The organism is Enterobacter sp. Acro-832 (genome assembly GCF_011752745.1).
Lineage (GTDB): Bacteria > Pseudomonadota > Gammaproteobacteria > Enterobacterales > Enterobacteriaceae > Enterobacter > Enterobacter quasiroggenkampii.
On sequence record NZ_VWWX01000001.1, the window covers coordinates 230687 to 459955 of the forward strand.

Here is a 229269-nt window from a genome sequence, read left to right on the forward strand (position 1 = left end):
GCCATTGTGGTCTGGGTGGAGAAACAGATGCCCACGCGCGTGGAAAGCAGCGGCGGCATCGCGCTCAGTAAAGACTTCCCGCCGCTGCCTGCGAAACGCGCGCTGACCTATGACGAAGCCATCTGGGCGCGCGTCGCCTGGCAATACTACGTGAATAATACCCAGCCAAACGGTCTGGCGAACGCCAGCGACGGCGAACCGTGGCTGAGTCTCTGGAGCGTAGGGAGCTACCTGTTTGCGACCGCTGCCGCAGAACAGCTCAACATTATTTCCGCCGATGAATTCGACGAGAGGGTCGGCACGGCCCTGTTCACGCTGGGGCAGTTACCGCTCAACAAGCAAGGCCTCCCTGCCGCGTATTACCATGCGGACACTCTGAAGATCCTCGGCAAACCCGACGCCTCGGCAATTGGGCTGAGCCGCCTGCTGACGGCGCTTCAGACCCTCCTGTGGCGCTATCCTCAGCACGCGGCGGCTATCCACGATCTGTTTAGCCTCTGGAACACCGGCGCACTGATTGAAAATAACGTTCAAAGTCAGGCGGCCGTTCCGCTCCATCACTGGACGCTGACTGATGACGAACAGCGGGACAGCTTTGGCTATCGTCTCTATGCCAGCCATACGCTGCGCCTGATTGACAGCGCGGCAGGCCTCGCGGTGACCAACCCGCCTGAAGGGCAAAAGATGATCGATCTGGATGGCGTGATGGTGCCCGATGAGGGACTACGCACGCCATGGGGCAAGCAAACCTCCCTGATCAGTCTCCCCTATCTGTTAACCGGTCTTGAGCTGGGCTTTGATGCGCAGAGCGCTGAAATTGCGTGGCGGATTATGCAGATCCAGCAGCGGCGCCATAGCCTGCGCACCCCAAAACCGCCGGTCAGCACGGATTATGCCGAACCGGCGCCGGATTACGTCAACGATCTGCCGGACAGGCAGCCGGTTCAGGCGCGCAACCTGCGCGACGAGGTTCCAGAGAAAGTGGCGATTACCTCCACCCGCACCGCGTTTGCCTGGTATGCCCTGTTCCGCAACAGCTGGAGCGAAGCGCTGCGCCAGCAGGTTCTGGCCCTTCAGGTGCCGGGTAAAGGCTGGCAGCGCGGGTTAAATCTCAACAACAGCGTCAATGCCGTCGTGGACGCCGATACCAATGCCATTGTGCTGGAAAGTCTGTCTTACATCGCGCATGGTCAGATGCTCTGTCTGGCCTGCCTCTACACTTCCCCCTCAGCAGGAGCAACGCCATGAAGCCACGATCCCCGATCCTTTTCCACCTGCTCACGGGAATAACGATCTGCTGGCTGGCCTTATCGACCGTGCGTGCGGATACCGAGCTGCCTGCATCAGGTTACTCTCCGCGCAGCGGCGAGCTGACCGCCCGGGAGATGACCATCGCGAAAAACGCCTGGCAGTATTTCGTCTCCAACTATCAGCCCACGACGGGCCTGGTGAATGCGGTCAACAAATATCCCTCCACCACCATGTGGGACAGCGCCTCCTATCTGGCCGCCCTGACGGCGGCACGCGAGCTGGGGATCATTGATAAAGCGGAATTTGACCGCCGGATGCTGAAATTCCTCGCCACGTTAAACACCCTGGTACTGTTCCGCAACGAGCTGCCCAACAAAGCCTATAACACCATCAGCGGCCAGAAAGTGGACTACACCAACAAGCCCGGCGAAATTGGCTTCTCGGCGCTGGATATCGGGCGAATGCTGGTCTGGCTGAAAATCATCAAAGAACGTTACCCGGAATACGGCAACAGCATTGATAACGTGGTGCTCGGCTGGGATTTCAGCCACGCGATCGACCCCTGCGGCACGCTGTACGGGGCCTATCTGGAGAACGGCCAGCCGAAATATGTTCAGGAAGGTCGGCTGGGCTATGAAGAGTACGGCGCGGCCGGGTTCCAGCTGTGGGGGTTTAATACCTGTAAAGCCAGCCGTCCGCAGCCTTACGAGCTGGCCGAAATCTACTGCGTGCTGGTCCCGTACGATACACGCGACCCGCGCAACACGTCACAGCATAACTACGTGGTGACGGAATCCTACCTGCTCTACGGGCTGGAGTTCGGCTTTGATAAACCGACCGACCGGGATAACGCCCCGCGCGACTACTCCCTGACGTGGATGAAAAACTTTGCTGACCGCGTTTATCAGGCTCAGGAGAACCGCTATACCATTACCGGCGTCCTGACCGCGCGCTCCGAGCACCAGCTCGATAAGGCGCCTTACTTCGTCTATGACACCGTCTTCAGCGACGGATACAACTGGAACACCATTACCGATAAGGGCCAGTTTGTCCCTAACGCTGCCGCGATTTCGCTGAAGGCGGCGCTGGGCATGTGGGTGCTGTGGAATTCTCCTTATACCGACCGCCTGCTGAACACCATTGAGAATGCCAACGAAGAGGGAAAAGGCTACTACGAAGGGCTGTATGAAAACGGTGACGGCCCGATCAAAGAGTTCACCGCGAACAATAACGGCATCATGCTGGAGGCCCTGTTGTTCAAAAAAGAGGGAAAACTGCTGGCCTTCAACACCGACAACCCGAAGAGCAAGGATTTTGCGCCGTCGCTGTGGGATCAAAAGCTGCTCGATCAGTTTGAAGAGAACAACGCGCTGCGCAGTCGCCCGTTCCTGACCAGCACACCGGCCGTAAAAAGCTGGTGCGACCGGACCGGCGTCACGCAGCGTACCAAACCCGCCTGTCAGGCCTGTCAGTGCGCGTCATGCAGCGCGGACGAGCCCGTTAAACTGCCTCCGGTGACTGCGCAATGCTTAAAACCTTAGCCAGAGGGCTCGCGGGATTACTCCTCGCAGGCGCGATCGTCTTTGCCCTGTTTGGCCATCAGGGCGCAGGCTGGCGCTGGCTCATCCATGGCGGATGGCACTCCAGCGCGCGTATTGCCGCCCTGACGCCGGAGGAGCAGACGTGGGCGGCGATCGCCTGGCGCTATTTCGTCAATAATACCCAGCCGCAAACGGGCCTGGTCAACGGGAGCGACAAACAGCCTCGCGTCACGCTCTGGCAAATGGGCGATACGCTTATTGCCCTGCTGGCGGCAAAAGAGCTGGGGCTAATTGATGATGCCGAGTATGACGCTCGCTTAACCCGTATCATGGGCACCCTTAACCGTCTGATGCTGACCGATGCCCGGACGCCGGGCCGACTCTATTCCAGCCAGACGGCGACGCCCGTCGATTTTAGCGGCAAGCCCAGCAAAAACGGCTGGTCCGCGCGCGATATGGCGCGTCTGATGCTCGCCCTGCGCCTTACCGCAGAGCGGGAACCGCAGTACAGCGAATACCTCGATAAAATCATCCTGCGCTGGAATTTCTGTCCGGTCATCGACGACGAAGGTGAACTGTGGTCATCTTCCCTGCAAAACGGCCAGCCGGTGGTGCGCGAGGAGCTGCGCCTGGGCGAGAGCGAATATGCCGCGACGGCGTTTCAGCTGTGGGGGTTTTCCCCGGAGAAAGCGTTTACGCCCCCGGCGCACCACGTCATCATCGCCCAGCGGCGTCTGGCCGTTGATGCCCGGGATCCGCGCACCACGTGGCAGCCCTCCCTGATCACCACCCTTCCCTATATGCTGCCGGGTCTGGAGTTTGGCTGGGAGCCCGAAGGCGTTGCGGCCGATCGGCAAAAGCACCTGCGCAAGCAGGCCGAAAACGTCTGGCTGAGCCAGAAGAGCCGCTGGGAGACCGATAAGATCCTGACGGCCAGAGCAGATTTCTCGCTCTCTCAGGCGCCCTGGCATATCCAGGATACGGTCTGGGGAAATGGCTATGCCTGGAACTCGGTCGGAGACGATGGCCGGGACTACACCCGTTTCGCGCAGGTATCGACCAAGGCGGTTTTTGCCCTGTGGGCCCTGTGGGACACCCCGTACACCGACGTGCTGATGACGGTCACAAAACACCTTAACGATCCGCAGAAAGGCTGGTACGAAGGCCGTCAGGAAGCCACGGGCGATACCAACGCTGCCTTAACCCTCTCAACCAATGCCACGGTTCTGGAAGCCCTTTTCTTTAAACACAACGCCGGGCCGCTGTTTGACGTTCGTCGGTCGAAGAAAGAGAGCTATTTTTCACGCCGTCTGGCAGAGGAATACACGCCTGTCGGGCACTGTCTGCCGGGCGAAAGCACCATAAGGAGGACGCCGTGAAGTTTTATCGCGATCTGTTTGAATCCAGCCTGAACCGCGTCTTTCCGAATAATGAAAAAACCGCGTTTTTTCAGACGTTCTATGACGCCTTCGTCCACATGTCACCCGAAACGGAAGCGCATTTTTCTCGTCTGCCGGATCGGGAGGGTCAGCAGACCCTGTTTAAAAGTTTCTTCGCCATGCTTGCGGTAGACGGCGCCCTGATTGTCCCTGATTTCCTCGAGCGCCTGGCGCGGGAGCAAAGCGACGACGGCCTCCACCTCCCCCCGCGATTCTTTGCCCTGTGGCGCGAAGCGATGTTGAACGCGGTGAGCGAGCGCGATCCGCAGTGCGACGATGAGATCCTGACGGCCTGGGCCATGGCGATCGCGCCCGGGCTGGAATACCTGCGCCGACAGGCAGAACTGCACTACCGCGCGTAGGGAGGATCACGATGAGTTCGTTCACGTACGATCTTAACGCACTGCCGGCCGCCGTCATGATTTATGACCGCGAGGAACGCCTTCAGGCCTGGAATCACAACGTGGCCCTGTTTTATCCGGTCATAACCCCGTGGCTGAAGGTGGGAACGACACTTGAGGCGCTGGCGGAACGCTTTATCGATGCCGTTTACAACGTCGACCCCGGCCTGCGCCAGACGCTGCGTGAGTCGATCGTGCGCAACTGTCGACAGGATAAACACTGCGAAGTGCGGCAGGCCGGCCAGCGGCGGATCTTCGTGCAGCATCAGCGGCTTGCGGACGGCGGCATTGTCAGCCTGCACAGCGATATCACGGAGCTGGATGAAGCGCAGCGGGCGCGCCACCAGCTGCATGACGACTTTCTGCTGACGGCGGAATCCATTCATATCGGGATCTGGGACTGGCAGGTTTCCGGCGACACGCTCCAGGTGAACGACACCCTGCTTGCCATGCTGGGCCAGTCGCGCACCCAGTGGCGATATCCGGTGCGTTTTCTCCTCAATCAGGTCCACGAGGACGATCGCGCAGCGCTACGCAAGGCGCTGCACGCTTCGAAGCAGGATCACCGTCCGGTCTTTGAATGTGAAATTCGCGTGCATCACCCTACCGAAGGTCTGCGATGGATGTTGCTGTCCGGCCAGGTGGTCACCCTCTCCATTGAGGGAAACGCCGAGCGCGTGATTGGCACGCTGCAGGATATTACGCGGCGCAAAGAGGCTGAAATTCAGGCGTTCGCCTCGGCCATTGAGGCACAAAAAGCCAATGAGGCGAAAAGCGCGTTCCTGGCGAATATGAGCCATGAAATTCGCACCCCGATGAACGGCATTATTGGCATGACTCAGCTGTGCCTGGATACGTCTCTCAGTGCCGATCAGCGCGATTATCTGACCCTGGTGATGAGCTCTGCCCAGTCTCTGCTGCATATCATCAACGACATTCTCGATTTTTCCCGAATTGAAGCCGGCAAAGTGGAGCTGGAGGCGGACCCCGTGCCTGTGCGCACCTTTATTCAGTCGCTTATTCGCCCACACATGCCGGGGGCGAGCGAAAAAGGCATTGAGCTTCTGGTTGATATTGCGCCCGGCGTCCCCGACGTGCTGCTGGTCGACGGCGCGCGTCTGCGCCAGATCCTGACCAATCTGCTGGGTAACGCGCTGAAGTTTACCCATCAGGGAGAAGTGATCCTGATTGTTGAGCCCGACGATAGCGCGGACAGATGGCGTTTTCGCGTGCGCGATAGCGGCATTGGCATACCGGCAGATAAGCAGAAGGCTATTTTTGAAGCCTTCAGCCAGGCGGACAACTCAACCACCCGCCGCTACGGCGGTACGGGGCTCGGGCTAACCATCTCGGCAAGACTGGTTGCGGCCATGGGGGGCGAATTAACGGTCTCCAGCGAGCCGGGAAAAGGCAGCGAATTTTCGTTCTCGCTGCCGCTGGCGGCGCAGACCCTTGCGTCCGGAGAGCGCCCACATAGCCAGCGCTTTAACGGGGAACCCGTGCTGGTAGTTGATGATAACGCGACCAACCTGCGGCTGCTGGCAGCGATGCTCAGCCAGATGGGGCTGAAACCCACCTGCGTTAACAACGCCAGCGAGGCCATCAACCGGGTTAAAACGGGAACGGCTTGGCCGCTGATCCTGCTGGACGCGCAGATGCCGGATATGGACGGCGTGTCGCTGGCCCTTGAGCTTTCAGTTCTGCCGCAGGTTGCTGAGAGCCATATCATTATGCTGAGCTCCATGAGCCGACATTTTGATATCAATATGCTGAAGCGGATCGGGATCAAGACCTATCTGCATAAGCCTATCGCCCAGGATGAATTACATCAGGCGATTGCCGCCGCGTTTGAACGTTCGCCGGCGCTCGTGGGTGAAAGCCCCCCCGCGCCTGTCGCCTCGCCAGGGGCTACGGGACTGCGGATCCTGCTGGCTGAAGATAATCTGGTCAACCAGAAGGTCGCCGCGCGCCTGCTCGAGCGGCTCGGACACACCTGTCAGATCGTCGATAACGGCGTCACGCTGCTGGAACGCTGGCGCGAGGATACGTGGGACGTTTTGCTGATCGACCTTCAGATGCCAGAGATGGACGGAGAAACCGCCATTCGCCTGCTGCGTGAAGAAGAACGGTCCCGCCCCGGCCCGGCTCAGCCCACCGTCGCCATGACCGCACACGCCATGCAGGGGGACAAAGAGCGCTGTCTTAACATGGGTTTCGACGGCTACATTGCCAAACCCATCAGCCAGGAGCGTCTCGCTGAAGAGATTGCCCGCGTACTCCAGCACCACGAAGACACCTCCGCTTTTCCGGATGAAGCACGCCTGCTGAAGCAGTGCGCTGACGATCCCGCCCTGGTGCAGGAGCTGCTGGCCCTGTTTGGCGAAGGGCTAAATGAAGCAATCAAAACCATTACCCAGGCGATTGACAGCAACGACCGCGAGGCGCTGCGCCGCGCGGCCCACAAGCTGCGCGGAGAGGCCGTCACCCTGGACTTCAGCATGCTCGCACAGCAGCTTCAGGTGCTGGAAAGCGACGCGCATGCGCTGGAGGGGCAACAGCTTGCGGCCCTGAATGACAACCTTCGCCAGGAATCGCTGCGCCTGATGGCGTGGCTCACCGCACGCGGGGTAAACGCATGATGACTCGCAACTGCGCGCTGCTCTTTGCCCTGTTGACCACCCACACGGTGGCGAACTCCGTGCCGGTCAGCTGGTCTCTGGCAGGTGAATGGCAGGTTCAGGATGCCAATGACAGCGCACAACCTGCCGCATCTGGCTGGCGCCCGCTTCAGGTTCCTGCCAACTGGTACAGCGCCGGGTACGATCATCAGGGCGCGCTGTGGTATAAGCACGCGTTTTCCCTGCCCGTGCAGCCCCCCGACGTAATGAGTACCCTGGTGTTTGATGGCGTCGATTATCTTGCAGAGGTGACGCTGAACGGCCAGCCGCTGGGCAAGCATGAGGGCTATTTTCAGCGCTTTTCGCTGGATGCCCGTTCGGCGTTACAACGTCACAACCAGCTCGTGGTCAGGGTCGACAGCCCTTACGAAGATCCCACTAAAGTCTGGCCGCTGCATAAAACGCTCATGAAGGGGATCCTTAACCAGCATGACACGCGTCCCGGTGGGGCCTGGTCGCCGCAAGGACAGGACGCTAACTCAGGCGGCATCTGGGCACCGGTCAGGCTGCATCTTAGCCGGGGCGCTACCCTTGATGAGACCATCCTGCGGCCCGACTGGAGGCAGGGGCTGACTCGCCCGGCGTTAAAGGCGGAGATTCGCTATCGCGCGCTCGATCCGGGCCCGGCGACCGTACGGCTCACCGCTACGCCCGCCAATTTCAGCGGCAAGCGCTATCAGGCTGATTTTCCGGTTACCCTCGAAAGCGGCGCCCATTCCGTGCAGGTGACGCTGCCCATGCCGAAGGCAAAACTGTGGTGGCCCGTCGGCACGGGGAAACCGCACCTGTATACCATTCGCGTGGCATTGCGGGATGAAAACGGCCTGATGGATACGGCGGTCACCCGCACCGGGCTGCGTAAGATCGTCGAACAGCCCGACAATAAGGGCTGGCTCATTAACGACAAACGCCTTTTCATTAAGGGCAGTAATTACATCGGTTCCCCCTGGCTCAGCACCATGACGCGAGAAAAATACCGTCGCGATCTTCGTCTGGTGGAAGCCATGAACGCCAACGCCATACGCGTGCACGGACACGTTGCCGGACGTGCATTGTATGACGTGGCCGATGAGATGGGGATGATGATCTGGCAGGACGTCCCGCTGCAGTGGGGTTACGACAGCCGAGACGCCTTTACGAAAAACGCGGTTCGCCAGACGCGGGAGATGATCGAACAGTTTGGCAATTCGCCCGCCATCATCGTCTGGGGCGGGCATAACGAACCGCCGTGGAATTCGCCGTGGATGGAAAAACGCTTCCCGGACTGGAATAAAGATCTGAATCGCGCGCTCACGCAGCAGGTAGCGGATACGCTTGCCGAAGATACTTCGCGCATCGTGCATCGCTTTTCCGCCGTCGAGGAGCATTACTGGGCGGGCTGGTACTTCGGTACCGTGCGCGACCTGCTTGCACCGGCTAAAACGGGGATCATTACCGAGTTCGGCGCGCAGGCGCTTCCCCGCTTATCAACGCTAAAAACCATCATCCCGGCGGCGTCGCTCTGGCCAAAAACGACCGCCGCTGACGATCCCGGCTGGACCGTCTGGAAATACCATAATTTTCAGCCCTTCCAGACCTTTAAGTTTGCTGGTATTCCGCGCGGGAAGAACATTCAGGCGATGATTCGCAATACTCAGGCGTACCAGTCTCAGCTGGTGGCCACGGCGGCAGAAAGCTATCGCCGACAGCGCTACCAGCCGGTGACGGCCCTGTTCCACTTCATGTTCGTGGAAACCTGGCCCTCCATCAACTGGGGCGTGGTGGACTACCTGCGTAAACCTAAGGCCGGGTTTTACGCGCTACAACGTGCGTACCAGCCTGTTCTGCCGTCCATTGAGCCGGTCACGGCGCAGTGGCAATCCGGGGCGGCGGCGACCGTGCGTCTGTGGGCCATCAACGACACCTGGAAACCGTGCCGCGAATGCCGTCTGAACTGGCACATCACCCAGCGCGATAAGGTGCTGGCAAAAGGCACGACGACGATGACGATCGCAGCAGACTCGGGAACGATGATTAAAACGCTGACGGCCACGCCCGCGGGCCAGGATGACGTGTCGATTCGGTTTACGATAAAAAACAGTGCGGGAAAAATTGTCGGCGAAAATCAGCGCACGGAGTCCGTCATAAAGTGAGCGAGGGGAAAAGGAAAATTGCCGCTTCCCCTGCTTTCTTGTACCCTTTCAGCGTTTACCCCAATCCCCTAAAAATCGAGACATCCGGACGCCTATGACTGCACATATTTCCAAAGATCCTTTGCATGGCGTAACGCTGGAGATGATGGTCAACGCCCTGGTGGCGAAATATGGCTGGAGCGAGTTGGGCGACCGCATCAAAATTAACTGTTTCAGAAAAGACCCCAGCGTTAAATCGAGCCTGAAATTTCTGCGCCGTACCCCATGGGCGCGCGCGGAAGTGGAAGCCCTGTATCTGGACTCTCTCAACGATGAGGGAAATACAGCGCAGGCGGCGCCCGCCTTTAATCCCTGGGCCAACAGTCGGATTATCAAGAGCTAATACGCAAATGACGCGACACGTAAAACGGATCGGTGCGCTGGCTGCCTGCGCGCTTTTACTTGTGAGCTGCTCCTCAAAACCACCGAAATCGCTGGTTACCCCTCTCCCCACCGTCAGCAAACCGACGCCGCAGGCAAACCAGCCGATGCGCGGCATCTGGCTGGCGACCGTCTCGCGTCTCGACTGGCCCCCGGTGGCCTCGGTGAATGGCCGCAGCGCGGACCAGCGCATCGCGATGCAAAAGCAGGCGCTGATCGCAAAGCTCGACAACCTTAAGCAACTCGGCATCAACACGGTCTTTTTCCAGGTGAAGCCGGACAGCACGGCGCTCTGGTCATCAAAGATTCTCCCTTGGTCGGATATGCTGACGGGCAACATCGGGGAATATCCGGGATACGACCCGCTGCAGTTTATGCTCGATGAAGCGCACAAGCGCGGCATGAAGGTCCATGCCTGGTTTAACCCCTATCGCGTGTCGACCAAAACCAAACCGTCCACCATCGCCGCCCTGAACCGGACGTCATACCAGACGCCGTCCAGCGTTTATGTCCAGCACCCGGAATGGGTCCGCATTTCGGGTGACCGCTTTGTGCTCGACCCGGGCATTCCCGAGGTGCGGGACTGGATAACCAAAGTGGTGACCGAAGTGGTGGCGAACTACCCGGTAGACGGCGTGCAGTTTGATGATTACTTCTATGCCGAATCGCCGGGCTCCGCGCTGAATGATTCACAGACCTGGCGGCAGTACGGCCAGGGATTTGCCTCAAAAGCCGACTGGCGAAGGTACAACACGCAGCAGCTGATCGTCCAGGTCTCCCGCGCGATCAAGCAGACAAAGCCCGACGTTGAGTTTGGCGTCAGCCCGGCGGGGGTATGGCGTAACCGCTCCTTTGACCCGGCAGGCTCCGACACACGGGGCGCCGCGGCCTATGATGAATCCTTCGCCGATACGCGCCAGTGGGTGCAGCAGGGCCTGCTGGACTACATCGCGCCGCAGATTTACTGGCCCTTCTCCCGGGATGCCGCGCGCTACGACGTGCTGACCAGATGGTGGGCCGACGTCGTGAAGCCGACCCACACACGCCTGTATATCGGCATTGCGTTCTACAAGGTGGGCGAACCGTCGAGAAACGAGCCGGACTGGACGGTTCAGGGCGGCGTGCCGGAGTTGAAAAAGCAGCTCGATCTCAACGATTCGCTGCCCAACGTCAACGGCACCATCCTGTTCCGGGAAGATTACCTGAACCAGCCGCAGACCCAGCAGGCGGTAAACTACCTCCGTGGACGCTGGGGTAGCTAAGTAACGATCAGGCAGAAACGCCCGTTTCTGCCTGTTTTTTTACGGCTTCGGCCCGAACATCGCCTCGAGCTGCTGCGCATCCGGCATCCCCACCACCTGCTGCAGCTCGTTTTCCGCATTCAGATAATAAATAGCCGGCGTGGCGTTAGCGCCCAGGCTGTCCATCAGCGCCTGATGTTTCTGTAGGATCTCAACCGTTTCGCGGGAAGCCTCGCCTTCAGGCTTGGGCAGTTTTTTGCCGCCGGAGAGCTCGTATTCGCGCCAGGCCGCAACCGGATCTTTCGCATTCAGAATGGCGGCGGCGTTGCGTCCGCTGTTGGGGTTGAGGAACGCCACCAGCAGCGTATTGAGCTGCACCTTACCGGCCTTCACCCACGGCTGCGCCTCGGACCAGAACTGCTTGCAGTACGGACAGAACGGATCGGCAAAGACAAAGACCTTACGCGGGGCGTTATCCGCCCCTTCTTTCAGGGGATGCGCCGCATTCAGGTTTTTCCACATCTCGCGTCCCATTGGGGCGTAGATCTCTTTCTGGAAATAGCCCTCGCTGAGGTTCTTCCCTTTGTCATCATAAAGATAACCTGAGATCACGTGCTTGCCGTCCGGCGTAAGAAAGAGCGTCACGCCCATATCCTGATACTGCCCCAGCCAGGCTGGCGCCCCGCCCGGCGCATCCAGCTTCTTGATGATTTTGATGTTCTGCTGCTCGCTGAAGTGCTTCACCACATCCGGTATGGCTTCAGCCGCCTGTACCAGCCCTGACGTCGCCAGCGCCGAAAGTAACAGTAATTTTTTCATTTCCCTCTCCGGTTTGTCGGGGGCATTTCGCCCCCTTCAGGTTAGCGGTTTTTCAGTGCTTCACTGACCATTTCGTCGAATTGTTCGAACGGCACCCAGCCGGGAAGCAGCCCCTCGCCGATAAGCGTGGCGGGCGTGCCCTGGATCCCCATTTTTTCCGCCACAATGAGGCTGCGCCTGATCGTCAGAAAACTCTCCTCGTCCGGCGTCGTCACGCTCACGCCCGCCCGCTTTTGCGCCTCCTGAATGCTGGCGTCATCGTGGTACCCCTTTTTCGCCATCAGGGTGTGGTTCAGCTTCATAAACTGCTCAGGATGCGCACGCCAGACAGTTAACGCGTCTCGTGCGGCGGTCAGCGAACTTTCCGAGCGGAAAGGTAAAAACTTAAAGACCACCGCCACGTCCGGATGTTTTTCGACAATCTTCTCCAGGTACGGATCGAATTTTTTACAGTACGGGCAGTTGTAGTCGGTAAACACCACCAGGGTGAGCTTTGGGTTTTTCGCGCCGATGCGCGGGGAGTTTGGATCGTTAAACAGGAAATCAGCGATCATCTTCTGCGCGCGCTGCTCCTGGTCAGGCGTCAGCGGCTGGGCAGCAAATACCTGAAGCGGGGCCAGCAGGAGTAGAAGCGTAATAAAGAGTTTTTTCATCATACCTTTAGCCTTTTGCATTGTTCAGGGTGGTAACCAGGGTGCGTTTGTCCAGCAGCGGCGAGAGAATTTCCCCTTCAGGCAGACCGGGGCCATACACCGCGTTAAACGGAATGGCGTAGCGGTTTCGCTTCGCCAGAAAATCCGCGATAAACGCGGACGGCTGGCTCCAGTCTCCGCGCAGGGCCACCACGTCCGGCTGGCGCAGCGCGGCAATCACGTCCGGCTGACTGAGTACGCGGTGCTCGTTAACTTTGCAGGTCACGCACCAGTCCGCCGAGATATCCACAAACACTCGCTTCCCCTGCGCCAGCGCATTCTCGATAGCCTCTTCACTGAGCGGCTGCCACGGGATAGTCTGCGCAACGTTTTGTGCCGGAGCGTCAGGCGGCGCGTTAAGCAGACCGCGCAGCTGATACCCGCCGAACGCCGACAGCGCGATGACCACCACCCAGAACAGCGGCGAAGATTTTTGCCCCTTCAGCGCGAACAACACCAGCGCGACGGCAGTCAGCCCCAGCATCACGATCTGGCTGACCGCCTCGCCCAGATGCACGCTCAACAGCGTCGCCAGCCAGAGGCTGGAGGCCAGCATCATCATGCCGAGGATGACCTTGAGCGTGTTCATCCAGCGGCCGGGTTTCGGCAGCAGCATGGCCGTTTTCGGTACCAGGGCAACGAACAGCCACGGCAGACTCATGCCCACGCCGAGCATCAGGAAGATCAGCCACAGGGCGTGCAGCGGAGCGCCAAGGGCAAAGGCGACCGCGGTACCGAGGAACGGTGCGGAGCACGGCGTCGCCAGCAACGTGGCGAACATTCCTTCGCAGAAGCTGCCGCCGATCCCCGATCCCCCTGCCGTCGCCAGCCGTCCTGCGGCAGAAGAAGGGAGAAGCATTTCAAACGTCCCAAACAGGTTCAGCGCAAACAGGAAGGTCACGGCGACCATCAGGCCAATAAACCACGGGTTCTGGAACTGAATGCCCCACCCCAGCGACGCTCCGGCCAGCTTCAGCGCGGTGACCATCCCGGCCAACAGCATAAAGGAGGTGAGGATCCCGGCGCTGGTGGCCAGAAAGCGCAGCCTGATGGCGCGGCTGTTCGATCCCGCCAGCAAGATGCTGTTAAGCTTCATGCCCATCACCGGCAGCACGCAGGGCATCAGGTTCAGGATCAGCCCGCCCAGCAGGGCAAAGAGCACCATTTTTCCCGTCCCGTCCGGCACGGAGGTCTCTTCGGGCGTTGTCCCAACGGTCATGGTGGTTTGCTGCGCCCGATCGCCGTTGGTCAGCACAAACGACAGCCTTTTGCCTGCCAACGAAGCGGGTTTATCACCCCATTCGTCGGTCACGGGTACCGTCACCCGAAGCGCAGTGCCGTCATGTTTAATGACCGGCTCGCCGGGCAGAATGTCACCCTCCAGCGGGTCAAAGTAGATCCCCGGATTGTCCCACTTCCCGTCCGTCGTGCCGGTAATCACCAGCTTGTCGCCAGAGAGCCAGGCAGAGAGATCCTTGGATACGCCAGACGTGCCCGGCAAGGCGCGCATCGCTTGCCCGAAGGCGCTGCGGAAGCCCTCATCCACGGATTGGGTAAAATCGAGGTGCAGCGGGTAGTCCGTCAGCAGGCAGACGTTGCTGCACGTAGAGAGCGTCAGCGTCCCGTCGAGCGTGTCGCCCTTCGCTCCGTCGAGCGTAATCGGGATCGTCACCTTATCGTGATAGCCCTGCGTGGTCATGCCGGAGATATCGAAGCGCGACGGCACCGGCCAGGACCAGCTGTCCGTTACGCCTTCCGGCCAGCTGATTTTCGGCGCCACGCCGCCCTCGCCCGGCGATCGCCAGTAGGTTTTCCAGCCGGGCTTTAGCTCAACGGTGAGCAGGCCTTTAACATGCGTTTGTTCCCTCTCCGCCTGAAAGCGGATGCGGGCGTGATCGTTTTGTGGGGAGACCAGCCAGCCGGTGTCCGCCGCATGGACAATGCCGATGCAGGACAGCCACAGGAAGACGAATCCCCTGAAGAGGTTAACCATGTTGTACTCCGTGAACAGTGAAAAATTATCGTGTGGTGACGATGTTTTTCATTCACGGAAAACGCAGTTTTTAAGGTGTATTCGGGGAGGCGGTGCCTGAACGGGCTGTTCCGCAGGAGCCAGTGCCCGCCCTTGCGTCAACAGCTGCAGCAGCGCGAAGAAGATAATAATGGCCGGTAATGCACCGTCGAAGAACAGCGGCTGGGCGCAAAGCAGCGAGTGCGCGCCGAGCTGACACGGCGACGGGCCGGGTTGTTCAGTGTTGCTGGTTTGAGTCGGGGCATCTGCACTCAGCGAAATCTGCGGATCCAGTCCCTGTAAAAAATGGTTGAGCATCACCGCACGCTGCACGAGGCAAAGCGCCATCGCGAGACAGGTGATAATCAAAAGCCATTTTCCGAGGAGCTGACGGTTGCGCATAACATTCCAGAGTGACAAGACGCCCCGATCATAAACGATAGTGATGAATCTACAAGTGCCGGAAGTGTAAGGTTTTGTCTGCCGCCGCTATTCGCCTGTCAGCGCGTCATAGACGTCCCGCAGCCGCGTGCGCAGAAACAGCACCGCCTTGTGCTTGCGGGATAACAGCGCCTGTTCGCTGGCGCCGGTCTCCTCTGCCAGCATTTTAATGCTGTAGCCGTGGAGCTCGGTCTTTTCAAACGCCTCCCGCTGCGGCGGTGGAAGTTCAGACAGCGCCTGGCCCAGCTCTTCCCACAGCAGCGTTTTGAGGTACTCCTCCTCCGGCGTGTGCGGTACGCCGAACAGGGTTTCGGCCAGCTCGTCTTCCGGATAACCGTCGTCATCTTCGCCCGTAAAATAGCCGGAGAGCGACACCTCGCGCTTTTTACGCGCCCGGTCGGTCATTTCGTTACGCGCCGCGCGGAACAGCCAGGCGGCGACGTTTTCGACCGGCTGCTCCACTTTCATCAGCTGATACGTCACCTCCTGCAAAATGTCGTCGGCATCATCGCGCACGGACGTCCGTCCGCGAATGAAGGCTTTCAGCCGGGCGCGGCAGACATTGAGCGCCGACATCAGCATGGATCCGCCCGCCTCCCCGGCTTTCATCTCGCTCACTCCGCGTCCGGCGCTTTTGGCGTAGCGTCATCGCGCTTATCGTCACGATGACCGTGCCAGCCGCAGTGACCGCGACCGTGGCGACCGAAGCCTTCACGGCGCTGCTGAATAAACGCCTCACGCTGTTCGGGCGTCATGTTCATCCAGCGCTCGTGCATGCGGCGGTGCGCGCCAAACATTCCGGGGCGGAAACCTAAGCCGCCAAACAGAATGCGGCTCAGCACCAGAATGCCCAGCGCCTGCCAGAATCCGATGGCCTTCACGCCCAGGATCGCCGGGAGCAAGGCGTTCCACAGGGACATGACCAGCAAGCCGAGCACGATGAAAATCACCGCGCCGATGACTAAGCCCTTGCCCATACGGTGGCGACCGAATCCGCGCCCGTGACCTCTGCCGTGCAGTTCAAAATCTCTCATGGTGTTTACCTCGTTTACAGTAACTGATTATGGCGTGTGATGAGGTGGACGGATGAGGATGGGAAATATTGCTGGAAAAATGAAAAATGATCAGGGGTTATAAAAAGTGATTTTTCTTTGATTGTAATATCCGGAATTACTTATATATGAGATTTTGCAGGATCGAAGCCTTTTTTAATTATGGTGGACTTGCCTTAATGTCCTTTCGAATATTGAGTCAATCCCCGAAATCTCTTTATAACATTTTATTGCAATCCAGCAATGCATACAAGATATAACTATAGATAAGCCCAAGAAAACTGCTATCACTACATCGGACCCAAAATAATAATCATAACCAATTCTGTTACCGTCATTCCCAAAACGAGTGTGTAATATTGGCCAATACCCAACAATTGTTGCTGATACAATAGAGATAAATGGAAGCCACATAGAAAGTGCACGGACCTGTCTTGCAAATCTATTACCACCCACTTCAGAATAAGTCAAGAATACGGTATTTAATTGAGCAACCTTAAGCACATCAATATCACCATGACTACATAGTGACGAAAGAGCTGCATGAATACCACGCAGATTCATCCAAATACCTATTACTATAAACATAGACAAGATAGCCATTATAATAACAAAATCATTTGCAGGAATATTCATATTAAGCAAGGGAATCGTTCGGGTAGGAAGGCTTTCACTAGCCAATGTGTGTTCGTTTGATTGAACTTCATACTCCAGTCTGGAGTACTGTTTTATGATATCCATTAGTGGTGTTAAGAATAAATAGTCACGTAACTTCGAGGACAAGACCCTACAATCAGAAGAATTTTTTATAATTATATTTTTGAGTTGCTCCCTTTTTTCCACGCTACTGTCTGGATGTTTGACAAGCTCAACAAATATCTCTCCTTGGCACTGCCTGTAATTAACCAATTGATTTATGAAGCGATTATAAACAACACCCTCAAGTTGTTGGTCCTGTAAGCTAAAGTTTGCAAGATAAATATGCACCATGATTAAAGCAGAAATAAGCACGGTACTATTTACCAGCCAGCGCATTCGTGTAGTAGCAGATTTAAAAAAACTCAACTCCTCCGAAACAATATCTATAGCCATCTCACAACCCCCAACTTGAGAGCAAGAATATATTCGAAACAAGCCTTTGCCATTGTTTTGCATCAACTCTAATTATTAATAGCAGATAAAGCCAGAACAAGGCAACTATTCTCAACAAATTCTTAATGAATCAGATATGCCCTTGATTTTTCATTACAATTGGCAGTGTCTATAAGTATTTATTACCAATCTTCTATTGTCTTTAAAAATGATAAGCAACCCCATAAAAAATAGTTATTTATGCGGCATTGATACCAACTATATATCCGAAATAAGCTTCTGTATGACTTAGTGTGACTCGTTATACTCACAAAAAAGGCCCCCGCAGGAGCCTCCTACCTTCAATCAAGCCTGCACCGGCAACCTAAAACTCGAAATACTCCGTGAAAGCTGTTGCGCCTGCTCTTCCAGCGAAGCCGCTGCCGCGGCGGACTGCTGCACCAGCGCGGCGTTCTGCTGGGTCACGCCGTCCATCTCGGTCACCGCCTGCCCGACCTGACTGATCCCGCGGCTCTGCTCTTCAGAGGCGACGGAGATCTGCTCCATCAGCGTATTCACTTTATTCACCGACGAAATGATCGAATCAATCACCTCGCCCGAGCGGCTCACCAGCTCCGCACCGTTTTTCACGCTGGAGACCGACTGCGCGATCAGGCTTTCGATGTCTTTAGCCGCCACCGCGCTTTTCTGCGCCAGGGTGCGTACTTCGCTGGCTACGACCGCAAAGCCGCGTCCCTGCGTACCGGCGCGCGCCGCTTCAACCGCCGCGTTCAGCGCCAGGATGTTGGTCTGGAAGGCGATGCTGTTAATCACGCTGGTGATGTCTTCAATGCGCTTCGAGTTCGCCGCGATGGTATTCATCGTGTCGATGACTTCACGGGTTACCGCTTCACCGGTGTGGGCATTTTTCACCGCGTCCTGCACCAGTTTCCCGGCCTGATACACATTATCGGTATTGTTCGCCACCGTCGCGCTCAGCTCTTCCATGCTGGCCGCCGTCTGGGTTAACGCCGAAGCCTGCTGCTCGGTGCGTGACGCCAGGTCGATATTACCGGAGGCAATCTCCTGGGCTGCGTGCGTTACGGTATGGCTCGCATCGCGCACCTGGGCGATGGTCGCCAGCAGCGCCTGACGCATCTGCTCCATCGAGCCCATCAGATGGTCGATTTCGTTGCCTGTACTCCCCTTCACCGGCACCGGAATGTCCAGCTTGCCTGCCGCAATCTGGCTGCAGTGCTCGCGCGCCAGGTTAACTGGCGCAAAGACAAAGCGCTTCATCAGCAGGCTGACGGCGACAATCACCACCACAAACAGGCTGGCGATAGCGGCAATGATCGCCAGGCCAGAGACGAAGTTACTGCTCGCATCCTCGTTCAGGCTTTTGGCGTATTTCTGGTGGACGGAAAGCACCTGGTCGAGAACGATCTCGTACTGGCGGTCGAGGCGGGAGACTTCCGGGATCAGCGCGTTGAATTTGGCAACATCGTGCGCCTCGGCGGCGTCGATCAGCGGCGCCAGCCCCTGGTTGCGGTAGTTTTGCCAGGCATCCTGATAGGCAGTGACCAGCGGCGCTTCATCGCTCAGGCGCGGCGACGCCATAAAGGCCGCAAAGGCGTGATCTGCTTTGGTCAGCGCCTCTTTCACGGCGGTAAGCTTTGCAGCGCCGTCCGCCGCGTTGCCCGCTTCCACCATCTTCACATACTCCATCACCCGCACGCGCAGCGTACGGCTGTGGTTAATAGGATCAATAATGGACAGCACAACCTGGATCTCTTTGTTGACGTTATCCAGCGAATTATTACTTTTAATGATGAGGCCAACGCTGGTGACGGTGCTGACAACAAAGAAGAAAAGCAGCGAGAACAGGACAATCAGGGACGACTTTTTCAACGACATAAACCAATACCTCAAGGAGAATTATTCCTTATGGTTATCGGCCATTCCAAAACTTAAATTAATTAAAGTTATTGAAGTATCGAACCGGGCTATTTCGCTGACTTATAGCGTCGCTGCAGGGTGGCATTGAGCTTGCGCTGCAACGGCTGCGGCGTCTCCCCCTCGATTAATTTGCTAATCAAATCAAAGCAGTGCCACGCCAGCTGGCGGTTATCCTGACGAATGGTATCCACCGGGATCGTCAGCGAATCGTAGAGATAGTGATCGTCAAAACTGGCTAACCTGATATCGCTTTGCAGCAGGTTATGTTGGCCCATATAGCGCAGCACCCCTTCCAGCAGCCCGCAGGCGGCGGCGAAGAGCGCTTTCGGCGGACGCCCCAGGCGGGCGCAGAGTTCAGCAAACATCTCGTATCCGGAGCTCGGATGATAGTTGCCGTGAATGATCCACTCGGGGCGCAGCGCCACACCGGCCTCACGCAGCCCTTGCTTAAAGCCTTCCAGGCGGTCGCGCGTGGGCGACAGGCGGGGCTGGCCGCCGAGAAAGTAGAACTCATCAGGATGCTGGCGCGCAATGTCCGCCACCAGTTCGGTCGTCGGGGTAATGGAATCGGTGATCACCAGCGGCAGCGCGCTGTCATTGATGTGGCGGTCAAACAGAACCACCGGCAGCTGCTCGCTCAGCTTATGGTAGTCCGCGTCGTTGAGCATGCTGGAGGCCACAATCAGCCCGTCCACCTGACGCGCCACCATGTTGTTCACCACCACCGTCTCCTGCCCCGGGTTTTCATCGCTGCAGGAGATCAACAACTGAACGCCCGCCTCGCGGCACAGCGTTTCCAGCTCGTGAGAAAAGACGGCAAAACCGTAGTTGGTGATCTCAGGAACCACCAGACCAATGGTGTGGCTGCGGTTATCGCGCAGCGAGCGGGCGTGAATGCTGGGCTGATAGTGGTGCTCTTTTGCAATTGCCAGCACGCGCTCGCGCGTCTCTTCCGCCACGCGTAGCTCTTTGCTGCGACCGTTCAGGACCAGGCTGGCGGTGGCTTTTGACACACCCGCCAGCTCCGCAATGTCTTTAATGGTGACGCGTTTTGTTTTTCTCACAACGACTTAGATCCGGCTGCCAAAACCCTCATTCTATCATGCAAGCGCGCAGCGACCAGTAGCGTAATGTGATATCGGACGCACCTTCGAATCGCACCCGGGTCGGATGGTCAGGAAAATAGCGGCTGCTCATCACCCCTTCGCCCTGGTTAATGAAGATTTCGACGCTGGAGCGGTCGCACAGAACGCGTAAGTGACGGACGTCGCCCTGCCAGTAGCGGGTTAGCGTTTCACCGGTTTTCAGGCTCGCGCGTTCCAGGCGTATACCCTGCTCATCGAGCGTGAGGCGCAGCGCGCCGGCAAAATCGACGTTCACCTGCGATGCGCCCAGCTCAAACTCCAGGCGCGTCGTGTCCAGTTCGGGCGCGTCGCTGGCGTGCCCCTGCCAGTGCTGCTCATCTTCACGCAGCGCCGCCAGTTCGCGCGCCGGGGTCTGCCAGAGCCTGCCGTCGCGATAGCGTAGTTCGCGCGGGCAGGTCATCTGGTGCATCCAGCCGTGCGCCCGGGTTGGCTGAAGCATCTCTTCCCCGTCCGGTACGCCCATCCAGCCAATCAGGATGCGGCGTCCATCTTCCGCCAGCGTGGTTTGCGGGGCGTAAAACTCAAACCCCGCATCCAGCTCGTGAAGCTCGCCGTGATCGAATGCGGCGCTGGCGTAATCAAACGCCCCGCTCATCCAGGTGGCCGGATAGGTATTGAGGTAGCGATGCGGCTCGCGCGCCAGCCCCTGCGGGCAGCAGATCAGGACATGTGTCCCGTCGAGGGCAAACAGGTCCGGACATTCCCACATATAACCCGCGTCCGTCAGGCCGTTAACCCCGTGACCGGCGATCTCCCCGCAGGATGTCCAGGCGTGCAAATCGGCTGATTTAAACAGCAGCACCTTGCCGCGCTTCTGCACATCCTGCGCGCCGAGCACCATGTACCACATCCCCTCGTGCTGCCACACCTTCGGGTCGCGCACGTGGCCGGTGTAGCCTTCCGGCAGCGCCAGCACCGGCCCCAGCTTCCTGAAGGTCCCGTCCGGCTGCTCCACGGCCAGACACTGCCAGGCGGTGCGGCTGCCGTCATCGAACTTGACGTTGCCGGTGTAGCACAGGGTCAAAACGCCCTCGTTATCGACGGCGCTACCGGAGTAGCAGCCGTTGCGGTCATACGCTTCGTCGGGTATCAGCGCCAGGGGCTCATGCCGCCAGTGTACCAGGTCCGCAGAGCTCCAGTGCCCCCAGCACTTAAATCGGTGCTCGCAGTCCAGGGGGTTCCACTGATAGAACAGGTGATAGCGGCCAGCGAACCAGATAAACCCGTTCGGGTCGTTCATCAGCCCCGTCACCGGCGCGGCGTGCCATTGCGGATAATGGCTGTCCGCCAGCGCCCGCGGCTGACCTGTCATAACGGCCTGCAGGATCGCAGGCCAGCGGGAAGGTAACGTCATTATTCAGAATCCGTTTTATATTTCAGCAGCAGTGAGACGGTAAACGCCACGCCGAAAGCAATCACCATGCCGATAATATAGTTCAGCAGCGAGCTGGCCTGCACGATGGCCATCCCCGGAATCGCGGTCAGCCCGACGGCGGTCATGTACACATGCACGGAGACCACCCATGCCCCGCCCACCGCGCCGCCAATCAGCGCAGCGATAAACGGCTTAACGAAGCGCAGGTTGATACCAAAAATGGCCGCTTCGGTGATGCCCAGCATTGCAGAGAACGCCGACGGCAGAGTAATGGCTTTGATTTTGGCATCTTTGGTTTTGAACCATACCGCCAGGCAGGCACCGCCCTGCGCCACGTTCGCCATGGCCCAGATCGGCAGCAGGAAGTTAACGCCAATCGACGGGTTGCCCAGCAGCCCGGCTTCAATCGCGTGGAAGCTGTGGTGAATACCGGTGATCACAATCACCGAATACAGTCCGCCGAACAGCAGCCCGGCGAGCCAGCCTGCGTGGGCGATCAGCGTGCTCAGAATAAAGGAGATACCGTCCCCCAGAGCGCGCCCCGCCGGGCCGATAATCAGCAAGGCGATAAAGCCGGAGATGACGACGGTGAGGAACGGCGTCAGGATCAGGTCTAACGCATCCGGGATCGCGCGGCGCAGGTTTTTCTCCACGATGCTCATAAACCAGACGGCCAGCAGCACCGGGAATACCGTGCCCTGATAGCCAATCATCGCGATCTCAAGGCCGAAGAAGTTCATGGTGTGGAAGCCCGATGCCACGCCCCAGGCGTTGGTCAGCGCCGGGTGGGTCAGAATGCCGCCCAGCGTCGCGCCGAGATACGGGTTACCGCCAAATTCGCGCGCGGCGGTAAAGCCAATCAGAATAGGCAGAATGATAAACGCCGCCGAGCTGCACATGTCCAGCATGATGTAGATGGCGTTATCCGCATTGACCCAGCCGTAGGTTTTCACCATGCCGAGCAGGCCCATCAGCAGACCGGACGCCACAATCGCGGGGATGATCGGCACAAAGATATTGGAGAGCAGACGAGCAATGCGCTGGAACGGGTTCAGCTTGCGCGCCGCCAGATCCGCAGCCTCAGATTTACTGGATTCGCTAATCCCCGCCGCCTGAATAAAGGCGGCGTACACCTTGTTGACCACGCCCGTGCCAAAAATTACCTGCATCTGCCCGGCGTTACGGAAGCAGCCTTTCACACCGTCAACTTTGCCGATAGCCTGCTGATCCGCCAGCGCGTCATCGACCAGCACCAGACGAAGACGCGTTGCGCAGTGCGCCGCGCTGGCGATATTTTCCTTGCCACCGAGCAGCGGAATAAGCTCGCGGGCGATTTGATTAAAATCCATAGATACCTCTGCCTGACTTCTTTTTATGATGTGCGAAACGCTCCCGCCAGGCGGGAGCGTGATGGGTTAAAACCAGGTTTCCATCTGGACCCCAAAGTTCCATTCCCCGCCAGCGTTGAAGCCGCTGCTGCCAAAGGCATCATCGCTGGCGTAATGATCCAGTTTACTGCTCCAGTCCATCCAGGTGGCAAACAGGCGCAGTTCGGGACGGCTAAAGAAATCGCCGATTTTGCTTGCTTTTAAGGTTGGCGCAAAGGTCAGCTTGTAGAAACTGCCGTTCACGGCGTTGCGATCCTTATAGCCTTCCGGGTTTAAATCCATGTACTGATAGCTGCCCTCAAACGCCAGCGCGAAATTCTGGGTGACCTCTTTGATCAGGCGGGTGTTGAGCGTCACCCACTCATAGCTATCGCCCTTGACGTAGCGATCTTTACTGCTTTGTGCCAGAACGGCGGGCGCAACGCTCCAGCCACCGCCGATCGGCGTGACACCGTAACTTGCAAAGCGCCAGGTGTCCGCCTCAGACAGCAAGGCGCCATCGGAGCCGATGCTTTTCACCTCTGCACCCAGCCCGTGACCATACAGCAGCGCCGTTTTGGCGGTCCCTTCGCGCAGGCCGTAGAAGCTGTCATTATGCAAGCCCACCAGAGCATGAACGCCGTGATTGGCGGCATCCGTTTTGATGAGATCGCCGTTAGTGTCTTTACGGTCGTCGTTATCCTTCGCCCGCAGGCCGCTCACCATCAGCTGGAACGGGCCGGCGAAGTGGTTCATGCTGAGGATATAGTTCTGAACGTTGTTGTCGGTCTGCTCCACGCTGCCGAAGTTGCGGCCATAAATGGAGAAGTTGCTGCGCAGCGAATCGTTCCATTTCACGTCATAAACGCCGCCGCCGGTACCGGCCAGGAACACCACGTCGGAATCCAGCCAGTGGATGTCAAAGTTGTCGCGGTCGAAGCGTTTACCCGCCCAGAAGGTACTGCCCTTCAGCGCGCCGGTAAAATCAGGCAGGTTGCCCAGCTCTGCGAAGGCCTGGCGAATATTGAGGTCGCTGGTATCGGCTGACCAGTCGTTATAGGTTCTCTGACCGTCGGCCAGCATCGCTTTAAAGCGCGTGGTCGCCCCGTTATCCAGGGTTTGCTTGTGCTCCAGGTTCAGCTCGACGTAGGTGTCGGCTTCGTTACCCAGACGCCCCACCGCACCACCGGTTTCACCTGCTGGCGTCAGGTAAGGGCCACTTTTGCTGCTGGAGGCCGCATCGTTCATCAGCAGGCCAGAGCGGGCATAGCCGTGGAACTCAAACCCGCCGGTCTGATCCGCCTTTTTCTCCAGCGCGGTGGTGCGCTGCGCCACCTCCTGGGTCGTCGTTTGCGCCTGCTGCTGAGCGGCAACCAGCTGCTGCGTTTTTTGTTCTGCTGCCGCGGCGCGTTTCTCAGCCACCTGCGCGCGCGTCTCTGCGTCCTGAAGGCGCTGCTCCATCGCGGCAAGGCGCGCTTCAATACTGGACATATCCGTCTGGGCAAAAACAGAGGTACTTCCGGCCAGCATGCCTATCATCACGGCAAGTCTGCGTTTTTTATACATTTTGTCGCATCCCTAAAAGAAGTCATTAAACGTGCTAAATTGCTAAACCGGTTTAGGTTGCTGATACTAAACCTGTGAATTTTGGCTCGGCAATCTTTTTTGCTAAACCGATTTAGTAAGTGTGATCGAGGCGACAATTCAGGCCGCCGGATGGCGGCCAGGAGAGGAGAAATTACAGGTCGTGCTGCCAGGGCAACGCGGTCATCGCCCCTTTGGCGGTGGTGGCCAGCGCGCCGCAGCGCTGGGCGAGCGCGATAACCGGAGGCAGCGCCTGACCGTCGGCCAGACCGTAGAGCAGCCCCGCCACAAAGGCGTCGCCCGCGCCGGTCGTATCGACGCACTGCACAGGCGTTGCCGGGTAGTGTTTTACGGTACCTTCATGCCACGCGGTTACGCCCGCTTTTCCCTGGGTAACCAGCACCAGACGCGCCGGGCAGCGCTGCATCAGCACCTCCAGACCAACGTTTACCTCCGCGCTGCCGGTGAAAAAGGCCAGTTCTTCTACCGAAAGTTTCACCACGTCAGCGCTTTGCAGCGCCTGTTCAAGACAGCGGTGAAGTGCGTTCTCATCCGGCCAGAGATCCGGGCGAATATTGGGGTCGAAACTGACGTAACCGCCCGCCTCCCGGATGGCGGCCATCGCCTGAAATGTCGCAGTACGGCTCGGCTCGGCGCTTAAGGCGATGGAGCAGACGTGCAGCCACTCCCCGGCGCTGAACGACGGCAGGTCGGCGGGTTCGAGAAACAGATCGGCGCTCGGGCGCACCATGAAGGTAAACGATCGCTCGCCGTGGTCGTCCAAATCAACCACCACCGTTGAGGTGCGGTGCGCCGGGTCAAGGCGCATCCACGTCACGTCAACCCGCTCGGCAGCGAGCGTTTTCGCCATAAACCGCCCAAAAGGATCGTCGCCAACCCTGCCGATAAAGGCGCTCTGGCCGCCCAGCCGGGCAATACCGACCGCGACGTTCGCCGGCGCGCCGCCGGGACACTGCAGTAATCGACCTTCTCCATCGGGCAGCAAATCCACTACCGCATCGCCAAGTACCCAGATTTTCTTCATGTGATCCTCGTAGCTAAACTATGTTAAACCGTTTTAGCTATTTAAGCACAGGCCGGGCAAAGGGGAAATAACGGGAGGGAAATTTGACTTAACGCACCAGATGCGGCCAGTGGATATCGCCGACGCCATTCAGCTGCGGCCGGGCAAACAGGAATCCCTGAAAGCGTCGGATCCCGGCAGATTCGAGCCAGCACCACTCCTCAATTTTCTCGATACCTTCCGCCACCAGGGTGATTTCAAGATCGGAGCAGCAGCTGATGATGGAGCGCACAATTGCCTGTTTCGGGCCGCTCAGGTGAATATTGCTGACAATTTCCCGGTCGATTTTAATTTTATCCGGCTGGAACCGGGTCAGCAGCGAAAGTCCGGCATAGCCCGAGCCAAAATCATCGATCGCCAGGCCAATCCCCTCACCGCGAAGCTGCTTGATGGCACTGTTAAACTGGTTGAACCCGGAGATCATCTCGTTTTCAGTGACTTCAATGACCACCTGCTCCGGCTGAAGGCCATGTTTTTTAATCTGATCGACCAGAAATTCCACTGCGCCAGGGACATTCACCAGCGACATGGGCAGCAGGTTTACCGCGATTTTATGGCTGCCAATGCCCAGCTTTTCCGCCAGCGCAAAGGCATAGGCTTTTGTCTGGAGATCGACTTCGTAGATGTTGTCCGGGTCGACGGTGCTGAAGAAATGCTCCGGGCTGCCGCCGTCGTTGCCGCGGATAAGCGCCTCAAGGGAGCTGATCTTCCCTTCCGAGGGCTCGACAATAGGCTGCAGCGCAAACTGGCAGGTTTGCCCGTCAATCAGGCCCAGGTGTTCGCCAAAGGGTAGCGTTTCGGTCGAGAGCGTCCATTTGTCCGCGGTGTAGCGTGCCCCCGACGGGACCGGACGTTTACCGGTTATAAAGGTCTGAATAAATTTGAACACCCGATCGTCGGAGGTCAGATAGCTGTCCAGCTTGCTGTAGCGCAGCACCGACTGCAGCACCTCTTTCGGCGACTGCGTTTGCAGATCGAACAGCAGCATGCCGACGTTTTCGAAGCGTCTGCGCGGACCATAGTCCCGCAGCAGTTCTACCACCCCACTGTGCCGCTTGTCCTCACGGATGGTATGGAAAAGGTTGACCACACTCTCTTCCGACCCTTCGAGGACCTGCAGAACCTCATTCCCATTAGCCAGGAGGACGCCGGTAATAGCCAGTTTTGTGTTGCGGCCCCTGGCGCGCGCCACCAGCTCCCGCAGTTCGGTGGACGGGCGGGATAAATTCAACTGGCTTCGGTAGATCAGAGTCGTCAGCACAAAAAGGGGTTCCAATGAGAAAGAGAGGTGCCTTGAAGCTACTATGTAACATACTTAATCAATGCGACCTAACATATTCACGCTACAGGGGAACGTTACTTTTTCTCGTCCCCGATCCGGCTGTTAATCCTCTCCTGCATAAAGTCGTAAAACGGGTTCGAGGTGACCCGCATCAGCGCCTCTTTCCCGACGCTCAATACGGACGTTTCTCCCCAGAGCGCAATCGTCCCCAGGCTGATACCGTAGCGGTTTTTCACCCCAGGTTCGCGACCATAGAGATCGTCATCCGGCGGGAACGGCACCGCAACGTGCGACAGGGAATAGACATCCTGCGGCCAGGACTGGGCAAGCGGCACCACCGTCTCCTGCGTTCTGCCTGCCGGGGTTATTTTCGCCACCGTCGAGAAACTGTGCTCGCTGGCATTGGTGATAATCGTGACACCGTAACGTCTCTGTGCGACCGGCAGCAGCGCCGTGGTGGCCGTCCAGGACGACGGTTTGAAGAGCGGACGGAAGCTCGCCGCCTGGTTGATATCGAACATCACCAGTTCGCTGCCGTTTGCCGGAAGCTGGTCAAACAGGCCACTGACCACCGCGCGGGTACTGACCGTGGAGTCCATCACCGACTGGAACGCCAGCACCGGCGGCAAATTCGCCAGCCTGTTTTCCCGCGCCGCGCGGCCAATCTGCTCCTGCAGGGCCTTCGTCAGCAGCCACGACTGGCGGGCGGCGTTCACCGGGAACGAATTGTATTTATACGGATTATATTCCGGGGAGATATTCAGCCATGCCGCTTTGGCAAACGGCGGCAGCAGCGCCGGTAGCCCGGCGAAACCGGCGAACCGCGCAAAGGCCGTCACGCCAATCATCGGTGAGAGCAGGATCACCTGCTGCGGTTTACGCAGTGCAGGCGCGTCCAGCGCATCGAGGGCATATTTCATCGCCAGCGCCCCGCCGTTGGAGTAGCCCACCAGATGCAGAGGCACAGCCTCACCCGCCAGACGCGTGGCTTCCCGTACGGCAAGGCGCGTGGCCGCCAGCCACATTTCCCAGTCCACGTCCGTCAGCGCACCGGGCGCGGTGCCGTGTCCAGGAAGACGCGGGACCACGGCCACAAAGCCGTGCTGCTGATAGTTCACGGCAAGGCGCCTGACGCTGTAGGGCGAATCCGTCAGCCCGTGCAGCAGCACCACCGCGCCGCGGGGCTTTCCGTCCGGCATCAGCACAAAGGAGCGGTTGGCATCGGGGGCAAACTGACCCGGCCACACCAGGCTCTGGCGATAATAGCGGTTTAACGGGGTTTGTTCCTCGCCCGCTGTTTTCGCCGTCACCGCGTTATCCAGATCGGCGAAAATCGCCTTTTCCCGGGCGAGGTACCCGGCAAAATCGGCGTTATCCAACTCGCGAACGGACATCTCATCTGCCCGCCAGGTGTGCCACAGGTGCAGTTCCGGCCCCTGCTGCGAGAGATACACCCGCACCGCCAGCAGGACGACCAGGACGATCCCCACGACCATTCCTGTTTTCTTTGCAAGCGCGATCAGGCGCACGCTGACTCGCCAGGGCAAATTCGCCATGAGGGATCCCTTTTATGTTCTCAGTGCTTCTATCTTATCAAAAATGTGAACAGGCTGACGTATTCACCAAATTCATACCTGTCCGGTCAGCCAGTGCACCAAAAGTGAACTACGCTGCACAAATGTTGATCATTGGTTAACCAAATATTGCATGAAGTTTACTGCGCAGCGGGTTTTCGCCCTCCTGTGAACATGGCACGCGTCATGCATTGTTAACCAGGTAACACAATTTCGGCCATTGACAGCCTGTTAACAGCGAGGCGGTATGACGACGAAACCTGAGATGTTGAGCCGTATCGAAGCGACGTTCAGCCAGCTTACCCCCAGCGAGAAGCGGGTCGGGAGCTGGCTGCTGGCGCACGCCGCGCAAATCCCGTTTGAAACGGCGGAGAGCGTCGGGCTGGCGAGCGGGACCAGCGGGATCACCGTCGGACGCTTTCTGCGCAAGCTGGGGTATCGCAACCTGGAGGATGCCAAAAAAAGCCTGCGCGATCCGTATCAGCCCTGGGGCATGAACGAGCGCCTCGACTCCTGGCAGCAGCAGCGCCCCCTGCCCAACCGCCTTCAGCACGCCCTGTCACTGGAAGTGGATGCCATTACGCAGGTGTATCAGCTGGCGCAAACGGACGCTTTTCGTCAGGTGGTGCACCATCTGGCCCACGCGGACGCGGTTTTTGTGCTGGGGATCCAGTCCACGCGCGGGATCGCCAACGCCTTCTTCAGCCACCTTGAATACCTCCGCCCGCGGGTGAGCTACTCCGAAGGGGTATCCGGCAGTTGGGTGGAATCCCTGAATTCCGGGTTTGCGCACCCTTATGTCGTGCTGACCGATACGCGTACCTACTCCACGATGGCCCGACAGTACTGCCGCGTCGCGAGCGAGAAAGGCATTCCGCTGGCCTTAATCACCGATATCTGGTGCCCGTGGGCGCGGGATTATCCGATTGATTTACTACAGGTGAAAACCGATACCGGTCATTTCTGGGATTCACTTGCCCCTGTGAGCTGTCTGTTCAACCTGCTGCTGTCGGGTGTGGTGGAAGCGCTGGGTGATGCGCTCCCGGCGCGCCTGGCAGTAAACCGACAATTACAACAAGAGTTTGGTCAATTCGAACGCTAAAGGAGCGGAGCTATGCCCGTAGAGAGTGAACTGATTGATGTGGCGAAGACGTTCCCCACGCTGCATATCGATCTGAAGTACGCCACCGCCGACAATATTACCGGCCGCCCGATTTACCAGGAGGCGCTGTGCCTGCTGCATACCGACGCGGCCACCGCGCTGGCAAAAGCCATCAGCATTGCCACGCTGGCCGGACTGAAGCTGGTGGTCTACGACGCCTATCGGCCACAGCAGGCGCAGGCCCAGCTGTGGGAGGCCTGCCCGAACCCGGAATATGTTGTCGACGTGGCGATTGGCTCCAACCACAGTCGCGGCACGGCCATCGACGTGACCCTGATGGACGAGCATAACGCCGTGCTGGATATGGGCGCCGGTTTTGACGAAATGCATGACCGCTCGCATCCGTATCACCCTTCCGTGCCGCCCCACGCCCAGCGCAACCGTCTGCTGTTGAACGCCATCATGTTCGGCGGCGGTTTTGTCGGGATCGGCAGCGAATGGTGGCACTTCGAACTGCCGAACGCCGCCAGCTACCCGCTGCTTGATGACCGTTTTGCCTGTTTTCCCCTGACGCACACCCCTCTTTAAACCTGGAGCACTGCCATGAAAACATCGCTTCTCTCGACCGTCATTGCCGCCACGCTGGCCCTGAGTGCACCGCTGGCGCTGGCTGCCGTCCCGAAAGACATGCTGGTCATTGGTAAAGCCGCCGACCCACAAACGCTCGATCCGGCCATCACCATTGATAACAACGACTGGACCGTCACCTATCCGTCCTACCAGCGTCTGGTCAAGTACAAGCCAGGCTCAACCGAGGTGGAAGGCGATCTGTCGACGGGCTGGAAAGCCTCCGACGACCAGAAAGAGTGGACCTTCACCCTGGCGGATAACGCCAAATTCTCCGACGGTACGCCGGTCACCGCCGAGGCGGTCAAACTCTCCTTTGAACGCCTGCTGAAGCTCAGCCAGGGGCCGTCTGAAGCCTTTCCAAAAGATCTGAAAATTGATGCCGTTGATGACCATACGGTGAAATTCACCCTCAGCCAGCCGTTCGCGCCTTTCCTCTACACCCTGGCGAACGACGGCGCCTCCATCATTAACCCGACGGTGCTGAAGGCCAATGCTGCGGACGACGCGCGCGGCTATCTGGCGCAAAACACCGCTGGCTCCGGGCCGTTTATGCTGAAGAGCTGGCAGAAAGGCCAGCAGCTGGTGCTGGTGCCAAACCCGCACTGGTCGGGCGACAAGCCGCACTTCAAGCGCGTCTCGGTGAAAATTATCGGTGAGAGCGCGTCGCGCCGCCTGCAGCTTTCCCGCGGCGATCTGGACATTGCCGACTCCCTGCCGGTCGATCAGCTGTCGGCCCTGAAGCAGGAAGGGAAAGTCGCCGTCGCCGAATACCCGTCCCTGCGCGTGACCTATCTCTACCTCAACAACAGCAAAGCGCCGCTCAATCAGGTCGATTTACGCCGCGCGGTCTCCTGGGCGACGGACTATCAGGGGATGGTGAAAGGCATTCTGAGCGGCAACGGCAAGCAGATGCGCGGCCCGATCCCGGAAGGCATGTGGGGCTTTGACGCCACGGCCATGCAGTACAGCCTCGACGAGGCCAAAGCCAAAGCGGCCCTGGAGAAGGTTAAAGACAAGCCCGCCAGCCTGACCTTCCTCTACTCTGACAACGATCCGAACTGGGAGCCTATCGCGCTCTCAACGCAGGCCAGCCTTGGCAAGATCGGCATTAACGTCAAGCTGGAAAAACTGGCCAACGCCACCATGCGCGACCGCGTCGGCAAAGGCGATTACGACATCGCCATCGGCAACTGGAGCCCGGACTTTGCCGACCCGTACATGTTCATGAACTACTGGTTCGAATCGGACAAGAAAGGGCTGCCGGGCAACCGCTCGTTCTATGAGAACAAAGAGGTCGATTCCCTGCTGCAGGCCGCGCTGAAAACCACGGACCAGGCGGAACGCACCAAAGATTACCAGCAGGCGCAAAAGGTAGTCATCGACGAGGCGGCCTACGTTTATCTGTTCCAGAAGAATTACCAGCTGGCGATGAACAATGAGGTCAAAGGCTTCACCTTTAATCCGATGCTCGAGCAGGTGTTTAACATCGCCACCATGAGCAAGTAACCGTTTCGCCGGGGGAAAGTGTATGACGTTCTGGAGCATCGTGCGCCAGCGCTGCTGGGGGTTAGTCCTGGTGGTGGCCGGTGTCTGTATTATCACTTTTATTATTTCGCATCTGATCCCCGGCGATCCGGCCCGTCTGCTGGCCGGCGACCGCGCCAGCGACGACATCGTGCAGAACATCCGCCAGCAGCTGGGGCTGGATCAGCCACTGTACGTTCAGTTTGGCCGTTACGTGGACGCCCTGGCCCACGGTGATTTAGGCACCTCCATCCGGACCGGCCGTCCGGTTGCGGAAGACCTGAAGGCTTTTTTCCCCGCCACGCTGGAGCTGGCCTTTTGTTCCTTGCTGCTGGCGCTGGTCATCGGCGTGCCGCTGGGGATTTTGTCGGCGGTATACCGCAACCGCTGGCTGGATCACCTGGTACGTTTAATGGCGATGACCGGGATCTCCACCCCGGCCTTCTGGCTTGGGCTGGGCGTCATTGTCCTGTTCTACGGGCACCTGCAGATCCTGCCGGGCGGCGGCAGGCTGGACGACTGGCTCGACCCACCTGCCCACGTCACCGGCTTTTATCTGCTGGATGCCCTGCTGGAAGGTAACGGAGAGGTCTTTTTCAATGCGCTGCAGCACCTGATTTTGCCCTCGCTGACGCTGGCGTTTGTTCACCTGGGCATCGTGGCGCGTCAGGTCCGTTCCGCGATGCTGGAGCAGCTTAGCGAAGACTACATTCGCACCGCCCGCGCCAGCGGCCTGCCCGGCTGGTATATCGTCCTGCGCTACGCCCTGCCGAATGCGATGATCCCGTCGATTACCGTGCTCGGGCTGGCGCTGGGCGACCTGCTGTACGGCGCCGTGCTGACCGAAACCGTCTTTGCCTGGCCGGGCATGGGGGCCTGGGTGGTGACATCCATTCAGGCGCTCGATTTCCCTGCCGTGATGGGCTTTGCCGTCGTTGTTTCGCTGGCCTACGTGCTGGTTAATCTGGTGGTCGATCTGCTTTACCTGTGGATTGACCCGCGAATTGGGCGCGGAGGTGCCGAATGATGTTAACGCAGGAAACGCCCGTCCCGGTTAAACCCGTCAGACAACGCATCAACTGGGCAAAGCTGTTCTGGATGCTGCGTCAAAGCCCGCTCACGATCGTTGGCGGCGTCATTATGCTTGTGATGCTTTTCATTATGGTGGCCGCACCGTGGATCGTGCCGCACGACCCGAACGCGCTGGATCTGACCGCGCGCCTGCAGGCGCCGTCTGCGCAGCACTGGTTTGGTACCGACGAGGTGGGCCGCGATCTGTTCAGCCGCGTGCTGGCGGGCAGCCAGCAGTCCATTACCGCCGGACTGGCGGTGGTGGTGATTGCGGGCGGCATCGGTTCGCTGCTGGGCTGTCTGTCCGGCGTGCTGGGCGGGCGCGGCGACGCCGTCATCATGCGGGTGATGGACATTATGCTCTCGATACCTTCTCTGGTGCTGACCATGGCGCTGGCCGCCGCGCTCGGGCCGAGCCTGTTTAACGCCATGCTGGCGATTGCGATTGTCCGCATTCCGTTTTACGTCCGCCTGGCACGCGGCCAAACTCTGGTGGTGCGCCAGTTTACCTACGTGCAGGCCGCCCGCACCTTTGGCGGCTCCCGCTGGCATTTGATCCGCTGGCACATCCTGCGCAACGCCCTGCCGCCGCTGATTGTGCAGGCGTCGCTGGACATCGGCAGCGCCATCCTGATGGCCGCCACGCTGGGGTTTATTGGCCTGGGGGCGCAGCAGCCGACCGCCGAATGGGGAGCGATGGTGGCCGTCGGCCGTAACTACGTTCTGGACCAGTGGTGGTACTGCGCGTTTCCCGGTGCGGCGATTTTGATAACCGCCGTGGGCTTTAACCTGTTTGGCGACGGTATCCGCGATCTGCTGGACCCGAAATCGGGAGGTAAACAGTGATGACCGATCCGGTACTCAAGATTGAAGACCTGCATCTGAGCTTCCCGATTTTCCGCGGCGAGGTCCACGCGCTGAACCACGTCTCGCTGGAGATCGGCAGGGGTGAAATTGTCGGCGTGGTGGGCGAATCCGGTTCGGGTAAATCGGTGACAGCCATGCTCGCCATGCGGCTGCTGCCGGAAGGCAGCTACCGTATTCATCATGGTCAGGTGAAATTACTCGGCGAAAATGTCCTGACGGCGTCCGAGAAACAGCTTCGCCAGTGGCGCGGTGCAAAGGTCGCGATGATTTTTCAGGAGCCCATGACCGCCCTCAACCCGACGCGGCGAATTGGCAAACAGATGGTCGAGGTGATCCGCCAGCATCAGCCGCTTTCCCGGCATGAGGCGCAGCAGAAGGCGATTACCCTGCTGGAAGAGATGCAAATCCCGGATGCGAAAGCGGTCATGGCGCGCTATCCGTTTGAGCTGTCCGGCGGGATGCGCCAGCGGGTGATGATCGCCCTTGCCTTCTCCTGCGAGCCGGAGCTGATTATCGCCGACGAACCGACCACCGCGCTGGACGTCACCGTCCAGCTGCAGGTGCTGCGCCTGCTGAAGCACAAGGCACGGGCCAGCGGCACCTCGGTGCTGTTTATCAGCCACGATATGGCCGTGGTGTCCCAGCTCTGCGACAGAATGTACGTGATGTATGCGGGCAGCGTGATCGAGAGCGGTGCCACGCAAACGCTGATCCACCAGCCTGTACATCCCTATTCCATTGGCCTGCTACAGTGCGCGCCCGAAAACGGCCAGCCGCGCGCCCCGCTTCCCGCCATCCCCGGCACGGTCCCCAACCTCAGCCAGCTTCCGCAGGGATGCGCGTTCCGCGAGCGCTGCTTTGCCGCCGGGGCGAAATGCAGTGAAACGCCGCGCTTACAGCCCCATGGCGCAGAGGGCCAACAGGCTGCCTGCTGGTATCCACAACGGGAGAAAGCCCATGTCTGATGTACTGCTGGAACTGGATAGCGTGCACGTCAATTTTGCGGCACGTAAAAACTGGCTGGGCCGCGTGACGGAACAGGTGCATGCCCTCAACGGGCTCGACCTTGAGATCCGTCGGGGAGAGACGCTTGGCATTGTCGGGGAGTCCGGCTGCGGGAAAAGCACGCTTGCCCAGCTGCTGATGGGCATGCTTAAGCCCAGCACTGGCGCCTGCCAGCGGGCGCACCACGCGGGCGGCATGCAGATGGTGTTTCAGGATCCGCTCTCTTCGCTCGACCCGCGCCTGCCGGTCTGGCGCATTATCACCGAGCCGGTGTGGGTACAAAAGCGCAGCAGCGAGCGCGAACGCCGTCAGCTGGCTGAAAACCTGGCGCTGCAGGTGGGCATTCGCCCGGAGTATCTCGACCGGCTTCCGCACGCCTTCTCCGGCGGACAGCGCCAGCGCATTGCCATCGCCCGGGCGCTCTCGTCCGATCCGGATATCATCGTGCTCGATGAACCCACCAGCGCGCTGGATATCTCCGTGCAGGCGCAGATCCTCAACCTGCTGGTGACCCTGCAACAGCAGCGTAATCTGACCTACGTGTTGATCTCACATAACGTCTCGGTGGTCAGACACATGAGCGACCGCGTGGCGGTGATGTACCTTGGGCAGATTGTGGAGCTGGGCAGCGCCGCTCAGGTACTTGGGGAGCCGCGCCATCCTTACACCCGTCTGCTGCTCGATTCGGTTCCCCGCACCGGTGAACCGCTGGATGAGACGCTGGCCTTACGCAAAACGGAGCTTCCCGGCAACCGTCATCTGCCCGAAGGCTGTTTTTTCCGTGACCGATGCCCGATGGCCGCGCAGGGGTGCGAACGTCCTCAGCCGTTACAGCCCTCTCGCGAGGGCCGTGACGTCCGCTGCTGGCGCAGTCTGGGTTAAATTTGCGCCATCCCACCGTCCACGAACAGCTCGGTGGCGTTAATAAAGCTGGCCGCGTCGGAGGCCAGAAACGCCACCGCTTTACCCACCTCACCCGGCGCGCCTAAACGGCCGAGCGGCACCTGTGCGACCAGCGCGTCGTACAGCCCCTGACGATGTTCTTCCGGCACCAGATCGCCGAGGCCAGGGGTTTTGATCGGGCCTGGGCTGACCACGTTGACACGGATCCCACGGCCCTGCAAATCCAGCGCCCAGGAGCGGGCAAAGTTGCGCACGGCGGCTTTGCTGGCGCTGTAGACGCTAAAGTTTGCCGTCCCCTTAATGGACACCGTCGAGCCGGTCAGAATAATCGAGGATCCGGCGGACAGTAGCGGCAGCGCCTTCTGTACCGTAAACAGCACCCCGCGGACGTTGGTGCCGAAAATCCGGTCAAACTGCTCTTCGGTTATCGCGCCCAGCGGCAGCATATCGCCGCCACCCGCATTGGCGAACAGAATATCGAGGCGGCCTTCTTCTTTGGCTATCCGGGCATAGACCTCGTCCAGGTCCGCCAGTTTTGACACGTCAGCGCGAATGCCCACTGCCGTTGAAGCGATTTCAGCCACCGCCGCGTCCAGCTCGGCCTGACGTCGTCCGGTGATGTACACCTTCGCGCCTTGTGCAGCAAGCTCCTGCGCCGTGGCAAGACCGATGCCGGTGCTGCCGCCGGTGACCAGTGCGATTTTTCCTGAGAGAGTCGTGTTCATGTCATTTACCTTTTGTTGGGTTTGCGTTGGACAAACTTTAGCCCTTGCGGTATTAGTGAAAAACCGGCAAAAATGAAAATGACTATTCACACACAGAAATAATCAGGGGGGCCTAATGGACCAGCTAATGGCGATGCGCGCGTTTACCCGGGTGGTGGAAACCGGCAGCTTTACCCGCGCGGCGGACTCGCTGAACATGCCCATTGCCACCCTGAGCAAGCTGGTGAAAGCGCTTGAGGCGCATCTTGAGATACGTCTCCTGCACCGGACGACTCGCCGGGTGGTCGCGACGCCGGAAGGGGCGGATTACTATGAAAAAGCGCTCAGGGTCTTGATAGATATCGAAGATATCGACACCGCGTTTCGCGTTTCCCGCGCGACGCCCAAAGGGCATTTGCGGGTTGACGTGGGCGGCTCCACCGCTCGGGACGTGCTTATTCCCCTGCTGCCGGATTTTATGCAGCGTTATCCGGAAATCCGCATCGATCTTGGGGTAGCCGATCGTCCGGTGGATCTTATCAGCGGTAACGTAGACTGCGTCATCCGCGGCGGCCCGCTGAACGACTCGACCCTCATCGCCCGCCATATTGGCAACGCCGAAATGGTTACCTGCGCGACGCCGGGTTACCTGAAAAACCATGGCGTTCCGGCCTATCCGCAGGAGCTGTGCAACGGCCACAAGCTCATTAGCTACCTCTCGCCCGTCACCGGGCGGGCATTTCCGTTTCGCTTCAGAGAGAACGGCGAGACGCTGGAAATCAATATTCCGCATTATCTCGCCGTAAACGAAAGTAATGCCCATCTGGCGGCTGCCGCAGCGGGATTGGGGATCGTTCAGACGTTTGAGTATTCGGCAAATGCGTATTTACAGGCGGGTACGCTGACGGCGATCCTGAGCGACTGGCGCCCTGCCGCCTATCCGTTTCATGTGGTTTACCCTCAGAACCGGCATCTAACGCACCGTCTTAAGGTGTTTATTGCGTGGCTGGCGGAAGTGTTTCCCGCCGCACTAAAGGGATAGCCGGGCGCAAACCCGGCAGGGAGTTAATTTAGCGTGTAGTCCAGGGTAATCTCGGCTTTCAGAAGCTGCGAAACCGGGCAGCCCGCTTTCGCTTTCTGAATGATACCGTCGAACTGCTGTGGGGCGATGCCCGGGACGGTCACCTTGCTTTTCAGGGCAACCTTCGTAATCGCAAAGCCGCCGTCGGTTTTATCCAGAGAGACGTCCGCGGTGGTATCAATAGCGTCAGCGGTATAGCCCGCTTCTCCGAGCATCAGCGACAGCGCCATCGAAAAACAGGCCGCATGTGCCGCGCCGATCAGCTCTTCCGGGTTGGTCCCCTTTTCACCCTCAAAGCGGGTATTGAAACCATAAGGCTGCTGATTGAGAACGCCGCTCTCGGTGGAAACCGTCCCTTTACCGCGCTTAATGTCGCCAGACCAGTGTGCCGAACCGTGCTTATGAATAGTCATTCTTGCTCTCCTTTTGGCTTACAAAGGGTTAAGTATAGAAGGCTGTCCGGATTTTGCGGGCAAGACAGACGAGTCTTAGTCACTGAGTAAATGGTGCGCCAGCGCGTCGAGGAACACCCGCAGCGCGGCAGGCTGGTATTCCCGGGACTGATAAATGCCATGGATGGCCAGCGGTTTCGGCTCCAGCGTCTCCAGTACCGGCACCAGTATTCCCTGCGCCAGCGCGGCACGCGCTTCGCGCTCCGGCAGCATGGCAATACCACAGTGCTTAATCGCCGCATCCATCAGCAGCGAAGAGATGCTGGCGCTCAGGTTGCCGCTGACGGCCACGCTCAGGCTCTCGCCTTCCGGCGTCAGGAAGTGCCAGGACTGCCCGGCAAAAAAGCTGTAGTGCAGGCAGTTATGCCGGGCTAATTCTTCGGGGCTGAAGGGCGTGCCGTGCTGCGCCAGATAGTCCGGCGAGGCGCAGAGCACCGAGCGACACTCCCCCAGCCTGCGGGCAATCATGCCGGGTTCGGGGTTGTCGGTAATGCGCACGGCGACGTCAATGCGTTCTCCCACCAGGCTGACCGGATGGTTGTTCACATCCAGTTCGATGCGCAGCTGCGGGTAGCGCGAGAGCAGACCGGGCAGTACCGGCGCAATCAGGTGCATCGCGGTAAAGTGCGCGCAGGCCACCCGCAGGGTACCTGACGGGAGATCTTTCTCTGACTGGCCTTCAATTTCCTGCGAAATCTGCGAGAGCGTCCGCGTTTTTTGCAGCACCTTTTCCCCTGCCGCAGTCAGCGTCAGCTTGCGCGTGGAGCGGTTTACCAGACGCGTCCCCGCCCACTTTTCCATCTGTTCAAGGTAGCGGCTCACCATCGGTCGGGAAATACCCAGCGCGCGGGCCGCCGCGCTCAAACTTCCCAGCTCGCATATCCGGTTGTAAACCTGAGCGGCAATAACGCGATCCATATCAACTCCATCTGCTCGATTTATGAAACTAAGCATGTCCTGTTTCAGGAATTCTGGCAAATGCGAATATCCGTACAATAGAGACATTCCTGAACAACAGAGACAACAGCATGAAATTCACCCACATAGCCCTGCTTTCCACGCTTTTCACGCCGGCTGTTTTTGCCGCACCGTTGAGCATTGATACCTATAACCCGCAGGAGAAAGGCATTTTCGCGGTCTCCTCCACGCTGGTTTCCGGCCCGAAAGAAGCGGTGCTGTTTGACGCGCAGTTTAGCGTGAAGGATGGCGAAGCGCTGGTAGAGAAAATTCGTCAAAGCGGTAAGACCCTGAACAAGATTGTGATCACCTCCGGCGATCCGGATTTCTATTTTGGCCTGCAGCCGCTGGTCAAAGCCTTCCCGAACGCCAAAGTGGTGGCCACGCAGCATGTGGTTGACCACATCAAGGCTACCAAAGACGCCAAGCTCGCCTTCTGGGGTCCGCAGATGAAAGACGGTGCGCCAACCGAGCTGGTCGTCCCGCAGGTGCTCGCCTCCACCACGTTTATGGTGGACGGGGAAAAGATCGATATCGAACAGCCTGACAGCTACGCGGCCTATGTGTGGATCCCGTCAGCGAAAACCATCCTCGGCGGTACCGGGGTAGCCTGGGGGATTCACGTCTGGACGGCAGACACCCAGACAGCGGAAAGCCGTAAGCAGTGGCAGGAAACGCTGGTGAATATGGCGGCGCACAAACCTGAGCGCGTGATCCCGGGTCACTATCTGGGCACCCCGCCAGCCGGGACGGGGGCGATTGATTTTACCCGTGACTATCTCCAGCGCTTTGAAAAAGCCTTATCCGTTCATAAAGATTCTGCAGGCGTCATCAGCACCCTGAAAAAACAGTATCCGAACCTGGCTGAAGAGAGCTCGCTGGAATTAAGCGCAAAGGTGAATACCGGCGAAATGAAGTGGTAATGTAAACTCTGCTCCTGCTATATTTTCGTGATAGCAGGAGCACCGTCATAATATCCTCTCAACGCCACGTCAATTTACCCCCACATTTCAAAAGCACACAAAAGCATACACTTATGTCATTTTTATTTCTAAGATGAATCTGAGCCACAACCGGGAAAATATTTGCCATTCTGTTTATGAATTAAATTTTTTGCGAGCCGTACCATTAAACAGACAACGACACGGAGGCAGCATGTTTACTTATTACCCGGCAAATACCGCAGCAGCACAACCTGAACTCGTTAACGCGATTGCACAGGGTCTTCACGCCGAGCACGGTGCTGTGACTGAAGATGACATTTTGATGGAACTGACCAAGTGGGTGGAATCCACAGATAATGACATCCTCAGTGACATCTACCAGCAGACCATTAACTACGTCGTCAGCGGGCAAAACGCACCCTTGTAAAAACCTGCTAAGCTGGATCTGCAACCTAAGGGGTTACATTTCGTTTGCGTAAGCAAACTGGTCCTTAAAACTATCAACAGGATTGAGGAGTTAATATGAAATCGAACCGTCAGGCACGCCATATTCTGGGACTGAACTACAAGCTTTCTAATCAGCGTAAAGTGGTGATTGAAGGCGACCATGAAACCCAAGTCACTCACGCTACCGGCAGAAAACGCCACGCCGGCAAGTAAGTTCCAGACTGAGATCCAGAACACCATCGGTAATCCCGATGGTGTTTTTGTTTATGTGTTGCGGTAATTAATATTTAGCTCCTTTATAATACCGCCGGACCGCACCCCATCGCACAGGCCAGAAAGATGACAAACAGCAGTGTCAGGGACGGATCTTCATAAAAAGAGTGAGTGACATGGACAACAAACTGAAAAAACATCGTTCCTTATACATCCCATACGCCGGACCGGTTTTACTCGAATTCCCCCTGCTCAACAAAGGCAGCGCCTTCAGCATGGAAGAGCGCAGCAGCTTTAACCTGCTGGGTTTACTGCCCGAAGTGGTTGAAACCATTGAAGAACAGGCAGAGCGCGCATGGATCCAGTACCAGGGTTTCAAAACTGAAATCGACAAACACATCTACCTGCGCAACATTCAGGACACCAACGAAACCCTCTTCTATCGCCTGGTACAAAACCATCTTGAAGAGATGATGCCGGTGATCTACACCCCGACGGTGGGTGCCGCCTGCGAGCGTTTCTCCGAGATCTACCGTCGCTCCCGCGGGGTATTCATCTCTTATCAGAACCGTCATAACATGGACGATATTCTGCAGAACGTGCCTAACCACAATATCAAAGTGATTGTGGTGACCGACGGCGAACGTATTCTCGGCCTCGGCGACCAGGGGATTGGCGGGATGGGGATCCCAATCGGTAAGCTCTCTCTCTACACCGCCTGCGGCGGCATCAGCCCGGCGTATACCCTGCCGGTAGTACTGGACGTCGGCACCAACAACCAGCAGCTGCTCAACGATCCGCTCTATATGGGCTGGCGTCATCCGCGTATTACCGACGACGAGTACTATCAGTTTGTCGACGACTTCATCCAGGCCGTGAAGCACCGCTGGCCGGACGTGCTGCTGCAGTTTGAAGACTTTGCGCAGAAAAACGCGATGCCGCTTCTGAACCGCTATCGCGATGAGATCTGCTCCTTTAACGACGATATCCAGGGCACCGCAGCCGTCACGGTGGGTACGCTTATCGCCGCCAGCCGTGCAGCGGGAAGCCAGCTGAGCTACCAGAAAATCGTCTTCCTTGGCGCAGGCTCCGCAGGCTGCGGTATTGCCGAGCAGATTATCGCCCAGACGCAGCGCGAAGGCTTAAGCGAAGAGCTGGCCCGCTCCCGCGTCTTTATGGTGGACCGTTTCGGCCTGCTGACCGACGGCATGCCGAACCTTCTGCCATTCCAGACGAAGCTGGTGCAGAAACGCGAAAACCTGAAAAACTGGGATACCGACAACGAAGTCCTTTCCCTGCTGGACGTGGTGCGCAACGTGAAGCCGGATATTCTGATCGGCGTTTCCGGGCAAACCGGTCTCTTCACTGAAGAGATTATTCGCGAGATGCACAAGCACTGCGAGCGCCCTATCGTGATGCCGCTGTCTAACCCGACTTCCCGCGTGGAGGCGACGCCGCAGGACATCATCGCCTGGACCGAAGGTAACGCGCTGGTTGCGACCGGCAGCCCGTTCGATCCGGTGGTGTGGAAGGATAAAACCTATCCGATTGCCCAGTGCAACAACTCTTACATCTTCCCGGGCATTGGTTTGGGGGTGATTGCCTCCGGCGCGTCCCGCATCACCGACGAAATGCTGATGTCGGCGAGCGAGACCCTGGCGGGCCACTCGCCGCTGGTCAACGACGGCGAAGGTCTGGTTCTGCCTGAGCTGAAGGACATTCACAAGGTGTCGCGCGCTATCGCATTTGCGGTGGGTAAAATGGCGCAGCAGCAGGGCGTGGCGGTGAAAACCTCTGCCGACGCGCTGCAGCAGGCCATCGACGACAACTTCTGGAAGCCTGAATACCGCAGCTATCGCCGTACGTCGATTTAATCCGCTCCGCCCGGTGGCGCTTCGCTTACCGGGCCTACGGGCTGGCTGTTTTCCCTCTCCCTGTGGGAGAGGGTCAGGGTGAGGGCAACAAACCGCACCATCGAATACCCACTAGCCAAACCCCTTTTCCCCCGCTACACTCCTTTCATCCATTAACCCACTGAATATATAAGGAGGCCAATTATGCTGTATCGTGAAATTTTCAATGTTTCACATACATTTGGTGATCGCACCAGCTCAAGCGTTATCGGTATCGTGCTGCGATAACTTCTGCTTGAGCGAAGACACCAACCCCTGAAATCCCTTCTCTCGGGCTTACTGAGTTATCGTCAGCGATGTTTGACGAGGCATAAACATGCCTGTAACTCTTGGGTAAGCAACAATGAGCACTTTACTCACTGCACAATCTTTACGCGTTGATACGGCGTTTGGCACGCTCTTCGACTCACTCTCCTTTACGCTGAAAAAAGGCGACCGCATTGGCCTGCTTGGCGACAACGGCTGCGGTAAAAGTACGCTGCTGAAGGTGCTGGACGGCACTGACTCCCCCGCCGCCGGAACGGTCTCGCTGGCCGGGCACTGCCTGATGGCGCGCGTGGAGCAACATCTCCCGGACGCTATTTTTCCGCTGACCATGCTGGATGCCGTCCTGGCCCAGTTGCCCTCAACTGAACGGGAAAGCCTGCGCTGGAAAGCCGAAACGCTGCTGGCAGGCATGGGCTTCACGCCGCAGGATACGATGCTGCAATCCGCCACGCTGAGCGGCGGACAGCACACCCGCCTGCTGCTGGCCCGGGCACTGATTCACGAGCCGGACCTGCTCCTGCTGGATGAACCCAGCAACCACCTGGACCTCCCGACCATGCTCTGGCTGGAACACTTCCTACAGAACTGGTCGGGCAGCTTTGTGCTGGTCTCGCATGACAGACAACTGCTGGATGCCGTCACCAACGGCAGCTGGATCCTGCGCGATAAAACGCTGCACTACTTTGCCCTTCCCTGTACGGCAGCACGCAAAGCGCTTGAAGCAAAAGATGAGAGCGATGCGCAGCGCCACAAGGCGGAGCAAAAGGAGATCGACCGCGTGACCGCCAGCGCGAAGCGGCTGGCGACCTGGGGCAAGGTTTACGACAACGAAGACCTGGCCCGAAAAGCCAAACAGATGGAAAAGCAGGTCGAACGGCTCAGGGAGAGCCAGACGGAACTCACGGCAGGTAGCCCGTGGACGCTAACTCTTCGCGGCGACGCGCTGCGGGCCGACCGTTTACTGGAGATGGAAAACCTTGACGTGCCCCCTGCTCCGGGCCTGCCTGCGTTGTTCAGCGTCGACGTTGCGCGGTTAAAAAGCGGCGATCGCGTGGCGATTGTCGGCCGTAACGGCTGCGGTAAATCGTCGCTGATGAAGCTTATCTGGCGACAGTTTACCGATGAACTGCCCCACGACGGGCTGAAGCTGCACCCGCGCGTGTCGCCGGGCTATTACGACCAGACGCTGAATCAGCTGCCCGACAACGCCACGCTGCTCGACGCGCTGGAGCCTTTCGCTCCGGATCCGCAGAACCGCAAAATGGCCCTGATAAGCGCCGGTTTCCCGTGGGCGCGTCACGGACAAACGGTCAGCACGCTCAGCGGAGGCGAACGCTCGCGCCTGCTGTTCGTTGGCCTGACGCTTGCCCGCTATAGCCTGCTGATGCTGGATGAGCCTACCAACCACCTGGACATGGAAGGCAAAGAGGCGCTGGCGCATACCCTTCAGCAGTTCGAAGGCGGCGTCCTGCTGGTCAGCCATGACCGTCAGTTAATTAGCCAAAGCTGCAACCGTTTCTGGCTGATTGAAGAGGGAAAACTGAGCGAGTGGCACGATGCAGAAGCGGTGTTTGAGCGGCTGCGTGAACGCGCGGGGCTGGTCACATCCACTGCGCCTGACATCGCGGCGCCGACGGATCGCCCCTCGCCTTATGACGATCTGCTTGAACGCCTGGTCGCGCTGGAAACTCTGCTGGAAAACGATCTGGCGCGTAAGCCGAAGCATCAAAAGCCGCAGCTGCAGGCGCAATGGCGTAAAGAGATAGAGGAGATAGAAGCCCTGCTGTAAGTCTGCGCCCGGCGAGCGCCTCGCCGGGCCAGAATTTTCCCCCTTAATTATTAGAGGAACGCCGTATTCTTAATCTGAAATCGAATCAAATGATGACATTATGTTGCTGCAGCCTTGCATTACCAGGCTAATGTATTAATCCTTAAGAGGTACTACACCTGCTATGCAGATTCTTATCATGAACAAGGAGATACACATGAAGGCTGCTGTTGTCACTCAGGATCACCAGGTCAACGTTACCGAAAAAACCTTACGTCCGCTAAAGCATGGGGAAGCCCTGCTGAAGATGGAGTGCTGTGGCGTATGCCATACCGACCTCCACGTGAAGAACGGTGATTTCGGCGATAAAACCGGGGTCATCCTGGGCCATGAAGGGATTGGTATCGTGAAAGAAGTCGGCCCTGGCGTGAAGTCGCTGAAAGTCGGCGACCGTGCAAGCGTGGCCTGGTTCTTTGAAGGCTGCGGGCACTGCGAATACTGTAATTCCGGCAACGAAACCCTGTGCCGTGACGTGAAAAACGCCGGTTACTCCGTTGACGGCGGCATGGCGGAAGAGTGCATCGTCACCGCGGATTACGCGGTAAAAGTGCCGGACGGTCTGGATTCGGCGGCGGCCAGCAGCATTACCTGCGCGGGTGTCACCACCTACAAAGCAGTGAAGGTATCGGGTATTAAACCGGGCCAGTGGATTGCGATTTACGGTCTCGGCGGGTTGGGTAACCTCGCGCTGCAGTACGCCAAAAACGTCTTTAACGCCAAAGTCATCGCCCTTGACGTCAACGACGAACAGCTGAAGCTGACGGCCAGCATGGGTGCGGATCTCACCATCAACTCCCGCAGCGAAGATGCCGCTAAGATTGTGCAGGAAAAAACCGGCGGCGCGCATGCCGCCGTCGTCACTGCCGTCGCAAAAGCCGCCTTCAACTCGGCGGTGGATGCCGTGCGTGCCGGTGGCCGCGTGGTCGCCGTTGGCCTGCCGCCGGAAGCGATGAGCCTCGACATTCCTCGCCTGGTGCTGGACGGCATTCAGGTAGTGGGTTCGCTGGTTGGCACCCGTCAGGATCTGCAGGAAGCGTTCCAGTTTGCCGCTGAAGGTAAAGTCGTGCCGAAAGTCACGATGCGCCCGATCGAGGACATCAACGCCATCTTCAAAGAGATGGAACAGGGCCAGATCCGTGGCCGTATGGTGATCGACTTACGCTCGTAAACACCTTTTGCCGGGTAGTGGCTACGCCTTACCCGGCTTATTGCTACGACGAACGACGAACTGAAATCCACTCCTGAACCTCAATCTGGAAGGTGTCCGGCGCTTTTCGGTACATTTTACGCGCCAGGTCGAGAATAGTATGACGCGCGAGCTCCTCTTCCATCCGCTGCTGCGCGCTGTCCATGACTGAACGTACTCCGCACGGGCCGTCGCAGACCCAGGCAGGCGGTGCTTCATCAAACACGGCCAGCCGCTGGCGCACTTCACGACATTCGAACATGTTTTTCTCGCCGTCAATGGCATGCGCCACATCCAGCACGCTGATCAACTCCGCCGGACGCGCCAGCTTAAAGCCCCCGCCCTTGCCTTCCGTACTGATGACCAGCCCGGCACGTGACAGGCGTGTGAAGATTTTGCCGAGGTAGTCATACGGCACGCCCTGCAAGGCAGCCATCTCCCGGACGCTCATCTCACGCTCGTTGCCCTTCGCATCCACCATACACATCAGGCTGTGAATGCCGTATTCCACACCGGAACTGTAAAACGCCATGGTTAACTCCGAATTAGTGTTCGGAGCATTATAACGATTTTTAACTCAGAAAGAAGTTGTCGGAGTTAACTCCGACAAGTATAGTGGCAGTTATGTCAGGCATGAAGCCTGGCGGGAGAAAGGATCGAATATGAAAAAGCAGATTTTAATCGTAGGCAGTGGTTTTGCGGGTATGTGGGCAGCCGTGAGCGCGGCACGTCTCTCTGAGCAGCAGGGTAATAACAGTCTGGAGATTGCGGTACTGGCCCCCTTACCCGAACTGCGCGTTCGGCCACGCTTCTATGAGGAGAAGGTGTCAACGCTGGTCGCCCCGTTGACTGACCTGTTTGCCGAGCTTGATATCACATTCATTGCCGGACACGCGGAACAAATTGATACAACAGCGAAAACCGTTTTATACCGGATGTCCAATGGCGCTCATGCTACGGCTTCCTACGATAGGCTGATCCTCGCTACGGGCAGCCAGACCAAACGCCCACCGATTGCCGGCCTGGCTGACTACGCCTTTGACATCGACCAGCTGGAATCCGCACAGGTATTTGAGCGTCACCTTGATTCACTGGCGTTACGTCCCTCCACGCCCGAGCGCAACACCGTGGTAGTCTGCGGAGGCGGCTTTACCGGCATCGAGCTGGCAACGGAGCTACCTGCCCGACTGCGTGCCCGTTTTGGTGACAATACAGAGATTAAAATAGTCGTAGTTGAGAGGGGGCCAGTCATTGGCGGCCGTTATAGCGACGCATTGCGTAAAACAATTGCAGAGGCGAGTGAGGCGCTGGGCGTTGAATGGCGGCTGAAGAGTGAAGTTGAAGCCATTGATGCTCACGGCGTAACGCTGAAAAACGGTGTACGTATTGCTGCTGCGACCGTCGTCTGGACCGCAGGCGTCGAGGCAAATCCCCTCAGCCTGCAGATAATAGGTGAACGCGATAGCCAGGGCCGCCTGGTTGTGACAGAGACGTTGCAGGTCCCCGAACATCCTGACGTCTATGCCACCGGCGATATGGCTCATGCTAAAACAGACGATGCGGGCAACACGGCGCTGATGACCTGCCAACACGCGATCCAGCTAGGGAAATTTGCCGGACATAATGCGGCCGCCAGCCTGCTTAACGTTGATCCTTACCCTTATCGTCAGGTGAACTATGTCACCTGTCTGGATTTAGGCGGATGGGGTGCGGTTTATACCGAGGGCTGGGATCAGGTCGTTAAGTCAGTTAAGGATGACGCCAAAAAGATCAAGATCGCCATCACTCACGAGCTGATCTATCCCCCAGCAGCGGATAAAGCGGTCGCGTTTGCCACCGCGGACCCGCTGGCGAAATTCGTTTAGCTCTCGCTTTCGCCCCGTTTACGGGGCGTTTATATTTTCAGTTTCCGGCAATCCTTATCTTAATTCCTTTGTTCCCTTGTTTTCCCCTGCGCCCGATGATGAATCCGACGCTAACAAGAAGATAACAAAGGAATTCACCATGCAAACCCCATTTCGTCTGCCGCTGCTGACGGCGCTGATTCTGACGACCTCCGCCGCCTGGTCCGCGGATGCGCCTGTTAAAGGCGGCACGCTGATTTATCTGGAGCAACAGGCGCACACCAACCTCTATCCGCCTGCCGGCGGCTTCTACCCGAACGGCGGCATTCTGAACCAGATCACCGACAAACTGACGTGGCAGAACCCAAAGACGCTGCAGGTCGAACCGTGGGTGGCCGAAAGCTGGACCACCAACGCCGATAAAACCGAATACACCTTTAAACTGCGTCCCGGTATTACCTTCTCCGACGGCACGCCGCTGGATGCTAACGCCGTGGCGAAAAACTTTGATACCTACGGCTTAGGTAACAAGGCGCAGCGCCTGCCGGTGTCAGAAGTGATCAATAACTACGATCGCAGCGAAGTGGTCGACCCGCTGACCGTGAAGTTCTACTTCAAAAAACCGTCACCGGGATTCCTGCAGGGCACCGCCACCATCGGGTCGGGCCTGGTCTCGCTCAGCACGCTCAAGCGCAATTTTGAAGAGCTGGGTGACGCCCGGCATATCATTGGCTCTGGCCCGTTTGTGGTGAAGGACGAGAAGCTGGGTCGCGAAGTGACGCTGGAAGCGCGTAAGGACTACCAGTGGGGACCCAAAAATCTGGCGCAACAGGGGCCAGCCAATCTTGATGGCATCAAGTTTATCGTGACTCAGGAAGACAGCGTGCGCGTCGGCGCTCTGCTGGCCGGTCAGGCCGACTTTATTCGCCAGGTGCAGGCGTATGACGAAAAGCAGGCGACCGATCAGGGCTATAAAATCTACGCCGCCCCGACGCGCGGGGTGAACGACAGCATTAGCTTCCGTCCGGATAACCCGCTGGTCTCCGATATTCGCGTGCGCCAGGCGCTGCTGCATGCCACGAATGCAAAACAGGTGGTTGAGACCCTCTTCTCGGCTAACTATCCGCAGGCGAAGTCGGTGATTGCCGATTCCGCCGCTGGCTTTGTCGATCTCAGCGACAAATTGTCCTTTGACCCGGCAAAAGCCAACCAGCTGCTGGACGAGGCAGGCTGGAAAGTAGGCAGCGACGGGATCCGCACCAAGGATGGACAGCGGCTGGCGCTGACGGTGTATGAATCCCTGCCGCAGCCACAAAATAAAGAGGTGCTGCAGCTGGTTGCCCAGCAGTGGCGTCAGGTGGGCGTGGCGCTGAGCGTGAAAGCCGGCGACGCAGGCAGCCGCACGCTGGATAACCTTGATCCGCTGAAAACCCCGTTAACCGTCTCCGAAGTGGGCCGCGCCGATCCGGACGTGGTGAAGAGCATGTTCTACCCCGCTAACCGCGACGCCCTGCTGCAAAAAGGCGGCTCCAGCGACAAGGTCAAAAGCTTCCGTGACGACAAGCTGAATGCGCTGCTGGTGAATATATCCTCAGAGGTTGATCCGCAAAAACGCCTGCAGCTGACCGGCGATGCCCAGCGTTACCTGCTGGATAACGCCTACGTCATTCCGATTTTCGAAGAGCCGCAGGTCTTTGCCGGTGCGCCGTGGCTGAATGGCGTCAGTTTTGAAGCGGTCGGCCGCCCGTCGTTCTACGGTGCGTGGATAGAGAAACACTGAGGAGCTGACGATGCGCCACGCACTTCTTCAACGTTTAGGGCACGGGCTGCTGGTCTTGTGGGCCGCCTTTACCCTCTCGTTCGTGTTGCTCCAGGTGCTGCCGGGCGACGCGGTGCTGATTAAATTTCAGAACCCGGACCTGGGCTTAAGCCCGGCGCAAATCGAGGAGATGCGCGTGGCCTACGGCGCGGACAGCCCGCTTTGGCAGCAATACGGCCACACGCTGCTGGCGATGCTGCGCGGGGATTTCGGCTACTCGTTACAGGCCGGGGTGCCGGTCAGCGAGCTGATTGCCAGCAATCTGCCGGATACCCTGAGCCTCGCCCTGCCCGCCTTTTTACTCGCGGTCCTGCTGGCGTTTGCGCTGGCCTTTGCGTCGCGCCTGCCGGGTCTGCGCTGGCTAAGTAATACCCTCCAGTCTCTGCCGGTCCTGTTTATCTCCTTACCGACGTTCTGGCTGGGGATTGCCCTCATCCAGCTCTTTTCTTTCCAGTTGCGGCTGATCCCGGTGATTAACCCGACCCCGCTGCAGGGGCTGATCCTGCCGATCGTGACCGTCGCGATCCCGATCTCCGCCCCGCTGGCACAAATCCTGATGCGCAGCCTCGACCAGGTGGCGACGCAGCCGTTTGTCGCCGTGGCAAGGGCTAAAGGGCTGAGTGAAACCGCCGTGCTGTGGCGTCACGTCACCGGCAACGCGCTGCTGCCGGTACTCAATATTGCCGGGCTGCTGCTGGGCGAGCTGATTGCCGGGGCGCTGATCACGGAAACCGTTTTTGGCCGCAGCGGGCTCGGGCAGCTGACCCAGCAGGCGGTGAATAACCAGGACATCGCCGTGCTTCAGGCGGTGGTCATGATTTCCGCCCTCGGTTTTGTCTTGATCAATCTGCTGGTGGATCTGCTGATGCCGCTGCTGGATCCCCGTCTGCAAACCGTTACCGGAGGTGCATCATGAGCCTGGTCGATTACGCTGCCGCCGCGCGAAAACGCGTTCCAGGCTGGCAGGGCGTCGCGTGGCAGCCGGGACTGTGGCTGGCATGGGCGGTCATTATTATTGCGCTTTTTGCCGCCGTGGCGCCCGGCCTGTTAACCCACTACAGCCCGATTGAGGGCATCGCCGGAGCGCAACGTCTGGCGCCGCAGGCGGGCCACTGGCTCGGCACCGATCAGCTTGGCCGCGATGTTTATACCCGTATTGTGTATGGTGCGTCCCACTCCCTGAGCGCGGCGCTCGCTGCCGTCACGATGGGGCTGGTGGCAGGCACCGGCCTGGGGGTCATCGCCGGGGCGTTCGCCGGACGCGTCGAGTCTTTCCTGATGCGTTTTGTCGACGTGCTGTTGTCCATTCCGTCTCTGCTGCTCTCGCTGACGGTCATTATTCTGCTCGGGTTTGGCACCGTTAATGCCGCGATTGCCGTCGGCGTGGCCTCCATTGCCAGCTTCGCCCGCCTCGCGCGCGGTGAAGTGGTGCGCATCCGCCATACGGATTATGTCGAGGCAGCGTTCGGCAGCGGCGGGACGTTCCTGGCGGTACTGTGGCGACACATCCTGCCCAATGCCTTAACCGCCGTACTCGCCTTTGCCACGCTGCAGTTTGGTCAGGCCATTCTGGCCCTCTCCACGCTGAGCTTTCTCGGCTACGGTACCCCGCCGCCCGTACCGGAATGGGGTTTATTGATCGCCGAAGGCCGTAACTATCTCTCTACCGCATGGTGGCTAACCACCTTCCCCGGCGTGGTCGTCATCGCCGTCGTGCTTGCCACCAACCGTATCAGCCAGCAGTTCAGCGGAGGCCTGAAATGACCGTACTCTCGGTAGAAAACCTGACCATCAGCTACCGTACCGCGCGCCAGTGGCGGGAGGTGGTACATAACGTCAGCTTTACCCTCAGGCGAGGGGAAATGCTGGCCTTTGTCGGCGAATCCGGATCCGGCAAAACGACCACGGCACAGGCAATCATTGGCCTGCTGGCGGATAACGCCCGGCGCGATGCGGGAAAAATCGTGCTCAACGGCGAGGAGATTAGCCGGTGGTCAGCGAAGCGTCTCGATACCCTTCGCGGGGCGCGAATCAGCCTGGTTCCGCAGGATCCGGGTAATTCACTCAACCCGGTGAAGACGATCGGCGTGCAGGTCGGGGAAATTATTCAGCTGCACCAAAAGGTAACGGCTCTCCAGCGTGACGAGCAGGTGCTCGCCCTGCTGAGAAAGGTCGGCCTGAGCCACCCCGAACAGCGCATGACGCAGTATCCGCATCAGCTCTCCGGCGGGATGAAACAGCGCGTGCTGATTGCCATCGCCATTGCCCTGCGCCCGGACGTGATCGTTGCCGATGAGCCCACCAGCGCGCTGGACGTGACGGTGCAAAAACGCATTCTCGATCTGTTGGATATCCTGCGCCGGGAATCGGGTACTGCCGTTCTGTTTGTCACCCACGATCTGGCGCTGGCTGCCCAGCGCGCAGACAGGCTGCTGGTTTTTCGCAACGGTGAGGTTCAGGAGCACGGCGACACCGCCGACATCGTTCGCACGCCGCAGCACGCCTACACCCGTCAGCTACTGAGCGATCTTCAGGGCCAGCGCCTGACCATCGCCCCGGTATCAGGTCTTCCGCTCTCGTCACCGGCCATTCGCGCCCGCGCCATCAGCAAACGGTTCTCGCTGGGTAAAGGTCATCAGCTTCAGGCGCTGGATCGGGTGACGTTTGACGTCAGACGCGGCAGCACCCATGCGCTGGTCGGTGAATCCGGCTCCGGGAAGACCACCCTCGCCCGTATTTTGCTGGGTTTTGAACAGTCGGATAACGGACAGGTCATTATTGATGACATTGATGCCACCGCGCTCAGCCGCGAGGCCCGTCGTCAGCTGCGCCAGAAGATCCAGTTTGTCTACCAGAACCCGTTCGCCTCTCTCGACCCGCGTCAGACGCTGTTTGACATCATCGAAGAGCCCCTGAAGAATTTTTCTCGCTTCGCTAAGGCGGAGCGAAAGGCCCGGGTGGAGACCGTGGCGCAGCGGGTTGCCCTGCCCGTCGAACTCCTGACCCGTACGGCCAGAGAGCTTTCAGGCGGGCAGCGCCAGCGCGTGGCCATCGCCCGTGCGCTGATCCTGGAGCCGACTATTCTGGTGCTGGACGAAGCCACCTCCGCACTGGACGTCACCGTACAGGCGCAAATTCTGGCTCTGCTTCAGCAGCTGCAGCAACAGCTGGGATTAACCTATCTGTTCATCACGCACGATCTCTCCACCGTTCGCCGGATCGCCCACAGCGTCACGGTGCTGCGCAGCGGTCAGGTGGTCGAACACGGTGACGTCGAAACCTTATTCACCTCGCCACAGAACGACTATACCCGCGAGCTGATTGCCGCCATTCCCCATTTTTCACCCGCTACGGAGGAGTTCGCATGACGCGAAAACGCCTGGGATTTTTCACCCGCCTGCTTGACGATGTCACGCCAAAAGAGCGCTATCGACTGGCTACAGAACAGATCCGCCACGCTGAACGCCACGGTTTTGACAGCGCCTGGATTGCGCAGCACCACTTCCATGAGAATGAAGGCGGCCTGCCATCGCCGCTGTTGTTTCTGGCCCACGTTGCGGCGCATACCGAAACCATTCGGCTGGGCACGGCCATCATTACCCTGCCGATGGAAAACCCGCTGCGTGTGGCGGAAGATGCCGCCGTGCTGGATTTACTCGCTGATGGACGTCTCGAAGTCGGCTTTGGTTCGGGCGGCACACCGACCTCTTTCCTGCCGTTCGGACTGACGTTTGAACAGCGCGGCGCGGCTTTTGCCGACCATCTACATGTGATCCAGAGCGCCTGGCGCGGGGATTCGCTCACCCATCCGGATAACCACCTTTACCCGCCAGCGCCACAGCTCGCTGACCGGATCTGGATTGCCACCTTTTCCGTCGACGGTGCCGTTCGCGCCGCGCAAGCCGGACACGGTTTAATGCTCTCCCGCACGCAGCCGCGCCCGGCAGAGCAGTTGGATTTAACGCTCGACGCGATCCAGAACCCAATTGTGGATGCCTACCTTGAGGCACTGCCCGCCGGTACCGCACCGCGCATTCTGGCTTCTCGTACGGCATTCGTCGCCGACAGCGATGACTATGCGCTGAAGGTTGCAACGCCGGGTCTCACGAAACAGGCTCAGCAGCATCGCGCTGCCGGACACGTGGTTAAAGGTGACGCTGTCACAGATTTTCGTCGCCAGTTCGACGCCCATATTGGTTCGCCTGAGACGGTGCTGCGTTCGCTGCAGGCCGATTCCGTTCTCCGGCGCGCCACGGACATCTCATTCCAGGTCCATTCGGTCGAGCCCACCCATCGCGACACGCTGCGCTCCATCGAACTGATCGCCGAACATATTGCCCCCCATATCCATTGAGGAGATACCTATGTCATTAAGTCACGACATTCTCGCCGAGCTGGCGGAAATTAAACCCGGTTCCCCTCTGGCAGAGGCGCGCGCCACGCGGGACGCCGCCACGCGCCACGCACAGGGCAGCTACGAAATCTTATTCACTCAGCAGGATAGCGATTTTGCGCTGGACGAACGCTTCGCCGTCGCGGCAAAAGTCGCGAGGTGGCACAACGCGGAGGCGCTGGCCGCGCACTATGCGGGGTTTGGCCTGGCAGACCCGACCTCAGACCGTCTGACCCCGGCGCTCAATTTCGCGCGCCTGCTGACCTTCTCCCCCGTCGAAGCCACGCCGACATCGTTAAGGGCGCTGACCCTGGCGGGATGGAGCAAGGAAGGCATCGTGACTCTGGCGCAGCTTATCGCCTTTGTCAGCTTCCAGAGCCGACTGATTGCCGGGCTGCGGCTGCTGAACGACAGGCCTGTCGCCACAAGCGATGCGCCGGTGGCGGCAGGCGTCTGGCACACGACCGCCACCACGGCCACCGGAAAGGCGGCTCCTGTCGCCTTCACCCAGCAGGAACTGGGCTGGGAGCCGTGGATCGCCGCCAAACCGCTGGCAGATTTTCGTGATGACGAGGTTGCTATACTGGCGAAGTTTGGCCACACCGATTCCGACTATTTCCGTCTGCTGGGACGCAATCTGCCGGTGCTTGAACAGCGCACGCTAACGGATAAAGGGATTTTTTATACGCCGGGGGGATTGCCGCGCGCCGAGCGCGAGCTGGCCGCAACGGTCGCCAGTAAAATTAACGGCTGCATCTACTGCGCATCTGTCCATGCGCGGAAAGCCAGCCAGCTGTCAAAGGATGACGCGGCGGTAGAGGCCCTGCTGGCCGTGCGTCCAGGACAATCCCTGAGCGAGGGGCAATCTGCGCGCTGGCAGGCGGAGATTAATTTTGCGGCAGCGCTGTCGGTAACCCCGCCTGCCGCCACGCCGCTGCACCTTGCCGCGCTGGAAAAAGAGGGGCTGGACACCTTAGCCCATCTTGACCTGGTGCAGTCCGCCGCGTTCTTCGCCTGGGCCAACCGCCTGATGCTGACCCTGGGCGAGCCCTGGCTTGCCTGACTTCAATCAGGCTAGCGCGCGAGCGTTAGCCTGAGCCTGTCTGGCCCGCAGATAACCGTAGATCAGTAATGCACTCATGGCCGAGAACGAGAGTATCGCCGCAGGCAGCGTGACGTAGCGCCAGCTAAAGCCGAGGGTAATCATCATCCCGCCAAAGTACGCCCCGATCGCACTGCCGAGATTAAACGCCATCTGCCCGCCCGCAGCCCCCAGCATCTCGCCGCCCTTCGCATTTTGCAGAAGGAGGATCTGCAGCGGCGCAGAGAGCGCGAACAGCCCGGCACAGCAGATAAAGCCCGTAATTAGCGAGGCCGTTTTCAGTTCACCGCAGGCGAAAAGCAGCAGCAGCGAGGCGACAATCACCATGTCGGTGGTCGCCGCAATGCGCAGCGGACTAAAACGCCCCGAAAGCTTACCGCTCAACAGATTGCCCAACACCATGCCAAGGCCCATCAACATCATGATGATGGTCATCATGCCTTCGGAAAAGCCAGAAACGTTGACCATAAACGGTTTAACGAAGCTGAACCACGCGAACACGCCAGCATTACCAAACATCGTGGCGGCAAAAATCAGCCAGGGCTCCGGTTTCTTCAGGAACTGGAACTGCTCGGTCAGTTTAATTTCTGATTTGTCATGAATGTCCGGCACCCAGATCAGCACCGAGAGGATCACCAGCGCATCGAACAGGGCGATCAGGAAAAAGGTATAACGCCAGCTGAACTGGTGTCCCAGCCAGGTGCCGAGCGGGACGCCCACCAGGTTAGCCACGGTCATCCCGGCGATCATCCCGGCCACCGCGACCGTCACCTTCCCCGGCGGCGCAATTTTAGACAGAATAATCGCCCCGACGCCGAAAATCGCGCCGTGCGGAAAACCGGAAATCAGGCGCCCAGCCGCCAGCCAGAAATATGACGTAGAAAACGTAAACAGAGCGTTCCCGACCGCGCACAGGGCAACCAGAAACAGCAGCGTGGTTTTTAACGAGAACTTGCCTGAGAACAGCGCCACAATCGGGGCGCCAATCACCACGCCGAAGGCATAAAACGAGATCATATTCCCGGCGGAGGGAATCGAAATACCGGTGTCATGCGCCAGCTCGGTTAACACGCCCATAATGCCAAATTCGGCCATGCCCAGGCCAAATGTGCCAAGCGCCAACGAAAATATTGTCTTTTTCATACCTCAACCACGGGTTAATCACTCGCAATGGGCATTATTGAATAATCTTGTATGGTGAGCCAGTTCAAATCAGCTGGCTGACAGGTTAATCCATTGATTCAGGTGGATTACACTTCATAGTGCGGCCTCGCTTTTTCCGCACCGGACAACCTGAGGATGACAATCATGGGAAGCAAAAAGAAAACCCCTGTCGCTGTTGATGTCGTAACGAATGCACCGCTTAAGACCAAAGAGTATGAGAAAGAGCTCCGCCGCCTGCACGTCGAACTGGTTAAGCTCCAGCAATGGGTCGTCGCCAAAGGGTTAAAAGTGTGTATTGTTTTTGAAGGACGCGACGGTGCCGGCAAAGGCGGCACCATTAAAGCGATCACCGAGCGCGTCAGCCCGCGCGTGTTTCGCGTTGTTGCGCTCCCTGCTCCGACTGAAAAGGAAAAAAGCCAGCTCTACTTCCAGCGCTATGTGCCGCATCTGCCTTCGGCGGGTGAAATCGTGATCTTCGATCGCAGCTGGTATAACCGCGCGGGCGTTGAGCGGGTGATGGGGTTCTGCACGGAGGAACAGGCGGAGAAATTTTTAGACGGCGCGCCGGTTATGGAAAAAGCGATGGTCGATGCCGGGATTATCCTCCTGAAGTACTGGCTGGAGGTGACGCCGAAAGAGCAGGAGCGACGCCTGCGCGACCGTATTAACGATGGGCGAAAGATCTGGAAGCTGTCGCCGATGGATATTAAATCCTTTAACCTGTGGGACGAGTACACCCGCGCCCGCGACGCCATGTTTGAAGCCACCGACACCGCCTGGGCGCCGTGGTTTGTGGCGCGTTCAGAGGATAAAAAACGCGTGCGACTGAACATTATTTCGCATCTGCTTTCGCAGATCCCGTATAAAGAAATACACGTTGAGAAAGTGGATTTACCGAAACGCAAAATCGGTAAAATCAAACCCACAAAATATCCGTTCCGGTATGTGGAGGAGCGGTTCTGATTTGAAGAGTAGGCCCGCGCAAGCGCAGCGCCGCCGGGCAAAGCCGACGGCGCAGGTCTTACTTAATCCCTTCCGTACTTTCCTGTTTTGCTTCCAGTCGCTCCACATCACGGTACCAGCGCGGATGGTGTTTCTGCGCCCAGCGGCGGCTCACCTTCCCTTCAATCATCCCTTTGATTGACCCTTTCACCCAGAACGCCATATACATATGGATCAGGATGGCATGAATCAGGATGATGGCCGACGTCGCGTGGATAAGCAGCGCGTAACGCACCACCTGAATCGGGAAATAATGCGCAAAATACGGACGCCAGATCATCACGCCGGTCACCAGCAGCACAAAAATCATGCTCATGATGGTCCAGAACATCATCTTTTGCCCGGCGTTGTATTTCCCGACCTTCGCGACTTTGTGCTCGTTACCCTTCAGGACTTCGACAATCCCTTTCACCCACGGGATATCCTGCTTGTCAGGAATATTGTGATGGACGAAGCGCACGAACATAAACATCAGCACCACGAAAATCAGCACGCCGAAGAACGGGTGCAGAATGCGCCCCATCTGCGGCGTACCGAAGGTTTCGGTCAGCCACTGCAGCGTCGGGAAGAAGAACGAAATTCCCGATACCGCCACCAGGAAGAAGCAGATCACTACCGTCCAGTGACAGGCGCGATCGACAAATTTGGTGCGCACTATCATTTTCGACTTACTCATGATGCTCCTCCTCGTCGTCATCCACCTCTTTGTTTGGCCCGATACCAATGTAGTGATAGATCAGCCCGGCAAAGGTGGCGATAAAGCCCGCCGCGGAGAGCGGTTTAAGCGCCCCTTTCCACAGGTTGATGGAGGTATCGATCGCCGGATCCTTCGGCAGGTTGTGGTACAGCTCCGGCTGGTCGCTATGGTGCAGCACATACATCACGTGCGTACCGCCCACGCCCTGCGGGTTGTAAATGCCCGCTTTGTTGTAGCCCCGCGCTTTGAGCTTATCGACGCGCTGCTGCGCCACCTCCAGCATCTCTTTTTTGGTGCCGAAGTGGATCGCCCCGGTGGGACATGTCTTCACGCAGGCTGGTTCCTGACCGACGCTGACGCGGTCCACGCACAGGGTACATTTGTATACCCGGTTATCCTCTTTATTGAGGCGCGGAATATTAAACGGACAGCCCGCGATGCAGTAGCCGCAGCCGATGCAGTTGTCCTGCTGGAAATCAACGATCCCGTTGGCATACTGGATAATTGCCCCAGCAGACGGGCACGCCTTCAGACAGCCCGGATCTTCACAGTGCATGCAGCCGTCTTTGCGGATCAGCCACTCCAGCTTGCCGTTCTGGTCGGTTTCGCTAAAACGCATCACCGTCCAGGATTTGGCGCTCAGATCCGCCGGATTATCGTAAACCCCTACGCAGTGCCCCACCTCGTCGCGGATGTCGTTCCACTCCGAGCAGGCCACCTGGCAGGCCTTACAGCCCACGCAGGAGGAGACGTCGATAAGCTTGGCGACTTCTGCCTTGTAGTCCCGCGCGCGAGGCGCGGGGGTAATCGGGTTCGTCGCGGAGCGTTTAATAATGTCTTGTGTTTCCATCGCCATTTAATCGCTCCTTACGCTTTCTCGATGTTGACCAGAAACGCTTTGTACTCCGGCGTTTGCGAGTTGGAATCGCCGACGTTCGGCGTCAGGGTATTGGCGATGTAGCCTTTCTGCGCCACCCCTTCAAAGCCCCAGTGCAGCGGGATGCCGACGGTTTCCACCTGCTGGCCGTGCACGTTCAGCGACTGCAGGCGGCGGGTGACCACCGCCACCGCGCGGATAAAGCCGCGCTTGCTGCTCACCTTCACGCGATCGCCGTTGGCAATGCCTTTCGCCTTCGCCAGCGTTTCGCTTATCTCCACAAACTGTTCCGGCTGCGCGATGGCGTTAAGCCGCGCGTGCTTGGTCCAGGTATGGAAATGCTCGGTCAGGCGGTAGGTCGTCCCTACGTACGGGAATTTGTCCTTTTTGCCCAGACGCAGCGCGTCGTCTTCGTAGATGCGCACCACCGGACTGGAGACCACGTTCGGGTGCAGCGGGTTTGTCCCCAGCGGCGTTTCCATCGGCTCGTAGTGCTCCGGGAACGGCCCTTCCGCCAGCTTGTTGAGCGCAAACAGGCGCCCCAACCCTTCCGGCTGCATGATAAACGGCCCGGTGTTGCTGCCCGGTGCGGCAGTGTTGTAGTCCGGGATATCGTTCCCCGTCCATTTCGCCCCGTTCCACTGGATCAGCATGCGCTTCGGATCCCACGGCTTGCCGTTGATGTCCGCCGACGCGCGGTTGTACAGCACGCGACGGTTCAGCGGCCACGCCCATGCCCAGCCCAGGGTGTTGCCCAGACCTGACGGATCAGCGTTATCGCGGTTGGCCATCTGGTTACCCTGCTCGGTCCAGCTACCGGTGTAGATCCAGCAGGACGAGGCCGTGGTGCCGTCGTCGCGCAGCAGCGCGAAGCTGTTCAGCAGCTGACCTTTCTTCGCCACCAGATTGCCGTTCGCGTCATACAGATCCGCCAGCGCCACGCCGTTGTTCTCTTTCGCGACTTCTTCAGACTCGGGACGATCCGGCTGCTTGTAGCGCCAGCTCATCTTCAGCAGCGGCTCCGCGCCTTTGCCGCCTTCGGTGCGATACATTTCGCGCAGGCGGTGATAAATCCCGGCCAGGATCTCGCCATCGTTGCGCGCTTCACCCGGTGCGTCCTGGCCTTTCCAGTGCCACTGCAGCCAGCGGCCGGAGTTGGCAATGGAGCCATCCTCTTCCGCAAAGCAGGTGGATGGCAGGCGGAACACTTCGGTCTGAATCGACGCCGGATCGACATCGTTAGATTCCCCGTGGTTCTGCCAGAAGGTGGAGGTCTCGGTCACCAGCGGATCGATAACGACCATGTACTTCAGCTTGCTCAGGCTGCGAACGACTTTGTTCTTGTCCGGGAAGGAGGCCACCGGGTTGAAGCCCTGGCAGATATATCCCGTGACGTCGCCCTTATCCATCATGTTGAAATATTTGATGACGTCATAAGCCTGATCCCACTTCGGCAGCCACTCAAAGCCCCAGTCGTTCTCTTTCTGCGCCGCATCGCCGTAGAAGGATTTCATCAGGCTGACGTAGAACTTCGGATAGTTGCTCCAGTAGTTCACCTGGTCCGGCAACGTCGCTTTTGGCGTGTTCTCCGCCAGATAGCTTTGCAGATCCGTCTGCTTTTCAGATGGCAGCGTCAGGTAGCCCGGCAGGCTGGTCGAGAGCAGTCCGAGGTCGGTCAGCCCCTGAATGTTGGAGTGACCCCGCAGCGCGTTCACGCCTCCCCCGGCCATGCCCATGTTGCCGAGCAGCAGCTGGATCATCGCCATGGTGCGGATGTTCTGCGCGCCAACGGTGTGCTGCGTCCAGCCCAGCGCGTACAGGAACGTGGTGGTTCTGTCGGCGGCGCTGGTGGAGGCCAGCACCTCACACACCTTCAGGAAGTCCGCTTTCGGCGTGCCGCAGATGTTTTCCACGACGTCCGGCGTGTAGCGGGAAACGTGCTGTTTCAGCAGGTTCCACACGCAGCGCGGATTCGTCAGGGTTTCATCCCGCATCGCATAGCCGTTTTCATCGAACTGATAGTTCCAGGACGTTTTATCGTACTGGCGTTTTTCGGCGTCATAGCCGCTAAACAGTCCGTCATCGAAGGCAAAGTCATCCCGCACCAGCAGGTTCGCGTTGGTGTAGTGCTTAACGTATTCCGCGTTAATTTTGTTGTTTTCGATCAGGTACAGCAGCACACCGGACAGGAACGTAATGTCCGTACCGGAGCGGATTGGCGCATAGATATCGGCCACCGATGCCGTACGCGTAAAGCGCGGATCGACGACGATAAGCGTCGCATCGTTGTTGTTTTTCGCTTCCATCGCCCAGCGGAACCCCACCGGATGGGCTTCAGCGGCGTTACCGCCCATCACCACCACGACGTTCGCGTTTTTGATATCAACCCAGTGGTTGGTCATCGCACCGCGACCAAATGTTGGAGCAAGACTTGCTACCGTTGGTCCGTGTCAGACGCGCGCCTGGTTGTCTACCGCCAGCATGCCGAGAGAGCGCACAAATTTTTGCGTCAGCATGCCGGTTTCATTACTGGCCGCCGAGGCGCATAACATGCCGGTGGTCAGCCAGCGGTTGACCGTCACGCCCTGCGCGTTCTTTTCAATAAAGTTGGCGTCGCGGTCGGCTTTCATTAATTTTGCAATACGGGAGAAGGCCTCATCCCAGGAGATACGCTGCCATTTATCAGAACCCGGCGCGCGGTATTCCGGGTAGCGCAGGCGGTTTTCGCTGTGAACGTAGTCCAGCAGCCCCGCCCCTTTCGGGCAAAGCGCCCCGCGGCTCACCGGATGATCCGGATCCCCTTCAATGTGGTAAATCGCTTCTCTGGCGTTCTTCGCGCCATCGCCCAGGCTATACATTAAAAGCCCACAACCCACGGAGCAGTATGTGCAGGTGTTACGGATCTCTTTCGCGCGCAGCAGCTTATAGTTGCGTGCCTGAGCCAGCGCCATTTTGGGAGCAAATCCCAGCATTGCGGCTGTTGTTCCGGCCATACCGCCCGCGCAGATTTTAAAAAATTGTCTGCGGCTGACGTCCATTGTTGTCCTCGTTATCTGAAAAGACTTCGCGCCGCAAACTAACAGCAAAGCCCCTGATTTTTTTGCGTCAAATCAAGGTCATCTGTCTTCCCCCCCTTAATAGTCACCCCCGCAATATTTCATTACCCCTTTTTGATTAACGGCTTAAGAGAAAAATTCACTACAGCGACAGGCGCAATGCGATACAGTTTTCCTTTGATTTTAATTGCGATGGCGAAGTAATGGACAGAAAGAGAGCAACGCTTATTGGGCTGGCGGCGATATTGTTATGGAGCACCATGGTCGGCCTTATTCGCAGCGTGAGTGAGGGACTGGGGCCGGTAGGCGGTGCGGCGATGATCTATACCCTCAGCGGATTGCTGTGCCTGGTGACGGTAGGATTTCCTGATATCAAACGGTTCTCGCCGCGGTATCTTATTGCTGGCAGCCTTTTATTTGTCAGCTACGAAATATGCCTGGCGCTGTCGCTGGGCTATGCCGCCACGCGCGCGCAGGCGATTGAAGTCGGTATGGTGAATTACCTCTGGCCGAGCCTGACGATCGTATTTGCGATTTTGTTCAACGGGCAAAAATCTACCCTGTGGGTGATCCCAGGCCTGGTCATTTCGCTGCTGGGCGTCTGCTGGGTATTGGGCGGCGAAGAAGGATTACACCTTGAAGAAATAACCCGCAATGTCGTTTCCAGCCCTCTCAGCTATGCGCTGGCGTTTGCCGGGGCCTTTATCTGGGCCGCCTATTGCACGGTCACCAGCAAATTTGCGAAAGGACAAAACGGCATCACCCTGTTTGTCTTGCTGACCGCGCTAAGTCTGTGGGTGAAATATGCCCTGAGCGATCAGCCCGACATGGTGTTTACCCTCCCGGTGGTGGTGAAGCTCGTTATGTGCGGCATTGCGCTTGGGTTTGGTTATGCCGCATGGAATATTGGTATCCTGCACGGTAACGTCACGGTGCTGGCTGCCGTGTCCTATTTTACCCCCGTCCTCTCTGCTGCGCTTGCTGCCGCAGTGTTAAGCTCCCCCCTTTCATTCTCGTTCTGGCAAGGCGCGCTGATGGTCTGCGCCGGGTCGTTGCTCTGCTGGTACGCAACGCGAAAATAAGGTTTTCTGCCGCGGCCGGGGGAATTTCAACCCGGCAACATAATTAACATAAATTTAAAATGTGATCGCACTTCAGAATATTTATCCTGATAACAGACAGTCTGTTTAAATTCGGTTTATATTTGCTGTTATCTGTAAAGCACCCTGAAAGGAATTGACATAAACTGACAACGGTATGAAATTAGTCAACCATCAATATTAACGCCATGGATAGCCATGACTGCAATAATTCAGATCTGATACATTTGTGGAAATATGAGGAATAGCCGTTCAATTCTCAGACCAACCCTCTGCTTTTAAAGAAAAACAGCAATAGAACCCGCCTCAAACCCTCGAATTTACCGAAATCTAACGCGCGATACTAAAACTTTCAGAAATTATAGCGATAACAATAATCCCACGCATTAAATACATATTAATCGTATAAATTCCGGTCATATTGTTTGAATATCGTCCTTCCCACACGATCGAGATCACACTAATTGAAATTATCTCTAATATTTTGAAACTTATTATTGAAATAAGACTACGAGATTTTTAAGAATAGCATGCCATTGACGAACAGCCTCGTTTAGAAATCGTTCAAAGTGGTTCAGGAAATACCCAAAAAAATTATAAGGAACATTTAAGATGAAACTTAAATTAGTTGCAGTGGCAGTCACTTCCATGCTGGCAGCAGGCGTTGTTAACGCTGCCGAAATTTACAACAAAGACGGTAACAAGCTGGATCTGTACGGTAAAGTGACAGGTCTGCACTATTTCTCTGATGACGCTGGCGCAGATGGCGATAAAACCTACATGCGTATCGGCTTCAAGGGTGAAACCCAGGTTAACGATCAGCTGTCCGGTTACGGCCAGTGGGAATACCAGATTCAGGGCAACAAAGACGAAGGCGACAACCAGTCCTGGACGCGTGTGGCGTTTGCAGGTCTGAAATTCGCGGAAGCGGGTTCATTCGATTACGGTCGTAACTACGGCGTGATTTACGACGTGACCTCCTGGACCGACGTGCTGCCAGAATTCGGCGGTGACACCTATGGTGCCGACAACTTCCTGCAGTCTCGTGCTAACGGCGTGGCAACCTACCGTAACCAGGACTTCTTCGGTCTGGTTGATGGCCTGAACTTTGCTCTGCAGTATCAGGGTAAAAACGGCAGCGTAAGCGGTGAAAACACCAGCGGCCGCAGCCTGCTGAACCAGAACGGTGACGGCTATGGCGCATCCCTGACTTACGATCTGGGCGAAGGCTTCAGCGTAGGTGGTGCAATGTCTTCTTCCCGTCGTACCGCTGACCAGAATGCGGCTGGCGTATACGGTGAAGGCGACCGCGCAGAAGTGTACAGCGGTGGTGTGAAATACGACGCGAACAACGTTTACCTCGCGGCGCAGTACTCTCAGACCTATAACGCAACCCGCTTCGGTACCTCTAACAACAAGCGTACCGACATCTACGGCTTTGCAAACAAGGCGCAAAACTTCGAAGTTGTGGCTCAGTATCAGTTCGACTTTGGCCTGCGTCCGTCCATCGCTTACCTGCAGTCTAAAGGCAAAGACATCGAAAACTTCGGCGACCAGGATCTGGTTAAATACATCGATGTTGGCACGACCTATTATTTTAACAAAAACATGTCCACCTACGTGGATTACAAAATCAACCTGCTCGACGACAACAAGTTCACTCGCCAGGCAGGCATCGGTACCGACAACATCGTGGCGCTGGGTCTGACCTACCAGTTCTAAAACCTTGTCTGTCCAAAAGCCAGCTGAACAAGCTGGCTTTTTTTTCGCCGTCCTTTACCCGACGGACGACTCCCCGCCCGCCGCCCGACGCAGCCAGGTTTGCAGCAGCTTGCCGTCCTCGGTCATCTCTGAATCCGAACGCACGCAGAGGTAATAATCGCGCCCGTCATCAATCGGTAGGTCAAATATCTTCACCAGCTCACCGCTCTCAAGATACGGCGCAATCAGCGGCTCACGCATTAGCGCACAGCCCAGACCAGCCTGTACGCCCGCCAGCGTCAACAGTCCGTCTTCAAACAGCGGGCCGCTGCGCCGGAGAGGACGTTTTACCCCCTGCAACAAAAACCACTGCGTCCAGCTTGTACGCTCTTCATCGTGCAGGAGCGGCATTTGCAGCAACTGCTCAGGCGTATCGATATGGCCATGAATGCGTAAAAACGCACGGCTGCACACCGGCACCATCTGACCGGAAATCAGCTTTTCACTCTGATAGCCCGCCCACTGCCCGTTGCCAAAACGAATCGACATATCCGACGCGTCGCTCAGATAGTTACGGTGGTTGGCATACACCACGTTGATCTCGGTTTGGGGATTGGCGCGCATAAACGCAGGCAAACGTGGAATAAACCACCCCATACCAAACAGCGGGATCAGGCTGATGGTGACCTGACGCGTTTGCGCCTGCTCCGCCAGGTGCTCCGTCGCCTGGCGCAGCACGTTAAACGCTGCACGGATCGAGCGGTAATATTCCCGCCCGTGCTGGCTCAGCACCAGCCTGCGCCCCTGACGTTCCGTGAGCGGCATTTGCAGGTATCCTTCGAGCACCTTGAGCTGATGGCTGACGGCCGACGGAGAGATATTCAGCTCCTGTGCGGCCAGCGTGACGCTGCCCAGCCGGGCGATGGCCTCAAAGGCACGTACGGCCCGAAGCGGCGGATCGTTTGCCAGGCGGCTTTCTGCATACGCCGCCAGATTCGCCAATTGTTCTGTTTTATTCATATGTTGATTTCTTTAGGCTTTTCACCCAAAAGCAGGCATAAACTATTTTCATATAAATCATAAAGATAAAACAATATTTATTTATCATAAGAAATAATAGATGCGTATTTTACAATTTAATTCATTTATTGGATGGTAGCCGCAGAACGAGCACTTTGCGGGTACAGACGTTGGATACACTCATACAACAACTGATCAACGGTGTGATGCTGGGAAGCATCTACGCGCTGATCGCGCTGGGCTATACCATGGTGTATGGCATTTTGCGCATTATTAACTTTGCCCACGGCGATATTCTGATGGTCGGCGCGCTCACCACGCTCTCCGCCATGAACGCCCTGAACACCACCTTGCCGCATATGCCGCTGCTGTTGCAGCTTGGCATTGCCCTGATGATTGCCATGGCCGTTTGTGCCGTGCTGGCGATGGCCGTGGAACGCTTTGCCTACCGTCGACTGCGCAACGCCCCGCGGCTCGCGCCGCTGATCTCGGGTATCGGCGTCTCCGTCCTGCTGCAAACCGTGGCGATGATTCTCTGGACGCGCAACCCGCTGATGTTCGCGCAGATCCTGCCCATGGATCCGATTGCCGTGACGTCTGGAAGTGAAACGCACCCGCCCGCCATCGTGACCGTTACTGGCATTGTCACCGTGGCGCTGGCGCTGGCTGTGATGACCGGGCTCTGGCTGCTGGTGGAATACACCCGTCTGGGGCGCGGCATGCGCGCCGTGGCGGAAAACCCACGCGTGGCCACGCTGATGGGGGTTAACCCAAACGCCATCATCACCCTGACGTTTGCCATTGGCGGCGTGTTTGCCGCGCTGGCAGGCGTGATGATGGCCAGCAATTACGGTAACGCCAGCTTCTCGATGGGCTTTTTGCCCGGGATCAAGGCCTTTACCGCCGCCGTGCTGGGGGGCATTGGTAACATTCGTGGCGCCATGATTGGCGGCATCCTGCTCGGCATTATCGAAGCGCTGGGCGCAGGTTACCTGGGTGAACTGACCCATGGCGTATTTGGCAGCAACTATCAGGATGTCTTTGCCTTTATGGTGCTGATCCTGGTGCTGGTCTTCCGTCCGGCTGGCCTGCTGGGCGAGCGCGTGGCGCACAGGGCGTAAGGAATACCATGACAACACTTCAACTCCAGACCCCGGCGACGACACGCAAATTCTGGTCAGGCATGAGCCTGTTCTGCCTTGCGCTGCTGATTGCTCCCGTGGTGGCCACGCAGCTTGGCGGCAACTACTGGGTGCGCGTCATCGACTTCGCTCTGCTCTACATCATGCTGGCGCTCGGGCTTAATATTGTGGTCGGCTATACCGGCCTGCTGGACATGGGCTTTATCGCCTTTTACGCGGTCGGCGCCTACCTCGCGGCACTGATGGCCTCCCCACACCTGCTGGAGGTGTTTCCGATCCTCGGCGTCTGGTTCCCGGGCGGGCTGCACACCTCGTATTTGCTCATTATTCCGCTGGCCGCCCTCGTCGCGGCAGTCTGCGGGATTTTACTAGGTGCTCCTACGCTCAAGCTGCGCGGGGACTACCTGGCGATAGTGACCCTCGGCTTTGGCGAAATCATCCGCATCCTGATGCGTAACCTCGACCGTCCGGTAAACATTACCAATGGCGCAAAGGGCATTACCGGGGTGGATACGCTGAACCTGTTCGGCCTGAAGTTCAGCGGCGTATACCACTGGTTTGGTTTCAAAGTGCCTGCCCTGTGGCTGTGGTACTACCTGCTGATGCTGGTCATTGTGGCGATTATTTTTGTCTGCCTGCGCCTGCAGCATTCCCGCATTGGTCGCGCCTGGCACGCCATCCGCGAGGATGAAGATGTGGCGCGCGCGATGGGCATCAACGTGCGTAACTATAAATTGCTCGCCTTTGCGATGGGCGCCTCCTTTGGCGGCGTGGCGGGTGCGCTTTTCGGCGCGTTTCAGGGCTTTGTCTCCCCGGAATCCTTCACGTTACAGGAATCGATTGCCGTACTGGCGATGGTGGTGCTGGGCGGCATGGGGCACATTCCGGGCGTGATCCTGGGCGCGGTACTGCTTACCGCCCTGCCGGAACTGCTGCGCAGCCAGGCAGCGCCGGTTCAGCAGGCGCTGTTCGGTACGGTGCTGATTGACCCGGAAGTGCTGCGCCAGCTGTTTTACGGTCTGGCACTGGTACTGGTCATGCTGGTGCGCCCCTCCGGGATCTGGCCGGTACGCCACAAGGAGGCGAAGGCATGAGCCTGTTAACCGTACGCAACATGACAAAACGCTTCGGCGGGCTGACTGCTGTAGATGACGTTTCGATAACCGTGAACAGAGGCGAGATCTACGGGCTGATCGGTCCCAACGGCGCGGGAAAAACCACCTGCTTTAACCTCATCACCGGCCTTTATGCGGCGGACAGCGGCGAGTTTTCGATAGCGGATAAGCCCTATTTCCCAAAACACATAGAGAAAGTGACCGCCGCCGGGATTGCGCGCACCTTCCAGAACGTGCGCCTCTTCAACGACATGTCGGTACTGGAAAACGTGATGGTGGGCCGCCACGTGCGCACCCGTAACGGCCTGTGGGCCGCGCTGAGCCGCCACAAACGCGCCCGTGAGGAAGAGAAACAGACCCGCGAACTGGCCTGGCACTGGCTGGACTATACCGGCATTGCGCAGTTCGCCCACTATCGCGCCTGCGATCTGGCCTATGGCCATCAGCGTCGCCTTGAAATCGCCCGCGCGCTGGCAACAGATCCGCTGCTGCTGGCGCTGGACGAACCCGCCGCCGGGATGAACGCGGCGGAAAAAGTGGCGCTCGGCGAGCTGCTCATCCGCATCCGCGATGACGGCAAAACCCTGCTGATGATTGAACATGACGTCAAGCTGGTGATGGGCATCTGCGACCGTCTGACGGTCCTTGATTACGGCAAAACGCTTGCCAGCGGCACGCCGGAAAACGTGCGGCGCGACCCGGCAGTGATCGCCGCCTGGCTTGGAGGCAACGCCCATGTCTGAATTACTGAAGGTAGAACGTCTGGACGTGCATTACGGCGGCATTCAGGCCGTACGCGATGTCTCCTTTACCCTGCGCGAGGGCGAACAGGCTACGCTGATCGGTGCGAACGGCGCGGGGAAAAGCTCCACCGTACGCGCCATTACCGGGCTGGAAAGTTTTAGCGGCAGTATTGAATTCAGCGGTAAAGCGGTGCGTAAACAGAGCCCGGAGACCCTGCTTCGCGACGGACTGGTGATGGTCCCGGAGGGTCGCGGGATCTTCTCCCGCATGACGGTACTGGAAAACCTGCAGATGGGCGCCTGGCTAAGGCGTGACACTGTCACCGTTAAGCGCGAGATGAACGAGATATTCGAGCGCTTCCCGCGTCTGGGCGAACGCCAGCATCAGCTTGCCGGGCTGTTGTCCGGCGGTGAGCAACAGCTGCTGGCCCTTAACCGCGCCCTGCTCAGCCGCCCGCGTCTGCTGATCCTCGACGAGCCTTCGATGGGCCTTGCCCCGAAAATGGTCGAGAACATTTTTGCCGTGATCGCCGGGCTGCGTGAGCGCGGTGTCGCCCTGCTGCTTATTGAACAAAATGCCCGGCTCGCGCTGGAAGTGACCGACAGCGCGTGGGTGATGGACAGCGGCAGCATTGTTCATCATGGCGAATCGACAGCGCTGCTTAACGACGACCAGATTGCACAGATTTATTTGGGCGAAATGCCCGTTTAACCACACCAGCCAACATCAGGGAAATACAATGAAAACAGTAAAAATCAGTGCGCTCAGCGCCGCTATTCTGCTCAGTAGTGTTGCCTCTACCGGAGTCTGGGCTGCCGACGGTGAAACCGTGGTCATCGGTCTGGCAGGCCCGCTGACCGGCCCATCTGCCCGTATAGGGAAAGATCTGGAGAACGGCGCGCAGCTGGCCATTGACGACATTAACAAGCAGCACCCGACCATCGGCGGCAAAGCGGTCACCTTCAAACTGCAGTCCGAAGACGATCAGTCCGACCCGCGTACCGCCGTGGCCGTCGCGCAGCGTCTGGTGGACAGCGATGTGGCGGGCGTGGTCGGCCACTGGAACACCGGCACCAGCATTCCTGCGGCCCGCATTTATCACGATGCAGGCATCGCCCAGGTGGCACCAGTCGCGACCGGTCACGCCTTTACGCAACAAGGTTTTGATACCAGCTTCCGCGTGATGGGACACGACGATGACGGCGGCCAGCTCGCCGGTCAGTATGCGGTCAATACCCTGAAAGCCAAACGCATTGCGGTGATCGACGACCGCACCGCATTTGGTCAGGGGCTTGCAGACCAGTTTATCAAATCGCTGGAAGCCCAGGGCGTGAAAATTGTCGATCGTCAGTACGTGGATGACAAAACGGTCGATTTCAGCGCCATACTGACCGCTATCCGCAGTAAAAACGCCGATCTGATCTTCTTCGGCGGCGTCGACAGCCAGGCCGCACCGCTGGCTCGCCGCATCAAACAGCTGGGCATGAATGCCACGCTGATGGGCGCAGGCGGATTCGTCAGCCAGACGTTCCTGAAGCTGGCGCAGAAAGAAGGCGAAGGCGTTGTGGCGCTGGAGCCGGGTCTGCCCGTTGACCAGATGCCGGGTGGAAAGGCATTCGAGCAGGCCTATCAGTCCCGCTACCACACCCATATCGAACTGCACGCCCCGTTCGCCTATGACGCCACCCGCGTGCTGGTTGCGGCAATGGAAAAAGCAGACTCCGTTGAGCCTTCCGCGTATCTGCCTGCCCTGCGCGCCATCAGCTATTCCGGCGTCACCGGGCAGATCGCGTTTGATAAAGAGGGCAACCTGAAATCGCCGTCGTTCACGGTCTACAAAGTTGTCGACGGCAAATGGCAGCCGCAGACCGTGCTGGGCGGCGCAAAAGCGAAGTAACGCAGCGAGGCAATGTGATGAGTGATAATAACGAGCTGGGCATTCTCGCCCGCCGCAAAATTGAAGCCGAAATTATTAAGCCAATTTATGAAATCCTGGTGCGCGAGATAGGGAAAGCCCGCGCCCAGGCGGTGATTGGCGAGGCCATTGAGCAGGCCGCGATTGACGCTGGCAAAGCGTTTGCCAGCAAAGAACCCAACGGCGCGAACATCAAGAGCTTTATCGCCCTGCAGTATCTGTGGGAGAAAGATAACGCCCTGGAGGTGAAGGTGATCGACGCCGACGACCAGCAGTACAACTATAACGTGACCCGCTGTCGCTACGCGGAGATGTACCACGAGATGGGGCTGGGCGAGATTGGCCACCTGCTCTCCTGCGCGCGCGATGAAAAATTCATCGTTGGCTATGCGCCGGACGTTGAGCTAACTCGCACCACTACCATTATGCAGGGCGGTGCGTGCTGTGATTTCCGCTACCGCAGCAGCAAGGACAAGCCATGATTCGCGTCAACGCCGAACGGCTGTGGTCAACGCTTGAGATGATGGCGCAGATCGGCGGCACGCCTGCCGGTGGCGTCACCCGTCTGGCATTAAGCGAGGAAGATCGTGTTGCGCGTAACCTGCTGCGCGACTGGGCGCTGGACGCCGGTTTTACCTGTGACGTCGACAGCATGGGCAATATGTTTATCCGCCGCGCGGGAAAAAACCCGCAGCTTGCCCCGGTCATGACCGGTTCGCACGTGGATACCCAGCCACTGGGCGGGAACTATGACGGGGTTTACGGCGTGCTGGCCGGGCTGGAGCTGCTGCGTACCCTCAATGACCATCACGTTGAGACGGAGCGTGACATCGTGCTGGTGAACTGGACCAACGAAGAAGGCGCGCGCTTCCCGCCAGCCATGCTTGCTTCAGGGGTCTGGACGGGGCAGTTTAGCGAAGCGTACGCTCATGCCCGCGCCGATCACGATGGCATCACCGTGGGTGAAGCGCTGGATAGCATTGGCTACCGGGGTGAAACCCCTGCCCGCGCGTTTCCGGTTCACGCCTGCTACGAGCTGCACATCGAACAGGGACCGATTCTGGAAGACGAAGCCCTGGATATCGGGCTCGTCCGCGCGGCAATGGGCCAGCGCTGGTTTACCCTGACGCTGGACGGATTTGCCACCCACGCGGGCACCACGCCAATGCACAGCCGCCGCGACGCGCTGACCGCCTTCGCGGAGCTGGCGCTGAAGGTGGAAGAAATTGGCTATCGGCATGCGCCGGACGGACGTGCGACGATCGGCATGGCGCAGGTTACGCCAAACTCGCGCAACGTCGTGCCGTCTCGCGTGATATGCAGCGTGGAGTTTCGCCATCCGGCGCAGGCGGCACTGGAAGCCATGGAGGCAGCGCTGCATAAGGTAGCTGAAAGCCTGAGCCTGCGCGGCGTGTCGGCACTCGTTGAGCGCATTTTTGACTACGCGCCCATCGCGTTTGATGCCAAATGTCTGGCTCGAACGGAGAAAGCGGTGGCAGAACTGGGCTATTCGTCGAAACCAATGGTCTCGGGTGCGGGACATGACACCTGCTATGTCAGCAACATTGCCCCTGCCAGCATGATTTTTATCCCCTGCGTGAAGGGCATCAGCCATAACGAAGCGGAAAGGATCCTCCCTGAGTGGTCCGAGAAAGGGGCGAACGTGCTGTTGCACAGCGTCCTGTCCGCGGCCCAGGAGAGCTAGAACGGCGCGAAAGCAGCCCCTGCTTTCGCGCGACGCTAGACGGCAACGCGGCGGCTGATTTCAACCACCCGATCGCTGGGAAGGTGGTAGTGGTTGATGACGTGCGTGCAGTTGCGCTTCATGAAGGCAAAAATGTGTCGTTGCCAGGCCGCCATACCGGCCCCGCCTTCGCCTGCCACAATGGTTTCATGCCCGACATACCAGGTGGCGTCGTCCGTGGCAAAAATTGCGTTAATCTCGCTGACGCCCTGCAACAAACGCGGGATGTCCGGGTGTTCCATAAAGCCATATTGCGCTACGCCGTGCCAGTAGCCCGGCGCGCGCTGCTCCACCCTGATACGCTGCTCTTCTCCGACGTAGGGCTCGTTGAGAATATCAATGGTCAGCGACAACACGTCCTGCTGTAGCGCCCGGTTTCGCGCGACATGCCAGCGCATTACCGGTGGGATATTGTTCTGCGTGCGGGTCAAAAAGACAGCAGAGCCCGTCACTCTGGGCACCGTCTTTTGCTGAAGCTGGGCAAAGAACGCATCCACGCTGACGCCCTTCTCGCCCACCGACGCGGATACCGCCTGCACGCCGCGATGCCAGATCAGCATCACCGTACAAATGGCGGCAGCCATCAGCAGCGGGATGTAGCCGCCCTCAAGGACCTTAATCAGATTGGCAAATAAGAAGGTGGCATCGATCGTCAGGAAACAGAGGGCGATGATCCCGCTGCTGAACAGGCTCCAGCGCCATACTTCCCGCATAGCGACAAACAGCAGTCCTGTCGTCATCAGCATGGTTAACGACACGGCAATGCCGTACGCCGCGGCAAGCTTGTCGGAGGATTTAAAGAACACCACCAGCCCTATTGTCACCACCATCAGCAGCCAGTTTATTATCCCGATATAGATTTGACCGTAGCTTTCTGCCGCCGTCTGTTTGATACGTAGCCGGGGTAACCAGCCGAGCTGAATCGCCTGACGCGTCATGGAAAAAGCGCCGGTGATAATCGCCTGACTGGCAATGATCGTCGCCAGCGCGGCAAGAATGATGAGCGGCACCTGCAGCGCTGGCGGACAGAGCGTATAGAATAGATTTTGTTTGCTGTCGGCACCGGCCAGAATCAGCGCTGACTGACCAGCATAGTTGAGCAGCAGCGAAGGAAAGACGACGCCGTACCAGGCAAACCAGATGGGCTTTTTACCGAAATGCCCCATGTCGGCGTACAGCGCCTCGGCCCCCGTCACGCAGAGAAATACGCCCCCCAGGACCAGAAAACTGGTGTACCCGTTCGAAAACAAAAACGCGATGCCGTAAGCAGGATTAAGGGCCAACAATACCGAGGGGTGCTGAACGATCCCCCGCACGCCCAAGGCCGCAATCGCCAGGAACCACAGCGCCATCACCGGGCCAAATATCTTCCCTATGCGGGCGGTGCCAAAAGGCTGGATCAGGAACAGCGCCAGCAACACCGCAACCGTGAGGGGTAAGATGTACGGCTGGGACTCCGGGATGACCATCTCCAGCCCTTCCAGGGCGGAAAGCACGGAGATGGCCGGGGTTATCGCGCCGTCACCGTATATCAACGCGGCGCCGATGAGGGCGGCAAAAATGACCCAGCGACCGCCTTTGCCTTTTTCCACCAGAAGCGACATCAGGGCCATAATGCCCCCCTCGCCATGATTATCAATTCGCATGGCGAAGGCGGCATACTTGATGGAGGTCACCAGGATGAGCGTCCAGGTAATCAGGGAGAGCAGGCCCAGGATGACGTCGGGCGTCGGGTCATGCTCAGAGAGCGAAAGCACCGTCCGGAAGGTATAAAGCGGGCTGGTGCCGATATCACCAAAAACAACACCCAGCGCGCCCCCTGCAAGCAGGGTTAACCGGGAGAGAGGTTGGGACGGTTCACTGCTGTGGCGCGGGCTCATATTTTTCAGCAAGAGTCAGATAATCCTTTAAAAAACATAGCTCATCTGCCCCGCCCGCGCCAACCGCTGCCCCTGTTTTACCGCGCGGTTTACTGCGGATTGACCTTCGCCAGGCTGAACCAGATCCCCACTGCCAGCAACAGCAGCATGCCGCCCGCACTGCCCAGCGCCACGCTGTGGGAGGTAATAAACGCACTTTTCGCCGCCTCAATCACCGGCTCCGCCAAGGACGGCGTCAGATCCTGCGCCACCTTCATCGCTTCCCCAATCGATGACGAGGCTTTATCGATGAGCGAGGCATTCAGCCCCTGCGGCAGGTCAATCGACGCCGAGAAGCTGCGGGTCAACAGCAGACCAAAAATGGCGATCCCCAGCCCGGCCCCCAGCTCATAGGACATGGTTTCAATCGCCCCTGCAGCGGCGGCTTTCTCCTTCGGCGCGGCAGCCATAATGGCGGAAGTCGAGGCCAGCAGCGCGCTGGCGGCACTGAAGCCGAGCAGCACCATCAGCCCCCACGCCTGCCACTGCTGCGTGCTGAAGTCGAGCGTCGACAGGCCGATAAAGCTGACGGCGCTGAGCCCCATGCCGCTGGCCGCGACGATGCGTAGCCCTAATCGCCCAACCAGCACGCCCGCGATCGGCCCGCTGAACCCGCTGGCGACCATCACCGGCAGCATAAACATGCCCGCTTCAAACGGCGTAAAGCCGTGAACAAACTGCAGCTCCTGGGCCATCAGCAGCTCAAACCCGACCAGGGCAATCATGGCGGTCATCGCCATCACCACGCCGCTCAGAATAATGCGATGGCAGAAGAGACGCATATCGATCATCGGTACGCGGGCACGAAGCTGAATACGCACAAAGATAAACAACAGCACCGAGCCGGTAACCAGCGCGGCGGCCACCAGCCACGGCGACAGTACGCCCTTAAGCGCGGTTTTGGCGCTGTAGACCAGCAGCAAAATCGCCACAATCAGCATGATGGCATGGCTGATATTCAGCGGCTGCTCCGGGCGGCCCTGCTGACGGGGTACAAAACGCGCGGCCAGGGACACGACCACCAGCACGATCGGCACGTTGATTAAAAACACCGATCCCCAGTAAAAATGCTCCAGCAGCATACCGCCAATCAGCGGGCCAAACGCCGCCCCGCCGGAACCGACCGCCGCCCAGACGCCGAGCGCGATGTTGCGATCTTTCGCGTCGGTAAAAAGCGTGCGGATCCCTGCCAGGGTGGCCGGAATAATCATCGCCGCACCGATCGCCAGCGAGGCGCGCGCCGCGATCAGCCATCCTGCTGAGGGGGCAAACGCAGCCGCCAGCGATGACAGACCAAACAGCGTACTGCCGATCATCAACAGCCGTTTAAAACCGATGCGGTCACCCAGGGCGCCCATCGGCAGCACCATACCCGCCATCACCAGCGAGTAGATATCGATGATCCACAATAATTCGTTACCGCTGGCGCCCAGCGTCATGCTCAATGTTGGCGCCGCCACGTGCAGCACCGTCGCGTCAATCGCGACCGGGATATACACCAGCACGATAATCACTAACGCTAACCACTGACGAAACATAAATTTCCTTTTCATTTTAAACCTGGACACATGTCCAGATTGCGATCCTACGTAAAGTTGAACGCGTGTCCAGCTTTTTGTTACACTCGTTTCGTTCCCATTGAGAGTGAGTAACGATGCGATATCTGAGCAAGGATGAACGGCGCGAAGCCATCTTACAGGCCGCCATGCGCGTGGCGCTGGCCGAAGGACTGGCGGCAATGACGGTACGCCGCGTTGCGGCTGAAGCCGGCGTCGCGACCGGACAGGTTCACCATCATTTTACCTCCGGCGGGGAGTTAAAATCGCTGGCCTTCGTACGGTTAATCCGCGAACTGCTGGATGCGGATGTTGCGGGTGAACAGGCCGGATGGCGGGAACAGCTTCATGCCATGCTCGGCAGCGATGACGGCAGGTTCGAGCCTTATATTCGTCTCTGGCGTGAAGCGCAGATCCTGGCCAGCCGCGATGCCGACATTAAGGGTGCCTATGTGATGACCATGGAGATGTGGCATCAGGAAACGGTGGCGCTGATCAATGCGGGAACGGAGGCCGGGGTATTTCGTCCCGGCGATCGGGCGGAAAATATCGCCTGGCGCTTGATTGGGTTGGTGTGTGGTCTTGACGGGATGTATATCTTAAACATGCCCGAAATGGATGAGGTCGCGTTTAACAGGCATATCGATAAATTGATCGACCTTGAATTGAATTAATCATCCTGAGTCGTTATTTAACCAATATATTAAGCGCCTGTTGCGTAGCACAGGTTCTTAATTTTCGCGTCCCCTTTTACACCCATTCATGCCATGAATATTTAACGCATTATCAGAAATAATGAGAGCCACCTCAAATTCCTTAACAAAAGAAACATATTGTACTAAATCACTCGCGTTCTCCTATACACTTCATACTGCCCTTCCTATAAAAAGGACAATTTAGCCAAAAGTAAATAAGACAATATTTGAGTAGATTTTCTCCATTACAAGCAAAGATAACTTTTTACTCAACGTGGGATTAAATCATGCCTTCATATGTTATGTCTGTTCGTAAAGCAACAAGAGGTAAATTTACCGCCGACATTGGTGGTACAAGCTATTTGGTTGTTCCTGATGGTGAGGACCCCAGCCCCGACCATGCCATTCCTGAGCAAAAATGGTTTGATCAGGTTATACAAGGTGCGCAGTGGAGAAACGAGAAAGGTGAAAAGCGCGGGGACTTACTGTTTTCTGTTCATGGTTACAACATGAGCGAGAGCGAAGTGATCGAGCGACACAGGCTTTTGGCAAACGGATTGTCTGATATTGGTTTTAAAGGAATAGTGGTTTCATTTGACTGGCCAAGTGATGATAAGGCACTGGCCTACTTACCTGACCGTCACAAAGCAAAACTTACTGCAATGCGCCTTATGACAGAAGGAATTTCCTACGTATCAGAAAAACAAAAACCCGACTGTCCCATCAATATTCATGTTCTGGGCCATTCAACTGGGGCTTATGTGCTCACTGAAGCATTTGATGATGCGGATGATACTAACCTGCCAAATAGTGCCTGGAAAGTGAGTCAGATCATTTTCGTCGCAGGCGATGTATCGAGCAGCGTAATGTCAAACCCTGACCCGCGAAGTGATTCGATTTACCGTCATGGCATTCGTCTCACTAATTATTCCAGCCGTCGCGACCAGGCTCTGGATATATCAAATGTCAAACGTGTCGGCGTAGCTCCTCGGGTTGGGCGTGTTGGTCTTCCTGAGAATGCACCTTCAAACGCAATAAATATAGACTGCACGCAGTATTACGAAAAACTAGAAAGTGATTCTGCTATTCTCGAGCAGGATGAACCCGCAGGGATTAAAGGAATGCCATCCCATTCGTGGTATTTCGGAAATAAAATATTTACCCGAGATTTGTTTTGCACACTAATTGGCATTGATCGCTATGTTATTCCAACCCGATCGGTTGATGGCGAAGGAAAAACGATCCTTATTGGCTAAGCGGAATTTGTGACAGGTGCCGGGTGGCGGCTACGCCTTACCCGGCCTACAGTTTTAACTTTTCCTAGCCTGGTAAAGTGTAGCCGCCATCGGGCAATTAAGACTGCAACATGCCGTGTTGCAGCAGGAAAACCTACCACGGAATGCCAACGGGATAGAGAATCTTCAGTTCGCACTCACGCTGGACTGCGTGGCGGAAAAAGCCTGTATGAGCCGACGCAGTTTTACCCGGCGGTTTCAGCAGACGAACGGGGAGAGTTTTTCGAGCCGGCTGCTCAAGCAACGCATCACCGTCGCGCAACGTTACCTCGAAAAAACAGATCGGCCGGTTGACGATATTGCCGAGCGTGTCGGTTTCCCCTCGACAACGTCCTTGCGCCGTCACTTTAATAATCTGCTTAATACTTCGCCTTCCCGCTATCGACGCGAATTTCGTGGCTGATAGCAAGCGACGTTATTTCCCGTGACTTTCAAACCCGGCCATCACCGCCGTCAATTCTGCAAGTGAAAAACCGTGCTTAGGATCGTCAACGCCCAGCCCAAAGCGTTCCTGCATCAGCTGGTAAAGCGCTGCCGCATCGGAAAGATGGATCTGCTCCTCCACATGACCGTTCTGCCAGTGGGTAAAGTTGAAGTTGGTCAGCGTCAGCTTGCCGCCGTCCGGCAGATGGCGGCACATCAGCAGATGATGGCGGAAGTGCGACTGCGGCCAGTGCGCCGACCAGAAATTCCCCATCACGTAATCACTGAAATACTGTGTTGTCAGGTCAAAATGGTACATCGACTGCCAGTGCTCGTGGTGACGGAACTGCAGCACCCAGTCGTTACCCTCGCTCAGCAGACGATACAGGCCGTGCGGCGTTTCCTGTTCCTCACTGGCGAGCAGACGAATTGGCGCCGTCAGCGTCTGGCCGCCAAATCCCACGTCCGCAATCCAGCGCTCGCCGTTAAGCTCAACCAGCAGCAGGCGGTGCGTGCGCGGCGGCATTTGCGGCGGGCTCGCTAATACCACGCGTCCCAGCACGCTGCGTACCGTGAAGCCGACTTCACGCAATACCCGCTCAAACAGGCCGTTTTGCTCAAAGCAATATCCTCCGCGACGGGCGGCGATCAGCTTGTCGACCAGGCACCGATCGTCAAGCTGGATTTCGCGCGGCAGCACGACGTCAATATTCTCAAAGGGGATCGCACAGTTATGGTGTAAATGCAGCGCGCGCAGGGTATCGATATCCACCCGTGTCGGTTGCGTCCAGTCGATGCGAGCGAAGTAGGCGGTCAGGAATGGGGACATACATCAGTTTCCTTTGATTGTGATGTTCTGTTTATAAACTAATTTTACGCACTCACTTTGATTTACGTGCTTTTTCGTCATACTCATCGTTACAGATGAGGAGATCCTATGAGCCACTTTCGCCCTGTTGAATTACGTCATGCCAGCCGTCTGCTGAATCACGGCCCTACCGTGCTGATCACCAGCCGCGATGAAAGCCTGGACAGACGTAACGTTATGGCCGCCGCATGGTCAATGCCCGTTGAGTTTGAACCGCCGCGCATCGCAATCGTGGTGGACAAAAGTACCTGGTCACGCGAGCTGATTGAACACAGCGGGAAATTTGGCATCGTTATCCCCGGCGTGGCGGCGGCCAACTGGACTTACGCGGTCGGCAGCGTCAGCGGGCGCGATGAGGACAAATTCAACTGCTATGGGATCCCGGTGGTGAATGGCCCGGCGCTCGGCCTGCCGGTCATTGAAGAGAAATGCCTGGCGTGGATGGAATGCCGGTTATTACCCGTGACCTCCGCTGCAGAGAAATACGACACGCTGTTTGGCGAAGTGGTTTCAGCGGCAGCGGATGAACGGGCGTTTATCGCCGGACGCTGGCAGTTTGACGGGGATAAACTCAATACTCTGCATCATCTTGGAGCCGGGACGTTTGTGGCGAGCGGGAAGATGGTGAAGGCGCTGGACTGAGAAAACCCGTCCCCTGGAGGTCGAGGAATCCCCAGTATTTTTATCCAAAACAATGAATGTTGCTTCATAGAAATGAATAACTTACAGCGATGCCCAGGTCCGGCTGTAAATCGCTGAGGTGTTTCCTGCAGGCCGGGGCGAGGCGCAGGGATGCGCCGAGAGGGCGGGCTTTACAGGGACGTTACCTCCGCCCGTCCCCGATAAGCCGGAAGGAATAAGCCGAGGGCACCGCGAAGCGGCGATTTACCGCCGGGAGCCCGGGTTGCCAGGGCGGCGGCGATTGAGCCGCCCTGGCACGTTCACAGGTATTGTCGTTTCAGAGTAGCAAGGAACATGAAGTGAACGGAATGACCACCATAGCGGTATGTTCCCCCTCACCCCAGCCCTCTCCCTTGTACACCCTCAAGGGAGAGGGTGAACGTATTACTTCGCACGCCGTGAAATAATCTCATCCGCAACATTCCGCGGGGCTTCCGCAAAATGATGGAACTCCATCGTATACGTCGCGCGTCCTTGGGACATCGAACGCAATGTCGTGGCATAACCAAACATCTCTGCCAGCGGTACGTCGGCGCGGATAATCTGGCTGCCGTACTGCTCTGCCATCCCCTGCACCATGCCGCGTCGGGAAGAGAGATCGCCCATGATGTTACCGGCGTACTCTTCCGGTGTTTCCACCTCCACATGCATGATCGGCTCAAGAATCACCGGATCCGCCCTGCGGGCCCCCTCTTTAAAGCCGAGGATCGCCGCCATGCGGAAGGCCATCTCCGAGGAGTCGACGTCGTGATACGAGCCAAACGTCAGCGTCGCTTTTACATCGACGACCGGATAGCCCGCCAGCACGCCGCTGTTCATCGCTTCCCGCAGCCCTTTCTCAACGGACGGAATATACTCACGCGGCACCACGCCGCCCTTCGTGGCATCTTCAAATTTAAAACCACTTCCGGGCTCCAGCGGCTCCAGGCTCAGCACCACATGGCCGTACTGGCCTTTACCGCCGGACTGTCGGACAAATTTGCCTTCGATGTCCTTCACCGTTTTACGCAGGGTTTCACGGTAGGTCACCTGCGGACGACCGATATTTGCTTCGACGCCAAACTCACGCTTCATGCGGTCGACGATAATCTCTAGGTGCAACTCACCCATACCGGAGATAATGGTCTGGCCGGACTCCTCGTCAGTGTGCAGGCGGAAAGACGGGTCTTCCGCCGCCAGGCGCTGCAGCGCAATGCCCATTTTCTCCTGATCGCCTTTGGTTTTCGGCTCAATCGCCAGCGAAATCACCGGATCCGGGAACTCCATGCGCTCAAGCGTAATGACGGCGTTCGGATCGGTGAGCGTGTCACCGGTGGTCACGTCTTTCAGCCCGACGCAGGCCGCGATATCCCCGGCGCGCAGTTCGTCCACCTCGTGGCGATCGTTGGCATGCATCAGCACGATACGCCCGATGCGCTCTTTCTTGCCTTTCACCGGGTTATACACCGCGTCGCCTTTGCGCAGCACGCCAGAGTACACGCGGATAAAGGTCAGTTGTCCGACGTACGGGTCGCTCATCAACTTGAACGCCAAAGCCGAGAACGGCTCATCATCACTCGGGTGACGCTCCGCGTGCTGCCCTTTTTCATCCACGCCATCAATGGCCGGCACGTCCAGCGGCGACGGCATAAGCTCAATCACCGCATCGAGCATGCGCTGTACGCCTTTGTTTTTGAACGCGCTGCCGCACAGCATCGGCTGGATTTCGCCCGAAATGGTGCGAATACGTAGCCCTTTGATAATTTCCGCTTCCGTCAGGTCGCCGGTTTCCAGGTATTTGTCCATCAGTTCATCGCTGGCTTCCGCCGCCGCAGAGACCATTTTTTCCCGCCATTCCTGGGCGGTACTGACCAAATCGTCCGGCACGGGGGCATAGGTAAACACCATGCCCTGCGTCGCGTCGTCCCACAGAATGGTGCGCATCTTGATCAGATCCACCACGCCGGTGAAGTGATCTTCGGCCCCCACCGGGATGACAATCGGCACCGGATTGGCCTTCAGGCGTTCCTGCATCATTCGCACGACGCGGAAGAAATCGGCACCCGGACGGTCCATCTTGTTGACGAAGGCCAGACGCGGAACGTGATATTTATTGGCCTGACGCCAGACGGTTTCCGACTGCGGCTGCACGCCGCCCACGGAGTCATACACCATCACGGCACCGTCGAGTACGCGCATGGAACGCTCCACCTCAATGGTGAAGTCCACGTGCCCCGGGGTGTCGATGATGTTGATCCGGTGCGGTTCATAGCCTCTGTCCATGCCTGGCCAGAAGCAGCTAACCGCCGCGGACGTAATGGTGATCCCGCGCTCTTGCTCCTGCGCCATCCAGTCAGTGGTTGCCGCGCCATCGTGTACTTCACCCAGCTTGTGGCTCATCCCGGTATAAAACAGGATGCGCTCAGTGGTGGTGGTTTTACCGGCATCGATATGCGCGGAGATACCGATGTTGCGATAACGTTCGAGAGGGATGGGTCGGGGCATGATATTTCCTTAGTCACTGTGACATGTTTGTGACGACCAGGATGGTCGTGTATTCGTTCGTTTGCTATAATAGTCCTATTGTACGAGTATTATCGAACTATTTTTTAAGGGTTGACCTATTGTTGATATAGCTCAATCTGACGCCATACGCAGGAAAACGATGATCCCTAACCACCCTGAAACTGAACAAATACTGCTGGAAAATGTGCTCTTTGCCCTCGGCAACCCGCTCCGGCTATCGATTATTCGCCGGCTGGCCGATGGCAGCGAACTCAGCTGCAACGCGCTGCGCCCGGAGGATGTGGTGAAGTCCACGATGACCCATCACTGGCGCGTATTGCGCGACAGCGGGGTCATCTGGCAGCGTCCGCAGGGACGCGAAAACATGATTTCATTGCGACGAGACGATCTGGATACCCGCTTTCCGGGGCTGATGGCGATACTGCTGCAGGTTAAGTAACTTCTGTCCCTTCCAGGCGATAGACCGGGACCTGCCGGGTTGTTTTGGTGAGCGTATCGAACACCTCGGCGTTGGACGTCACGATCCGCATCCCTGTTTTGCGTAACCGTTGTACATCAGCCGCGATGCGCTGAATGCCAAACCAGAAAAGCCCGTCGAGCGCGGTCACAGACAGCCCGTTTTCCAGCGCCAGTTTGAGGCGCTCTTTTGGCGCTTTCACCTGCTGGGCAATTTGCCGGTAAGACGCTTCCGTCGCACCCGTGGCGTCACTGCGCTGGATACGCGTCTTCAGGTGATAGGTAAACTCGTCAGGTATGCCGTCCAGATCCCGTTTAAGGCTGTAGACGCAGCCAAAGCGCTTGCCGTTAAACAGAACATTTTTCTGACTGAGCTGAAGCTCTTTTCTGACAGCGTCAATCAGCTGGGGCGCGCGGGTGAGAAGCAGCCTGAAGGGCAGCTCGAAGCTGGTGACGTAATCCACATTAAGCAACGCGAGACGCAGACGATCCTCCGCACCGGACTGTTGCTCACGGCACTCCTCCAGCACCTCCGCCCACTGGCGCGTCAGGCGCTCCGGTTCGGCGGCTTCGGTCAGGAGATATTTTTCAATCTGATAATCAACTCTTCCGGTCATCGTGTGGTATCCCGTCGCTGTGGCTGCGGTAATTCTATACAGCGCGGTGAGTTTTATAAAGGACTGAACCGCAGCGACACGCTGTAAATGTCGTTGCGATTCAGTATCCTGAGGTTTCGAATCAGTGCGCCATAACCCAGCCCATCAGCAGCGTGGCGAAAATGACCGTCGAAGCACCGCCGATACGCGTCGCAATCTGCGCGAACGGCATGAGCGACATGCGGTTGGAGGCGGACAGAATGGCCACATCTCCCGTACCGCCCAGCCCACTGTGGCAGCAGGTTACAATCGCCGCTTCCACCGGATACATATTCAGACGCGACGCAATCACGTAGCCGCTCAGCGCCATCGCAATCACCACCGATCCGCATACCACTACATAGCCCACCGAGAAGACCGACACCACGCTCTCAAGCGGCACGTATAGCATCCCGAGGCCGATCATCAGCGGCCAGACCAGCGCAGCCGAAACGAATTTATAGCAGCTGTGCGCCCCCTGCTCCATTGAGGCCGGGATCACCCTGAAGTATTTACACAGGACGGCAATCAGGATCATCAGCACCGGGCCGGGAATGTGGACCAGTTTTTCAAACAAGCCTCCGACGATGAAAAACGCGCACACCATCAGCAATCCGCCGCCCATCAGATGAAAATCCGTCTGCTGTGCGCTTTGCGCCCCGGCAAACAGGCTGGCGTCGTCTTTACTCCGCGTGAGCATGCCATTTCCCGAAAGCGCAGGACGTTTCGTCCCGAGACGCGCCAGCGAGCCCGCACAAATAATGGCGAAGATATTTCCGACGACCGCAGCGGGAGCCAGCTGCGCCACGTAGACGTCCGGCGTCTGCCCCAGGATTGCCGAATAGGCCAGAGACAGGGGCAAAATCCCCTCGCCAATTCCGCCGCCAATGATAGGGACAATGATAAAGAAGAAGGTGTGGTAAGGCGTATACCCAAACAGCGTTCCCACAATAAGCCCGCTCAGCACGGCCATCAATGTCCCCGCCACCAGCGGAACAAACATGCGCATCATTCCCTGGATCAGCAGCACCCGGTTCATCCCCAGAATACTGCCGACCACCAGGCAGGCGATGACGAAATAGAGCAGATTCGCCTCCTTCATCAGCAGATGCACCGTATCAAGGGTTTGTTTTCCGAATGCGCCAAAATAGACCAGCACGGAAGGCACCATCAGACACAGGATCGCCGGGCCGCCGATGTCCTTCAGCACGGGGATTTGACGCCCCACTTTGGCAAACGCAAAGCCAAGGGTCATGATGACCGCCAGTCCGCCTATCATATTTTTCGGTAACAGCCCTGCCCAGGCGGACGTCGCCACAATCGCGGCAATCCCCACGAACAGCATCAACGGGACTGCGCCAACCTCGGTATTGTTGAGCCCAAAGGCGAAACGCGAGGTCGACAGCTCAGAAGTCGGTACAGGATTATCTTTCATATAATCACCTGAAATTTGTGTTCGGATATGCAGAGAACGGAATAAACGAAAAACTATTCCTGATTCGAATAAATGTTCTTAAAGAGAAAATAAAGACTTTGGTGGCCTTTTCTAAAAACAGGCTCAGCGTGAAATTAACATGGGCCGCCAAAGAGAAATGTGAACACAATAGCCCTTTCCTTTTAAATAATTTAATTCATTATTATGTAACTAAAGTTATTCATAACATTCAATGCAATTCTTTTGAAATTAATAAAACCAGAAAGAATGTGAACCTTGTCACTCCTGCTCCGTTAGCTAAGCGCTAAATTAGCCCCCCAACAAAACACAGAAAACTGCGTGCCTTTATCATCCTTAAAGTCACTGTTTCTGCTCGTCTTATTTCTGTTTCGTTTAAATATTCAGGAGTTGACCATGTCTCGTAAAGACGTTCTATACACGCCCTATAATGGCGCCGTACTGCTGGAGAATCCGTTATTAAATAAAGGCCTCGCCTTTATTAAAGAAGAACGGGATAATTTTAATCTACATGGATTATTGCCACATAACGTTGAAACCATTGAAGAGCAAACCGAGCGCGCCTGGGTGCAGTTCTGCCATTTTAAAAGCGATATTTCCCGTCATGTTTATTTGCGCAATATTCAGGACACCAATGAAACTCTCTTTTACAACCTCTTGCGTTCGCATCTGAAAGAGACGTTACCGATTATCTATACCCCGACGGTGGGTGAAGCCTGCGAGCATTTCTCCACGATTTATCGCCGCGCGCGCGGCTTGTTTATTTCATGGCCTAACCGCCATCGTATTGATGAGATGCTGCAAAGTTTCTCGCGCAACGACGTTCGGGTGATTGTGGTAACGGACGGAGAGCGCATTTTAGGGCTCGGCGACCAGGGTATCGGCGGTATGGGCATTCCAATTGGTAAGCTGTCACTCTATACCGCCTGCGGAGGGATCCATCCGGCCTCCACCCTCCCGATTATGCTGGATGTCGGCACCAATAATCAGCAACACCTCGACGACCCGATGTACATGGGCTGGCGTCATCCGCGCATCAGCGACGATCAATACGCTGAATTTATGGATATGTTTATCAGCACGGTTAAAGCGCGCTGGCCCAACGTTCTCCTGCAGTTTGAAGACTTTGCACAGAAAAATGCCACCCGACTACTCCAGCGCTACCGCGATCAGCTGTGCTGCTTCAATGATGATATCCAGGGCACGGCAGCCGTCACCGCGGGGACGCTGATCGCAGCGGCCCACGCAGCGGGCACGCGCATTCGCGATCAGCGCGTGGTCTTCCTCGGCAGCGGCTCTGCGGGATGCGGGATCGCTGAAAAAATTGTGGCGCTGATGGTCGATGACGGCCTGACCGAGTCCGAAGCCCGCAGCCGGATCTTTATGGTCGATCGCTTCGGCCTGCTGACCGACGACATGACCAACCTGCTCGATTTCCAGAAAAACCTGCTTACCGCGCGCGACGCCGTAAGCCGCTGGCAGGTAGACGCGAAGAATATTTCCCTGCTGGATGTGGTGAAGAACGCACATCCAACGGTGATGATCGGCGTTTCAGGTCAGCCGGGGCTGTTCAGCGAAGAGATCGTCAAAGAGATGCATCGACACTGCCCGCGCCCGATTATCATGCCGCTCTCGAACCCAACGTCGCGGGCGGAGGCCCAGCCGCAGGATCTTATCGCCTGGACCCAGGGGGCCGCGCTGGTGGCCACCGGCAGCCCGTTCGCGCCGGTATTCTGGGAGAACGCGCAATACGAGATTGCCCAGTGTAACAACGCCTATATCTTCCCGGGCCTGGGACTGGGCGTGCTGGCCTGTAACGCGCGCCGGGTGACGGAAGAGATGCTGATGGCAGCAAGCCGCAGCCTGGCCGCCCAGTCTCCACTGGTGACCACAGAAAGAGGAGGATTGCTGCCGCCGGTAGATCAGATTGAAAAGGTCTCACGCCAGATTGCCGTTGCCGTCGCCCGGGTCGCCATTGAACAAGGCATAGCGCCATCGTTAGATGATGAAACCCTGCTGGCGCGTATCGAGAAGACCTGGTGGCAGGCGGACTATGCGCCGTACCGCCGATCCGCGCTGTAGCGCCGGTCATGCCCTCACCCTGCGGTGAGGGCATCGCTGTGGTGTTAGTGATGTATGCCTGAGCGGTCAGAAAAATCGCTGGCGGAGAGATTATCACCCCGAGTTGCCGCCTGTTTCAGACGGGCATACCGATCAGGTACCCCTTCAGGACGCGTTTTGAAGCGACGGTGCAGCCACATATACTGCTCTGGGGCCATGCGTACGGCCTGCTCAATTGCCCTGTTCATCTGCGTCGCCACGGCTTCTTTATCGCCGCCCTGCAACGCCTCACTGATATCCTCCAGAATAATCAGCTCGTAACCGGTGCCATCCGCCCTGCGACGCGGCACAAAGGGGATGACGGCTGGCTTAGCGCTTTTGACCAGCATATAGCTGCCCGCCGTCGTTGCGGCATCCGGCACCGCAAAGAACGGCACAAACACGCTGTTGGTTTTGCCATAGTCGTGGTCCGGGGCGTACCACAAAATTTCATTCTGCTTCAGCGCGCGGATCATGCCCTTTAAATCATGGCGATCGAGCATGGTTTTGTTGGAACGCAGACGTCCGCGCGTTTGAAGCCAGTCCAGCAGAGCATTGTTATTAGGGCGATACACCCCGATACCGGGGTTGAGCATGCCAAATATCCGCGCGCCCAGCTCAAGCGTCAGAAAATGCATCCCCACCAGCACCACGCCTTTTCCCTGCGCCCTCGCCTTTTCCATGTGCTCATACCCCTGCACGGTAAAGCATTTCTTCACCCGCCACGCAGGCCAGAACCATGCCATTCCGGTTTCAATCACCCCCATTCCTACCGATTCAAAATTACGCTGCAGCAATGACTCGCGTTCATCCTTTTTCATCTCCGGGAAACAAAGTTCCAGGTTGCGGCGGGCAATCTCGACGCGGCGAGGAAGTAAGCGCATCGCCAGTCGCCCCAGGCCATGACCGATTCTGAACAAAAGCGGATAAGGGAGCAGCATGATGAGCCACAGAGCCGCAATGCCGGCCCAGCTTAGCCAGTAACGGGGATGAAGAAAGGCGAATGAAAAACGGGGTAATTTTGTCATCAGAAAATTATCCTTTAACGTGTCTGTCCTTAATTGATTCTGTTGAAGATCTTTCCTAAGGATGAATAAAAAGTCAGCCAGAAACGTTAAGTGTAGCGGATAAGACAAAACGCATTTTTATCGATTTTTGCGAAAACGGGAAAACAAACCGGGGAGGATTTATTCGCTCCCCGGCAGAAGATATTACATCGAATACCCGGGCTTCTTAATAAGCTCCTCCAGCTTCGGTCCAATTTCGGTATCCCAGACCTGCGCCTTCCAGTCTTCAGGCGCGATCTGCTTCAACGCCACCGACACGGAACTGTCTTTGCTGTTGAAATGGCGAATAATCACGTCGGCAATATCTGCCGCCAGGGCAGCTTTTTGTTCGTCGTTCAAATCACGGGGAAAACATTTGATATCTACGTGTGGCATGTACAGGCTTCCGGTTGTGAATGAGTGTTCCACGTTATCAGATAATATTGTTTGCCTTTAACACCTTGTGCAGTTCCGGTCGCTGGCATACGGCGTCCGCAATCGCCGTGAATTTAGGGGTGTTCTCGGCAAACCAGGCGTGACGGGGCCCCCAGGTGCGCGCTACCGCAATATACACATCCAGCAGCGTCAGCCGTTCCCCCAGCGCAAACGGGGCAGCCTTAAGCTGGCTTTCGAACCACAAATAGAGGGATTTTCGGTATTCGATGCAGTTTTTCTGCAGCTGTTCCGGCGCATCCGGCACCCAGCGTTCGGGATAGTCTGCATAGGTAAACGTAGGATAGACGTTGGCTACGAACCAGATGAGTAAACGCTGAAACTGCTGACGTTCAGCCTGCCCCACGGGCGGGGCGAGATCGGGACACCGGTCGAGCACCATCAGGGCAATCGCCGCCGTTTCGGTCATGATGGCGCCATTTTCCAGCTCCAGCGTCGGCACCTGGCACAGCGGATTGAGCTTGTGCAGCAACTCACGCTGCGGACCGGGCTGGTCAAACCCGTCCACGTTGATGAATTGATAAGGGAGATCAGCCAGGGTCAGCATCACCTCACTGATTGCCGAGCCCCAGCCGGGTACGCCATAAAGTTTAATCATGTTGCCCCCTCAGGAGTGAAATCCTAAGTGTAGAGCACCATTAGTATGTTATCCCAGGCGGGTTGACCTCCGATTGCGCCACCGCTTCGCCCTGCTCGCCCCAGCGCGCCAGCACCTTCTGGTACTCTCCGCGCTCAATCGCACCGTTCAGCGCGGCCTGCAAGGCATAAACCAGTTGATTGCCTTTTTTGGTCGTGGTGGCAACATAAGCTTTCTTCGGCCCTAAACCGACCACGCGGGTTTTGCCGGTGAGCGCCACTTTGTAAGCTGAAACCGACTGGGGGCCAAAGAACACATCCGCCCTGCCGGACTGGATATAGAGATTGCCCGAGGCATCGTCGTGAAGATAGACCGGCAGCGCAGGCGCCCGCCCCGCCTTTTTATTCTCTTCGTTCCAGCCCAGCAGGATGCGCTCCTGATTGGTACCCGAGCCGACAATCACCCTTTTCCCGGCCAGATCTTCCGCGCTTTTGATTGACTGAATCTCGCTGGTGGATTTCACCGAAAATGCCAGCGAATCGACGCGGTAGGTCGCAAAATCAAACTTCTCTTTACGCTGTTCGGTCACCGCAATGTTCACCAGCGCCACGTCGTAGCGCCCGGAAGCGATCCCCAGCGGCCAGTCTTCCCACGCCGTCGGCACCAGCTTTAGCTTCAGCCCCAGGCTGCCCGCCAGCAGACGGGCAATATCCGGGTCGCTGCCGATCCGCGTGCGGTTATCGCTGGCCAGCAGCGCCAGCGGCGGGGAGTTCAGCATCGAGACGGCAACCGTCAGCGTACCTGGCTCAACGAATTTATAACCGGCGGGGATCTTCGCCACGGCCTGCCGATCCACCGTCACCGGCAGCGGCTGCTCGTTGGCTTTCAGATCGATGCTGGCGTGGCTTGCCGTCGTAAAAAGCAGTCCTGCCAGAAGTCCATATTTCATCTGCGCTCCTTACAGCACTTTTGACAGGAACTGGCGCGTTCGCGCGTGCGACGGGCGGTTCAACACCGCGTCGCTGCTGCCCTGTTCCACGATTTTTCCGTCGACCATAAACACCACCTGATCCGCCACTTCCCGGGCAAAGCCGATCTCGTGAGTGACCACCACCAGCGTAGTGCCGGACCGGGCCAGTTTTTTGATTACGTCCAGCACTTCCCCTACCAGCTCCGGATCCAGCGCCGAGGTGGGTTCATCAAACAGCATCACGCGGGGACGTAACGCCAGCGCGCGGGCAATCGCAATGCGTTGCTGCTGGCCGCCGGAGAGATGGCGAGACCAGGCATCGGCTTTGTCCCGCAGCCCGACCACGTCCAGCAGGCTGTACGCTCTTTCCACCGCCTCTTTTTTGCTGAGCTTTTTATGCGCGATGGGCGCCTCAATCAGGTTTTCCAGCACCGTGAGATGGGGAAAGAGATTGAAGTTCTGAAACACATAGCCCACGTTGACGCGCTGTTTGAGGATCTCTTTCTCCTTCAGCTCGTAGAGCTTGTCGCCCTGACGACGGTAGCCAATGTAGTCCCCGTCGATCTGAATAAAGCCTTCGTCGACGCGTTCCAGGTGGTTTATGGTGCGCAGCAGCGTCGATTTTCCCGACCCGGACGGCCCGAGGATGACCGTCACGGATCCCGGTGGGATCTCAAGCGACACGTTGTCGAGCGCCTTATGGCGTCCAAAATATTTGCTGACGCCGGTAATCGAGATATGTCCTTCAGGAGAGGCTTGCATGGATAGGCTCCTGTGCTGGCGTGGTGGTGACAGAACGGGTACGACGGGCGGCACGGTTCTGATTAACCGCAGAGCGGCGTTCGCTGCGGGCAAGTGCGCGTTCAACACCGTACTGGATAGCGGACAGGACGGTGGTGATCGCCAGGTACCAGGCGGCACCGACCATCAGCAGCGGGATCACCTCCTGCGTGCGGTTGTAGATCATCTGGATGGTATAGAACAGCTCCGGCATTGCCAGGACGTACACCATCGCTGTGCCTTTGGCGAGGCTGATGATTTCATTGAACCCCGACGGCAGAATGGTACGCAGCGCCTGAGGCAAAATGATGCGCACCGTGCGGCGCCAGGCCGGCAGACCGAGCGCGGCGGCGGCCTCATACTGCCCGTGATCGACCCCGAGGAAACCACCGCGAATGATCTCGGCGGTATAGGCGCTCTGCACCAGCGTTAGCCCCACCACGGCGGTAGAGAACTGCCCCAGCACGTTGATGGTTTCAAAACTGCCCCAGGTAATACCGGTAAACGGCACGCCGAGCGAGAGCGTGTCGTAGAGATAGGAAAAGTTGTACAGAATAATCAGCACGACGATCAGCGGCAGCGACCGAAACAGCCAGATGTACGCCCACGCCAGGCTGCTCAGCAGCCAGGATGACGAGAGTCTCGCCAGCGCCAGCATGCCGCCAAACACCACGCTCAGCGCGGTACCGATCAGCGTCAGCAGCAGGGTCTGCCCGACACCTTCGAGGATCACCGGGTCGAAGAACCAGCGGGCGAACACCGCCCACTCCCAGCGCGGGTTAAAGGCTACGGACTGAATCACGACCGCCAGGACAAACAGCGCCACCGCGGCGCCGACGGCCCGCAGCGGATAACGCGCCGGGACCACCTTAATGGTTTCAACGTTGCTCATCGTCGTTCCTCATGCGGTTTTACTGAACGCTTCACGTACCAGCGTTTTGGTGAAACGCAGCCGACCGTCAAACGGCGGCTGGCTATACTCTTCCGGATCGCGGTTCAGATCGAACTGCGGCTGATAGCCCTGGCTAAGATAGAGCCTGACCGCTTCCGGCTGGCGAAAACCGGTTGTCAGGTAGATTTGACTGTACCCTGCCAGCACCGCCCTGCGCTCCAGCTCCTGTACCACGCGCCCGGCAAGCCCCTGCTGACGCAGGGTTTTGCCCGTCCAGATACGTTTGATTTCCGCGGTGCGTTCGTCGAACGGTTTGTACGCGCCGGTGGCGATAATCTTCCCGTCGCGCTCCAGGACGATAAACAGCCCCTGCGGCGCCAGATACCACTCGGTGAGCTCCACTTCAGCGTCTTTAGAGAAGTAGTCCCCGTAGCGGGCCGCATATTCCCCGAACAGCCCCTCGATAATGGGCTGAAGTTCGGCATCTTCCGGTGATACATCACGAAATCGTTCGCTCATTACGCCTCCTTAATCGCCCAGGCCAGCCGGGTTCACTTCGGACTGAGGAATGCGCTCAACCCCTTCTCCCCAGCGGTTCAGCACTTTGTCGTAATCGCCGTTTTTGATGACGCCGTTCAGCGCGGTTTGCACCGGCTCAACCAGTCCGCTGCCTTTTTTCAGCGTCACCGCGATGTGTGCCGCCTTCGGCCAGCCGCCGTCGACGCTGCCCACCAGTTTGGTTTTCCCGTTCAGCGCCGCTTTCCAGGCGCCAATCACGTTCGGGCCAAAGTAGGCATCCGCGCGTCCGGACTGCAGCGCCAGGGTTTGGGCCGCATCGTCTTTGGTGTAGATCGGGGTAAAGGGCTTCAGCCCCTTCTTCAGGTTTTCGGCATTCCATGCCAGCAGGATGGCCTCCTGGTTGGTGCCGGAGCCGACGATAATCTTCAGCCCGGCGATGTCTTCCGCCTTCTGCAGCGACGTAATCGGGCTGGTGGATTTCACGTAAAAGCCGAGGGAATCCTTACGATAGGTAGCAAAATCAAACTTCTGTTTGCGCTCTTTAGTGACGGTGATGTTGCTGATGGCGGCATCGTATTTCCCGGACGCCACGCCCAGCGGCCAGTCCTCCCAGGAGGTGGGCACCACGTTGAGCTCCAGCCCGAGGCTGTCGGCGACCAGACGCGCGACGTCAACTTCGCTTCCCAGCAGGGTTTTGTTGTCGTCGGAGAAGACCGTCAGCGGCGGCTGATTGAGTCCCGCCACCGCAACGGTAAATTTCCCCGGCACGGCAAAGCGATAGTCTTTCGGCAGCTGCGCTACCGCATCGCTATTTTTCGCGGTGTTAATCGGGGTTTTATTGGCCTCGATGCTCACACCGGTGCCGTTAATATTCACATTCTCTGCCCAGACGGCAGGGGTAAAGGCCAGCGCGAGCGCCAGAATAAGCGATGATTTCTGCATAGCGGGGTTCTCTTTTATTGTTGTGTGTACTGGTTTTTCGGTTGGTCTAAGCCAAGGCTTTCACGCAGCGTGGTGCCCGGGTAGTCGGTACGGAACAGGCCGCGGGCCTGAAGAATGGGCACCACCTGGTCAACAAAGCGCGGGAAGGTGTCCGGCGTGCCGCCCTGAATAATGAAGCCGTCTGCGGCATAGCCTTCAAACCAGGCCTGAAGACCGTCTGCCACCTCCTCCGGCGTGCCGGAAAAGCGCGGGCGCGGCGAAGCGGCCTCCAGCGCCACCTGACGCAGGGTTAAGTTGCGTTCGCGAGCGTTACGCTTGATTTCATCGGTGGTGCTGCGGAAGCTGTTTTTGCCTAAGTCGCCGATATCCGGGAACGGCTCGTCGAGCGGATACTGGCTGAAATCGTGATGTTCAAAATAACGCCCGAGGTAATTGAGGGCGTCATTAATCGACACCAGCGCCGCCGTGGTCTGGTACTGATTTTCCACATCATCGGCATCTTTCCCCACAATCACGCTGACGCCCTGGAAAATATGGAGATCCGACGCGCGGCGGCCGTTTGTTTCCTGCTGCTGTTTTACGTCGCGGTAAAAGGCTTTTGCCTCATCGAGCGTCTCGTGGTGGGTGAAAATGGCGTCGGCATGTTTCGCCGCCAGCTTTTTCCCGTCGTCCGACGCCCCGGCCTGAAAGACAATCGGGCGACCTTGCGGCGTGCGGCCAATATTCAGCGGACCGGCGACCTGGAAGAAGTCACCGTGGTGATCGAGCGTATGCAGTTTCGCCGGGTCAAAAAACTGGCCGCTCTCTTTGTTACGAATAAACGCGTCCCCTTCCCAGGAATCCCACAGCCCTTTCACCACGTCGAGATACTCATCCGCAATCCGGTAGCGCAGCGCATGCTCGGGGTGTTTTTCGCGGGAAAAGTTCTTGGCCGACCCTTCCAGCGGCGAGGTCACCACGTTCCAGCCCGCGCGGCCGTTGCTCAGGTGATCGAGGCTCGCGAACTGGCGCGCCGTGGTGAAGGGCTCGCTGTAGGAGGTGGATAAGGTTCCCACCAGCCCCAGGCGCGAGGTGATGCTGGCCAGTGCGGAAAGCACGGTTAACGGTTCAAAACGATTCAGAAAATGGGGGATCGATTTCTCGTTAATATAGAGGCCATCGGCCACAAAGAGAAAATCGAGCTTCCCTTCCTCGGCCTTTAACGCCGTCGCTTTCACAAAGTCGAAATTAATACTGGCGTCGGCGATCGCTGTAGGATGGCGCCAGGCGGACATATTCCCGGATGCACCATGCAGAATGGTGCCCAGCCGCAGTTGTCGGGTTGCAGACATATTTACCTCTCCTGAATTAAACGTGTTGCAGGGCTTTTTCCGCAAGCTGTGCAAAATAGCGGGCGGCGGGCTCAATCAGTGCTTCATCCGGGTTAAAGGCCGGGTGATGTAAACCAAACGGACTGTTGCTGCCAATGCTGACAAACGCGCCGGGAACAGACTGCAAATAGACCGCAAAATCTTCCCCGCCCATATGCAGTTCCGCGTGCCGGGTTTCATATCCGGCCTCACGCGCGACCGAGGTGGCAAAATCAGCCCAGCGCTCGTCATTCACCAGCGCGGTAGGCCCGGCATACCAGGTGATATCAATCTGCGCGCTGAAGGCGCTGGCAAAACCGGCGGCGATTTCGCCCACGCGGGCTTTCACATTCTGCTGTACTTCCGTGCGATGGGTTCGCAACGTGCCTTCCAGCTCGACGCTTTCCGGCAGCACGTTCCAGGTGTTGCCGCCCGCAATACGTGTCACGCTCAGCACCACCGAATCCAGCGTGTTGACGTTGCGACTGGCGACGCTTTGCAGCGCCGTTACCAGCTGGCTCGCCAGCACAATGGCGTCGTTACCTTCATGAGGACGTGCGGCGTGCGCGCCTTTGCCGGTAATGCGGATCACAAAGCGGTCGACGTTGGCGTAGAACGGCCCGCCGCGGGTGGCGAACTCACCGACCGGCAGGCCGGGCTCGTTGTGCATACCGAAAATCGCGCTGACATCGCGTAAGGCCCCTGCGCGCACCATGCTCTTCGCACCGCCAAAGTTCTCTTCAGCAGGCTGAAACAGGATGCGCACCCGGCCGTTAAGCGAGGCCTCCCGCTCTTTCAGCTTTAACGCGGCGCCGAGGATGACGCTGGTGTGAATATCGTGTCCGCAGGCGTGCATCACCCCTGCATGCTGTGAGCTAAACGGCACGCCGCTGCGCTCCTCGATCGGCAGCGCGTCAATGTCGGCACGCAGCGCAACCAGCCTGCTGCCCGTTCCGATTTCCGCCACCAGCCCGGTCGACAGGTCGTAAGGCTGTGGGGTGATCCCGGCGTTGGTCAGCCACTGGCGCAGGCGCGCGGTGGTTTCGACCTCCTGGCCGGACAGCTCCGGGTTCTGGTGCAGTTCGCGGCGCCAGGCAATCAGTTGTTCGCCAAAGCTCATACGGTGACCTCCTTGTTAAGACGCGCCTCGGCCAGCAGGCGCAGCGACGCGACGCGCGTAGCCCCCTCCGCTACCGGCGTGTCGATGATAAATTCGTCAATGCCCCACTGCTGGTGCAGCGCGTTGAGCTGTTCCACTACCGACTCAGCGGTACCCGCCAGCAGCGACTGCGCGCGACGTGCAATGCGCACCGGCTCACTGCCCGCCTGGCGTGCAAACGCGTAGGCCTGTTCTTCGCTGGCCACGGTGACACGCTGCCCGTTTGCCAGCTCAACGCCCCACACTTCGACCTTCTGCGCCAGCGCGTCTGCCTCAGCCTGCGTCGGCGCGACAATCGCCTGCACCGCCACTATCACGTCCCGCGCGCTGTTCTCGCGCCAGGTCGATACCACCTCGCGCAGCAGTTCCGGGTCACCGTTCAGGTGTGCGGCAAACACAAAGTGCCAGTCGAGCCTGGCGGCGAGCAGCGCGCTTTCGGTACTCGCGCCCAGCAGGAAACCCTCAGCAGGCAACGGCGGCAGCGGCGTGGCGCGGACGGCCTCTTCAATAGCGTGATGCTCAGGACGGATCCAGCGGTCGAGCTGGGCCAGTTGTTCGGCAAAACTGCCCTTTTCCTGTTGATTCAGGCCCTGCTGCAGCGCGCGGGTTGAGAGCGGTAATCCGCCGGGGGCTTTCCCGACGCCGAGATCGACGCGGCCAGGCGCCAGCGCGGCCAGCACGTTGAAGTTCTCGGCGACTTTATAGGGGCTGTAGTGCTGAAGCATTACGCCGCCTGACCCGACGCGAATGCGCGTGGTTTGCCCGAGGATCCAGGCAATCAGCAGCTCCGGCGAAGGACTGGCAAGCTGTGGGGTGTTGTGGTGTTCGGCAATCCAGAAGCGGTGATAGCCCAGATTTTCTGCCTGCTGCGCCAGCGCCAGGGTACGCGCCAGTGCATCGGCAGCCGTTTCGTTTTCAGCGATGGGGCTTTTATCCAGAATGCTGATTCGCCATGACATGTTGCGTTCTCGTTTGACTTAACATGTCGACATTATTAAAGGCGCATTTCACCACTGAGAAACAATTAATTTACATTTAGTTTGCCGGAAAACAGATATATAAAACCCTGCTAAGAATAAGACTTTAAGGAGGCAATCAGCGATTCCACCTGCTCCCGACGGGTAATGCGGACGAAGCGAATATGGCTATATTGCGGGTTTTGCAGATCGGCTTCATAGCGCGTACGGTTGTTACGCCAGGTTTTTATCGTCCAGATGATAATGGATTCTCTGCTGAAGAACGCGCGCCGGAAACTCTCTTTATTCCCCGTTCCCGGCCAGAGTTCGTGCTTATGCCAGGCCCGCTTTATTGCTCGCGTGACGGCCTGCCAGAGGGTGCGGGTAAACCCGTAATCCACCCACACCACCACATCGACATCGCGCCATTTCACAGGCCGCGTGCGGTTGTAGTTACCGTCCAGTACCCAGTCAGGCGAAGCCTGTAGCGCCTGCGCCAGCTTTGCCTGAAACTCGTCGTCCGGCGTGCCCTGCCAGTCAGCCTGCCAGTAGAGTCTGTCCATCTCGATACAGGGAATAGCCAGTTCGGTCGCAATCTGCTTCGCCAGCGTGCTTTTTCCACTCCCGCTGGTTCCTATGACGTTAATTTTCACCTCAGCCTCCCTGTATTCACGAAAATGAGACCAAATCATAGCGTTTTCATTCTGTTAACGAAACGCTATTTCAGCATGACAATTTTTCCAGGGAGGCGATCTCCCTCTTGCAGTTTGGCTTAGGTCATTTATTTAAATCGATTCAAAATAACACCCACTAAAATATTTTCAATTTTATTACATCCGATAACATTAACATATTAAAAATAATGAACGCCGGGTATTTCGGAGGATCTCAATTTCAGCGAGAATATGTGCAGATCGTTATTAAAATAATCACTTTTATCTTGCCGGAGCGCTTTCCGGGTTTTTATTCTTGCACAACATCATGGAGTTACTCATGAGGCGTAACACCCCCGTTACACAAAACGAGTATTTACTTAACGCTGGTTCGACGTTAATGTCCACCACCGATACAAAAAGTCATATTACCTATGCAAACTCGGCTTTTATAGAAGCCAGCGGATATAAAGAAGAGCATCTTCTGGGTGAGCCGCATAACCTCATCCGCCATCCCGACATGCCTGCCGAAGCGTTTGGCGACATGTGGTTTACCCTCCAGCAGGGTGAGACCTGGACAGGGCTGGTGAAGAATCGTCGTCATAATGGCGATCACTACTGGGTGCGTGCCAACGTGACGCCGGTCTGGCAGGGGGAATCCCTGACCGGCTATATTTCGGTGCGCAATATCCCCTCACGGGAGGAGATCGCGGCCAGTGAAAATCTGTATGCAAAAGTACGTAATAATGAATTAAAACAGTACCGTTTTTATAAAGGACTGTTCGTTCGGCGCGGTTTATTTTCCTTTTTGTCGCTCTTTAAATGTCTCAGTACCGGAAAACGAATTCAGCTTGGTATTACTGCGACAGCGTTACTTTCCTGCCTGGCGGTATATTTATTCCGCGATCGTCTCGTTCAGGCCACCACTCTGGTGCTGCTTTTTTCTGCGCTGTCCTGTTATCTTCATGCGCAGATCGCCCGGCCGGTAAAATCCATTGTTCAACAGATGCAGCGCGTGGTTTCAGGACGTAAAACGGACTATTACCATTTTGACAGGATCGATGATATCGGGCTGATGATGCGCCTGGTGAATCAGTCTGGTTTAAACCTGAACTCGCTGGTTGACGATGTCGGGGCGCAAATCAGCGGTATTGGCACCATCAGCCAGCAGGTCGCGAAAGAAGGTGCAGCGCTGCAGACGCGCTCTGAGGAAACTGCAGATTTCTTGCAGCAAACCGCATCTGCGGTGGAAGAGATCGCCAGCGCCGTGAAGCAGACGGCCGAAACCGCGAACGAGGCGATTCAGATGGCGGATCGCACCCGCGAGAGCGCCCACTGCGGCGAAGCGATGATGAAAGAGACCATCGGTATGATGCAGTCCGTGTCGCAGGATAACGGCCAGATCGTCGATATTATCAGCGTTATCGATCGTATTGCCTTCCAGACCAATATTCTTGCGCTGAATGCAGCCGTGGAAGCGGCGCGCGCGGGTGAAGCCGGCCGCGGCTTTGCTGTGGTCGCGGCTGAGGTGCGCAATCTTGCACAGCACTCCGCGACGGCGGCGAAAGAGATCAAAGCGCTGATCGAGAAAAACGTTGCCAGCGTCAACGCTGGCGTGGAAAAGGTGGTACAAACCGAATCACAGTTGACGGTCATGATCGACCATGTTCTGCAGGTTTCCACCTTGATTAAGGAGATTGGCCACGCCACGCAGGAGCAAACCCAGGCGCTGACGCTGATTAACGCCTCCCTCTCCCGTATCGGCGCAATGACCCAGAGCAATACGGGGATGGTGGATAACGTCACTCACGCCGCGAATCACCTGACGCAGCGGACGACGCGCCTGCAGCAGGCGATTGCCGTTTTTGGCGGTTAGCCGTTCGGGTACTGCTCGTCGGTCACTTTTTCCAGCCATGTTACCGGGCTGCCGTTTACCGCTTCGGCGATGGCAAGATGCGTCATCGCCGTTTGCGCACTTGCGCCGTGCCAGTGCTTCACGCCGGGTGGGATCCAGGCGATATCACCCTGATTCAGGATTTCCGCCTCTTTGCCCCACTCCTGTAACCAGCCGCGACCCTGCGTCACAATCAGCGTTTGTCCCAGGGGATGCGTATGCCAGGCCGTGCGCGCGCCCGGCTCAAAGGTTACGGTTGCCCCGCCGACGCTGGCAGGTTCGGTCGCCTGAAAGGGCGCGTCAATGCGAACAGCGCCGGTAAACCAGGCTTCCGGTCCTCGTACTGAAGGTAATGAACCGCTGCGGATAATTTTCATCTTTTGCTCCTCGTTGACTGTTGCGTTAACAGTAGCGCAAAGCACTCGGGAGCATTAGGGTGCATAATCAGATAGGACACATGACTGAAACTCATAAATAGAACCGCGATGCTAAAAGATAATTTCAACGATCTGCTCTCCTTTATGGTGGTGGCCCGCGAGCGCAGCTTTACGCGCGCAGCGGCGCAGCTGGGCGTATCGCAATCGGCACTGAGCCATGCGATGCGCAAGCTTGAAGCGCGATTAGACGTTCGCCTGTTAACCCGCACAACACGCAGCGTGGTTCCGACACCCGCGGGTGAGCAGCTTTTTTCGCGCCTCAGCCCGCATCTGCTGGAGATCGAACAGGAACTCACGGCGCTTCGCAGCACCCGCGACAAACCCGCAGGCGCTATCCGCATCGTCGCCGGCGAGCACGCGATGGACGCCGTGCTCTGGCCGGTACTGAAGCCTTTTATGCTGCAGTATCCTGACATTAACGTCGAAGTGTCGGTCGACAATGGCCTGACAGATATCGTAGATGGCCGCTTCGACGCAGGGGTTCGCCTGGGTGAACAGGTGGCAAAAGACATGATTGCGGTGCGGATTGCGACGGACATGCGCATGGCGGTCGTCGGCTCCCCGGATTACCTGGCTCGTTTTGGCGTGCCGCTCGTGCCGGAGCAGCTAGGCGAACACCGCTGTATCAATCTCCGCCTGCCCACCCGAGGGGGATTGTATGACTGGGAATTTGAGCGCGACGGGCGCGAGCTTCGCGTGCGGGTTGACGGACAGCTTACGCTGAATAACCTGTCGCAGCGCATCGACGCCGCGGAGAATGGTCTCGGATTAGCCTACGTGCCCGAGTCCTCGGTTCTGGACGCTCTGAATCAGGGACGGCTGGTCAGGGTCCTTGAATCGTGGTGCCCCACGTTTGAAGGATATCACCTCTATTATCCGAGCCGTCGGCAGCACACAACCGCGTTCAGGTTACTTCTCGATGCCCTGCAGCAGCAAAAATTTATACCATCTGGTAATAATTAAGATAATCTGATGATTAAATAATCAACCCCGCCATTGTTTTGACTAAAAACTCATCACGTTTCAGCGTGTTGTGATCCCCGTCTGCTCTGACCACACGATTTCCTTCGACGTGCATCACTTTCGGCACGGTTATATTTTGCGTCGCTTATGAATTGCAGGTAGGATGCCTCGCCATGTTTCGCCTTATCCATACGCAGAATGACTGGGGAGGCGACATGTGTTTGCGCAGAAGCAATCGTTTGTATTGCGCTCTGCCAGGCAGGACTATCACGATAATGGTTCAGACAGGCAAACAGGTAACTCAATGAAAACAAGCAATAAAAGCGCAGCCGATCATCATGCTGCTAAACGTCGCTGGTTGAACTCCCATGAAGAGGGCTACCACAAAGCGATGGGCAACCGTCAGGTTCAAATGATCGCCATCGGCGGCGCTATCGGAACGGGTCTGTTTTTAGGTGCTGGTGCACGCCTGCAGATGGCTGGCCCGGCTCTCGCCCTGGTCTATCTGGTGTGCGGGATTTTCTCTTTCTTCATTCTTCGTGCACTGGGCGAACTGGTACTGCATCGCCCTTCCAGCGGCAGCTTCGTCTCTTACGCCCGTGAATTCCTCGGTGAAAAAGCCGCTTACGTCGCGGGCTGGATGTACTTCGTCAACTGGGCGATGACCGGTATCGTCGATATCACCGCCGTGGCGCTGTATATGCACTACTGGGGCGCGTTTGGCGATGTGCCGCAGTGGGTCTTTGCGCTTGGCGCGCTGGCGATTGTTGGCACCATGAACATGATCGGCGTGAAATGGTTCGCGGAGATGGAGTTCTGGTTTGCGCTGGTTAAAGTGCTGGCCATCGTGGTGTTCCTGGTCGTGGGTACCGTCTTCCTCGGCAGCGGTAAGCCGCTGGATGGCAATGCCACCGGCTTCCACCTGATAACCGATAACGGCGGATTCTTCCCGCACGGTCTGCTGCCTGCGCTGGTTCTGGTTCAGGGCGTCGTGTTCGCCTTCGCCTCCATCGAGCTGGTGGGTACCGCTGCAGGTGAATGTAAAGATCCGCAGACGATGGTGCCAAAAGCCATCAACAGCGTGATCTGGCGTATCGGTCTCTTCTACGTCGGTTCCGTGGTGCTGCTGGTGCTGCTGCTGCCGTGGAACGCCTACCAGGCGGGTCAGAGTCCGTTCGTGACCTTCTTCTCTAAGCTGGGCGTGCCTTACGTGGGCAGCATCATGAACATCGTGGTGCTGACGGCGGCGCTCTCAAGCCTGAACTCCGGCCTCTACTCGACCGGTCGTATCCTGCGCTCCATGTCGATGGGCGGTTCTGCACCGAAGTTCATGTCCAGGATGAGCAAGCAGCACGTGCCGTACGCCGGTATTCTGGCGACGCTGGTGGTCTATGTCTTCGGCGTGTTCCTGAACTACCTCGTTCCGTCTCAGGTGTTCGAAATCGTTCTGAACGTGGCTGCACTCGGGATTATCGCATCCTGGGGCTTTATCGTGGTCTGCCAGATGCGTCTGCGCAAGGCGATTAAAGAAGGCAAAGCCGCTGACGTCAGCTTCAAGCTGCCTGGTGCGCCGGTAACGTCCTGGCTCACCCTGCTCTTCCTGTTCAGCGTGCTGGTGCTGATGGCGTTCGACTACCCGAACGGCACCTACACCATCGCGACCATTCCACTGCTGGCCGTGCTGCTGATTGCGGGCTGGTTCGGCGTGCGTAAACGCGTTCATGAAATTCACAGCACCGCGCCGGTTCATCCTGACGATGAAAAACACGACGCGCCGTTGGTGGAAGAAACCTCGCGTTAATAAAAAAGCCGGGTGGCGGCTTCGCCTTACCCGGCCTACATTTCATTATTTTGTAGGCCCGGTAAGCGCAGCGCCACCGGGCAATTCCCATCTTACAGCGCGATACGAATCACGTCGTCAGGCTGGGTAGCTTCCTGCTGGCGGGTAGATTTTTGTTTCACCGTCACGTACAGGGTTTTGCCATCCGCAGAGAGCGCCAGGCTGTTCGGGTAGACCGGCGTGTCGAACGTTTTAGTCACCTTATACGTTTTCCCATCAATCACGCTCACCTTGCCGGCTTCACGGTGCGTCACGTAGGCTTCATTGCGGGCCGGGTTAAACAGGACCGCCAGGGATTCCGGCGCGGCGATTTTCGCGATCACGCTGCCGTCTTTCAGGCTCACCACCAGCACTTCCGGCTGTTTTGAATCGGTCAGGAACGCTCGCTGACCGGCTGTGTCGAGGCTCAGGTTCAGGTAGAAGTGCTCTTTCCCGTCATCCAGCACTTTTTTACGGCTCAGGATTTTGTTGGTGGCCGTATCAATGGTTAACAGCTCGCCATCCGCATTCGTGGTGTACAGACGTTTCGCCTGCGCATCCAGCGCCAGGCCGGTGCTGTAAGTACCGGTATTGGCAATGGTCTCTTTTAGCTTCAGTGTGGCGCCATCCACCACCCAAATTACGCTCTCTTTACCGACACCGGTGATGTAAATCGTATTGCTTGCGTCATCCGCCACCAGCTGGCGCGGCTGCAGCGGTTTGACGGTTTCGCTGCGTTGACGCCCGTCCAGCACCAGTCGCCCTTTTACGTCCCCCGTTTTTGCATCAATCGCGGTTACCGCGCCGTTGATCGTATTACCGAACCACAGCGTTTGGGTCGCGTTGTCAAAGGTGGCACCAAAGGGTTTGAGATCGCTATGGATCGCCTGCGTCACGTCCAGCGTGACCGGATCAAGACGGTAAACAACCCCGCCCTTGTCGGTTTTACGGCTTTGCGAGGTCGCCACCCACAGCGCATTCTCCTGCTGGCTCACGGCCATTTCATACGCCCCTTTGCCCACCGCTTTACGCAGCACCTCTTCGGCGGCATGCACCTGGAATGTCCCGGCAAGCAGTAAAGTGGCAGACAGCAGTGACAGGCTCAGACGCGGCGAGCACAGATGACGTAAAGACATAACAATTCCTTTTCTGAAAAGTGGGGTTTGGGCTGACATCACTTCCGGCAGACAACGTCATGGCATTGCCTTTTGATAATGAGAATAGTAATCATTAATCAGATGAATGTGGAGTTTTTCTTTCCCCTCTCGCCTTTCATTAACGCAATGTGCGGTTATAGTTTTCAAAACATTTACAAAACCTTTAACATGTATGGACATGTTCCATTTGGTTCGTTTACATACCACAATCGGTTTTATTCATGAAAATCATTTCTGCCCGTAAGGCTTCTCTCCCGCTGCTGCTGGTTCCTGTTATCTTTGCGCCGCTCACCGCCATGAGCGCAGAGGAACAGACCATGATCGTCAGCGCCACGCCGCAAACCGTATCGGAACTCGATACCCCGGCAGCGGTCAGCGTCGTCAATGGCGATGATATGCGCCAGGCTGCACCCCGCATCAACCTGTCTGAATCCCTTGGCAGCGTCCCGGGACTGCAAATCCAGAACCGTCAGAACTACGCCCAGGATCTCCAGCTGTCGATGCGCGGATTTGGCGCTCGCTCAACCTTTGGGGTGCGCGGTATCCGTATGTACGTCGACGGTATTCCAGCCACCATGCCGGACGGACAGGGCCAGACCTCCAACATCGATCTTTCCAGCGTGGAGAGCGTTGAAGTGCTGCGCGGCCCCTTCTCTGCCCTGTACGGCAACGCCTCTGGCGGCGTGATTAACATCAACACCCAGACCGGTCAGCAGCCGCCGACTATTGAAGCGAGCAGCTATTACGGCAGCTACGGTACCTGGCGCTATGGCATGAAAGCCACCGGCGCGATGGGTGATGGCACCCACGCGGGCGATGTGGATTACACCGTTTCCACCACCCGTTTCACTACCCAGGGCTATCGCGACCACAGCGGCGCGCGGAAGAATCTTGCCAACGCGAAGCTGGGCGTGCGTATCGATGATGTCAGCAAGCTGACGCTGATCTTCAACAGCGTGGACATGAAGGCCAACGATCCGGGTGGACTGAATTATCAGGAGTGGCGGGACAACCCGCGCCAGTCGCCGCGCGGCGATCAGTACAACACCCGCAAGACCATCAAGCAGACCCAGGCCGGTCTGCGCTACGATCGCCAGCTCAGCACCCAGGACGACCTGAGCGTGATGATGTACGCCGGCGAGCGTGAAATGACGCAGTACCAGTCGATTCCGTATCAGCCGCAGCTAAAAGCCACTCACTCCGGCGGGGTGATTGATATGCAACGCCACTATCAGGGCGTGGATACCCGCTGGACGCACCGCGGCGAGCTGCTGGTGCCGGTGACCTTTACCACCGGTCTGAACTACGAAAACCTGAGTGAAGATCGTCGCGGCTACGAGAACTTCGTGATGAGCAACGGGGTGCCGGACTACGGCGTCAAAGGCGATAAACGTCGCGACGAACGCAACCTGATGTGGAACGTCGATCCTTATCTGCAGAGCAGCTGGCAGCTGACACAGAAACTCTCTGTCGATGCGGGTGTTCGCTACAGTTCGGTCTGGTTTGATTCCAATGACCATTACGTTACGCCGGGCAACGGCGATGACAGCGGTGAGGCGAGCTATCACAAATGGCTCCCGGCGGGCGCCGTGAAGTATGCGGTGACTGACGGGTGGAACCTCTACGCAGCCGCAGGGCGTGGGTTTGAAACGCCAACCATCAACGAACTCTCCTATCGTGCCGATAATCAGGGCGGTCTGAATATTGGCCTGAAGCCATCCACGAATAACACGTATGAAGTGGGCAGCAAAACCCGAATCGGTAACGGTCTGCTGACGGCGGCGTTGTTCCGCACCGATACGGATGACGAGATCGTGGTGGACTCCAGTTCCGGGGGCCGCACAACCTATAAAAATGCCGGGAAAACCCGCCGTCAGGGTGTGGAAGTTTCCCTGGATCAGCAGTTCGCGGAGAACTGGAAGCTGAAGATGGCGTGGACGTATCTGGATGCCACCTACCGGACTAACGTCTGCAGCGACGCAGACTGTAACGGTAACCGTATGCCGGGGATTGCGCGCAACATGGGCTTCGCTTCGTTTGGCTGGCAGCCGGAGGAAGGCTGGTACGCGGGCACGGACGTGCGTTACATGAGCGATATCATGGCCGACGACGAAAACACCGCGAAAGCGCCGTCATATACGGTAGTCGGGCTGAATACCGGGTATAAGTTTAACTACGGCAACTGGGGAATGGACGTCTTTGGCCGCGTCGATAACCTGTTCGATAAAGAGTACGCGGGATCGGTTATTGTCAACGAGTCCAACGGTCGTTATTACGAGCCTGCACCAGGCCGTAACTATGGCGTCGGGCTGTCGGTCTCTTATCGCTTCGAGTAAGCAAAAAAGAAAAGTTTATTTTATAAATGAAATAACCCTCCTGATGGCAATAAGCCATCAGGAGTTATTCACCAGATAAATAATTAGCGGCGGTATATAGTCGCTCTGATAAATAATCTCTCAGTTAAAATATTGTCGCTGTAAAAGAGAATCCGCTTCATCAATCAACTTATCAATCGCCTTTTGGCTGGCCTCCACATCTCTCCGCTCAAGGGCTGAAAGAAGCTCGTCATAGTGATATGTTGCCGTTTTGATGTCGCTAAGCTCCTGGTGCAGATAGTTCATACAGGGGCCGATGCGGACCCATAGCTGTTCAATTAAAGCATTAAGCGTCGGCATTTCCGCATACTGATAAAGCGTAAACCTGAAGACACGATTCGCATGCAAGGCCTGCTGAACGTTTCCATTGCGCATGGCCTCATGGAAGGCCTCTGACATTTTGCGCAACGCCTCCAGCTTGCCGTCTGACATATTCTGGCATGCTGCGGCAACCGCCATTGGCTCAAGCTGTTTTCGGATGGCGTTAATCTCGTTATAACGCTCCAGCGTCACCTCAGGGACCAGAAAAGCCTGCGCTGGCGTGGCGTGAAGTGCGCCTGAGGAGACCAGGCGCAGCAGCGCTTCGCGAACCGGCGTAATACTGGTGCCTAATTTATCAGCAATCTCTTTCGTAATCAGTCGTGCTCCTGGTTTGAGGGAGCCTGTAATTAACGCCCCTTTCAAACTGTGTTCAACCTGCATGGTAAGGCTAACCCTTTGGGCTTTTTCTAAGTGATCCAAATCAAGCATGTGGAATTCCTGTAGCTAAAACTTAATGCTATTTTTAAACGCCAGTTTTAATAAAACGGCGCCGGTACGATATATCCTGTATCGTCATGCCTGGTGGTGGGAAGTACGTAAAACAGCAAAAAAAAAGCAAACATCATTTTTTTTATCGTTTTCGGGCTCATCCGGGATGATGGCGCGAAAAACCGTGTCCAGTAATTAAAGACAATATATCGTATCTTCACAAATAAATATGGCGGGAAACCCCGCCATTGTGCGCTTTATTTATTGTCACTCGCGACGCGAATCACGACTTTGCCGAAGTTTCGTCCTTCCAGCAGGCCAATCAGCGCCTCGGGGGCGTTTTCCAGCCCGTCCGTCACCTGTTCGCGATAGTGGATTTTTCCCTCCTGTACCCAGCGCCCCATCTCTTCCTGGAACTCATGAATGCGGTGTCCATAATCCTGGCCGATAATAAAACCCTGCATACGAATGCGTTTCTTGAGAAGGGTCGCCATCAGGAGCGGCAGGCGGTCCGGCCCCTCCGGCAGGCCCGTCGCGTTATAGCCGCTCACCAGGCCACACACCGGCACGCGCGCGGAGGTGTTCAGCAGGGGCAGCACGGCATCAAACACTTTCCCGCCGACGTTTTCATAATAGACATCAATACCGTTCGGACAGGCGTGTTTCAGCTGGTCGGCAAAATCCGCCGCATGGTGATCCAGACACAGGTCAAAGCCGAGAACCTCAACGGCATGGCGGCATTTCTCTGGGCCACCAGCCACGCCGACCACCCGGCAACCTTTGATTTTGCCGATCTGCCCTACTGTCGCGCCAACCGGGCCGGTCGCCGCAGCCACCACCAGCGTTTCACCCGCTTTCGGTTGCCCGATATCCAGCAGCCCCATATAGGCGGTAAAGCCCGGCATGCCCAGTACGCCCAGCGACCAGGAAGGATGAGACGGATTGTCGCCCAGCTTCACCAGGCCGCTGCCGTCCGAAAGTTCATACTCCTGCCAGCCGCTGTAGCCCAGCACCCATTCACCGGCTTTGAAGTCGGGATGGTTTGACTGTTCAACGCGGCTGACCGTTCCCCCCACCATCACCGCACCGAGCTCAACCGGCGGTGAATAGGATGGCGCGTCGCTCATGCGACCGCGCATATAAGGATCCAGCGACAGCCAGACGGTACGAAGCAGAAGCTGCCCCGCACCCGGTTCCGGAACAGGCTGCGTTTCCAGACGAAAATTTTCCGCGACCGGTGCGCCCTGTGGACGAGAGGCCAGCACCCAGCGGCGGTTATGCGAAACAGAGTGATTCATCAGGATCTCCTTCTGGGACAAATGTCATTACAGCCTGGCTCACGTTCGGCGTTATCGCATTAGCATTACGAGCCAGACTGATTGAGGCGTACAACCAGATAGATGCAGGTTTCATTCGTCTCGTTGATGAACCGGCAGTCATTAGGCGGCCCCAGCTCAAGACAGTCTCCGGCGTGCATCTCGTGGCGGGTGTCGCCCTCCTGAAACACCAGCTCACCGGACTGCAGCCAGATAAGCTGACGCGCCAGCGCGTAAGAAGAGGCTGGCATTGGAACATCGCTTCCCGCAGGCAGTTCCACCTGAACAAGGTCGATGGGCAGATCGGTACGGGGAGAAACATGTCGGCGGAGGTAGTGCGTCTGCGGATCGCGCCAGACGGGCTGGTTTGCCAGGCGCAGCAGCTTGCCCTCCTGCATTTCGGCCCGGGCAATCAGCGTTGACATGCTGATGCCAAACGCGCCCGACAGGCGGGCAAGCAAGGTGGCTGTCGGGCTACTGTCCCCGCGCTCTATCTTATGGATCATGGCGCGGGAGACCCCTGCCCGGTCCGCCAGCTCGCTCAGGGACCATCCGCGAGACTCGCGTTCAAGGCGAATTCTTGCGCTAATCCGTTGATTCATCGTGTCTGTTATGGTGTTCATGACGTCATACTATAGTGTATGAACGGCAATTCAATGGGCTTTTGATAACAAAAAAATATGGCTTATGCCATAGCGATCGGGCGATACAGTTGTGTAATATCGTAGCGATAACGTAATACTATAGTGAACAACACACAGAGGCTTCATCATGATCGTTCGTCATGCCTGCAAAGAAGACTGCGCTGCGATAGGCGAGATTTACAACCACGCGGTGCTGCACACTGCCGCGATCTGGAACGATAAAACCGTCGATACCGATAACCGAATCGCCTGGTTTGAGGCGCGCTCGCTTGCGGGCTACCCGGTTCTGGTAAGTGAAGAGGACGGCGTAATCACCGGCTACGCCTCTTTCGGCGACTGGCGCGCCTTTGACGGCTTCCGTCATACGGTTGAGCACTCGGTCTATGTCCACCCGGCCCATCAGGGCAAAGGGATTGGCCGCACGCTGATGAAGGCGCTGATTAACGAGGCCCGCGCCATTGGGAAACACGTGATGGTGGCCGGCATTGAAGCGCAAAACCATGCCTCGATTCATCTCCATGAAACGCTCGGCTTTGTGACGACCGGACAAATGCCGCAGGTGGGAACCAAGTTTGGCCGCTGGCTGGACTTAACCTTTATGCAGCTGCAGCTGGACGAGCGCAGCGATCCGGACGCGATCCCATGAATCAGTCACTGACGCTGGCGTTTCTGGTCGCGGCGGGCATCGGTCTGGTGGTGCAAAACACCCTGATGGTGCGTATCACCCAGTCTTCCTCCACCATTCTCATCGCGATGCTGCTGAATTCGCTGGTCGGCATCGTGCTGTTTGTCACTATTCTGCTGCTGAAACAGGGCGTGGCCGGATTCAGCGAGCTGGCCGCGACGGTGCGCTGGTGGACGCTTATCCCGGGGCTGCTGGGGTCGTTTTTCGTGTTTGCCAGCATCAGCGGCTATCAGAACGTTGGCGCGGCGACGACCATCGCCGTGCTGGTCGCAAGCCAGCTGATTGGCGGGCTGGTGCTGGACGTGCTGAGGAGCCATGGCATCCCGCTGCGCGCCCTGATCGGCCCGGTGTGCGGCGCGGTGATGCTGGTGGTCGGAGCCTGGCTGGTGGCGCGACGCCAGTTTTGATGGTTACAGTATGGTGCCGCCTTTCGTCAGCTGTTCCTCACGCGCGTCCATCTCCTCTTTATGCTGCTTACCGTGGTGCGAAATCGCGGTGCGCAGACGCTGCTGCTGGGTGTAGCGATCTTCACGACTAAGCTCTGCATCATCGCTTAATTCAATCAGCAGCTCGTTCATATGGGTAATCACGCTCTCTTCGATAGCGGCATCGACGCGGGCGCTAACTTCGTTTAAATGTGACATTGTCACTCCTTGTTATGTGCCCGGTGGCGCTACGCTTACCGGGCCTACGGGTGCCAAATGTAAGCCGGGTAAGGCGTAGCCGCCACCCGGCTAAAAAGGCTTAGTTCAGCTTCGCTTTCGAGAAATCGCTGCCCATCAGGCTTACGCTGTACCCGGTCACATTGCTGCGGGTCGCGTAGAACGTTTTCCCGTTGGCCAGCGCGATCCACGGCGCCTGCTGGTAGAAAATCTCCTGCGCCTGGCCATAGAGCTTGGCGCGCTCAGCCGGGCTGCTGGTCAGCTTCGCTTTTTGTACCAGGGCATCATACCCCTTATCGCACCAGCGCGCGGCGTTTGAGCCGGTTTTAATGCTGTTGCAGCCGAGCAGCACATCGGCAAAGTTGTCCGGGTCGCCGTTGTCGGACATCCAGCCAAACAGCGCGGAGTCATGTTCGCCTTTACGCATTCCGGAGAGATATTCGCCCCACTCGTAGGAGACAATTTTGGCCTTCACGCCGACTTTTGCCCAGTCGCTTTGGATCATCTCCGCGATACGACGCGAGTTCGGGTTATACGGACGCTGAACTGGCATTGACCACAGCGTGACTTCCGCGCCCTTCTCCAGACCCGCCTGCTTCAGCAGGGCTTTCGCTTTTTCAGGATCGTAGCTGTAGTCCTTGAGGTCTTTATTGAAGCCCAGCATATTTGGCGGGATCGGCGATTTTGCCACCGTGCCCGATCCCATAAACACCGCATTAACGATGGCCTTCTTGTCGGTCGCGTAGTTGAGCGCCTGACGCACCAGCACGTTATCAAACGGTTTTTTCTCGGTGTTAAACGCCAGATAACCGACGTTCAGCGCATCGACCGAGTACAGCGTCAGGTCTTTGTTGTTTTTGATGGCGTCAAACTGAACCGGGGATGGCGCAGGAATGATCTGGCACTCGTTGGTCTGCAGCTTCGCCAGGCGAGTTTCCACGTTTGGCGTAATGGAGAAAATGAGATGCTTCGTCGGCACCTCGCCCTCCCAGTAGTTCGGGTTCGCGACGTAGCGGATCAGCGAATCCACTTTGTACTGCTGCAGCACGTAAGGCCCGGTGCCAATCGGCCAGGTGTCCACGTTCTCAGGCGTGCCTTTTTTCAGCATTGCGTCGGCGTATTCAGCGGAGAGAATCGAGGCGAAATCCATCCCCCAGTCGGCCAGAAACGCGGCGTTGGGTTCGCTGAGGGTGAACTGGATGTGATAATCATCGACCTTTTTAACGTCCTGGATCAGCTTATCGAGACCGACATCATTAAAGTACTCGTAGTTGCCCTGCGACACGTTGTGGTACGGGTGTTTAGGGTCTTTCTGACGCATGACCGAGAAAATAACGTCATCGGCATTAAAGTCGCGCGTCGGTTTGAAGTATTTGTTGCTGTTGAACTTCACCCCTTTACGCAGGGCAAAGGTATAGGTCTTGCCGTCCGGCGAAATCGTCCAGGACTCCGCCAGCGACGGCACCGGGGTGTTTTTCACCGGGTCGAAATTGATCAGACGGTTATACAGCACCTGAGAGCTGGCCACAAAAGACGGGCCAGAGCTGGCGATTTGCGGGTTGAAGGACTCGGGGGAGGCTTCTGAACAGTAAATAAGGGTGTCGTTATTTGCCGCCCATGCGGCACCGGCTGGTAACAGCGCGCTCAGCGCAAGGGCGAGCAGTGTTTTCCCTGTAGACATGGTTATAACCCTGACAGTTTTATTATATAGGACAGTAATAACAGCACAGGCGTTTTGACCTGGCAAATAACGAAACACTATCAGGTTATTCTAAAGCCGCGTTTTTTGCTGTTTTAACCGCCAGCGCTCAAAAAGATGATTTGCCTTAAGTGCCATTATTCGTCAAGCACAACCGTCACTTTCTATGCCGCAAGAAATCGGCGCTTTTAGCGTCTCTTCCTCCGTTTGGTTGCTTCCTCGTTTCGTTAAAGTAATGGTGTGAAGAAGTATATGGGATCAAATCGTGGCAAAAACTCTTTTACGCAGCGGTAATCTGGATGATTTTCAGGCCGTTGGCGGCGGCGGACAAGCCGTTTTCGAATCAGCGTTGCAAATCCGGGAAGCGCTCCGTTTGCGCAAACAACAGGCCATCGTCGACTGTCTGGCGATTCCTCAGGTCAACGACAGCGGCGACCGCGTGGACTGGTATTCCCCGGTTGAAGGGAGCGTAATCAGCTGGAAAGCGGCCGATGAAGATGATCGCTATCGCGCCCTGCGCTATCTGGAAAACACGCTCGCCAGTGTCGAGTCATTAAGCAAGAAATGCCTGCAGTCGCCTAAAACCGCGCAACAGCTTTTTGGCTCTCTGCTGTCAAAGGCGTTTCAGTTTCCGGGCGAAAACTTCCTCTTCCTGGTAGACGGAAAGCCGGTCATCAGCTTCTGGGGGTTTGTAAACCTGAACGAGAACGCGCGCGACGATGTCCTCGACTGCCTGCGTGAATCATTGATCCCTGAGCCAGCCCCCGTTGTGATTGACGATCCTGAACCCGAGCCTGAGCCAGAGCCAGTGATGACCTTTGAGCACGCTGACGAGCCGCTGATCGCCCCATCCACGGTGGTGCGTATTACGCCGGAGGAGCTGTATGAGCCCGAACCGGCCCCCGTCGTTGCACAACCTGTTCAGGCGCCAGCTCCGGCGAACGTCGTGAAAAAGCGCCGCGTTCCCCTCTGGACCCTGCCGGTTGCCGCCGTGATCGTCGCCGCCATTGCCGCCCCGCTGCTGTGGCCAAAACAGGCACCTTCCGCTGAGCCCGCCCCGGCTCCCACACCTGAACCTGTGGAGATTGCGCCAAAACCGATCAAAGCGGTTGAGCCGCTGGCGATGAAGCTACCGCTGCATCAGGCGGAGGTCGTGGCCAGCAAAGAAAAAGAAGCCGCTCCGGCCGCTCCTGCGCCACAGCCCGCTCCGGTGGTGATTGTCGCCATCCCGAAAGACGCCATGGTGATGGAAGCGAATCAGGTAAAAGCGGGATCGACGCGCTTCCTGAACGGCACCTGGCGCGCCATCCTCGATGTGAAAGATCCGGTCACCGGCAAACCGCCGTCGCTGCGCTATCAGATCCAGAACAATAAAGGTTTCGCCCGCGTTGTCCATGGCGACAACATTGTCTGCCGCGCGGAGGTCTTTTCCGGGCTGCACAGCAATGGCGAGCTGATGATTAAGAGTCGCGGCACTGCCCGCTGCACCGACGGTTCCCGCTACCCGATGCCGGAAATTGCCTGTAAAGCAGGCACCAGCGATATCGCAGAATGTCGCGCCCGTTATGATGCCAACACCGTCGTCCCACTGACGTTCAAGAAAGCAGGTGCCTGATCTTATGCTGGTAAATCTTTGCGACTATAAACAAAGCGTCACGCTTATTGCCAACAGCGGCGTGCAGTTCCTCGATTTCGGTCTGACGCCGCAGGACTCCGCCAGCAACGGGCGCTTCGTACGTAAAACCGCGAACGGCCCGCTATTGCGCCTCGATTTCGACCTGGTCAACGGTCGCTATACCCTGCCCGGCATGAACGGCGGGCAGCCAGAAGTGGTCAAACCGGAAACCACTATCCCGCTGCATCAGTCGCTGGCGGTACTGGATGGCGTCTGGCTTCCGGTTCCGTTCCTGCGCTTCAACCCGCCACGGACCTTTGTTGAAGGGCCGGATAACTGGGCGCGCGTTCAGGTTCGCAAGCTTGCCACCCCGGACACGGCAGGCAATACACACCGCGTCACCCTCGCGCTTGACAGCCAGATTGCCGATCATGCCACGTCCGCGCTCTCTCCGGTGGAAAACGATATTCTGAACGGGACCCGCTTCGCGCTGGCGTGGCGCGATAACGAGGTAGACAGTTTCCTCGATCAGACCTGGATTGACGGCTGGCTGCGCGAGGCGTTTACCCAGTATGCCGACGGCGTTGAGAACCGCTCTGAACGCGACCTGCAGCAGGCGATGCGCAGTTTTGAGTATCAGGCCCACTGGCTCAACCTGATGACCATGCTCGGTGAACAGCTCACCGTACCGGAAGTGAAATTTGTCACCCATACGCTCAGCACGCCAGCCATTCCGGTCGACCTGATCCTCGACGTGGGTAACACCCACACCTGCGGCGTCATTATTGAAGACCACGGCGATGCGAACGATGGGCTGCGTCAGACCGCCGAGCTGCAGGTTCGCTCGCTCAGCGAGCCGCAGTTCCTGAACGAGCCGCTGTTCACCAGCCGTCTCGAGTTTTCGGAAGCGCGGTTTGGCAAGCAGCACTTCTCGGTGGAAAGCGGTCGCGAAGACGCCTTTGTCTGGCCGTCGATTGTCCGCGTCGGCGATGAGGCCCGCAAGCTGGCGATGCAGCGTCTGGGAACCGAAGGCAACAGCGGTATCTCCAGCCCGCGTCGCTACCTGTGGGATGAAACCCCGGTCGTGCAGGACTGGCGCTTTAGCCAGATGAACAGCAAGACCCAGCGTGAACCGCTTGCCACCGCGTTCCCGCTGATGAACCTGATGAACGATGACGGCGAGCCGCTCTTCACGCTGCCGCAGGACGAGCGCCTGCCGGTCTTCTCGCCGCAATACAGCCGCAGCACCCTGATGACCCATATGCTGTGCGAGCTGCTGGCACAGGCGCTGGGGCAGATCAACAGCGTCGCCACGCGCCTGCGCCTGGGCTTCCCTGCCTCGCCGCGCCAGCTGCGCACGCTGATCCTGACGCTGCCCTCCGCCATGCCAAAGCAGGAGCGCGAGATCTTCCGTCGCCGCATGTTTGAAGCCATCGCGATTGTCTGGAAAGCGATGGGATGGCACCCGCAGGATGAGGATTTTGTCACTCGCAAACAGCAGGAAAAAAGCGTGGTGCCGGTACCTGAAATCCAGATGGAGTGGGATGAAGCCAGCTGCGGTCAACTGGTCTGGCTGTATAACGAAGCCATCTCCCGCTTTGGCGGCCAGACCGAAGCCTTCTTCGCCTCCCTTGCCCGTCCGGACCGTGAGCCTGAGCCGGGTAGCCAGCCGGGACGCGCGTTGCGCGTCGCGTCCATCGACATCGGCGGCGGCACAACGGATATGGCGATCACCCATTACCAGCTGGACGACGGTTCCGGCAATAACGTCAAAATCACCCCGCAGCTGCTGTTCCGCGAAGGGTTTAAGGTCGCGGGCGACGATACGCTTCTGGACGTGATTCAGCGCTACGTGTTGCCCGCTCTGCAAACGCAGCTGCAGAAATCCGGTATCGCGGATGCCTCGCTGCTGATGGCCTCGCTGTTCGGTGACTCCGGACGCATTGATACCCAGGCCGTGCTGCGCCAGCAAACGGCGCTGCAGCTCTTTATGCCGATTGGCCATGCCATTCTTGCCGGGTGGGAATCCAGCGACGTTGACGATCCGCTGGCCGGTCTGCACGCCACCTTTGGCGATCTGCTGCCGCAGAAGCCGACCCGCAACGTGATGAACTATCTGCAGCAGGCGATCGATCATGCCCTGCCTGCGGGTTCAGACGCTTTCGATCTTTTCGCCGTGCCGCTGCATGTGAACTTCCGCGAAATGCAGGATGCGATGCTGGCCGGGCAGTTTACGCTGGCCTCCCCGCTCCACGCGGTATGTGAGGCGATCTCCCATTACAGCTGCGACATTCTGCTGATCACCGGACGCCCGGGCTGCCTGCCTGGGGTTCAGGCGCTCATTCGTCACCTGCAGCCGGTACCGGTCAATCGCATCGTCTGGCTGGATAAATACCAGGTACATGAGTGGTATCCGTTCAGTCAGCAAGGGCGCATTGGCAACCCGAAATCGACCGCTGCCGTGGGGGCCATGCTCTGCAGCCTGGCGCTTGACCTGCGTCTGCCGCGCTTCAACTTTAAAGCCGCGGACATTGGCGCGTATTCCACCGTGCGCTATCTGGGCGTGCTGGATAACACCGTCAATACCCTGCGCGAGGAAAACGTCTGGTATCAGGATATCGATCTTGATAAACCCGGCGCGAAGCTTGATGCGCGTCTGCACTTCCCGCTGCGCGGTAACGTGACTCTCGGCTTCCGTCAGCTGGCAAATGCGCGCTGGCCGGCCACGCCGCTCTACACGCTCAGCATTAACTCGGCCGAACTGGCAAAAGCGATTGCCGGCGACGGCGTGCTGAACGTGCGGCTCAAGCTCTGCGGCGGCAGCAAGCAGGAAGGTCCGGAGGCCTTCGAGCTGAGCGATGCCTGGCTGCAGGACGGCACGCCGGTGGCGCCTGACGCATTAACTTTCAAACTGAATACCCTGGCCGATCGCCGACACAGCGGTAGCCACTACTGGATCGACAGCGGGAGCGTATACCTGAAATGACAGCGACCACGAACACCACTCAGGCCTTAATCGGGTGGATTAACGAGACGCGCCTGACCGCCCCTGTGCTGGATAACGATGCCGACGCCCTGCTTGCTCGCATCAACGCGGTGCAGGCGCGGGAGCAGGCCATTGAACGCGCCATGACCCGCCTGAGCAGCATTGGGCTTTACGGCCATTCGCAGAGCGCGAAAGCGCACCTGCTGTTGTCGCTGTGCGGCAGCGGCAATGGACGCCTGAACGTGACGCCAGGCCAGCGCACCTTTGACTATTTTTCGCATATCAATCCAGGACATGCCCTGACCAATATGGCCGTCCGCTTCACCCGGGAAACCCCGGAAGCGCTTGACGAGGCGTTTCCACTGCGCCTGAGCCTGGTCACCGAGGCCGAGCTGGTACAGCTGTTTATTGCCCGCACGACGCTGCATCCGCAGATGCGCGCGGTGGATAAGGCGGTCATCGAGACACGTCTGGAGAAATGGCGCGGACTGCGCCAGCCGCAGGGCGTGCCCGGCATCACCGCTCAGGAAGTGGGGGCAATTGCCCGTTTCTGGCAGAGCACGGTACCCGCCGCGAAACAGCAGATTGATGATGCCCTGTGGCATGAGTTTGCCCAACTGGTGCCTTCACTCGATCTCAGCACGCGAGCCAGCGTCTGGGCGCTGCTCTGGGGCGAACAGCAGGAACTGACCCAGCAGTGGTTAAACCTGGCCCATGTGCTGCATCAGACCAGCCATGCCAGCGAGCTTGCGGCCCCCCTTAGCCTGCTGGTGGACAGCTTTGGGCTGCCGGGTGAAGGGTTCCTGACGCTCGACGGCTCGATAGCGCTTCAGCATGCACAGGAGACGCTTCTCCATCCACTGAACAACGGTGAAATGCTTAACGCCATCAGCCTCCCGGTCGATGTGCTGGCCTTCCTGACCCGCGAACTGGTGCTGCCGGTTGAGAGCGGCGCGCTGGATAATGTTGATATCATTGATATCCCGGTGTTTGAAGAGCACCATGCCGATCCGCTACGCCAGGCGAAATCCCAGTGGCTGCTTGAGCACTATCGTCAACAGCTCCAGCCGGATGTGCTGGTCATTTGCAACGCGACGGCGCAGCACGAACAGACGGCCAAAAAAGCAAAAGTGTTAATGAACTGGGTCAGGGAGACGCAGCCTGCGGAAGAATCTGCCCTGCCGGGTCTGGTATGGGCGATCACCCCGCACGACGCTCGCTTTACCACCCGGCAGAATCTCGATGAAGCCGTACAGCATCTGCTCGGAAAGCCGGGCCTGCGCTGGGGCACGCTACAGGCTCTGGACAGCCACAGCATGCAGCGCGTCATTGAGTGGCTGTCCCAGGCCACGTTGCCCGCTCAGCGACAGAAACGTCTCGGCACGCTCAAAAACGCGCTGCGTCTGGAGCTCTCGGCGATGATGCAAAGCTACCTGGCACCGCTGGTTGAGAAGCCAGGTATCCGACGCGCTCAGGCAGAAAACATGGTGCGCATGCTGCAAAGCAGTGCCGCCCGCCACGGCGAGCTGCTTGAAGGCCTGCTGCCACCGCTGAAGGCCTTTGAAACGCTGCTGGCCGTTCAGCAGCCGCGCGAGGAGCAGGTTAACGGGCTGTTTACGGATACCATTGACCTGTTTGCCGAGAACGCCCAGGAAAGCGCCGGTCTGTACCAGACCAAAGACAAAGCGCGCCTGGCGCACAAAGTCTGGATAAATCATCTGCGCCAGTGGAGCCGCAACGAGGCGACAGCCGCCCGTCTTGGGCTGGATCCTGCGGTGTTACAGCAAATTGCGGATGTGCTGGTCGTCACCAGCTACCGGCTGAATCTGCCTCAACAGCTGCAGCGAATTGTCGAAGCAGATAAAAGTAGCGCTGCGCAACTGCATGCCGTGATGGGCAATTTCGTTGGCTGGCTGGGTTACGACCAGACGCCCGTGGCGACGCGCCCGGCAAGCCGCATCCGCAAGGGACAGGCTATCTTCGTCACCCCGGTGGTGAGTAGCGCCGAGCCCCGCCTGACGCGTCTGGGTGAACAGCCGGTCCATGCGGCTACCGCGTACGTTTACGACTGGCTGGTCGCGCTCTATAGCCGCGCGATCGAGAACATTGATTACCAGCACCCGCATGATGTTCAGCCTGACGCTCGTCAGGCACTACGTACTATAATAATGTAGCCGCCTTCTTGCCGGGTGGCGCTGCGCTTACCCGGCCTACATTTCGCAACGATGATACATTGCACAATAATCACATCGTCATACATTCGGCTAAGGCCCGCGCCAGTGCAGAGGGGTTTTCCCAGGACATTGAGTGCCCCGCCGCAGGAATAATTTTCACCTCAACGCCCTTCTGCTGGAGATTTTCCACATCGTCATCCGGCAGAGAGAGCTCGCCAAAAATCAACGTTACCGGGCAAGGGAGTGACAGTAACTGCGCTTCCCATTCCGGTTCAACGCCCGCCACCAGGCTGGATGCACCGCGCCAGACGGCATAAGCCGCATTGCTCTGCAGGCACCCTGCCCACGCCGTTTTTTCTGCGCTGAGCATGGCGTCGTAACCCTGCTCCAGAAACTGTTGCTCGGATTGCGCCGCTATAGACCGGCTGAACATGCCCCCACCCGCATGAAAATTGGGCTCTGACACCATCAGTCCCTTCACGCGCGTTGCCAGCAGCCCCGCCGTTTCGATAGCAATACTGCCGCCCATGCTGTGGCCATATAACCAGAAGGAATCCAGCTCAAGATGGTCAATCAGTTCCGCGACAACGTGCGCCTGGTCAGTGGTTTTATAGCTGTAGTGCTCAGGCTTATCGCTGTAGCCGCTGCCGGGCAAGTCGATGAGAATCGCTCTGCGCGCGCCAAACAGCGGGTCACAAACGACGCGGGGATATTCATAGGAAGAGGCGCAGCCCAGCCCGTGAATGAACACCACGGGATCGCCGGTACCAGGCAAGTCGTGCCAGCGCACGGTGCAACCGGCCTGCTGCGAGTAAAAACTGTTCATAAGCACTCCTTTTATGATGCACTGTGTATTTATACAGTCATCACATCAGGAATGCTATGTTCATCTTTTAAAACTGGAAGCGTGCTTCAGAAAAGCGAGACCAGCAGCGCAACGGGAAAGCTCATTGGCCAGGTTGACCCCACCAGGAAAGCGCTCAGCAGGCGGATACGTTTGCGGTCTTTAGAGAGGAACCAGGTGATTAATGCGCAGATGGAAGCCATGATTGCGTAAAAAACCAACATCTTTTGATACAACGTCATTCTGTATACCAGAGCCGAAAAAATAACCGCACGCAATATGCGTCATATGTTGACACAGATCAAGTTTTTTCGTTACAGAATAACCACTTAAAAATTACGGCTAATAACAATTGAGTATCTTACGTAACACGTGTGGCGGGCAAGGAGAACGCCTGGCCGCGCAAGCGGCCAGGCTGAGCGGATCAGTGTTTGATCATCACATGCCTGACGACCGTATAATCCTCAAGCCCGTAGACCGACATATCTTTCCCGTAGCCCGATAATTTCATGCCGCCGTGCGGCATTTCGCTCACCAGCATAAAATGGGTATTCACCCAGGTGCAGCCGTACTGCAGACGCGCGCTCAGGCGATGGGCGCGCCCCACGTCTTTCGTCCAGACCGATGATGCCAGGCCGTATTGCGAATCGTTCGCCCAGGCCAGCACCTGCGCCTCGTCATCAAATTCGGTGACGCTCACCACCGGGCCAAACACCTCGCGTTGAACGATGGCATCGTCCTGTTTTGCCCCCGCCAGCAGGGTTGGCTGGAAGTAGTAGCCCGCCCCCTCTTTTTTGCTCCCGCCGGTGACAACCCGGATATGGCCGAGCGTTTTCGCCTCATCGACGGCCTGGCAGACGCGTGAAAGATGGGCGGCCGAGCTGAGCGGACCGAGTTCGGTAGACTCGTCCTCCGGGGCACCCATTTTAAGACTGGCAACCGCGGCGCCCAGCTTTTCCACCAGTTGGGCATAAATTCCCTTCTGGGCATAAATGCGGCAGGCCGCCGTACAGTCCTGCCCGGCATTGTAGAAGCCAAACGTCCGCACCCCTTCAACCACCGCATCGAGGTCGGCATCATCAAACACGATCACCGGCGCTTTGCCACCCAGCTCCATATGGGTGCGTTTAATCGAGGACGCCGTATGGCCGATGATATGTTCCCCGGTCGCAATCGAACCGGTCAGCGAGACCATACGGACCTTCTCGTGCCCGGTGAGCGGGTCGCCGACCGTTTTGCCCCGACCAAACAGCACGTTCAGAACGCCCGCCGGGAAGATATCTTTTGCCAGCTCTGCCAGCTTAAGCGCGGTCAGGGGCGTGATCTCTGAGGGCTTAATCACCACGCAGTTCCCTGCTGCCAGCGCGGGGGCCAGCTTCCAGGCTGCCATCATCAGCGGGTAGTTCCACGGCGCGATAGAGGCCACCACGCCCACCGGGTCACGGCGAATCATTGACGTGTGCCCGTCAAGGTACTCGCCAGCGGCGAGGCCGTTCAGGCAGCGGGCGGCCCCGGCAAAGAAACGGAAAACATCGACCACCGCCGGAATTTCATCCCCCAGCGCGCAGTGTAGCGGCTTACCGCAGTTAAGGGACTCGAGCCGGGCAAACGCCTCGCCGTGCGCTTCAATCGCATCCGCCAGCCTCAGCAGGCACTCGGCGCGGGTTTTCGGTGTCGTTTGTCCCCACGCCGCAAAAGCACGATCAGCAGCCAGCACCGCCGCGTCGACCTGGGCCGCTGACGCCTCAGCAATCTCCAGCAGTACCTCTCCGGTGGCCGGGTTATAAACCGGCTGTTTTTCACCTTCTCCGGCAACCAGCTCACCGTTTATCAGCAGATGTTTTTGCATAGCATTTTCCTGTTGAATTCACTGTTATTTCCCGCTGCCGGCAATGTTTTCGCCGTCGCGGGTTAGCCACCAGGCTCCCAGAATGGGGATAGTTGTCACCAGCATCACCAGCAGAGCAACAACGTTGGTGACGGGCACGTCGCGCGGACGCCCGAGCTGGTTGAGCAACCACAGCGGTAACGTGCGCTCGTGTCCCGCCGTAAATGTTGTGACGATTATCTCGTCAAACGACAGGGCAAACGCCAGCATTCCCCCGGCCAGCAGCGCGGAACCCAGATTGGGCAGCACCACGTAGCGAAAGGTTTGCCACCCGTCAGCCCCGAGATCCATCGACGCTTCCACCAGGCTCCAGGAGGTGCGTCTGAACCGGGCAATCACGTTGTTAAACACCACCACCACGCAGAAGGTGGCGTGTCCGACGACGATGGTGAAAAACCCCGGCTCAAGATTGATCGTTTTGAAAGCCGTCAGCAGCGCCAGGCCGGTGATGATCCCCGGTAACGCAATCGGTAACAGCAGCAGCAGAGAGATCGCATTCTTGCCAAAAAACGCGCTTCGCCACAGCGCTGCTGCAGCAAGCGTGCCAAGCACAAGGGCAATGGCGGTGGAAAGCGCGGCAATTTGAAGTGACAACGTCACGGATTCTATAATATCGCCGCGCCCCACCGCCACGCTAAACCACTTCAGCGTCAGCCCCTGTGGCGGAAAGCTGAAGGCGGCGTCTTCGGTGTTGAAGGCATAGGTCGCGATAATCAGCAGCGGGAAGTGCAGGAAGATGACGCCTCCCCACGCTGCCACTTTCAGGAACAGCGGTGCGCGTTCAGAGTGCATCGAATGCTCCCAGACGTTTCACGAACGCCAGATAAAGAGAAATCAGCACGATGGGAACCAGCGTGAACGCGGCGGCCATTGGCATATTACCGATAGCGCCCTGCTGCGAGTAGACCATGTTACCGATGAAATAGCCCGGCGGGCCGACCAGCTGAGGAACGATGAAGTCCCCCAACGTCAGGGAAAACGTGAAAATGGACCCCGCCGCAATGCCCGGTATGGCCAGCGGCAGAACGACATAACGGAACGTCTGACGGGGGCGCGCACCGAGGTCGGCTGAGGCCTGCAGTAGCGAGGCCGGCAGGCGCTCCAGCGCCGCCTGGACGGGCAGGATCATAAACGGCAGCCAGATGTACACGAACACCAGAAACCGCCCCAGCCCGGAGGTGGATAAGGTGTTACCGCCCACTGCCGGGAGCGTCAGGATTGAGGTCAGAATCGGCTCCAGTCCGAGATGGCTGAGAAACCACTGGGCCACGCCGTCCTTCGCCAGCAGCAACGTCCAGGCGTAGGCTTTGACGATATAGCTCGCCCACATTGGCAGCATCACGGCGATATAGAAGAAAGCCTTCCACTTGCCGCTGGTGTATCGCGCCATGTACCAGGCCATCGGGAATGCGAGGATGGCGCTGGCAATGGTCACAGCAATTGCCATCGTTAACGTGCGCAGGATGATGTCGTAGTTTGCCGGGTTGAAGAGCGCCTGAATATTCGCCAGCGTCAGATCCGGCGTGACCGCCATGGTGAAATCGTCAAAGGTGTAAAACCCCTGCCACAGCAGCGTCAGCAGCGATCCTAAATAGACGATGCCAAACCACATCAGCGGCGCAAGCAGAAGCAGGAACAGGCCGAGCGACGGTTTACGCCAGAACAGTGCGGTCATGCGGCTTAAGCGGCCGCGCGGGGCGGGAGGATGCGCGACACTCATATCCATTTCACCTCTCCTCGTGAAGGCGGATCATCGCGTCGCGTGACCATGACGCCATGACCGCCTGCCCTGGCGCAATGCCGCTCAGCGGCGAGACGTCACTGAAGTTAGCCTGACTCACCAGCAGTTTGGCGCCATCGGCGAGTTTCAGCTCCAGACGCGTGGCAGCCCCCTGATACTGAACGGCCTGCACGACGCCCTGAACCTGAACGTCACCCTGTTCATTAAGGCGAATATGTTCCGGGCGCAGGGAAAAGGTGCCCTCCATCCCGCAAAGTGTCTTCGCAAGGCCCGCATCAAAAACGTTAGAGGTGCCAACAAAGCTGGCGACAAACGGTGTGCGCGGACGCATGTAAAGATCGCGCGGGGTATCCACCTGCTCGATGCGCCCGTTATTGAACACTGCCACCCGGTCCGACATGGAAAGAGCCTCGCCCTGATCGTGGGTGACAAAAATAAAGGTGATGCCGAGTTCCTGCTGAAGCTTCTTCAGCTCGAACTGCATCTGTTCCCGCAGCTTGAGATCGAGCGCCCCTAAAGGCTCGTCCAGCAGCAGGACGCGCGGTTCATTCACCAGCGCGCGGGCAATGGCGACACGCTGACGCTGGCCGCCGGAAAGTTGCGAAGGTTTGCGGGCGATGGCAAAGCTCAGGCCCACTTTTTCCAGGGCATCACGGGCCTGGGCATGGCGTTTTTTCTTGTCGACGCCTTTGACCATCAGCCCGTAGGCAACGTTGTCGAGGATCGACATATGCGGGAACAGCGCGTAGTCCTGAAACACGGTGTTCACATCCCGCTCCCAGGGGGGCAGTTCGCTCGCCTCTTTACCGAAGATAGAAATCGTCCCGCCTGACAGCTGTTCAAAACCGGCGATCAGACGCAGGCAGGTGGTTTTGCCGGAGCCCGAAGGCCCCAGCATGGAGAAAAACTCTCCGTCACGAATCGCAATGGTGACTCCATCCACCGCCCGGACGTCGCCGTACAGGCGGGAAACATTGTTAAACTCGACTGCGTACGTCATGTTCTGCTCCCGGGCAATTAGCGACCGCCCATGATGGCGATGTAATCCTGCGTCCAGCGGCTGTAAGGGACAAATTTGCCGCCTTCTGCGATGGGGGTTTTCCAGAACATGATTTTGTCGAACTCGTTATAACCGTTTGTTTCGCAGCCTTTATCGCCCAGCAGCGTGCTGGCTTTACACCCTTCCGGAACCACAGGCAGGGAACCAAACCATGCAGCCAGATCGCCCTGCACTTTCGGCGTCAGCGACCAGTTCATCCATTTGTAGGCGCACATCGGGTGTTTAGCCTGCGCGTGGAGCATGGTGGTGTCCGCCCAGCCTGTCACCCCCTCTTTCGGGAAGACGGTGGCAATGGGCTGGTTCTCGGCCTTCAGCGCATTCGCCTGATACGGCCAGGCGCTGGAGGCCACGACGCCTTCGTTTTTGAAGTCGCTCATCTGGACGGTAGTGTCGTGCCAGTAGCGGTGGATCAGGGCATGCTGGTCGCGAAGCACCTTAAGCACGGCGGCATACTGTGCTTCGGTGAGCTGGTACGGGTCTTTAATACCCAGCTGCGGCTGCGTGGCTTTGACGAACAGCGCGGCATCGGCGATGTAAATCGGGCCGTCATACGCCTGCACGCGTCCCTGATTGGTTTTACCGTCCGGCAGATCCTGTTTAGTAAAGACCACGCTCCAGCTGTCCGGCGGCGTCGGGAAGGTTTTGGTGTTGTACATCAGCAGGTTTGGCCCCCACTGGTACGGCGTGCCGTAGACCTTGCCCCCGACGTTAAACCATTCCCCTTTCACAATCCGTTCGTCGAGGGTTTTCCAGTTGGGGATAAGATCGGGGTTAATCGGCTGGACGCGTTTGCCCATGATCAGCCGCAGGGAGGCATCACCTGAGGCGGTCACCAGATCGTATCCCCCTTTCGCCATCAGGCTGACCATTTCATCCGACGTGGCCGCCGTTTTGACGTTGACCGCACACCCGGTCTCTTTTTCAAACTGGGTGACCCAGTCGTAGTTTTTATCCGTCTGCCCCCGCTCGATGTATCCCGGCCAGGCGATAATATCCAGTCGACCTTCCCCGTCACCAATGGCCTTGGGGGGTTCTGCGGCTTGCGCTGTCATGATGGTCATGCCGAGCGCACACAGGCTGCTGCGGGCAAAATTTTTGCTCATAAGAGTTACTCCTGTCGCAATGAAATTTAGCGGCAGCCGTGCCGTAAAAATATCTCCCTTATTAAACGTAGACCGCGCAAATGCGCCGCACCGTACGGCTTCAGGAAATTTCATCAAGGTGTGACCGAGGGCGCATTCCCCGTTAACTGGATTATAGACAAGGAGTTAGGCGCGAGAGACGGTATGCAGATTTCCTATGACAGGTCACCACGAAATATTCGCAGTGCCGTCATCAGGATAAGAATTGATTATTTAAATAACGGAGAAAGGATTATTCCAGCATCGTGCTAATTAATTTTCCTAACTGAATGACCGCCTGCTCTTCCCGCTCTCCCCAGGCCCAGGAAGTATTAAATCGAAAGAACGGCGTCCACGCGTCAGAGGTGGAAAACATCTTTCCCGGGGCAATGCTGATGTGGTGCGTTAAGGCCTTTTCGCTCAGCAGCCCCGCATCCAGCGGTGCCGGCAGTTCCAGCCATAAAAAGTAGCCGCTGTCGTTATGGTGAATTTTGACACCGGCAGGCATATGGCGCAGAAGTGACTGCCAGGCCTGCTGCTTCCGCTCGGCTAGCGTACGCCGCAGGCGGCGCAGGTGGGCGTCGTAGCGTTTGGTCGCCAGGTAATCCACCAGCGCCAGCTGCATGGGAGAACTGGTTGAGAGCGTGCTCATCAGCTGCAGCTGCTGAATGCGACGCGCGTGTTTTCCTGCCGCCACCCAGCCGATGCGAAAACCGGCCACCAGACATTTTGAAAAGGACGAGCAGTGAAGCGTCATGTCCTGACGATCCCACGCTTTCGCCGGGAGCGGCTTTTCGCGGCCAAAATAGAGCTCGCTGTAGACGTCATCTTCAATCAGCGGGACGTTGTGCTGCGTTAACAGCGCGACAAGCTGCGCTTTTTTCTCCGCGCTCAGCGTGAAGCCGAGCGGGTTTTGGCTGTTGGTCATGATCCAGCAGGCTTTAACCGGGTACTCATTCAGCGCCTGTTCAAGGGCGTTGAGATCGATCCCCTCGCGGACGTCTGTCGCAATCGACAACGCTTTAAGCTTCAGGCGTTCCAGCGCCTGCAGCGCACCGTAGAAACAGGGGTTTTCGACAATCACCCAGTCACCCGGCTCGGTCACCGCCTGCAGGCTAAGATTCAGCGCCTCGAGCGCGCCTGCGGTGATCACGATCTCTTCCGGGGAGATGTTCATCCCCTGCTGCGCGTAACGACGGGCAATGGCGTGGCGGAGATCGACGTTACCCGGCGGCAGGTTCTCAATCACGCTCATCGCCGTCGCGGTTTTACTGACGTTAGCCAGCGAGCGGTTGAGCTGCTGAAGCGGGAAAAGCCGGGGATCGGGAAACGCGGAAGCAAAGGGAACTACGGAGGGGTCGCGGCTGGCCTGTAAGACATCGAAGATATAGGTATTGATATCCACCGCTTCGTCACGCATCACCTGAGCGGGTGGCGCAGGCTGTTGTGCGGTCGGGCGCGAGGCAACGTAATAGCCCGACTGCGGTCTGGCGACGATGCGCCCCTGACTTTCCAGCATCTGATACGCGTGGCCAACGGTCATAAAACTCATGCCGCTGCTCGCCACCTGCTCTCGCAGGGAAGGCAGCTTATCGCCCGGCAGCCATACGCCAAGCTCAATCTGCGAGATAATTTGTTGCGCCAGACGCTGGTATTTTTTCATCAGATTCTCCTTATGACCGATAGTGTATATCAGCAGGAGAAAAAGAGAAGATTTAGCTAACTGTTATAGTCTGGAAGATGAATTACTTACGGTATTCGGTCACGTGGCTCTGAGCGGAATGCGCGGCGGCCAAGTGGTCGAGCGTGATCATCGGCGATTTGCAAAAAATGCATTTCGCGCCAAACGGGTTTTTCTCAGACACGTCAAAGGCTGAGGTACGGTACTGCGAACCATGGCAGCATGGGCAGCGAAAATGGATATAAGAAGTCATAGGATTCTCCTGAAACGTTAAAACGTAAATTACTAATGGGCCGATTGGGCATAATGGTTTTAAACAAAACGAATCGGAATGTAGATAAAGACCCAAGAGAGGCTGCGGAGAGGCACAACGTGATGAGAACTGCTTTAAAAACTACGTCAGATATTTATTTGGACTCAAAACCAGAAGACCATTAACGCACGGCGCTGACGACAAAGCAAGCGGTTTAATGCGGAAAATTCATAAAAAGAATGTTTTTATTCCACAGCCTCAAGGTATATCAGATGGCTAAAGCGTGAAATTTACGCCAACTGTTATGGTTAAAATTCGCTTTTCTGCGTCTGCTCGTCCGATCTCCGCCCCTATACCATAACAGCACACCGTTTGACATTGAGGCTGTGCATGTTTGGTTTAGATGCTTTTCACCTTGCGCGGATACAGTTTGCCTTTACCGTATCCTTTCACATTATTTTCCCGGCCATCACCATTGGTCTCGCAAGCTACCTTGCCGTGCTCGAAGGGCTGTGGCTGAAAACAAAAAATCCGGTCTGGCGCTCACTGTACCATTTCTGGTCGAAGATTTTTGCCGTCAACTTTGGCATGGGCGTGGTCTCCGGGCTGGTGATGGCCTACCAGTTTGGCACCAACTGGAGCGGCTTTTCACAGTTTGCGGGCAGTATTACCGGCCCGCTTCTGACCTACGAAGTGCTTACCGCCTTCTTCCTCGAAGCCGGATTCCTCGGCGTAATGCTGTTCGGCTGGAACAAAGTGGGGCCTGGGCTGCACTTCTTCGCTACCTGCATGGTCGCGCTGGGGACCATCATCTCTACCTTCTGGATCCTATCTTCAAACAGCTGGATGCAGACCCCGCAGGGCTACGAGATCGTCAACGGTCAGGTGGTGCCGGTGGACTGGTTCGCGGTGGTGTTTAACCCCTCCTTCCCTTACCGCCTGCTGCACATGTCGATAGCCGCGTTCCTGAGCAGCGCCCTGTTTGTCGGCGCATCCGCGGCATGGCATCTGCTGCGCGGGAATAATACCCCCGCCATCCGGGCAATGTTTTCGATGGCACTGTGGATGACGCTGATTGTCGCCCCCATCCAGGCCCTGGTTGGCGATATGCACGGGTTGAACACCTTAAAGCACCAGCCCGCCAAGATCGCCGCCATTGAGGGCCACTGGGAAAACCCGCCGGGTGAGCCGACCCCGCTGCTGCTGTTTGGCTGGCCGGATATGGAGCAGGAGCGCACCCGCTTTGGACTGGAGATCCCCGCGCTCGGCAGCCTTATTCTGACGCACAGTCTGGATAAACAGGTTCCGGCGCTGAAAGAGTTTCCAAAGGAAGACCGCCCGAATTCCACCATCGTCTTCTGGTCGTTCCGCATTATGGCGGGCCTGGGCATGCTGATGTTGCTGCTTGGGGTAACGGCACTCTGGCTGCGCTATAAAAAGCGCGTTTATTCATCACGCCCTTTCCTGTGGTTTGCGCTGCTGATGGGGCCATCCGGGCTGATTGCCATTCTGGCCGGGTGGATCACCACCGAAGTGGGCCGCCAGCCGTGGGTGGTCTATGGGCTTCAGCGAACGAAGGATGCGGTTTCTGCCCATGGTGATTTGCATATGAGCGTGAGCCTGCTGGCCTTCTTCGTCGTTTACACCTCGGTATTCGGCGTGGGTTACAGCTATATGGTGCGCCTCATCCGAAAAGGCCCGCAGCCGCATGAGTCTTTCGCCACCGAGTCCGATGGACGTCCGGCGCGCCCGCTTTCTGCCGTCACAACTGAACATAAGGAGCAGCCATAATGGGTATCGATCTTTCCATTATCTGGTTTGTGATCATCGTCTTTGCCACGCTGATGTATATCGTGATGGACGGTTTTGATCTGGGGATCGGCATTCTGTTCCCGGCCACGCAAAACGCCGACGATCGCGACGTGATGGTCAACAGCGTCGCGCCGGTCTGGGACGGGAATGAAACCTGGCTGGTGCTGGGCGGTGCCGCCCTGTTCGGCGCATTCCCGCTGGCCTATGCGGTCATCGTTGATGCCCTGACCATTCCGCTGACATTAATGCTGATCGGACTTATTTTCCGCGGGGTGGCATTTGAGTTTCGCTTTAAAGCCACGCCGGCGCACCGTCCGTTCTGGGATAAGGCGTTTATAGGTGGTTCCATTCTGGCGACGTTTACCCAGGGCGTGACGGTGGGCGCCGTCATTAACGGCTTTACCGTCACCGGCCGGGCCTATACCGGCGGCCCCTTTGACTGGTTTACCGCGTTTAACCTGTTCTGCGGCGCGGGCCTGGTGGTGGCCTACGCGCTGTTAGGCTCAACCTGGCTGGTGATGAAAAGCGAAAACGCGTTGCAACAGCGGATGCGTGAAGTATCGAAAACACTGTTAATCGTGCTGCTGGCGTTTATTGCCGCCATTAGCCTCTGGACGCCGCTGGCGCAACCGGCCATCGCCGCGCGCTGGTTTACGCTGCCGAACCTGTTTTATCTGCTGCCCGTCCCTGCTCTGGTGGTGATTTTTAGCCTGTACCAGTGGCGCTGCCTGAATAATCCAGCCAGCCATAGCCGTCCGTTTATCCTGACGCTGGGGCTGATATTCCTCGGCTTTAGCGGGCTGGGGATCAGCATCTGGCCGCATATTATTCCACCGTCGATCACCCTGTGGCAGGCCGCCGCACCGACGCAAAGCCAGGGCTTTATGCTGGTCGGCGCGCTGTTGATCATTCCCGTAATTCTGGTCTACACCTTCTGGAGTTACTACGTTTTCCGCGGCAAAGTTCAGCATGGGGAGGGTTATCACTGATGCAACAACCGGTCTGGAAAAGATTGCTGTGGCTGGCCATTATCTGGGGCGGCAGCGTACTGGCGCTGGCTGCGGTCAGTATGCTCTTCCGTATGCTGATGACGGCAGCAGGGTTTAAATCGCATTAACTTCATCCCGGGCAACCGCAGCGTTGCCCGTCTCCTTCCCCCCACCCCGCACTTTCAGATAAACCCCATTAACGCACGGCAGAGTATCGTTACACTGGAAAAAGATTCACAGTATTTATAGTTTGAGAAGAAAAATGAAAAAGCTCATTGCGTTAAGTGTTATCAGTCTTGTCCTTACCGGGTGCGTTAATCCGGGTAAAGCCTCCGTTCAGCCAGAGCAACTTCAGAACCACCGCTTTGTGCTGGAAAATGTGAACGGTAAGGCCGTTAAGACCGCGACAACGCAACCTGAGATCAGTTTTAGTGCCCTGCCTGATATCAGCCTGGTGAATAACATCAGCGTTTCTGGCCAGATGTGTAACCGCTTCAACGGACAGGGGAAATTGTCCGAAGGCGAGCTTAAAGTGAAAACGCTGGCCATGACGCGCAAGCTCTGTACTGAACCGCAGCTGAATGAGCTGGATCAGGCCATCGGCGATATGCTGCGCAAAGGGGCGCAGGTCGACCTGACGGAAGACCAGTTAACGCTGGCGACAGCCGATAAAACGCTGATGTTTAAGCGTGTAGAATAATCAGTAGTTACCGCAGCTTCCAACGGCAAGCGACTGTTCGCTACAGCGTTTGCCGTTTGGCAAGGCGCACATCCCAATCGCAGAACCATCAAGCTGGCGGGCAACCGACAGCGAGCCGCCAATCATCGCGCAGTTAGCCTGACCCGAGCTGGACATCGCCGCCTTCATTCCCGGCGCCACGTGGGCTGCCGTTGCCTGCTGAACGGGTTCACTGCTACATGCCGACAACAATAATGCGGCACACCCTACCCAAAATGCTGAGCGCATGCTCTCTCCCCCATGAATAATGCGAAACCTATGCATAATAGGCATCCCATCCCGTGTCGTCGAGAGCGGAAGTGCGTATTTATGCGCTCCAGAAACAATTTCTCGCAATTTTTTCGCCAAAAGTTTGATCTACTCATTGATGGCGAGAATACCGAGGACACAAAAGCGAAAATCGTAAAATCCCCCGTTTGCTAGAATACACAGATAATATTCAGGGTTTGTCGTCGTTATACAGACCCCTATTTTTTGCGCAATGTAAGGGTGTTGTCCTATGCAAACTATTGACGGTAATGGTGCAGTTGCCTCAGTCGCGTTTCGCACCAGTGAAGTTATCGCCATCTACCCGATTACGCCAAGTTCGACCATGGCTGAGCAGGCAGACGCCTGGGCGGGTAACGGGTTAAAAAACGTCTGGGGCGATGTCCCGAGAGTAGTTGAGATGCAGTCTGAAGCCGGTGCGATTGCCACGGTGCACGGCGCGCTTCAGACCGGCGCGCTTTCCACGTCGTTTACCTCTTCTCAGGGATTGTTGTTAATGATCCCGACGCTGTACAAACTCGCCGGGCAACTGACCCCTTTCGTTCTGCACGTCGCAGCGCGGACCGTTGCCACCCACGCGCTCTCTATCTTTGGCGATCACTCAGACGTGATGGCCGTACGCCAGACCGGCTGCGCGATGCTGTGCGCCAGCAGCGTTCAGGAAGCCCAGGACTTTGCTTTAATATCGCATATCGCCACGCTCAAAAGCCGGGTGCCGTTTATTCATTTCTTTGACGGTTTCCGCACCTCTCACGAAATTAACAAAATCGTCCCGCTAGCTGACGAGACAATCCTGAATCTCCTCCCGCAGGCGGATATCGACGCGCATCGCGCCCGCGCCCTGAATCCGGAACACCCGGTGATTCGCGGCACGTCGGCGAACCCGGATACCTATTTCCAGTCCCGCGAGGCCACGAACCCGTGGTACAACGCGGTTTACGACCATGTTGAACAGGCGATGCATGACTTTGCCGCCGCGACCGGTCGGGAATACAAACCCTTTGAGTATTACGGCCATCCGCAGGCGGAACGGGTCATTGTGTTGATGGGCTCTGCCATTGGCACCTGCGAGGAAGTTGTTGACGAGCTGCTGACGCGCGGCGAAAAGGTTGGCGTGCTAAAAGTGCGTCTCTATCGGCCGTTCTCGGCGAAACATCTGCTTTCGGCACTGCCGGAGAGCGCGCGTACCGTTGCGGTGCTCGATCGCACCAAAGAGCCGGGGGCGCAGGCGGAACCACTGTATCTGGATGTGATGACGGCCCTGGCCGAAGCCTTTAATCATGGCGAACGTGAAACGCTGCCGCGCGTTATCGGAGGGCGGTATGGTTTGTCCTCCAAAGAGTTCGGTCCGGACTGCGTGCTGGCGGTATTCAACGAGCTCAGCGAAGCGAAGCCCAAGCCGCGTTTTACCGTCGGCATTTATGATGATGTGACGAATCTGTCCCTGTCGTTGCCGGAAAACACCCTGCCCTCAACCGCCAAACTCGAGGCGCTGTTCTATGGTCTGGGCAGTGACGGCAGCGTCTCTGCGACCAAAAACAACATCAAAATCATCGGGAACTCCACGCCGTGGTACGCCCAGGGGTACTTCGTCTATGACTCCAAGAAAGCCGGCGGTCTGACTGTTTCCCATCTACGGGTGAGCGAACAGCCCATCCGCTCTGCGTATCTTATTTCTCAGGCTGATTTTGTTGGCTGTCACCAGCTGCAGTTTATCGATAAATACCAGATGGCCGAGCGCCTGAAGCCTGGCGGTATTTTCCTCCTGAATACGCCATACAGCGCAGATGAGGTCTGGTCGCGCCTGCCGCAGGAAGTGCAGGCGGTGCTAAACCAGAAAAGAGCCCGTTTCTTTGTAGTGAACGCGGCGAAAATTGCCCGCGAATGTGGCCTTGCCGCGCGTATCAATACCGTTATGCAGATGGCCTTCTTCCATCTGACAAATATCCTGCCGGGCGACAGCGCGCTGGCGGAACTGCAGGGCGCGATTGCCAAAAGTTATAGCAGCAAGGGCCAGGAGCTGGTCGAACGTAACTGGCAGGCGCTGGCGCTGGCGCGCGAGTCGCTGTTCGAGGTGCCGCTGCAGCCGGTCGATGCCGCAAGCCCGAACCGCCCTCCAGTCGTGTCCGATGCGGCGCCTGATTTCGTGAAGACCGTGACGGCGGCGATGCTGGCCGGGCTGGGTGATGCCCTGCCCGTCTCTGCGCTGCCGCCAGATGGCACCTGGCCGATGGGCACCACCCGCTGGGAAAAACGAAACATCGCCGAAGCGATCCCCATCTGGAAGGAAGAGCTGTGTACCCAGTGCAACCACTGCGTAGCGGCCTGCCCGCACTCTGCCATTCGCGCCAAAGTGGTGTCACCGGAAGAGATGGAGGCCGCGCCGGCCAGCCTGCATTCGCTGGATGTGAAATCACGCGATATGCGAGGACAGAAATACGTTCTGCAGGTCGCGCCGGAAGATTGCACCGGCTGTAACCTGTGCGTCGAGGTCTGTCCGGCGAAAGACAGGCAGAACCCGGAGATCAAAGCCATCAATATGATGTCGCGTCTGGAGCATGTTGAAGAGGAGAAGGTTAATTATGACTTCTTCCTGAATCTGCCGGAAATCGATCGCAGCAAACTGGAACGCATTGATATTCGCACTTCACAGCTGATCACGCCGCTGTTTGAATACTCCGGCGCCTGCTCAGGCTGCGGTGAAACGCCGTATATCAAGCTGCTTACCCAGCTGTACGGCGACAGGATGCTGATTGCCAACGCTACCGGCTGTTCGTCTATCTATGGCGGTAACCTGCCCTCCACGCCGTACACCACTGACGCCAACGGTCGCGGTCCTGCGTGGGCAAATTCGCTGTTCGAGGACAACGCCGAATTTGGCCTGGGCTTCCGCCTGACCGTTGACCAGCACCGCACACGCGTGATGCGCCTGCTGGAACAGTTTGCCGGGCAGATCCCCGCCGGGCTCAATGACGCGCTTCACGCGGACGCGACGCCAGAGGTACGTCGTGAGCAGGTTGCTGAGCTACGTCAGGCGCTTCAGGGCGTGGCGGGCGCTGAACAGCTGCTGACCGACGCGGACGCGCTGGTTGAAAAATCAATCTGGCTGATTGGCGGTGACGGCTGGGCTTACGATATCGGCTTCGGTGGACTGGATCACGTGTTGAGCCTGACCGAAAACGTCAATATCCTGGTTCTGGATACGCAGTGTTATTCCAACACCGGTGGTCAGGCGTCGAAAGCGACGCCGCTTGGCGCAGTCACGAAATTCGGTGAACACGGCAAACGCAAGGCACGTAAAGATCTCGGCGTGAGCATGATGATGTACGGTCACGTTTACGTCGCACAAATATCGCTGGGTGCCCAGCTTAACCAGACGGTGAAGGCTATCCAGGAAGCGGAAGCGTATCCAGGCCCGTCGCTGATCATTGCCTACAGCCCGTGTGAAGAGCATGGCTACGACCTGGCACTCAGCCACGATCAAATGCGACAGCTGACCGCGACCGGCTTCTGGCCGCTGTACCGGTTCGACCCGCGCCGTGCGGACGAAGGTAAGTTACCGCTGGCGCTGGATTCACGTCCGCCGTCAGATGCCCTGGCCGAGACGTTAATGCAGGAACAGCGCTTCCGCCGCCTTAACGCGCAGCAACCGGAAGTGGCCGAACAGCTATGGAAAGACGCCGCGGCCGATCTGCAAAAACGGTATGACTTCCTGGCGCAGCTGGCGGGTAAAGCCGAAAAATCGACCAGCGACTAGTTTCTCAGCCCGGCGTGTCCGGGCTTTTTTTTGCCATAAAAAAAACCGGTGTATTCACACCGGGCGAATCCAGATAATCATTAAATATCTATTTAGTTTCCTAAATAATATTCACGCGAATTATGGATAAATAATCTTAAAGGCATATAACGCCGCCAAGAATAGCTTACTTAACGCCTGATTAATAATTTTAATTTTATATACTTTGCATTAAGACATTCATCAAACCAATGACTATTACCGTTGATTTATTCGGTTTAGATTTTACTTAGTTCGTAACAATTATAATTTATTACTCTTACTCAGGAGTGATTTAGCATGAGACAACTTTCTCATTCAGGAAGTTCAACAGGTAATTAAATAAAAACAACCGCAAAGGAATATCATAATGCAAAGAAAAGTACTGGCCCTGATGATTCCGGCTCTGTTAATGGCTGGCGCAACTCATGCAGCAGAGATTTATAATAAAGACGGCAACAAATTAGATCTGTACGGAAAAGTAGATGGTCTGCACTATTTCTCCGACGATAAAGGCGCTGACGGGGATCAAACCTACATGCGTCTGGGCTTCAAAGGCGAAACCCAGATCAACGACATGATGACCGGCTACGCGCAGTGGGAATACAACATTCAGGCTAATAACACCGAAGGGTCTGATAACCAGTCCTGGACACGTCTGGCCTTCGCCGGTATCAAAGTGGGTGATTATGGCTCCTTCGATTACGGTCGTAACTACGGTGTTCTTTACGACGTAGAAGGCTGGACCGATATGCTGCCTGAGTTCGGCGGGGACTCCTACACCAAAGCCGACAACTTCATGACCGGCCGTGCCAACGGCGTGGCTACCTACCGTAACACCGACTTCTATGGTCTGGTGCAGGGTCTGAACTTCGCGCTGCAGTATCAGGGCAAAAATGAAGATGCCAGCAACAATCAGGAAGGCACCAACAACGGTCGCGACATGCGTCACGAAAACGGCGACGGCTTCGGTATCTCTACCACCTATGACTTCGGCATGGGGATTACCGCAGGGGCAGCCTATACCTCTTCAGATCGTACTAATGACCAGGTGATCGCAGGCACTGGTGCTGCATCTCAATATGCGGGCGGCGATAAAGCGGACGCATGGACCGCGGGTCTGAAATATGATGCTAATAATATCTACCTGGCGGCAATGTACTCTGAAACCCGCAATATGACGCCATACGGTTCCACTGACAGCACTTCGGGCGGCGGTATTGCCAACAAAACCCAGAACTTCGAAGTGACCGCACAGTACCAGTTCGACTTCGGCCTGCGTCCGTCCCTTTCCTACCTGCAGTCTAAAGGTAAGGACCTCGGTAACGGCCAGGGCGACCAGGATCTGGTTAAATACGCTGACATCGGCGCGACCTACTACTTCAACAAAAACATGTCCACCTACGTTGATTACAAAATCAACCTGCTGGATGAAGATGACAACTTCTACAAAAACAACGGCATCGGCACGGATGATGTCGTGGCACTGGGCCTGGTTTACCAGTTCTGATTGCCAGAGCCCGCATGATGATGCGGGCTCCCCCCCTTTTTTGAAACTCGTCACAAAAAACAGGTTCTGGAATCGTGTGGTTGAGGGTAAGTTGAGGGAAAGCTGGTTAAACTCAGACGATAACCTTTTCATCACAAGGGATAACAGCGTTGTTTGGTCGTGTATCCGTTGCCGTACTTACTCTTTTAGCGCTCATCTGGATGGCGTTAATTTTTGATTTTGCTGATATTGTCGGTCATCTCGGCGCTGTGTTGAACCACCTCGATGGTGGTTAATATTGCTCCCGCGGAAATAAAAAGCCACCAGCAGTGCCGGTGGCGGGTAAACGCGCAGTTCGCGTTATTTTTTCACGGGTTGAGGCTTTTTATCACCTGATTCAGGGGCCTCACGCGGATCGTCTTTTTCAACACAGAGCATAGTTTCTCCTGTTTCAGATAACCACCCTCCACTATAGCCAGGCTGATTACAGAGTGGCCAGGCGGCAATTACGCCTCAACTGTCCCTTTCTTGCGAAAAGAGAGGTAGCCAAACACCCCGCTGTCTCCATCCGAGGGATGGTTAACCCCGTCCATCACCGTCACGTCAGGAAAATCGAACGGTGAGACGTTTTCGAAGCAGGCAACGTTCACGCCGTATTCGTTTGGATTGGAACGCCGCTGATGGAACGTGTAGATCCCGCACACCGAGCAGAAAAAGTGCCGTGCCGTCCCCGTGTTAAAGCGGTACTCCGTGAGCTTATCCTCACCTTTGGTCACGGTAATCCCTGACAGCGGCGCAGAGACGACGACCGCGCCCCGCATGCGACAAAAGGAACAGCTGCAGCGCCGCGCGGTATTCAGGCCATCCGTGAGCGCAACGGTAAAGGCCACCGCACCGCAATGGCACTGCGCATTACGACATTCAGCCATAGGCTATACTCCTTTTCTCACCAGCTCGGCGGCCTTGACGAAAACCTCGTCTTCTACACCATCGCCTTTTTGCCTGCCGAGCCTGACCAGTTCATCGACAATACTGTTGCGATGGATCGGTTTCTGCGCTGAAACCAGCCCAATGACGGCGGCCCCAATCGCCAGCCCCACTAAACCTGTTTGTTCGTCTTTGTTCATCATGCTCATGCTCCTGATACAACAGACAAGCGTAGCAGGAATCCGGTAAAACGGAATGAGGACACTCGCTTTGTGAATATAATTTACGTAGTTCAGACAGGTACGACTTCTAAAATCGACAGATACGAACGGGTGTCTATTATAGTGTTTAGCTTCAGACTGGTCTTTTCAAACAAGGTCTGATAATCAGACTCCGTTCTTGCCCGCCCTCCATCAAAGCTTGTTAAAAGAAGAAGGTCAATTTCAAATCGTCCCTGCTCATTATTTTCTTTTTTGATAAGTGGTTCAAAAATTAATAATCGGGAATTTTCTTTCATTGCATTTCTACACGATTGAAGTATCTGAACCGCTTTCTCATCAGGCCAGTCCATCAAAATATATTTAAGCAGGTAAATATCAGCTACAGGACAGGCTCCAAAAAAGTCACCCTCAACTGCCTTCCATCGACGATTGTCATTTAACAGGTACAGTCGATTCCGCGCAAGCACGTCTTTTTGATCGAACAGGATCCCTGTTAAGGTCGGATTTCGGCGTAAAACAGCCAGCAATAAATTACCCAGCCCACCGGCAATATCGGCAACGATAGCATTTTGAGGAAACGAATAGCTATCGGCGATGACTTCATTCTCTACGGATGACATAGAGGCCATACCCGCATGAAAAATGTTGCTGTCAGTCATCGTGTCATCATGCTGCCAGTAGTCGTAAAAAGGCTTGCCAAACAAATCATTAAAAACAGGTTTGCCTTGCAATATCTCATCCATTTTAGCCGCTGGCTGCCAGAATGTTGGGTCTGTCAGCATGAGCACCGCCGCACGCAATGAAAATTCATGCTCAGAACACAGGAACTGTGCTGAATGGCTAAGGCTATATTCAGCTTCGGACAGTTCGTTGAACACTCCACGAGAGGATAATACGCGCATGATCCGATGAAGATAGTCGCCATCGACATTAAGCTCCTCCGCCAGTTGCGTAACGGATTTTTTTCCTTCAACCAGACGATCTGCAACGCCTAATACTGCGACAGCCCGAAGTGCTGCCTGCCAGACAAAACCCATGCTTTGCTCTAACAAACACATTCCTTCTTTACGGCTTAGCAAATCCAGACTATTAGGATGTGACATTTTCTACTCCTTACCAATAAAGATGTGCTGAACAACTAAAACGCCGTTAGCAAGCGTAAGTCTGGTAGCGAGCTTTATCCATAATGTCAGTAAGGATTATTTGTGCGGTTTCGTACCGTTTAGCATACAGTCCATTTCAATACGTAAAAAAACAGGGCCACTTACTCCATATTTTGATTAATAACACCATGACACTATTATTTCATAAATGATTACCATGATAGAAATAATACCTGTCGTGAGACAGACATTTCATCGTCAGAATCTCGGTGCCAGCCCGTATTTTGGCGTTTTGATATTTGCCGCCCAAATTTTGATATCGTTTTGCAGGAGAATAGTGAAATCAGATTTCAAATGCGTCACCATGCCATTGACGCTGTCCGCATCCACAACTGAAAAATGTTCAATTCTGTTTTTCCCTATCTGAACACAATGATATTTGGCGGGAAGAACTTTACCATTCAAATTGAGTGGCAGATTATTCTCACCACAGCGCCCTTCCGTAATATATGAGACCAGCAAATTAGCGGATTTCCTCCCGGGCTGGGATACGCTCACCATGACGGGATAACCTTCCGATGTCTGCGTCATATCATAAAGCACCGCATTTTTCATATACCAGGTATTATATTCCCGCTCCTGAAAAGCGGACCAGGCAGGCGCAGAAAAAAGCGCCAGCACTGCCAGCGTAATAGAGACTATTTTCATGGGATGTTATCGTCCGTGGTGTTGCACGTATTATTCAGATTGTGCAAAAAACAGCAACAACTTAAGAATAATCCTACTACTATTGGCAGTGATGGAGGATCAATTAACGACGCGCGACGCGGTCTGTTTCCTGTTGCTAACGTATCTTCGCTTTATTTATTCCGACTGGCCGTTCGGATCGCTTCCAGACCGACCCGCTGTCCGAATGACAGCTCTAACGTGTTTCCATCGGGATCGGCAAAAAAGACATAGTATCCGACGGGATCGCCTACATTCACAGGCGCTTTCCTTAGCATACCTTCAGCGGTGGCCATCGCGGTTTTTCTGTCAATTTCTTCGCGGGTCGCACAGGCAATTCCCAGATGACCGAAGCTGCCCAGCGGCGTGTCGGTCACGGTATCGGCCTGAACAAGAACCAGTGCAAAAGGACGGGTATGGTCGCTAAGCCATGCGACTTTTCTTGCATCAGGCATGTCGGGTTCACGTAAATGAATGACCTCCATACCGGCATAGCGACGATAGAAGGCAATACTCTTTTCCAGGTCCCTGACCATAAACGCGACATGAGTGAAACCTACATCAATGTCTTTCATTTTAAGATGTTACTCCTTTATCAACGTGGTGCTGACATCTTAAAAGCTCAAGTTAACCTGATGTCAATACGCTCATAAAGAAGAAACAGGCGAGAAATGGTAAACCGCCGCCATCACGGCGATGCTAACGACAATGCTTAAGAAAAAGTAGGTTTTAAAGGGCTGCTTTTGCGTTTTATGGCGAAAGAGTTGCTGGCCCACAATCGCGCCAGGCCAGCCGCCGGTTACGCCAAATACCAGCAGCGTGGCTTCCGGTACCCTGCGCATACCCTTACGCGCTGCCCGTTTATCGGCGCCATACATAGCCATCGTCAGCACATTGATCAGCAGAAACCACATAGCCAAAGGGTTAGAGGCAAAAAGGCTGCCGATTGCAGCAAAGATCAGGAGTAAATAACAAAAGCGATTGAGGGTCATAGTACCGGCCAGAGGATTGTTAAGCAGTTTTCGACGCCGCATTATACGCTACTTACGCATATATCAGGCGGGAAATGCAGACAACTGGGAAAACGTCACTCCACCCTCACTTTAACCTTTGGCTTCGACAAAAGGATTTTTATCAACTCCTTAAAGGGAACGGGTTTGTAGAAGAAGTAGCCCTGTAAAAACGTGATGTTATTGCGGATGAGATAATCAAGCTGTTGCTGGGTTTCAACCCCTTCCGCCACAATACGGATTGATAGTTTTTTTGCCAGTTCCAGTACCGAATCCAGGATCAGGGTGGAATCCTCATTGGCATTCACTCTGGCAACAAAGCTTTGGTCGATTTTGATGTAATCAATGTGCAGGTCCTGCAGGTAGGACAGGCCAGAATAGCCCGTTCCAAAATCATCCAGCGCAATTGTAAATCCGTTGTTATGCAGCTCATTCAGGGTCTTAACGAGTTGTTCATCTACGTGGAGGGGCTCGCGCTCGGTCACCTCAACGACGAGGTTCAGATCCTGTTGCACAAAGCTGCGCTTGTAATTCAGACACTCTTCAAAAAAGGTAGAGGCCACGATATGAGACGCACTGAAGTTAATTCCTACATGGAATCCTTCCGGCAGCAGCGTAGAAATTGAATTCATCTGCATTGCAACCTGACGCATTAAGCTTTGGGTTAATGGAATAATTAACCCTGATTTTTCAGCAAGAGGAATAAACGACGAGGGAGAAATAAACCCGGATTGCGGATGCTTCCATCTGGCCAGCACCTCTACACCGCGCAAGGTGCCCTCTTTTCCACTCACGACGGGTTGATAATAGGGAATAATTTCATTTCGGTAGATGGCAGTGCGCAGTGAATCTTCAGGCGATATATCCTTAGAGAGATAGCGTTGCAAAAGATAAGCAGGAAGAGAGGAAATGAGCAGCAGAAATAACAGCACCCCACCGGCCTGGTCGAATAATCTCGTCAGGCTAAAAAGAGGCGGAGCGTTAAATTGAATCGCGAAGGGATAATCAGCGTCTTTTACCGTCAGTACATCTTTGTTTGCATGGGGTGCCGTCAACACATCGCCGGATTGGCCTAAACGACGATTGCCGACTTGCAGTGAATACGCCACGCCACGTAATGGCATATTCAGCGCATCCCGGATATGGCTGTCGCTGATGCTCACCATGATTCGGCTTCCGGCATGGTTTGTCTGGTATAAGAGAACCGGCAGGCCGTTGACCGTACTTTTTGATGGAACAAGTAGCAATGATGCCTGAGGCAGCGCTGAGCCGTTAACCAGCAACACGCGATTTCCCGGTAAAGAGGAGCACCAGACCGCATCTTGTTTCAGAATAACGATCGTTCTCAGATGAGGTTGTAATGCCGCTTCAGTACCGAGCCGATACTGTCCTTCAGCATCACACTCATTCTCAGCAAGCTGCATTGCTATCTGGGCAGCATGACGGGCTTCTTTAAGAATGACGTTCATGTTTCGCACGACATAGTGCGCCCCTGCAAGGCTGTCAGCGCGTGCAGAATACCAAACCTGTAAATTGATGATTAAAACGCCCAGCATAAAAATTGCCGTGGCTGCAGCTAAGGAGATAGGTGCATGGCGCATTCAGGATTCTCGACTCGAGTGACGTTGCCGCTTCGGTGATGCTGAAGTGATTGAATTGTCTTCGTCTTAAGCATGGTTGATAAAGAAAGAAATACCATGTCAGGCGTCAGAAATTTTCCCGCAAGCCAGACTCCATCTTTGCACCTTCTCAAATGGGGAAATAAAAAGGCCGCCGAACGGCAGCCCTGGTTAATACGTGCTTATTAGTACTGCTTTATTGTCTTGACCGGCGTTCTTTCTGACCAGTCAGGCCGCTCGCCTGCCATGATTGCGCGCTGTTGTGATGGCGTCACAGACTGCGTTATTTCAGGCATCGATTTGTATTCAGGTTGCTGAGGTGGGCTGAGAACCAGATCGTCGCTACAGCCTGACAGTAGCAACGCCACCAGTAGCGATGAATTAAGCTTGAACACGTTAACCCCTTCCAATGGGATAAAAGTTACAGAAAAAGCGTGGCGTCGGTTCTATCCCGGTGACTTTTCTTTGTTATACAACGTCACGCGCCTGGCTACCGGCCATAGATTCACCACGCAGATAACCCCGCAAGGATATATTCACTCGAGCAATAAGCGCAACGCTTTGTTTTCCTGCCCACCAGTGAAAAAAGGTGTCAGTAAAGCAGAGTACGCTTCTGGTATCGACGATGTTTATGCTAAAACCGCTGGTATGTTTCTTTTGAAAAAAAGTTATGAGGGAAGTTGAATGGTGACGGTTGAGGAATTAAAAATGAAATACCCGGGCGCACAGGCCTGGCAAATGGGTGACAGCCCGGAACTGGCGAACGAACTAGCGGACCTGATTAAAAAAGGGCTCAAAACGGCCACCTGCGGATCTTTTGCCTCGTACTCGCAGGATGTATCTGCTCCGCGGATGGGGAGCTATAACATCATTCTTGATGGCCAGAATGTCCCGGTCTGTGTGATCCGGCTGGTTTCCATGCGACTGGTGCGTTTTTGCGATGTTAATGAGGAATTCGCTCGTAAAGAGGGTGAAGGTGATTTAAGCCTTGAATACTGGCAGACAGAGCATCAGCGATTTTTCTTCCGCGAAGGCCATTTTTCTGAAGATATGGAACTGGTCGCAGAAGAATTTGAATTGGTTGAGGTGCTGTAAGCGGAGATAAAGTGGCAGAGGTGTATCTGTTACTTAAGCAGGCTTACCAATATTAAGCTCATAGACTACGCATTCCGTATCGTAATGCTGCTCTATTGCTTTATAAGTCATACCTAACCTTTTCATAACACGCTGCGATGCGATATTTTCGGGATCGGCCACGGCTACCAGATAAGATGCTCCCACCCGTTCTACAGCGTAATCAACGATCGCTTTCGCTGCCTCTGTAGCATAGCCTTTGCCATTGTGTTCAGGAACGAGGCGCCAGCCAATCTCTAATGGTGCACCCTCCACGTTGGCCAGGTGCTGGAGGCATGCTGCACCAACGATCTCACCAGAAGATTTCTCTCTGATAGCCCACCACGAGAAGTGATACTTATCCCAGCGAGCCTGCACCCTTCTGATGCCCTCCCAGGTTTCTTCGGGCGTTTTAACGATACCCTTATTGATATAGCGCATCACCTCAGCATCACTATCCATTACCCTTAAGCCTTCATAATGTGAATCATTAAAGGGTTCCAGGATTAAGCGGACCGTTTCTACATTCATCTTAAATTCCTCTTACATTAAGCCAGTGCCTTCATTGAACTCGTCCCGATAAAACACCATGATGCCGGAGGTAGCTTATTGGAATCGTTTTAATCTAGTAGAATTCAACTTTCGTATGTGCTGTCATTGAAACTGTTTTCGGTGCCGGATTACCTGCGCTCTGTACTGTGGCATTACATATTTCAGGCACAAGCATTTCGTTATAATGACAAGAACTGGTTGCTGTATACCCCTCCGAGAAAACTGATGAGTTTATTAGTTTATAATCAAGAGGCTTTCTTTTTTTATCAACATAAGATATTTCATTTTTAGACATAACGCTTTCTGAACTATAAAATTCAGAGCGCGTCAAATTATCGTCTTCATCATAAAAATGTTCAGATATTTTTTTACCTAAAAAATAGGTGTCTTTAATTAATCCATTCGGGTAAAGAGTGTAACGCAACTCGTCACCGTTTTCATTTTTACTCAAAATGTGACATTTTTCATCAAGTTGTATTGAGAAAGGCTTGCCATCTCTATGGCCAATAAGACTTCCATTTGTATATTTTAGAATGGTTTCATGCCCGGAAGAAACATTATCAAGATTTAAGCTATCAACACAACCATTTTTATCCAGTCTGATGGAGATTTTATAAGTGATTTTTCCATTCTCCTCAACATCAGTATCTAAGGATTTAACAGCCCCCTTAACTGGATTGAAATCAAACATAGTCGATAAGTTATAAAGTAGAGGTATGTAGTGATTTTCTGCAAAAGCCATGCTTGAAAATAAGGAAGTACAAAGGAAAAGAGTAGAAGTTTTTATCATTTTTAAATCTAGGCTCAAGTTACCCTCAAATTAAGTAAGCTCATTACAGCATGCTTACTGCTAATCTTCAATATTGATACTGGCGGAGATGATTGCACCACAACTGCGCCGTTTGCCGTAAAGTCGCTATCGTATCCAAACGTCTGAACGCTACCCTTTATCACGTATCGGCGCCAGATTTCACGCAGCCGTAAAACGTGCTGGCCTGAATCAGTCCATACAGCGCCGCAAGCTCTGGCTTTTCACGCACCGCCTTCACGAACTGCTGGTAGACGAACTTGAACACTTCTGGCGTCGTCGTTACATCGATGCCATTTCGCAGCCCATCGACCTTATAACGCATACGGGCGATGATTTTTCACCAAGCCTGCTGCGCTTTGGCAGCCGCCATGACGTCCAGCTCATCCACCATCGCGTTACCAATTTTGAAACCAACTATCGAGCCGGGCTTCTCCATCGAGCGGCAGATGGTTGTCCCGCGGTAGCGCCGCCCCTCGTAGAAGTGAACTTCTTTGTTCCCCTCGTTGATTTTGACGCTCAGCCCCCAGTCAAAGGCCACCTCTTCAATCGTCGGGTAGAAGATGTCACGGATCTGCGGATATGTTGGCGCGAAATAGCCCTGGTTGATTTTAGGGTGCTCCCACATCCCCTTACAGATGCCGCTACAACCCACCCACGTCTTACCGGAACCGAACCCGGCAACATAGGCTTTGAATTTTTGCTGCATTGCCAAGAACCGAGCTTGAGGGATATTAAGTGTCGGGCTGATCCCCATCGTCCGCCCTCGCGTCCACTACGTTGATATTGATTTGAACTGGAGTTGGCTCGTCATCGTCACCATCACCCGCCAGCTCCTTGCGGAGTTTCTCGACCTCAAGCTGCCGGCGTTCGATTTCAATCTGCTGCAGGCGCTGCGCGAATTCGCTATCGGCCAGGCCCAGGCGCTTCATGACCGCTTCGAACATTCTTTCCCGACTGATGGCTGTGATTTCGACGCCGTTTTTTCCAACCTTTACGCCTGAATAGGCTAGCCTGGAAGCAGCCGGGAGTTTGCGTGTGTCAGGGAAATAAGGCTGGCCGATGCCATCGCCATTGCAGCGCGGGCATTCGGGGTTTGGTTCTCGATTGTGGTCGTAACCGTAACCACCAACATCGACGGGCTCGCGCTTATCGCGTTCTGTAGCTTCCAGCCGCTTCTCTTCGAACTCCACCATATCTCGCCACTGATATTGATGGCCAAAGCCCCAGCAATAACGACAAGCACCGCGGCGATACTGCGAAAGCTGGTTTGCATCGAAGGTGGCGAGCTGCCACATCTGGGCCAAGACCTCATCGGCACTGCCAAGCGTGCGCACAATGGAGGCTTTCTGCTGCTGCGCAATGGCCTGCGCAACGTTAGGATTCGCTATTAGCTGACGCCCGTAGTTTGGGTCACTATAACCAGCACGTGCAGCGGCAGCGGTGGCGTTGTTGTCCTTTAGGTACTCCGCGACAAATAAGCGCTGCTGAGCGGTAAGTCCATCATCATCCACCAGCTCATTAGCGCTTTTATCTTTCTGCGCAGTGCGCATTTTTTTCTGCGCAGGTTGTTGAGCAGTTTGCGCATAAGGTTTTTTGATATATCGACGGGCGGTAGCGTAGTTCAGTCCCTGCGCTTCACACCATTCCTTTGGTGATACGCCGGTTGCGGCATGGTCGGACAGGAACCGTTGCTGAAGCTCACCCCAGTCCGGTTTTGCCATTGTTATATTCCTGTTGTTATAGCCATTAAAAAAACCACCCGGAGGTGGCCTTTTTGATGGCGATGAAAATTTCAGGTTTATTGTGAAAGCAAGTCTTTAAGAGTCTTCGCTTGCTCATCAGTGAGCTTCAGCAATTTTGCTTCATACTCTTCAAGCCACTTAAAACCAAGTTCTAATGCGGATTGGAAAGCAATGTCCGTGGGGCCTGCCTTAATTGCCTGCACTACTTTATGAAAATTCGAGTCGTCTATTGTATGCATCATGCACTCCTGTTTCGAAAGTCGTAAATTCGCATCACGACACCTTCAGTATCAACTTCTTGTACAGGATAATTATGGTTCTGCTTAAGATGACATCAATTAAAAGCCACAAGCGAATGCCAGTGGCTTGGGTGTGATAATCAGGAATGGATTCGAACCATTGAGCCAGAAGATTTAGGTCGTCTGCACCATCCTCCAGCTTATAGCAGCGTCACGCTTCGTCCGGTTCGGTTTTACCCGACATCTCGCGCACCTGATTAATGTGTTTCGAAATTATCACAGGCACTCAGTGTATGCCTGGTGTAATACCATCCGCACTCTCGCAGTGGCTGCGCTCATGCCTTTGAGTTGCTGTCGCTTTATCGCCGCTTACAACCGGTGCACGTATGGCGTTCGCGCTGCTTTACCGGAGCATGTTCCCTTATTTACCCTCACATCGGTCTGCTATACCTACTCGCCATTACGCGACTCGGGGCAGCTTAATGACTGCTGCATTGCCTTTCGGCTACGGACTATCCGCTTTGGTGCTTAATGGGCTTATCCTCAGGTGGGGATATCATTGTCTCTATCCCTTATCATGGATGTTACCCTAACGATGGATCCCTCCGGGTGTATTGCAATACTATGCTAACCTTGAAAAAAACCATGGAGGTGACATGTTTTCCTTTCTCAATACATTTAAGCGGCTCATAAGTAAGCAGCAGGAAGCTCCAACCACTCAGCCGGAGTATTCAAATGAACAGCTTTTGCAATGGGCCACAGGATGCATGCTAGAGGGTTTACCCGACACGTTTTACGAAGCGAGGATTACCTGTTTTCGGAGCATTGACTATGACGGGCGTACAGCAATTGCAGCTATACATGACTTCAAGTTAACTAGTGAAAGCGAATATATCTCTTTCACTCCACCAGATGGCCTTTACGCCACACACTGCATAGAGAAAATTCTTGCTGGAAAAAACTGGAACCAAGCCACCATAACTTTCACACCACAAACGACACGATTCATGTGGCAATAAAAAACCGCCCGGAGGCGGTTATCACTCAATCGATGTTTTTAGTAAGCGCAGCTTGAATTGCATCTGCAAGCGTTCCTATTTTTTCGGTGACCGTATCAAGATCTTGGTCAACGCGTGAATGCTCTGCACCGCCAGCTGATCCAACAGAATGCTTGGCAATTTCCAATGCAGCCTGAACTGCAAGTAAACGCTGTGTTTTTTTGTCGGTACTGGCCATGCCAGTTTTAAAATAATTATCTAACATATCAAATCCCTTTTATACCGCCGTTATGGCAGGTTACAAAAATCAAATGGGGATTGTATTGTAGATTTCAAGGCTATTATCGAAGCTCCTCAGTGAAGGGCTCATATAATGTCTTACTTCAGGCACTGTGTTGCGATGTATTCCTGCAATGTCCTCAGGGATGTTTGGTCGCTGATGATTCCGGATCTGATACCGAGAACGTTTCGTCCAGCAACTGCAGAGAGTTCGATGGTGGCATCATCGCCCATGCTGGCGGCGCCGGTGGCTTGGGTTGAGGCTGACACTGGACAGCGGCCTTTGACGAGCAACCGGCCACCATTATCAAGCTTGCGTTGCAGAGCATCATTTTGAGCTTTTGCATCTGCGAGTTCCTTTGTATATTTGGCATCCAGCGCAGCCACATCTCGCTGGCGCACCTGCATATCTTTGATGGTGTCGTTAGCCAGGCGGAGATTCTTGGTGGCTTTATCGCGCTGGTCTTTGTAGGTGATGGCGTTGTCGCGGTAGTGATTCACGAAGAACGTCAGAACCCCGATTAGCGCCACCACAATCAACTGCAGCCAGTAACGCTTTACCAGTGCGCCAATCACGACAGGAACAGAGCGCGCTCTGCCTCCCGGCGACGGGTCAGCCCGTTCAGGACTTTGCCACCAGCTTTATTCCAGCGCAGGAACTCATCGGCAGCGCCAGCATAATCACCGGCGTTGAGTTTTCTCAGAAGGGTCGATGTCGACAGTGACCGGGCGCCGAGGTTGTACGTGAACGACACCAGGGCGTCAAATTGCCCCTGAGTCAGTCCAACTTTGACCAGGCGGAACACATCGCTTTCGTAGCCGACCAGTCCAGTCTTCAGCAGACGCTCTGCCGTTTCCTGCTTAATCGTCATCCCGGCGCGAATTGGTTTCCCGTCGACAGGCTGAGTCCAGCCATATCCGATGGTCCACACTCCGGCGCTGTCCTGGTAAGCGGTGAGCTTACAGCCTTCGAACTGCTTGATCAGGTCAATGCCTTTATCACTGGTTTGCATTCTTCATCCCCGTCAGGCGTTCCCAAAAGTACGTCAGTGCCACGGAGCCCATCGTCCCGCTAATTCCTGACGTAACCAGAATCATGTAAAGGCTCAGCCCGCTTTCAACGCTGATCAGGCCACCAATGAGGCCGGTAAAGCCGGATACTGCAATTTGCGCCAGCGCGTTGATCCAGCTCCAGGTGGCTTTGTTCTGCTTAACGTCAATAAGGTATCGGACAAGGCCGCCCCAGCATGACAGAGCAAGGACAATCAGCCATGACACTCCGGCAATGCTTTCTTTATCTTGCATACGTTTAGCCATATCACCTCCGAAAGAACGGGGTGCTGTGTGTGTTTAAAAGGGGTCAGGCCCGTCGGGCTGGATTTTCAACAAAGCGTGTCGATGATGATTCCCGCGGGCCTGAAAATAAAAAAGCCAGCACGAAGGCTGGCAATTTGAAACGAGAGTCGAGCAATGCGGCTCTTAGGGTTGAAGGCATGTTTCGATGAGTTGCGATTCATATCAACACTAGTGAATCGCCATTTCTCACCTATTTCATGGAGGCTATAAAGATTTCATGGGTGTCAGCTAACTTCACAAATCCGTACTTAATAGCACCAAGCAAAGTACCTAATCTTGTATGCCCTTCCATGAGGTGCAAGCCTCTCTCATCAGACGAAATGAGAGAACGTTCAATAAACATCGGTGGTTCGTCCCATGTGCCGAATTTGAGCCAATGTTGTGCAACCTCTTCTCTTGCATCAATACAAAACTGGTTGCCGCAGGTATTAAAATCTTCCGAAATCTCAAGCATGTGTTCAGGATAGGTAGCATTTTTACCAAACGCAGTGAACTCAGCAGTTTTCAATCTGACCAAATCCCATTTAAGTGATTTAAGATTTAGATGCCCATACAAGGCCTGAAATCTAGAATCGTTAGATAACCCGCAATAAATTTGCGCAAAAACTTGTTCTGGCGCTTCAATCCCATACTTATCGCGAAGAATGGAAATTCCTTCATCTTTATTATTCAACGGGTCCGGACCAAAGATCTCAATTAAATCACAGTACAACATCACCAATTCCTTTGTTGAAACATACAAAAAACCCGCTCAAATGCGGGTTTATAGAATTTGGAGATTTTATCAAATTAGAGTCAAATATGACTCATTTAATTGACATTTGCAAGACCCTGCTGCGAAAAAGTCGCCTTTTGCTGTGATCGTGTTCTCACGGCGCAAAGAAGAGAATCGCTATCAAGTCGCTTAAAGATGGCGCACATGGTCCGCCAGTAGTCGGCGTAGTTATGGCACCAGTTATCAGGCTTAACGCCACACAGGGCCGCCAGGTCCTGGTGTTGATACACTTCCCTACCCGCCAGCTCCGCTTTGACGTCCTGTGCCGCCAGCCAGATCAGCTTCTTTAGGCGCTCCATCGTCTTGCCAGCCACCTTCTGCGCGCCGAGCTGCTCCCGGAACTCAGCCCATGCCCACTGGGTGATCGCCACCTGGTATTCGAAGCGGGTGTTCTCGCTGTAGTTCCACAGCAGCCAAGCTTTCTGATGGCCTTCCAGTGACAGCACAGCGCGGCGCCAGGACGCTGTCACGAATTCAACCGGGCCAACCAATGCGATTGATGAGCCCTTGGCGCGGGACTGGCTGCCGCTCATCGGCGGACCGTTAGGGTTGACCATGCGCTGCTTATCCTTGTCGAATACCTTTTTCCTGCCCCGGCTGCGCGCCGTCGCGGTGTACTGTGCATTCTCAGCGAAAGCTACCAGCTGCCCTTTTGTCGCCCCGCTCAGATCTGCGGTCGCCACAATGAGCTGCTGACGTACGTATTCCAGTTGCTGACTGTTCATGCGGCTTCCTTATGTGGCAGATTGGTTTTGGTCTGGCTGTGCTTTGCTACTGGCGGCATGCGGGCGCGCTTAACGCTTTCTGCCTGGTATCGGGTTATCTCGTCTCTGGTCACGATGCGCACCCCCCAATAATGATCTGCCCCTTCTCTCCCCAAAGTTTTGTCACGCGGCCATCCCAGACGCGGCTGTCGTCATCGAAAATGGCATCGAGTAGCGCCTTTTCCAGATTGTCTTTATCTGGTTTTTGTTGATGAGGCTGGCCGCTGTACTGCGCGCGTTTCTGCTTACTCCAGCTCTTTGGCATGGGGATGATAAAGGTGATGTGATAACCGGATTCCGGCAGACGGATCCCAAGCAACCGGATCTGAGCTTTGTAATCCCAATATGCAGCTGTGGCTGGGCGTTTGTGCCAGCGGTCTCGCTGAGTCATTCGGGGTTTGCCGATCGGCGTAATGTCGTAGATTTTCATGCGGGCACCACCAGCCCGCGGCGGACAACTTCAATCACTGTCAGAACAATCGCGCGATCCATAAGCTGCCGGCGCTCTTCCCTGTTCAGCTTATTCCCGTTATCAATGCTGTCTTGACAGCAAACGCAGAGCGCAGCTGTCGCACAGTCATCGGTTTTTAATCCCATGCCTTTCCCTTCGTTCCGGTGTGCCACCTGCGTACCCCATGCTCCACAAAGAACACAACGCTCGATCTGCCCGACGGCGGCGAGCCATTTTTTGCTGCGATAAATAGCCATGCTCACCCCCACATCCGGTTTCGCCAGCGGCTATCCGGGCGCGCTGGGGTATTTGAGGTCGGCAGGAATGCACTTACAGTCCAGGTCACGTAATCCGGATTAAGGCTGCGCTCTACTCGCACGCCGCGAGCTTTGTAACGCTTAACCAGTTCGTCGGCCTGTTCGGTGCTGCAGTCGGTATGCTGGAACCACGTCTTCTTCATCCCCATCACCCCGCAAAGCCAAGCAGTTTCGCGGCGACATTTTCTGCCTCATCACGACAGCGGAATGAACGGGACAGGACCCAGCGCCAGAGAACATCGAGCGCAGCTTTATAGAGTTGCTGGAACTCGAGCTCGTCCATGTTGGCAAACGAGATGCTACGAGGATGCTTTTTGAGTGTCCCGTCTGGCAGCTGAATGGCATCAAAGTACCCTGCCTCAACGATGACCCATGAGCGGTAAGCATCGAAGGATTTACACAGGCTAATGCCATTCGTGACGCGCCGATAAGCTACCTGCTCAAGATACTGCTCAGCAGCATCGATAAGTGCGCCCTCATTCCCGCCATATGAAGCCAGGAACTTGGCGTAGCCGGTAATCAACTTCCGCTCGTTACTCGAGATAGCCCCGCCGGTTGGTTCCCAGTATTCAAAACCGAGATTGAGAAGAGCGAAAAAGCGCCGGTGAAATGCCGGGTTTCGTACCCGCCGGAACTCGGCAACAAGGACATCGCCGAGCCGGGTTTTGGATTGCAGAAGATCGCTGGTCTCGGGCGTAGCCGGGATCAGTATTCCTGAATGGTGTTTGATAAGTTGTAATTCTAGCGCCATGGTTCTCTCCGTGGCGCATCAGGTATAGGTTGTTCAGGCCTATGAGAGAATAATATCAGACGGTGGTGTAATTCGGTACCCAAGCCGTTTTGCAAATTGCATGAACCCGTTGAACGTGAAGATTTCTTCCTCTTCGAGTAACGGTCGTAATGAAACTATTCCATTTACTCGATAAACCAGATATCTCCCTTCCGCCGGGAAGCTATAGATAACTGCTTTATCGGCCCTTCTGACCACGTCGTACCATTGATCATCTGCATTAAAGGCATCTGCACTAAACACTATTTCCCCCAGAGCGACTTATTGACGCGGTAAACAGTAATCGGGAACAGCCAGGGGAACGCAAACAGCGATACTCTTTGAAACTGCTCCAGTGAACTTCACGCGATTAATAAAACCACTCGTCCGCGCTTTCCCAGATCTCCTGCACGATATGTTCGACCTCTTTCTTGTCGCCTCCGAAAACAGTCAAACCGTCATTACTGGCACGCTTAATCGTAAGCTGGCATTTATCGAACTGTTTGCTGAGTCTTTTGAGCAGTTCTGACTCGAGCGCAGGTATAGCTCCATCAGGAAGTTTCTTCATGTGATCAATGGTTAGTTCGATTTTCATTTTTCCCTCCGCACGAATAACTGTATGTATATACAGTACATTTATAAACGTATCTTACGGATTTTGCAACGTTTTAAGAGCATTTAATGGAAGCCACCGCATTGTTTAAACACTAAAAAAGCATCAGACCATTTCTAAAATCGGGAGTTATTTTCAATGGATTGCATTTTTAAGGGAAAAGTGAGAATGAATGTTAACCGTTTCAGCATGACTCAAATGCAGCAAGTCACTTTCAATTTGCTGAAATATTATCCAACTTTGAGTAGGGTACGATGTCCGCTTCGTGCCAAAAGCGGACTTTTCAGAACCCAGCTCTTTTTTCAAAGCTAATTTTTTATCGAACCAGTTTGTCGTGTTTCCTGAAACCCAACTTTGGTTCGGACTGTGGCCCTCCATTATCATGGGTTATTTCTGTTGTAACCAGCGCTGAACGCCCGTTAATGCAGAGTCAATTGCGCCTGCCAGATAGCCCGAGAACTGCGGCGACCATTCACTGGCGATACCTGTTATCTCACCGGACCATTCTCCCCTGGCGGGAAGTTGCACAGGCATTGCGTGCCCGACTTCCTGCAGGAGATCAAATTCCGTTGCAGTAAACGGATCGGCTGCCCAGTCTTTTATATACTCAGCTTCAGGTTCTGCCGCATCCTGTCCAAATAAGCGTACGAGCTGCTCCCGGCAAAGGCTTTTGAGAACAGCTTCGCTGACAGTCCATCTCGATTTTGCCGGTACGCCAATAAAACCAAAAATCGCCGTTTTGCCCGAATCTGGCTCGGATACGTCATGGATCTCTACCATTGGCCCCACGCGGCTTCCTGCATTCCCTGAAAGCTGCCGCTCATGCAATAGGTCTGTTTTATATATAGCGACATATTTTGCATGGGGAGCCATCCATGTCGGGATTTTCCGCCAGTTTGACAGCACCTGTTCCGGCATCGCCGGTCTGAAATCTATTTTAGCTGCCAGGGCAGGAGGCAAAGCGAGGAAGACATGCTCACCGGAAAATACGGCTTTTTTACTGTCTTCGGACCGGGTATGGATCTGCACTTCCTTGCCAGCCCGGGAAACCGCCACCACCTGATGGCCGGTTTTAATCTTCTCAGCCGGGATCTGACTTTTAAGCGCCGTCGTCAGCGCCTGCATTCCTCCCTTCAGCCTGAAAGACGCCGGGGAGCTCTCCCATGCAGGGTAGCGTTCGGGGGGCAAATCCAACTGGCGTTCGTAGAGCATGTCACCCGGACGGCCGTGCGCGATTACCGGAAGATTAAGCCGCTCGATCAGTTGCGCGAAGTCCGGTTGAATATCAGGCCAGAACCACGCTGCCCCCATATCTACATGAATGCCAGCGGAGGTGCCCGACAGTTCCAGGCCTGACAGCACGCGCCCGCCCGTTCTGTCACGAGCCTCAAGGATCACATAATCAACACCCGCTTTTTCAAGCAGCGTGGCGGCATAAAGGCCGCTTATGCCCGCACCAATGATAACAGCGCTCTGCTTCATAATGTCGCTCCGGTCAGGGTTGTCGGGCTGAGATGTCCCGTTTTCAGATAAAAAAGTGCGCCAGAGGCGGTGGCCATAAGAGCAGGCATATCATCCGGCGGAAACCGCAGCCAGCTTCCTGCCCCATAGCAACCTTCCGGCGCATGGAGTTCCCCCTGCAGAAGAAGGATCTCTGCTCCGCCAACAAGCGGTGCACAGAAGATCCGCTCGCCTGGGGCAATTTTCTGAAGCAGAACGGTTTCTGAGGTGCCGGAGAATAAAGGGCAGACTTGTCTTTGCGGCTGACCGTGCCAGTTAGCTGCCTCCTGCGTATTTATCCTGACCGGCTGGCGTTCCTCGGCAGACATCTGGCGCAGCTTGACGAAAATGGTTGTGCCGTCGCGACTTGAGGGTTGGTGAGAAGAACCGTCCGGGCTGCGCAGATACCAGCCGGCAGGATAGTTGACCCCGTTTTCGGTAAAAGTCCCCTCGAGCACCAGAATCTCCTCTCCGCCGGGATGGCTGTGTGCGGGAAATTCGGATCCGGGCGCATACCGGACAAGGCTGGTTGCGCGGGCCTGCTCGCGACCAATCCGGTCAAGCATCACGCGCTTAACGCCGGGCTGGGGAGAAGGTATCCACTGATAATCGTCCGGAGTAACGATCGCACGCTGCGAAAAATCAGAATTCAGTGACATCATAGTGAGTAATTAGACGGCCCCGCAGGGGCCGTCGTCTGCAGGCTTATTTGTTCGGCAGATTATCGTAAACATCCAGCGCACGCGCGGTATACGTCAGCGCTGCGCCAGTGTTCAGGTTAATGGCAACGGCCAGCGCTTCGGCGATCTCTTCGCGCGTGGCACCGTGCTTAACCGCAGCGTCCACATGAACGGCCAGGCAACCGTCACAGCGGGTGGTGACGGCCACGGCCAGTGCAATCAGTTCATGGGTTTTGGGATCGAGGTGCTTGTTTTCTGACGCGCCTTTATCCATCTGCTGAAAGCCTTTCATAAACTCTGGCTGCAGTTTGGCAAATTTGCCGATGGTGGCGAGCAGGCCACTGCGATATTCATTCCAGTTTAAGAACATTGAAAACTCCGGTTATTTTTTGTCTCAGAAAAATCATTACATGACGTCGAAAATACGTACGTCAGGCGCGCTGTTTAAATAGGGTTTTAATCCTGCAACGACATCCTGCGTGAACAGCGGACTGTTAAGGTATGCCTGCGCCTGCGCCACAGTCTTAAAGCCGTGCAGCACCTGGACATCCTCATCACGGACAAGCAGCTCTTTAGAGGTGGCACCCTCAATGGTGGTCAGAAACGGAGTTTTGTATTTCTGGTAGACCCCTGCGGCTGCCGCACGGTTTTCGTTACTGATATCCAGGGTGATTTGCAGATAAGCCATCGTTCTCTCCTTCGCTCAGGGTTGAAGTAACACGCCCGGTTAAAATCCGGTCTGTATTACCTTTCGTTGAGGGCGATTATCAGAAAGCCAGACAGCTTCAACAAATCAGATAATCTTGCGGAGCAGCGAAGAAATTCTATGTCGTGGTTTGGCAGGGAATAAGCATTACGCGCCCGGCGTGATTGCAGGAGCAGCGTAATGCCTGAGCGGGCAGTTTATGAACGATCCGAGACGACATCCTGAAGAAGCCAGTCGTGGAAAACTTTCACTTCATCACGCATGACTTTTTGCTGCGGGGTCACCACATAATAAGACCATTTGAGCGGCCACCGATGGTCAGGATGCAGCTGGACCAGCTGTCCGGTTTCGATAAGCTTTTTCACCAGAGCGTATCGCACAATGGCCACGCCCCTGCCACTCAGGGCCGACAGGATCACAGCTGAGGTGGAGTTAATATGCAGCCCGCTTTCCAACGCTTCGGGGGCACCAACCGCCAACAGGACATCATTCCATGACGGAAAATCGGCCCCGGGATGGGGCGTGTCATCATGAATGAGTTTTTGCGTGGCGAGCCATTCACTACAGGCCATTTTCCCGGACGGCACCAGGTGCGGACTGCAGACTAGCACCGCTTCCTCATCCATCAGCCAGGTTTTATTCACGCCTGGCCAGTCGCCCTGGCCGCAGCGAATACCGATATCCGCCTCGCCGTGCGACACGTCCATCAGTTTTTCCGTGACGTTAAGCCGCAGATCGATATTTTCGTGCGTTTCCGAAAACCGGTTCAGGCGATCCATTAGCCAGTTCATAACCAGTACCTGCGATGCCGTCACCACCACCACCGAGCGCGATCGGCGACCACGTAGCTTATTTAATCCGGTTTCCAGTTTGTCGAGTCCCAGCGTGATGTCCTGCAGTGCCTCCTGCGCCTCGTCAACCAGCGTCAGACGCTCTTTTCCTGAGCGGGTGCGGTGAAGAAGCGGGTGTCCGACCCAGTCTTCCAGCGAGCGTACCAGCTGGCCTACTGCGGCGGGCGTTACGCCAAGTTCCTGTGCCGCGCCGGTAAAGCTGCCGTGCCTGGCGGTGGCTTCAAAAGCATGCAGCCATTTAAGTCGGTTTAGCGATCGCATTGAGGTTATCCTGATTCATTATTTTCCTCAGTATACGCCAGCGAGAAAGATTTTCTTTCCTGAGTCGCAATTTCTTCTCAGTCGTCAATCTGGGGCTCGGGTGGCATTCTGATTTCACACGATGAGGAGCGCGGCTTTTCATCATTTACAACCATATGAATTTAAAGAGGTTAGCGATGAACGCATCTTTTGCCGGTAAAAAACTGTTAGTGGTCGGTGGTACAAGCGGTATGGGCTTCGAAACGGCGAAGCTGGTTCTGAAAAACGGTGGCAGTGTTGTGCTGGTAGGCAATCGTCAGGACAAAGCCGAGCAGGCCCGCCAGGCGCTGGCTGCAGACGGTCAGGTTTCCATCATCGTTGCCGACCTGATGAAAGAAGAAGGTATGCAGCACGTGGTGAATACCATCAATGCCGAACACAAGGATATCAGCCTGCTGGTCAATGCTGCTGGCGTATTTTTCCCGAAACCGTTCACCGAACATGAAGCGTCAGACTATGACATGTACATGAACATTAACCGCGCGACGTTCTTTATTACCCGTGACGTGGTGCGCAATATGGTCGAGGCCGGTATCAAAGGCTCCATTGTTAACATCGGCTCCATGTGGGCACAGCAGGCCATCGGTGCCACACCGTCTTCAGCTTACTCAATGGCAAAAGCGGGTCTGCATGCGCTGACCAAAAACCTGGCCATTGAACTGGGTGAAAAAGGGATACGTGTGAATGCAGTTTCTCCGGCCGTTGTTCACACACCGATTTACGAAGGCTTCATTCCGAAAGACGACGTGAAGGACGTGATGAACAGCTTTGACAGCTTCCACCCGATCGGCCGCGTGGGTACCCCGGTCGATATCGCGGAAACCGTTGCTTTCCTGCTTTCTGACAAGACTGGCTGGGTCACCGGCGCTATCTGGGATATCGATGGCGGTGTGATGGCTGGCCGTAACGCCTGATAACCATGCCGCACGCGTACACCCGCGTGCGGCACTGGAGTAATTATGCAAATCCAGACCTCGCATTATGACCTTGTCACCTCGTGGCAGGGGGGCATGGCCAGCCGGACGCTCTGCCAGTCCTTTTCCGCAGACAACGCTCCGCCAGCCCTGCCAAGTCATGTTATCGATTCCGATGAACCGGTTTCGCTGGGTGGCGAAGGACTGGCTCCTGATCCCCAGGAGCTGATGCTCGCCGCGTTTAATGCCTGCATGATGGCCGCCTTTATTCTCGAAGCCAGGGCTGAAGGTCTCGCCCTTACGCATCTTGAAATCCACACTGACGGGCACCTTCCGAAGGGTATACCGGCCTCCGGTGACAGACCTGCAGAGGATGCCTCCGGCAGGCTTGTGTATGTCATCGATGTAAGCGGTAGCGGCACGGTGCATCAGTTTGAAGGGGTCCATCAGCGGGTGATTGACTCCTCTCTGAACCGGTGGTTACTGGCCCAGAATATGCTGATCGAAGGTGACTTAACACTGAGCTGACGCGGCTGGATTGTTCTGTTCAACAGGAAAAATGATATGACCACACCAAGAGTAACCCCCTGGCAGGATGAAGAGCCCGTTGATGCCAATCTTCTCAACGCGATAAAGGCCCGTCGGCCCGGCGGAAAACTGATAGGTATTGACCGGGTATTACTGAAGAGTGCCCCCCTGGCTACGGGCTGGAACGAACTGATGATACGGGTACGTCAGGAATTTTCGCTCAGCCTTGAATACCGGGAACTGATCATGCTGCGCGTTGCCTGGCTGAATAAAGCAGAATTTGAATGGAACGTGCACTACCCTGCCTATCTGGATGCAGGCGGCACTGCTAAAAAAGCAGAAGCCCTGCGGTTATCCTCCGCGCCACACGTCTTTAATGACACCGAAACGTTGCTGATACATCTTACGGACCAGTCCACCCGGAACGTCGTGGTTGAGGAGAACGTTATCGGGGCGCTGAACAGCCTGTTAGGTGAAAAAGAGACCGTGGAAGCGGTTGCCACTGTCGCCGCCTATAACATGGTATCCCGTTTTCTCGTCGCCCTTGCCATCTGATACCCCTAATTTTTCCGGTGCAATTTATGAATAAAAAATATCGCGCTATGCAGATCGTTGCTCCCGGGGTGCTGGAAATGACAGAGCGGCCGGTACCCGCTCCCGGCCCGGACGACGTGCTCATCAGAATTGAAGCATGCGGCGTATGCGGTGCCGATCTCCGTGACGTGGAAAAAGCGCCGCAGGCGGGCCAGCCCGGCCGTATACCGGGACATGAAATTGTCGGGTTTATTGCCCGGAAGGGGAACAGGGTACCCGATATCTGGCAAACCGGTCAGCGGGTGGGCGTCGGGCGCCTGGGGGGATACTGTCAGCACTGCAAACCCTGCCGCAGCGGGCTTTTTCATCTCTGTGAAAACCAGCTTACGCCAGGACTCAGCTGTGATGGCGGCTACGCAGAGTACGTCATCATGCGGCACACCGCGCTGATAGCCATCCCCGCAGCACTCTCTTCCGTACATGCCGCGCCGATCCTCTGCGCCGGTACCGCAACCTTCAACGCGCTGCGTAATTCTGGCGCCAGGGCGGGCGACAGAGTGGCGGTTCTCGGAATGGGTGGCCTTGGCCATATGGCCGTTCAGTACGCCCGTAAAATGGGGTTTGACGTTACTGTGGTGGCGCGCGGTAGCGAAAAAGAACGCGCGGCCATTGAGCTGGGTGCGCATCGCTACATCGATACACTTAAGGAAAACGCATCAGAACGTCTGAAAAAGGACGGCGGTGTGGATTTCATTGTGGCAACGGCTCCGGCTTCAGAAACGGTTTCAGCCCTTCTGTCCGCCCTGGCCCCCCGGGGAAAAGCGATCCTGCTGGGTACCGGACAAACGCCGGTGCAGGTCACGCCGGGTATGATGATCGGCGCTGAACGTACCCTGACAGGATCCTTCGTCAGCACACCGGCGCAAACCGAGCGCGCGCTGCAGTTCAGCCACCTCTTTCAGACGTTGCCTGTCACAGAGTTGCTGCCCTTTGAAAGGGCAAATGAGGCGCTCAGCAGACTGAAGCAGGGTCTGGCGCGATACCGGATAGTGCTCACCATGAATCAGGATAATTAATCACATGTCCGCAGAACATTTCCTGCCCGTTGCAGTTCAGAAAAATAATATTATACGTCTGTCGGCCGCACAGGCTCTCGCCGGTGCTAACTCCGTCGTCTTTTATGCCACAGGGGCAATTGTCGGTAACGCACTGGCGCCCAGCAGTTCGCTGGCCACGCTGCCCATCACCATGTTTGTTCTGGGGATGGCAGCCTGCATTCTGCCGTTAGGTTCACTGGCGCGAAAAGAAGGCCGGAAAGCCGCCTTTATGGTTGGCACCGGGGCAGGCGTCATCACCGGCCTGACGGCTGCTCTGGCCGTCTTCATCGGCTCCTTCCTACTGTTCTGCATTGCTGCATTTATGGGCGGTGCCTATGCGGCAGTCGCGCTCAGCTTTCGTTTTGCCGCAACGGACGGCGTCACGCCCGAACGCCGGGCCCGGGCCCTGTCCCTAGTGATGGGGGGCGGAGTGATAGCTGGCGTGGTTGGCCCCATGCTGGTTTCCGGAACAATGCACCTCTGGCCGCCTCATACCTTCGCCGTCACGTTCATCGCCCAGGCGCTCGTGGCCGTCATTTCGGCATTCATACTCAAAGGCGTGAAAACCACAGAACCTGCTGGCGCAGTAAAAACGGGTGGACGACCTTTGCGCGAGATTGTCCGACAGCCAGGGTTTGCCAGAACCGTATTCAGCGGTGCGGTCACCTATATGGTGATGAATTTCCTGATGACGGCAGCCCCCCTCTCGATGCACATGCACGGCATTTCTCAGCAGGCGTCCAATCTTGGTATCCAGTGGCATGTTATTGCCATGTACGGTCCGGGCTTTTTCACCGGCAAATTAATTAACCGTTTTGGGGCCATGCGTATCGCCGCAGCGGGTCTGCTTGTCACGGCATGCTCTGTGCTGGCCGGACTCGGTGGAACTGATATTTTTCACTACTGGCTGTCGCTGATTTTGTTGGGTCTGGGCTGGAATTTTGGCTTCACCGGCGCATCGGCGAAGATCATCGAATATCACCGTCCCGAAGAGAAAACCCAGGTCCAGTCCCTGAACGATTTTGTGGTGTTCGGGGTGATGATTGTTGGGTCATTTTCTTCAGGTGCTCTGCTCAGTCTCTACGGCTGGAACGCAGTCCTGTGGGGATCCCTTGTTCCCGTCGGGCTTGCCTTCTTAGGTATTGTTAACGAATTGCTGGCAAAAAAGCAGCATAAATTAAGCTCCTGAGGCAGTTTTATCTGCCGCCTGGAAGCGGGCTTTGTTGATGTGAAAAGTATCTAAAGCCCAAAATCAACAAGCATGATTTTGGGCATACATGTCGATGCTTACAACTCAAATTCCCTCATTAAGATCCGCTTATCGCTCTTGACGAACCTTAGAAAACTACACCCTAAAATTAGCTTTCATCTTTTCATACTTCGCTTTAAGCAGTTCCGCAGGCGTTGGGCCCTTCGGAGCCACTGGAACTGCCAAAGCACGACGAACAGGCGGAATCGGCTTCCCGGCCAGCACCCGTTTTTCCCACATATCCAGAATGTCGCTGGCCTCGCGCTCGAGCTCTTTCTGACACAACTGGCCATCGGTTCCGCGGCGACGCAGCTCGAGGCAGATGTGGTAATAAACCGGCTTTGGCCAGGGATACTGCTCGCTGCTCGGGTACCGGAACACCAGCTTGCGCCATTTCCAGTATTCAGCCATCACGTCAGCGGAAGTGATCCCCAGCACGCTGCGCCCTTCCCTGCACCACTTGATGAACTGGCCAGGCGACGGCAGGAATGGACGCTCCTGGCGCCGTACCATGCGCATGCCCGCTTCAACCTGCTCCAGAGTGGTAATCCCGTTTTCTTTAAAGGCCAGCACCCACTGGCGGCGGATTTCGTCAACGTCGTCCTGGCTTCGGTTAACCAGACTTGCCGGGAACGCGGCAGCCAGCTGTACGAATAGCCCGTTGATAATCTGCGCCACCTGCTGCGTTTGCTCGTACTCGGTGTACTGCTCAGGCAAGTTGTGCGCCACGCGGCGAGCCTGTTCCCGGTCAAAATTGCGAATGCTCTCTGCGAGGTTTTTCATTCCAGCACCCCATCAATCCAGTCGGTGTTATGCAGGTCGATGCCGCCACGGGATGGCTTTGCCGTTCCGGTTGCGCGCAGCCGTTTGGTGGTGAGCTGATCCCACTGTTTGCGAAGACTTGAGGGACTCAGGATGTTGTCTTTCCAGAACTCATCCCGGTTGGCCCACTGGAACAAGTCACAGATTTCGTAGTGAGTACGCTTGTCCTGGACACGCATAAGCCTGATGGTGTTTGCCCATTCAGCCCAGTTTGGTTCAGATAGCGATGCGTTGACGGTGAGAAGCCTGTCGTAAATCCAGCGTGCGGCCTTGAGGTCGTCAGCGGATCCCCATGATTTACCTGCTGGGGTGTAAATCCCGGCGGCTGCTTCTGGATGGCGTGCGAGAAACTTTTGAGTTTTCTGGTTTCGGGATTCGTCAGAATTCCGAGACGAGGATATTTTAATATTGTTCTTGTTATAGTCTTGGGTGTCTACCGTTTCCGGGAAGGTTTTTCCCGTTTTCGGTAACACTTTTCCCGATTTCGGGAAGACTTTTCCCGTTTTCGGTTTGTCTAAAATCCAGGCTGAAAGGTCAGTATTTATACCGACCGTTTTCATCACGCCCTGCTTTTGACTGAAGATAATTTTGCGTTCTGCGAGTGACTTGAGCGCATCAGAAACGTGGGAATCACTCAGCCCTGTAAGCTCAGCAATAACCGTGTTCGTCACGCGGTCCTGCTTCTTGTTCCAGCCGTAGGTAAGCCAGATCACCGCCTCAAAACACTGCCATTCCCGGCCTGACAATCTCAGGCGCGGTTTGAGCTGTTGGATCTCGTTAGCGACCTTGGTATACCCGTTCGACAGGTCGGCCATACGACCTCCCGTTTGTTCGGTTCGGTGGGGGAAATTGATAATTTCAGCTGTGTTTGACATACTTAGCTCCGCAATTACACTCCGTTTTTGCACCTGAAAGCCGTTGGTGTTCGAGCACCGCGGCTTTCGCCTTATCTGAAGTCTTCACATTGCCCCCAGCATGGTTGTCACCATCGCCAGCAGCGGCGCAGTAAGGTCCGGATCGACACGGAACATCTCAAAAATCCCCTCGCCTAACTCCTTTAGCTTTTCCTTCTTCGGTGCATCGAGCATCAGAGCTTGCTTCGCCTCACTCACCTCTTTTTCCAACCTGGCCATACGGTAGGCAAATGAGTCGTTCTTTACGACACGGTCGCGGTACCGAATCGGTAATACGGACATGATCGCGGGCACCAGGAGTTCGACGTTCTTTCGGTAAAATGCTGAGTCTTCTTTGTTGTCGAGCCAGCGGAACAGCTTCACGTTCCAGACATCGGCCTGGCCTGAGAAATCCACTCCAACAAGTTGAAGTTCTTCCGCCGCTTCTTGGATTTGAAGTGCTACAGCTACGCGCCCTTCTGCTGCCGCCCACGCTCGGACCGCAGAACAAATATCTCGATGATCAATACCCTGCGCTGCCGGTTCGCTTTGATGACACTGGAATATCAGTGAATTAGAGGAAGCTCTGCTACTCTGTTGAAATGAAACAGTTTGCATGGTTAAGGCTCCTGTTTAGGTAAACCGTCAGTTGGGTTTGGGTAGAGATCTGGGCGCAGTTCGTGGGGAGTGACGCCAGTGACTGCATAAATTTGCAGGACGCGATCTGCAGGCACCACACCTCGATAACGATTCCGCCAATGACTGACGGTCATCGCACTTACGGTTAATAATTCAGCTAAGCGGGTAGCTGTTCCTGCTTTGGTAATGGCTTTGTCAATAGCTTTCATAGTTAGCTCCAATGGTCACGTCAAATTAAACAAAATGTTTATCAATAAGTCAACATTTTGAATATTGAGCTAATAAACTTTTGGTTTAGAATTCATCCATGAAAGAAAAAACTCATAAGATTAACCACCCCCAAGTTCAGAGGCTTAACGAGGTCCTTGAACTTAAAAATTTGACCAAATCGGATTTGGCCCGCATTTGTGGCGTCAGTGCTCAGTCGGTCAATAACTGGTTCGTTCGTGGGACCATTGGGAAAAGCTCAGCGATAAAGCTGGCGGATGCGCTCGGGGTTAGCCTTGAGTGGATCCTTGGCCAGGAAGTTGGAGAAAAAGACGGACTTAAGCCGGACGAACAGCGCCTGCTGGAGCTCTACCGCCAGCTGCCGGAAGAAGAGCAAAAGAACATGCTTCGCATCTTCGCGATTCGCCTGAAAGAGTTGGATGAGTTGTATGAGAAGTACATGAAGGGCCGGATTCGAAATCAGGAGTAATTGGTGTCCTGCTCGGTCCAAAATGAAAAAGTGCAAGTAAAGAAACCATGGCTAGCATAGTGGCAAGCTCCAAACAACTTGGCGTTTACATGTAACCAAACTTTTTCGCAATAATTTTACACGGACTTGAAATGGAAAACATTGAAACTGGAGTGCTGCTACCCGGTGCTGAACCATTCTCAGATTGCAACATCAATCAGACTTGGAAGGGGCATGTCAAAACTGCTACAGAGACAGTAGTTGTCTATGCCAAGCTCATCGATGCAAGAGAAATATGCGTCGAAGCGTTCTGCGCTATTTTAGGGCGCCAATTAGGTATTCCCATTCCCAAGCCCTACTTAATTCTAGCTGATAGAAATTCTCTTCCTATCATTCCAGAGGGTCAGCATGCGTTAATGTTTGGTTCGGAGGATGCGGATTTTCCAAGCTTTCGCAGATATGCTAACTGCGAACAGGCTTTAATCCGGTTACAAAAATTCAAATCAACTTTAGATGTTGGTGTTTTCGATGAATGGATCGCAAATCACGACCGTAATATCGGTAATATACTATATGATGGTGGTGACAGTTTTCTATTTATCGATCACGGTCTAGCCATTCCTAATGGCATGAACCCTCTCTCGCCAGCATCTGACAATAATATTATCAGAGCATTATTTTCAATTCAGTCAGAAATTGAAAAATTCAGAACTATGAAAACAACTCTTCAAGATATTACTCCGACTTATAATTTGTTAAAACTAGACGAAATCATGCGTCAAACGCACTCGGAAAAATACCTTGCAGAAGATGAGATCACTTATGTTCTAGACTTTTTGACCAACAGGTTGTCTGCCATTAATTCTCTGATAAGATGTAGATTAGGCATCGCTCAAATGGACATTTTCAATGGCGCTTGATCTCAGTATTTTCCCTAGCAAACCCATGTATCATGGGAAATGGTGGGCAGTATCATTTGAACCTATAGTTGGTTCAGGTGAAAGAATCAACGCGATCGTTGTAGCAAGGGGCGATGATGGAAGGCACGATGTCATTCAATCAATTCGAGATGATGTGCTTGACTCACTATATGGAATGAAATCAGACAGCATCAAAGATATGCTATCTTGGGTCAAACAATCTATTTTGATGCATATTGCTAATGATTCCGATCTAGATTCTTGGATCTCACCTGTATCAGGTTTTGAAGTAATTAAATCAGCCAGAGCACTTGATGACAATTTGCCGGGTATTTTCCGCCAAGCAATTCGACTTACCTCTAGCCTCGGGACGCTGAGTCTTGAAGCCGAACGGAGTGAAGAAGATGAGCAATCTGGTCAAAAGCAAACTGAGCAATGGGCCACAAGAATATTTGATGAATCAAGTATATTATGTCCTTCTTTAAATGGTTTTTTTGGAACTCGAGTTAGACTTTCTGGCGTTAACGTATATACTAAATTTGGTTTTTACAACGATAAATATGCATCAAACTTTGGTTTAATTGTCCCTTCTCGCCTTTCTGCATCAATAAATACTATTAAGGCCAAAGTTTACGATCTTGAATCATTAAAAAAATCGAGTATGGTGCTTAAACCTGAAACTGTCGATATTATTGTTGGGATTCCGTCCTTTGACGATCCAACCATCCCCCAAAAAACTGTTGATAAAATGCGAAGCCATCAAGATGAGATGACTGAACTGGCGTCTAAAGAAGGTATTAATTTTATATCTGTTCATAACGCAAAGCAGGCAGCTGAACGTATAGCGCTTAAAGCTGCCTGATATCTTTCCTCGCCACCAAACCGTTTTAATAATCTTCCCCGTCAGCCCGACCCAATCTCTTCAATCCCGACCTTAGCGTCGGGATTTTTTTTGCCTGCAACTCACAATTTCTCCTTCTAGCCACCTAGGGTTAAACATTTTGTTTATTAAAATTTACACATTTAGTTGACACCGGATTAAACATTGTGTTTAATCAAACTCATCAAGACGCACTACGAACCACCAAGGCAGGACGCCCACGAAGTAGCCGCCGACGGCATACGAACAGTCGGATGAGGTGGAGAGATTAACGCGCATCAGGTGTAAATGTTCCGCTGGCCGGCGATAAGGCAAACGAGGGTGAGAATGATTGATTTCGCACGCAAGCCAGGACGGCAACAGGCGGTGAAACTGAACCTCTTCGAGGTGATTCTTCGCCGCCTGTGCTACCTGCTGGCGCAAAAGGGGAATCCAGATGTGTAACTCAACAAAATGCGGGTACTGCGGCAAGCCGGTTAAACCGGAGGGATTAGTCAAAAGTACCCTTCTCTATCGCAACGGCGCACAGCTGGCGCGCAAAGAAAAAGAATACTGTTCTGAACGTTGTGCTTCGTACGACCAGATGGCCCACGAGGCATAACGTAAAAGCCGCGCAAGGCGGCCCGTACGTCCGGTGCTCCCGACCAAAGTTACACCGGAAAACTACTTAAAAAACCAAAGTTCACCCAATGGGCGCTATCTCTGGCCCGGGGATCTTACATCCAAAAAAAAGGATCTCACATGGAATTTTTCTATGTAGTTAAGGCTACGCAGAAATCAGGCAAAGAAGACGCAGTGATTTGGTTCACTGCGAAATCAGAAGCCCGTGCAAACCTGCAGCTCGATGTTGAGCTGGAAGATGCCGGTATTGAAACCGGCCGCGGTAAGGATTACACCAAGCCGGTTCGCACTGATTTCCCTGTTTACAACGATCTACCTGAAGAAAGCACAGTGGATTACACCTGGTGCAAACGCTACGAACTCCAAGACGATGGACGCACGTGGCTACCAAAGGCTGGTGCTGAGTCTACTGGAGCCGTAGACAACACAGCCGCACCGGAACCGATCGTTAAAGTCGAAACTACCGTCGAGAGTGTTCCGGTTGAAAACCGCACTCCAGCGGTTCGTTATGCCGTCCACCTGACCAGCAACAAATACCAGTCACATATCACTAAAGAGCAGCAGCTGGCTGCCAGCGAAATGTCACTGGATGAAGGTAACACCTATCTCCAGAACCTGCTGCTGGCGAAAAACGACATCCCTGAAGTTGCCGAACTCAGCCTGAACGCTGAGTGGAAACTGGTTCAGGCGATTAAGCAGGTATTCGCGCCAGATGAAGCGCACGAAACTGAAATTATCGCTGCATTTATGGCTGACTGGGCGAGAGCAGATGCCGGCGACCGCAATCAGTTAGTTGAACAGTGGAGAAGCGGAAAGCTTACTCTTCTTAAATCAGAAATCGCCAGCGAGATCAGTGTTACAACCGGTCAGGATCCAGAACCTGAAAACGGTATTCAGATTGACGATAATGATGACGAAACCACACGTTATCCAGTCGTTCGTATGCCGTTCCGCAAGCAGCTACTCGCCCAGTTCACCGCCGACGAACTGCGTCACCACTTAACCCGCGAAGAATACGAAGGTCTCTGCGCGCTTGAGATGGACACTGACAACGGCTATGTCCAGAACCTGCTGCTGGCGGCAGAAAACTGCGAAGAGGTTAAGGGTTACGATACCAAAGACCTGTGGCGCTACACCGACGCCATTCGCAAGGTGTTCAGCCAGGAGAAGCGTCACGAACTCGCCTTGGTTCTCCGTTTCAGCAGAATCTGGGCGGCGACTGATTATATCGATCGCGGCATTCTCGTTCGCGAATGGGCTGCCGGTAATCGCATCAGTAATGTTCAGCGCACTGATTCTGGGACCAATGCAGACGGTGGCTATGTAACGGATCGCGGCGAAGGCGCGCATCACACTCTGGATACCCTCGATCTTGAGATCGCATGCGCCCTACTGCCTATGGACTTCCACCACTTCGAAATTCCTTCGAGCGTGTTACGACGTGCTAAAGAAATCGTGGCGAAGAAAGAAGAACCATGGAAATCATGGAGCGCCATCCTGCGTAATCAGCCCGGCATACTGGCGGTGAACCGTGCGGCAATCTTCAATCTGATCCGTATCGCACCAGAGAACATCCACCACACGCCAGCGGCTCATCTTGAGTTTGTTAGTAAAACCATGACGGCTGAATTTAACTCTGCTGTGGAACTACTGCCGTTGCCTACTCCTGCAGTTGAGACTGAAGCCCCAGTTGAACAACCACAGGTTGAAAATCTCGGCAGTGGCGTGTTCTCCATCAATGGCCTGATTGGTGGAAATAACGATCCGCGCATCAATACCACCTCAAATGAAATCGAAAAAACGGAAAACACAGCGGAGACCACCAGCGATGTGCAGATGGAAGCGGCTAAGCCAGAGAAAGACGAAGATGTTGGTTCGGTACCACCGGGCGAAAGCACTGATGCAGGTAATTCGCAGACAGATTCCGTAGCGTTGGAAGAACAGCAAGCAGAACCGGTAATTAAATACCCGGCTTATTTCGAGCCTGGCCGCTACGAAGGCCTACCGAATGACGTTTATCACGCAGCAAACGGTATTAGCTCAACCCAGGTAAAAGATGCCCGCGTCAGCCTGATGTACTTCAACGCGCGCCATGTGGCTAAAACTATCCCGCGCACAGCATCCAAAGTGCTGGACATGGGAAACCTGGTGCACGCCCTTGCATTGCAGCCGGAAAACCTCGAAGCAGAGTTCAGCGTGGAACCAGAGATCCCTGAAGATGCGTTTACGACCACCGCTACTCTGCGTGAGTTCATCGACGGGTACAACGCCAGCCTGCCGGCACTGCTGAGCGCTGACGAGATTAAAGCGTTGCTTGAAGAGCACAACGCAGCCCTTCCCGCTCCAGTGCCGCTTGGCGCGAGCCTGGAAGAAACGGCTCAAAGCTATATGGCTCTCCCTGCTGAGTACCAGCGTATTGAAGAAGGCCAGAAGCAAACGGCAACGGCAATGAAAGCGTGCATCAAAGAATACAACGCCACTCTGCAGATGCCGGTTAAAACCAGCGGCAGCCGTGATGCGCTTCTCGAGCAATTAGCGATCATCAATCCTGATCTGGTCGCACAGGAAGCGCAGAAACCGACGCCGCTGAAAGTCTCCGGCAGCAAAGCAGATATGATCCAAGCAGTTAAGTCGGTTAAGGCCGATGCCATATTCGCCGACGAACTGCTGGATGCTTGGCGCGACAACCCTGGCGAAAAGATTTTGGTTACCCGCCAGCAGTTGGCCACCGCGCGAGCAATTCAGTCCGCACTACTGGCGCACCCGACCGCGGGCATGCTGCTGACACATCCAAGCCGCGCCGTTGAAGTGAGCTATTTCGGTTTCGACGACGAAACCGGATTAGAAGTGCGTGTACGCCCGGATCTCGAGATTGAACTGGACGGCGTGCGAATTGGCGCTGACCTGAAAACCATCAGTATGTGGAACGTAAAGCAAGAAAGCCTACGCGCCAGACTGCACCGGGAAATCATTGACCGGGACTACCACCTCAGTGCGGCTATGTATTGCGAGACCGCGGCGCTGGACCAGTTCTTCTGGATTTTCGTCAACAAAGACGAGAACTACCACTGGATCGCCATCATTGAGGCGTCCACCGAACTGCTGGAACTGGGCATGCTCGAGTACCGCAAAACGATGCGCGCCATCGCAACCGGATTCGACACGGGCGAATGGCCAGCGCCGATCACTACCGATTACACCGATGAACTGAACGACTTCGACCTGCGCCGCCTCGAAGCGCTGCGCGCTCAGGCTTAAGGGGGATTTATGCATAACACTAACGTTACCGTTACTGACCAGAACACCGTTATTAACTCCAACGTGGCTTTGTTTGATTCCCAGTATCTGAACGCCATCAGCACGTTCGCGCAAATCATGGCGCAGGGCACTGCTACCGTTCCTAAACACCTGCAGGGCAACCAGGCCGACTGCATGGCTGTAGCGATGCAAGCGGCACAGTGGCAGATGAATCCCTTTGCCGTGGCGCAGAAGACGCACCTGATTAACGGTGTGCTCGGGTATGAAGCTCAGCTCGTTAATGCCGTCATTTCACGCAGCGGCGTGCTGGCCAGCCGCTTTGAATATGAATGGTACGGGCCATGGGAAAAGGTCGTTGGAAAATTCCATATCCGTAAAGGAGACAAAGGCGAGTACCGCGTCCCGGGCTGGACCCTGGCTGACGAAGCCGGGATCGGCATCATTATCCGCGCAACCCTGAAAGGTGAGGATCAGCCAAGGGAACTCGATTTGCTGCTGGCTCAGGCCCGAACCCGAAACTCTACCCTGTGGGCTGACGACCCACGCCAGCAGCTGGCATATCTGGCTGTCAAACGCTGGGCCAGACTGTTCTGCCCGGATGTGATTCTGGGCGTTTACACCCCTGATGAACTGGATGATCGCCGAGAAGAACGAGAGGTCAACCCGGCACCGACGCAGCACGTTAGCCTTGCAGACATTTCAGGTGACAACGTAACTACCACTCAAACGGCTCAGGAATCAGCTCAAAACATCGATGCTCTTGCTGATGATTTTCGTGACCGCATCGAGGCGGCTCAGGATGTGGATAGCGCTAAAGCTCTTCGCGCAGATATTGAAACCGTGAAAGCAACCCTGGGTTCTGCCCTGTTCACTGAGCTGAAAAACAAGGCTGTGAAACGTTATTACCTGGTTGATGCACGGAACAAAGTCGAAGCAGCCATCAATTCCTTGCCACCTTCAGATGAACCCGATGCAGCTGCGCGGTTCGCAGAGGTAGAGCGCGTTCTTGCATCGTCTAAACGCCATCTGGGCGACGAATTGCATGGTCAGTTCAGCATCACCCTGGCGGATATGAAACCGGAATACATGCACTAACGAGATCGGGAGGGGAAATCCTCCCTCAAGGAGAAGAAATGCGACTGATTAATCGAGGCAGTAAGCAATCCCCTTTGGCTCGCCAGGCATGTGAAATCGCACTCGCCGCCCACCAACAAAGATATGGTGACTATGGGCGCAGTAAGATGAAAGAGACCTATACGGTGAGAGTGGAAGGCGTGAAGGTCTGGGTTGAAGTGGTCAACTGCAAGGCAAGCTACGTGGCCACAGCAATGACCGGTATGCGCCGACTGCGTTCCCTGCCCGGCCAGGCAAACTGAAACTGAAATATCAACGACTACAGACCGGCATATCTATACTCATGCCGGTTACCTGAGGTGAACCATGTCGCAGGTAATTTTTAACGAAGAATGGGTTGTTGGCGCAAGACTCACAGAAAAAACAGGCCTGACCGAACGACAGATTGAGAAGTATCGCCAGGGCTGTTGGGTGGAAGGTGTCCATTTTAAACGGGTTTCTCCTTCCGGAGAAAAAACCTTGCGTGGCACAACCTGGTACAACTATCCGAGAATTAATCAGTTAATAAGGGATGCGTAAGATGGCAGCTTTGCCTACAGGTGTCGAAATCAGAAACAATAAGATTTGTATCTGGTTTATGTACCGAGGAAAGCGATGCCGCGAAATTCTCAAAGGTTGGATTAACACCCCGGCGAACATCAAAAAAGCCGGGAATCTTCGGGCTGTGATCGTTAGTGAGATCAACCTTGGAGAGTTTGATTACCACCAGCGCTTTCCTTCATCGTCCAGAGCAAAAAAAACCGTAACCACTGTTTCAGTTCAAACCTTTTCAGAACTGTGTGAACTATGGACGAGCATTAAAGAAACCGAAATTAGCGCGAACACGATGCGTAAGACTCGCTCACAACTCGGTACGTTAATGCACATCATTAACGGAGATACGCCTGTTTCAACTATACGCCACAGCGACATTCTTAAATACAGAAAGGAGCTGTTGAACGGTGAGACACTTTACCTGGCAAATCCGAGAAGTAACAAACAGGGACGCACTGTGCGTACCGTGAACAACTATATATCGCTTCTGTGCTCCCTTCTTCGGTTTGCACACAAATCTGGCTTTATCAGTGGCAAACCTTTTGAAGGGTTCAAGAAACTACACAAAGGGAAAGTAAAACCGGATCCTTTAACGAAGCAGGAGTTTAGTTCGCTTGCCGAATCCGAGTGTGGCCAAAGCCTCAATATGTGGACGTTCGCAGTTTATACTGGTGTCCGTCATGGAGAGCTTGCAGCTCTTGCCTGGGAAGATATCGACTGGGAAAAAGGTACGGCTCATATACAGCGCAACCTTAATGCGCTAGGAATGTTCGTCCCACCAAAAACCGATGCAGGTGATCGAGTTATCACGCTATTAGAGCCAGCACTAGAGGCCTTGAAGGCACAGCGTACGCTGACTTCGTTACAGCCCAAAACCGAGATTGTTTTCCATCACCGCGAGTATGGTGCGATGGAATATCAAAACCTGCGATTTGTTTTCATGCCCAGGATGCGCAAGGGCAAACAGAAAGCCTACTACTCTTTATCGAGTATCGGCTCCAGATTTAACGCAGCTGTAAAACGTGCTGGTATTCGCCGCCGGAATCCGTACCATACGCGGCATACTTTTGCCTGCTGGCTTTTATCTGCCGGCGCTAACCCGTCTTTCATAGCCAGCCAGATGGGGCATGAAAACGCGCAAATGGTTTATGAAGTCTACGGTGCGTGGATTGAAGAAATGAATGGCGAACAGGTGTTGATGCTTAACGATAAGCTTGCACGCTGAAAATTTTTGCCCCTATTATGCCCCTACTGGCTCCGAAGGTAGTAATAAATGCAAGAAAATCAAGAGATTAACAAGAAAGAGCAATACAACCTGAACAAACTGCAAAAGCGACTGCGCCGTAACGTGGGCGAAGCCATTGCAGACTTCAACATGATTGAAGAAGGCGACCGCATTATGGTTTGCCTGTCAGGGGGTAAAGACAGCTACACCATGCTGGAGATCCTGCGTAATCTTCAGCAAAGTGCGCCGGTGAAATTTTCTCTGGTGGCGGTCAACCTTGACCAGAAACAGCCGGGTTTCCCGGAACACATTCTGCCGGAATACCTCGAGAAGCTGGGCGTTGAGTTCAAAATCGTCGAAGAAAATACCTACGGTATTGTGAAAGAGAAGATCCCGGAAGGGAAAACCACCTGCTCTCTGTGCTCTCGTCTGCGCCGCGGCATTCTGTATCGTACCGCGACGGAGCTGGGCGCGACCAAAATTGCCCTGGGCCATCACCGCGACGATATTCTGCAAACGCTGTTCCTCAATATGTTCTACGGCGGCAAGATGAAAGGTATGCCACCTAAGCTGATGAGTGATGACGGTAAACATATTGTGATCCGCCCGCTTGCCTACTGCCGTGAAAAAGACATTGAACGTTTCTCTCAGGCGAAAGGGTTCCCGATCATTCCATGTAACCTCTGCGGCTCTCAGCCGAACCTGCAGCGTCAGGTGATTGGCGACATGCTGCGCGACTGGGATAAGCGCTATCCTGGTCGTATCGAAACCATGTTCAGCGCCATGCAGAACGTCGTCCCTTCCCATCTCGCGGATGTGGAGCTGTTCGACTTTAAAGGCATCAACCATGACTCAGACGTGGTGAATGGCGGCGATCTGGCGTTTGACCGGGAAGAGATCCCGATGCAGCCAGCAGGCTGGCAGCCGGAAGACGATGACAATCAGTTTGAAGAGTTGCGTCTGAACGTGCTTGAAGTGAAGTAAGCGGTTAGCGTCTCAGAAACACCTTCTGAGACGCTTCATGCTTTATTTCAGCAGGCGTACGCGGCAGGTTTTACCCTTAATTTTCCCGTTTTGCAGCTGCTTCCATGCCTTATGGGCAACCGCCTGGCGAACCGCGACGTAGACATGCGCCGGATGGACAGCGATCTTACCGATATCCGCCCCGTCCAGACCCACATCCCCTGTCAGTGCACCTAGAACATCACCAGGACGCATCTTGGCTTTTTTACCGCCATCAATGCACAGGGTCGCCATTTCGGCCTCCAGCGGCACAAGGCTGACGCTGGCTGGGGGATTCATCCAGTTCAGCTTAATCTGCAGCATCTCAGAGAGAATATTGGCGCGCTGCGCCTCTTCAGGTGCGCAGAAGCTGATCGCCAGACCACTGTTTCCTGCGCGCGCGGTACGGCCAATACGGTGCACGTGTACTTCTGGATCCCACGCCAGCTCAAAGTTCACCACCAGCTCAAGCGATTTAATATCCAGACCACGCGCAGCTACGTCGGTCGCAACCAGCACGCGGGCGCTGCCGTTCGCGAAACGGACCAGCGTCTGATCGCGATCGCGCTGTTCCAGATCGCCATGCAGCGACAGCGCGCTCTGCCCGGCGGCATTCAGGGCATCACAAACCGACTGACAGTCTTTTTTGGTATTACAGAACACCACGCAGGAGGCAGGCTGATGCTGGCTCAGCAATTTCTGCAGGAGCGGTATCTTCCCCTGCTGCGAGGTTTCAAAGAACTGCTGTTCGATCGCGGGCAGCGCATCTACGCTGTCAATTTCAATGGTAAGGGGATTTTTCTGCACGCGGCCGCTGATGGCAGCAATGGCTTCCGGCCATGTTGCGGAGAACAGCAGCGTCTGGCGATCGGCCGGTGCAAAACGGATCACCTCGTCAATGGCATCGCTGAAACCCATGTCCAGCATGCGATCGGCCTCATCCATGACCAGCGTTTGTAACGCATCCAGCGAGACGGTGCCCTTCTGCAGATGATCGAGCAGACGGCCAGGCGTCGCGACAATAATGTGCGGGGCATGCTGGAGTGAATCACGCTGGGCGCCGAACGGCTGCCCGCCGCAGAGGGTTAAGATCTTGGTATTGGGCAGGAAACGCGCCAGGCGACGCAGTTCACCCGCGACCTGGTCTGCCAGTTCGCGGGTCGGACACAGCACCAGAGACTGGGTCTGAAAAAGCGCCGCATCGATATGCTGCAACAGGCCAAGGCCGAATGCCGCCGTTTTTCCACTGCCCGTTTTCGCCTGCACGCGCACGTCACGGCCCTCGAGAATGGCAGGTAAGGCGGCCGCCTGAACAGGCGTCATCGTGAGGTATCCCAACTCGTTGAGGTTATCGAGTTGGGCGGCGGGCAGAACATTCAGGGTAGAAAAAGCGGTCACTGTAGTCTCTCGTGGTGATCTTTGCAGTCAGATGGCGCGTATCCTCGCAGATCTCGCGGTTCGATGCGACAATTTAATCGGTTCTTCATCGGGCGGCGGGTCCGGCATCGGCTGCGGACGCGGGATAGGATCGGGCATGGGTACCGGATCGCTGGGGATAGGATCGGACTGACGCGATTGTGGCAGTAGCAGAGCGTTAAGGATGCTCATCATTCCCTCCAGAATTTGCTGTCGTCCCTTTTAGGGTAGACGCTGAGAATCAGGAGGCAAAAAAAAGCCGACTATGAAGTCGGCGTCGTACGAATCAATTGTGCTATGCAGTAATTCAAAAAAGGAAGTAAGACAATATGGAGCGCAACGCCCATCGCTTGACGTTGCATTCACCTGCGGGAGTAATATTGCACCTTACGGGGTAGATGTTTATTGACTTCGCTCAATTAAAAGAGCGTTTTAATCCCGGAAAAAGACGAAAAAAGCGTAAATTTACAGCCATTTACTACGATGCAACCACCATGCAACACCCCCAATCAAAACAACTAACATCACGCAAAACGCCGTAAAGCCGTAGCGATAAGCGCCGCCCGGAATCCCGCCCAGGTTGACGCCAAACAGCCCGGTCAAAAACGTGCTGGGTAAAAACACCATCGCCATCAGGGACATCGTATAGGTTCTTCGCGCCAGCGACTCCTGCATCACCTGCGCGATTTCGTCCGCCATTACCGCCGTTCTGGCAATACAGGAATCAATTTCATCCAGCCCGCGGCCCAGCCTGTCGGCAATATCCTGCATTCTGCGTCGATGGTCGTCGTTCATCCAGGCGAGCCTTTCGCTGGCCAGCCGCGCATACACGTCGCGCTGCGGCGTCATGTAGCGGCGCATCACAATCAACTGCTTACGCAACAGGGCCAGAAAACCGCGCGGCGGGATCTGCTGATCGAGCAGGTTATCTTCCAGGTCGATGATTTTGTCGTGCAGTTCTTCAATAAATTCACTGGCGTGATCGGTAAGCGCGTCACAGACGTCCACCAGCCAACTGCCGCAGTCGATCGGCCCGGTGCCCTCTTTCAGATCGTTGACGATGTCATCCAGCGCCAGAACCTTACGCTGTCGGGTGGAGACAATCAGCCCATCGTCCATATAGACCCGCATCGCAACCAGCTGATCCGGACGTTCATCCGTGCTGCCGTTAATACAGCGCAGGGTGATCAGCGTCCCGTCCCCCATTCGGCTCACGCGGGGGCGCAGGCTTTCACCGGCCAGCGCATCGCGCACGTTGTTAGGCAAGAGCGGGGTCGACGCCAGCCAGTCAGCGCTGTCCGGGTGGGTGTAGTTCAGATGCAGCCAGCAGGGATGCGCACTGTCGATCACATCATTGTCTTCCAGCGGCCGGGCACCGCCGCGACCGTCCAGCACCCACGCAAAAACTGCGTCTGGAACGTTTAGTTCAGATCCTTTAATGCTTTCCACAGCTCCTCCGCCTTTTAGCTCTTTCGGTGTCAGTCTAGCTTTCATCAGGGGTTAAGCAACAACTATGTATGCCATCGCGCTGAAATCGTTCATGAAATGTACATGCCATGCGTTTCGCCCGGCGGCGCTACGCCTGCACGGGCCTACAGTGAAGGGTGTAATGTATTGATATTGCGGCAGCGTGTAGGCCGGGTAAGCGCAGCGCCACCCGGCAAGAAATACGGCGAGAATGTTGCGGTTTTGTCAGAGAGAGTGCTCTGGCCGCGGGAGGAAGGATGGCGAGCCGCCAGGTAATGAGGACAACGATCCCTGATCAAGTCTGAAATTACGCGTGCGAGCCTGCAGCTCAATCACCTGATTGCGCAGGACATCAGAGGAGCCGTTGAGTTCCTCCGCCATCGCCACGTTGCTTTGCGTGACCCTCTCCAGCTCCGAAAGCGCCAGCGTGATCTGGGAAATGCCTTTCTCCTGCTCAGAGGTCGACGCGGAAATTTCATCCATCAAGCGGCTGACGTTCCCCGACCCCGTCACGATTTCATGCATATTCTTCTCTGCCTGTGACACCACGGTCGCGCCCTGCGTGACGTTACTGCTGGTGACTTCAATCAGCGCTTTGATATTCTTCGCGGCCTCTGCGCTGCGGTGTGCCAGGTTTCTGACCTCTTCCGCAACGACAGAAAAGCCTTTTCCGTGGTCGCCTGCCCTTGCCGCCTCAACGGCCGCATTGAGCGCCAGAATATTGGTCTGGAACGCAATGCCGTCAATCAATGAAATAATCTCCGTCATCTGCTGGGCGCATTCGGTAATGGACTGCATATTGTTGGCGACCTGCCCCATCAGCTCCCCGCCCTTGCGCGCCTGCAGCGTCGCCACATTCGCCTGTTCACTCGCCAGGCGGGTGTTATCGGCATTGTTTTTGGTACTCGCCGCCATTTGCTCCATGCTGGCTGCGGTTTGCACTAAAGACGCAGACTGCTGTTCGGTTTTCACCGAGAGCTGAGCGCTACGGGCCGAGAGCTGATCCGATAAGGTCATGGCGGTTTGCGACGACGCCCTGATCTCGCGCACCAGCGTCGCAATGTTGCCGGACAGGCTATTGATCCCGGGAATTAGTCGACCCGCGCAGTTATTGCCAAACTCCGGGATAGAAACCCCAAGGTTGCCTGCTGTCACCTCTTCAATACTTCTCTTTACCGTATTGATCGGCGTCACAAGATAGCGGGTCATATAGACCCAAAGCAAAAATAGCGCAACGAAATTGATAACGTTAAGGGAAATAAAGAGAGAGGACTTGCTGGAAATTAGAACAACGACACCTGCGTTTACCAAAAATAGCGATAAAAGGAACCCGATAATAAAGGTCCTGACACTAATATTTCTTAGCATGATGATACCCACGTTTTATATTTTGGTCGGCATCTAGACTTATAGCATTGGCTCAGACGTTTTTCCTCGCAAACTTCACGGGATTGTTTTTTCGCCGTTAGCAACCTGGGATTTAGCTTAAGTCAGATAAAAAGAGCGTATTAGTGAAAATGTTCTTCGCAGCGTGCTGTGATACTGGTCTGCCGCCACGTTAAGCGATACCATCCGCTGCGGCGCTCTGATACAATCGCCGTTATATTTAAGGAGCTTTGCTACTTTTATTCGCTCTTGTTTAGCAATGCTTAATACGTTAACAATGAGAATATATTTTATATTCTTAATACGTTTTAGAGTATTAATATGACTGGTCATTTTACACGATAAAAAACTAATATTGTTTGAATGCGCATGTTCGTTGCCAGATAAAGATGTGCCCGGCAGGCGAAATCGGTAACCCTCTCAGGCGTGGGATTGCATAATGCTCAATATATCGTGGGACCCTGTGTTAATCGCTATCTCTTATCTGGTGGCGTTTATCGCCTCCTTTGTGGCGCTGGACAGTGCCGGAAAGATCCCCCTTTCCAGCCGAAAGGCTGCCCTGTTCTGGCGTATGGCCGGCGGCATCTCGCTCGGCATCGGCATTTGGTCGATGCACTTTATCGGCATGCTATCGATGCAAATGCCCATGATGATGCGCTATGACCTCTGGTTAACCCTTGCATCGCTGGGCGTCGCGGTTATTGCGTCGACCACGGCCCTTGATATTGCCGTCGCGGGAAAAAAACGGTCTCTCTTTCGCCCCATCGTTGCCACCGCAATCCTGAGCGCAGGCGTGGTATCCATGCACTATATCGGTATGGCGGCCCTGATGCTGGATGGCAGCATCATCTGGGATCGCCGTATTGTGGGGTTGTCCGTGGTCATTGCCGTGGTGGCTTCCGGCACTGCGCTGTGGCTGGCTTTCCGCCTGCGAGACAAAGGGGTTTTTATCGAGCGCCTTCTCGCGGCCCTGGTCATGGCCGCCGCCATTTGTGCGATGCACTATACCGGCATGAGTGCCGCGCATTACCCGGAAATGTCGCATACCCTTCCCGGCGGGATCGGCGAGCTCGGGTTATCCATCTGGGTTTCGGTCACCACGCTCTGCCTGCTTGGCGTGATGTTAATTATTTCCCTTGTCGACTCTCACCGGCGTACCGGTCGGCTGACGGACAATCTGCGGCAGCTCAATCGGCAGCTTGAGCTGCAGGCGCGCTTTGATGCGCTCACCGGACTCGCGAATCGCCATCAGATGGACATCCGCATGCAGGACTGCCTGCGCAGCGCGTTGCTGAGTAACAGGCAATTTGCCGTCATTTTCCTGAACGTCGATCATTTCAAACGCGTCAACGATACCTGGGGTCACAGCGTCGGCGATGAGTTGTTGATCACCGTTGCACAGCGCATCACTTCCCGTCTCACGCGTGAGATGACCCTGGCAAGGCTGGGAGGTGACGCCTTTATCCTGCTGGTACCGGAATGTGACGACGACAAACTCAACGCCCTGCTCGCGTCGTTGCTCGAGGATGTGCGACGTCCTCTTTCGATCTGTGGTCATACGCTAAGCACGACAATCAGTGCGGGCGTCAGCCTCTATCCTCAGGATGGCGAAACGCTGCATGAGCTAAAGCTCAAGGCGGATGCAGCCCTGCATCACGTCAAAGACGACGGCCGGAACGGCTGGGCGCACTACCGATCCGAGATGTCGACTGCAATCCCGGCAAAACCCGGTTTTCTGCAGGAACTCTCTCAGGCGCTTGAGCGCGATCAGTTTGAACTCTGGTACCAGCCAACCTGGTATGCGCAAGAGAAGACTATCCATGGTTTTGAAGCCCTGCTGCGCTGGCGGCACCCTGAGCAAGGCGTTGTTCTGCCGGGCCTGTTTATCCCCTCGCTGGAACAAACCGGCTTAATTATTCCGGTGGGCAACTGGGCCATTGAAGCGGCATGTCGACAACTGCATTTCTGGACTGAACAAGGGTTTAGCCAGTGGACGCTGTCGCTCAACTTATCCCCCGTCCAGTTCGAACAGCCGGACATTTTCCACATCGTATCGTCGATGCTGGAAAAATATAGCTTGTCCCCGTCCAGGCTAATCCTTGAGGTTACGGAAAGCACCGCGCTGAAAAATCTCGACCGCAGCATTGAGTTACTCAACGCGTTTAATCATGCGGGGATCACCGTCTCGATTGATGATTTCGGTACAGGCTATTCGAACCTGCTGATGCTGAGCGTGCTGCCGGCAAAAGAGCTCAAGATCGACAAAAGCTTTGTGACGTCGATGCTGGAAAATGAAAAAAGCTACAAGCTGGTTGAAACCATCATGAGTATCGCCCGAACCATGGAGATGAACGTGGTGGCTGAAGGGATTGAAACGCAAGAGCAGCAGGAGGTTCTCACCCGTCTCGGCTGCGACTACCTGCAGGGTTATCTTTTCTCCCGTCCCTTACCTGCCGAACAGGTGCCGTGGCTGCTTCTGCAGATAAACTCCGACAGGCAAATTATACCCATTAATAAAATTCAAACGGACCCCGCATTTATTTCGCAAAAAAACCATGCCTGACGGGGTTGAGTAGAGTATGTTTCAAAGCAGTAGACACTCGTCACGTCTGTCATGATTGTCAGGCGCATTGAGCCGATGAACAGGAAATGCCTATGTCGCAAAACGGTTTTGAAGCGCTGAACGTCATTAAAACACCCGTGTGGCTGATTTCCCCCGCTTCGGAAACGATCGTTTTTGCGAATGTGACCGCAACGCAGCTTATGGGAGAGAAGACCCTGGACCAGCTGCGTAAAGGTCTCTATTCCGCGAATGCACAGCACCTCCTGTCGATGTATGTACCTGAACTGAAAACCGGGCAGGAGATCGTCGAAATCTGGACAATAAACCGGGATGGACAGGATACGCCGCTAAGCTGTCGTCTCTCGCTTGCCCATTATGCCCCCTGGGGAGATGTGATTGTTTTCGAGGGGATCGCCCAGCACATTCTCTCTGGACTGAAGGCCAGCCGCTCCGCAACTTACCGGCGGAAAAAACAGGGGTTTTACGCCCGTTTTTTTCAGACCAACAGCGCGCCGATGCTGTTAATCGATCCGGCCCGCGATGGCCAGATTGTTGATGCTAACCTGGCCGCGCTCAATTTTTACGGTTACTCACATGATGACATGTGCAGTAAACATACCTGGGAAATCAATACTCTCGGGCGAGACGTGTTGCCCATTATGACTGCGATTGCCGCGCTGCCCGGCGGCCATAGGCCGCTCAACTTTGTTCACCGCCTTGCCGACGGCTCTACCCGCCACGTTCAGACGTATGCCGGCCCCATTGAGATCTACGGTGACAAGCTGATGCTGTGCATCATCCACGATATCACCGAGCAAAAAAGACTGGAGCAAGAGCTGGAACATGCCGCGCTACGTGACTCCATGACCGGGTTACTCAACCGTCGCCAGTTCTACGCGATTACCGATCCCAACAACCTGAATCATCTTCCTGCCCAACAGCAGTTTAGCCTGCTGCTGGTGGATACCGATCGCTTCAAAAACATCAACGACCTGTTTGGTCATTTGAAGGGCGATGAGGTGCTTATCGCCCTCTCCCGAACGCTGGAAGCCTGTAGCCGGGAGAATGATCTGGTGTTCCGCTGGGGAGGCGAAGAGTTCGTTATCCTGCTGCCGCATACCCCTCTCGACATCGCGTTGCAGATTGCCGAGTCGATCCGTGCAGCCGTTGCCCGCATTACGATTCCGGGCTTACCGCGGTTTACCGTCAGTATTGGCGTGGCGCGACATAACCAGGGCGAGACGATTGATGAGCTGTTTAAGCGGGTAGACGACGCGCTGTATCGCGCTAAAAATGACGGACGCAATAAAGTCCTTGCAGCATGAAACTGGAGTATACGGGAAAGCCCCGCTACAATGCCTGCCTCGACTCAATTAACTTCAGGTGGGTAAAATCTGCAATGGGAAAAACAGAAATAATACTCACCTTAATTATTTTGCTCCTTATTATATTTGGCTTATGGTTTATTTTTAGCGGTGAGATCTGGTACCTCGTCGAATTTCTCGAAAATAGTCTCTACCCGACCTTCGATGCACCATAACGCACGTTTAATATCGTGTTTCACCTACCGAATTTGTCAGGTATCTGCAAGCCTGACAGCCGCGTAAGATACGCGCCGTTATCCTCCAACTACGTTGATAACGAATCACTTATTCATTTGCTTATGTTGCCCGTGCTCTGACGGGCTTTTTTATTTCCGGCATTTCAGCCACGCCAGGCTATATCTTAATCATCTTTAATGACAAGGGAGAGGAATGATGAGCAAGAAGATCCTGATGCTGGTGGGCGATTATGCCGAAGATTACGAAACCATGGTGCCTTTTCAGGCTTTGCAGATGATTGGCCATCAGGTGGATGCAGTCTGCCCCGACAAACCAAAAGGCGACTACATCATGACGGCAATCCATGATTTCGACGGCGCCCAGACCTATAGCGAAAAACCCGGTCACCGCTTTACCCTCAACGCCGACTTTTCCGCCGTAAAGGAGCAGGACTACGACGCACTGCTCATCCCCGGCGGCAGAGCGCCCGAGTATCTGCGGCTAAATGAGGATGTGTTAAAGCTGGTACAGGCATTTGACGCCGCGCGCAAACCGATTGCTGCAGTGTGCCATGGCCCGCAGCTGCTCGCTGCCGCGGGCATCCTGAAAGGCCGTACCTGTAGCGCCTACCCGGCTTGTGCACCTGAGGTACGCCTCGCAGGTGGACACTACGCCACGATCGGCATCGATCAGGCCCATGTCGACGGCAACCTGGTGACGGCTCCCGCCTGGCCCGCCCATCCGCAGTGGCTGGCGAAGTTTAGTGCGTTATTAGCACAATAGCGCGCCGGTATCAGCCCGGGTGAATACCGTGCGGGTGGAGCGGAGCCATGTTTTCAGGACTGGCGCGAGAATGCGTCAGTTCTCGTTTTAACCGTTGGCACATCCCGCTTTCTCCCCGAAGAGCGCTGTGATATTAGCCCATCAACACCTGCAGGGCATCCTGCCGATTGGCCCTGATAGAAAAAATACGATCCATCCTGGTCAGCTTAAAGAGAGCGTGTGTATTGCTGTTAAGCGAACACAGCACCAGCTCACCCTTGCCGTTTAAACTCTTGAGTATGGATACCAGCGCGCCGAGACAGCTGCTGTCAATAAAATCTACGTGGCTGAAATCCAGCAATATCTTTTTATTACTTTTTTCAATCACCTCCAGCACCTGCTGCTTAAAGGTCTGCTCGACAGAAGCATCCAGCCTGCGAACCAGCGGAACGACAATCTGTACGTCATTTTCACTCTGTATTTCAAAGTTCATAATCAGCCTCGCATCAGGGGCGTAACGTGTTCCCGAATGATGATCATAGTGCACCGATATCGCTCCCGGAAGGCAACCGGAAGCATGACCATCAGCAATTTATTCCCCAAATATCCCTTGCATAGCCCTGAATGGTTCTGTCACTCGAAAACTCTCCCATTCGGCTAATATTTAGCAACGCTTTTCGATGCCACTGGCGGGGATGTTCAAAATCAGCCATTGCCTGACGTTGGGTTTGACTGTAGCTGTCAAAATCCAGCAGATGACAATAATGATCGGCTGTTGTCAACATATGGTGTAGCGGTGCAAAAATTTCGCGATCGGCGCTAAATTCACCAGAAATAAGCGTATCCACTATACGCATCATTCGAGGAACGCTCTGACGATAGAAACGATTATTATCGCCATTTGAACGCATTTCATTGACTTCTTCAGCCGTCGCGCCGAAAAGATAGAAATTTTCTGCCCCAACAGCATTAAGAATTTCAATGTTGGCACCATCATACGTACCCATTGTTAACGCACCATTCAGCGCGAACTTCATATTACTGGTTCCAGATGCCTCCGTACCTGCTGTGGATATTTGTTCAGACAGGTCTGTTGCCGGTATTATGCTTTCGGCTAAGGAGACTTTGTAATCCTCAAGAAAAATGACTTTCAACTGTCCGGCAATACGCGCATCGCTGTTGATTTTATTCGCAACAGCATTAATTAACTGAATAATAAGCTTTGCCATTCGATAACCGGGTGCCGCTTTACCTGCAAAAAGATGCACCTTAGGCGCTATGGTTCTCCCATTCTCTTTAATATCAATATAGAGAGAAATGACGTGCAGAATATTCAGAAGCTGGCGCTTGTATTCGTGAATGCGTTTTACCTGGCAATCAAACATTGCCATCGGGTCCAACATAATCCCATAACGTTGTGAAACAATCTGGCTCAGCGCGGATTTATTTTTGAATTTAATGCCGCGAATATGATCGATCACCCCCGTATCATCCGCATGCTTCTCCAGCTGTCGAAGCATATGTAAATCCGTCGGCCATCGGGTACCCAATTGCTGATTCAGAAACGCGGCAAGATTTGGGTTAGCCTGCTGCAACCATCTGCGCGGTGTAATGCCGTTGGTCTGATTAATGAATTTATCTGGCGTAATAAAATAAAAATCGGGAACCAGGTGCGTTTTGATAAGCTCGGAATGGAGCATTGCCACCCCATTAACACAGTGACTCCCGACGATGGCCAGATTTGCCATCCTGATGCTTTTCTCTTTGTTCCCCGAAAACAGTGACAAGGAGGTCAATAAGTGCGGTTTGTCTGGCCATCGGGAGGCGACATCCGCAAGAAAACGATGGTTAATTTCAAAAATAATCTGCAAGTGTCGCGGCAACAATTTTTCGAACAACGCCACTGGCCAGGTCTCCAGAGCCTCGGGCATCAACGTATGGTTGGTGTATGCACAGGTTCTTTGGGTGATATCCCAGGCCTGGTGCCAGGGAAGGCTGTACTCGTCGACAAGTATTCGCATCAACTCGACAACAGCCAGCGCGGGATGCGTATCATTTAGCTGGATGGCGACATACCGCGGCAGTAACGAAATGTCAGTTTCAATCTCAGCGTATTCGCGAAAAATATCTCGCAAGGTACATGCGACAAGAAAATACTCCTGAGTCAGTCGCAGCTCCTTGCCCGAGAGGATCTCATCAGAAGGATAGAGTATTTTTGAAATATTCTCGGAGGCGATTTTTTCACTGACCGATTTGATGTAATCGCCATGGTTGAAAATATGAATATCAAAAGAGTTAGAGGCTACGGCACTGTATAAACGAAGCTTAATCGTGGTGCTACGTCTGTAGCCAGAAACGAAATAGTCATTTGGGATACCAACGATGGTATTCCACCCCAACCACATTGGATTATAATTCCCGTAAGCATCATCTGCATGCTCGATATATCCACCAATTGGGATCAGCATTGCCTGGCTATGGTGTTCAACCAGCCAGGGGGAATGCATGGAATGCCAGTCGTCCGGATGTTCGATTTGCTGACCATTCTGAAAAGACTGCCTGAATAAACCATATTCGTATTTTATGCCATGACCTGAGGCAGCAATGTCTAACGTTGCCATTGAATCAATAAAGCAGGCAGCTAACCGCCCAAGGCCACCATTTCCAAGCGCGGCATCGGGCTCTTCGTCAAGAATACCATCGAAATCAAACCCCAGGTCAGTGACAACCTGACGCATATCATCAAGCAAATTCAGGTTCATCAGGTTATTGCGTAATGACTGCCCAAGCAAAAATTCCATCGAGAGATAATAAACGCGTTTTTTCTTTTCCACGCGTTGCCGGGCCTGACTATCGAGAAAGCGATCTTGCTGAAAATACCGCACTGCCAGCGCCACAGCATTGAATATATCGCCGTTGGTGGCCTTGTCTATGCTAACGCATAACGTATATTTTAATTGTGTTTCGACAAGTTCACGCAACTCTCTGTTAGTGAAAGACATGTTGACCTCACTGGAGTTACTGCATGTTTTTAATATGCAGAACACAAGATATTATTTTGTTCAAGTGTAGACGGCGATATTCAACTCATGCAATTTTTACCCACCATTGCGTATGGTGTTGTTTTTGCATCGCCTGAGAAATATCAGCAGTAAGTATCGTCAGGAAAGTGCGACTTTCTGCTGTGGCGGGAGAGAATCAGAAGGAGCAACTGGCGCTAAGCTCCGCGCCAGTTCTGGATTTGGTAGCAGCGAACCCCTACTCGTCAGTGCTTCTCAATATACATCGTCCGGCTATACGCCACGTCTTCCGGGTTATTTATCGGGTACCCTTTCACCCAGGGTTTAATCAGTCGACCGTTGGTGTACTGGTAAATAGGCGCGATGGGTGCTTTCTCCATGAGGATTTTCTCCGCCATGTTGTAGTCGGTGTTACGCGCTTTAGCCGTGGTTTCAAGCGTCGCCTGGTGGATTATTTTATCGTAAGCCGGGTCATTGAAACGCGAGATATTGCCGCTGTGGGTTGAGGTCAGCAGGGACAGGAAGGTCGAGGGCTCGTTGTAATCCCCCACCCATGACGCGCGGATCACATCAAAATTGCCGGTATTGCGGCTGTCGATGTAGGTTTTCCACTCCTGGTTTTGCAGCTTAACATCCACACCGAGATTTTTCTTCCACATGGACGCCACCGCAATGGCGATTTTCTGGTGGTTTTCCGACGTGTTGTACAGCAGGTTCAGCTTCAGCGGACGCTGAGGGCCGTAGCCTGCGGCCTGGAGCAAGGTTTTGGCCTGAGCGTTCAGCTCCTGCTGGGACATCTGCTCGAACGGCGAAGGTTCAGGCGTGAAGCCCGCCGTCACGTCAGGGGTAAAATGCCAGGCCGGTTTCTCGCCGGTACCCAGTACCTTTTCCGCCATAATGCGGCGATCGATAGTCATGCTCAGGGCAAGACGAACCCGGGCATCGGCCGTCGGCCCCTTTTGCGTATTAAACGCGTAGTAGTAGGTCCCGAGCTGAGGCGGCGTATACACCTGTCCCGGAATGTCCTTCAGGAGCTTCTGATACATGTTTTTCGGGAACGATTCGGTAATATCGATATCCCCTGCCAGATAGCGTTTCGTGGCGGACGATTCCTGGTTAATCGGAATAAAGGTCACTTTTTGCAGGACAGTTTTCGCATTGTCCCAATAGTGGGTGTTCGGCACGACAACCAGTTTTTCATTCACCACGCGGTCGTTCAGGACGTAGGCGCCATTACCGACCAGCGCTCCCGGACGCGTCCACTCTTTCCCGCTTTCAACGTTCGCTTTTTGCACCGGATAGAAGGCGAAGTTTGCCGTCAGGTTGCTAAACCACGGTAGCGGTTTATCCAGCTGGACGCGCAACGTCCTGGCATCCACCGCCGTCACACCCAGGGTATCAGGCGCTGCCTTACCGTCGATGATAGCCTGCGCATTGTTGATACCTGCCAGCGCTGCAAACCAGGCAAACGGAGAGGTCGTTTTTGGGTCAACCAGACGCTGCCAGCTGTAGACAAAATCCTGCGCGGTGACCGGCGTACCGTCAGACCATTTTGCGTTATCACGCAGGGTGAACGTCCAGGTACGGTTATCGTTACTCTGCCAGCGCGTCGCCACGCCCGGGGTCAGTTCCCCTTTCTCATTCTGATTCACCAGCCCTTCGAAAAGATCGCGAATCACCTGAATCTCTGGCAACCCCACCGCTTTTGCCGGATCGAGCGAAGCCGGTTCATCTTTAATATGTCTGACCAGCTCCTGTTTTTGCGCCAGCACCGTGCCCTGTGGGACATCAGCAGCGTATGAGAGTGTAGAGAGCCCGCACAGGCACAGTGCGGTGAAAAGACGCGAAACAGGATGCTTCATAAGATCCCCTTTAAAAAATTCAGGTAACAAGCAGATGCGTAATTATTTGTTTCGACAATAAGAAATGCAAATAACTTACGCCTGAATAGTGATTTAAGGCAATTCTCAGCCGCTACGGAAACTATTTGATTAACAGCGGCTTTTGCACAACACTGCCAGTAGAGACTTCTTTATCAGGATTTCGTATGGCAACCACCCGACCCCGCGCGGAACGCGGCGCCTTCCCTCCGGGCGCTGAACAATATGGCCGCTCATTTTTAGGCGCATCGCTGATCTGGTTCCCGGCACCCGATGCCGATCGCGACAGCGGTTTGATTATTGCCGGCACGCACGGTGATGAAAACTCGTCTGTCGTCACGCTCTCGTGCGCGCTGCGGACATTGACCCCTTCATTACGACGTCATCACGTGATTCTTGCCGTCAATCCGGATGGCTGTCAGCTGGGATTGCGGGCGAATGCGCGGGGTGTCGACCTGAACCGTAATTTCCCGGCAGCAAACTGGCGCGCTGGCGAAACGGTCTATCGCTGGAACAGCTCCGCCGAGGAGCGAGACGTGGTGTTGCTGACGGGAGACAACCCTGGCTCAGAGCCGGAAACGCAGGCGCTGTGCCAGCTTATCCATAAGATCCACCCCGCCTGGGTTGTCTCCTTTCACGATCCGCTGGCCTGCATTGAAGATCCGCGCCACTCTGACCTGGGCGCGTGGCTGGCACGGGCGTTCGACCTGCCGCTCGTCACCAGCGTGGGTTATGAAACACCCGGATCATTCGGGAGCTGGTGCGCCGACTTAAGCCTGCCCTGCATTACCGCTGAGTTCCCGGCGATCTCCTCCGACGAAGCCAGCGAAAAATACTTAAAAGCCATGATGGAGCTTCTGCGCTGGCAGCCTCAGAGATGAAGCACGCCGCTGGTAAATTTCAGGGCCGGTGAAACGTCAACCGCCAGCCACGTCGGGCCATCCAGATCGGCGAAACGGACCTGATTGACCAGCGGCAGCGCCGCACCGATCGCCCGGGAGGTGCAAAGCATGCATCCCAGCATCAGGGCGAACCCCTGCGCCCGGGCGTCCGCCGCCAGAGCCAGGGCTTCAGTCAGTCCGCCTGCCTTGTCGAGCTTGATATTGACCATGTCATATCGGCCCTTAAGCTCGCTCAAATTCTCGCGGGTGTGGCAGCTTTCATCCGCGCACACGGGCAACGGATGGATAAAATTCTTCAGCGCCGCATCCTCTTTTACCGGCAGAGGCTGCTCCAGCATCGCCACGCCCAGATCGGCCAGCAGCTGGCATCGCGCGGCCAGCCCTTCGGGATGCCACGACTCGTTGGCGTCCACAATCAGCGTGGCTGAAGGAACCGCCGAGCGAATAGCGACCATCCGCTCGCTGATCAGACGATCGTCTAGCTTCACTTTTAACAGCGTGGCTCCGGCGTCATAGAGCGCTTTCGCACTGGCGGCCATCTGCTCCGGCTCACCAATCACGACCGTTTGCGCGGTCACGACGGACTCCGGCACGATCACGCCCAGCAATGACGTCAGCGATTTTTGCTGCTGAGCGGCTTCAAGGCTCCAGAGCGCACAGTCGATGGCGTTGCGCGCCGCCCCGGCGGCTAAACGCTGCTGTAATGCCTCGCGCGTGAGCCCTTTTTGCAGGTCAGGCACCAGGGTCATGATCTGCGCCATCACGGACGCAAGGCTTTCCCCATAGCGCGGATAAGGCGTACATTCCCCGACGCCTTTCACACCCTCTTCCTCAATTTCAACCACGACCACGCTGGCTTCACTTCGGCTGCCGCGCGAGATCACAAACGGGGTATGCAATGGCCAGGCTTCTTCATAGACCTTAACGCTTCTCATCACTGACTCCTTGCGGCCCGGAAAGGCGAAAAATTTGGTTTGCCGTGTTATCTGCTGATGGCATACACTAGCCACGACGTTAACTATATGTAAACAGGAAGATATCTATGTCACAACTCGTTCATTTCCAGGGCAACCCGGTTGCTGTAGCAGGTTCCATTCCGCAGGCTGGCAGCAAAGCGCAGGCATTTACTCTGGTGGCTAAAGATCTGTCTGACGTCACACTGGCTCAGTTTGCGGGCAAACGCAAAGTACTGAACATTTTCCCAAGCATTGATACCGGTGTTTGTGCCGCATCCGTGCGTAAATTCAACCAGCTGGCGACTGAAATGGACAACACCGTTGTGCTGTGCATTTCCGCTGACCTGCCGTTTGCCCAGTCCCGTTTCTGCGGTGCCGAAGGCCTGAGCAACGTTATCACCCTCTCCACCCTGCGCAGCGCAGATTTCCTCGAGAAATACGGCGTCAGCATTGCGGAAGGCCCACTGAAAGGTCTGGCAGCACGTGCTGTACTGGTTCTGGACGAAAACGACACTGTCGTCTTCAGCGAACTGGTTAACGAAATCACCACCGAGCCGGACTACACTGCCGCGCTGGACGTGCTGAAAGCATAATAAGTCCTTAGCATTCTATACAACTTATTCTCAACCTCGCTTCGGCGGGGTTTTTTATTATTTAAAAGCTGAATCGTTAAATCTTAAATGCTCGCATGTCACATTAGTCCTGCAATAATCAGAGCAATATGTAACATGATCGTGATCAACAACGCATAATAATCGTTAAAATCCCCCATTTTCATCCCGAGTGAAGCCCATCACATTTCCCTTTTTGTCTAAACATTAGATTTGCTTACGAAAGAAAATAATCGTTTCAGCAAAAAGGATAAAATATGAAGATCAAATTCGCTTTTACGCTTCTGGCGGTCCTGGTTTCTGGCCATGCCGCGGCTAAAACCTGGGTGCTGACAAGTGCTGAAAGCAGCGTAGAGAAAGGAAACTGGAAGATTTCCAGTGATGAGCTGAAAGTTAAAGATCAGACGTTCAGCATTGAGCAAAAAATCTTACACGGCGGCAAGCAGGAAGGCAGTAAAGTCATCATTATTAGCAGTAAAGATGGCCTGACGATTACCCTGAGCCCGACACGCGGCATGAACCTTCTGCACGTTGAAGGGTTTGGCACCCGACTGGGATGGAATTCACCCGTCAAAGAGGTCGTCAATCCTGCCTATATCAATCTTGAAAGCCGAAACGGTCTCGGCTGGCTGGATGGTTTCAACGAGATGATGGTGCGCTGTGGCTACGAGTGGACAGGTCATCCGGTCACCGCAGATGGGCAAATTTACACCCTTCACGGCAGGGCCGGAAATACACCGGTATCGCAGGTGGAAGTTGAGGTGGCGGATACCGCCCCGCATGAGATCCGCGTTCGGGGTTTGATCAAAGAGAGCACGTTCAAAAAAGCGGATCTGCAAACCATGACCGAACTGCGCTACGTTCCCGGAACTAACCAGTTCAGTCTGCATGATGTTCTGACCAACCATGCCGATTACCCCCATGATTATCAAATCATCTATCACAGCAACTTCGGGACACCGATCCTCGAAGAAGGCGCACGTTTCCTTGCGCCAGCGGCGAGCGTGAGCCCATTCAATGACTACGCCAAAGCGGGCGTTAACGACTGGCAAACCTACGCCGGGCCGACGAAAGGCTTTGATGAGATGGTCTTTAATATTCAGCCGCTCGCCGACAACAACCACGAAACGCTCGCGGCAGTGGTCAATAAAGCCGGCGATAAAGGCGCGTCAATCCAGTTTGATACGCGCCAGTTGCCCGTGCTGACCTTATGGAAAAACACCGACACGCTGAAGCAGGGTTATGTCACGGGCATTGAACCGGGCACCAGCTATGCCTACCCCGTCACGATTGAACGCGAACAGAAGCGGGTCAAGCAGCTGCAGCCTGGCGCCAGCGCGCAGTTTGATCTGACCTATACCCTGCTCCACAGCCCGCAGCAGGTGAAAGAGGTTGCAAGCAGGATTGCGTCGATTCAGGGCGAGACGAAAACAGACATCGTTAACACGCCGCTGGCGAAGGAATAAATCTAAAGTGAAAAGTAAAAAGCCTCTTTGCAGAGGCTTTTTTGTTATTCGTCACCTTTCTTATGATTCAAACCATATTCACGTAGCTTATTTGCGATCGCGGTGTGCGACACGCCAAGGCGTTTTGCCAGCTTGCGGGTGCTGGGATAGCTGCGGTACAGCTGCGTCAGCACAGAGCGCTCGAAACGGCTGGTAATATCATCCAGCGACCCTTCCATCGCCTCTTCGCCTACGGATACCGTCCCGGCGTCGTAATCCGGCAACAGGATATCCTGCGGACGCAGCTCATACCCTTCAAGCTGGGTCAGCGCGCGATAAACGGCGTTTTTAAGCTGACGAATGTTGCCCGGCCAGCCGTAGCGCATGAGCACCGTGCCCAGATCGGCAGACAGCTTCGGACGCGGCACACCCTGCTCGTCGGCAAAGCGGGCGACGAACAGCTCCGTAAGCGGCATGATGTCCTGCGGGCAATCGCGCAGCGGCGGAATGTTCAGCGTCAGGACGTTAAGGCGGTAATAGAGATCCTCGCGGAAGATCCCCTTTTGCACCAGTTCCACCAGATTCTTCTGGGTGGCGCAAATGACGCGCACGTCCACATGTACTTCGTGATCCTCACCGACGCGGCGGAACGTGCCGTCATTCAGGAAACGCAGCAGCTTAGCCTGCATACGCGGCGACATTTCGCCGATCTCGTCCAGCAGCACCGAGCCGCCGTTAGCCTGCTCGAAGAACCCTTTCTTGCCCTCCGGCGCGTGACCAAACAGCTCACTTTCAACGGCATCTTCCGGGATAGAGGCGCAGTTAAGTGCCAGGTAAGGCTTGGCCGCACGCGGGCTCGCCAGATGCACGGCGTGAGCCAGCAGGTCTTTCCCGGTGCCGGTATCCCCGGTAATCAACAGCGGCGCGGTCAGGCTTGCGAGCTTACGCGCCTGATCAACCACATGACGCATTTTAGGGCTGACGGCAATAATCTGGCTGAATGCGCCAACGTCCTGACTGGAGAGGTTTTGCAGCTGACGACCCATGCGCAGCGTCGAGCGCAGCATGATCACCGCCCCGGTCAACACGCGGGTATTCCCTTCCCCTTTCAGATAGACCGGCGTGATCTCCATCAGGAAATTCTGCCCGTTAATCACCACATGCTCGCTGTGCGTGTTCTGCGGATTGCTGTCCAGCCAGCGCTGGAAGTTAAAACCGGGGATCAGCTGCGCGGCGTGATGATTGCTCAGCTTCTCCTGACTCTGTGCGAAAAGCTGGCAGCTCGCGTGGTTAACGCGCTCAACTTTGCTTTTCAAATCCAGGGAGAGGAACGGCTCAGGCATGGCTTCCAGCAGCGCGCTCAGCGCCAGGTGCTCACGCTCGGACGGCATCCAGGGAATGGTGCGCACATCCGTAACGCCAGCGATACGGCGGATTTCCGCCATCAGGCTGCTAAAGGTATTAAATTCAATTTCGGCAAAATTGAGGTAAATTCGCCCGACAGGATCGATCTCAATGCCACGTAAATCAATGCTACGTAAAACAAGAAGATCGAGTAATTCGCGGGTCAGACCGAGACGGTCTTCACAGAAGACTTCAAGACGCATGGGAAATTCACCGTTTTAAGCCAATAACAGTAAAATGATATGTCAGAACACGGTGATCCGGAAGATGGCTGTCAACAAATATTGACAGCCAGCACGATTAGTGAACAAAACCTCACGGCGCAGGTTTTTTATTGAGCGTCTCTTTGAGCTGGCCGATCAGTTCACGCCTGAAATCCCCCAGACGGGGCTTATCGCCATCGATCCACGGCAGCGGACGGCAGACTTCCATCGCTTTAATCCCCAAACGCGCGGTTAATAACCCCGCACCGATGCCCTGAGCCGCACGGGCAGAGAGACGCGCCGCCAGATCCTGCGACATCCAGTCCATTCCCACTTCGCGCACCAGCTCACTCGCCCCGGCAAACGCGATATTGAGCAGGACCAGCTTAAACAGTCTGAGCCGACTGTAGTAACCCAGCTCTATACCGTAAAGGTTCGCGATACGGTTGATCAGGCGCAGGTTACGCCAGGCGATAAAGGCCATATCGACCAGCGCCAGCGGGCTGACGGCAATCATCAGGGTGGATTCCGCCGCAGACCGGCTGATTTCGCGCCGCGCCTGAGCATCCAGCACCGGCTGAACCATGTGGGAATAGAGCGTCACTACTTCCCGGTCATTCTGGGTCTCATGGATGGCGGCGTACCAGCGCTGAAGCGCCGGGTGCGACTGATCGATTCCGGCCTGACTCGCCAGCTTTTCACAGAACGCGCGACCTTTCCCGGTGCCGTGGCTGTGGAGCAGATCCCGCGCTTCATCACGCTCATGCGCGCGCTGGCGCAAACGCCAGAGCCGACGCCACTCGGTGGCAACCGACCCGACGCCCGCCCCCACAATCAGCGCGCCCGCGGCGCATCCGCCCAGCGCGACCCAGTCCTGAGTTTGCCAGGCATTCATCGTCCACTGCACGCCCTGAGCCACCACGCTTACGCCAAACAGCGCCAGACCGGCGGTAACCATCCTGCGCCACAGGCTGCGTTTTGGACGCAGCGCGGCGTCCACGACCGCCTCCGCCGGACCGTCCTCAACAGCGGGCTCGTCCTGCAGCGCCGGGGCAAAGTTATCGGCCTGGGTTCCGCTGAACGTCTGCGCCGTTTTGAACGCCTCCTGAGCGTCCTGCTCAAGCGTTCCGGTAAAGTCAATGCGCGGTTTTAACGGTTCCGTCATCGCAATTTATCTCCAATCAAAAACTCCAGCGCCGCATCCAGACGGATGTGCGGTAATGGCCTGTCGACGCTCATTGCCTGCGGGCGGAAGGCTTCAAACTGGAAGCCCTGATTCTGCCAGAAGGCCTGACCCGGCAGCCGCGCAGGCACTTCGCCCGGATACACGGTAAGCGGTTCACCGTCGCTGAGTCGGTTCCCGCGTAATGCCGGTATTTTCTCGCCGTTAAGGTCAATCAGCCCGCTTTGCGTTGCCTGCACCGACGCCAGCCCAAGGCAATCCATGCTGATCCCTTCGAAGGCGGCGTTTTGCCAGGCGTCTTGCACCAGCTGCTGCAGCAGCGACACCATATTGGCATGCTGGTCGACCGTGACGTGATCGGCTTTTGTGGCCGCAAAGAGCAGTTTGTCGATCACCGGTGAGAAAAGACGGCGGAACAGCGTCCGCTGCCCGTAGTGAAAACTTTGCATCAGCTGCGTCAGGGCAAGGCGCATATCGTTGAATGCCTGTGGCCCGCTGTTGAGCGGTTGCAGACAATCCACCAGCACAATCTGACGGTCAAATCGTAAAAAGTGGTTCTTATAAAATCCCTTAACCACTTTTTCACAGTAGTAATGGTAACGCTCGCGCAGCATCCCGGCGTTAGTGTGCTTGTCAGCCTGCGCCAGCGTCGACTCGCCAACCCCGTCCACATCCGGCCAGGGGAAAAACTGAAGCGCAGGCGCGCCTGCTAAATCACCCGGCAGAACAAAGCGCCCCGGCTGAATGAAGTGTAACCCTTCCTGTTTACACTGGTGTAAATACGCCGTCCAGGCGTCGGCAATGGCCGCCAGACGGTTTTCATCTGCTGGCGCAAGCGGATCCAGTCCTTCGCACAGCTGCCGCCATTTGGCTGACCACCCGGCGCGCTGCCCCTGCAGCAATCCCGTCATCTGGCGTGACCAGCTGAGATAATCCTGCGCCAGCATCGGCAGGTCGAGCAGCCATTCGCCGGGGTAATCGACGATTTCAAGGTATAGCGTGGAGGTATCCTTGAAATGGCGCATCAGGGATTCATTCGAGCGGAAACGCAACGCAAGACGAATTTCACTGACCCCTCGCGTCGGCGTCGGCCACGCGGGCGGATCGCCATACAGCTGCGCCAGCCCTTCGTCATAGGTAAAACGGGGAATACCAAAATCGCGCTGAGGGACGCGCTTAACGCCCAGCAAACGCTCTTCCCGCACCGCGCCAAGCAACGGCAGACGCGCCCCTGCGTGCAGGTTCAGGAGCTGGTTCACCATCGCGGTGATAAACGCCGTCTTACCGCTTCGGCTCAACCCCGTCACCGCCAGTCGAAGATGACGGTCAACGCCGCGGTTTACCAGTGAATTGATTTCGTTTTTAAGTCGCTTCATCGCCGTCCTTCGTTGCCTGGAAGCCTTGAATGCATGGCTTCAGAATACAATAAATGGGGGCAGATCGTTGATTATCAATTCTTATTTATTGCTATTGCCGTTTTTTCTCCAGTAAGATGAACGACATTGCTGTCAGTTCTGAGTGAGTAAGGTGTATGTCACCCACCATTTATGATATCGCACGGGTTGCGGGCGTATCGAAATCAACCGTTTCCCGCGTTCTGAATAAACAAACGAATATTTCTCCCGAAGCACGTGACAAAGTGCTGAAGGCGATTGATGAATTAAATTATCAGCCCAACAAACTGGCTCGCGCCCTGACCTCTTCAGGATTCGATGCCATTATGGTTATTTCGACCCGTTCAACCAAAACCACTGCCGGCAACCCTTTTTTCTCCGATGTCCTTCATGCCATTACGGCAAAAGCGGAAGAAGAAGGATTCGATGTTATTTTACAAACCTCAAAAAGCAGTGAAGACGATCTGCTGAAATGCATGAGTAAAATAAAACAGAAGATGATCAAAGGGATCATCATGCTGAGTTCGCCCGCAAATGAATCCTTTTTCACCACGCTGGATGCGTATGGCGTACCGGTAGTGGTGATCGGTAAAGTGGAAGGTGAGTATCAGAATATTTACTCCGTCGACACGGATAATTTTCATGACAGCGCCACGCTGACGGAAACCTTTATTAAAAACGGCCGCAAGAAAATTGCCTGTTTGCATGCGCCGCTTGATTATCATGTTTCAATCGATCGCCTGGCGGGTTATAAAGCCAGTCTGGAAAAGCACCATATTGCGATGAACCCGGACTGGATCATGGACGGCGGTTATACCCATGAGAGTGCGCTTAAAGCGGCTCTGGAATTGCTCTCATCACCCACGCCGCCTGATGCCGTATTTGCTACCGACAGCATGAAATTACTCGGTCTTTATCGCGCGGCGGATGAGTTGAATCTGATGATTCCGGAACAGGTGGTGATAGCCGGATACAGCGACCCGATGCTGTCACTCATTTTAACGCCCGCACCTGGCGGCTTTGATATCCCCACCCGAAAACTGGGGGAAGAGAGCTGCGATCTTCTCTTCAGGCGTATCGCGGGCCATCCCGCCCCGCAAAAAGTGCTTGTTGATACCCATTTTTTACTGGCGGCTTCGCTGCGCTAAAACCAGGGGCTTGTAGCCCCTGGAAGCCCCTCGGTCAGAACGCGTAATTTACCCCAACGCCCGCATAGTGGAAGCGGTCGTTGTCACCTTCGTCATGGTTTTCCCATTCATAGGCGTATTCAAGCGTCATGGATAAACCGTTGTTGAAGTCATAGGCGTACTGCATACCCAGGCGGTTGAAATCATGCCCCTCACGCTCAGGATCATCCTGCCAGTCCCAGTTCGACCAGCGATCGAGCCCCAGTCGGGTGTAAGGCGTTAAGGTCGTCTGGCCCAACGAAATAGGGAGATAGGCGCGAATTTCCTGAGTGGAGAACTCGCCGTTATTACGTGAACCGTCCATATTGAAACCGCGCTCTAAATAGTAATTTACTTTAGCGGCAAAGGTTTCGTTAATGGTCCAGGTAAAGCCCGTTTCGGTTTCGACACGGCTGTCTGAATAGCCGGTTTTTTCCAGATCGTTGGCAAACTGATACATGGCAAACCAGCCGCCAAAACGCCAGTCGTCGGTTAATTTTATATCCCAGTCAGGCTGAATTTTGTAGCGCTGCATATTTGCGCTGCCGTCTCTGGCACCGTGTTCATCCTTAAAGTGATAACCATAATTACGGAAGCCGCCGGTCAGACCGAACGTAAAATCATCGGTTCCGATAAAGCGATAGCGTAATTCAAATTCCGGGCGATCAAAATAGGTGCCGCGGGTCATGCTGCTATAATCAACCGGCCCTTCCTGATACATTGCCAGCGAAATAGTCCAGGCATCCCAGGTTGCATTAAACCACACGGAAGGTTCATATAACCCGTCTTTATCCTCCCCCTGGCCTTCGACGTTTTCTATTTCATACATCGCGCCAATATTAAATTCCCACTGTTTAGCCGTTTCTGTTGCATGTGCACAGCTAACCCCTGCGCACAGCACGAGCGCAGCACTTTTTAGTAGAGTACTCATCAAATATTCCCTTTATAAGTAACAAACAAAAAAACCGGAAATGGGTATTTCCGGCGAACACCTTTCTTATCTAATAGCCGCTTCGGTTTCAGCGTCGAAGAAATGGCACTTATTCATATCGAACTGGATGCCGATATTATCCCCCGCGGCATAATCATTCGCGGCTCCCGCGCGAACAACCAGTTCATGGCCGCCAACGGTGGCGTAGAGCATGAACTCTGCACCGGTCAGTTCGGCCACACTGACTTTTGCCGCGATGTTTTCACCGCTATTCTGCTGGGTGAGAATATCTTCCGGGCGGATCCCAAAGACCACGGCTTTACGCTGATACCCTGCGGCATGCAGTGACGCGAGCTTGTCTTCGGGGATCTCGAGACGCAGCGTTTCCGTGACGAAATAGCGGTCGTCGATGGCGCCACGAACAAAGTTCATGGCTGGCGAGCCAATGAACCCCGCAACAAACATGTTTGCCGGCTCGTTGTATACCTGCTTCGGTGCACCAACCTGCTGAATAATGCCGTCTTTTAAGATCACAATCCGGGTCGCCATCGTCATGGCTTCCGTCTGATCGTGGGTCACGTAAATCATCGTGGTATTGAGCTTCTGATGAAGCTTGCTGATTTCAGCCCGCATTTGCACGCGAAGCTTGGCATCGAGGTTGGAGAGCGGTTCATCCATCAGGAAGACGCCCGCTTCCCGAACTATCGCCCTGCCCAACGCCACGCGCTGACGCTGGCCACCGGACAGCGCGCCGGGTTTACGCTTGAGGTACTCCCGTAAGCCGAGAATCTGTGCCGCCCAGTTAACGCGCTCTTCGATAACCGCCGGGGCGATTTTCTGCATCTTCAGGCCAAACGCCATGTTGTCGTAGACCGTCATATGCGGGTAAAGCGCATAGTTCTGGAACACCATGGCGATGTCGCGTGACTTGGCGGGCACGTCGTTCATGCAAACGCCGTCGATGACCAGTTCGCCAGCGGAGATCTCCTCCAGCCCGGCAATCATGCGCAGCGTTGTCGATTTACCGCAGCCAGACGGACCGACAAAAACGATAAACTCCTTGTCCTCGATTTCGAGATTAAAATCCTTCACCACGTGGACCTGGTTATCGTAAATTTTCTGAATATGTTTCAGTGACAGTTGTGCCATTTTTAATTCCTTATCAATACGCCCGGGAGGCCCAGAAATCGGTCAGGCATTTCCAGGTCAGTTCCTGCGTTGAATGAAGCTGTAATCCCGCATGGGTCAGGCCTGAGCCAATCCCGACCGACAGCATGCCCGCCGCGTTGATCGCCGCCACGCCTGCGGGCGCATCTTCGACCCCGATGGCTGCACCAGGGCGGACGTTCAGGCCAGCACACGCGGCGAGGAAGATCTCCGGATCCGGTTTTGAACAGGCAATGCGGGAGGCATCAGCGCAAAAATCAAAGGCGTCATGAATACCCAGGGCATGCAGTATTCCAGGTGCATTGAGGGAAACGGAGGCGAGCCCAATTTTGACCTCTGCCGCCCGAATGTCCGCCAGCACCTCCCGGATACCCGGCAGCAGCGACGCCTCGGTCAATGACGACAGCGATGCGACGTAGAGCGCATTTTTCTTCCCCGCCAGCGCCAGGCACTGTTTATCGTCAAACGCCCCCTCTTTCCCACCGTGTCGCAGGATCCGCTGCAGGGATTCCATGCGGCTAATTCCCTTCAGCTCCTCGTTAAACACCTCATCGATAGTGATGCCGATCTCCTGCGCGACCGAACGCCAGGCGAGAAAGTGCAGATGTGCGGTATCGGTGATAACCCCATCAAGATCGAATACAACGGCTTCAGGCTTCATCGCTGGCCTCCGTGGTAGCGGTCCCATTAAAAGATGTAAGAAATTCCCTACGAGAGAATGCCTGCCGCTCCGATACGCAAACCGTTTTTCCCCACAGCGTTAACGTGACGGGCGCGGAGGTATCGATGGTTAAAACGTCATTTTCAAACGTGAAGCGCAGGCGTGCGTTCTGCCAGCGCAGAGGGAAGACAAGTTTTCGCCAGTGAGCGGGTAGCTTCGGCGCAAGGTGCAGCTCGCCCTCAACAATCTGCATGCCGGCAAACCCCTGAATGACGCCGGACCAGATGGCACCCGTGGCCGCGGCATGAATGCCGTCATCGCTGCTGTGCGGATCGTCGCCCAGATCGATAGCCACGCCAGCGCGCCAGAAGGCGTAAGCCCCTTCCGTATCGCCACAGCGGGCGGCCACAATGCCGTGAATAGCCTTGCTCAGTGAAGAGTCATGGATCGTCCGCGGCTCGTAAAACGCCAGGTTGGCCGCGCACTGGGCTGGGGTAAATTTCTCCGGCAACAGGTAGTTAAGCATCACCACGTCAGCCTGCTTGAGGATTTGCATCTCGTTAACTTCCGCGCGAGAGTAATCCAGCAGGATGGTCTGCTTACCCGCTTTGGCTTTATAGCGGCTTAAATCGATGGCGGGTTTCGCCATGAACGAATCGTCCTGCGGGATCACTCCCCCGGCGTCGGCTTCCGGCAGCCACAAGCGGGCCAGGAAGGTGGTCGCCTTCTCCATGAAGCAGGCCTCTTCACGCTCAAACATCGACATAAACCGGCATGCGCTGGCCACGTTGTGCCAGGCAAGATAGTTGGTGTAGGCGTTGTTATTCACATGCTCGGTGTATTCGTCCGGCCCAATCACATCATGAATTTCCAGGCGCCCGTTGACCTCCGTGGCGCGGCCCATCCAGAACGTTGCCGTCTCCACCAGCAGGGTCAGCCCTTCATTACGCATAAACGCGTCATCGCGCGTGGCCTGCCAGTAGGCCACAACGGCCCAGGCAATGTCCGCCACGATGTGATGTTCGGCCAGGGCGGAGGCCACTTTCTGCCGCATGCCCGTACGGATGTTGATAGCCGCAAATTCCGGCGTCTCCTCTTTGCCGCTCGCGGCACTCTCCCACGGGAACAGCGCACCCGGCCAGCCGTTGCGGCGGGCTTTTTCCCGGGCCCCGGCCAGGTTCAGCCAGCGATAGCGCAGCAGACTGCGGGCCACCTGCGGACGAGTGAAAAGATGGAAAGGCAGCAGGAATATTTCGGTGTCCCAGAAGACATGGCCTTTATACCCCTCGCCGGTCAAGCCCTTAGCGGCAATGCTGCTCCGCTCATCATGAGCTGGCGTCATGGTGGTCAGATGCCAGACGGCATAGTCCAGCGCCATCTGATCGACAGGAGATGCAGAAGCCACTTCCACCCGGGCATCGCGCCATACGTCTTCCCATGCGCAGGCTGAACTTTCCAGCAGCGAGGCATAACTCCTTGCTGCACAAACCTTGAGATCCGCCAGCGCGCCGCGCGCGAAAGATTCCTGCGACAGGGCTTTATCGCTGCGATGGACCACCCAGACAAACTTATCCAGCGTGACAGTGTCACCCTTCGGTATCGTCAGGGAATAGTGAGCAGAGAGCCGACGATTTTTAGCGGTAAAGCAGCTTTCGCTGTCGGCTGATAGCTGACAAAAGGCTGAGATGACAACATCAGCGGCCCGGTCCTGCGTTTCATACACACCCTGCATATAGTGCTGGTCGAACACCCTGACGGAAATTTCATCCAGATGTTGCCGGCCCGTATTGGTTTGTGTCGCATCAATGCCGGTTTTCATCACCACCTGCGAGGCATCATCCAGCGGGGTGATCGCAAGCTGCATGGCCACAAGCGGCAGCTGATCCAGAGAGACAAAACGACGACTCTCCAGGCGATAGCGCTTTCCGTTGGGCGAACGCCAGACGACGCGGCGATGCAGTTCGCCGTTGGCAAACGCCAGCTCGCGCTGCCACTCAAGAATCTCCCCGGCCAGAAGGGTGTAATTCACCCCGTCCAGCTCAACCTCGATACCGGTGATATCGGGCAAATTGATCAGCTCTGTGGTCTCGTTACGTCCCGCCTGATGATAGAGACCCGCAAGATACATTCCTCGGGTTTGCTGGGTGTAATCTTCTTCATGCGCAGCGCGAATGCCCATGTAGCCGTTACCGCATGCCATAATGGATGCGTACTTATTCAGACTGTGCGGACAAAAGCCCGGATCGGTTAATACAGACACGCTCAGCATAATGTTACGCTTTCCCCTGTTTCTGCCGATTGATAAAGCGCCGCGACAAGCTGCTGAATCACCAGCCCCTGTTCAGCATCTGCAATCATTACGGGCTCTCCCTGCACGTGGCGGACAAAGGCCTCCATGCTGCGTAAATGGCGCTGGTCGTCAGCCTCTTCACGCTGAACCAGGGTTTGTAACGTCCCGGCGTCATCCTGATAAACGTGGGCCGGGAAAAGTGTCGCCCCCGCCTTTTCACCGCAAAAGGCGACATTCATGATCGACTGCTCGCGGATATTCAGCGCGAACGAGGTGTCCAGACGCAAAATGCCGCCGTTGCAGAATTCGATAGTGCCAAACAGGGCATCTTCCACCGTAAACTGTGCGGGATCCCACGCGCCGAACTGGCCGCTGCTTTTTTGGGTTCCCAGCCTCTGGAAGCCGTGCGCCGTGACCCTTTTGACCGCCGGGAAACCCAGTACGTACATCGCGGCATCCAGCATGTGAATGCCAATGTCAATCAGCGGCCCACCGCCCTGCAGCGCTTTGTTAGTGAAGACGCCCCAGCCCGGCACGCCGCAGCGCCGCAGTGCCTGCGCCGAGGTGAAGTAGATTTCGCCCAGCGTTCCGTTCATCACGGCCTCGCGCAGCAGCTGCGTGTCGAGCGCGAAGCGGTGATGAAAATCATATGCCAGCACCTTCCCCGCCTTGCGGGCAGCTATCCGCATCTCATCGGCCTCTTGCGGCGTCATGGCGGGCGGTTTTTCGCACATCACATGACAGCCAGCCTCCAGCGCCGCCATCACATGCTCAAAATGAAATCGGTTTGGCGAACAAACGCTCACCACGTCCGGCTTAACCGCCTCCAGCATGGCGCACGCGTCCTGCCACGCCGACGGTATGGCATGACGCTCCGCAAAAGCCTGTGCCTGTTCGAGGCGGCTGTCCATGACAGCCACCATCTGAACATCACTGCGCGTGGCGTAATACGAGGCATGCACTTTGTCCGCAACCTGCCCGGCGCCAATGATGGCGACGCGCAGTGGCGACGTTGTTGAAGCACTCATCACGCTCGTCATCCTTAGCATTCACGTAAATAAGTGAGGGAATCCCGATAAGCCTGAGCGGGATCTTCAGCACGTACGCGGCACTCGTAAACCACATAGCCCTGGTAATTATCCGCACGCAGCTGATCGAACAGGCTGGCAAAATCGAGGCTACCGCTTCCCGGCTGGTAACGATGGTTATCAGCGATGTGCACATGGCCCAGCAGATCGCGATGCTGATGCAGCGCCTCCGTCAGCGAATCTTCTTCAATGTTCATATGATAGAAATCACCGATGATCTGCACGTGCTTGAGGCCGTTCTCTTCGATATAGCGTCGTGCGTCAGCCAGGGTGTTGATCATGTGATCCTGGTAGCGGTTCAGCGGCTCCAGATAGACGGTGGTTCCGGTGCGCGCTGCCACCTCATCCAGCCAGCGCAGCGAAGCACTTACCGCTTTGCGGTCGCCTTCGAGGCTGCGTGGTGAAGTCATTGGCGGTAAACGGAAGGTGAACATGCCCCAGGCTGCAGGCACGATAATGCCCTTGCCGCCCACTTCGGCCAGCGCTTCCAGAATGCGTTCAATCTGCGCTAAGCCGTTCAGACGACGCTCTTCGATAAAGTCACCAATCCAGCCATCGTATCCGCCGCAGGCGGTCGTGACCGGCAGGCCGGTGGCCTTAATCGCCGCTTTCACCTCGGCGAGGTTTTCCACCAGCAGCTTGCCGTCAATTTCATAGCCATCAAAACCCATCGCTTTGATGTACTCGAATTTCTCCAGGATATTGCCCGGGAAAAAGGCCTGATTTTGTGTTGCGATTTTCATGAGTTGCTTTCCTTAGCTTAAAAAGTGACGCCCATTTTGATGCTCAGTTCCGGATGCTGATCCACATATTTCATGTAGCTTTCAGCGCTGCTGGTAAAGGTCACAACCGGGTCGATCAGATCTTCACAATTCAGATAACCGTTCATCAGCAGTTCCCAGCAGGTCTCTTCAATACGCTTGCGGCTCCAGCGCGGGTAGTCCGGGTTTGGCTCACTGCAGGCGCGGGAGAAGACAATCTTCGCGTTGTTGAAGTGCGCTTCACGCCCCAGATTGAAGCCTGCAGCGAACGGTTTAGCGAACGCAACGTAGGAAATGGTGCCGCCGTAGGCGAGGCCGCGCAGTGCGGACTGCAGCGCATCGGCAAAGCCGCTGGTCTCGATGATCACATCTGCGCCCTGCTTTCCGGTCAGCTTTTTAATTTCCAGACCGACATCTGTGCCGATTGGGTTCAGGCAGTAGTCCGCGCCATGACGGCGGGCAATGTCGCAACGGTGTTCGATAGGATCCACGCCGATGACGACTGACGCGCCGGCTTTTTTCGCCAGTTGGATCGCAATCTGCCCAATCGCGCCGAGGCCTACCACCACGACAAAGTCCCCGACCCGCACGTTGGCATCACGCACGCCGCTCATGGCAAACTGTGCCGGATCGTAGCAGACGGCGTTCTTCCAGGAGGCACCCTGCGGCATTTTGCGCAGCTTGTAGTTGTTGACGGCATTCACGATGACCGTCTCCTGAAGCGGCCCGTAACAGCAGACGCGATCGCCCGTCTGGTATTCCGTGACGTCAGCGCCGCATTCGATAATGTCGCCGACAATCATATTACCCAGCTGGAACTTACCGAATTCTATCCCGCGGGCCGCCCCCTCTTCGCGCGGGGTAAACATCTGCCACTCCGCATTGAACTCTTCATCGATAAACGGACTTGCCGCGCGGAAATCCACCACTTCGGTACCGTGTTTCGGTGCGCCAAAGCAGGCACGAATTTTCACTTCATGTCCCGCAACCGGGCGATCTTCATACTCTACGAGCGCCGCCACGCGTGGCGCTGTCGCAACTAATTTTTTCATGATTGACTCCTTGTTAAAATTGGCCGCCTCAGCCCTTCACGCCACCGGCGGTCAAACCACTTTTAATAAAACGTTCAGACAGGGCGTACATGATGACCACCGGAAGTGCCGTCACCAGCGATGCCGCCATCATGCGACCCCAGATATAATCAGGTGTGCTAAAGAGCGTGTTCAGCCCGACCGGCAAGGTGAAGTTGCTGGCGCTGGACAGGAAAATGGACGCAAACAGATAGTCGTTCCACGCCACCATGAAGCAGTAGACAAACACCGATACGAGCCCGGATATCGCCAGCGGCACGGTAATACGGAAGATGATTTGCAGGCGGTTAAGGCCGTCCATCATTGCGGCTTCTTCTATTTCGTCCGGAATGGTGTCGAAGTAGCTGCGCAGCATGAACACCGCCGTCGGTAACGTCTGCGTCACCATGGTGATAATCAGCGCCAGCTCGGTGTCGTAGATCCCCAGCGCGGTGATGATTTTGAACAACGGCACCACCAGCAAGATGCCGGAGAACATGTAGACGGTGTAAAAACTCGCATTGATCGTCGTACGGCCCTTAAAACGCAGCTTGGACAAGGCGTAAGCGCCCAGCGTACCGAGAAACACGGCAATCACCGATGAGGTCAGCGACACCACCATGCTGTTTCTGAAGTAATCCACAAACGGGAAGATCAGCGGGTTAAAGATGTCGATGTAATGCTGCAGCGTCCACGCCTGCGGCAGAATGGTCGGATGGAGCGAAATCGCCTCTTTGGCGCTCTTGAATGACGTCATCAGCATCACGAAGAACGGGAAAAGCGTGATGATCAGAAATACCGCCAGCCCCAGATAAAAACCAATACGGCTCAGTACGCGTTTATTTGTTGCCATTGAGGTTCACCCTTTTTCTGGTCAGCAGAATCACAGCGAAGATAATCACGAACAGCACCACAGAGATCGCCGCTGCTTTGCCCAAATCGTTGAAAGCGAATGCGGTTTTGTAGAGATAGACGCCCAAAATATCGACCTTCGTGGTCAGCAGGTAGACGTCAGCAAACATGTAGAACATCCAGATGGTGCGAAGCGTGACCACCGTGGCCAGCACCGGCATAATCGCGGGCAGCGTGACGATACGAAAACGCTGCCAGGCATTTGCACCGTCCATTTCCGCCGCTTCATACAGGGATTTATCAATGGTCTGTAAAATCGCCAAGAATGAGATAAACGCGTACGGGAAGTAACGCCAGATCGCGAACAGCACCACCAGTACGAAGCTGCTGTTCGGGTTGTCAAACCACAGCGGCGCCTGGTCATACAGGTGCAACAGGTCTACACCCAGATAGTTCACGATGCCGTAGCCGTTGTTGAACATGTATTTCCAGGCAAACACCAGCGAAATAGACGGCGTGACGTAGGATAAAATCACCAGTGAACGTGCCGTCTTGCGCAGGCGAAACTCGCGATTGAAAAAGATGGCGACGGCAAGCCCCAGCACCGTGCTGCCAATCACTACCAGCGCCGTGTACCAGAAGGTCATCCACAGCGAGTGCCAGAAAGCGGCATCGCTGAGAATGCGAATGTAATTGTCCAGTCCGACAAACACGGCGCTAATGCGCGGATTGAGCGGCAAGCGTAAAAAACTGATTTCAATATTGGAAATCATTGGCCAGGCCACCAGGCCCCCCAGCAGTATCAGGCTGGGGGCCAACAGCAGCATGGCGAAAGGCATATCTGAACGACCAGAAAACAACGTCTTCATAATTTCCTTCCGCAGAGCGCTCCTATCGTTGTGTAATGAGATCAGTCAGTCGCTTCTGGCTGCTGCTTAACGTTGTGTTAAGGTCCTTCTGCCCCACCGTGACGTTATGCACCATGGAACTGATAATGCCGGAGCCCGTCACGTCGCCCATGCGGGTGAAGTTTTTATCCCCCACGGCGCCAAACACCTGCACGTTCGGGAACTGCGCAATCAGCTCATAAGGCAACTGCCCAAACGCTTTAATCACGTCGTTGTTTTTCCAGGTCTCCGTGCCCACCACCAGTTTGTTTACCGGCAGCGCCGCGCCCGGCGACATCATGACCCAGTCCGTCGCGTTTTGAGCCTGTTCCATCCAGGTAACAAACTTCTCGGCCGCTTTGGTCTCCTCTTCGGTTTGTCCGGTGGTGATCGTGAGCGAGGTGATCATGCCGTACACCGCCGATGACGTTTCAGTCGGGACAACGAAGCCCAGATTAGAAGGGTTTCCGTCCTTGTAGACGGCAGGCAGGATGTAGGTGGAATAAACCGCCATCGGCGCAGAACCGTTCATGAAGGCGTCTTTGATCTCCATGACATCGTTCGAACCCGGCATGGTGGTCGCAGCCAGCGCTTTATAAAACGCCAGCGCTTTTGCCATTTCCGGGGTATCGATATCGACATTGCCTTTTGCATCAAACACGTTCGCGCCACCGGAAAGGGCAAACTGAGAGAATGACTGCTCGGTCATCACGCTTTCCGCCGTCGGCAGCGCGATGCCGTAATGCTTTTTAGCCGGGTCGTTCAGACGCTGGCTGGCTTGCAGAAGCTGTTCCCAGTTATGCGGCTCCTCAATGCCCGCCGCGGCCAGCACATCTTTGTGATACCAGACGCCGGAAAGCCAGGCGCTGACCGGCACGCCCGTCCAGGCTGCGCCATCTTCCGTACGGACTACGCGTAAGATTCCGTCATAGAAGGTGTTTTCCCCCACCGCTTTAACGGCTTCAGCGATAGCGTCACGATCCAGAAGCTGTTCTTTATCCATTACTTTTGCGTAGTCATGGCTGACCTCAATCACTTCAGGCAGCGCGCCGGTTCTTGCCAGCGTAATCACCTTGGTGTTGTAGGCATCCTCTTCCACCGGTACCTGTTTTACCGTGATGTCAGGGTTCTCTTTCTCGAATTTTTCGATCAGTTTCGTAATAACGGCCTGACGCTCCTGCTCTACCGACGAGTGCATAAACTCAATGGTGACAGAGGACGCTTTGTCATCCTTACAGCCTGATAACAGGGCGCACGAAACCAGTGCTGATATCAGCACAATTCTGGGTGTTTTCATGTTTAAGGTCCTTTTTAGTTTTCTTTAATCCACAAAACCTGCCATGGATTTAGGGTCAGAGTCGTATCGGTAATATCTTCTCCGCTAATCAATTCCCTTCCGGCGTGAATGTCAGATTCAACCGTTTGAGGAGCATCACTGAAATTAAATAGCGCTGTTATTTTTTCACCACAATCCGCCACGCGAACAATTTTTAAAACATGCTCACCTGACGTGCTAAAATAAGCCTGACTGTCAGGGTGGAATGCTTTTTCCGCACGACGCAGTACGATTAACTGGCTTAACGCACAATAGATCTGATAACGCAGACTATTTTTATCTTCAAGCGCACTATCAATTTTTCCTGCGGTATATTTTTCGCGATTTATCGCACGGTTATATCCCAGACGCTCTACCCCGTCATAATCATTACGGGAACCGAGAATACTCTGGATATAAATCGCAGGCACACCGGGGAAGCTTAAAAGGACGGCATGGGCCAGAATAAACCGGGCAATGCGATCGCTATCATGACTTTCTCGCGTACTTAATGCATCCAGATAGGTCACATTAATTTCATAAGGGCTTCGTGTGCCATCCGGGTTATTTTTCCAGTTAACCAACGCGCCTTCAGACTGCAGCTTCTCTACAAGCGAGAGGATCTCCGACTCAGGTAATATTCCGCGTAATGGGTTAAGACCAATGCCATCATGCGAGGCCAGGAAGTTGAACCAGGTGGTTTTGGTGGAAGGCAACGCCAGCGACGCCGCCCACTGGCTCAGCGTGCGCACATTCTGACAATGCACCGCATGCAGCACCAGCGGGGGCAACGAGAACTGATAAACCATCTGCGCTTCATTTTCGCCGTTACCGAAGTAAGAGACGTTATCTTTATGCGGAACATTCGTCTCGGTGATTATCACCGTGCCGGGGGCAACCGCCTCGGTAATGACGCGGAAAAGCTGGATGAGCTGGTGGGTTTGCTCAAGGTGAATGCAGCTCGTTCCCGGTATTTTCCACATGAACCCAACGGCATCCAGTCGAATATATCGCGCCCCTTCAATAAGGTAATGCAGCAGTACGTCGACCATCGCAATCAGCACCTGCGGAGAGGCGAAGTTGAGATCAACCTGGTCCTCACTGAAGGTGGTCCACAGGTGTCGTACGCTGCCATCATGAAGCGTGAAAGGGGTAAGAAGCGGTAAGGCACGCGGACGCGTCACCGCGGATAAATCTGTTTCAGGATCGACAGAAATAAAGAAATCATCATACCCTGGCATTTGCTTCAGGTAATTAGCAAACCAGGCACTTTTGGCCGACATATGATTGCAGACGAAATCAAACATCAGGCTTGCTGACTGTTTTAATTCAGCAACATCTCGCCATGTTCCGGTTTCAGGCGCAACTTCATGATAATCAATGACAGAAAAGCCGTCGTCCGAGGACCACGGATAAAAAGGCAAAAGATGGACATGAGAAAAAGAACGCGAAAGCCATTTGTTATAAAAACGTGTAAAAACAGGGAGTGCTTTCTCCCCTTTCGCTGAAAACTGGTCGGCATAGGTTATCAGAACGACATCTTTTTCATCCCAGCCCATTTTACGCTTTTCTGTAATAACAGAGGCGGCCTTTTCAATATTTTCCAGCAACACATGAAGATGTGCTTCAGAAAACGTTTTTCCATAAACAAGATTAATGAGTGCTTTAATTTTTTCGTTCACTTGATTTTCCATGGTAGCGGTCCCACGGAGTGGCAATCTACTCCCATGAAAAATATCTGTCAACGGACCGGGCAGGAGAAAAACACGATTGCAAAGCAGCTCAGCACAATATTGTGAGCTGCCGCAAAGAAAGCAGGGTTAACGAGGAAGTGCGGTTAATCATCGCCAGCCCCTCTCCTGGAAGAGTAAGGGCTAACGCGTGAGGGAATTACTGGGACAAGTAGCGGCGCGACAGCCGTTTTGCCACTTTTTGCAACAGCGGTTCGAGCGCCACGGCCAGAACCATTCTGACCGGCTTGCGGGCAACAGATTTTATCGCCCACCCCGCCACGCCTGCCGGGCCGAAACGTAACGCGGTCAGCAGGACCAGTTTACCTGCGATTTTGAGGCCGGGTTTAACCTTCTGACCGGCCTGTTGCCAGTGTTGTTTCATCTCTTCTCTCTCTTAAAGCTGACGAAAACGACTTCTCAGCGTAAAAGTATCCGACGTGACATAGCGTTCCATTTCCCGTAACCGCTTCTCCCCGGCAGCGAGTTGTTCATCAACAGCATTAAGGAGATCGCTGCTGGTGGGGGCGCCTTCCGCCGCCAGTTCTCCTTCCGGCATCGGGTCAAGAACAAACGACAGCACGATGTACGCGACCAGGGTAATAAATGCCAGACCAAAGAAGATCGACAGCACCGTCACCACGCGTACCAGCTTAACCGGGACGTCAAGATAATGAGCCAGCCCGGCACAGACGCCGCGTACCATGCCCTGCTGTGGAATTCGCCACAGTTTTTTGTTCAGATTCAGTCCAGACATTAACGGTCCCTCCAGTTTGGATGTTCAGCATCCAGGATGGCTTCCAGCGCCTGAATGCGTTCGCGCATTTTGTTCGCCTCGTCGGAGAGCTGTACCAGACGCTGTTGTTCACTCTGGGAGAGTTCGCCCCGTGAGGAACGGTTGCTGTAGTGCAGCCATAGCCAAATCGGCAAAACGAACAGCACGAAAATAGTCAGGGGAATAGCCAGAAAAAGCGCGCTCATGTGTACTCCTTGTCTTACGATGCGGCACGTTCAGGTGCCGCACGAATTATTATTGGTTATCTTGCTTCATTTTGGCTTTCAGTGCCGCCAGCTGCTCGCTGATTTCATCATCGGCCTTGAGGTCAGCAAACTGCTGATCCAGCGACTTCTGCTTACCGATACCGTGACTTTCGGCTTCCGCTTCCATCTGGTCGATACGACGCTCAAAGGACTCAAAACGGGCCATCGCTTCATCCAGCTTACCGCTGTCGAGCTGGCGACGCACGTCACGGGAAGAGCTTGCCGCCTGATGACGCAGGGTCAGCGCCTGCTGACGCGCGCGGGTTTCGCTCAGCTTGTTTTCCAGCTCGCCAATCTCTTTTTTCATGCGGGTGAGCGTGTCATCCACCAGCGTCACTTCATGCTCGAGCGTCGCGACCATGTCTGCCAGCTTCTGTTTTTCGATCAGCGCCGCACGGGCCAGATCCTCTTTGTCTTTGCGCAGCGCGAGCTCTGCTTTTTCCTGCCATTCGTTCAGCTGAGCGGTGGCCTGTTCAATACGACGCGTAAGCTGTTTTTTCTCCGCCAGCGCGCGGGCGGAGGTAGAGCGGACTTCAACCAGCGTGTCTTCCATTTCCTGAATCATCAGACGCACCAGCTTCTGCGGATCTTCCGCTTTCTCCAGCAGTGAGTTGATGTTGGCGTTCACGATGTCGGCAAAACGAGAAAAAATACCCATAATTGACTCCTCATAGTTATGTTATCGGGCGATGCCCTGCTGTACAGATAATACAAATCTCATGCCAACTTTTTATCTTATTGATTTAACAGGCCATGGTTGATTTTCATGCAGTGAAGAACTATTCTTGCCTGGTGAATATCGCTAAGGAGTGGTTAATTTCATCATGCCTGGATACAAAGACAATTTACTCGGCGAAGCAAACAGCTTTCTGGAAGTGCTGGAACAGGTTTCTCGCCTGGCGCCGCTCAATAAACCGGTGCTGATTATCGGCGAGCGCGGTACGGGTAAGGAACTCATCGCCAACCGTCTGCACTATTTATCCGGGCGCTGGGACGGCCCCTTCATTTCCCTTAACTGCGCGGCGCTGAATGAAAACCTGCTCGACACCGAGCTCTTCGGCCATGAGGCGGGCGCGTTTACCGGCGCCCAGAAACGCCATCCCGGACGCTTTGAGCGCGCCGACGGCGGTACGCTGTTTCTTGATGAGCTGGCCACCGCGCCCATGCTGGTGCAGGAGAAACTGCTGCGCGTGATTGAATACGGCGAGCTGGAGCGCGTCGGCGGTAGCCAGCCGCTGCAGGTGAACGTGCGCCTGGTGTGCGCCACTAACGCCAACCTGCCGGAGAGGGTGGCAGAGGAAAAATTCCGTGCCGACCTGCTCGACCGCCTGGCCTTTGACGTCGTGCAGCTTCCTCCGCTGCGCGAGCGAAGAAGCGACATTATGTTGCTGGCAGACCAGTTTGCGATTCAGATGTGCCGCGAGCTCGGACTGCCGCTGTTCCCCGGCTTCAGCGATTATGCACGGGAGACGCTGCTCGCGTACCACTGGCCGGGCAATATCCGCGAGCTGAAAAACGTCGTGGAGCGTTCCGTCTATCGCCACGGCAGCAGCGAGACGGAGCTGGACAACATCATTATCGATCCTTTTCAGCGCAGCGCCCCGCCCTTGCCCGCACCAGCATCTCCAGGCGACGCCCCTGCTCTTCCCCTTGATCTGCGCCAGTTCCAGCACGACCAGGAAAAACAGCTGCTGGAGCAAAGCCTTAAGACGGCGAAATATAACCAGAAACGGGCGGCTGAACTGCTGGGTTTGACCTACCATCAGTTAAGGGCATTGCTCAAAAAGCATCAAATGCGATGACAGTGTCTATCACTTTAAAATTCACTTATTTTATGAAAAAAAAGCAATAGATGAATCAAGAAGAATAAGGATATTATTAAGATGGCTATTCTAGATTTTTTGATTTCTCTCGCATTCTGCTTAGGCGGTATTTTCTACATCTGGCATACAAGTAAAGCTCTGAGGACAGGAGTTTTTATTGGCTGGCTCAACGGAACCTATGAGAAGTATTATGTTTATTGCTCTAAACACCCCTGGAAATTCTATTTTAACCTTTTAACCATGGCGAGCGGTGGTTCGTTACTTTTAGCTGTCGGCATCATTTCACTTGATCAAAAAAAACTTTATTTTCAAGACACTAAGCTCACTATTCCAGTGATGCGCTTGCTTCTGGGCACTCTTATTATTCATTATGTAGCTATCTCAGGACACTCTTTTGAATTAGTGAATTGCCTCATGGCTTATTATTTTACCGCCGTGAGCATTGACTTTTTTGACCACACGAATAGAGTCTGTGTAGAAAAAAGACGAAGCGTCATCCCACTGGCAGAATTCAATTTCACGCTTTAAGAATTCGTCATAATAGACAACCCCAGCCTTGCAACGGCAATGTTTTCCGCATGAAGGTCCAGGGTAGTTCATCCTGAAAGGGTAAGTTCCGCTAACTGTTTGCGTTGCACTTGAAACGATGATTGCTTCAGTGCTTTCCCAGAGTGTGAAAGATACGACACCCACTACAAACACAAAACAAGCCAGGAAAAACTTAACGCGCTCCAGTTTACCCTCTTTGCTTTTGACGCGTGACGAAACGCGCCATGATGCAAAGGCACCTATAGCGACTGAAATCAAGATAATTGGCCAATAAACAGAACCTGGTTCTATCAAGTACGCATCGCTTGTATAGATGTCAAGCCGACACATCCCGTAAAACCATAATCCCAGGCAAAAGTATGCAAACACTTCGCGTTTGGCGGGTAGTCTGAATGCCATAATTTGTTTTACTTTAGTAAAAAATCATAATATATCAGACACATATTACAATTAAAATGATATCGCACCTGGAATGTACCCTGCATTCCTGTCATTTTACCCAGCGAAGACGTAACTATACCGACCGACTTTGCGAAACCCTGTCTGCCGGGTTAAATCCTTCGTTTATAGCGAGTCAGATACGCCACGAAAATGCTAAGATAGTCCATGAGGTATATTCAAAGTGGATTGCAGGTATGAACGTGCATCGGGTTGTGACGCTGAGTGACCGACTGCAAACGTTACTGCCCCCATTATGCCCTCAGGCTTAAACGATACTGGATAATGTCGTTTAAAATTAGTAGGATAGCCACTTCATATTTAATACCTTAAAAATTATGCGTCTGGTTTTATCGTCCTTTTTTGCACTTGGTCTGTTTAGCAGCCAGGCCTTTGCCGCGCCCGGGCAAACGCCGCAGCCTGACATTCGTGACAGCGGCTTCGTCTATTGCGTAAGCGGCCAGGTGGATACCTTCAACCCGCAAAAAGCGGGCAGCGGCCTGATTGTGGATACCCTTGCCGCGCAGCTTTACGATCGTCTGCTGGATGTTGACCCGTACACCTACCGTCTCGTGCCCGAGCTTGCAGAAAGCTGGGAAGTGCTGGATAACGGCGCAACCTACCGTTTTCACCTGCGCGATGATGTCGCGTTTCAGCGTACGCCGTGGTTTACCCCCTCGCGCAAGCTGAACGCGGATGACGTGGTCTTCACCTTCCAGCGTATCTTCAACCGCAACCATCCGTGGCATAACGTTAACGGCAGCAATTTCCCCTATTTCGACAGCCTGCAGTTTGCCGACACCGTGAAAAGCGTACGTAAGCTCGACAACCGCACGGTTGAATTCACGCTGACGCGCCCGGATGCCTCCTTCCTCTGGCACCTGGCAACGCACTATGCATCCGTCATGTCAGCCGAATACGCGGCTCAGCTGACGAAAAAAGATCGTCAGGAACTGCTCGATCGCCAGCCGGTTGGCACCGGTCCGTTCCAGCTGGCCGAATATCGCGCCGGTCAATATATTCGTCTGCAGCGCCATGAACACTTCTGGCGCGGTACGCCGCTGATGCCGCAGGTGGTGGTTGATCTCGGCTCTGGCGGAACGGGGCGGCTCTCGAAACTGCTCACCGGGGAATGTGACGTGCTTGCCTGGCCCGCAGCCAGCCAGCTCACGATTTTGCGCGACGATCCGCGTCTGCGTCTGACGTTACGCCCCGGCATGAATATCGCGTATCTGGCCTTTAACACAGATAAACCGCCGTTGAACAACCCTGCCGTTCGACACGCTCTGGCGCTGGCCATTAACAACCAGCGTCTGATGCAGTCGATCTATTACGGCACGGCGGAAACCGCCGCCTCAATTTTACCGCGCGCCTCGTGGGCCTACGACGGTGAGGCTAAAATTACGGAATACAATCCGGCAAAAGCGCGTGAACAGCTGAAAGCGCTGGGGGCAGAAAACCTCACGCTGCAGCTTTGGGTGCCCACCAGCTCCCAGGCGTGGAACCCCAGCCCGCTCAAGACCGCCGAACTGCTGCAGGCGGATATGGCGCAGGTAGGCGTTAAAGTGATCATCGTACCGGTAGAGGGCCGTTTCCAGGAGGCGCGCCTGATGGATATGAATCATGATTTAACCCTCACCGGCTGGGCCACCGACAGCAACGACCCGGACAGCTTCTTCCGGCCGCTGCTGAGCTGTGCGGCGATAAACTCGCAGACCAACTATGCGCACTGGTGTAACCGGGAGTTTGACGCCGTGCTGCAAAAAGCGCTGGCTTCCCAACAGCTGGCCTCGCGCATCGACGCCTATGATGAAGCGCAGAAGATCCTTGCTCAGGAACTGCCGGTGCTGCCGCTGGCCTCTTCCCTGCGCCTTCAGGCTTATCGCTATGATATTAAAGGCCTGGTGCTGAGCCCGTTTGGCAACGCCTCGTTCGCTGGCGTGTCGCGTGAAAAAGAACAAGAGGTGAAAAAACCATGATTATTTTTACCTTGCGTCGGCTCCTTTTGCTGCTGGTGACGCTCTTTTTCCTGAACTTTGTCGGCTTTAGTCTGAGCTATTTCACGCCCCACGCCCCACTCCAGGGATCGTCGCTGTGGGATGCCTGGCTCTTCTGGTTTAACGGACTGCTGCACTGGGATTTCGGCGTGTCCAGCATTAACGGGCAGCTTATTTCCGATCAGTTGAAAGAGGTTTTCCCGGCCACGATGGAACTGTGCATTCTGGCCTTCGGTTTTGCCCTGATGGTCGGGATCCCCGTGGGCATGCTGGCCGGGATATATCGCAACAAATGGCAGGATAAGTTTATCAGCGCCCTCGCCCTGCTCGGCTTCTCCATCCCGGTCTTCTGGCTGGCGCTACTGCTGACGCTTTTCTTCTCGCTGACGATGGGCTGGCTACCGGTTTCTGGCCGTTTTGACCTGCTCTACACGGTTAAATCGGTGACGGGCTTTGCCATCATCGATGCGTGGCTGTCTGATTCGGTGTGGCGTCACGAGATGATCGTCAGCGCCCTGCGCCATATGGTATTGCCGGTGCTGACGCTGGCGGTTGCGCCAACAACCGAAGTGATCCGCCTGATGCGCCTGAGCACCATCGAGGTGTTTGACCAGAACTATGTCAAAGCCGCCGCCACGCGCGGACTGTCGCGCCTGACCATCCTGCGCCGCAACGTCCTGCACAATGCGCTGCCGCCGGTTATTCCGCGTCTGGGATTACAGTTTTCCACCATGCTCACGCTGGCCATGATCACCGAGATGGTCTTTAGCTGGCCTGGCCTGGGGCGGTGGCTGATTAACGCTATCCGCCAGCAGGACTACGCCGCGATTTCCGCAGGCGTGATGGTGATTGGTTCGCTGGTGATTATTGTCAACGTGTTGTCCGATATTCTGGGTGCCATGGCCAACCCATTGAAGCATAAGGAATGGTATGCCTTACGATAGCGTATACAGTGAAAAGCGCACGCCCGGTGTGCTGCGTACCGTGTGGCGTAAATTCTATGGCGATACCACGGCAATGATCGGCCTTTATGGCTGTGCCGGTCTGGTGTTGCTGTGCGTCTTTGGCTCCTGGTTTGCGCCGTACGGCATTGACCAGCAATTCCTTGGCTATCAGCTGCTGCCGCCGTCCTGGTCCCGCTACGGGGAAGTCTCCTTCTTCCTGGGAACGGACGACCTCGGACGTGACGTGTTGAGCCGCCTGCTGAGCGGTGCGGCCCCGACGGTGGGCGGCGCGTTTGTGGTGACGCTCGCGGCCACGATCTGCGGGCTGGCGCTGGGTATTTTTGCGGGATCCACGCATGGCCTCCGCTCGGCGGTGCTTAACCACATTCTGGATACGCTGCTGTCGATTCCGTCTCTGCTGCTGGCGATCATTGTGGTTGCCTTTGCCGGTCCGCACCTGTCGCATGCCATGTTCGCCGTCTGGCTGGCTATCCTGCCCCGCATCGTGCGCTCGGTTTACAGCATGGTGCATGACGAGCTGGAAAAAGAGTATGTCGTCGCTGCGCGTCTGGACGGCGCGACCACCTTCAACATCCTGTGGTTTGCCGTGCTGCCTAACATCGCGTCCGGGCTGGTCACCGAGATCACCCGCGCCCTGTCGATGGCGATTCTGGACATCGCGGCGCTCGGCTTCCTCGACCTCGGCGCGCAGCTGCCGTCGCCTGAATGGGGTGCGATGCTCGGTGACGCGCTGGAGTTAATTTACGTGGCGCCGTGGACGGTTATGCTGCCGGGTGCGGCCATTATGGTGAGCGTGCTGCTGATCAACCTGCTGGGCGACGGTATTCGCCGTGCAATTAACGCGGGGGTGCAATAATGCCGCTTCTTGATATTCGCAACCTCACCATTGAATTCAAAACCGGTGAAGGTTGGGTTAAAGCCGTCGATCGCATCAGTATCACCCTCGCTGAAGGTGAAATCCGCGGGCTGGTGGGGGAATCCGGCTCAGGCAAAAGCCTGATCGCCAAAGCCATCTGCGGCGTGGCGAAAGATAACTGGCGCGTGACCGCCGACCGTATGCGGTTTGATGATATCGACCTGCTGCGCCTCTCTCCCCGCGAACGGCGTAAGCTGGTCGGGCATAACGTCTCGATGATTTTCCAGGAGCCGCAGTCCTGTCTCGACCCGTCCGAACGCGTAGGCAAACAGTTGATGCAAAACATCCCCGGCTGGACCTATAAAGGCCGCTGGTGGCAGCGCGTTGGCTGGCGCAAGCGTCGCGCCATTGAGCTTTTACACCGCGTCGGGATCAAAGATCACAAAGATGCGATGCGCAGCTTCCCGTACGAGCTGACCGACGGTGAATGTCAGAAAGTGATGATTGCCATCGCGCTGGCTAATCAGCCGCGTTTGCTGATTGCGGATGAACCGACGAACGCGATGGAACCCACCACGCAGGCGCAAATCTTCCGCCTGCTGTCGCGCCTCAACCAGAACAACAACACCACCATTTTGCTGATCAGCCATGACCTGCAAATGCTCAGCAAATGGGCGGATAAAATTGACGTGATGTACTGCGGACAAACGGTCGAAACCGCGCCGAGTGAAGATCTGATCACCGCACCGCACCACCCGTATACGCAGGCGCTAATCCGCGCTATTCCCGATTTTGGCAGCGCCATGCCGCATAAGAGCCGCCTGAATACCCTGCCCGGGGCGATTCCACTGCTGGAATCGTTGCCGATAGGCTGTCGTCTGGGGCCGCGTTGTCCGTATGCTCAGCGTAAATGTATTGAGACGCCACGCCTGACCGGGGCCAAAAATCATCTTTACGCCTGTCATTTCCCGCTGAACATGGAGAGAGAGTGAAATGGTCGAAACCTTGCTGGAAGTCCGCAACCTGAGTAAGACCTTTCGCTACCGCACGGGGCTGTTTCATCGTCAAACTGTCGACGCGGTAAAACCGCTCAGCTTTACCCTGCGTGAAAAACAGACCCTGGCTATCATCGGCGAGAACGGTTCCGGGAAATCGACCCTGGCGAAAATGCTTGCCGGCATGGTTGAGCCCACGGCAGGCGAAGTATTGATTGACGATCATCCTCTGACATTCGGGGATTACTCTTTCCGCAGTCAGCGCATCCGCATGATCTTCCAGGATCCATCGACCTCACTCAATCCGCGCCAGCGCATTTCGCAGATCCTCGATTTTCCGCTGCGTCTGAACACCGACCTGGAGCCCGAGGCGCGCCGCAAGCGTATCTTCGAAACCCTGCGTATGGTTGGGCTGTTACCGGATCACGAAAGCTACTACCCGCACATGCTGGCCCCCGGCCAGAAACAGCGTCTGGGTCTGGCGCGTGCGTTGATTTTGCGCCCGAAAGTGATTATTGCTGACGAAGCGCTTGCCTCGCTGGATATGTCGATGCGTTCGCAGCTGATTAACCTGATGCTGGAGCTGCAGGAAAAACAGGGCATCTCGTATATCTACGTCACCCAGCATCTGGGGATGATGAAACACATCAGCGATCAGGTGATGGTTATGCACCAGGGTGAAGTGGTCGAGCGCGGCAGCACGGCGGATGTGATGGCCTCCCCGCTTCACGAGCTGACAAAACGGCTGATAGCCGGTCATTTTGGTGAAGCACTGACAGCCGATGCGTGGCGCAAAGACCGGTAAACAAACGTTGCAACGCTTAATAAGGATTAAATAGCCTTAATATGCTGTTTAATCCTTAATTTTTTCATCTCCATAGCTGCTCCATATTCTCAGCAAAATACATCAACAGTTCTTCTCCAGAATATCCGGACATTACGGAGGAGAAGAAATGAACAACGCCACTTACATTCTCAAATATACCGAGTATCTCATCAGAAAATGTCGTTCATTTTTAATGACAGACCTGTACTTTCATACTGTGAGGCTCAAGAAAGCATCGGGGAAGCATCCTGACATTAAATCCCCCACGACGTTGAGTGAAAAAATATGTCATCGTCTGGTTTATGACCACAATAACGTCTATACCCTGCTTGCCGATAAACTCGCCGTTCGGGAATACGTAATCTCCAGAACAACGCGAGTCAAAACGGTGCCATTACTCGGCGTCTACAGTAAGGTGTCCCAGATTGATTTTTCGACGCTCCCTGAAAAATTCGTCCTTAAGTGCAACCATGACAGTGGCAGCACAATAATATGTACGAACAAAGCGCAATTTAACGTCAGGGAAGCGTGTAAAAAACTCAGTCTCGCGTTAAAGAAAAATATGTACTACACCACGCGCGAATGGCAGTACAAAAACATTACGCCAAAAATACTTTGCGAACCGTATGTCGATCTCTTCGATGATGCAGACAGGAACACAGCGCCCGAAATGCTGAGGATCCATTGCTTTCATGGCGTTGCCCACTATGTTGAAGCGGATTTTACGGATGACAACGGCAAAGGTTTCATCAACGTTTACGACAGGTACTGGAACTTACAACCCTTTCAGATGGAATATCCGAATACACCGTTGGCGCCCGGCGAACCGGCCTTGTTCCGACAAGCGTTGCTGGCATCCCAGGAGCTGGCGGATGGCATTGACTACTGCCGCGTTGACCTCATGCTAAAAAAAGATGAAATCTATTTCAGTGAAATAACCTTAAGCCCGAGACGCGGTAAACTGTCGATTACCCCGCAGGAATGGGATGCTAAGCTAGGAAAAATATGGCATTTACCGCCGGCAGGCACATTTGACCTGCCGCTGACGCTCACGAGTCGGGCCAGGTGAGTTTAAATATCGAGTGGTTTTGCGTTGATAAGGTGTAGGTAACATCGCCACCATGCGCCAGCATGATGGCTTTTACCACCGACAAGCCCAAACCACAGCCTTCCGGGTTCAACTGTCTGGCGCCGTTATCGCGCTGAAAGGGCTGAAACAGGAAGTCATGAAACTCCCTGGGAATACCCGGTCCCCCATCCTGAATCAGGATAAAATTGCCTTTATCCGAAACACCATTTTTTACCGTGAGCTTGCGCGAAGTGGAATAGTGCAAGGCATTGTCAAATAAAACGGTCAGACACTGATTGATGCGTAAGGGATCGAATACACACTGCTGCTCCCTCAGTTCAGTATGGACGGTAAATGCCTTACGGTTGAACTCGGGCATGAAGGTATCGAGCGCGTCCTGTATTATCCCTTTCAGATCCGTTCTGGCCTTGTATAACGTGTATCCTGCCCCGCCATCCGAACTGATAACCCGGAGATCTTCAATCAGACGGGTTAATCCTTCCGTCTGTTTGAGGAGGTTAGTAAACAGCACCGGGTCCGGGGTAAACACCCCGTCAACCAGCCCCTGAAGCCTTCCGCGTAAAATGGTGACCGGGGTTCTGAGTTCATGCGCAATCGCAGCATTCCAGGATTTCCGCTGGATATCCAGCGTTTGCAGCTTTTCTGCCATTTCATTGAAATCCGTAACCAGGTGATTGATCTCTCCCAGCCGGGAACTGGCACAGAATGCTCTGGCGTCCAGATCGCCCTGAGAAATTTTTTTCAGGCTGGACGCGACCGCGTTTAGCGGGGTGAGTATTCGCGATGAAAGTTTGACCGTAAAGAATACGGCAATGATCAGGCTGATCGTTGTCGCGGTCCCAATCCATACCCAGTCCCACATCGTCATCTGCTCGTCATCGCCCGCAGCAGGGCCGCCGGGAAGATGATCCAGAATAAAGGAGTAAAAAAACCAGGAGCCCAGTATGGCGATGGCAATTATCGTAAACGTCAGCAACAGCATATACGTTAAGATCTGACGACTCAGGACAGATTCTTTATTCATTTCTTTTCCCCAAGCCGGTAACCCATGCCCCTGATGCTCTCGGGAACGCCATAAAGACCGGCCTGCTCCAGTTTTTTTCGCAGCTTGCTCATATGGCTGTCGACAGTTCTGTCGAGCGTATCGCCTTCCGGCAAACACGCGTTGAGCAACTCTTCACGGGAACAGACCTTGCGCGGATACCGCATCAGGTAAGAAAGCAATTTAAATTCGGTCGTCGTTAAGACCGGGGAGATAACCTCGGGCCCCGCAGTAACCTCCACGTAGAAATCATCCGGATAGACCGTAATGAATGGCGTTCTGAGCGGCAGGGCCCCCGCCTGCTGAAGCGCAGGCTTTGTTCTACGCAGCACCGCCTCAACCCGTGCGACAACTTCCGAAGGGTTGAAGGGTTTGATGACGTAATCATCCGCGCCGAGCCTCAGACCCATAAGTTTATCGACGTCCTGATCGAGAGCGGAAACCATAATGACGGGGACAGCACTTTCATGGCGAAGCGTGGTAAGCACGCTCCAGCCGTCACACACGGGCAGGTGAATGTCCAGCAAGATGAGATCCGGTTTATGGAGGCGATTGAGCGTTATCGCCTGCTCGCCCTGCCTGGCCCTGAGCGTTTTCATTCCCGAACGCTCTAAGTAGCTCATCAGTATATCGGCGATTTCGTCTTCGTCTTCAACAACAAGGATCAGCGTATTTTTGTTCATATTATCTCCGCGGGTGAAATCCCTTTAAGCACGCTATCAGATATCTTGAGCACAATAAGACACAGCCTCCGGGAAAAAGTGCCGTAGTCACGAAAATTTCCCGGTTGATTTAAATGCCCGGTTATTTCTCCACACAGCCTACACATTCAGTCAATAAAGACTCGACAATGTCCGTTCAAAATCGCTAATGAGGCATAACGCGTTGTGCATTGCGCGCTGCAAATTACCACTGTTTCTTAAAGATTTTATGAAGTTGGCTGAAGTAATGAACATGGAACTTTCTAAATATTTTTCTCCTAAAAAACTGGGCATATATTTCCTGTTTCTGCTGCTGTCGTGGGGATTACTTTATACCTGGCTGGTGCTGGTACACAGAATGGATGAGAAAGTCGCCTCGACGCTGCTCTCTTCACCCCTTATCTATGGCTGCATCGCATTGTCAGTGGTTTTTCTGGTCATACAAAATAAAGCCGGCGCGTTCATTGAGCTACTTATCATCGCCTTCTGGCTGATGGTGATTTTTGTTTATCTCATTATTACGTTCACCGTGCTGTTAAACGCGATGCCCGATATTGAGGATCTGATCTTTTACTATGAATGTTATTTGATCATTTTTTTTGGTGGAGCACCGCTGTACCTCATTATGAGAATGATCTGAGCCCTTGCTCCACACGGCCTCCATAAACCGCCCACTTCCGCTAAACAGGTGCGCGGTAGAGTCTCTGCCTCACTCTTTTGCACAAAAATAACCCAATGCCTCATTTTTTTATCGAACGTCCCATTTTCGCCTGGGTTGTGGCGCTGTTTATCGTCCTGACGGGTCTCCTGTCTATTCCTCGTTTGCCGGTGGCGCAGTATCCGGCGGTGGCTCCGCCAGGCATCATTATTTCCGTCAGTTACCCGGGGGCCAGCCCCGATATCATGAATACGTCGGTGATTTCGTTAATCGAGCGCGAAATCTCTGGCGTAGATAATTTGCTCTACTTCGAATCATCCAGCGACACAACCGGTTCGGCATCGATTACCGTCACGTTTAAACCCGGCACGGACATTAAGCTGGCGCAGATGGATCTGCAGAATCAGATAAAGATCGTCGAGCCTCGTCTTCCTCAGGCGGTAAGACAAAACGGCATTAGCGTCGAGGCCGCTAATGCCGGATTTTTAATGATGGTGGGGCTGAAGTCCACCAGCGGTCAATTCGAGGAAGCCGACTTAAGCGACTATTTTGCCCGAAACGTCAGTGACGAGCTTCGTCGCGTGCCCGGCGTAGGGAAAGTTCAGCTGTTTGGCGGCGAAAAAGCGCTGCGTATCTGGCTGGATCCGATGAAGCTCCACAGCTACGGCCTTTCGGTGAGCGATGTGCTTACTGCTGTTGGCCAGCAAAATGCCCTGGTTTCGCCCGGCAAAACGGGAGATGAGCCAGCATCTGCGGGACAAGGCGTAACATATCCCATCACCGTGAAGGGGCAACTCACTTCGGTAGAGGCGTTCAGAAACATTACTCTGAAATCAGATGCATCGGGCGCGAGGCTGAAACTGTCCGACGTCGCGCGCGTTGAGTCCGGCCTGCAAAGTTACGCTTTCGGTATCCGCGAAAATGGCGTGCCCGCAACGGCTGCGGCAATCCAGCTCTCGCCGGGTGCCAACGCAATGAGTACGGCTTCAGGCGTACGCGCGCGCATCGACGAGCTTTCCCAGGTATTACCGGAAGGAATGACGTTTACGGTTCCCTTCGATACCGCGCCGTTTGTGAAACTGTCTATCATGAAGGTGGTTCAGACCTTTGTAGAAGCGATGGTCCTGGTCTTCCTGGTGATGCTTCTGTTTCTGCATAAGATACGCTGTACGCTTATCCCGGCGATTGTTGCTCCCGTCGCACTTCTTGGCACCTTCACGGTGATGTTATTGAGCGGATACTCCATCAATATTCTGACGATGTTCGGCATGGTGCTGGCGATAGGGATTATCGTTGATGATGCCATTGTGGTTGTGGAGAACGTCGAACGACTGATGACGGAAAAAAGCCTCTCCCCACGGGATGCTACCCGGCAGGCCATGCAGGAGATCACCCCGGCGATTATCGGGATCACGCTGGTGCTCACTGCCGTCTTTATCCCCATGGGGTTTGCTGAGGGTTCGGTCGGGATTATTTATCGACAATTTTGTATTTCTATGGCGGTCTCCATACTGCTGTCCGCGTTTCTGGCCCTGACGCTAACGCCTGCCCTGTGCGCAACGTTGCTCAAGCCGCACAAGGCAGGAAAGAGCGGAAGTGGAAGGTTCGCGGCCAGGTTTAACGCGCGCTTCCGTTTGCTCACCATCTGTTACGAAGCCGGGCTGGGTGCCGTTCTGAAGCGAACCGGGCGTATGCTGCTCCTGTACGTTGCGCTTTGCACGGCGCTGTTTGTTGGATTGTCTTCGTTACCGTCGTCCTTTCTGCCGGATGAAGATCAGGGCTACTTTATGTCCTCTATCCAGCTGCCTTCTGATGCCACGATGCAGCGCACCCTCAACGTGGTTAAAAAATTTGAAGCGGAAATTGCGGCCCGGCAGGACATTGAAAGCAACATTATGATCCTGGGGTTTGGCTTTTCAGGTTCAGGAGCGAATTCGGCTATGGCCTTCACCACGCTGAAGGACTGGAAAAATCGGCAGGGCTCGACGGCTCAGGATGAAGCCGACCACATACAGGCCAGCATGACGAACGTCACTGATGCCGTCACAATGAGCCTGCTCCCGCCGGCCATTTCGGATATGGGCACCTCCTCGGGTTTCACCTGGTACGTTCAGGACAGAGCGGGAGCGGGCTATGAGGCTCTGAAGAGGGCCGCCGACGCGCTGGTTCTGCAGGCTAATCAACGCCCTGAACTCAGTGATGTCTATATAGACGGTCTGCCGGAAGGAACCAGCCTTGCGCTCCTGGTTGACCGGGAAAAGGCGGAAGCGATGGGCGTCTCATTCGATGAAATCAACCAGACGCTTTCCGTCACCCTGGGCTCAAATTACGTCAACGACTATACGAATAACGGCCGCGTTCAACAGGTGATTATGCAGGCCGATGCCCCCTACCGAATGCAGCCTGAACAGATACTGAAACTATCAGTGAAAAACCGGATGGGTGAGATGGTGCCGGTATCAACGTTTGCGACGATCTCCTGGAACGTTGCGCCGCAGCAGTTGACGCGCTATCAGGGTTATTCTGCTATACGGATTACCGGAAGTGCGGCGTCAGGCGTATCCAGCGGCACCGCAATGAAGATCATGGAGGGTTTGTCCAGGAGCCTGCCTCAGGGCATGGCGGGTGAGTGGGCCGGGAGTTCGTTGCAGGAGAAAAAATCGGAATCGCAGCTTCCGGGCCTGATCGCCCTGTCGATACTGGTCGTGTTTATGGTGCTCGCCGCCCTGTATGAAAGCTGGTCTATTCCTTTTGCGGTCATGCTGGTTGTTCCACTGGGCCTTATCGGCGCGGTGATAGCGGTTTTTGTTGCCGGCATGACCAATGACGTGTTCTTTAAGGTCGGTCTGATTACGCTTATCGGCCTGTCGGCCAAGAACGCCATTCTGATTGTGGAGTTTGCCAGGCAGCTGCATCGCGAAGGGCAACCCCTGCTGGCGGCGACCATTCATGCAGCCAGTCAGCGCCTGCGCCCCATACTGATGACATCGTTAGCCTTTACCTTAGGGGTTGTTCCTCTGATGCTGGCCACCGGTGCGAGCGACAGTACGCAGCATGCCATCGGTACCGGCGTGTTTGGCGGCATGATTAGCGGTACGCTTCTCGCGATCTTCTTCGTACCGGTTTTCTTTATCGTTATTGCGCGCTTCATCGGCAACATCAGGAAAGCGTGAACACCCTTGCGGGATCGCGCCTCCTCGCTGGTTGGATGAGGCGAAGCTGTTGCCGGGTGATATACTGGACGAATGCTGAAATTTCGCGCCCCCGCGTGTCCGCGACGCATTCTTCGGGACATGCGACTTCGGAGAAGTGCGAGAAATATCGTGACACAAGGGGCTGTGAGTGGGCTATAATTTCGAGCTAATTTCGAATGATTTTGAAATACTGCCTGTAACGCTATGAATTACAAGGCAAAATAAGCAATGAATATAAGGATTAAAGCTATGGGTTTTCTTTCCGGTAAGCGCATTCTGGTGACTGGCGTTGCCAGCAAACTGTCCATCGCATACGGCATCGCACAGGCAATGCATCGCGAAGGCGCTGAGCTGGCGTTCACCTACCAGAACGACAAGCTGAAAGGCCGTGTTGAAGAGTTTGCCGCGCAGCTGGGTTCCAGCATTGTTCTGGAATGTGACGTTGCACAAGACGAAAGCATCGACGGCATGTTTGCTGAACTGGCAAAAGCATGGCCGAAATTCGACGGTTTCGTTCACTCCATCGGCTTCGCTCCTGGCGACCAGCTGGACGGCGACTACGTGAATGCGGTTACCCGTGATGGCTTCAAAATCGCGCATGACATCAGCTCCTACAGCTTCGTTGCGATGGCGAAATCCTGCCGCGCGATGCTGAACCCGGGCGCAGCCCTGCTGACCCTGTCCTACCTGGGCGCTGAACGTGCTATCCCTAACTACAACGTTATGGGTCTGGCTAAAGCGTCTCTGGAAGCGAACGTACGCTACATGGCGAACGCAATGGGTCCTGAAGGCGTGCGCGTTAACGCCATCTCTGCAGGTCCTATCCGCACCCTGGCCGCTTCCGGTATTAAAGATTTCCGTAAAATGCTGGCACACTGCGAAGCGGTTACCCCGATTCGTCGTACCGTTACCATTGAAGATGTGGGTAACTCTGCAGCATTCCTGTGCTCTGACCTTTCCGCGGGTATCTCCGGCGAAGTGGTTCACGTTGACGGCGGCTTCAACATCGCTGCAATGAACGAGCTGGAAATTAAATAAGCTGTGACTCTCTTCCCGCCCGGGAAGAGAGTATTTCCCCCCGCGTCACCCCTTCGTTATTCCGTTCTGCTATTTGTTATCACCTAACAATATTTTTCCCTTTATCTGCCTTACGCCAGGATATTGATCGCCATTTTGAGATCAAGGAACGCACATGGAACAACGCCGTTTTTCCGGCAAAGGCCACTGGTATCACGAAACCCAGTCAAACCACGCGCAGACGGATGTTCTGCCCCTGGTGCCCGAAGCCGCTAACGTCGACGATCGTTTTTTGCTCGATTTAGCCCTGCCTGATGAGATTGTCGCCGCCTGTTCTGGCTGGCTTACTCCTGCCAGAGCCTTATGCCACCAGCTGTTTCCACTCTCAATTCCCGTGAACCGACTGCATACGCTCAGCGCTTACGATCGGCTCAGTACCGCGTTAACGGTCGCACAGGCCTGCGGCGTTCAGCGGCTCTGTAACCACTACGCCGCCCTCCTCGCCCCGCTTCCCGGCCCGGACTCCTCGCGCGAAAGCAACCGCCGCCTGGCGCAAATCACCCAGTATGCCCGCCAGCTCGCCAGCTCTCCTGATGTCATTGATGATAAAGCCCGGAACCAGCTTGATGAGGTGGGCCTGTCCACGTACGACATCGTGGTGATTAACCAGATTATCGGCTTTATCGGTTTTCAGGCGCGCGTGGTCGCGATTTTCCAGGCCCTGTTGGGACATCCTGTTCGCTGGTTGCCGGGGCATCATATTCAGCCGCACACGCTTCCCGCGAGCCACGATGCGTGGATGCCGCTTTTACCCGTCGTCGAGCTGCGCTACGCGAATGCGCATCAGCTGGAGTCCCTGTCCCGCTGGCAGGTCGAACCCGCGCTCGAGGCGTTGACGCCGGTGCTTTGTCATGAGCCGACGCTGCTCGACCTGACCGGAGAAATCCTGTTAAACAGCCGCGCAGAGATCCCGCAGACCTCCCCCGCACTTTCGGCAGCGCTCGAACTGCTGACCCGCTCTCCAGACCGCTTCAGCGCCGCGCAGTTTATCCCGCTCACGGATCAAGGACTCCAGGGTGAATATGCCATCACGCTGCTTACCCAAAGTGCGTTTGATGGCTGGCTCAATCGTCTGAAAGTGGCGTTTGGTAAAGAGGAATAACCACACTCATTACCCAAAGACCGCTTGCTGAGACAGTGAGAATCGCGTAAAACTGTCAGCCGCTCAATGGCTACGAAAATAGAACATTATGTTTCAGGACAACCCGCTGCTAGCGCAGCTTAAACAGCAACTGCATTCCCAGACGCCGCGTGCAGAAGGGGTCGTAAAAGCCACGGAAAAGGGCTTTGGCTTCCTTGAAGTTGACGCGCAGAAAAGCTACTTCATTCCGCCACCGCAGATGAAGAAAGTGATGCATGGCGATCGCGTCATGGCCGTCATTCATACCGAGAAGGATCGCGAGTCCGCCGAACCGGAAGAACTGATCGAACCGTTCCTGACCCGTTTTGTGGGTAAGGTGCAGCGAAAAGACGATCGCCTTTCTATCGTGCCGGATCATCCTCTGCTGAAAGATGCCATTCCCTGCCGCGCCGCCCGTGGTGTTGAGCATGATTTTAAAGAAGGTGACTGGGCCGTAGCAGAAATGCGCCGTCATCCTCTGAAAGGCGATCGCGGTTTTTATGCGGAACTGACCCAGTTCATTACCTTTGGCGCCGATCATTTCGTGCCATGGTGGGTCACGCTGGCACGCCACAATCTTGAAAAAGAAGCGCCGAACGGCGTGGCAACCGAGATGCAGGACGAAGGTCTGACGCGTCGCGATCTTACCGCGCTGGAGTTTGTCACCATCGACAGCGCCAGCACCGAAGATATGGACGATGCGCTCTACGCTGAAGAGAGCGCCGACGGCAAACTGCACCTGACCGTTGCCATTGCCGATCCAACCGCCTGGATTGTTGAAGGCAGCAAGCTTGACGAAACGGCGAAAATCCGTGCGTTCACGAACTACCTGCCGGGCTTCAACATCCCAATGCTGCCGCGTGAATTGTCAGACGATCTCTGCTCGCTGCGTCCGAATGAAGTGCGTCCGGTCCTTGCCTGCCGCATGACCATTGCTGCGGATGGCGCGATTGAAGACGATATCGAGTTCTTTGCCGCCACCATCGAGTCGAAAGCCAAGCTGGCCTACGATAACGTCTCCGACTGGCTGGAAAATACCGGTAGCTGGAAACCTGAATCAGACGCCATTGCCGCGCAGATCCGTCTGCTGCATCGCATCTGTCTGAACCGCGGCGAGTGGCGTCAAACCCATGCGCTGGTGTTCAAAGATCGCCCGGATTATCGCTTTGTTCTGGGTGAGAAAGGCGAAGTGCTGGATATCGTGGCCGAACCGCGACGCATTGCGAACCGCATCGTTGAAGAGGCGATGATCTCCGCCAACATCTGTGCCGCACGCGTGCTGCGCGATAAGCTGGGCTTTGGCATTTACAACGTTCATACCGGCTTTGATCCGGCGAATACCGAAGCGCTGGCAGCCCTGCTGAAGAATCACGACGTGCACGTCGATCCGGAAGAAGTGCTCACGCTGCCGGGCTTCTGCAAGCTTCGCCGCGAACTGGACGCGCAGCCATCGGGCTTCCTGGACAGCCGCATTCGTCGCTTCCAGTCCTTCGCAGAAATCAGCACCGAGCCTGGCCCGCACTTTGGTCTCGGCCTCGAAGCCTACGCGACCTGGACATCACCGATCCGTAAGTATGGCGATATGGTTAACCACCGTCTGCTGAAAGCGATTATCAAAGGCGAAACCGTTGCCCGTCCTCAGGAGGACACCACGCTGCAGATGGCCGATCGCCGTCGTCTGAACCGCATGGCG

General features: G+C 55.5%; 218 protein-coding genes and 3 pseudogenes (2 of these 221 only partly in view). 101 read left to right on the plus strand and 120 right to left on the minus strand.

Annotated features, from left to right (window positions below):
* From F3J31_RS01045 to F3J31_RS01080, 8 genes are all read left to right on the plus strand, one after another.
* Nucleotides 1-1248: the 3' portion of a DUF3131 domain-containing protein gene (locus F3J31_RS01045; protein ID WP_048029912.1), read on the plus strand. The gene continues 72 nt to the left of window position 1, outside the view; 1248 of the gene's 1320 nt are visible here — the last part of the coding sequence; its start codon lies off the left edge, out of view; the stop codon is at nt 1246-1248.
* The gene (locus tag F3J31_RS01050) at nt 1245-2792 is read left to right on the plus strand and encodes a DUF3131 domain-containing protein (RefSeq protein ID WP_024909516.1); all 1548 of its coding nucleotides are present in this window, start codon (nt 1245-1247) and stop codon (nt 2790-2792) included. Before F3J31_RS01045 ends, F3J31_RS01050 begins: the two co-directional genes overlap by 4 nt.
* Nucleotides 2777-4171: a DUF3131 domain-containing protein gene (locus F3J31_RS01055; protein ID WP_167210758.1), complete on the plus strand. Its 1395-nt coding sequence runs from the start codon at nt 2777-2779 to the stop codon at nt 4169-4171. The genes F3J31_RS01050 and F3J31_RS01055 overlap by 16 nt, the downstream gene beginning before the upstream one ends.
* The gene (locus F3J31_RS01060) at nt 4168-4593 is read left to right on the plus strand and encodes a globin (protein ID WP_024909518.1); all 426 of its coding nucleotides are present in this window, start codon (nt 4168-4170) and stop codon (nt 4591-4593) included. The genes F3J31_RS01055 and F3J31_RS01060 overlap by 4 nt, the downstream gene beginning before the upstream one ends.
* 11 nt (nt 4594-4604) lie before the next feature.
* Nucleotides 4605-7271: a PAS domain-containing hybrid sensor histidine kinase/response regulator gene (locus F3J31_RS01065; RefSeq protein ID WP_167210761.1), complete on the plus strand. Its 2667-nt coding sequence runs from the start codon at nt 4605-4607 to the stop codon at nt 7269-7271.
* Nucleotides 7268-9442: a glycoside hydrolase family 2 TIM barrel-domain containing protein gene (locus F3J31_RS01070; RefSeq protein WP_205246176.1), complete on the plus strand. Its 2175-nt coding sequence runs from the start codon at nt 7268-7270 to the stop codon at nt 9440-9442. The genes F3J31_RS01065 and F3J31_RS01070 overlap by 4 nt, the downstream gene beginning before the upstream one ends.
* 94 nt (nt 9443-9536) lie before the next feature.
* Nucleotides 9537-9824, plus strand: a complete 288-nt coding sequence (locus F3J31_RS01075; protein ID WP_045415848.1) for a VF530 family protein — start codon at nt 9537-9539, stop codon at nt 9822-9824.
* Between the two features lie 7 nt (nt 9825-9831).
* The gene (locus F3J31_RS01080; RefSeq protein WP_167210764.1) at nt 9832-11124 is read left to right on the plus strand and encodes a glycoside hydrolase family 10 protein; all 1293 of its coding nucleotides are present in this window, start codon (nt 9832-9834) and stop codon (nt 11122-11124) included.
* A 39-nt stretch (nt 11125-11163) separates the two neighbouring features.
* Here F3J31_RS01080 and dsbG read toward each other — a convergent pair whose 3' ends face one another.
* From dsbG to F3J31_RS01155, 15 genes are all read right to left on the minus strand, one after another.
* On the minus strand, nt 11164-11922 hold the full coding sequence (gene dsbG / locus F3J31_RS01085; RefSeq protein WP_090416870.1) for a thiol:disulfide interchange protein DsbG: 759 nt from the start codon (nt 11920-11922) through the stop codon (nt 11164-11166).
* A 41-nt stretch (nt 11923-11963) separates the two neighbouring features.
* Nucleotides 11964-12575, minus strand: a complete 612-nt coding sequence (locus F3J31_RS01090; RefSeq protein ID WP_048029937.1) for a DsbA family protein — start codon at nt 12573-12575, stop codon at nt 11964-11966.
* A 7-nt stretch (nt 12576-12582) separates the two neighbouring features.
* Entirely contained in the window at nt 12583-14607 is a 2025-nt protein-coding gene (locus F3J31_RS01095) for a protein-disulfide reductase DsbD domain-containing protein (protein ID WP_167210767.1), read from the minus strand.
* 48 nt (nt 14608-14655) lie between these two features.
* A complete protein-coding gene (locus tag F3J31_RS01100) occupies nt 14656-15027 on the minus strand; it encodes a hypothetical protein (protein WP_167210770.1) in 372 nt (123 codons plus the stop codon).
* Nucleotides 15028-15114: 87 nt separating this feature from the next.
* Nucleotides 15115-15675 (minus strand): RNA polymerase sigma factor, encoded by a 561-nt coding sequence (locus F3J31_RS01105; protein WP_205246193.1) that lies wholly within the window; start codon nt 15673-15675, stop codon nt 15115-15117.
* A 5-nt stretch (nt 15676-15680) separates the two neighbouring features.
* Nucleotides 15681-16100, minus strand: coding sequence for a hypothetical protein (locus F3J31_RS01110; protein ID WP_023292366.1), 420 nt, complete (start codon nt 16098-16100; stop codon nt 15681-15683).
* Nucleotides 16101-16274: 174 nt separating this feature from the next.
* A complete protein-coding gene (locus F3J31_RS01115; protein ID WP_167210776.1) occupies nt 16275-17210 on the minus strand; it encodes a hypothetical protein in 936 nt (311 codons plus the stop codon).
* 345 nt (nt 17211-17555) lie between these two features.
* On the minus strand, nt 17556-19106 hold the full coding sequence (locus tag F3J31_RS01120) for a methyl-accepting chemotaxis protein (protein ID WP_167210779.1): 1551 nt from the start codon (nt 19104-19106) through the stop codon (nt 17556-17558).
* Between the two features lie 89 nt (nt 19107-19195).
* Entirely contained in the window at nt 19196-20212 is a 1017-nt protein-coding gene (locus F3J31_RS01125) for a LacI family DNA-binding transcriptional regulator (RefSeq protein ID WP_023344186.1), read from the minus strand.
* A 28-nt stretch (nt 20213-20240) separates the two neighbouring features.
* Nucleotides 20241-21647: a sucrose-6-phosphate hydrolase gene (locus tag F3J31_RS01130; protein ID WP_167210782.1), complete on the minus strand. Its 1407-nt coding sequence runs from the start codon at nt 21645-21647 to the stop codon at nt 20241-20243.
* On the minus strand, nt 21647-23017 hold the full coding sequence (locus F3J31_RS01135) for a sucrose-specific PTS transporter subunit IIBC (protein WP_023619263.1): 1371 nt from the start codon (nt 23015-23017) through the stop codon (nt 21647-21649). The genes F3J31_RS01130 and F3J31_RS01135 overlap by 1 nt, the downstream gene beginning before the upstream one ends.
* Before the next feature lie 66 nt (nt 23018-23083).
* Complete coding sequence (locus F3J31_RS01140; protein ID WP_045908770.1) at nt 23084-24601, minus strand: carbohydrate porin; 1518 nt, start codon at nt 24599-24601, stop codon at nt 23084-23086.
* A 172-nt stretch (nt 24602-24773) separates the two neighbouring features.
* Nucleotides 24774-25664 carry an aminoimidazole riboside kinase gene (locus tag F3J31_RS01145; protein ID WP_167210785.1) on the minus strand — a complete coding sequence of 297 codons (891 nt, stop codon included), beginning with the start codon at nt 25662-25664 and terminating at the stop codon, nt 24774-24776.
* Between the two features lie 88 nt (nt 25665-25752).
* Nucleotides 25753-26964, minus strand: coding sequence for a diguanylate phosphodiesterase (locus F3J31_RS01150; protein WP_167210788.1), 1212 nt, complete (start codon nt 26962-26964; stop codon nt 25753-25755).
* A 95-nt stretch (nt 26965-27059) separates the two neighbouring features.
* Entirely contained in the window at nt 27060-28541 is a 1482-nt protein-coding gene (locus F3J31_RS01155; protein ID WP_167210791.1) for an alpha/beta hydrolase, read from the minus strand.
* 265 nt (nt 28542-28806) lie between these two features.
* Here F3J31_RS01155 and F3J31_RS01160 point away from each other — a divergent pair, with 265 nt between their 5' ends.
* From F3J31_RS01160 to F3J31_RS01190, 7 genes are read left to right on the plus strand one after another with little or no spacing between them, the layout of a single operon-like run.
* On the plus strand, nt 28807-29661 hold the full coding sequence (locus tag F3J31_RS01160; RefSeq protein ID WP_167210794.1) for a MurR/RpiR family transcriptional regulator: 855 nt from the start codon (nt 28807-28809) through the stop codon (nt 29659-29661).
* Between the two features lie 12 nt (nt 29662-29673).
* A complete protein-coding gene (gene ddpX / locus F3J31_RS01165) occupies nt 29674-30249 on the plus strand; it encodes a D-alanyl-D-alanine dipeptidase (protein ID WP_025911023.1) in 576 nt (191 codons plus the stop codon).
* Between the two features lie 15 nt (nt 30250-30264).
* Nucleotides 30265-31797 carry an ABC transporter substrate-binding protein gene (locus F3J31_RS01170; protein ID WP_167210797.1) on the plus strand — a complete coding sequence of 511 codons (1533 nt, stop codon included), beginning with the start codon at nt 30265-30267 and terminating at the stop codon, nt 31795-31797.
* Nucleotides 31798-31819: 22 nt separating this feature from the next.
* Entirely contained in the window at nt 31820-32842 is a 1023-nt protein-coding gene (locus tag F3J31_RS01175) for an ABC transporter permease (protein WP_023619201.1), read from the plus strand.
* Entirely contained in the window at nt 32839-33732 is an 894-nt protein-coding gene (gene ddpC, locus F3J31_RS01180) for a D,D-dipeptide ABC transporter permease (RefSeq protein ID WP_167210800.1), read from the plus strand. Before F3J31_RS01175 ends, ddpC begins: the two co-directional genes overlap by 4 nt.
* Nucleotides 33732-34718 carry an ABC transporter ATP-binding protein gene (locus F3J31_RS01185; protein WP_167210803.1) on the plus strand — a complete coding sequence of 329 codons (987 nt, stop codon included), beginning with the start codon at nt 33732-33734 and terminating at the stop codon, nt 34716-34718. The genes ddpC and F3J31_RS01185 overlap by 1 nt, the downstream gene beginning before the upstream one ends.
* Nucleotides 34711-35640, plus strand: a complete 930-nt coding sequence (locus F3J31_RS01190; RefSeq protein ID WP_045908778.1) for an ABC transporter ATP-binding protein — start codon at nt 34711-34713, stop codon at nt 35638-35640. Before F3J31_RS01185 ends, F3J31_RS01190 begins: the two co-directional genes overlap by 8 nt.
* Here the strand turns inward: F3J31_RS01190 and F3J31_RS01195 are convergent.
* Complete coding sequence (locus tag F3J31_RS01195) at nt 35637-36386, minus strand: SDR family oxidoreductase (protein WP_167210806.1); 750 nt, start codon at nt 36384-36386, stop codon at nt 35637-35639. The genes F3J31_RS01190 and F3J31_RS01195 overlap by 4 nt on opposite strands.
* 115 nt (nt 36387-36501) lie before the next feature.
* Between F3J31_RS01195 and F3J31_RS01200 the strand changes: the two genes are divergently transcribed.
* The gene (locus F3J31_RS01200; protein ID WP_167210809.1) at nt 36502-37407 is read left to right on the plus strand and encodes a LysR family transcriptional regulator; all 906 of its coding nucleotides are present in this window, start codon (nt 36502-36504) and stop codon (nt 37405-37407) included.
* Between the two features lie 23 nt (nt 37408-37430).
* On the opposite strand, the gene F3J31_RS01205 is transcribed toward F3J31_RS01200, so the two are convergent.
* Entirely contained in the window at nt 37431-37859 is a 429-nt protein-coding gene (locus F3J31_RS01205) for an OsmC family protein (protein ID WP_008501708.1), read from the minus strand.
* A gap of 75 nt (nt 37860-37934) precedes the next feature.
* Entirely contained in the window at nt 37935-38816 is an 882-nt protein-coding gene (locus tag F3J31_RS01210) for a LysR family transcriptional regulator (RefSeq protein WP_167210812.1), read from the minus strand.
* 110 nt (nt 38817-38926) lie between these two features.
* Here F3J31_RS01210 and F3J31_RS01215 point away from each other — a divergent pair, with 110 nt between their 5' ends.
* The 6 genes from F3J31_RS01215 to adhP all read left to right on the plus strand — a co-directional run bounded on the left by F3J31_RS01215 (nt 38927) and on the right by adhP (nt 45635).
* Entirely contained in the window at nt 38927-39778 is an 852-nt protein-coding gene (locus F3J31_RS01215) for a Vmh family MBL fold metallo-hydrolase (protein ID WP_048223329.1), read from the plus strand.
* Nucleotides 39779-40010: 232 nt separating this feature from the next.
* Entirely contained in the window at nt 40011-40226 is a 216-nt protein-coding gene (gene bdm / locus F3J31_RS01220; protein WP_013096534.1) for a biofilm-dependent modulation protein, read from the plus strand.
* 95 nt (nt 40227-40321) lie between these two features.
* Nucleotides 40322-40459: a stationary-phase-induced ribosome-associated protein gene (gene sra, locus F3J31_RS01225; protein ID WP_008501714.1), complete on the plus strand. Its 138-nt coding sequence runs from the start codon at nt 40322-40324 to the stop codon at nt 40457-40459.
* A gap of 176 nt (nt 40460-40635) precedes the next feature.
* Nucleotides 40636-42333, plus strand: a complete 1698-nt coding sequence (locus tag F3J31_RS01230; protein WP_008501715.1) for an NAD-dependent malic enzyme — start codon at nt 40636-40638, stop codon at nt 42331-42333.
* Between the two features lie 382 nt (nt 42334-42715).
* Nucleotides 42716-44428: an ABC-F family ATP-binding cassette domain-containing protein gene (locus tag F3J31_RS01235; RefSeq protein WP_167210815.1), complete on the plus strand. Its 1713-nt coding sequence runs from the start codon at nt 42716-42718 to the stop codon at nt 44426-44428.
* Between the two features lie 196 nt (nt 44429-44624).
* Nucleotides 44625-45635 carry an alcohol dehydrogenase AdhP gene (gene adhP, locus F3J31_RS01240; protein ID WP_167210818.1) on the plus strand — a complete coding sequence of 337 codons (1011 nt, stop codon included), beginning with the start codon at nt 44625-44627 and terminating at the stop codon, nt 45633-45635.
* A gap of 43 nt (nt 45636-45678) precedes the next feature.
* Here the strand turns inward: adhP and F3J31_RS01245 are convergent, their stop codons facing one another.
* Nucleotides 45679-46185, minus strand: coding sequence for an Rrf2 family transcriptional regulator (locus tag F3J31_RS01245; protein WP_028013240.1), 507 nt, complete (start codon nt 46183-46185; stop codon nt 45679-45681).
* A gap of 130 nt (nt 46186-46315) precedes the next feature.
* Here F3J31_RS01245 and F3J31_RS01250 point away from each other — a divergent pair, with 130 nt between their 5' ends.
* The 7 genes from F3J31_RS01250 (at nt 46316) to F3J31_RS01280 (ending at nt 54772) form a co-directional block, all read left to right on the plus strand.
* A complete protein-coding gene (locus F3J31_RS01250) occupies nt 46316-47518 on the plus strand; it encodes an NAD(P)/FAD-dependent oxidoreductase (protein ID WP_167210821.1) in 1203 nt (400 codons plus the stop codon).
* 139 nt (nt 47519-47657) lie between these two features.
* Nucleotides 47658-49277: a TIGR04028 family ABC transporter substrate-binding protein gene (locus F3J31_RS01255; protein WP_167210824.1), complete on the plus strand. Its 1620-nt coding sequence runs from the start codon at nt 47658-47660 to the stop codon at nt 49275-49277.
* Between the two features lie 10 nt (nt 49278-49287).
* Nucleotides 49288-50232 (plus strand): ABC transporter permease, encoded by a 945-nt coding sequence (locus F3J31_RS01260; RefSeq protein ID WP_047368609.1) that lies wholly within the window; start codon nt 49288-49290, stop codon nt 50230-50232.
* On the plus strand, nt 50229-51080 hold the full coding sequence (locus F3J31_RS01265) for an ABC transporter permease (RefSeq protein ID WP_025910991.1): 852 nt from the start codon (nt 50229-50231) through the stop codon (nt 51078-51080). The genes F3J31_RS01260 and F3J31_RS01265 overlap by 4 nt, the downstream gene beginning before the upstream one ends.
* On the plus strand, nt 51077-52684 hold the full coding sequence (locus F3J31_RS01270) for an ABC transporter ATP-binding protein (protein ID WP_167210826.1): 1608 nt from the start codon (nt 51077-51079) through the stop codon (nt 52682-52684). Before F3J31_RS01265 ends, F3J31_RS01270 begins: the two co-directional genes overlap by 4 nt.
* Nucleotides 52681-53670, plus strand: a complete 990-nt coding sequence (locus F3J31_RS01275; protein ID WP_167210829.1) for a putative FMN-dependent luciferase-like monooxygenase — start codon at nt 52681-52683, stop codon at nt 53668-53670. The genes F3J31_RS01270 and F3J31_RS01275 overlap by 4 nt, the downstream gene beginning before the upstream one ends.
* Before the next feature lie 10 nt (nt 53671-53680).
* Nucleotides 53681-54772: an alkylhydroperoxidase domain protein gene (locus tag F3J31_RS01280; protein WP_167210832.1), complete on the plus strand. Its 1092-nt coding sequence runs from the start codon at nt 53681-53683 to the stop codon at nt 54770-54772.
* Between the two features lie 6 nt (nt 54773-54778).
* On the opposite strand, the gene araJ is transcribed toward F3J31_RS01280, so the two are convergent.
* Nucleotides 54779-55954 carry an MFS transporter AraJ gene (araJ, locus tag F3J31_RS01285; protein WP_167210835.1) on the minus strand — a complete coding sequence of 392 codons (1176 nt, stop codon included), beginning with the start codon at nt 55952-55954 and terminating at the stop codon, nt 54779-54781.
* A gap of 165 nt (nt 55955-56119) precedes the next feature.
* Between araJ and ppk2 the strand changes: the two genes are divergently transcribed.
* Complete coding sequence (gene ppk2 / locus F3J31_RS01290; protein WP_045908792.1) at nt 56120-56938, plus strand: polyphosphate kinase 2; 819 nt, start codon at nt 56120-56122, stop codon at nt 56936-56938.
* 58 nt (nt 56939-56996) lie between these two features.
* Here the strand turns inward: ppk2 and fdnI are convergent, their stop codons facing one another.
* The 3 genes from fdnI to fdnG are packed head-to-tail and all read right to left on the minus strand — an operon-like array spanning nt 56997 to nt 61589.
* Nucleotides 56997-57653, minus strand: coding sequence for a formate dehydrogenase-N subunit gamma (fdnI, locus tag F3J31_RS01295; protein ID WP_048223347.1), 657 nt, complete (start codon nt 57651-57653; stop codon nt 56997-56999).
* On the minus strand, nt 57646-58530 hold the full coding sequence (gene fdxH / locus F3J31_RS01300; RefSeq protein WP_045908794.1) for a formate dehydrogenase subunit beta: 885 nt from the start codon (nt 58528-58530) through the stop codon (nt 57646-57648). Before fdxH ends, fdnI begins: the two co-directional genes overlap by 8 nt.
* 11 nt (nt 58531-58541) lie before the next feature.
* Complete coding sequence (gene fdnG / locus F3J31_RS01305; protein WP_167210838.1) at nt 58542-61589, minus strand: formate dehydrogenase-N subunit alpha; 3048 nt, start codon at nt 61587-61589, stop codon at nt 58542-58544.
* 221 nt (nt 61590-61810) lie between these two features.
* On the opposite strand from fdnG, the gene yddG reads away from it, so the two are divergent.
* Nucleotides 61811-62689, plus strand: coding sequence for an aromatic amino acid DMT transporter YddG (yddG, locus tag F3J31_RS01310; RefSeq protein WP_167210841.1), 879 nt, complete (start codon nt 61811-61813; stop codon nt 62687-62689).
* A 630-nt stretch (nt 62690-63319) separates the two neighbouring features.
* The gene (locus tag F3J31_RS01315) at nt 63320-64429 is read left to right on the plus strand and encodes a porin OmpC (protein ID WP_032647384.1); all 1110 of its coding nucleotides are present in this window, start codon (nt 63320-63322) and stop codon (nt 64427-64429) included.
* Nucleotides 64430-64483: 54 nt separating this feature from the next.
* On the opposite strand, the gene F3J31_RS01320 is transcribed toward F3J31_RS01315, so the two are convergent.
* Nucleotides 64484-65428, minus strand: coding sequence for a LysR substrate-binding domain-containing protein (locus tag F3J31_RS01320; RefSeq protein WP_048223352.1), 945 nt, complete (start codon nt 65426-65428; stop codon nt 64484-64486).
* 170 nt (nt 65429-65598) lie between these two features.
* On the opposite strand from F3J31_RS01320, the gene F3J31_RS01325 reads away from it, so the two are divergent.
* From F3J31_RS01325 to F3J31_RS01355, 7 genes are read left to right on the plus strand one after another with little or no spacing between them, the layout of a single operon-like run.
* Nucleotides 65599-66549, plus strand: a complete 951-nt coding sequence (locus tag F3J31_RS01325; RefSeq protein ID WP_167210850.1) for a branched-chain amino acid ABC transporter permease — start codon at nt 65599-65601, stop codon at nt 66547-66549.
* Between the two features lie 8 nt (nt 66550-66557).
* Nucleotides 66558-67664 carry an ABC transporter ATP-binding protein gene (locus F3J31_RS01330; RefSeq protein ID WP_167210853.1) on the plus strand — a complete coding sequence of 369 codons (1107 nt, stop codon included), beginning with the start codon at nt 66558-66560 and terminating at the stop codon, nt 67662-67664.
* A complete protein-coding gene (locus tag F3J31_RS01335) occupies nt 67661-68428 on the plus strand; it encodes an ABC transporter ATP-binding protein (RefSeq protein ID WP_167210856.1) in 768 nt (255 codons plus the stop codon). Before F3J31_RS01330 ends, F3J31_RS01335 begins: the two co-directional genes overlap by 4 nt.
* Nucleotides 68421-69140 carry an ABC transporter ATP-binding protein gene (locus F3J31_RS01340; RefSeq protein WP_069719167.1) on the plus strand — a complete coding sequence of 240 codons (720 nt, stop codon included), beginning with the start codon at nt 68421-68423 and terminating at the stop codon, nt 69138-69140. Before F3J31_RS01335 ends, F3J31_RS01340 begins: the two co-directional genes overlap by 8 nt.
* 28 nt (nt 69141-69168) lie before the next feature.
* Nucleotides 69169-70326 carry a branched-chain amino acid ABC transporter substrate-binding protein gene (locus F3J31_RS01345; protein ID WP_167210858.1) on the plus strand — a complete coding sequence of 386 codons (1158 nt, stop codon included), beginning with the start codon at nt 69169-69171 and terminating at the stop codon, nt 70324-70326.
* Between the two features lie 17 nt (nt 70327-70343).
* On the plus strand, nt 70344-70826 hold the full coding sequence (locus F3J31_RS01350) for an L-2-amino-thiazoline-4-carboxylic acid hydrolase (protein ID WP_023619185.1): 483 nt from the start codon (nt 70344-70346) through the stop codon (nt 70824-70826).
* Nucleotides 70823-72049, plus strand: a complete 1227-nt coding sequence (locus F3J31_RS01355; RefSeq protein WP_167210861.1) for a Zn-dependent hydrolase — start codon at nt 70823-70825, stop codon at nt 72047-72049. Before F3J31_RS01350 ends, F3J31_RS01355 begins: the two co-directional genes overlap by 4 nt.
* Nucleotides 72050-72084: 35 nt before the next feature.
* Here the strand turns inward: F3J31_RS01355 and F3J31_RS01360 are convergent, their stop codons facing one another.
* Nucleotides 72085-73968: a KUP/HAK/KT family potassium transporter gene (locus tag F3J31_RS01360; protein WP_167212015.1), complete on the minus strand. Its 1884-nt coding sequence runs from the start codon at nt 73966-73968 to the stop codon at nt 72085-72087.
* 89 nt (nt 73969-74057) lie between these two features.
* Nucleotides 74058-75545 carry an MFS transporter gene (locus tag F3J31_RS01365; protein WP_048029851.1) on the minus strand — a complete coding sequence of 496 codons (1488 nt, stop codon included), beginning with the start codon at nt 75543-75545 and terminating at the stop codon, nt 74058-74060.
* 116 nt (nt 75546-75661) lie between these two features.
* Between F3J31_RS01365 and F3J31_RS01370 the strand changes: the two genes are divergently transcribed.
* The 3 genes from F3J31_RS01370 to F3J31_RS01380 all read left to right on the plus strand — a co-directional run bounded on the left by F3J31_RS01370 (nt 75662) and on the right by F3J31_RS01380 (nt 77956).
* Nucleotides 75662-76237: a TetR family transcriptional regulator gene (locus tag F3J31_RS01370; protein WP_167210864.1), complete on the plus strand. Its 576-nt coding sequence runs from the start codon at nt 75662-75664 to the stop codon at nt 76235-76237.
* A 308-nt stretch (nt 76238-76545) separates the two neighbouring features.
* On the plus strand, nt 76546-77514 hold the full coding sequence (locus F3J31_RS01375) for an alpha/beta hydrolase (protein WP_205246178.1): 969 nt from the start codon (nt 76546-76548) through the stop codon (nt 77512-77514).
* A gap of 115 nt (nt 77515-77629) precedes the next feature.
* Complete coding sequence (locus F3J31_RS01380) at nt 77630-77956, plus strand: helix-turn-helix domain-containing protein (RefSeq protein WP_345790435.1); 327 nt, start codon at nt 77630-77632, stop codon at nt 77954-77956.
* Between the two features lie 12 nt (nt 77957-77968).
* Here F3J31_RS01380 and nhoA read toward each other — a convergent pair whose 3' ends face one another.
* On the minus strand, nt 77969-78805 hold the full coding sequence (gene nhoA / locus F3J31_RS01385) for an N-hydroxyarylamine O-acetyltransferase (RefSeq protein ID WP_167210867.1): 837 nt from the start codon (nt 78803-78805) through the stop codon (nt 77969-77971).
* A gap of 108 nt (nt 78806-78913) precedes the next feature.
* Between nhoA and F3J31_RS01390 the strand changes: the two genes are divergently transcribed.
* Nucleotides 78914-79486, plus strand: coding sequence for a flavin reductase family protein (locus tag F3J31_RS01390; RefSeq protein WP_167210869.1), 573 nt, complete (start codon nt 78914-78916; stop codon nt 79484-79486).
* Nucleotides 79487-79909: 423 nt separating this feature from the next.
* Here F3J31_RS01390 and fusA read toward each other — a convergent pair whose 3' ends face one another.
* Complete coding sequence (gene fusA / locus F3J31_RS01395; RefSeq protein WP_039262847.1) at nt 79910-82009, minus strand: elongation factor G; 2100 nt, start codon at nt 82007-82009, stop codon at nt 79910-79912.
* 160 nt (nt 82010-82169) lie between these two features.
* Here fusA and F3J31_RS01400 point away from each other — a divergent pair, with 160 nt between their 5' ends.
* Nucleotides 82170-82469: a helix-turn-helix domain-containing protein gene (locus F3J31_RS01400; RefSeq protein ID WP_008501755.1), complete on the plus strand. Its 300-nt coding sequence runs from the start codon at nt 82170-82172 to the stop codon at nt 82467-82469.
* On the opposite strand, the gene F3J31_RS01405 is transcribed toward F3J31_RS01400, so the two are convergent.
* On the minus strand, nt 82462-83103 hold the full coding sequence (locus F3J31_RS01405; protein WP_045908811.1) for a helix-turn-helix domain-containing protein: 642 nt from the start codon (nt 83101-83103) through the stop codon (nt 82462-82464). The two genes, F3J31_RS01400 and F3J31_RS01405, sit on opposite strands and share 8 nt — an antisense overlap.
* 121 nt (nt 83104-83224) lie before the next feature.
* Complete coding sequence (locus tag F3J31_RS01410) at nt 83225-84556, minus strand: 2-hydroxycarboxylate transporter family protein (protein ID WP_048029843.1); 1332 nt, start codon at nt 84554-84556, stop codon at nt 83225-83227.
* Nucleotides 84557-84970: 414 nt separating this feature from the next.
* Between F3J31_RS01410 and F3J31_RS01415 the strand changes: the two genes are divergently transcribed.
* Nucleotides 84971-86656 (plus strand): NAD-dependent malic enzyme, encoded by a 1686-nt coding sequence (locus F3J31_RS01415; RefSeq protein WP_167210872.1) that lies wholly within the window; start codon nt 84971-84973, stop codon nt 86654-86656.
* Nucleotides 86657-86700: 44 nt separating this feature from the next.
* Here the strand turns inward: F3J31_RS01415 and F3J31_RS01420 are convergent, their stop codons facing one another.
* The 11 genes and pseudogenes from F3J31_RS01420 to F3J31_RS01475 form a co-directional block, all read right to left on the minus strand.
* Entirely contained in the window at nt 86701-87702 is a 1002-nt protein-coding gene (locus tag F3J31_RS01420) for a Kdo(2)-lipid IV(A) acyltransferase (protein ID WP_069719157.1), read from the minus strand.
* Between the two features lie 183 nt (nt 87703-87885).
* Nucleotides 87886-88116 (minus strand): tautomerase PptA, encoded by a 231-nt coding sequence (pptA, locus tag F3J31_RS01425; RefSeq protein WP_008501760.1) that lies wholly within the window; start codon nt 88114-88116, stop codon nt 87886-87888.
* A gap of 37 nt (nt 88117-88153) precedes the next feature.
* Entirely contained in the window at nt 88154-88771 is a 618-nt protein-coding gene (locus tag F3J31_RS01430; protein WP_167210875.1) for a glutathione S-transferase family protein, read from the minus strand.
* Between the two features lie 40 nt (nt 88772-88811).
* Nucleotides 88812-89699, minus strand: coding sequence for an ABC transporter substrate-binding protein (locus F3J31_RS01435; protein ID WP_167210878.1), 888 nt, complete (start codon nt 89697-89699; stop codon nt 88812-88814).
* A gap of 9 nt (nt 89700-89708) precedes the next feature.
* A complete protein-coding gene (locus F3J31_RS01440) occupies nt 89709-90482 on the minus strand; it encodes an amino acid ABC transporter ATP-binding protein (protein ID WP_023292311.1) in 774 nt (257 codons plus the stop codon).
* On the minus strand, nt 90466-91392 hold the full coding sequence (locus F3J31_RS01445; RefSeq protein ID WP_023327573.1) for an amino acid ABC transporter permease: 927 nt from the start codon (nt 91390-91392) through the stop codon (nt 90466-90468). Before F3J31_RS01445 ends, F3J31_RS01440 begins: the two co-directional genes overlap by 17 nt.
* 9 nt (nt 91393-91401) lie before the next feature.
* Nucleotides 91402-91911, minus strand: a complete 510-nt coding sequence (locus F3J31_RS01450) for a GNAT family N-acetyltransferase (protein WP_167210881.1) — start codon at nt 91909-91911, stop codon at nt 91402-91404.
* Nucleotides 91912-91920: 9 nt separating this feature from the next.
* Nucleotides 91921-94184, minus strand: a pseudogene (locus F3J31_RS23330) (NtaA/DmoA family FMN-dependent monooxygenase).
* Between the two features lie 16 nt (nt 94185-94200).
* Complete coding sequence (locus F3J31_RS01465) at nt 94201-95322, minus strand: amidohydrolase (RefSeq protein WP_045908821.1); 1122 nt, start codon at nt 95320-95322, stop codon at nt 94201-94203.
* A complete protein-coding gene (locus F3J31_RS01470; RefSeq protein WP_167210892.1) occupies nt 95319-96320 on the minus strand; it encodes an LLM class flavin-dependent oxidoreductase in 1002 nt (333 codons plus the stop codon). The genes F3J31_RS01465 and F3J31_RS01470 overlap by 4 nt, the downstream gene beginning before the upstream one ends.
* A 110-nt stretch (nt 96321-96430) precedes the next feature.
* Nucleotides 96431-96970, minus strand: a complete 540-nt coding sequence (locus F3J31_RS01475; RefSeq protein ID WP_167210895.1) for an AAA family ATPase — start codon at nt 96968-96970, stop codon at nt 96431-96433.
* Between the two features lie 340 nt (nt 96971-97310).
* Between F3J31_RS01475 and F3J31_RS01480 the strand changes: the two genes are divergently transcribed.
* Complete coding sequence (locus F3J31_RS01480) at nt 97311-98846, plus strand: methyl-accepting chemotaxis protein (protein ID WP_167210898.1); 1536 nt, start codon at nt 97311-97313, stop codon at nt 98844-98846.
* Here F3J31_RS01480 and F3J31_RS01485 read toward each other — a convergent pair.
* Complete coding sequence (locus F3J31_RS01485; protein WP_008501772.1) at nt 98843-99241, minus strand: cupin domain-containing protein; 399 nt, start codon at nt 99239-99241, stop codon at nt 98843-98845. The genes F3J31_RS01480 and F3J31_RS01485 overlap by 4 nt on opposite strands.
* A gap of 108 nt (nt 99242-99349) precedes the next feature.
* Here F3J31_RS01485 and F3J31_RS01490 point away from each other — a divergent pair, with 108 nt between their 5' ends.
* Together F3J31_RS01490 and ansP are read left to right on the plus strand one after the other, a co-directional pair.
* Complete coding sequence (locus tag F3J31_RS01490; protein WP_167210901.1) at nt 99350-100264, plus strand: LysR family transcriptional regulator; 915 nt, start codon at nt 99350-99352, stop codon at nt 100262-100264.
* 304 nt (nt 100265-100568) lie between these two features.
* On the plus strand, nt 100569-102065 hold the full coding sequence (gene ansP, locus F3J31_RS01495) for an L-asparagine permease (protein WP_023618706.1): 1497 nt from the start codon (nt 100569-100571) through the stop codon (nt 102063-102065).
* A gap of 92 nt (nt 102066-102157) precedes the next feature.
* Here ansP and F3J31_RS01500 read toward each other — a convergent pair whose 3' ends face one another.
* Entirely contained in the window at nt 102158-103219 is a 1062-nt protein-coding gene (locus tag F3J31_RS01500; RefSeq protein ID WP_167210903.1) for a YncE family protein, read from the minus strand.
* A gap of 242 nt (nt 103220-103461) precedes the next feature.
* Here F3J31_RS01500 and pqqU point away from each other — a divergent pair, with 242 nt between their 5' ends.
* Nucleotides 103462-105576: a TonB-dependent receptor PqqU gene (gene pqqU / locus F3J31_RS01505; RefSeq protein WP_167210904.1), complete on the plus strand. Its 2115-nt coding sequence runs from the start codon at nt 103462-103464 to the stop codon at nt 105574-105576.
* Nucleotides 105577-105696: 120 nt separating this feature from the next.
* Here the strand turns inward: pqqU and F3J31_RS01510 are convergent, their stop codons facing one another.
* From F3J31_RS01510 to F3J31_RS01520, 3 genes are all read right to left on the minus strand, one after another.
* Nucleotides 105697-106365 carry a GntR family transcriptional regulator gene (locus tag F3J31_RS01510; RefSeq protein ID WP_044596524.1) on the minus strand — a complete coding sequence of 223 codons (669 nt, stop codon included), beginning with the start codon at nt 106363-106365 and terminating at the stop codon, nt 105697-105699.
* 257 nt (nt 106366-106622) lie between these two features.
* Nucleotides 106623-107663, minus strand: a complete 1041-nt coding sequence (locus tag F3J31_RS01515) for an NADP-dependent oxidoreductase (RefSeq protein ID WP_167210905.1) — start codon at nt 107661-107663, stop codon at nt 106623-106625.
* A gap of 65 nt (nt 107664-107728) precedes the next feature.
* A complete protein-coding gene (locus F3J31_RS01520; RefSeq protein ID WP_008501301.1) occupies nt 107729-108304 on the minus strand; it encodes a helix-turn-helix domain-containing protein in 576 nt (191 codons plus the stop codon).
* Nucleotides 108305-108452: 148 nt separating this feature from the next.
* Here F3J31_RS01520 and F3J31_RS01525 point away from each other — a divergent pair, with 148 nt between their 5' ends.
* Nucleotides 108453-108971: a GNAT family N-acetyltransferase gene (locus F3J31_RS01525; protein WP_023292298.1), complete on the plus strand. Its 519-nt coding sequence runs from the start codon at nt 108453-108455 to the stop codon at nt 108969-108971.
* Nucleotides 108968-109417, plus strand: coding sequence for a DMT family transporter (locus F3J31_RS01530; RefSeq protein ID WP_048029829.1), 450 nt, complete (start codon nt 108968-108970; stop codon nt 109415-109417). Before F3J31_RS01525 ends, F3J31_RS01530 begins: the two co-directional genes overlap by 4 nt.
* 3 nt (nt 109418-109420) lie before the next feature.
* Here F3J31_RS01530 and F3J31_RS01535 read toward each other — a convergent pair whose 3' ends face one another.
* Together F3J31_RS01535 and F3J31_RS01540 are read right to left on the minus strand one after the other, a co-directional pair.
* Nucleotides 109421-109654, minus strand: a complete 234-nt coding sequence (locus F3J31_RS01535) for a YdcY family protein (RefSeq protein WP_167210906.1) — start codon at nt 109652-109654, stop codon at nt 109421-109423.
* 100 nt (nt 109655-109754) lie between these two features.
* Entirely contained in the window at nt 109755-111353 is a 1599-nt protein-coding gene (locus F3J31_RS01540; RefSeq protein ID WP_167210907.1) for an ABC transporter substrate-binding protein, read from the minus strand.
* Nucleotides 111354-111636: 283 nt separating this feature from the next.
* Between F3J31_RS01540 and F3J31_RS01545 the strand changes: the two genes are divergently transcribed.
* The 3 genes from F3J31_RS01545 to F3J31_RS01555 are packed head-to-tail and all read left to right on the plus strand — an operon-like array spanning nt 111637 to nt 118146.
* Complete coding sequence (locus F3J31_RS01545; RefSeq protein ID WP_167210908.1) at nt 111637-112986, plus strand: SrfA family protein; 1350 nt, start codon at nt 111637-111639, stop codon at nt 112984-112986.
* A 4-nt stretch (nt 112987-112990) separates the two neighbouring features.
* On the plus strand, nt 112991-115972 hold the full coding sequence (locus tag F3J31_RS01550; RefSeq protein ID WP_167210910.1) for a virulence factor SrfB: 2982 nt from the start codon (nt 112991-112993) through the stop codon (nt 115970-115972).
* On the plus strand, nt 115969-118146 hold the full coding sequence (locus F3J31_RS01555) for a virulence factor SrfC family protein (RefSeq protein WP_167210912.1): 2178 nt from the start codon (nt 115969-115971) through the stop codon (nt 118144-118146). Before F3J31_RS01550 ends, F3J31_RS01555 begins: the two co-directional genes overlap by 4 nt.
* 70 nt (nt 118147-118216) lie before the next feature.
* Here the strand turns inward: F3J31_RS01555 and F3J31_RS01560 are convergent, their stop codons facing one another.
* The 9 genes from F3J31_RS01560 to F3J31_RS01600 all read right to left on the minus strand — a co-directional run bounded on the left by F3J31_RS01560 (nt 118217) and on the right by F3J31_RS01600 (nt 126734).
* Entirely contained in the window at nt 118217-118972 is a 756-nt protein-coding gene (locus tag F3J31_RS01560; RefSeq protein WP_167210914.1) for an alpha/beta hydrolase, read from the minus strand.
* An 86-nt stretch (nt 118973-119058) separates the two neighbouring features.
* Nucleotides 119059-119232: a GhoT/OrtT family toxin gene (locus tag F3J31_RS01565; RefSeq protein ID WP_013096478.1), complete on the minus strand. Its 174-nt coding sequence runs from the start codon at nt 119230-119232 to the stop codon at nt 119059-119061.
* Between the two features lie 182 nt (nt 119233-119414).
* Nucleotides 119415-120839, minus strand: a complete 1425-nt coding sequence (gene patD, locus F3J31_RS01570; protein WP_167210916.1) for an aminobutyraldehyde dehydrogenase — start codon at nt 120837-120839, stop codon at nt 119415-119417.
* A 24-nt stretch (nt 120840-120863) separates the two neighbouring features.
* Nucleotides 120864-121670: an ABC transporter permease gene (locus F3J31_RS01575; RefSeq protein WP_167210918.1), complete on the minus strand. Its 807-nt coding sequence runs from the start codon at nt 121668-121670 to the stop codon at nt 120864-120866.
* Nucleotides 121660-122604, minus strand: a complete 945-nt coding sequence (locus F3J31_RS01580; RefSeq protein WP_008501290.1) for an ABC transporter permease — start codon at nt 122602-122604, stop codon at nt 121660-121662. Before F3J31_RS01580 ends, F3J31_RS01575 begins: the two co-directional genes overlap by 11 nt.
* Before the next feature lies 1 nt (nt 122605).
* Nucleotides 122606-123619: an ABC transporter ATP-binding protein gene (locus F3J31_RS01585; RefSeq protein WP_167210920.1), complete on the minus strand. Its 1014-nt coding sequence runs from the start codon at nt 123617-123619 to the stop codon at nt 122606-122608.
* Between the two features lie 17 nt (nt 123620-123636).
* Nucleotides 123637-124782 (minus strand): putative ABC transporter substrate-binding protein YdcS, encoded by a 1146-nt coding sequence (gene ydcS, locus F3J31_RS01590; protein ID WP_024907240.1) that lies wholly within the window; start codon nt 124780-124782, stop codon nt 123637-123639.
* A gap of 271 nt (nt 124783-125053) precedes the next feature.
* On the minus strand, nt 125054-126463 hold the full coding sequence (locus F3J31_RS01595; protein WP_032674890.1) for a PLP-dependent aminotransferase family protein: 1410 nt from the start codon (nt 126461-126463) through the stop codon (nt 125054-125056).
* 82 nt (nt 126464-126545) lie between these two features.
* Nucleotides 126546-126734 carry a hypothetical protein gene (locus F3J31_RS01600; protein WP_032645155.1) on the minus strand — a complete coding sequence of 63 codons (189 nt, stop codon included), beginning with the start codon at nt 126732-126734 and terminating at the stop codon, nt 126546-126548.
* A gap of 390 nt (nt 126735-127124) precedes the next feature.
* Between F3J31_RS01600 and F3J31_RS01605 the strand changes: the two genes are divergently transcribed.
* The 4 genes from F3J31_RS01605 to hslJ all read left to right on the plus strand — a co-directional run bounded on the left by F3J31_RS01605 (nt 127125) and on the right by hslJ (nt 130235).
* Nucleotides 127125-128525 (plus strand): cytochrome ubiquinol oxidase subunit I, encoded by a 1401-nt coding sequence (locus tag F3J31_RS01605; RefSeq protein WP_167210922.1) that lies wholly within the window; start codon nt 127125-127127, stop codon nt 128523-128525.
* On the plus strand, nt 128525-129535 hold the full coding sequence (gene cydB / locus F3J31_RS01610) for a cytochrome d ubiquinol oxidase subunit II (protein ID WP_048029815.1): 1011 nt from the start codon (nt 128525-128527) through the stop codon (nt 129533-129535). The genes F3J31_RS01605 and cydB overlap by 1 nt, the downstream gene beginning before the upstream one ends.
* Nucleotides 129535-129663, plus strand: a complete 129-nt coding sequence (locus tag F3J31_RS01615; protein ID WP_008501283.1) for a DUF2474 domain-containing protein — start codon at nt 129535-129537, stop codon at nt 129661-129663. The genes cydB and F3J31_RS01615 overlap by 1 nt, the downstream gene beginning before the upstream one ends.
* A 134-nt stretch (nt 129664-129797) precedes the next feature.
* The gene (gene hslJ, locus F3J31_RS01620) at nt 129798-130235 is read left to right on the plus strand and encodes a heat shock protein HslJ (RefSeq protein WP_048029814.1); all 438 of its coding nucleotides are present in this window, start codon (nt 129798-129800) and stop codon (nt 130233-130235) included.
* On the opposite strand, the gene F3J31_RS01625 is transcribed toward hslJ, so the two are convergent.
* Nucleotides 130236-130502, minus strand: coding sequence for a DUF333 domain-containing protein (locus F3J31_RS01625; protein WP_023312003.1), 267 nt, complete (start codon nt 130500-130502; stop codon nt 130236-130238). It abuts the gene before it with no gap.
* A 271-nt stretch (nt 130503-130773) separates the two neighbouring features.
* Here F3J31_RS01625 and nifJ point away from each other — a divergent pair, with 271 nt between their 5' ends.
* On the plus strand, nt 130774-134298 hold the full coding sequence (gene nifJ / locus F3J31_RS01630) for a pyruvate:ferredoxin (flavodoxin) oxidoreductase (RefSeq protein WP_167210924.1): 3525 nt from the start codon (nt 130774-130776) through the stop codon (nt 134296-134298).
* 388 nt (nt 134299-134686) lie between these two features.
* On the plus strand, nt 134687-135826 hold the full coding sequence (ompC, locus tag F3J31_RS01635; RefSeq protein WP_167210926.1) for a porin OmpC: 1140 nt from the start codon (nt 134687-134689) through the stop codon (nt 135824-135826).
* A 339-nt stretch (nt 135827-136165) separates the two neighbouring features.
* On the opposite strand, the gene F3J31_RS23335 is transcribed toward ompC, so the two are convergent.
* From F3J31_RS23335 to F3J31_RS01670, 8 genes are all read right to left on the minus strand, one after another.
* Nucleotides 136166-136243, minus strand: coding sequence for a hypothetical protein (locus F3J31_RS23335; protein ID WP_223239581.1), 78 nt, complete (start codon nt 136241-136243; stop codon nt 136166-136168).
* A 68-nt stretch (nt 136244-136311) separates the two neighbouring features.
* Nucleotides 136312-136734, minus strand: a complete 423-nt coding sequence (locus F3J31_RS01640; RefSeq protein ID WP_167210930.1) for a GFA family protein — start codon at nt 136732-136734, stop codon at nt 136312-136314.
* A 3-nt stretch (nt 136735-136737) separates the two neighbouring features.
* Complete coding sequence (locus F3J31_RS01645; RefSeq protein ID WP_023616678.1) at nt 136738-136935, minus strand: hypothetical protein; 198 nt, start codon at nt 136933-136935, stop codon at nt 136738-136740.
* 89 nt (nt 136936-137024) lie between these two features.
* Nucleotides 137025-138056 carry a methyltransferase gene (locus F3J31_RS01650; protein ID WP_167210933.1) on the minus strand — a complete coding sequence of 344 codons (1032 nt, stop codon included), beginning with the start codon at nt 138054-138056 and terminating at the stop codon, nt 137025-137027.
* A 258-nt stretch (nt 138057-138314) separates the two neighbouring features.
* Nucleotides 138315-138764, minus strand: coding sequence for a hypothetical protein (locus F3J31_RS01655; protein ID WP_167210935.1), 450 nt, complete (start codon nt 138762-138764; stop codon nt 138315-138317).
* Between the two features lie 152 nt (nt 138765-138916).
* Complete coding sequence (locus F3J31_RS01660; RefSeq protein ID WP_167210938.1) at nt 138917-139357, minus strand: VOC family protein; 441 nt, start codon at nt 139355-139357, stop codon at nt 138917-138919.
* A gap of 72 nt (nt 139358-139429) precedes the next feature.
* Nucleotides 139430-139774 carry a DUF1294 domain-containing protein gene (locus tag F3J31_RS01665; protein ID WP_167210941.1) on the minus strand — a complete coding sequence of 115 codons (345 nt, stop codon included), beginning with the start codon at nt 139772-139774 and terminating at the stop codon, nt 139430-139432.
* 95 nt (nt 139775-139869) lie between these two features.
* Complete coding sequence (locus F3J31_RS01670; RefSeq protein WP_167210944.1) at nt 139870-141393, minus strand: cyclic diguanylate phosphodiesterase; 1524 nt, start codon at nt 141391-141393, stop codon at nt 139870-139872.
* Between the two features lie 405 nt (nt 141394-141798).
* Between F3J31_RS01670 and F3J31_RS01675 the strand changes: the two genes are divergently transcribed.
* Together F3J31_RS01675 and F3J31_RS01680 are read left to right on the plus strand one after the other, a co-directional pair.
* Nucleotides 141799-142095, plus strand: a complete 297-nt coding sequence (locus F3J31_RS01675) for a hypothetical protein (RefSeq protein WP_167210947.1) — start codon at nt 141799-141801, stop codon at nt 142093-142095.
* Entirely contained in the window at nt 142096-142506 is a 411-nt protein-coding gene (locus tag F3J31_RS01680; RefSeq protein ID WP_167210949.1) for an ASCH domain-containing protein, read from the plus strand.
* Nucleotides 142507-142539: 33 nt separating this feature from the next.
* Here the strand turns inward: F3J31_RS01680 and F3J31_RS01685 are convergent, their stop codons facing one another.
* The 5 genes and pseudogenes from F3J31_RS01685 to F3J31_RS01705 all read right to left on the minus strand — a co-directional run bounded on the left by F3J31_RS01685 (nt 142540) and on the right by F3J31_RS01705 (nt 145871).
* The gene (locus tag F3J31_RS01685; protein WP_167210951.1) at nt 142540-143055 is read right to left on the minus strand and encodes a GNAT family N-acetyltransferase; all 516 of its coding nucleotides are present in this window, start codon (nt 143053-143055) and stop codon (nt 142540-142542) included.
* A 94-nt stretch (nt 143056-143149) separates the two neighbouring features.
* On the minus strand, nt 143150-143866 hold the full coding sequence (locus F3J31_RS01690) for a YnfC family lipoprotein (RefSeq protein ID WP_167210953.1): 717 nt from the start codon (nt 143864-143866) through the stop codon (nt 143150-143152).
* A gap of 193 nt (nt 143867-144059) precedes the next feature.
* Nucleotides 144060-144641 (minus strand): annotated as a pseudogene (locus F3J31_RS01695) (terminase family protein); the annotation flags it as partial.
* Complete coding sequence (locus tag F3J31_RS01700; protein WP_167210955.1) at nt 144619-145608, minus strand: terminase small subunit; 990 nt, start codon at nt 145606-145608, stop codon at nt 144619-144621. The pseudogene F3J31_RS01695 and the gene F3J31_RS01700, both read right to left, overlap by 23 nt.
* A 77-nt stretch (nt 145609-145685) precedes the next feature.
* Complete coding sequence (locus F3J31_RS01705) at nt 145686-145871, minus strand: hypothetical protein (RefSeq protein WP_167210958.1); 186 nt, start codon at nt 145869-145871, stop codon at nt 145686-145688.
* A 653-nt stretch (nt 145872-146524) separates the two neighbouring features.
* Here F3J31_RS01705 and F3J31_RS01710 point away from each other — a divergent pair.
* Nucleotides 146525-146887: a hypothetical protein gene (locus F3J31_RS01710; protein WP_167210961.1), complete on the plus strand. Its 363-nt coding sequence runs from the start codon at nt 146525-146527 to the stop codon at nt 146885-146887.
* Nucleotides 146888-146912: 25 nt separating this feature from the next.
* Here F3J31_RS01710 and F3J31_RS01715 read toward each other — a convergent pair whose 3' ends face one another.
* Complete coding sequence (locus F3J31_RS01715; protein ID WP_167210964.1) at nt 146913-147131, minus strand: hypothetical protein; 219 nt, start codon at nt 147129-147131, stop codon at nt 146913-146915.
* Nucleotides 147132-147285: 154 nt separating this feature from the next.
* Complete coding sequence (locus tag F3J31_RS01720) at nt 147286-147492, minus strand: lysis system o-spanin lipoprotein Rz1 (RefSeq protein ID WP_167210967.1); 207 nt, start codon at nt 147490-147492, stop codon at nt 147286-147288.
* Here F3J31_RS01720 and F3J31_RS01725 point away from each other — a divergent pair.
* A complete protein-coding gene (locus tag F3J31_RS01725) occupies nt 147479-147670 on the plus strand; it encodes a hypothetical protein (RefSeq protein ID WP_167210970.1) in 192 nt (63 codons plus the stop codon). The two genes, F3J31_RS01720 and F3J31_RS01725, sit on opposite strands and share 14 nt — an antisense overlap.
* Before the next feature lie 47 nt (nt 147671-147717).
* On the opposite strand, the gene F3J31_RS01730 is transcribed toward F3J31_RS01725, so the two are convergent.
* The 15 genes from F3J31_RS01730 to F3J31_RS01800 all read right to left on the minus strand — a co-directional run bounded on the left by F3J31_RS01730 (nt 147718) and on the right by F3J31_RS01800 (nt 156188).
* Entirely contained in the window at nt 147718-148158 is a 441-nt protein-coding gene (locus F3J31_RS01730) for a lysozyme (protein ID WP_167210973.1), read from the minus strand.
* Entirely contained in the window at nt 148145-148450 is a 306-nt protein-coding gene (locus F3J31_RS01735) for a phage holin family protein (RefSeq protein ID WP_167210976.1), read from the minus strand. The genes F3J31_RS01730 and F3J31_RS01735 overlap by 14 nt, the downstream gene beginning before the upstream one ends.
* A 241-nt stretch (nt 148451-148691) precedes the next feature.
* Nucleotides 148692-149216 (minus strand): hypothetical protein, encoded by a 525-nt coding sequence (locus F3J31_RS01740; protein WP_167210979.1) that lies wholly within the window; start codon nt 149214-149216, stop codon nt 148692-148694.
* Nucleotides 149217-149311: 95 nt separating this feature from the next.
* Complete coding sequence (locus F3J31_RS01745; RefSeq protein ID WP_167210982.1) at nt 149312-150001, minus strand: bacteriophage antitermination protein Q; 690 nt, start codon at nt 149999-150001, stop codon at nt 149312-149314.
* Nucleotides 149998-150114: a hypothetical protein gene (locus F3J31_RS01750; protein WP_167210985.1), complete on the minus strand. Its 117-nt coding sequence runs from the start codon at nt 150112-150114 to the stop codon at nt 149998-150000. The genes F3J31_RS01745 and F3J31_RS01750 overlap by 4 nt, the downstream gene beginning before the upstream one ends.
* Nucleotides 150111-150470: a RusA family crossover junction endodeoxyribonuclease gene (locus F3J31_RS01755; protein WP_167210988.1), complete on the minus strand. Its 360-nt coding sequence runs from the start codon at nt 150468-150470 to the stop codon at nt 150111-150113. Before F3J31_RS01755 ends, F3J31_RS01750 begins: the two co-directional genes overlap by 4 nt.
* Nucleotides 150467-150748: a hypothetical protein gene (locus tag F3J31_RS01760; protein WP_167210991.1), complete on the minus strand. Its 282-nt coding sequence runs from the start codon at nt 150746-150748 to the stop codon at nt 150467-150469. The genes F3J31_RS01755 and F3J31_RS01760 overlap by 4 nt, the downstream gene beginning before the upstream one ends.
* Nucleotides 150749-150750: 2 nt before the next feature.
* Nucleotides 150751-150957: a hypothetical protein gene (locus tag F3J31_RS01765; RefSeq protein WP_167210994.1), complete on the minus strand. Its 207-nt coding sequence runs from the start codon at nt 150955-150957 to the stop codon at nt 150751-150753.
* Entirely contained in the window at nt 150957-151559 is a 603-nt protein-coding gene (locus F3J31_RS01770) for a DUF1367 family protein (RefSeq protein WP_167210997.1), read from the minus strand. Before F3J31_RS01770 ends, F3J31_RS01765 begins: the two co-directional genes overlap by 1 nt.
* Nucleotides 151560-151947: 388 nt before the next feature.
* Nucleotides 151948-152172 (minus strand): DinI family protein, encoded by a 225-nt coding sequence (locus tag F3J31_RS01775; protein ID WP_167211000.1) that lies wholly within the window; start codon nt 152170-152172, stop codon nt 151948-151950.
* 405 nt (nt 152173-152577) lie between these two features.
* Nucleotides 152578-153672, minus strand: coding sequence for an FAD-dependent oxidoreductase (locus F3J31_RS01780; protein WP_167211003.1), 1095 nt, complete (start codon nt 153670-153672; stop codon nt 152578-152580).
* The gene (locus F3J31_RS01785) at nt 153669-154352 is read right to left on the minus strand and encodes a cupin domain-containing protein (protein ID WP_167211006.1); all 684 of its coding nucleotides are present in this window, start codon (nt 154350-154352) and stop codon (nt 153669-153671) included. Before F3J31_RS01785 ends, F3J31_RS01780 begins: the two co-directional genes overlap by 4 nt.
* 43 nt (nt 154353-154395) lie before the next feature.
* Nucleotides 154396-154740 carry a carboxymuconolactone decarboxylase family protein gene (locus F3J31_RS01790; RefSeq protein WP_007712977.1) on the minus strand — a complete coding sequence of 115 codons (345 nt, stop codon included), beginning with the start codon at nt 154738-154740 and terminating at the stop codon, nt 154396-154398.
* A 36-nt stretch (nt 154741-154776) separates the two neighbouring features.
* Nucleotides 154777-155058, minus strand: a complete 282-nt coding sequence (locus F3J31_RS01795) for a hypothetical protein (protein WP_167211009.1) — start codon at nt 155056-155058, stop codon at nt 154777-154779.
* Between the two features lie 215 nt (nt 155059-155273).
* Entirely contained in the window at nt 155274-156188 is a 915-nt protein-coding gene (locus F3J31_RS01800) for a LysR substrate-binding domain-containing protein (RefSeq protein WP_167211011.1), read from the minus strand.
* 176 nt (nt 156189-156364) lie between these two features.
* Between F3J31_RS01800 and F3J31_RS01805 the strand changes: the two genes are divergently transcribed.
* The 5 genes from F3J31_RS01805 to F3J31_RS01825 are packed head-to-tail and all read left to right on the plus strand — an operon-like array spanning nt 156365 to nt 160489.
* Entirely contained in the window at nt 156365-157141 is a 777-nt protein-coding gene (locus tag F3J31_RS01805; protein ID WP_007712986.1) for an SDR family oxidoreductase, read from the plus strand.
* A gap of 45 nt (nt 157142-157186) precedes the next feature.
* The gene (locus F3J31_RS01810; protein ID WP_167211014.1) at nt 157187-157669 is read left to right on the plus strand and encodes an OsmC family protein; all 483 of its coding nucleotides are present in this window, start codon (nt 157187-157189) and stop codon (nt 157667-157669) included.
* A 36-nt stretch (nt 157670-157705) separates the two neighbouring features.
* The gene (locus tag F3J31_RS01815; RefSeq protein WP_167211017.1) at nt 157706-158224 is read left to right on the plus strand and encodes a carboxymuconolactone decarboxylase family protein; all 519 of its coding nucleotides are present in this window, start codon (nt 157706-157708) and stop codon (nt 158222-158224) included.
* Nucleotides 158225-158250: 26 nt separating this feature from the next.
* Entirely contained in the window at nt 158251-159279 is a 1029-nt protein-coding gene (locus tag F3J31_RS01820) for an alcohol dehydrogenase catalytic domain-containing protein (RefSeq protein WP_167211020.1), read from the plus strand.
* 4 nt (nt 159280-159283) lie between these two features.
* A complete protein-coding gene (locus F3J31_RS01825; RefSeq protein ID WP_167211023.1) occupies nt 159284-160489 on the plus strand; it encodes an MFS transporter in 1206 nt (401 codons plus the stop codon).
* Between the two features lie 156 nt (nt 160490-160645).
* On the opposite strand, the gene F3J31_RS01830 is transcribed toward F3J31_RS01825, so the two are convergent.
* From F3J31_RS01830 to F3J31_RS01845, 4 genes are all read right to left on the minus strand, one after another.
* Nucleotides 160646-161332, minus strand: coding sequence for a replication protein P (locus tag F3J31_RS01830; protein WP_167211026.1), 687 nt, complete (start codon nt 161330-161332; stop codon nt 160646-160648).
* Nucleotides 161329-162246 (minus strand): replication protein, encoded by a 918-nt coding sequence (locus F3J31_RS01835; RefSeq protein WP_167211029.1) that lies wholly within the window; start codon nt 162244-162246, stop codon nt 161329-161331. The genes F3J31_RS01830 and F3J31_RS01835 overlap by 4 nt, the downstream gene beginning before the upstream one ends.
* Nucleotides 162247-162330: 84 nt before the next feature.
* Nucleotides 162331-162882, minus strand: a complete 552-nt coding sequence (locus tag F3J31_RS01840) for a toxin YdaT family protein (protein ID WP_167211032.1) — start codon at nt 162880-162882, stop codon at nt 162331-162333.
* A gap of 2 nt (nt 162883-162884) precedes the next feature.
* The gene (locus F3J31_RS01845; RefSeq protein ID WP_072210252.1) at nt 162885-163112 is read right to left on the minus strand and encodes a YdaS family helix-turn-helix protein; all 228 of its coding nucleotides are present in this window, start codon (nt 163110-163112) and stop codon (nt 162885-162887) included.
* A gap of 98 nt (nt 163113-163210) precedes the next feature.
* Between F3J31_RS01845 and F3J31_RS01850 the strand changes: the two genes are divergently transcribed.
* The 11 genes and pseudogenes from F3J31_RS01850 to ttcA all read left to right on the plus strand — a co-directional run bounded on the left by F3J31_RS01850 (nt 163211) and on the right by ttcA (nt 173135).
* A complete protein-coding gene (locus tag F3J31_RS01850) occupies nt 163211-163600 on the plus strand; it encodes a helix-turn-helix domain-containing protein (protein WP_058686871.1) in 390 nt (129 codons plus the stop codon).
* 131 nt (nt 163601-163731) lie between these two features.
* Nucleotides 163732-164499 (plus strand): HipA family kinase, encoded by a 768-nt coding sequence (locus F3J31_RS01855; protein ID WP_167211035.1) that lies wholly within the window; start codon nt 163732-163734, stop codon nt 164497-164499.
* Nucleotides 164489-165361, plus strand: coding sequence for a hypothetical protein (locus F3J31_RS01860; protein WP_058686873.1), 873 nt, complete (start codon nt 164489-164491; stop codon nt 165359-165361). The genes F3J31_RS01855 and F3J31_RS01860 overlap by 11 nt, the downstream gene beginning before the upstream one ends.
* A 295-nt stretch (nt 165362-165656) precedes the next feature.
* A pseudogene (locus F3J31_RS23340) lies at nt 165657-165823 on the plus strand (hypothetical protein); the annotation flags it as partial.
* The gene (locus F3J31_RS01865; RefSeq protein ID WP_167211037.1) at nt 165816-165980 is read left to right on the plus strand and encodes a YdaE family protein; all 165 of its coding nucleotides are present in this window, start codon (nt 165816-165818) and stop codon (nt 165978-165980) included. The pseudogene F3J31_RS23340 and the gene F3J31_RS01865, both read left to right, overlap by 8 nt.
* 140 nt (nt 165981-166120) lie before the next feature.
* Nucleotides 166121-169258, plus strand: coding sequence for a RecE family exodeoxyribonuclease (locus F3J31_RS01870; RefSeq protein WP_167211040.1), 3138 nt, complete (start codon nt 166121-166123; stop codon nt 169256-169258).
* A gap of 9 nt (nt 169259-169267) precedes the next feature.
* The gene (locus F3J31_RS01875; protein WP_167211043.1) at nt 169268-170353 is read left to right on the plus strand and encodes a RecT family recombinase; all 1086 of its coding nucleotides are present in this window, start codon (nt 169268-169270) and stop codon (nt 170351-170353) included.
* Between the two features lie 38 nt (nt 170354-170391).
* The gene (locus F3J31_RS01880; RefSeq protein ID WP_020882485.1) at nt 170392-170634 is read left to right on the plus strand and encodes a DUF4060 family protein; all 243 of its coding nucleotides are present in this window, start codon (nt 170392-170394) and stop codon (nt 170632-170634) included.
* A 64-nt stretch (nt 170635-170698) separates the two neighbouring features.
* Nucleotides 170699-170911, plus strand: coding sequence for an excisionase family protein (xisR, locus tag F3J31_RS01885; protein WP_014884030.1), 213 nt, complete (start codon nt 170699-170701; stop codon nt 170909-170911).
* A 1-nt stretch (nt 170912) separates the two neighbouring features.
* Nucleotides 170913-172151, plus strand: coding sequence for a site-specific integrase (locus tag F3J31_RS01890; RefSeq protein ID WP_167211046.1), 1239 nt, complete (start codon nt 170913-170915; stop codon nt 172149-172151).
* 48 nt (nt 172152-172199) lie between these two features.
* Entirely contained in the window at nt 172200-173135 is a 936-nt protein-coding gene (gene ttcA / locus F3J31_RS01895) for a tRNA 2-thiocytidine(32) synthetase TtcA (protein ID WP_167211049.1), read from the plus strand.
* Nucleotides 173136-173177: 42 nt separating this feature from the next.
* Here the strand turns inward: ttcA and dbpA are convergent, their stop codons facing one another.
* From dbpA to F3J31_RS01910, 4 genes are all read right to left on the minus strand, one after another.
* Nucleotides 173178-174551, minus strand: coding sequence for an ATP-dependent RNA helicase DbpA (gene dbpA, locus F3J31_RS01900; protein WP_167211052.1), 1374 nt, complete (start codon nt 174549-174551; stop codon nt 173178-173180).
* A 27-nt stretch (nt 174552-174578) separates the two neighbouring features.
* Nucleotides 174579-174743 carry a hypothetical protein gene (locus tag F3J31_RS23345; protein ID WP_304665500.1) on the minus strand — a complete coding sequence of 55 codons (165 nt, stop codon included), beginning with the start codon at nt 174741-174743 and terminating at the stop codon, nt 174579-174581.
* Between the two features lie 291 nt (nt 174744-175034).
* Complete coding sequence (gene zntB / locus F3J31_RS01905) at nt 175035-176018, minus strand: zinc transporter ZntB (protein WP_023292275.1); 984 nt, start codon at nt 176016-176018, stop codon at nt 175035-175037.
* A 243-nt stretch (nt 176019-176261) separates the two neighbouring features.
* Nucleotides 176262-177404 (minus strand): methyl-accepting chemotaxis protein, encoded by a 1143-nt coding sequence (locus F3J31_RS01910; protein WP_069719081.1) that lies wholly within the window; start codon nt 177402-177404, stop codon nt 176262-176264.
* Nucleotides 177405-177861: 457 nt separating this feature from the next.
* Between F3J31_RS01910 and F3J31_RS01915 the strand changes: the two genes are divergently transcribed.
* From F3J31_RS01915 to F3J31_RS01930, 4 genes are all read left to right on the plus strand, one after another.
* Nucleotides 177862-179985, plus strand: coding sequence for an EAL domain-containing protein (locus F3J31_RS01915; protein ID WP_045908853.1), 2124 nt, complete (start codon nt 177862-177864; stop codon nt 179983-179985).
* A gap of 92 nt (nt 179986-180077) precedes the next feature.
* Nucleotides 180078-181310, plus strand: a complete 1233-nt coding sequence (locus F3J31_RS01920) for a sensor domain-containing diguanylate cyclase (protein WP_167211055.1) — start codon at nt 180078-180080, stop codon at nt 181308-181310.
* Between the two features lie 74 nt (nt 181311-181384).
* The gene (locus tag F3J31_RS01925) at nt 181385-181525 is read left to right on the plus strand and encodes an Ecr family regulatory small membrane protein (protein ID WP_045909000.1); all 141 of its coding nucleotides are present in this window, start codon (nt 181385-181387) and stop codon (nt 181523-181525) included.
* Nucleotides 181526-181742: 217 nt separating this feature from the next.
* Nucleotides 181743-182309, plus strand: a complete 567-nt coding sequence (locus tag F3J31_RS01930) for a DJ-1/PfpI family protein (RefSeq protein ID WP_080347316.1) — start codon at nt 181743-181745, stop codon at nt 182307-182309.
* A 133-nt stretch (nt 182310-182442) separates the two neighbouring features.
* Here the strand turns inward: F3J31_RS01930 and F3J31_RS01935 are convergent, their stop codons facing one another.
* The 3 genes from F3J31_RS01935 to F3J31_RS01945 form a co-directional block, all read right to left on the minus strand.
* The gene (locus F3J31_RS01935; protein WP_069719078.1) at nt 182443-182781 is read right to left on the minus strand and encodes an STAS domain-containing protein; all 339 of its coding nucleotides are present in this window, start codon (nt 182779-182781) and stop codon (nt 182443-182445) included.
* A gap of 91 nt (nt 182782-182872) precedes the next feature.
* Nucleotides 182873-185290 carry a glycogen/starch/alpha-glucan phosphorylase gene (locus tag F3J31_RS01940; protein ID WP_167211058.1) on the minus strand — a complete coding sequence of 806 codons (2418 nt, stop codon included), beginning with the start codon at nt 185288-185290 and terminating at the stop codon, nt 182873-182875.
* Nucleotides 185291-185553: 263 nt separating this feature from the next.
* Nucleotides 185554-187170: a peptide ABC transporter substrate-binding protein gene (locus F3J31_RS01945; protein ID WP_045908857.1), complete on the minus strand. Its 1617-nt coding sequence runs from the start codon at nt 187168-187170 to the stop codon at nt 185554-185556.
* 185 nt (nt 187171-187355) lie between these two features.
* On the opposite strand from F3J31_RS01945, the gene mpaA reads away from it, so the two are divergent.
* Nucleotides 187356-188069 (plus strand): murein tripeptide amidase MpaA, encoded by a 714-nt coding sequence (mpaA, locus tag F3J31_RS01950; protein ID WP_104950820.1) that lies wholly within the window; start codon nt 187356-187358, stop codon nt 188067-188069.
* On the opposite strand, the gene ycjG is transcribed toward mpaA, so the two are convergent.
* Nucleotides 188060-189025 (minus strand): L-Ala-D/L-Glu epimerase, encoded by a 966-nt coding sequence (gene ycjG, locus F3J31_RS01955; protein WP_167211061.1) that lies wholly within the window; start codon nt 189023-189025, stop codon nt 188060-188062. The two genes, mpaA and ycjG, sit on opposite strands and share 10 nt — an antisense overlap.
* Nucleotides 189026-189132: 107 nt before the next feature.
* Here ycjG and tpx point away from each other — a divergent pair, with 107 nt between their 5' ends.
* Nucleotides 189133-189639, plus strand: coding sequence for a thiol peroxidase (tpx, locus tag F3J31_RS01960; protein ID WP_023335907.1), 507 nt, complete (start codon nt 189133-189135; stop codon nt 189637-189639).
* A 275-nt stretch (nt 189640-189914) separates the two neighbouring features.
* The gene (locus F3J31_RS01965; protein ID WP_167211065.1) at nt 189915-191123 is read left to right on the plus strand and encodes an aldose 1-epimerase family protein; all 1209 of its coding nucleotides are present in this window, start codon (nt 189915-189917) and stop codon (nt 191121-191123) included.
* A gap of 44 nt (nt 191124-191167) precedes the next feature.
* Here the strand turns inward: F3J31_RS01965 and tyrR are convergent, their stop codons facing one another.
* The 3 genes from tyrR to F3J31_RS01980 form a co-directional block, all read right to left on the minus strand.
* Entirely contained in the window at nt 191168-192709 is a 1542-nt protein-coding gene (gene tyrR / locus F3J31_RS01970) for a transcriptional regulator TyrR (protein ID WP_008501254.1), read from the minus strand.
* Nucleotides 192710-192821: 112 nt separating this feature from the next.
* Entirely contained in the window at nt 192822-193874 is a 1053-nt protein-coding gene (locus F3J31_RS01975; RefSeq protein ID WP_032674907.1) for a YcjF family protein, read from the minus strand.
* Nucleotides 193871-195268 (minus strand): YcjX family protein, encoded by a 1398-nt coding sequence (locus tag F3J31_RS01980; protein WP_045415711.1) that lies wholly within the window; start codon nt 195266-195268, stop codon nt 193871-193873. The genes F3J31_RS01975 and F3J31_RS01980 overlap by 4 nt, the downstream gene beginning before the upstream one ends.
* 155 nt (nt 195269-195423) lie before the next feature.
* On the opposite strand from F3J31_RS01980, the gene F3J31_RS01985 reads away from it, so the two are divergent.
* Nucleotides 195424-196434, plus strand: coding sequence for a LacI family DNA-binding transcriptional regulator (locus tag F3J31_RS01985; protein WP_167211068.1), 1011 nt, complete (start codon nt 195424-195426; stop codon nt 196432-196434).
* A 34-nt stretch (nt 196435-196468) separates the two neighbouring features.
* On the opposite strand, the gene F3J31_RS01990 is transcribed toward F3J31_RS01985, so the two are convergent.
* The 15 genes from F3J31_RS01990 to pspA all read right to left on the minus strand — a co-directional run bounded on the left by F3J31_RS01990 (nt 196469) and on the right by pspA (nt 210903).
* Nucleotides 196469-197383 carry an OmpG family monomeric porin gene (locus F3J31_RS01990; RefSeq protein ID WP_045908864.1) on the minus strand — a complete coding sequence of 305 codons (915 nt, stop codon included), beginning with the start codon at nt 197381-197383 and terminating at the stop codon, nt 196469-196471.
* 66 nt (nt 197384-197449) lie between these two features.
* Nucleotides 197450-198532: an ABC transporter ATP-binding protein gene (locus tag F3J31_RS01995; protein ID WP_167211070.1), complete on the minus strand. Its 1083-nt coding sequence runs from the start codon at nt 198530-198532 to the stop codon at nt 197450-197452.
* A 13-nt stretch (nt 198533-198545) separates the two neighbouring features.
* Nucleotides 198546-199211, minus strand: a complete 666-nt coding sequence (gene pgmB, locus F3J31_RS02000) for a beta-phosphoglucomutase (RefSeq protein ID WP_167211073.1) — start codon at nt 199209-199211, stop codon at nt 198546-198548.
* The gene (locus tag F3J31_RS02005; RefSeq protein WP_167211076.1) at nt 199201-201480 is read right to left on the minus strand and encodes a glycoside hydrolase family 65 protein; all 2280 of its coding nucleotides are present in this window, start codon (nt 201478-201480) and stop codon (nt 199201-199203) included. The genes pgmB and F3J31_RS02005 overlap by 11 nt, the downstream gene beginning before the upstream one ends.
* Entirely contained in the window at nt 201474-202532 is a 1059-nt protein-coding gene (locus F3J31_RS02010) for a Gfo/Idh/MocA family oxidoreductase (RefSeq protein WP_167211079.1), read from the minus strand. Before F3J31_RS02010 ends, F3J31_RS02005 begins: the two co-directional genes overlap by 7 nt.
* Before the next feature lie 11 nt (nt 202533-202543).
* Nucleotides 202544-203332 carry a sugar phosphate isomerase/epimerase family protein gene (locus F3J31_RS02015; RefSeq protein ID WP_100121947.1) on the minus strand — a complete coding sequence of 263 codons (789 nt, stop codon included), beginning with the start codon at nt 203330-203332 and terminating at the stop codon, nt 202544-202546.
* Nucleotides 203333-203349: 17 nt separating this feature from the next.
* Nucleotides 203350-204402, minus strand: a complete 1053-nt coding sequence (locus tag F3J31_RS02020) for a zinc-binding alcohol dehydrogenase (RefSeq protein WP_048029783.1) — start codon at nt 204400-204402, stop codon at nt 203350-203352.
* 28 nt (nt 204403-204430) lie between these two features.
* The gene (locus F3J31_RS02025) at nt 204431-205273 is read right to left on the minus strand and encodes a carbohydrate ABC transporter permease (RefSeq protein ID WP_008501243.1); all 843 of its coding nucleotides are present in this window, start codon (nt 205271-205273) and stop codon (nt 204431-204433) included.
* Nucleotides 205260-206141 (minus strand): sugar ABC transporter permease, encoded by an 882-nt coding sequence (locus F3J31_RS02030; RefSeq protein ID WP_045908871.1) that lies wholly within the window; start codon nt 206139-206141, stop codon nt 205260-205262. Before F3J31_RS02030 ends, F3J31_RS02025 begins: the two co-directional genes overlap by 14 nt.
* Before the next feature lie 22 nt (nt 206142-206163).
* Complete coding sequence (locus F3J31_RS02035; RefSeq protein ID WP_167211083.1) at nt 206164-207456, minus strand: ABC transporter substrate-binding protein; 1293 nt, start codon at nt 207454-207456, stop codon at nt 206164-206166.
* Between the two features lie 14 nt (nt 207457-207470).
* On the minus strand, nt 207471-209168 hold the full coding sequence (locus F3J31_RS02040; RefSeq protein ID WP_205246182.1) for an alpha-amylase family glycosyl hydrolase: 1698 nt from the start codon (nt 209166-209168) through the stop codon (nt 207471-207473).
* Between the two features lie 196 nt (nt 209169-209364).
* The gene (pspD, locus tag F3J31_RS02045) at nt 209365-209589 is read right to left on the minus strand and encodes a phage shock protein PspD (RefSeq protein ID WP_023312043.1); all 225 of its coding nucleotides are present in this window, start codon (nt 209587-209589) and stop codon (nt 209365-209367) included.
* A 12-nt stretch (nt 209590-209601) separates the two neighbouring features.
* A complete protein-coding gene (pspC, locus tag F3J31_RS02050; protein WP_023617934.1) occupies nt 209602-209961 on the minus strand; it encodes an envelope stress response membrane protein PspC in 360 nt (119 codons plus the stop codon).
* Entirely contained in the window at nt 209961-210185 is a 225-nt protein-coding gene (gene pspB / locus F3J31_RS02055; RefSeq protein WP_023312045.1) for an envelope stress response membrane protein PspB, read from the minus strand. Before pspB ends, pspC begins: the two co-directional genes overlap by 1 nt.
* Nucleotides 210186-210234: 49 nt before the next feature.
* Nucleotides 210235-210903, minus strand: coding sequence for a phage shock protein PspA (gene pspA, locus F3J31_RS02060; RefSeq protein ID WP_023617933.1), 669 nt, complete (start codon nt 210901-210903; stop codon nt 210235-210237).
* Nucleotides 210904-211069: 166 nt separating this feature from the next.
* Between pspA and pspF the strand changes: the two genes are divergently transcribed.
* The 8 genes from pspF to F3J31_RS02100 all read left to right on the plus strand — a co-directional run bounded on the left by pspF (nt 211070) and on the right by F3J31_RS02100 (nt 219763).
* Nucleotides 211070-212047, plus strand: a complete 978-nt coding sequence (pspF, locus tag F3J31_RS02065) for a phage shock protein operon transcriptional activator (protein ID WP_111966568.1) — start codon at nt 211070-211072, stop codon at nt 212045-212047.
* An 81-nt stretch (nt 212048-212128) separates the two neighbouring features.
* Nucleotides 212129-212596, plus strand: coding sequence for a hypothetical protein (locus F3J31_RS02070; RefSeq protein ID WP_167211086.1), 468 nt, complete (start codon nt 212129-212131; stop codon nt 212594-212596).
* A 797-nt stretch (nt 212597-213393) separates the two neighbouring features.
* Nucleotides 213394-215034: an ABC transporter substrate-binding protein SapA gene (gene sapA / locus F3J31_RS02075; protein ID WP_045908875.1), complete on the plus strand. Its 1641-nt coding sequence runs from the start codon at nt 213394-213396 to the stop codon at nt 215032-215034.
* Nucleotides 215031-215996, plus strand: a complete 966-nt coding sequence (sapB, locus tag F3J31_RS02080) for a putrescine export ABC transporter permease SapB (RefSeq protein WP_023616846.1) — start codon at nt 215031-215033, stop codon at nt 215994-215996. The genes sapA and sapB overlap by 4 nt, the downstream gene beginning before the upstream one ends.
* Nucleotides 215983-216873 carry a putrescine export ABC transporter permease SapC gene (gene sapC, locus F3J31_RS02085; protein WP_045908876.1) on the plus strand — a complete coding sequence of 297 codons (891 nt, stop codon included), beginning with the start codon at nt 215983-215985 and terminating at the stop codon, nt 216871-216873. The genes sapB and sapC overlap by 14 nt, the downstream gene beginning before the upstream one ends.
* The gene (sapD, locus tag F3J31_RS02090) at nt 216873-217865 is read left to right on the plus strand and encodes a putrescine export ABC transporter ATP-binding protein SapD (protein WP_008501228.1); all 993 of its coding nucleotides are present in this window, start codon (nt 216873-216875) and stop codon (nt 217863-217865) included. Before sapC ends, sapD begins: the two co-directional genes overlap by 1 nt.
* Nucleotide 217866: 1 nt before the next feature.
* Nucleotides 217867-218673, plus strand: a complete 807-nt coding sequence (gene sapF / locus F3J31_RS02095) for a putrescine export ABC transporter ATP-binding protein SapF (RefSeq protein WP_008501227.1) — start codon at nt 217867-217869, stop codon at nt 218671-218673.
* A gap of 148 nt (nt 218674-218821) precedes the next feature.
* Nucleotides 218822-219763 carry an ATP-grasp fold amidoligase family protein gene (locus tag F3J31_RS02100; protein WP_167211089.1) on the plus strand — a complete coding sequence of 314 codons (942 nt, stop codon included), beginning with the start codon at nt 218822-218824 and terminating at the stop codon, nt 219761-219763.
* Here F3J31_RS02100 and F3J31_RS02105 read toward each other — a convergent pair.
* Nucleotides 219744-220808 (minus strand): ATP-binding protein, encoded by a 1065-nt coding sequence (locus tag F3J31_RS02105; protein ID WP_167211092.1) that lies wholly within the window; start codon nt 220806-220808, stop codon nt 219744-219746. The genes F3J31_RS02100 and F3J31_RS02105 overlap by 20 nt on opposite strands.
* Nucleotides 220805-221509 carry a response regulator gene (locus F3J31_RS02110; RefSeq protein ID WP_045908879.1) on the minus strand — a complete coding sequence of 235 codons (705 nt, stop codon included), beginning with the start codon at nt 221507-221509 and terminating at the stop codon, nt 220805-220807. The genes F3J31_RS02105 and F3J31_RS02110 overlap by 4 nt, the downstream gene beginning before the upstream one ends.
* Before the next feature lie 271 nt (nt 221510-221780).
* Between F3J31_RS02110 and F3J31_RS02115 the strand changes: the two genes are divergently transcribed.
* The 5 genes from F3J31_RS02115 to F3J31_RS02135 form a co-directional block, all read left to right on the plus strand.
* Entirely contained in the window at nt 221781-222167 is a 387-nt protein-coding gene (locus F3J31_RS02115) for a hypothetical protein (RefSeq protein ID WP_044597947.1), read from the plus strand.
* Between the two features lie 95 nt (nt 222168-222262).
* Nucleotides 222263-225358, plus strand: a complete 3096-nt coding sequence (locus F3J31_RS02120) for a multidrug efflux RND transporter permease subunit (RefSeq protein WP_167211095.1) — start codon at nt 222263-222265, stop codon at nt 225356-225358.
* 270 nt (nt 225359-225628) lie between these two features.
* The gene (fabI, locus tag F3J31_RS02125; RefSeq protein WP_003856831.1) at nt 225629-226417 is read left to right on the plus strand and encodes an enoyl-ACP reductase FabI; all 789 of its coding nucleotides are present in this window, start codon (nt 225629-225631) and stop codon (nt 226415-226417) included.
* Between the two features lie 154 nt (nt 226418-226571).
* Entirely contained in the window at nt 226572-227558 is a 987-nt protein-coding gene (locus F3J31_RS02130; RefSeq protein ID WP_167211098.1) for a CMD domain-containing protein, read from the plus strand.
* An 88-nt stretch (nt 227559-227646) separates the two neighbouring features.
* On the plus strand, nt 227647-229269 hold the 5' portion of the coding sequence (locus F3J31_RS02135) for an exoribonuclease II (RefSeq protein WP_032647557.1). The gene runs 312 nt beyond the window's last position; only the first 1623 of its 1935 coding nucleotides appear in the window; its start codon is at nt 227647-227649; its stop codon lies off the right edge, out of view.

Excerpts from the sequence above, each read along its gene's own strand:
- F3J31_RS01050 (WP_024909516.1), top strand. The coding sequence starts at position 1,245 with ATGAAGCCACGATCCCCGATCCTTTTCCACCTGCTCACGGGAATAACG.
- F3J31_RS01055 (WP_167210758.1), top strand. The coding sequence starts at position 2,777 with ATGCTTAAAACCTTAGCCAGAGGGCTCGCGGGATTACTCCTCGCAGGC.
- F3J31_RS01065 (WP_167210761.1), top strand. The coding sequence starts at position 4,605 with ATGAGTTCGTTCACGTACGATCTTAACGCACTGCCGGCCGCCGTCATG.
- F3J31_RS01070 (WP_205246176.1), top strand. The coding sequence starts at position 7,268 with ATGATGACTCGCAACTGCGCGCTGCTCTTTGCCCTGTTGACCACCCAC.
- F3J31_RS01075 (WP_045415848.1), top strand. The coding sequence starts at position 9,537 with ATGACTGCACATATTTCCAAAGATCCTTTGCATGGCGTAACGCTGGAG.
- F3J31_RS01080 (WP_167210764.1), top strand. The coding sequence starts at position 9,832 with ATGACGCGACACGTAAAACGGATCGGTGCGCTGGCTGCCTGCGCGCTT.
- dsbG (WP_090416870.1), bottom strand. The coding sequence starts at position 11,922 with ATGAAAAAATTACTGTTACTTTCGGCGCTGGCGACGTCAGGGCTGGTA.
- F3J31_RS01090 (WP_048029937.1), bottom strand. The coding sequence starts at position 12,575 with ATGAAAAAACTCTTTATTACGCTTCTACTCCTGCTGGCCCCGCTTCAG.
- F3J31_RS01095 (WP_167210767.1), bottom strand. The coding sequence starts at position 14,607 with ATGGTTAACCTCTTCAGGGGATTCGTCTTCCTGTGGCTGTCCTGCATC.
- F3J31_RS01100 (WP_167210770.1), bottom strand. The coding sequence starts at position 15,027 with ATGCGCAACCGTCAGCTCCTCGGAAAATGGCTTTTGATTATCACCTGT.
- F3J31_RS01105 (WP_205246193.1), bottom strand. The coding sequence starts at position 15,675 with ATGAAAGCCGGGGAGGCGGGCGGATCCATGCTGATGTCGGCGCTCAAT.
- F3J31_RS01110 (WP_023292366.1), bottom strand. The coding sequence starts at position 16,100 with ATGAGAGATTTTGAACTGCACGGCAGAGGTCACGGGCGCGGATTCGGT.
- F3J31_RS01115 (WP_167210776.1), bottom strand. The coding sequence starts at position 17,210 with ATGGCTATAGATATTGTTTCGGAGGAGTTGAGTTTTTTTAAATCTGCT.
- F3J31_RS01120 (WP_167210779.1), bottom strand. The coding sequence starts at position 19,106 with ATGTCGTTGAAAAAGTCGTCCCTGATTGTCCTGTTCTCGCTGCTTTTC.
- F3J31_RS01130 (WP_167210782.1), bottom strand. The coding sequence starts at position 21,647 with ATGACGTTACCTTCCCGCTGGCCTGCGATCCTGCAGGCCGTTATGACA.
- F3J31_RS01135 (WP_023619263.1), bottom strand. The coding sequence starts at position 23,017 with ATGGATTTTAATCAAATCGCCCGCGAGCTTATTCCGCTGCTCGGTGGC.
- F3J31_RS01140 (WP_045908770.1), bottom strand. The coding sequence starts at position 24,601 with ATGTATAAAAAACGCAGACTTGCCGTGATGATAGGCATGCTGGCCGGA.
- F3J31_RS01145 (WP_167210785.1), bottom strand. The coding sequence starts at position 25,664 with ATGAAGAAAATCTGGGTACTTGGCGATGCGGTAGTGGATTTGCTGCCC.
- F3J31_RS01155 (WP_167210791.1), bottom strand. The coding sequence starts at position 28,541 with ATGGCGAATTTGCCCTGGCGAGTCAGCGTGCGCCTGATCGCGCTTGCA.
- F3J31_RS01160 (WP_167210794.1), top strand. The coding sequence starts at position 28,807 with ATGACGACGAAACCTGAGATGTTGAGCCGTATCGAAGCGACGTTCAGC.
- ddpX (WP_025911023.1), top strand. The coding sequence starts at position 29,674 with ATGCCCGTAGAGAGTGAACTGATTGATGTGGCGAAGACGTTCCCCACG.
- F3J31_RS01170 (WP_167210797.1), top strand. The coding sequence starts at position 30,265 with ATGAAAACATCGCTTCTCTCGACCGTCATTGCCGCCACGCTGGCCCTG.
- F3J31_RS01175 (WP_023619201.1), top strand. The coding sequence starts at position 31,820 with ATGACGTTCTGGAGCATCGTGCGCCAGCGCTGCTGGGGGTTAGTCCTG.
- ddpC (WP_167210800.1), top strand. The coding sequence starts at position 32,839 with ATGATGTTAACGCAGGAAACGCCCGTCCCGGTTAAACCCGTCAGACAA.
- F3J31_RS01185 (WP_167210803.1), top strand. The coding sequence starts at position 33,732 with ATGACCGATCCGGTACTCAAGATTGAAGACCTGCATCTGAGCTTCCCG.
- F3J31_RS01190 (WP_045908778.1), top strand. The coding sequence starts at position 34,711 with ATGTCTGATGTACTGCTGGAACTGGATAGCGTGCACGTCAATTTTGCG.
- F3J31_RS01195 (WP_167210806.1), bottom strand. The coding sequence starts at position 36,386 with ATGAACACGACTCTCTCAGGAAAAATCGCACTGGTCACCGGCGGCAGC.
- F3J31_RS01200 (WP_167210809.1), top strand. The coding sequence starts at position 36,502 with ATGGACCAGCTAATGGCGATGCGCGCGTTTACCCGGGTGGTGGAAACC.
- F3J31_RS01205 (WP_008501708.1), bottom strand. The coding sequence starts at position 37,859 with ATGACTATTCATAAGCACGGTTCGGCACACTGGTCTGGCGACATTAAG.
- F3J31_RS01210 (WP_167210812.1), bottom strand. The coding sequence starts at position 38,816 with ATGGATCGCGTTATTGCCGCTCAGGTTTACAACCGGATATGCGAGCTG.
- F3J31_RS01215 (WP_048223329.1), top strand. The coding sequence starts at position 38,927 with ATGAAATTCACCCACATAGCCCTGCTTTCCACGCTTTTCACGCCGGCT.
- bdm (WP_013096534.1), top strand. The coding sequence starts at position 40,011 with ATGTTTACTTATTACCCGGCAAATACCGCAGCAGCACAACCTGAACTC.
- sra (WP_008501714.1), top strand. The coding sequence starts at position 40,322 with ATGAAATCGAACCGTCAGGCACGCCATATTCTGGGACTGAACTACAAG.
- F3J31_RS01230 (WP_008501715.1), top strand. The coding sequence starts at position 40,636 with ATGGACAACAAACTGAAAAAACATCGTTCCTTATACATCCCATACGCC.
- F3J31_RS01235 (WP_167210815.1), top strand. The coding sequence starts at position 42,716 with ATGAGCACTTTACTCACTGCACAATCTTTACGCGTTGATACGGCGTTT.
- adhP (WP_167210818.1), top strand. The coding sequence starts at position 44,625 with ATGAAGGCTGCTGTTGTCACTCAGGATCACCAGGTCAACGTTACCGAA.
- F3J31_RS01245 (WP_028013240.1), bottom strand. The coding sequence starts at position 46,185 with ATGGCGTTTTACAGTTCCGGTGTGGAATACGGCATTCACAGCCTGATG.
- F3J31_RS01250 (WP_167210821.1), top strand. The coding sequence starts at position 46,316 with ATGAAAAAGCAGATTTTAATCGTAGGCAGTGGTTTTGCGGGTATGTGG.
- F3J31_RS01255 (WP_167210824.1), top strand. The coding sequence starts at position 47,658 with ATGCAAACCCCATTTCGTCTGCCGCTGCTGACGGCGCTGATTCTGACG.
- F3J31_RS01260 (WP_047368609.1), top strand. The coding sequence starts at position 49,288 with ATGCGCCACGCACTTCTTCAACGTTTAGGGCACGGGCTGCTGGTCTTG.
- F3J31_RS01265 (WP_025910991.1), top strand. The coding sequence starts at position 50,229 with ATGAGCCTGGTCGATTACGCTGCCGCCGCGCGAAAACGCGTTCCAGGC.
- F3J31_RS01270 (WP_167210826.1), top strand. The coding sequence starts at position 51,077 with ATGACCGTACTCTCGGTAGAAAACCTGACCATCAGCTACCGTACCGCG.
- F3J31_RS01275 (WP_167210829.1), top strand. The coding sequence starts at position 52,681 with ATGACGCGAAAACGCCTGGGATTTTTCACCCGCCTGCTTGACGATGTC.
- F3J31_RS01280 (WP_167210832.1), top strand. The coding sequence starts at position 53,681 with ATGTCATTAAGTCACGACATTCTCGCCGAGCTGGCGGAAATTAAACCC.
- araJ (WP_167210835.1), bottom strand. The coding sequence starts at position 55,954 with ATGAAAAAGACAATATTTTCGTTGGCGCTTGGCACATTTGGCCTGGGC.
- ppk2 (WP_045908792.1), top strand. The coding sequence starts at position 56,120 with ATGGGAAGCAAAAAGAAAACCCCTGTCGCTGTTGATGTCGTAACGAAT.
- fdnI (WP_048223347.1), bottom strand. The coding sequence starts at position 57,653 with ATGAGTAAGTCGAAAATGATAGTGCGCACCAAATTTGTCGATCGCGCC.
- fdxH (WP_045908794.1), bottom strand. The coding sequence starts at position 58,530 with ATGGCGATGGAAACACAAGACATTATTAAACGCTCCGCGACGAACCCG.
- yddG (WP_167210841.1), top strand. The coding sequence starts at position 61,811 with ATGGACAGAAAGAGAGCAACGCTTATTGGGCTGGCGGCGATATTGTTA.
- F3J31_RS01315 (WP_032647384.1), top strand. The coding sequence starts at position 63,320 with ATGAAACTTAAATTAGTTGCAGTGGCAGTCACTTCCATGCTGGCAGCA.
- F3J31_RS01320 (WP_048223352.1), bottom strand. The coding sequence starts at position 65,428 with ATGAATAAAACAGAACAATTGGCGAATCTGGCGGCGTATGCAGAAAGC.
- F3J31_RS01330 (WP_167210853.1), top strand. The coding sequence starts at position 66,558 with ATGACAACACTTCAACTCCAGACCCCGGCGACGACACGCAAATTCTGG.
- F3J31_RS01335 (WP_167210856.1), top strand. The coding sequence starts at position 67,661 with ATGAGCCTGTTAACCGTACGCAACATGACAAAACGCTTCGGCGGGCTG.
- F3J31_RS01340 (WP_069719167.1), top strand. The coding sequence starts at position 68,421 with ATGTCTGAATTACTGAAGGTAGAACGTCTGGACGTGCATTACGGCGGC.
- F3J31_RS01345 (WP_167210858.1), top strand. The coding sequence starts at position 69,169 with ATGAAAACAGTAAAAATCAGTGCGCTCAGCGCCGCTATTCTGCTCAGT.
- F3J31_RS01350 (WP_023619185.1), top strand. The coding sequence starts at position 70,344 with ATGAGTGATAATAACGAGCTGGGCATTCTCGCCCGCCGCAAAATTGAA.
- F3J31_RS01355 (WP_167210861.1), top strand. The coding sequence starts at position 70,823 with ATGATTCGCGTCAACGCCGAACGGCTGTGGTCAACGCTTGAGATGATG.
- F3J31_RS01360 (WP_167212015.1), bottom strand. The coding sequence starts at position 73,968 with ATGAGCCCGCGCCACAGCAGTGAACCGTCCCAACCTCTCTCCCGGTTA.
- F3J31_RS01365 (WP_048029851.1), bottom strand. The coding sequence starts at position 75,545 with ATGTTTCGTCAGTGGTTAGCGTTAGTGATTATCGTGCTGGTGTATATC.
- F3J31_RS01370 (WP_167210864.1), top strand. The coding sequence starts at position 75,662 with ATGCGATATCTGAGCAAGGATGAACGGCGCGAAGCCATCTTACAGGCC.
- F3J31_RS01375 (WP_205246178.1), top strand. The coding sequence starts at position 76,546 with ATGCCTTCATATGTTATGTCTGTTCGTAAAGCAACAAGAGGTAAATTT.
- nhoA (WP_167210867.1), bottom strand. The coding sequence starts at position 78,805 with ATGTCCCCATTCCTGACCGCCTACTTCGCTCGCATCGACTGGACGCAA.
- F3J31_RS01390 (WP_167210869.1), top strand. The coding sequence starts at position 78,914 with ATGAGCCACTTTCGCCCTGTTGAATTACGTCATGCCAGCCGTCTGCTG.
- fusA (WP_039262847.1), bottom strand. The coding sequence starts at position 82,009 with ATGCCCCGACCCATCCCTCTCGAACGTTATCGCAACATCGGTATCTCC.
- F3J31_RS01400 (WP_008501755.1), top strand. The coding sequence starts at position 82,170 with ATGATCCCTAACCACCCTGAAACTGAACAAATACTGCTGGAAAATGTG.
- F3J31_RS01405 (WP_045908811.1), bottom strand. The coding sequence starts at position 83,103 with ATGACCGGAAGAGTTGATTATCAGATTGAAAAATATCTCCTGACCGAA.
- F3J31_RS01410 (WP_048029843.1), bottom strand. The coding sequence starts at position 84,556 with ATGAAAGATAATCCTGTACCGACTTCTGAGCTGTCGACCTCGCGTTTC.
- F3J31_RS01415 (WP_167210872.1), top strand. The coding sequence starts at position 84,971 with ATGTCTCGTAAAGACGTTCTATACACGCCCTATAATGGCGCCGTACTG.
- F3J31_RS01420 (WP_069719157.1), bottom strand. The coding sequence starts at position 87,702 with ATGACAAAATTACCCCGTTTTTCATTCGCCTTTCTTCATCCCCGTTAC.
- pptA (WP_008501760.1), bottom strand. The coding sequence starts at position 88,116 with ATGCCACACGTAGATATCAAATGTTTTCCCCGTGATTTGAACGACGAA.
- F3J31_RS01430 (WP_167210875.1), bottom strand. The coding sequence starts at position 88,771 with ATGATTAAACTTTATGGCGTACCCGGCTGGGGCTCGGCAATCAGTGAG.
- F3J31_RS01435 (WP_167210878.1), bottom strand. The coding sequence starts at position 89,699 with ATGAAATATGGACTTCTGGCAGGACTGCTTTTTACGACGGCAAGCCAC.
- F3J31_RS01440 (WP_023292311.1), bottom strand. The coding sequence starts at position 90,482 with ATGCAAGCCTCTCCTGAAGGACATATCTCGATTACCGGCGTCAGCAAA.
- F3J31_RS01445 (WP_023327573.1), bottom strand. The coding sequence starts at position 91,392 with ATGAGCAACGTTGAAACCATTAAGGTGGTCCCGGCGCGTTATCCGCTG.
- F3J31_RS01450 (WP_167210881.1), bottom strand. The coding sequence starts at position 91,911 with ATGAGCGAACGATTTCGTGATGTATCACCGGAAGATGCCGAACTTCAG.
- F3J31_RS01465 (WP_045908821.1), bottom strand. The coding sequence starts at position 95,322 with ATGAGCTTTGGCGAACAACTGATTGCCTGGCGCCGCGAACTGCACCAG.
- F3J31_RS01470 (WP_167210892.1), bottom strand. The coding sequence starts at position 96,320 with ATGTCATGGCGAATCAGCATTCTGGATAAAAGCCCCATCGCTGAAAAC.
- F3J31_RS01480 (WP_167210898.1), top strand. The coding sequence starts at position 97,311 with ATGAGGCGTAACACCCCCGTTACACAAAACGAGTATTTACTTAACGCT.
- F3J31_RS01485 (WP_008501772.1), bottom strand. The coding sequence starts at position 99,241 with ATGAAAATTATCCGCAGCGGTTCATTACCTTCAGTACGAGGACCGGAA.
- F3J31_RS01490 (WP_167210901.1), top strand. The coding sequence starts at position 99,350 with ATGCTAAAAGATAATTTCAACGATCTGCTCTCCTTTATGGTGGTGGCC.
- ansP (WP_023618706.1), top strand. The coding sequence starts at position 100,569 with ATGAAAACAAGCAATAAAAGCGCAGCCGATCATCATGCTGCTAAACGT.
- F3J31_RS01500 (WP_167210903.1), bottom strand. The coding sequence starts at position 103,219 with ATGTCTTTACGTCATCTGTGCTCGCCGCGTCTGAGCCTGTCACTGCTG.
- pqqU (WP_167210904.1), top strand. The coding sequence starts at position 103,462 with ATGAAAATCATTTCTGCCCGTAAGGCTTCTCTCCCGCTGCTGCTGGTT.
- F3J31_RS01510 (WP_044596524.1), bottom strand. The coding sequence starts at position 106,365 with ATGCTTGATTTGGATCACTTAGAAAAAGCCCAAAGGGTTAGCCTTACC.
- F3J31_RS01515 (WP_167210905.1), bottom strand. The coding sequence starts at position 107,663 with ATGAATCACTCTGTTTCGCATAACCGCCGCTGGGTGCTGGCCTCTCGT.
- F3J31_RS01520 (WP_008501301.1), bottom strand. The coding sequence starts at position 108,304 with ATGAACACCATAACAGACACGATGAATCAACGGATTAGCGCAAGAATT.
- F3J31_RS01525 (WP_023292298.1), top strand. The coding sequence starts at position 108,453 with ATGATCGTTCGTCATGCCTGCAAAGAAGACTGCGCTGCGATAGGCGAG.
- F3J31_RS01530 (WP_048029829.1), top strand. The coding sequence starts at position 108,968 with ATGAATCAGTCACTGACGCTGGCGTTTCTGGTCGCGGCGGGCATCGGT.
- F3J31_RS01535 (WP_167210906.1), bottom strand. The coding sequence starts at position 109,654 with ATGTCACATTTAAACGAAGTTAGCGCCCGCGTCGATGCCGCTATCGAA.
- F3J31_RS01540 (WP_167210907.1), bottom strand. The coding sequence starts at position 111,353 with ATGTCTACAGGGAAAACACTGCTCGCCCTTGCGCTGAGCGCGCTGTTA.
- F3J31_RS01550 (WP_167210910.1), top strand. The coding sequence starts at position 112,991 with ATGCTGGTAAATCTTTGCGACTATAAACAAAGCGTCACGCTTATTGCC.
- F3J31_RS01555 (WP_167210912.1), top strand. The coding sequence starts at position 115,969 with ATGACAGCGACCACGAACACCACTCAGGCCTTAATCGGGTGGATTAAC.
- F3J31_RS01560 (WP_167210914.1), bottom strand. The coding sequence starts at position 118,972 with ATGAACAGTTTTTACTCGCAGCAGGCCGGTTGCACCGTGCGCTGGCAC.
- F3J31_RS01565 (WP_013096478.1), bottom strand. The coding sequence starts at position 119,232 with ATGACGTTGTATCAAAAGATGTTGGTTTTTTACGCAATCATGGCTTCC.
- patD (WP_167210916.1), bottom strand. The coding sequence starts at position 120,839 with ATGCAAAAACATCTGCTGATAAACGGTGAGCTGGTTGCCGGAGAAGGT.
- F3J31_RS01575 (WP_167210918.1), bottom strand. The coding sequence starts at position 121,670 with ATGCACTCTGAACGCGCACCGCTGTTCCTGAAAGTGGCAGCGTGGGGA.
- F3J31_RS01580 (WP_008501290.1), bottom strand. The coding sequence starts at position 122,604 with ATGGATATGAGTGTCGCGCATCCTCCCGCCCCGCGCGGCCGCTTAAGC.
- F3J31_RS01585 (WP_167210920.1), bottom strand. The coding sequence starts at position 123,619 with ATGACGTACGCAGTCGAGTTTAACAATGTTTCCCGCCTGTACGGCGAC.
- ydcS (WP_024907240.1), bottom strand. The coding sequence starts at position 124,782 with ATGAGCAAAAATTTTGCCCGCAGCAGCCTGTGTGCGCTCGGCATGACC.
- F3J31_RS01595 (WP_032674890.1), bottom strand. The coding sequence starts at position 126,463 with ATGAAAAAATACCAGCGTCTGGCGCAACAAATTATCTCGCAGATTGAG.
- F3J31_RS01600 (WP_032645155.1), bottom strand. The coding sequence starts at position 126,734 with ATGACTTCTTATATCCATTTTCGCTGCCCATGCTGCCATGGTTCGCAG.
- F3J31_RS01605 (WP_167210922.1), top strand. The coding sequence starts at position 127,125 with ATGTTTGGTTTAGATGCTTTTCACCTTGCGCGGATACAGTTTGCCTTT.
- cydB (WP_048029815.1), top strand. The coding sequence starts at position 128,525 with ATGGGTATCGATCTTTCCATTATCTGGTTTGTGATCATCGTCTTTGCC.
- F3J31_RS01615 (WP_008501283.1), top strand. The coding sequence starts at position 129,535 with ATGCAACAACCGGTCTGGAAAAGATTGCTGTGGCTGGCCATTATCTGG.
- hslJ (WP_048029814.1), top strand. The coding sequence starts at position 129,798 with ATGAAAAAGCTCATTGCGTTAAGTGTTATCAGTCTTGTCCTTACCGGG.
- F3J31_RS01625 (WP_023312003.1), bottom strand. The coding sequence starts at position 130,502 with ATGCGCTCAGCATTTTGGGTAGGGTGTGCCGCATTATTGTTGTCGGCA.
- nifJ (WP_167210924.1), top strand. The coding sequence starts at position 130,774 with ATGCAAACTATTGACGGTAATGGTGCAGTTGCCTCAGTCGCGTTTCGC.
- ompC (WP_167210926.1), top strand. The coding sequence starts at position 134,687 with ATGCAAAGAAAAGTACTGGCCCTGATGATTCCGGCTCTGTTAATGGCT.
- F3J31_RS23335 (WP_223239581.1), bottom strand. The coding sequence starts at position 136,243 with ATGCTCTGTGTTGAAAAAGACGATCCGCGTGAGGCCCCTGAATCAGGT.
- F3J31_RS01640 (WP_167210930.1), bottom strand. The coding sequence starts at position 136,734 with ATGGCTGAATGTCGTAATGCGCAGTGCCATTGCGGTGCGGTGGCCTTT.
- F3J31_RS01645 (WP_023616678.1), bottom strand. The coding sequence starts at position 136,935 with ATGATGAACAAAGACGAACAAACAGGTTTAGTGGGGCTGGCGATTGGG.
- F3J31_RS01650 (WP_167210933.1), bottom strand. The coding sequence starts at position 138,056 with ATGTCACATCCTAATAGTCTGGATTTGCTAAGCCGTAAAGAAGGAATG.
- F3J31_RS01655 (WP_167210935.1), bottom strand. The coding sequence starts at position 138,764 with ATGAAAATAGTCTCTATTACGCTGGCAGTGCTGGCGCTTTTTTCTGCG.
- F3J31_RS01660 (WP_167210938.1), bottom strand. The coding sequence starts at position 139,357 with ATGAAAGACATTGATGTAGGTTTCACTCATGTCGCGTTTATGGTCAGG.
- F3J31_RS01665 (WP_167210941.1), bottom strand. The coding sequence starts at position 139,774 with ATGACCCTCAATCGCTTTTGTTATTTACTCCTGATCTTTGCTGCAATC.
- F3J31_RS01670 (WP_167210944.1), bottom strand. The coding sequence starts at position 141,393 with ATGCGCCATGCACCTATCTCCTTAGCTGCAGCCACGGCAATTTTTATG.
- F3J31_RS01680 (WP_167210949.1), top strand. The coding sequence starts at position 142,096 with ATGGTGACGGTTGAGGAATTAAAAATGAAATACCCGGGCGCACAGGCC.
- F3J31_RS01685 (WP_167210951.1), bottom strand. The coding sequence starts at position 143,055 with ATGAATGTAGAAACGGTCCGCTTAATCCTGGAACCCTTTAATGATTCA.
- F3J31_RS01690 (WP_167210953.1), bottom strand. The coding sequence starts at position 143,866 with ATGATAAAAACTTCTACTCTTTTCCTTTGTACTTCCTTATTTTCAAGC.
- F3J31_RS01700 (WP_167210955.1), bottom strand. The coding sequence starts at position 145,608 with ATGGCAAAACCGGACTGGGGTGAGCTTCAGCAACGGTTCCTGTCCGAC.
- F3J31_RS01705 (WP_167210958.1), bottom strand. The coding sequence starts at position 145,871 with ATGATGCATACAATAGACGACTCGAATTTTCATAAAGTAGTGCAGGCA.
- F3J31_RS01710 (WP_167210961.1), top strand. The coding sequence starts at position 146,525 with ATGTTTTCCTTTCTCAATACATTTAAGCGGCTCATAAGTAAGCAGCAG.
- F3J31_RS01715 (WP_167210964.1), bottom strand. The coding sequence starts at position 147,131 with ATGTTAGATAATTATTTTAAAACTGGCATGGCCAGTACCGACAAAAAA.
- F3J31_RS01720 (WP_167210967.1), bottom strand. The coding sequence starts at position 147,492 with ATGCAAAAGCTCAAAATGATGCTCTGCAACGCAAGCTTGATAATGGTG.
- F3J31_RS01730 (WP_167210973.1), bottom strand. The coding sequence starts at position 148,158 with ATGCAAACCAGTGATAAAGGCATTGACCTGATCAAGCAGTTCGAAGGC.
- F3J31_RS01735 (WP_167210976.1), bottom strand. The coding sequence starts at position 148,450 with ATGCAAGATAAAGAAAGCATTGCCGGAGTGTCATGGCTGATTGTCCTT.
- F3J31_RS01740 (WP_167210979.1), bottom strand. The coding sequence starts at position 149,216 with ATGTTGTACTGTGATTTAATTGAGATCTTTGGTCCGGACCCGTTGAAT.
- F3J31_RS01745 (WP_167210982.1), bottom strand. The coding sequence starts at position 150,001 with ATGAACAGTCAGCAACTGGAATACGTACGTCAGCAGCTCATTGTGGCG.
- F3J31_RS01755 (WP_167210988.1), bottom strand. The coding sequence starts at position 150,470 with ATGAAAATCTACGACATTACGCCGATCGGCAAACCCCGAATGACTCAG.
- F3J31_RS01760 (WP_167210991.1), bottom strand. The coding sequence starts at position 150,748 with ATGGCTATTTATCGCAGCAAAAAATGGCTCGCCGCCGTCGGGCAGATC.
- F3J31_RS01765 (WP_167210994.1), bottom strand. The coding sequence starts at position 150,957 with ATGGGGATGAAGAAGACGTGGTTCCAGCATACCGACTGCAGCACCGAA.
- F3J31_RS01770 (WP_167210997.1), bottom strand. The coding sequence starts at position 151,559 with ATGGCGCTAGAATTACAACTTATCAAACACCATTCAGGAATACTGATC.
- F3J31_RS01775 (WP_167211000.1), bottom strand. The coding sequence starts at position 152,172 with ATGAAAATCGAACTAACCATTGATCACATGAAGAAACTTCCTGATGGA.
- F3J31_RS01780 (WP_167211003.1), bottom strand. The coding sequence starts at position 153,672 with ATGAAGCAGAGCGCTGTTATCATTGGTGCGGGCATAAGCGGCCTTTAT.
- F3J31_RS01785 (WP_167211006.1), bottom strand. The coding sequence starts at position 154,352 with ATGATGTCACTGAATTCTGATTTTTCGCAGCGTGCGATCGTTACTCCG.
- F3J31_RS01790 (WP_007712977.1), bottom strand. The coding sequence starts at position 154,740 with ATGTTCTTAAACTGGAATGAATATCGCAGTGGCCTGCTCGCCACCATC.
- F3J31_RS01795 (WP_167211009.1), bottom strand. The coding sequence starts at position 155,058 with ATGGCTTATCTGCAAATCACCCTGGATATCAGTAACGAAAACCGTGCG.
- F3J31_RS01800 (WP_167211011.1), bottom strand. The coding sequence starts at position 156,188 with ATGCGATCGCTAAACCGACTTAAATGGCTGCATGCTTTTGAAGCCACC.
- F3J31_RS01805 (WP_007712986.1), top strand. The coding sequence starts at position 156,365 with ATGAACGCATCTTTTGCCGGTAAAAAACTGTTAGTGGTCGGTGGTACA.
- F3J31_RS01810 (WP_167211014.1), top strand. The coding sequence starts at position 157,187 with ATGCAAATCCAGACCTCGCATTATGACCTTGTCACCTCGTGGCAGGGG.
- F3J31_RS01815 (WP_167211017.1), top strand. The coding sequence starts at position 157,706 with ATGACCACACCAAGAGTAACCCCCTGGCAGGATGAAGAGCCCGTTGAT.
- F3J31_RS01820 (WP_167211020.1), top strand. The coding sequence starts at position 158,251 with ATGAATAAAAAATATCGCGCTATGCAGATCGTTGCTCCCGGGGTGCTG.
- F3J31_RS01825 (WP_167211023.1), top strand. The coding sequence starts at position 159,284 with ATGTCCGCAGAACATTTCCTGCCCGTTGCAGTTCAGAAAAATAATATT.
- F3J31_RS01830 (WP_167211026.1), bottom strand. The coding sequence starts at position 161,332 with ATGAAAAACCTCGCAGAGAGCATTCGCAATTTTGACCGGGAACAGGCT.
- F3J31_RS01835 (WP_167211029.1), bottom strand. The coding sequence starts at position 162,246 with ATGTCAAACACAGCTGAAATTATCAATTTCCCCCACCGAACCGAACAA.
- F3J31_RS01840 (WP_167211032.1), bottom strand. The coding sequence starts at position 162,882 with ATGCAAACTGTTTCATTTCAACAGAGTAGCAGAGCTTCCTCTAATTCA.
- F3J31_RS01845 (WP_072210252.1), bottom strand. The coding sequence starts at position 163,112 with ATGAAAGCTATTGACAAAGCCATTACCAAAGCAGGAACAGCTACCCGC.
- F3J31_RS01850 (WP_058686871.1), top strand. The coding sequence starts at position 163,211 with ATGAAAGAAAAAACTCATAAGATTAACCACCCCCAAGTTCAGAGGCTT.
- F3J31_RS01855 (WP_167211035.1), top strand. The coding sequence starts at position 163,732 with ATGGAAAACATTGAAACTGGAGTGCTGCTACCCGGTGCTGAACCATTC.
- F3J31_RS01860 (WP_058686873.1), top strand. The coding sequence starts at position 164,489 with ATGGCGCTTGATCTCAGTATTTTCCCTAGCAAACCCATGTATCATGGG.
- F3J31_RS01865 (WP_167211037.1), top strand. The coding sequence starts at position 165,816 with ATGTGTAACTCAACAAAATGCGGGTACTGCGGCAAGCCGGTTAAACCG.
- F3J31_RS01870 (WP_167211040.1), top strand. The coding sequence starts at position 166,121 with ATGGAATTTTTCTATGTAGTTAAGGCTACGCAGAAATCAGGCAAAGAA.
- F3J31_RS01875 (WP_167211043.1), top strand. The coding sequence starts at position 169,268 with ATGCATAACACTAACGTTACCGTTACTGACCAGAACACCGTTATTAAC.
- F3J31_RS01880 (WP_020882485.1), top strand. The coding sequence starts at position 170,392 with ATGCGACTGATTAATCGAGGCAGTAAGCAATCCCCTTTGGCTCGCCAG.
- xisR (WP_014884030.1), top strand. The coding sequence starts at position 170,699 with ATGTCGCAGGTAATTTTTAACGAAGAATGGGTTGTTGGCGCAAGACTC.
- F3J31_RS01890 (WP_167211046.1), top strand. The coding sequence starts at position 170,913 with ATGGCAGCTTTGCCTACAGGTGTCGAAATCAGAAACAATAAGATTTGT.
- ttcA (WP_167211049.1), top strand. The coding sequence starts at position 172,200 with ATGCAAGAAAATCAAGAGATTAACAAGAAAGAGCAATACAACCTGAAC.
- F3J31_RS01910 (WP_069719081.1), bottom strand. The coding sequence starts at position 177,404 with ATGCTAAGAAATATTAGTGTCAGGACCTTTATTATCGGGTTCCTTTTA.
- F3J31_RS01915 (WP_045908853.1), top strand. The coding sequence starts at position 177,862 with ATGCTCAATATATCGTGGGACCCTGTGTTAATCGCTATCTCTTATCTG.
- F3J31_RS01920 (WP_167211055.1), top strand. The coding sequence starts at position 180,078 with ATGTCGCAAAACGGTTTTGAAGCGCTGAACGTCATTAAAACACCCGTG.
- F3J31_RS01925 (WP_045909000.1), top strand. The coding sequence starts at position 181,385 with ATGGGAAAAACAGAAATAATACTCACCTTAATTATTTTGCTCCTTATT.
- F3J31_RS01930 (WP_080347316.1), top strand. The coding sequence starts at position 181,743 with ATGAGCAAGAAGATCCTGATGCTGGTGGGCGATTATGCCGAAGATTAC.
- F3J31_RS01935 (WP_069719078.1), bottom strand. The coding sequence starts at position 182,781 with ATGAACTTTGAAATACAGAGTGAAAATGACGTACAGATTGTCGTTCCG.
- F3J31_RS01940 (WP_167211058.1), bottom strand. The coding sequence starts at position 185,290 with ATGTCTTTCACTAACAGAGAGTTGCGTGAACTTGTCGAAACACAATTA.
- F3J31_RS01945 (WP_045908857.1), bottom strand. The coding sequence starts at position 187,170 with ATGAAGCATCCTGTTTCGCGTCTTTTCACCGCACTGTGCCTGTGCGGG.
- mpaA (WP_104950820.1), top strand. The coding sequence starts at position 187,356 with ATGGCAACCACCCGACCCCGCGCGGAACGCGGCGCCTTCCCTCCGGGC.
- ycjG (WP_167211061.1), bottom strand. The coding sequence starts at position 189,025 with ATGAGAAGCGTTAAGGTCTATGAAGAAGCCTGGCCATTGCATACCCCG.
- tpx (WP_023335907.1), top strand. The coding sequence starts at position 189,133 with ATGTCACAACTCGTTCATTTCCAGGGCAACCCGGTTGCTGTAGCAGGT.
- F3J31_RS01965 (WP_167211065.1), top strand. The coding sequence starts at position 189,915 with ATGAAGATCAAATTCGCTTTTACGCTTCTGGCGGTCCTGGTTTCTGGC.
- tyrR (WP_008501254.1), bottom strand. The coding sequence starts at position 192,709 with ATGCGTCTTGAAGTCTTCTGTGAAGACCGTCTCGGTCTGACCCGCGAA.
- F3J31_RS01975 (WP_032674907.1), bottom strand. The coding sequence starts at position 193,874 with ATGACGGAACCGTTAAAACCGCGCATTGACTTTACCGGAACGCTTGAG.
- F3J31_RS01980 (WP_045415711.1), bottom strand. The coding sequence starts at position 195,268 with ATGAAGCGACTTAAAAACGAAATCAATTCACTGGTAAACCGCGGCGTT.
- F3J31_RS01985 (WP_167211068.1), top strand. The coding sequence starts at position 195,424 with ATGTCACCCACCATTTATGATATCGCACGGGTTGCGGGCGTATCGAAA.
- F3J31_RS01990 (WP_045908864.1), bottom strand. The coding sequence starts at position 197,383 with ATGAGTACTCTACTAAAAAGTGCTGCGCTCGTGCTGTGCGCAGGGGTT.
- F3J31_RS01995 (WP_167211070.1), bottom strand. The coding sequence starts at position 198,532 with ATGGCACAACTGTCACTGAAACATATTCAGAAAATTTACGATAACCAG.
- pgmB (WP_167211073.1), bottom strand. The coding sequence starts at position 199,211 with ATGAAGCCTGAAGCCGTTGTATTCGATCTTGATGGGGTTATCACCGAT.
- F3J31_RS02005 (WP_167211076.1), bottom strand. The coding sequence starts at position 201,480 with ATGCTGAGCGTGTCTGTATTAACCGATCCGGGCTTTTGTCCGCACAGT.
- F3J31_RS02015 (WP_100121947.1), bottom strand. The coding sequence starts at position 203,332 with ATGAAAATCGCAACACAAAATCAGGCCTTTTTCCCGGGCAATATCCTG.
- F3J31_RS02020 (WP_048029783.1), bottom strand. The coding sequence starts at position 204,402 with ATGAAAAAATTAGTTGCGACAGCGCCACGCGTGGCGGCGCTCGTAGAG.
- F3J31_RS02025 (WP_008501243.1), bottom strand. The coding sequence starts at position 205,273 with ATGGCAACAAATAAACGCGTACTGAGCCGTATTGGTTTTTATCTGGGG.
- F3J31_RS02030 (WP_045908871.1), bottom strand. The coding sequence starts at position 206,141 with ATGAAGACGTTGTTTTCTGGTCGTTCAGATATGCCTTTCGCCATGCTG.
- F3J31_RS02035 (WP_167211083.1), bottom strand. The coding sequence starts at position 207,456 with ATGAAAACACCCAGAATTGTGCTGATATCAGCACTGGTTTCGTGCGCC.
- F3J31_RS02040 (WP_205246182.1), bottom strand. The coding sequence starts at position 209,168 with ATGGAAAATCAAGTGAACGAAAAAATTAAAGCACTCATTAATCTTGTT.
- pspD (WP_023312043.1), bottom strand. The coding sequence starts at position 209,589 with ATGAAACAACACTGGCAACAGGCCGGTCAGAAGGTTAAACCCGGCCTC.
- pspC (WP_023617934.1), bottom strand. The coding sequence starts at position 209,961 with ATGTCTGGACTGAATCTGAACAAAAAACTGTGGCGAATTCCACAGCAG.
- pspB (WP_023312045.1), bottom strand. The coding sequence starts at position 210,185 with ATGAGCGCGCTTTTTCTGGCTATTCCCCTGACTATTTTCGTGCTGTTC.
- pspA (WP_023617933.1), bottom strand. The coding sequence starts at position 210,903 with ATGGGTATTTTTTCTCGTTTTGCCGACATCGTGAACGCCAACATCAAC.
- pspF (WP_111966568.1), top strand. The coding sequence starts at position 211,070 with ATGCCTGGATACAAAGACAATTTACTCGGCGAAGCAAACAGCTTTCTG.
- F3J31_RS02070 (WP_167211086.1), top strand. The coding sequence starts at position 212,129 with ATGGCTATTCTAGATTTTTTGATTTCTCTCGCATTCTGCTTAGGCGGT.
- sapA (WP_045908875.1), top strand. The coding sequence starts at position 213,394 with ATGCGTCTGGTTTTATCGTCCTTTTTTGCACTTGGTCTGTTTAGCAGC.
- sapB (WP_023616846.1), top strand. The coding sequence starts at position 215,031 with ATGATTATTTTTACCTTGCGTCGGCTCCTTTTGCTGCTGGTGACGCTC.
- sapC (WP_045908876.1), top strand. The coding sequence starts at position 215,983 with ATGCCTTACGATAGCGTATACAGTGAAAAGCGCACGCCCGGTGTGCTG.
- sapD (WP_008501228.1), top strand. The coding sequence starts at position 216,873 with ATGCCGCTTCTTGATATTCGCAACCTCACCATTGAATTCAAAACCGGT.
- sapF (WP_008501227.1), top strand. The coding sequence starts at position 217,867 with ATGGTCGAAACCTTGCTGGAAGTCCGCAACCTGAGTAAGACCTTTCGC.
- F3J31_RS02100 (WP_167211089.1), top strand. The coding sequence starts at position 218,822 with ATGAACAACGCCACTTACATTCTCAAATATACCGAGTATCTCATCAGA.
- F3J31_RS02105 (WP_167211092.1), bottom strand. The coding sequence starts at position 220,808 with ATGAATAAAGAATCTGTCCTGAGTCGTCAGATCTTAACGTATATGCTG.
- F3J31_RS02110 (WP_045908879.1), bottom strand. The coding sequence starts at position 221,509 with ATGAACAAAAATACGCTGATCCTTGTTGTTGAAGACGAAGACGAAATC.
- F3J31_RS02115 (WP_044597947.1), top strand. The coding sequence starts at position 221,781 with ATGGAACTTTCTAAATATTTTTCTCCTAAAAAACTGGGCATATATTTC.
- F3J31_RS02120 (WP_167211095.1), top strand. The coding sequence starts at position 222,263 with ATGCCTCATTTTTTTATCGAACGTCCCATTTTCGCCTGGGTTGTGGCG.
- fabI (WP_003856831.1), top strand. The coding sequence starts at position 225,629 with ATGGGTTTTCTTTCCGGTAAGCGCATTCTGGTGACTGGCGTTGCCAGC.
- F3J31_RS02130 (WP_167211098.1), top strand. The coding sequence starts at position 226,572 with ATGGAACAACGCCGTTTTTCCGGCAAAGGCCACTGGTATCACGAAACC.